Annotated in this window: 187 protein-coding genes, 1 tRNA gene, 2 rRNA genes and 2 riboswitches (2 of these 192 running past the window's edge); of the genes, 121 read left to right on the plus strand and 69 right to left on the minus strand. The window is 71.1% G+C overall.

The features are described 5' to 3' along the window. From DMA15_RS27640 to DMA15_RS27650, 3 genes are all read left to right on the plus strand, one after another. Nucleotides 1-1569, plus strand: a 23S ribosomal RNA gene (locus DMA15_RS27640); it begins 1556 nt to the left of the window's first position. 86 nt (nucleotides 1570-1655) lie between these two features. Beyond that, nucleotides 1656-1772: ribosomal RNA gene (gene rrf, locus DMA15_RS27645) — 5S ribosomal RNA — on the plus strand. Between the two features lie 115 nt (nucleotides 1773-1887). Beyond that, complete coding sequence (locus tag DMA15_RS27650; RefSeq protein ID WP_125518030.1) at nucleotides 1888-2550, plus strand: DegT/DnrJ/EryC1/StrS family aminotransferase; 663 nt, start codon at nucleotides 1888-1890, stop codon at nucleotides 2548-2550. Here the strand turns inward: DMA15_RS27650 and DMA15_RS27655 are convergent. Continuing rightward, nucleotides 2547-3467 carry a PHB depolymerase family esterase gene (locus tag DMA15_RS27655; protein ID WP_125515453.1) on the minus strand — a complete coding sequence of 307 codons (921 nt, stop codon included), beginning with the start codon at nucleotides 3465-3467 and terminating at the stop codon, nucleotides 2547-2549. The two genes, DMA15_RS27650 and DMA15_RS27655, sit on opposite strands and share 4 nt — an antisense overlap. A gap of 115 nt (nucleotides 3468-3582) precedes the next feature. Between DMA15_RS27655 and DMA15_RS27660 the strand changes: the two genes are divergently transcribed. After that, nucleotides 3583-3655: transfer RNA gene (locus DMA15_RS27660), tRNA-Thr, on the plus strand. Between the two features lie 101 nt (nucleotides 3656-3756). On the opposite strand, the gene DMA15_RS27665 is transcribed toward DMA15_RS27660, so the two are convergent. Further along, a complete protein-coding gene (locus DMA15_RS27665; protein WP_240659952.1) occupies nucleotides 3757-6441 on the minus strand; it encodes a SpoIIE family protein phosphatase in 2685 nt (894 codons plus the stop codon). 272 nt (nucleotides 6442-6713) lie between these two features. Here DMA15_RS27665 and DMA15_RS27675 point away from each other — a divergent pair, with 272 nt between their 5' ends. The 10 genes from DMA15_RS27675 to DMA15_RS37635 all read left to right on the plus strand — a co-directional run bounded on the left by DMA15_RS27675 (nucleotide 6714) and on the right by DMA15_RS37635 (nucleotide 21841). After that, the gene (locus tag DMA15_RS27675; protein WP_125515455.1) at nucleotides 6714-12218 is read left to right on the plus strand and encodes a HAMP domain-containing protein; all 5505 of its coding nucleotides are present in this window, start codon (nucleotides 6714-6716) and stop codon (nucleotides 12216-12218) included. A 244-nt stretch (nucleotides 12219-12462) separates the two neighbouring features. After that, a complete protein-coding gene (locus DMA15_RS27680; RefSeq protein WP_125515456.1) occupies nucleotides 12463-13146 on the plus strand; it encodes a response regulator in 684 nt (227 codons plus the stop codon). A 125-nt stretch (nucleotides 13147-13271) separates the two neighbouring features. Beyond that, the gene (locus DMA15_RS27685; RefSeq protein WP_125515457.1) at nucleotides 13272-16043 is read left to right on the plus strand and encodes a DNA translocase FtsK; all 2772 of its coding nucleotides are present in this window, start codon (nucleotides 13272-13274) and stop codon (nucleotides 16041-16043) included. A 202-nt stretch (nucleotides 16044-16245) separates the two neighbouring features. Next, nucleotides 16246-17163 (plus strand): helix-turn-helix domain-containing protein, encoded by a 918-nt coding sequence (locus tag DMA15_RS27690; protein ID WP_125518031.1) that lies wholly within the window; start codon nucleotides 16246-16248, stop codon nucleotides 17161-17163. A 158-nt stretch (nucleotides 17164-17321) separates the two neighbouring features. After that, nucleotides 17322-18812 (plus strand): 30S ribosomal protein S12 methylthiotransferase RimO, encoded by a 1491-nt coding sequence (gene rimO / locus DMA15_RS27695; protein WP_125515458.1) that lies wholly within the window; start codon nucleotides 17322-17324, stop codon nucleotides 18810-18812. Further along, the gene (gene pgsA, locus DMA15_RS27700) at nucleotides 18809-19510 is read left to right on the plus strand and encodes a CDP-diacylglycerol--glycerol-3-phosphate 3-phosphatidyltransferase (protein ID WP_125515459.1); all 702 of its coding nucleotides are present in this window, start codon (nucleotides 18809-18811) and stop codon (nucleotides 19508-19510) included. The genes rimO and pgsA overlap by 4 nt, the downstream gene beginning before the upstream one ends. Beyond that, nucleotides 19507-20100: a CinA family protein gene (locus tag DMA15_RS27705; protein WP_240659954.1), complete on the plus strand. Its 594-nt coding sequence runs from the start codon at nucleotides 19507-19509 to the stop codon at nucleotides 20098-20100. Before pgsA ends, DMA15_RS27705 begins: the two co-directional genes overlap by 4 nt. 109 nt (nucleotides 20101-20209) lie before the next feature. Next, a complete protein-coding gene (locus DMA15_RS27710; RefSeq protein WP_055529762.1) occupies nucleotides 20210-20584 on the plus strand; it encodes a helix-turn-helix transcriptional regulator in 375 nt (124 codons plus the stop codon). 248 nt (nucleotides 20585-20832) lie between these two features. Continuing rightward, the gene (locus DMA15_RS27715) at nucleotides 20833-21303 is read left to right on the plus strand and encodes a DNA starvation/stationary phase protection protein (RefSeq protein WP_125518033.1); all 471 of its coding nucleotides are present in this window, start codon (nucleotides 20833-20835) and stop codon (nucleotides 21301-21303) included. Nucleotides 21304-21556: 253 nt separating this feature from the next. Further along, a complete protein-coding gene (locus DMA15_RS37635; RefSeq protein WP_125518034.1) occupies nucleotides 21557-21841 on the plus strand; it encodes a hypothetical protein in 285 nt (94 codons plus the stop codon). Here DMA15_RS37635 and DMA15_RS27725 read toward each other — a convergent pair. The 3 genes from DMA15_RS27725 to DMA15_RS27735 form a co-directional block, all read right to left on the minus strand. Continuing rightward, nucleotides 21789-22604: an SDR family NAD(P)-dependent oxidoreductase gene (locus tag DMA15_RS27725; protein ID WP_125515460.1), complete on the minus strand. Its 816-nt coding sequence runs from the start codon at nucleotides 22602-22604 to the stop codon at nucleotides 21789-21791. The two genes, DMA15_RS37635 and DMA15_RS27725, sit on opposite strands and share 53 nt — an antisense overlap. Nucleotides 22605-22678: 74 nt before the next feature. Then, a complete protein-coding gene (locus DMA15_RS27730; RefSeq protein WP_125515461.1) occupies nucleotides 22679-23479 on the minus strand; it encodes a DNA-formamidopyrimidine glycosylase family protein in 801 nt (266 codons plus the stop codon). Nucleotides 23480-23672: 193 nt separating this feature from the next. After that, on the minus strand, nucleotides 23673-28367 hold the full coding sequence (locus DMA15_RS27735) for a DEAD/DEAH box helicase (protein WP_125515462.1): 4695 nt from the start codon (nucleotides 28365-28367) through the stop codon (nucleotides 23673-23675). Nucleotides 28368-28446: 79 nt separating this feature from the next. Here DMA15_RS27735 and DMA15_RS27740 point away from each other — a divergent pair, with 79 nt between their 5' ends. The 3 genes from DMA15_RS27740 to DMA15_RS27750 all read left to right on the plus strand — a co-directional run bounded on the left by DMA15_RS27740 (nucleotide 28447) and on the right by DMA15_RS27750 (nucleotide 30512). Continuing rightward, on the plus strand, nucleotides 28447-29298 hold the full coding sequence (locus tag DMA15_RS27740; RefSeq protein WP_125515463.1) for an AraC family transcriptional regulator: 852 nt from the start codon (nucleotides 28447-28449) through the stop codon (nucleotides 29296-29298). A 150-nt stretch (nucleotides 29299-29448) separates the two neighbouring features. Then, complete coding sequence (locus DMA15_RS27745) at nucleotides 29449-30207, plus strand: AzlC family ABC transporter permease (RefSeq protein WP_240660268.1); 759 nt, start codon at nucleotides 29449-29451, stop codon at nucleotides 30205-30207. Next, nucleotides 30204-30512 carry an AzlD domain-containing protein gene (locus DMA15_RS27750; protein ID WP_125515465.1) on the plus strand — a complete coding sequence of 103 codons (309 nt, stop codon included), beginning with the start codon at nucleotides 30204-30206 and terminating at the stop codon, nucleotides 30510-30512. The genes DMA15_RS27745 and DMA15_RS27750 overlap by 4 nt, the downstream gene beginning before the upstream one ends. A gap of 11 nt (nucleotides 30513-30523) precedes the next feature. Here the strand turns inward: DMA15_RS27750 and DMA15_RS27755 are convergent, their stop codons facing one another. Beyond that, entirely contained in the window at nucleotides 30524-31483 is a 960-nt protein-coding gene (locus DMA15_RS27755) for a hypothetical protein (protein WP_125515466.1), read from the minus strand. A 79-nt stretch (nucleotides 31484-31562) separates the two neighbouring features. Here DMA15_RS27755 and DMA15_RS27760 point away from each other — a divergent pair, with 79 nt between their 5' ends. Together DMA15_RS27760 and DMA15_RS27765 are read left to right on the plus strand one after the other, a co-directional pair. Then, the gene (locus DMA15_RS27760) at nucleotides 31563-31757 is read left to right on the plus strand and encodes a DUF3046 domain-containing protein (protein ID WP_030778522.1); all 195 of its coding nucleotides are present in this window, start codon (nucleotides 31563-31565) and stop codon (nucleotides 31755-31757) included. Between the two features lie 279 nt (nucleotides 31758-32036). Continuing rightward, nucleotides 32037-33203 (plus strand): AI-2E family transporter, encoded by a 1167-nt coding sequence (locus tag DMA15_RS27765; RefSeq protein WP_125518035.1) that lies wholly within the window; start codon nucleotides 32037-32039, stop codon nucleotides 33201-33203. Nucleotides 33204-33241: 38 nt separating this feature from the next. Here DMA15_RS27765 and DMA15_RS27770 read toward each other — a convergent pair whose 3' ends face one another. From DMA15_RS27770 to DMA15_RS27785, 4 genes are all read right to left on the minus strand, one after another. Further along, entirely contained in the window at nucleotides 33242-34381 is a 1140-nt protein-coding gene (locus DMA15_RS27770; RefSeq protein WP_125515467.1) for a winged helix DNA-binding domain-containing protein, read from the minus strand. 42 nt (nucleotides 34382-34423) lie between these two features. Then, nucleotides 34424-35587, minus strand: coding sequence for an oxygenase MpaB family protein (locus DMA15_RS27775; RefSeq protein WP_125515468.1), 1164 nt, complete (start codon nucleotides 35585-35587; stop codon nucleotides 34424-34426). Between the two features lie 97 nt (nucleotides 35588-35684). After that, nucleotides 35685-36740, minus strand: coding sequence for a polyprenyl synthetase family protein (locus tag DMA15_RS27780; protein ID WP_125515469.1), 1056 nt, complete (start codon nucleotides 36738-36740; stop codon nucleotides 35685-35687). Then, complete coding sequence (locus tag DMA15_RS27785) at nucleotides 36730-37008, minus strand: polyprenyl synthetase (RefSeq protein ID WP_125518036.1); 279 nt, start codon at nucleotides 37006-37008, stop codon at nucleotides 36730-36732. The genes DMA15_RS27780 and DMA15_RS27785 overlap by 11 nt, the downstream gene beginning before the upstream one ends. Before the next feature lie 402 nt (nucleotides 37009-37410). Between DMA15_RS27785 and recA the strand changes: the two genes are divergently transcribed. From recA to DMA15_RS27805, 4 genes are all read left to right on the plus strand, one after another. Continuing rightward, the gene (recA, locus tag DMA15_RS27790; protein WP_125515470.1) at nucleotides 37411-38541 is read left to right on the plus strand and encodes a recombinase RecA; all 1131 of its coding nucleotides are present in this window, start codon (nucleotides 37411-37413) and stop codon (nucleotides 38539-38541) included. A 3-nt stretch (nucleotides 38542-38544) separates the two neighbouring features. Next, nucleotides 38545-39369: a recombination regulator RecX gene (recX, locus tag DMA15_RS27795; protein WP_125515471.1), complete on the plus strand. Its 825-nt coding sequence runs from the start codon at nucleotides 38545-38547 to the stop codon at nucleotides 39367-39369. A gap of 144 nt (nucleotides 39370-39513) precedes the next feature. Beyond that, nucleotides 39514-40299, plus strand: a complete 786-nt coding sequence (locus DMA15_RS27800) for a helix-turn-helix domain-containing protein (protein WP_125515472.1) — start codon at nucleotides 39514-39516, stop codon at nucleotides 40297-40299. Then, nucleotides 40296-42878, plus strand: coding sequence for an ABC transporter permease (locus DMA15_RS27805; protein WP_125515473.1), 2583 nt, complete (start codon nucleotides 40296-40298; stop codon nucleotides 42876-42878). The genes DMA15_RS27800 and DMA15_RS27805 overlap by 4 nt, the downstream gene beginning before the upstream one ends. 71 nt (nucleotides 42879-42949) lie before the next feature. Here the strand turns inward: DMA15_RS27805 and DMA15_RS27810 are convergent, their stop codons facing one another. The 7 genes from DMA15_RS27810 to DMA15_RS27840 all read right to left on the minus strand — a co-directional run bounded on the left by DMA15_RS27810 (nucleotide 42950) and on the right by DMA15_RS27840 (nucleotide 49905). After that, complete coding sequence (locus tag DMA15_RS27810) at nucleotides 42950-43351, minus strand: rhodanese-like domain-containing protein (RefSeq protein ID WP_125518037.1); 402 nt, start codon at nucleotides 43349-43351, stop codon at nucleotides 42950-42952. Next, on the minus strand, nucleotides 43342-43884 hold the full coding sequence (locus DMA15_RS27815) for a cysteine dioxygenase (protein WP_125515474.1): 543 nt from the start codon (nucleotides 43882-43884) through the stop codon (nucleotides 43342-43344). The genes DMA15_RS27810 and DMA15_RS27815 overlap by 10 nt, the downstream gene beginning before the upstream one ends. 578 nt (nucleotides 43885-44462) lie before the next feature. Beyond that, nucleotides 44463-46166 (minus strand): FAD-dependent monooxygenase, encoded by a 1704-nt coding sequence (locus DMA15_RS27820; RefSeq protein WP_125515475.1) that lies wholly within the window; start codon nucleotides 46164-46166, stop codon nucleotides 44463-44465. A 266-nt stretch (nucleotides 46167-46432) separates the two neighbouring features. Then, nucleotides 46433-47419: an amino acid ABC transporter permease gene (locus tag DMA15_RS27825; protein ID WP_125515476.1), complete on the minus strand. Its 987-nt coding sequence runs from the start codon at nucleotides 47417-47419 to the stop codon at nucleotides 46433-46435. Beyond that, on the minus strand, nucleotides 47416-48063 hold the full coding sequence (locus DMA15_RS27830; protein ID WP_125515477.1) for an amino acid ABC transporter permease: 648 nt from the start codon (nucleotides 48061-48063) through the stop codon (nucleotides 47416-47418). The genes DMA15_RS27825 and DMA15_RS27830 overlap by 4 nt, the downstream gene beginning before the upstream one ends. A 95-nt stretch (nucleotides 48064-48158) precedes the next feature. Beyond that, on the minus strand, nucleotides 48159-49079 hold the full coding sequence (locus tag DMA15_RS27835; RefSeq protein WP_125515478.1) for a glutamate ABC transporter substrate-binding protein: 921 nt from the start codon (nucleotides 49077-49079) through the stop codon (nucleotides 48159-48161). 46 nt (nucleotides 49080-49125) lie between these two features. Continuing rightward, nucleotides 49126-49905: an amino acid ABC transporter ATP-binding protein gene (locus tag DMA15_RS27840; RefSeq protein WP_125515479.1), complete on the minus strand. Its 780-nt coding sequence runs from the start codon at nucleotides 49903-49905 to the stop codon at nucleotides 49126-49128. A gap of 280 nt (nucleotides 49906-50185) precedes the next feature. On the opposite strand from DMA15_RS27840, the gene DMA15_RS27845 reads away from it, so the two are divergent. Together DMA15_RS27845 and DMA15_RS27850 are read left to right on the plus strand one after the other, a co-directional pair. Further along, the gene (locus DMA15_RS27845; RefSeq protein ID WP_125515480.1) at nucleotides 50186-50875 is read left to right on the plus strand and encodes a response regulator transcription factor; all 690 of its coding nucleotides are present in this window, start codon (nucleotides 50186-50188) and stop codon (nucleotides 50873-50875) included. 15 nt (nucleotides 50876-50890) lie between these two features. After that, nucleotides 50891-52309, plus strand: coding sequence for a HAMP domain-containing sensor histidine kinase (locus DMA15_RS27850; RefSeq protein WP_125515481.1), 1419 nt, complete (start codon nucleotides 50891-50893; stop codon nucleotides 52307-52309). 8 nt (nucleotides 52310-52317) lie between these two features. Here DMA15_RS27850 and DMA15_RS27855 read toward each other — a convergent pair whose 3' ends face one another. Beyond that, nucleotides 52318-53313: a TAXI family TRAP transporter solute-binding subunit gene (locus tag DMA15_RS27855; RefSeq protein WP_125515482.1), complete on the minus strand. Its 996-nt coding sequence runs from the start codon at nucleotides 53311-53313 to the stop codon at nucleotides 52318-52320. Nucleotides 53314-53452: 139 nt separating this feature from the next. Between DMA15_RS27855 and miaB the strand changes: the two genes are divergently transcribed. Next, on the plus strand, nucleotides 53453-54943 hold the full coding sequence (gene miaB / locus DMA15_RS27860; protein WP_125515483.1) for a tRNA (N6-isopentenyl adenosine(37)-C2)-methylthiotransferase MiaB: 1491 nt from the start codon (nucleotides 53453-53455) through the stop codon (nucleotides 54941-54943). Nucleotides 54944-55016: 73 nt separating this feature from the next. Then, nucleotides 55017-55757, plus strand: coding sequence for a class III extradiol dioxygenase subunit B-like domain-containing protein (locus DMA15_RS27865; protein ID WP_125515484.1), 741 nt, complete (start codon nucleotides 55017-55019; stop codon nucleotides 55755-55757). Nucleotides 55758-55847: 90 nt separating this feature from the next. Here DMA15_RS27865 and DMA15_RS27870 read toward each other — a convergent pair whose 3' ends face one another. Both DMA15_RS27870 and DMA15_RS27875 read right to left on the minus strand, forming a co-directional pair. Beyond that, the gene (locus DMA15_RS27870) at nucleotides 55848-56165 is read right to left on the minus strand and encodes an antitoxin (protein ID WP_125515485.1); all 318 of its coding nucleotides are present in this window, start codon (nucleotides 56163-56165) and stop codon (nucleotides 55848-55850) included. A 24-nt stretch (nucleotides 56166-56189) separates the two neighbouring features. Beyond that, entirely contained in the window at nucleotides 56190-56486 is a 297-nt protein-coding gene (locus DMA15_RS27875; protein ID WP_125515486.1) for a hypothetical protein, read from the minus strand. A gap of 182 nt (nucleotides 56487-56668) precedes the next feature. Between DMA15_RS27875 and miaA the strand changes: the two genes are divergently transcribed. The 6 genes from miaA (at nucleotide 56669) to hflX (ending at nucleotide 64779) form a co-directional block, all read left to right on the plus strand. Then, a complete protein-coding gene (gene miaA, locus DMA15_RS27880) occupies nucleotides 56669-57607 on the plus strand; it encodes a tRNA (adenosine(37)-N6)-dimethylallyltransferase MiaA (RefSeq protein WP_125515487.1) in 939 nt (312 codons plus the stop codon). A gap of 107 nt (nucleotides 57608-57714) precedes the next feature. Continuing rightward, entirely contained in the window at nucleotides 57715-58176 is a 462-nt protein-coding gene (locus DMA15_RS27885) for a hypothetical protein (RefSeq protein WP_125518038.1), read from the plus strand. A gap of 70 nt (nucleotides 58177-58246) precedes the next feature. Next, on the plus strand, nucleotides 58247-59125 hold the full coding sequence (gene dapF / locus DMA15_RS27890; RefSeq protein ID WP_125515488.1) for a diaminopimelate epimerase: 879 nt from the start codon (nucleotides 58247-58249) through the stop codon (nucleotides 59123-59125). A 142-nt stretch (nucleotides 59126-59267) separates the two neighbouring features. Beyond that, entirely contained in the window at nucleotides 59268-61472 is a 2205-nt protein-coding gene (locus tag DMA15_RS27895) for an HD domain-containing protein (protein ID WP_125515489.1), read from the plus strand. Nucleotides 61473-61569: 97 nt separating this feature from the next. Further along, a complete protein-coding gene (locus DMA15_RS27900; RefSeq protein WP_125515490.1) occupies nucleotides 61570-63099 on the plus strand; it encodes a M1 family metallopeptidase in 1530 nt (509 codons plus the stop codon). A 189-nt stretch (nucleotides 63100-63288) separates the two neighbouring features. After that, nucleotides 63289-64779: a GTPase HflX gene (gene hflX, locus DMA15_RS27905; RefSeq protein ID WP_125515491.1), complete on the plus strand. Its 1491-nt coding sequence runs from the start codon at nucleotides 63289-63291 to the stop codon at nucleotides 64777-64779. A 112-nt stretch (nucleotides 64780-64891) separates the two neighbouring features. Here hflX and DMA15_RS27910 read toward each other — a convergent pair whose 3' ends face one another. Continuing rightward, nucleotides 64892-66112 (minus strand): hypothetical protein, encoded by a 1221-nt coding sequence (locus tag DMA15_RS27910; protein ID WP_125515492.1) that lies wholly within the window; start codon nucleotides 66110-66112, stop codon nucleotides 64892-64894. A 194-nt stretch (nucleotides 66113-66306) separates the two neighbouring features. Then, a complete protein-coding gene (locus DMA15_RS27915) occupies nucleotides 66307-67548 on the minus strand; it encodes a hypothetical protein (protein ID WP_125515493.1) in 1242 nt (413 codons plus the stop codon). Between the two features lie 561 nt (nucleotides 67549-68109). On the opposite strand from DMA15_RS27915, the gene DMA15_RS27920 reads away from it, so the two are divergent. The 5 genes from DMA15_RS27920 to DMA15_RS27940 all read left to right on the plus strand — a co-directional run bounded on the left by DMA15_RS27920 (nucleotide 68110) and on the right by DMA15_RS27940 (nucleotide 76578). Continuing rightward, nucleotides 68110-69669 carry a diaminobutyrate--2-oxoglutarate transaminase family protein gene (locus DMA15_RS27920; RefSeq protein WP_125515494.1) on the plus strand — a complete coding sequence of 520 codons (1560 nt, stop codon included), beginning with the start codon at nucleotides 68110-68112 and terminating at the stop codon, nucleotides 69667-69669. Between the two features lie 174 nt (nucleotides 69670-69843). Further along, on the plus strand, nucleotides 69844-71766 hold the full coding sequence (locus DMA15_RS27925; RefSeq protein ID WP_125515495.1) for an IucA/IucC family protein: 1923 nt from the start codon (nucleotides 69844-69846) through the stop codon (nucleotides 71764-71766). Nucleotides 71767-71802: 36 nt separating this feature from the next. Then, entirely contained in the window at nucleotides 71803-72600 is a 798-nt protein-coding gene (locus DMA15_RS27930) for a GNAT family N-acetyltransferase (protein WP_125515496.1), read from the plus strand. A gap of 68 nt (nucleotides 72601-72668) precedes the next feature. Next, a complete protein-coding gene (locus DMA15_RS27935) occupies nucleotides 72669-74558 on the plus strand; it encodes an IucA/IucC family siderophore biosynthesis protein (protein ID WP_240659956.1) in 1890 nt (629 codons plus the stop codon). A gap of 40 nt (nucleotides 74559-74598) precedes the next feature. After that, nucleotides 74599-76578 carry an ATP-dependent DNA helicase gene (locus DMA15_RS27940; protein WP_125515497.1) on the plus strand — a complete coding sequence of 660 codons (1980 nt, stop codon included), beginning with the start codon at nucleotides 74599-74601 and terminating at the stop codon, nucleotides 76576-76578. A gap of 105 nt (nucleotides 76579-76683) precedes the next feature. On the opposite strand, the gene lexA is transcribed toward DMA15_RS27940, so the two are convergent. Continuing rightward, on the minus strand, nucleotides 76684-77469 hold the full coding sequence (lexA, locus tag DMA15_RS27945; RefSeq protein WP_125515498.1) for a transcriptional repressor LexA: 786 nt from the start codon (nucleotides 77467-77469) through the stop codon (nucleotides 76684-76686). 506 nt (nucleotides 77470-77975) lie between these two features. On the opposite strand from lexA, the gene nrdR reads away from it, so the two are divergent. Together nrdR and DMA15_RS27955 are read left to right on the plus strand one after the other, a co-directional pair. Beyond that, nucleotides 77976-78518 carry a transcriptional regulator NrdR gene (nrdR, locus tag DMA15_RS27950; RefSeq protein WP_125515499.1) on the plus strand — a complete coding sequence of 181 codons (543 nt, stop codon included), beginning with the start codon at nucleotides 77976-77978 and terminating at the stop codon, nucleotides 78516-78518. Between the two features lie 138 nt (nucleotides 78519-78656). Further along, a complete protein-coding gene (locus DMA15_RS27955) occupies nucleotides 78657-81560 on the plus strand; it encodes a vitamin B12-dependent ribonucleotide reductase (protein ID WP_125515500.1) in 2904 nt (967 codons plus the stop codon). A 95-nt stretch (nucleotides 81561-81655) separates the two neighbouring features. Here DMA15_RS27955 and DMA15_RS27960 read toward each other — a convergent pair whose 3' ends face one another. Beyond that, nucleotides 81656-82240: a TerD family protein gene (locus tag DMA15_RS27960; protein ID WP_276314374.1), complete on the minus strand. Its 585-nt coding sequence runs from the start codon at nucleotides 82238-82240 to the stop codon at nucleotides 81656-81658. Between the two features lie 111 nt (nucleotides 82241-82351). Between DMA15_RS27960 and DMA15_RS27965 the strand changes: the two genes are divergently transcribed. Both DMA15_RS27965 and DMA15_RS27970 read left to right on the plus strand, forming a co-directional pair. Then, entirely contained in the window at nucleotides 82352-83173 is an 822-nt protein-coding gene (locus DMA15_RS27965; RefSeq protein ID WP_125515502.1) for an arylamine N-acetyltransferase, read from the plus strand. Between the two features lie 33 nt (nucleotides 83174-83206). Then, nucleotides 83207-83812, plus strand: a complete 606-nt coding sequence (locus tag DMA15_RS27970) for a YdbC family protein (RefSeq protein ID WP_125515503.1) — start codon at nucleotides 83207-83209, stop codon at nucleotides 83810-83812. A 43-nt stretch (nucleotides 83813-83855) separates the two neighbouring features. On the opposite strand, the gene DMA15_RS27975 is transcribed toward DMA15_RS27970, so the two are convergent. Then, entirely contained in the window at nucleotides 83856-84482 is a 627-nt protein-coding gene (locus DMA15_RS27975; RefSeq protein WP_240659959.1) for a TetR/AcrR family transcriptional regulator, read from the minus strand. A gap of 201 nt (nucleotides 84483-84683) precedes the next feature. Here DMA15_RS27975 and DMA15_RS27980 point away from each other — a divergent pair, with 201 nt between their 5' ends. From DMA15_RS27980 to DMA15_RS27995, 4 genes are all read left to right on the plus strand, one after another. Then, on the plus strand, nucleotides 84684-86294 hold the full coding sequence (locus DMA15_RS27980) for an ABC-F family ATP-binding cassette domain-containing protein (RefSeq protein WP_346428925.1): 1611 nt from the start codon (nucleotides 84684-84686) through the stop codon (nucleotides 86292-86294). 34 nt (nucleotides 86295-86328) lie between these two features. Then, nucleotides 86329-86988: a histidine phosphatase family protein gene (locus DMA15_RS27985; protein WP_125515505.1), complete on the plus strand. Its 660-nt coding sequence runs from the start codon at nucleotides 86329-86331 to the stop codon at nucleotides 86986-86988. Nucleotides 86989-87000: 12 nt separating this feature from the next. Further along, nucleotides 87001-87909 carry an ADP-ribosylglycohydrolase family protein gene (locus DMA15_RS27990; protein ID WP_125515506.1) on the plus strand — a complete coding sequence of 303 codons (909 nt, stop codon included), beginning with the start codon at nucleotides 87001-87003 and terminating at the stop codon, nucleotides 87907-87909. 738 nt (nucleotides 87910-88647) lie between these two features. Next, the gene (locus DMA15_RS27995; RefSeq protein WP_240660271.1) at nucleotides 88648-90111 is read left to right on the plus strand and encodes a DUF4173 domain-containing protein; all 1464 of its coding nucleotides are present in this window, start codon (nucleotides 88648-88650) and stop codon (nucleotides 90109-90111) included. Between the two features lie 37 nt (nucleotides 90112-90148). Here the strand turns inward: DMA15_RS27995 and DMA15_RS28000 are convergent, their stop codons facing one another. After that, nucleotides 90149-91705 (minus strand): MFS transporter, encoded by a 1557-nt coding sequence (locus DMA15_RS28000; RefSeq protein ID WP_125518042.1) that lies wholly within the window; start codon nucleotides 91703-91705, stop codon nucleotides 90149-90151. 131 nt (nucleotides 91706-91836) lie between these two features. Here DMA15_RS28000 and DMA15_RS28005 point away from each other — a divergent pair, with 131 nt between their 5' ends. From DMA15_RS28005 to DMA15_RS28020, 3 genes are all read left to right on the plus strand, one after another. Next, the gene (locus tag DMA15_RS28005) at nucleotides 91837-92451 is read left to right on the plus strand and encodes a TetR/AcrR family transcriptional regulator (protein ID WP_125515507.1); all 615 of its coding nucleotides are present in this window, start codon (nucleotides 91837-91839) and stop codon (nucleotides 92449-92451) included. A gap of 149 nt (nucleotides 92452-92600) precedes the next feature. Next, on the plus strand, nucleotides 92601-93302 hold the full coding sequence (locus DMA15_RS28015) for a ribonuclease HII (RefSeq protein ID WP_125515508.1): 702 nt from the start codon (nucleotides 92601-92603) through the stop codon (nucleotides 93300-93302). Nucleotides 93303-93381: 79 nt separating this feature from the next. Next, the gene (locus DMA15_RS28020) at nucleotides 93382-94014 is read left to right on the plus strand and encodes a hypothetical protein (RefSeq protein WP_125515509.1); all 633 of its coding nucleotides are present in this window, start codon (nucleotides 93382-93384) and stop codon (nucleotides 94012-94014) included. A 389-nt stretch (nucleotides 94015-94403) separates the two neighbouring features. Here the strand turns inward: DMA15_RS28020 and DMA15_RS28025 are convergent, their stop codons facing one another. Together DMA15_RS28025 and DMA15_RS28030 are read right to left on the minus strand one after the other, a co-directional pair. After that, nucleotides 94404-95042, minus strand: a complete 639-nt coding sequence (locus DMA15_RS28025; protein WP_125515510.1) for a hypothetical protein — start codon at nucleotides 95040-95042, stop codon at nucleotides 94404-94406. 218 nt (nucleotides 95043-95260) lie between these two features. Then, complete coding sequence (locus DMA15_RS28030) at nucleotides 95261-97450, minus strand: RecQ family ATP-dependent DNA helicase (RefSeq protein WP_125515511.1); 2190 nt, start codon at nucleotides 97448-97450, stop codon at nucleotides 95261-95263. Nucleotides 97451-97583: 133 nt separating this feature from the next. Here DMA15_RS28030 and DMA15_RS28035 point away from each other — a divergent pair, with 133 nt between their 5' ends. The 7 genes from DMA15_RS28035 to DMA15_RS28065 all read left to right on the plus strand — a co-directional run bounded on the left by DMA15_RS28035 (nucleotide 97584) and on the right by DMA15_RS28065 (nucleotide 108539). Further along, nucleotides 97584-99287, plus strand: a complete 1704-nt coding sequence (locus tag DMA15_RS28035; protein WP_125515512.1) for a DUF4192 domain-containing protein — start codon at nucleotides 97584-97586, stop codon at nucleotides 99285-99287. Between the two features lie 378 nt (nucleotides 99288-99665). Beyond that, the gene (locus tag DMA15_RS28040; RefSeq protein WP_240659961.1) at nucleotides 99666-101576 is read left to right on the plus strand and encodes a glycogen debranching N-terminal domain-containing protein; all 1911 of its coding nucleotides are present in this window, start codon (nucleotides 99666-99668) and stop codon (nucleotides 101574-101576) included. Between the two features lie 95 nt (nucleotides 101577-101671). Beyond that, nucleotides 101672-102433 carry an NUDIX hydrolase gene (locus DMA15_RS28045; RefSeq protein ID WP_125515514.1) on the plus strand — a complete coding sequence of 254 codons (762 nt, stop codon included), beginning with the start codon at nucleotides 101672-101674 and terminating at the stop codon, nucleotides 102431-102433. Between the two features lie 211 nt (nucleotides 102434-102644). Further along, nucleotides 102645-104507, plus strand: coding sequence for an ABC transporter ATP-binding protein (locus DMA15_RS28050; protein WP_125515515.1), 1863 nt, complete (start codon nucleotides 102645-102647; stop codon nucleotides 104505-104507). 162 nt (nucleotides 104508-104669) lie between these two features. Continuing rightward, the gene (locus DMA15_RS28055) at nucleotides 104670-105560 is read left to right on the plus strand and encodes an FCD domain-containing protein (protein WP_206302856.1); all 891 of its coding nucleotides are present in this window, start codon (nucleotides 104670-104672) and stop codon (nucleotides 105558-105560) included. Between the two features lie 451 nt (nucleotides 105561-106011). Beyond that, complete coding sequence (locus tag DMA15_RS28060) at nucleotides 106012-107556, plus strand: RNA polymerase sigma factor (RefSeq protein WP_125515517.1); 1545 nt, start codon at nucleotides 106012-106014, stop codon at nucleotides 107554-107556. 152 nt (nucleotides 107557-107708) lie between these two features. Further along, nucleotides 107709-108539: a serine protease gene (locus DMA15_RS28065; protein ID WP_125515518.1), complete on the plus strand. Its 831-nt coding sequence runs from the start codon at nucleotides 107709-107711 to the stop codon at nucleotides 108537-108539. Between the two features lie 160 nt (nucleotides 108540-108699). On the opposite strand, the gene DMA15_RS28070 is transcribed toward DMA15_RS28065, so the two are convergent. Next, the gene (locus DMA15_RS28070) at nucleotides 108700-108930 is read right to left on the minus strand and encodes a hypothetical protein (RefSeq protein WP_125515519.1); all 231 of its coding nucleotides are present in this window, start codon (nucleotides 108928-108930) and stop codon (nucleotides 108700-108702) included. Between the two features lie 439 nt (nucleotides 108931-109369). On the opposite strand from DMA15_RS28070, the gene DMA15_RS28075 reads away from it, so the two are divergent. The 3 genes from DMA15_RS28075 to DMA15_RS28085 all read left to right on the plus strand — a co-directional run bounded on the left by DMA15_RS28075 (nucleotide 109370) and on the right by DMA15_RS28085 (nucleotide 113719). After that, nucleotides 109370-111493: a DNA topoisomerase IV subunit B gene (locus DMA15_RS28075; protein ID WP_125515520.1), complete on the plus strand. Its 2124-nt coding sequence runs from the start codon at nucleotides 109370-109372 to the stop codon at nucleotides 111491-111493. Between the two features lie 130 nt (nucleotides 111494-111623). Further along, nucleotides 111624-112130, plus strand: coding sequence for a DUF485 domain-containing protein (locus DMA15_RS28080; RefSeq protein WP_125518044.1), 507 nt, complete (start codon nucleotides 111624-111626; stop codon nucleotides 112128-112130). Further along, on the plus strand, nucleotides 112127-113719 hold the full coding sequence (locus tag DMA15_RS28085) for a cation acetate symporter (RefSeq protein WP_125515521.1): 1593 nt from the start codon (nucleotides 112127-112129) through the stop codon (nucleotides 113717-113719). Before DMA15_RS28080 ends, DMA15_RS28085 begins: the two co-directional genes overlap by 4 nt. Before the next feature lie 44 nt (nucleotides 113720-113763). Here DMA15_RS28085 and DMA15_RS28090 read toward each other — a convergent pair whose 3' ends face one another. The 4 genes from DMA15_RS28090 to DMA15_RS28105 form a co-directional block, all read right to left on the minus strand. Next, nucleotides 113764-114441, minus strand: coding sequence for a response regulator (locus DMA15_RS28090; RefSeq protein ID WP_125515522.1), 678 nt, complete (start codon nucleotides 114439-114441; stop codon nucleotides 113764-113766). Beyond that, a complete protein-coding gene (locus tag DMA15_RS28095) occupies nucleotides 114438-116105 on the minus strand; it encodes a sensor histidine kinase (protein WP_125515523.1) in 1668 nt (555 codons plus the stop codon). Before DMA15_RS28095 ends, DMA15_RS28090 begins: the two co-directional genes overlap by 4 nt. A gap of 106 nt (nucleotides 116106-116211) precedes the next feature. Continuing rightward, on the minus strand, nucleotides 116212-117156 hold the full coding sequence (locus DMA15_RS28100) for a sucrase ferredoxin (protein ID WP_125515524.1): 945 nt from the start codon (nucleotides 117154-117156) through the stop codon (nucleotides 116212-116214). 35 nt (nucleotides 117157-117191) lie between these two features. Next, nucleotides 117192-118472 carry a citrate synthase family protein gene (locus tag DMA15_RS28105; protein WP_125515525.1) on the minus strand — a complete coding sequence of 427 codons (1281 nt, stop codon included), beginning with the start codon at nucleotides 118470-118472 and terminating at the stop codon, nucleotides 117192-117194. Nucleotides 118473-118592: 120 nt separating this feature from the next. Between DMA15_RS28105 and DMA15_RS28110 the strand changes: the two genes are divergently transcribed. After that, the gene (locus DMA15_RS28110; protein ID WP_125515526.1) at nucleotides 118593-119768 is read left to right on the plus strand and encodes a citrate synthase/methylcitrate synthase; all 1176 of its coding nucleotides are present in this window, start codon (nucleotides 118593-118595) and stop codon (nucleotides 119766-119768) included. Nucleotides 119769-119976: 208 nt separating this feature from the next. Here the strand turns inward: DMA15_RS28110 and DMA15_RS28115 are convergent, their stop codons facing one another. Together DMA15_RS28115 and DMA15_RS28120 are read right to left on the minus strand one after the other, a co-directional pair. Continuing rightward, complete coding sequence (locus DMA15_RS28115) at nucleotides 119977-120213, minus strand: hypothetical protein (protein ID WP_125515527.1); 237 nt, start codon at nucleotides 120211-120213, stop codon at nucleotides 119977-119979. A 186-nt stretch (nucleotides 120214-120399) separates the two neighbouring features. After that, entirely contained in the window at nucleotides 120400-120951 is a 552-nt protein-coding gene (locus DMA15_RS28120; protein WP_125515528.1) for a DUF6082 family protein, read from the minus strand. A gap of 316 nt (nucleotides 120952-121267) precedes the next feature. Here DMA15_RS28120 and DMA15_RS28125 point away from each other — a divergent pair, with 316 nt between their 5' ends. Beyond that, entirely contained in the window at nucleotides 121268-122389 is a 1122-nt protein-coding gene (locus DMA15_RS28125) for a CobW family GTP-binding protein (RefSeq protein WP_125515529.1), read from the plus strand. Nucleotides 122390-122455: 66 nt separating this feature from the next. Here DMA15_RS28125 and DMA15_RS28130 read toward each other — a convergent pair whose 3' ends face one another. Further along, the gene (locus tag DMA15_RS28130; protein WP_125515530.1) at nucleotides 122456-124909 is read right to left on the minus strand and encodes a DNA topoisomerase IV subunit A; all 2454 of its coding nucleotides are present in this window, start codon (nucleotides 124907-124909) and stop codon (nucleotides 122456-122458) included. A 311-nt stretch (nucleotides 124910-125220) separates the two neighbouring features. Between DMA15_RS28130 and DMA15_RS28135 the strand changes: the two genes are divergently transcribed. From DMA15_RS28135 to DMA15_RS28150, 4 genes are all read left to right on the plus strand, one after another. Beyond that, on the plus strand, nucleotides 125221-126591 hold the full coding sequence (locus DMA15_RS28135; RefSeq protein WP_125515531.1) for a pitrilysin family protein: 1371 nt from the start codon (nucleotides 125221-125223) through the stop codon (nucleotides 126589-126591). Next, entirely contained in the window at nucleotides 126588-127973 is a 1386-nt protein-coding gene (locus DMA15_RS28140; RefSeq protein WP_125515532.1) for a pitrilysin family protein, read from the plus strand. The genes DMA15_RS28135 and DMA15_RS28140 overlap by 4 nt, the downstream gene beginning before the upstream one ends. A 212-nt stretch (nucleotides 127974-128185) precedes the next feature. Continuing rightward, nucleotides 128186-128348, plus strand: a riboswitch (cyclic di-AMP (ydaO/yuaA leader). Nucleotides 128349-128360: 12 nt separating this feature from the next. After that, nucleotides 128361-129164: a M23 family metallopeptidase gene (locus tag DMA15_RS28145; protein ID WP_125515533.1), complete on the plus strand. Its 804-nt coding sequence runs from the start codon at nucleotides 128361-128363 to the stop codon at nucleotides 129162-129164. A gap of 237 nt (nucleotides 129165-129401) precedes the next feature. Continuing rightward, complete coding sequence (locus DMA15_RS28150) at nucleotides 129402-130088, plus strand: GntR family transcriptional regulator (protein ID WP_125515534.1); 687 nt, start codon at nucleotides 129402-129404, stop codon at nucleotides 130086-130088. Between the two features lie 238 nt (nucleotides 130089-130326). Here the strand turns inward: DMA15_RS28150 and DMA15_RS28155 are convergent, their stop codons facing one another. Then, on the minus strand, nucleotides 130327-130608 hold the full coding sequence (locus tag DMA15_RS28155; RefSeq protein WP_030021209.1) for an HPr family phosphocarrier protein: 282 nt from the start codon (nucleotides 130606-130608) through the stop codon (nucleotides 130327-130329). A 133-nt stretch (nucleotides 130609-130741) separates the two neighbouring features. Between DMA15_RS28155 and DMA15_RS28160 the strand changes: the two genes are divergently transcribed. From DMA15_RS28160 to DMA15_RS28175, 4 genes are all read left to right on the plus strand, one after another. Continuing rightward, nucleotides 130742-133615 carry a bifunctional GNAT family N-acetyltransferase/acetate--CoA ligase family protein gene (locus tag DMA15_RS28160; protein WP_125515535.1) on the plus strand — a complete coding sequence of 958 codons (2874 nt, stop codon included), beginning with the start codon at nucleotides 130742-130744 and terminating at the stop codon, nucleotides 133613-133615. Between the two features lie 70 nt (nucleotides 133616-133685). Then, on the plus strand, nucleotides 133686-134273 hold the full coding sequence (locus DMA15_RS28165) for a DUF5998 family protein (protein ID WP_125515536.1): 588 nt from the start codon (nucleotides 133686-133688) through the stop codon (nucleotides 134271-134273). Then, nucleotides 134273-135463, plus strand: coding sequence for a nucleotide pyrophosphatase/phosphodiesterase family protein (locus tag DMA15_RS28170; protein WP_125515537.1), 1191 nt, complete (start codon nucleotides 134273-134275; stop codon nucleotides 135461-135463). Before DMA15_RS28165 ends, DMA15_RS28170 begins: the two co-directional genes overlap by 1 nt. Nucleotides 135464-135535: 72 nt before the next feature. Then, a complete protein-coding gene (locus DMA15_RS28175; protein WP_125515538.1) occupies nucleotides 135536-136198 on the plus strand; it encodes a thymidine kinase in 663 nt (220 codons plus the stop codon). 1 nt (nucleotide 136199) lies between these two features. On the opposite strand, the gene DMA15_RS28180 is transcribed toward DMA15_RS28175, so the two are convergent. Then, the gene (locus DMA15_RS28180) at nucleotides 136200-137012 is read right to left on the minus strand and encodes a VOC family protein (RefSeq protein WP_125515539.1); all 813 of its coding nucleotides are present in this window, start codon (nucleotides 137010-137012) and stop codon (nucleotides 136200-136202) included. Nucleotides 137013-137348: 336 nt separating this feature from the next. Between DMA15_RS28180 and DMA15_RS28185 the strand changes: the two genes are divergently transcribed. Beyond that, nucleotides 137349-138176, plus strand: a complete 828-nt coding sequence (locus tag DMA15_RS28185) for a sulfurtransferase (RefSeq protein WP_125515540.1) — start codon at nucleotides 137349-137351, stop codon at nucleotides 138174-138176. Nucleotides 138177-138300: 124 nt separating this feature from the next. On the opposite strand, the gene sepH is transcribed toward DMA15_RS28185, so the two are convergent. Then, a complete protein-coding gene (gene sepH / locus DMA15_RS28190; RefSeq protein ID WP_125515541.1) occupies nucleotides 138301-139401 on the minus strand; it encodes a septation protein SepH in 1101 nt (366 codons plus the stop codon). A gap of 471 nt (nucleotides 139402-139872) precedes the next feature. On the opposite strand from sepH, the gene DMA15_RS28195 reads away from it, so the two are divergent. Further along, a complete protein-coding gene (locus DMA15_RS28195; RefSeq protein WP_125515542.1) occupies nucleotides 139873-141150 on the plus strand; it encodes a hypothetical protein in 1278 nt (425 codons plus the stop codon). Nucleotides 141151-141156: 6 nt separating this feature from the next. On the opposite strand, the gene DMA15_RS28200 is transcribed toward DMA15_RS28195, so the two are convergent. Both DMA15_RS28200 and DMA15_RS28205 read right to left on the minus strand, forming a co-directional pair. Beyond that, a complete protein-coding gene (locus DMA15_RS28200; RefSeq protein ID WP_125515543.1) occupies nucleotides 141157-142482 on the minus strand; it encodes a D-arabinono-1,4-lactone oxidase in 1326 nt (441 codons plus the stop codon). After that, on the minus strand, nucleotides 142436-143680 hold the full coding sequence (locus DMA15_RS28205; RefSeq protein WP_125515544.1) for an MFS transporter: 1245 nt from the start codon (nucleotides 143678-143680) through the stop codon (nucleotides 142436-142438). Before DMA15_RS28205 ends, DMA15_RS28200 begins: the two co-directional genes overlap by 47 nt. Nucleotides 143681-143858: 178 nt before the next feature. Here DMA15_RS28205 and DMA15_RS28210 point away from each other — a divergent pair, with 178 nt between their 5' ends. After that, nucleotides 143859-144986: a ferrochelatase gene (locus tag DMA15_RS28210; RefSeq protein ID WP_125515545.1), complete on the plus strand. Its 1128-nt coding sequence runs from the start codon at nucleotides 143859-143861 to the stop codon at nucleotides 144984-144986. A gap of 31 nt (nucleotides 144987-145017) precedes the next feature. Further along, nucleotides 145018-145827, plus strand: a complete 810-nt coding sequence (locus tag DMA15_RS28215) for an inositol monophosphatase family protein (protein ID WP_125515546.1) — start codon at nucleotides 145018-145020, stop codon at nucleotides 145825-145827. A 70-nt stretch (nucleotides 145828-145897) separates the two neighbouring features. Here DMA15_RS28215 and DMA15_RS36795 read toward each other — a convergent pair whose 3' ends face one another. Next, on the minus strand, nucleotides 145898-146071 hold the full coding sequence (locus tag DMA15_RS36795) for a hypothetical protein (RefSeq protein WP_164551840.1): 174 nt from the start codon (nucleotides 146069-146071) through the stop codon (nucleotides 145898-145900). Nucleotides 146072-146372: 301 nt separating this feature from the next. On the opposite strand from DMA15_RS36795, the gene DMA15_RS28220 reads away from it, so the two are divergent. From DMA15_RS28220 to DMA15_RS28235, 4 genes are all read left to right on the plus strand, one after another. Then, nucleotides 146373-147026 (plus strand): response regulator transcription factor, encoded by a 654-nt coding sequence (locus DMA15_RS28220; protein ID WP_055544891.1) that lies wholly within the window; start codon nucleotides 146373-146375, stop codon nucleotides 147024-147026. Between the two features lie 6 nt (nucleotides 147027-147032). Beyond that, a complete protein-coding gene (locus DMA15_RS28225; RefSeq protein WP_125515547.1) occupies nucleotides 147033-148280 on the plus strand; it encodes a HAMP domain-containing sensor histidine kinase in 1248 nt (415 codons plus the stop codon). Nucleotides 148281-148673: 393 nt separating this feature from the next. After that, nucleotides 148674-148970 carry a DUF4193 domain-containing protein gene (locus DMA15_RS28230; RefSeq protein WP_030357326.1) on the plus strand — a complete coding sequence of 99 codons (297 nt, stop codon included), beginning with the start codon at nucleotides 148674-148676 and terminating at the stop codon, nucleotides 148968-148970. A 13-nt stretch (nucleotides 148971-148983) separates the two neighbouring features. Then, nucleotides 148984-149931, plus strand: coding sequence for a hypothetical protein (locus DMA15_RS28235; RefSeq protein ID WP_206302858.1), 948 nt, complete (start codon nucleotides 148984-148986; stop codon nucleotides 149929-149931). A 107-nt stretch (nucleotides 149932-150038) separates the two neighbouring features. On the opposite strand, the gene DMA15_RS28240 is transcribed toward DMA15_RS28235, so the two are convergent. Continuing rightward, complete coding sequence (locus DMA15_RS28240) at nucleotides 150039-150491, minus strand: DUF3093 domain-containing protein (RefSeq protein ID WP_125515548.1); 453 nt, start codon at nucleotides 150489-150491, stop codon at nucleotides 150039-150041. Between the two features lie 58 nt (nucleotides 150492-150549). Between DMA15_RS28240 and DMA15_RS28245 the strand changes: the two genes are divergently transcribed. The 7 genes from DMA15_RS28245 (at nucleotide 150550) to DMA15_RS28275 (ending at nucleotide 157224) form a co-directional block, all read left to right on the plus strand. Then, on the plus strand, nucleotides 150550-151134 hold the full coding sequence (locus tag DMA15_RS28245) for a PaaI family thioesterase (RefSeq protein WP_125515549.1): 585 nt from the start codon (nucleotides 150550-150552) through the stop codon (nucleotides 151132-151134). 23 nt (nucleotides 151135-151157) lie between these two features. Further along, nucleotides 151158-151718, plus strand: a complete 561-nt coding sequence (gene dut / locus DMA15_RS28250) for a dUTP diphosphatase (RefSeq protein ID WP_125518046.1) — start codon at nucleotides 151158-151160, stop codon at nucleotides 151716-151718. Nucleotide 151719: 1 nt separating this feature from the next. Further along, the gene (locus DMA15_RS28255; protein WP_125515550.1) at nucleotides 151720-152487 is read left to right on the plus strand and encodes a DUF3710 domain-containing protein; all 768 of its coding nucleotides are present in this window, start codon (nucleotides 151720-151722) and stop codon (nucleotides 152485-152487) included. Between the two features lie 208 nt (nucleotides 152488-152695). Then, entirely contained in the window at nucleotides 152696-155260 is a 2565-nt protein-coding gene (locus tag DMA15_RS28260) for a sensor histidine kinase KdpD (RefSeq protein ID WP_125515551.1), read from the plus strand. Between the two features lie 32 nt (nucleotides 155261-155292). After that, entirely contained in the window at nucleotides 155293-155976 is a 684-nt protein-coding gene (locus DMA15_RS28265; RefSeq protein ID WP_125515552.1) for a response regulator, read from the plus strand. Between the two features lie 114 nt (nucleotides 155977-156090). After that, nucleotides 156091-156489 carry an OB-fold nucleic acid binding domain-containing protein gene (locus tag DMA15_RS28270; RefSeq protein WP_125515553.1) on the plus strand — a complete coding sequence of 133 codons (399 nt, stop codon included), beginning with the start codon at nucleotides 156091-156093 and terminating at the stop codon, nucleotides 156487-156489. A 3-nt stretch (nucleotides 156490-156492) separates the two neighbouring features. Beyond that, nucleotides 156493-157224 carry a DUF3159 domain-containing protein gene (locus DMA15_RS28275; protein ID WP_125515554.1) on the plus strand — a complete coding sequence of 244 codons (732 nt, stop codon included), beginning with the start codon at nucleotides 156493-156495 and terminating at the stop codon, nucleotides 157222-157224. A 107-nt stretch (nucleotides 157225-157331) separates the two neighbouring features. Here DMA15_RS28275 and DMA15_RS28280 read toward each other — a convergent pair whose 3' ends face one another. From DMA15_RS28280 to DMA15_RS28295, 4 genes are all read right to left on the minus strand, one after another. After that, the gene (locus DMA15_RS28280; protein ID WP_030778734.1) at nucleotides 157332-158000 is read right to left on the minus strand and encodes a TrkA family potassium uptake protein; all 669 of its coding nucleotides are present in this window, start codon (nucleotides 157998-158000) and stop codon (nucleotides 157332-157334) included. Further along, nucleotides 158000-158668: a TrkA family potassium uptake protein gene (locus tag DMA15_RS28285; RefSeq protein WP_125515555.1), complete on the minus strand. Its 669-nt coding sequence runs from the start codon at nucleotides 158666-158668 to the stop codon at nucleotides 158000-158002. Before DMA15_RS28285 ends, DMA15_RS28280 begins: the two co-directional genes overlap by 1 nt. A gap of 133 nt (nucleotides 158669-158801) precedes the next feature. Next, on the minus strand, nucleotides 158802-159041 hold the full coding sequence (locus DMA15_RS28290) for a hypothetical protein (RefSeq protein WP_125515556.1): 240 nt from the start codon (nucleotides 159039-159041) through the stop codon (nucleotides 158802-158804). Then, entirely contained in the window at nucleotides 159041-159373 is a 333-nt protein-coding gene (locus tag DMA15_RS28295) for a winged helix-turn-helix domain-containing protein (RefSeq protein WP_125515557.1), read from the minus strand. The genes DMA15_RS28290 and DMA15_RS28295 overlap by 1 nt, the downstream gene beginning before the upstream one ends. Before the next feature lie 163 nt (nucleotides 159374-159536). Here DMA15_RS28295 and DMA15_RS28300 point away from each other — a divergent pair, with 163 nt between their 5' ends. The 8 genes from DMA15_RS28300 (at nucleotide 159537) to DMA15_RS28335 (ending at nucleotide 170246) form a co-directional block, all read left to right on the plus strand. Further along, on the plus strand, nucleotides 159537-161843 hold the full coding sequence (locus DMA15_RS28300) for an MMPL family transporter (protein WP_125515558.1): 2307 nt from the start codon (nucleotides 159537-159539) through the stop codon (nucleotides 161841-161843). 60 nt (nucleotides 161844-161903) lie between these two features. Continuing rightward, nucleotides 161904-163970 (plus strand): APC family permease, encoded by a 2067-nt coding sequence (locus DMA15_RS28305; RefSeq protein ID WP_125515559.1) that lies wholly within the window; start codon nucleotides 161904-161906, stop codon nucleotides 163968-163970. Nucleotides 163971-164106: 136 nt separating this feature from the next. Then, on the plus strand, nucleotides 164107-165450 hold the full coding sequence (locus DMA15_RS28310) for a class I SAM-dependent RNA methyltransferase (RefSeq protein WP_125515560.1): 1344 nt from the start codon (nucleotides 164107-164109) through the stop codon (nucleotides 165448-165450). Nucleotides 165451-165723: 273 nt separating this feature from the next. Beyond that, nucleotides 165724-166107, plus strand: a complete 384-nt coding sequence (locus DMA15_RS28315) for a hypothetical protein (protein WP_125515561.1) — start codon at nucleotides 165724-165726, stop codon at nucleotides 166105-166107. Between the two features lie 320 nt (nucleotides 166108-166427). Further along, nucleotides 166428-167357 carry a glycosyltransferase family 1 protein gene (locus tag DMA15_RS28320; protein WP_346428926.1) on the plus strand — a complete coding sequence of 310 codons (930 nt, stop codon included), beginning with the start codon at nucleotides 166428-166430 and terminating at the stop codon, nucleotides 167355-167357. Continuing rightward, nucleotides 167348-168406, plus strand: a complete 1059-nt coding sequence (locus tag DMA15_RS28325) for a glycosyltransferase (RefSeq protein ID WP_125515563.1) — start codon at nucleotides 167348-167350, stop codon at nucleotides 168404-168406. The genes DMA15_RS28320 and DMA15_RS28325 overlap by 10 nt, the downstream gene beginning before the upstream one ends. Further along, nucleotides 168403-169422, plus strand: a complete 1020-nt coding sequence (locus tag DMA15_RS28330; RefSeq protein WP_125515564.1) for a glycosyltransferase — start codon at nucleotides 168403-168405, stop codon at nucleotides 169420-169422. Before DMA15_RS28325 ends, DMA15_RS28330 begins: the two co-directional genes overlap by 4 nt. Further along, nucleotides 169407-170246 carry a galactosyltransferase-related protein gene (locus DMA15_RS28335; protein WP_125515565.1) on the plus strand — a complete coding sequence of 280 codons (840 nt, stop codon included), beginning with the start codon at nucleotides 169407-169409 and terminating at the stop codon, nucleotides 170244-170246. The genes DMA15_RS28330 and DMA15_RS28335 overlap by 16 nt, the downstream gene beginning before the upstream one ends. Here the strand turns inward: DMA15_RS28335 and DMA15_RS28340 are convergent. Next, a complete protein-coding gene (locus DMA15_RS28340; RefSeq protein ID WP_125515566.1) occupies nucleotides 170224-170772 on the minus strand; it encodes an isochorismatase family cysteine hydrolase in 549 nt (182 codons plus the stop codon). The two genes, DMA15_RS28335 and DMA15_RS28340, sit on opposite strands and share 23 nt — an antisense overlap. A 547-nt stretch (nucleotides 170773-171319) precedes the next feature. On the opposite strand from DMA15_RS28340, the gene DMA15_RS37640 reads away from it, so the two are divergent. Further along, the gene (locus tag DMA15_RS37640; RefSeq protein WP_240659962.1) at nucleotides 171320-171607 is read left to right on the plus strand and encodes a hypothetical protein; all 288 of its coding nucleotides are present in this window, start codon (nucleotides 171320-171322) and stop codon (nucleotides 171605-171607) included. Nucleotides 171608-171777: 170 nt separating this feature from the next. On the opposite strand, the gene murJ is transcribed toward DMA15_RS37640, so the two are convergent. The 3 genes from murJ to DMA15_RS28360 all read right to left on the minus strand — a co-directional run bounded on the left by murJ (nucleotide 171778) and on the right by DMA15_RS28360 (nucleotide 175762). Continuing rightward, the gene (gene murJ, locus DMA15_RS28350) at nucleotides 171778-173688 is read right to left on the minus strand and encodes a murein biosynthesis integral membrane protein MurJ (RefSeq protein ID WP_125515568.1); all 1911 of its coding nucleotides are present in this window, start codon (nucleotides 173686-173688) and stop codon (nucleotides 171778-171780) included. A gap of 341 nt (nucleotides 173689-174029) precedes the next feature. Then, on the minus strand, nucleotides 174030-174764 hold the full coding sequence (locus tag DMA15_RS28355) for a trypsin-like serine protease (RefSeq protein WP_125515569.1): 735 nt from the start codon (nucleotides 174762-174764) through the stop codon (nucleotides 174030-174032). Between the two features lie 113 nt (nucleotides 174765-174877). Beyond that, a complete protein-coding gene (locus tag DMA15_RS28360) occupies nucleotides 174878-175762 on the minus strand; it encodes an ornithine carbamoyltransferase (protein ID WP_240659963.1) in 885 nt (294 codons plus the stop codon). 552 nt (nucleotides 175763-176314) lie between these two features. On the opposite strand from DMA15_RS28360, the gene DMA15_RS28365 reads away from it, so the two are divergent. Further along, entirely contained in the window at nucleotides 176315-177217 is a 903-nt protein-coding gene (locus DMA15_RS28365) for a LysR family transcriptional regulator (RefSeq protein ID WP_125515571.1), read from the plus strand. A gap of 57 nt (nucleotides 177218-177274) precedes the next feature. Here DMA15_RS28365 and DMA15_RS28370 read toward each other — a convergent pair whose 3' ends face one another. Then, nucleotides 177275-177958 (minus strand): LysE family translocator, encoded by a 684-nt coding sequence (locus DMA15_RS28370; protein WP_240659964.1) that lies wholly within the window; start codon nucleotides 177956-177958, stop codon nucleotides 177275-177277. A gap of 360 nt (nucleotides 177959-178318) precedes the next feature. Between DMA15_RS28370 and DMA15_RS28375 the strand changes: the two genes are divergently transcribed. From DMA15_RS28375 to DMA15_RS28435, 13 genes are all read left to right on the plus strand, one after another. After that, nucleotides 178319-179245, plus strand: coding sequence for a hydroxyacid dehydrogenase (locus DMA15_RS28375; protein WP_125515572.1), 927 nt, complete (start codon nucleotides 178319-178321; stop codon nucleotides 179243-179245). A 99-nt stretch (nucleotides 179246-179344) separates the two neighbouring features. Continuing rightward, complete coding sequence (gene sbnA, locus DMA15_RS28380) at nucleotides 179345-180331, plus strand: 2,3-diaminopropionate biosynthesis protein SbnA (protein ID WP_125515573.1); 987 nt, start codon at nucleotides 179345-179347, stop codon at nucleotides 180329-180331. Between the two features lie 15 nt (nucleotides 180332-180346). Next, entirely contained in the window at nucleotides 180347-181354 is a 1008-nt protein-coding gene (sbnB, locus tag DMA15_RS28385; RefSeq protein WP_125515574.1) for a 2,3-diaminopropionate biosynthesis protein SbnB, read from the plus strand. A 71-nt stretch (nucleotides 181355-181425) separates the two neighbouring features. Further along, nucleotides 181426-182691 (plus strand): CoF synthetase, encoded by a 1266-nt coding sequence (locus tag DMA15_RS28390; RefSeq protein ID WP_125515575.1) that lies wholly within the window; start codon nucleotides 181426-181428, stop codon nucleotides 182689-182691. 7 nt (nucleotides 182692-182698) lie between these two features. Next, a complete protein-coding gene (asnB, locus tag DMA15_RS28395; protein WP_125515576.1) occupies nucleotides 182699-184537 on the plus strand; it encodes an asparagine synthase (glutamine-hydrolyzing) in 1839 nt (612 codons plus the stop codon). Nucleotides 184538-184597: 60 nt separating this feature from the next. Further along, on the plus strand, nucleotides 184598-185944 hold the full coding sequence (locus DMA15_RS28400; RefSeq protein WP_125515577.1) for an ATP-grasp domain-containing protein: 1347 nt from the start codon (nucleotides 184598-184600) through the stop codon (nucleotides 185942-185944). A gap of 3 nt (nucleotides 185945-185947) precedes the next feature. Beyond that, entirely contained in the window at nucleotides 185948-187285 is a 1338-nt protein-coding gene (locus tag DMA15_RS28405; RefSeq protein WP_125515578.1) for an MFS transporter, read from the plus strand. Between the two features lie 305 nt (nucleotides 187286-187590). Then, complete coding sequence (locus DMA15_RS28410) at nucleotides 187591-188850, plus strand: DegT/DnrJ/EryC1/StrS family aminotransferase (RefSeq protein WP_240659965.1); 1260 nt, start codon at nucleotides 187591-187593, stop codon at nucleotides 188848-188850. After that, entirely contained in the window at nucleotides 188847-189713 is an 867-nt protein-coding gene (locus DMA15_RS28415; RefSeq protein WP_240659966.1) for an HAD-IIB family hydrolase, read from the plus strand. Before DMA15_RS28410 ends, DMA15_RS28415 begins: the two co-directional genes overlap by 4 nt. Before the next feature lie 35 nt (nucleotides 189714-189748). Further along, nucleotides 189749-190795, plus strand: a complete 1047-nt coding sequence (locus DMA15_RS28420) for a Gfo/Idh/MocA family oxidoreductase (protein ID WP_240659968.1) — start codon at nucleotides 189749-189751, stop codon at nucleotides 190793-190795. Nucleotides 190796-190893: 98 nt separating this feature from the next. Continuing rightward, the gene (locus DMA15_RS28425; protein ID WP_240659970.1) at nucleotides 190894-192153 is read left to right on the plus strand and encodes an MFS transporter; all 1260 of its coding nucleotides are present in this window, start codon (nucleotides 190894-190896) and stop codon (nucleotides 192151-192153) included. 125 nt (nucleotides 192154-192278) lie between these two features. Then, nucleotides 192279-193454: a spore photoproduct lyase family protein gene (locus tag DMA15_RS28430; RefSeq protein WP_125515580.1), complete on the plus strand. Its 1176-nt coding sequence runs from the start codon at nucleotides 192279-192281 to the stop codon at nucleotides 193452-193454. 180 nt (nucleotides 193455-193634) lie between these two features. Further along, nucleotides 193635-194039 (plus strand): hypothetical protein, encoded by a 405-nt coding sequence (locus DMA15_RS28435; RefSeq protein ID WP_125515581.1) that lies wholly within the window; start codon nucleotides 193635-193637, stop codon nucleotides 194037-194039. Nucleotides 194040-194043: 4 nt separating this feature from the next. On the opposite strand, the gene DMA15_RS28440 is transcribed toward DMA15_RS28435, so the two are convergent. Further along, on the minus strand, nucleotides 194044-197172 hold the full coding sequence (locus tag DMA15_RS28440; RefSeq protein WP_125515582.1) for an amidohydrolase family protein: 3129 nt from the start codon (nucleotides 197170-197172) through the stop codon (nucleotides 194044-194046). Between the two features lie 241 nt (nucleotides 197173-197413). Between DMA15_RS28440 and DMA15_RS28445 the strand changes: the two genes are divergently transcribed. Together DMA15_RS28445 and DMA15_RS28450 are read left to right on the plus strand one after the other, a co-directional pair. Then, nucleotides 197414-200230, plus strand: a complete 2817-nt coding sequence (locus DMA15_RS28445; RefSeq protein ID WP_125515583.1) for an ABC transporter substrate-binding protein — start codon at nucleotides 197414-197416, stop codon at nucleotides 200228-200230. Between the two features lie 140 nt (nucleotides 200231-200370). Next, entirely contained in the window at nucleotides 200371-202443 is a 2073-nt protein-coding gene (locus DMA15_RS28450) for a SpoIIE family protein phosphatase (RefSeq protein WP_240660277.1), read from the plus strand. A 1-nt stretch (nucleotide 202444) separates the two neighbouring features. On the opposite strand, the gene DMA15_RS28455 is transcribed toward DMA15_RS28450, so the two are convergent. Beyond that, the gene (locus DMA15_RS28455) at nucleotides 202445-202879 is read right to left on the minus strand and encodes a spore germination protein GerW family protein (protein ID WP_125515585.1); all 435 of its coding nucleotides are present in this window, start codon (nucleotides 202877-202879) and stop codon (nucleotides 202445-202447) included. Nucleotides 202880-203174: 295 nt separating this feature from the next. Here DMA15_RS28455 and DMA15_RS28460 point away from each other — a divergent pair, with 295 nt between their 5' ends. After that, on the plus strand, nucleotides 203175-203363 hold the full coding sequence (locus DMA15_RS28460; RefSeq protein WP_125515586.1) for a hypothetical protein: 189 nt from the start codon (nucleotides 203175-203177) through the stop codon (nucleotides 203361-203363). A 113-nt stretch (nucleotides 203364-203476) separates the two neighbouring features. On the opposite strand, the gene DMA15_RS28465 is transcribed toward DMA15_RS28460, so the two are convergent. Next, nucleotides 203477-203677 (minus strand): hypothetical protein, encoded by a 201-nt coding sequence (locus tag DMA15_RS28465; RefSeq protein ID WP_125518051.1) that lies wholly within the window; start codon nucleotides 203675-203677, stop codon nucleotides 203477-203479. A gap of 164 nt (nucleotides 203678-203841) precedes the next feature. Between DMA15_RS28465 and DMA15_RS28470 the strand changes: the two genes are divergently transcribed. Continuing rightward, the gene (locus DMA15_RS28470) at nucleotides 203842-204045 is read left to right on the plus strand and encodes a hypothetical protein (protein ID WP_125515587.1); all 204 of its coding nucleotides are present in this window, start codon (nucleotides 203842-203844) and stop codon (nucleotides 204043-204045) included. Here DMA15_RS28470 and DMA15_RS28475 read toward each other — a convergent pair. Together DMA15_RS28475 and cobN are read right to left on the minus strand one after the other, a co-directional pair. Beyond that, complete coding sequence (locus DMA15_RS28475) at nucleotides 204014-204628, minus strand: histidine phosphatase family protein (RefSeq protein ID WP_125515588.1); 615 nt, start codon at nucleotides 204626-204628, stop codon at nucleotides 204014-204016. The two genes, DMA15_RS28470 and DMA15_RS28475, sit on opposite strands and share 32 nt — an antisense overlap. After that, a complete protein-coding gene (gene cobN / locus DMA15_RS28480) occupies nucleotides 204535-208149 on the minus strand; it encodes a cobaltochelatase subunit CobN (RefSeq protein ID WP_125515589.1) in 3615 nt (1204 codons plus the stop codon). The genes DMA15_RS28475 and cobN overlap by 94 nt, the downstream gene beginning before the upstream one ends. Before the next feature lie 33 nt (nucleotides 208150-208182). After that, nucleotides 208183-208321, minus strand: a riboswitch (cobalamin riboswitch). Nucleotides 208322-208438: 117 nt separating this feature from the next. On the opposite strand from cobN, the gene DMA15_RS28485 reads away from it, so the two are divergent. Genes DMA15_RS28485 through DMA15_RS28495 form a run of 3 tightly spaced genes read left to right on the plus strand, consistent with a single transcriptional unit; the run spans nucleotide 208439 to nucleotide 212012 of the window. Further along, complete coding sequence (locus DMA15_RS28485) at nucleotides 208439-209848, plus strand: cobalamin biosynthesis protein CobG (protein ID WP_240659971.1); 1410 nt, start codon at nucleotides 208439-208441, stop codon at nucleotides 209846-209848. Further along, nucleotides 209845-210486, plus strand: a complete 642-nt coding sequence (locus tag DMA15_RS28490; protein ID WP_125515591.1) for a precorrin-8X methylmutase — start codon at nucleotides 209845-209847, stop codon at nucleotides 210484-210486. The genes DMA15_RS28485 and DMA15_RS28490 overlap by 4 nt, the downstream gene beginning before the upstream one ends. After that, nucleotides 210483-212012 carry a precorrin-2 C(20)-methyltransferase gene (locus tag DMA15_RS28495; RefSeq protein WP_125515592.1) on the plus strand — a complete coding sequence of 510 codons (1530 nt, stop codon included), beginning with the start codon at nucleotides 210483-210485 and terminating at the stop codon, nucleotides 212010-212012. The genes DMA15_RS28490 and DMA15_RS28495 overlap by 4 nt, the downstream gene beginning before the upstream one ends. Before the next feature lie 271 nt (nucleotides 212013-212283). Here DMA15_RS28495 and DMA15_RS28500 read toward each other — a convergent pair whose 3' ends face one another. Further along, nucleotides 212284-213033: a cobalt-precorrin-6A reductase gene (locus DMA15_RS28500; RefSeq protein ID WP_125515593.1), complete on the minus strand. Its 750-nt coding sequence runs from the start codon at nucleotides 213031-213033 to the stop codon at nucleotides 212284-212286. Nucleotides 213034-213050: 17 nt separating this feature from the next. Here DMA15_RS28500 and DMA15_RS28505 point away from each other — a divergent pair, with 17 nt between their 5' ends. Continuing rightward, entirely contained in the window at nucleotides 213051-214208 is a 1158-nt protein-coding gene (locus tag DMA15_RS28505; protein WP_125515594.1) for a cobalt-precorrin-5B (C(1))-methyltransferase, read from the plus strand. Between the two features lie 21 nt (nucleotides 214209-214229). On the opposite strand, the gene cobM is transcribed toward DMA15_RS28505, so the two are convergent. Together cobM and cbiE are read right to left on the minus strand one after the other, a co-directional pair. Further along, a complete protein-coding gene (gene cobM / locus DMA15_RS28510) occupies nucleotides 214230-214979 on the minus strand; it encodes a precorrin-4 C(11)-methyltransferase (protein WP_125515595.1) in 750 nt (249 codons plus the stop codon). Beyond that, nucleotides 214976-216235, minus strand: a complete 1260-nt coding sequence (gene cbiE / locus DMA15_RS28515) for a precorrin-6y C5,15-methyltransferase (decarboxylating) subunit CbiE (RefSeq protein ID WP_125515596.1) — start codon at nucleotides 216233-216235, stop codon at nucleotides 214976-214978. Before cbiE ends, cobM begins: the two co-directional genes overlap by 4 nt. A gap of 265 nt (nucleotides 216236-216500) precedes the next feature. On the opposite strand from cbiE, the gene DMA15_RS28520 reads away from it, so the two are divergent. Continuing rightward, nucleotides 216501-216893, plus strand: a complete 393-nt coding sequence (locus DMA15_RS28520; RefSeq protein ID WP_125515597.1) for a cell division protein SepF — start codon at nucleotides 216501-216503, stop codon at nucleotides 216891-216893. Here DMA15_RS28520 and DMA15_RS28525 read toward each other — a convergent pair. Next, nucleotides 216890-217780 carry an isocitrate lyase/PEP mutase family protein gene (locus tag DMA15_RS28525; protein ID WP_125515598.1) on the minus strand — a complete coding sequence of 297 codons (891 nt, stop codon included), beginning with the start codon at nucleotides 217778-217780 and terminating at the stop codon, nucleotides 216890-216892. The two genes, DMA15_RS28520 and DMA15_RS28525, sit on opposite strands and share 4 nt — an antisense overlap. A 288-nt stretch (nucleotides 217781-218068) precedes the next feature. On the opposite strand from DMA15_RS28525, the gene DMA15_RS28530 reads away from it, so the two are divergent. The 3 genes from DMA15_RS28530 (at nucleotide 218069) to DMA15_RS28540 (ending at nucleotide 220311) form a co-directional block, all read left to right on the plus strand. After that, on the plus strand, nucleotides 218069-219232 hold the full coding sequence (locus DMA15_RS28530) for an ATP-binding protein (RefSeq protein WP_125515599.1): 1164 nt from the start codon (nucleotides 218069-218071) through the stop codon (nucleotides 219230-219232). Next, a complete protein-coding gene (locus DMA15_RS28535; protein ID WP_125515600.1) occupies nucleotides 219229-219564 on the plus strand; it encodes a nucleotide pyrophosphohydrolase in 336 nt (111 codons plus the stop codon). Before DMA15_RS28530 ends, DMA15_RS28535 begins: the two co-directional genes overlap by 4 nt. Nucleotides 219565-219828: 264 nt before the next feature. Next, nucleotides 219829-220311 carry a DUF6099 family protein gene (locus DMA15_RS28540; protein WP_125515601.1) on the plus strand — a complete coding sequence of 161 codons (483 nt, stop codon included), beginning with the start codon at nucleotides 219829-219831 and terminating at the stop codon, nucleotides 220309-220311. A gap of 122 nt (nucleotides 220312-220433) precedes the next feature. On the opposite strand, the gene DMA15_RS28545 is transcribed toward DMA15_RS28540, so the two are convergent. Then, a complete protein-coding gene (locus DMA15_RS28545) occupies nucleotides 220434-220691 on the minus strand; it encodes a hypothetical protein (RefSeq protein ID WP_125515602.1) in 258 nt (85 codons plus the stop codon). Nucleotides 220692-220939: 248 nt separating this feature from the next. On the opposite strand from DMA15_RS28545, the gene DMA15_RS28550 reads away from it, so the two are divergent. Next, nucleotides 220940-221863 carry an LLM class F420-dependent oxidoreductase gene (locus DMA15_RS28550; protein ID WP_125515603.1) on the plus strand — a complete coding sequence of 308 codons (924 nt, stop codon included), beginning with the start codon at nucleotides 220940-220942 and terminating at the stop codon, nucleotides 221861-221863. Between the two features lie 243 nt (nucleotides 221864-222106). Continuing rightward, nucleotides 222107-222970: an SGNH/GDSL hydrolase family protein gene (locus DMA15_RS28555; RefSeq protein WP_206302860.1), complete on the plus strand. Its 864-nt coding sequence runs from the start codon at nucleotides 222107-222109 to the stop codon at nucleotides 222968-222970. A gap of 166 nt (nucleotides 222971-223136) precedes the next feature. Here the strand turns inward: DMA15_RS28555 and DMA15_RS28560 are convergent, their stop codons facing one another. From DMA15_RS28560 to DMA15_RS28590, 7 genes are all read right to left on the minus strand, one after another. Beyond that, a complete protein-coding gene (locus tag DMA15_RS28560; protein WP_125515604.1) occupies nucleotides 223137-224366 on the minus strand; it encodes an acyltransferase in 1230 nt (409 codons plus the stop codon). 9 nt (nucleotides 224367-224375) lie between these two features. After that, nucleotides 224376-225239, minus strand: coding sequence for an SGNH/GDSL hydrolase family protein (locus DMA15_RS28565; protein ID WP_164551841.1), 864 nt, complete (start codon nucleotides 225237-225239; stop codon nucleotides 224376-224378). 120 nt (nucleotides 225240-225359) lie between these two features. Then, nucleotides 225360-226553 carry a discoidin domain-containing protein gene (locus DMA15_RS28570; protein WP_125515605.1) on the minus strand — a complete coding sequence of 398 codons (1194 nt, stop codon included), beginning with the start codon at nucleotides 226551-226553 and terminating at the stop codon, nucleotides 225360-225362. 1 nt (nucleotide 226554) lies between these two features. After that, nucleotides 226555-227172 (minus strand): phage tail protein, encoded by a 618-nt coding sequence (locus DMA15_RS28575; RefSeq protein ID WP_125515606.1) that lies wholly within the window; start codon nucleotides 227170-227172, stop codon nucleotides 226555-226557. After that, nucleotides 227169-229148, minus strand: coding sequence for a putative baseplate assembly protein (locus DMA15_RS28580; protein ID WP_125515607.1), 1980 nt, complete (start codon nucleotides 229146-229148; stop codon nucleotides 227169-227171). Before DMA15_RS28580 ends, DMA15_RS28575 begins: the two co-directional genes overlap by 4 nt. Nucleotides 229149-229154: 6 nt before the next feature. Continuing rightward, nucleotides 229155-229568, minus strand: a complete 414-nt coding sequence (locus tag DMA15_RS28585; protein WP_125515608.1) for a GPW/gp25 family protein — start codon at nucleotides 229566-229568, stop codon at nucleotides 229155-229157. A 62-nt stretch (nucleotides 229569-229630) separates the two neighbouring features. Continuing rightward, nucleotides 229631-230686, minus strand: the 3' portion of a protein-coding gene (locus DMA15_RS28590) for a VgrG-related protein (protein ID WP_125515609.1). The gene runs 840 nt beyond the window's last position; the window shows 1056 of its 1896 coding nt (coding positions 841-1896); its start codon lies off the right edge, out of view; it ends in the stop codon at nucleotides 229631-229633.

Raw genomic sequence — 230686 nt, forward strand, 5'->3', positions numbered from 1 at the left:
CTAAGTCCGTGAAGCCGCCCTGGAGCCTTCGGGCAAAGGGGAGTGGTGGAGCCGACGAACCAGACTTGTAGTAGGTGAGTGATGGGGTGACGCAGGAAGGTAGTCCAGCCCGGGCGGTGGTTGTCCCGGGGTAAGGGTGTAGGCCGTGTGATAGGTAAATCCGTCGCACATTAAGGCTGAGACCTGATGCCGAGCCGATTGTGGTGAAGTGGATGATCCTATGCTGTCGAGAAAAGCCTCTAGCGAGTTTCATGGCGGCCCGTACCCTAAACCGACTCAGGTGGTCAGGTAGAGAATACCGAGGCGTTCGGGTGAACTATGGTTAAGGAACTCGGCAAAATGCCCCCGTAACTTCGGGAGAAGGGGGGCCATCACTGGTGATCCGTTTTACACGGTGAGCTGGGGGTGGCCGCAGAGACCAGCGAGAAGCGACTGTTTACTAAAAACACAGGTCCGTGCGAAGCCGTAAGGCGATGTATACGGACTGACGCCTGCCCGGTGCTGGAACGTTAAGGGGACCGGTTAGTGCACTTTCGGGTGTGCGAAGCTGAGAACTTAAGCGCCAGTAAACGGCGGTGGTAACTATAACCATCCTAAGGTAGCGAAATTCCTTGTCGGGTAAGTTCCGACCTGCACGAATGGCGTAACGACTTCTCGACTGTCTCAACCATAGGCCCGGTGAAATTGCACTACGAGTAAAGATGCTCGTTTCGCGCAGAAGGACGGAAAGACCCCGGGACCTTTACTATAGTTTGATATTGGTGTTCGGTTCGGCTTGTGTAGGATAGGTGGGAGACTTTGAAGCGGGCACGCCAGTGTTCGTGGAGTCGCCGTTGAAATACCACTCTGGTCGTGCTGGATGTCTAACCTCGGTCCGTGATCCGGATCAGGGACAGTGTCTGATGGGTAGTTTAACTGGGGCGGTTGCCTCCCAAAGAGTAACGGAGGCGCCCAAAGGTTCCCTCAGCCTGGTTGGTAATCAGGTGTTGAGTGTAAGTGCACAAGGGAGCTTGACTGTGAGACCGACGGGTCGAGCAGGGACGAAAGTCGGGACTAGTGACCCGGCGGTGGCTTGTGGAAGCGCCGTCGCTCAACGGATAAAAGGTACCCCGGGGATAACAGGCTGATCTTCCCCAAGAGTCCATATCGACGGGATGGTTTGGCACCTCGATGTCGGCTCGTCGCATCCTGGGGCTGGAGTCGGTCCCAAGGGTTGGGCTGTTCGCCCATTAAAGCGGTACGCGAGCTGGGTTTAGAACGTCGTGAGACAGTTCGGTCCCTATCCTCTGTGCGCGTAGGAATATTGAGAAGGGCTGTCCCTAGTACGAGAGGACCGGGACGGACGAACCTCTGGTGTGCCAGTTGTCCTGCCAAGGGCATGGCTGGTTGGCTACGTTCGGAAAGGATAACCGCTGAAAGCATCTAAGCGGGAAGCCTGCTTCGAGATGAGTATTCCCACCCCCTTTGAGGGGTTAAGGCTCCCAGTAGACGACTGGGTTGATAGGCCAGATCTGGAAGCCCGGTAACGGGTGGAGGTGACTGGTACTAATAGGCCGAGGGCTTGTCCTCAGTTGCTCGCGTCCACTGTGTTGGTTCTGAAACCACGAACAACCCCGTCATGCCACATGGCGGTGCGGTTGTCAGTTTCATAGTGTTTCGGTGGTCATAGCGTGAGGGAAACGCCCGGTTACATTCCGAACCCGGAAGCTAAGCCTCATAGCGCCGATGGTACTGCAGGGGGGACCCTGTGGGAGAGTAGGACGCCGCCGAACTCATCTTGATAGAGCTGGTCCCTGAACTTCGGTTCAGGGACCAGCTCTTTTTTGTTTTGCGTCACTTGCCGTTCACGTTGCGGGGCCAACATCCGAAGGCATGGGGACTCTTGGAATGTTGCGCGCCGCTGGTGTCGGTACCGGTGACGAGGTGGTCGTGCCCGCCTATGGGAACGCCGAGGTCGCCGAGGCCGTGGTCCTCGCGGGAGCGCTGCCGGTGTTCGCCGACATAGAGCCGGCCACGTACTGCCTCGACCCTGACGCGGTCGCCGCCGCGGTGACCCCACGGACGGCCGCTGTCATCGTCGTACACCGCTTCGGGAACGAGGCCGACGTACGGCGGCTGCGTGAGCTGGGGCAGCGGCAGGGGTTCCTCGTCCTGGAGCAGGGCGAGTCGGAGGCTCCGTACGAAGGACTTGAGCGGCGCAGGGCCCATGCCGCGTATCTGAGCGGGCGACTCAGTGGAGTCGTGACGCCGGACCTGCGTGAGAAGGACAGCTACCAACAGTACGTGGTGCGCGTGCCCGGGAACGGGCGGCCCGACCGGGACGCGTTCGCGCGCGCCGTACGGGCCAAGGGAGTCAACTGCTGGGTGCCCGTGAAGACGCCGGTGCATCGTCTGCCGCAGTTCCGGCGGGATGTGTGTCTGCCCGAGACCGAGCGGGCCGCGGACGAGACGCTCGCGCTGCCGGTCGACGCGTCGATGTCACGGCGTGACCTGCAACGCGTCGTCTCCGCCTGCAATGCCCTCGGCGGACTCCTCCAGCCCGCCTTTTAGGGCGCCTTCTTGGTGTGGGACTTGAAGAACTCCCACATCAGGTCGGTCGCGTCGACGCCGGCTTTCGGGTCGGACATGCTGCCGCCCGCGCCGCCCGGCCACGAGTGGCCCATCTTGGGGAGCCGGTACACGACCACGTCCGAGCCGTCCCGGCACTTTGCGGTGGTCTTCCTGATGCTGTTCCTGAGCTTGTCGGGCGTGCTCGGCTTGCAGGACAGGCGTTTCTGCCAGGTGGCGATGCCTGTGTCCATTCCCGCGTAATGCTCGTCGAGGCCACCGATGAAGGTGATCACTGAGACCGGGGTCTTCGGCATGTACGAGGCTTTCTGCGCGTCGGTGCCGAGATAGCCGCCGCTGACGGGGGCGATCGCCGCGAAGGTGCCGGGGAGTTCGACCGCGAGCTTGTACGACATGTCGCCGCCGTTGGAGATGCCCGTGGCGTAGACGCGGGCCGGATCCGCGTTCCAGGTGCCGGTCAGCCTCTTGGTCAGCGTACGCACGAAACCGATGTCGTCCTCGGTGCCGCAGCAGATGAGGGCGTTGAAGCCGCTGTTGAGTCCGTCGGGGTAGGCGACGAGGAAATTCTCCTTGTCCGCCTTGGCATTGAGGCCGCTGATCGTGGCCATGGTCTCCCCGTCGGCCGGATAGGGGTGCAGGGCGATGACAAGGGGCAGCTTCTCGGAGCGTGCGTAGCCGGGAGGGGCGTGGACGGTGTAGACGCGCTTCTCGCCCTTCCAGGAGAGAGTGACTTTCTGATCGCCGGGGCGTGGCGTCTCCGCGGCTGCGTGCTTCTCGGGGGGCTTCGGGTCCGTGGTGCCTTCGTCCCCGCCGGATCCGCAGGCTGTGAGCGGCAGGAGCAGAGCGGCGCCCGCCAGGCATAAGGCGGACCGCGGAAGCGTGGCACGTCGGGTCGGCATGCGCGCAGAGTGGCAGCGCCGGGGCGAGCGGTCCAGAGGAACGGGCGGTTCGGAAGGGCTCGGATTTCAGGTATGATCTATTCCGTTGCCAAGCGGGAAACCGCGAGGACAACAGGCCCCTATAGCTCAGTCGGTAGAGCGTCTCCATGGTAAGGAGAAGGTCAGCGGTTCGATTCCGCTTGGGGGCTCAACTCATGAAGGCCCCCGCCCAGTTGGGCGGGGGCCTTCGTCATGTCCGGGGTGGGGAACCGCGGGGTCCGGGGCACCTGGTGGGGTGCCCCGGGGGCGCTCAGTCCTTCTGCAGGCCGGGGACGCGCATCGCGAGGATGGCCATGTCGTCGGACGGGGCGTCCGACGCGAAGCGCTCCACCGCGCGCATGATGCGGGCCGCCACCGCGCCGGCCGTCAGGCCCGTACACGTCGTCAGGACGTCCGCGAGGCCGTCGTCGCCGAGCATGCGGGTGCCCTCGCGGCGCTCGGTGACGCCGTCGGTCACACAGAGCAGGACGTCGCCCGGGTCGAGCGTCATCGTCTGCTCGTACAGCTCCAGGTCGTCCATGACGCCGAGCAGCGGCTGCGGTTCCGCGTACGGCTCGACGGTGCCGTCCTGGCGCAGGCGCAGCGGCAGCGGGTGCCCCGCGCAGACGATCTTCAGGACCGCCGAGCCGTCCTCCTGGGGCCACAACTCGCCGTACAGGAGCGTCAGGAAGCGGCTGCGGGACCCCTCGTCGAGGATCGCCGCGTTCAGGCGCTCCAGGACCGCCGGGCCGCCGAAGCCCTCGCGGGCGAGCAGGCGCAGGGCGTGCCGGGCCAGGCCCGTGACGGCCGCGGCCTCCGGGCCCGTGCCGCAGACGTCGCCGATCGCGAAGCCGTACGCGCCGTCGCGGATGGGGAAGAGGTCGTAGAAGTCGCCGCCCACTTCGTTGCCCTCGCCGGCCGCGCGGTAGATGACCTCGACCTCCACGCCCGGGATCTGCGGGAGGCCGGGCGGCAGCAGACTGCGCTGGAGGGACTGGCTGATGGCGGTGCGCTCGGAGTAGAGACGGGCGTTGTCCAGGGCCAGGGCCGCTCGGCGGGATAGATCTTCGGCCAATTCCAGGATCTCTTGGCGGAAGTGCTCGTCGGAGGGCTTACCGAGCGTGAGCATGCCGATGACGCGGTTGCGGGCGACCAGGGGCAGGACCACCGTCTCGCCGCCCACCGCCGAGGCCGTGGAGAGCGTCGTCCCGATGCCCGAACCCAGGGTGAGGGATTCGCCGAGGCCGAGGCTGCGCATGGAGGTGCGCAGCGCCGCCTCGTGCGCGGCCTCCGAGGGGGCGGCCCAGACGCGGGCGCCCGGGGTGGGGACCGGGTCGGGCGGGGGGATCTTGGAGAGGAGTGCCTTCAGGCCGTCGATGCGCTCCTCGTCCTCGTGCAGGACGTACGAGAGGTAGGGCTCGGCGGACTGGTCGGCGATGGTGTAGACGGCGCACCAGGTGGCGAGCGTCGGGACCGTCATCTGGGCCATGAGCGCCAGCGTCTGGTCGCGGTCGAGGGTGCCTGCGAGGAGGTCGGAGGCCTCGACGAGGAACGAGAGGGAGCCGCGGCGGAGCCTCTCCAGCTCGCCGAGGCGCGCCGACTCCACGGCGAGGGCGATCCGGTCGGCGGCGAACTGGAGGCGCAGGGCCTCCTCGTTCGAGTAGCGGTCGGGGGCCTCCGCGGCGACGCCGAGGGAGCCGGTGAGGCGGCCCTCGACCTTGAGGGGCACGGTGACGACGGAGCGCATGCCCGTGCCGTTGAGGAGCGGGACGGCGCCGGGGACGACGGTCAGGTCCTCGTGTACGGCCGGCATGCGGGCCGAGCCGTAGCGTCCCGGGCCCGCCTCGACGGGGACGCGAGCGAAGCGCTGGCGGGCCGAGGGCAGGCCCGTGGAGGCGCGGACCTCCAGCTCCGTCTCGTCGTCGGTGGCCAGGAGCAGGAAGGCCGCGTCGCCGTCGAGCATGTCGCGGGCGCGTTCGACGGTGCGCTGGAGCAGGCCGTCGAGGTCGTCGGGGGCGGGGGAGCCGATGAAGACCTCGAAGGGGTCCGTGGCGTTCGGCTCGCTGAGCGTGGCCTGCTCGGGTGTCGCGCCGCGCAGCGGGGTCTGGAGCACGGCGCGCTCGTCGTCGCGTACGAGGAGGCAGACCGTCGACGGCTCGCCGTCGGTGTCGCGGACGCGCAGGTGCGAGGCGTAGACGGGGATCACGCGGCCGTGGGCGCCGCGGATGCCGTAACTGCCTTCCCAGCGGGAGAGTTGGAGGGCCTCGGCGATGCCGGTGCTGGTGCCGGGGGTGTGCGGCCAGGCCGCGAGGTCGTTAAGGGGCTTGCCGGTGACGTGCTCGGCGGCGTACCCGAAAAGGTCCTCCGCGTCTTCGTTCCAGGCGGAGATGGCGCCCACGCGGTCGATCTGGATGACGGCGACGCGGACCCGGCCGTCGGCGATGGGCAGGAGTTCGGCGGGGAGCGAGGGGCCCGCGGTGCGGGTGCCCACCGGGCGGTGGGGGAGGTCGAGTTGGAACCACACCTGTTTGTTCGTGGGGGTGTAGTCGACGCCCCAGCGGGTGGCGAGCGCGGCGCAGAGCTGGAGGCCGCGGCCGCCTTCGCGGTCCGGGCTGCCCATGTTGAGGGAGGACTGCTGGAGCGGGATCTCGCGCTCCGGATAGCGGTCGGAGACCTCGATGCGTACGGCGTCGTCGCTGCGCAGACAGAGGACGTCGGCGGCCGTGCCGGCGTGCACCACCGCGTTGGTCACCAGCTCGCTGGTGAGGACGACGGCGTCGTCGACGATGTCCGTGAACCCCCACCCCTGGAGGGTGTCGCGCACGAAGGAGCGGGCCGTGGCGACGGAACGCCCGACGGGCTCGAAGGTCGCAGCCGCACGCGCGGTGATCACAGCACTCCTCGTATGAGTATCGACGGTGTCGACCGTATCGACGCCCAGTTCTCCCGAACTCATGGTGCGGCCGCCCCTCCGATGCCCGCTTGTTCGTGTACCACCGCCCTGGCCGGGCAGGACCGGGGTGGTTGGACAGCCGGATGCAAGGTTACTTACCTTCGCCGTCCATGCTGATGCCGGTCGTCAGTGTTTCCGCCCGGAGGGTGTGCGGACGGTGTGCGAAGCTGCCGAACTGTTATGGCCTGGTTCGGCCATGGTGAAACACTGGGCAAGCTTCATGGAGACAGCCTGAGCGGCCCAAGCAGTAGGTCAACCCTTGCGGGAGGGACACAGTGGAGTCTGGCGCAGCGACGCGGGGCACTGAGACGCGCGCGAAAGACGGACAGTCCCTGAACAAACAGCGCAAACCGCGCAATGGGGCGACTGCCTCCGTGGACGCGGCGGCCCTGAACCGGCTGCTCGCGGCGCTGGTGGCGATGCGGGACGGCAATTTCCGCAAGCGGCTCACCGTCTCCGGTGACGACGTCATGTCGCAGATCGCCGCCGTCTTCAACGAGGTCGCTGACCGGAATCTGCACCTGACGGGTGAGCTTTCGCGGGTGCGGCGCATGGTCGGTCGTGAGGGAAAACTCACGGAACGGCTGGAGAGCGGAGCCAGCGAGGGTTCGTGGGCCGCCGCGATCGAGGCGTCGAACGCCCTTGTCGATGATCTTGTACGTCCCGTCTCCGAGGTCGGCCGGGTCCTCTCCGCGGTGGCGGAGGGCGATCTGGAGCAGCGCATGGAGCTGCGGGCGCAGGGGGCGGACGGGAACGGCCATCCGCTGCGCGGGGAGTTCCTGAAGGTCGGGCGTACGGTCAACAACCTCGTCGACCAGCTCTCCACCTTCACCGACGAGGTCACGCGCGTGGCCAGCGAGGTCGGCACCGAGGGCAAGCTGGGCGGCCAGGCCAGGGTGCGGGGGATGTCCGGTTCGTGGAAGGACCTCACGGACTCGGTCAACACGATGGCGTACCGGCTGACCGCGCAGGTGCGGGACATCGCGCTGGTGACGACGGCGGTGGCGAAGGGCGACTTGTCCCGGAAGGTCACGGTTCACGTCGCGGGCGAGATGCTGGAGCTGAAGAACACCGTCAACACGATGGTGGACCAGCTCTCCTCGTTCTCCTCCGAGGTGACCCGCGTCGCCCGCGAGGTGGGCACGGAGGGTGAGCTGGGCGGCCAGGCGCAGGTGCCCGGTGTGGCGGGCGTGTGGAAGGACCTCACCGATTCGGTGAACCTCATGGCCGGCAATCTGACCGCGCAGGTGCGCGGGATCGCGCAGGTCACGACGGCGGTGGCCAACGGCGACCTGTCGCAGAAGGTCACGGTGAGCGCGCGCGGCGAGGTGGCCCAGCTCGCCGAGACGATCAACCAGATGACCGAGACGCTGCGTACGTTCGCGGACGAGGTCACGCGCGTGGCCAACGAGGTCGGCGCGGAGGGCCAGCTCGGCGGCCAGGCCAATGTGCCGGGCGCCGCGGGGACGTGGAAGGACCTCACGGACTCCGTCAACACGGTCTTCCGCAACCTCACCACGCAGGTGCGGGACATCGCGCAGGTGACGACGGCGGTGGCCAACGGCGATCTGTCGCAGAAGGTCACCGTCGATGTCGCGGGCGAGATGCTCGAGCTGAAGAACACCGTGAACACGATGGTGGACCAGCTCTCGGCCTTCGGTTCCGAGGTCACGCGCGTGGCGCGGGAGATCGGTGTCGAGGGTGAGCTGGGCGGTCAGGCGCAGGTGCAGGGCGCGGCCGGCACGTGGAAGGACCTCACCGACTCGGTGAACACCGCCTTCCGCAACCTCACCGGGCAGGTGCGCAACATCGCACAGGTGACGACGGCGGTGGCCAACGGCGATCTGTCGCAGAAGGTCACCGTCGACGTGTCCGGCGAGATGCTTCAGTTGAAGAACACCGTGAACACGATGGTGGACCAGCTGTCGTCCTTCGCCGACCAGGTCACGCGGATGGCGCGGGACGTGGGCACCGAGGGCCGCCTCGGCGGCCAGGCGCGCGTGGACGGTGTGAGCGGCACCTGGAAGGACCTCACCGACTCCGTCAACTTCATGGCGGGCAACCTGACTTCGCAGGTACGTCAGATCGCGCAGGTCACCACGGCCGTGGCGCGCGGCGACCTGTCCCAGAAGATCGAGGTCGACGCGCGCGGCGAGATCCTGGAGCTGAAGAACACCATCAACACGATGGTCGACCAGCTCTCCGCCTTCGCCGACCAGGTGACCCGGGTGGCCCGCGAGGTGGGCACCGAGGGGCGTCTCGGCGGGCAGGCGCAGGTGCCCGGCGTGGCCGGTGTGTGGCGGGACCTGACGGACTCCGTGAACGGCATGGCGGGCAACCTCACCGCCCAGGTGCGCAACATCGCGCAGGTCGCGACGGCGGTGGCCCGCGGTGACCTGTCCCAGAAGATCGACGTGGACGCGCGCGGCGAGATCCTGGAGCTGAAGAACACCCTGAACACGATGGTCGACCAGCTCTCCGCCTTCGCGGAGCAGGTCACGCGGGTCTCCCGTGAGGTGGGCACCGACGGCATCCTGGGCGGGCAGGCCGAGGTCCAGGGCGTCTCGGGCACCTGGAAGGACCTCACGCAGTCCGTGAACGGCATGGCGAACAACCTCACCCTCCAGGTGCGCAACATCGCCGAGGTCACCACCGCCGTCGCGATGGGCGACCTCTCCAAGAAGATCACCGTCGACGCCAAGGGCGAGATCCTCGAACTCGTCACGACCGTCAACACCATGGTCGACCAGCTGTCCTCGTTCGCCGAGCAGGTCACGCGCGTGGCCCGCGAGGTGGGCACCGAGGGGCAGCTCGGCGGTCAGGCGCGGGTGCCGGGCGTCACCGGCATCTGGAAGGACCTGAGCGACAACGTCAACCTGATGGCCAACAACCTGACCAGCCAGGTGCGGAACATCTCCCAGGTCTCGGCGGCGGTCGCCAACGGAGACCTCACCAAGAAGGTCACGGTCGAGGCGCGCGGCGAGGTCGCGCAGCTCGCCGACACGGTCAACACCATGGTGACGACGCTGAGTTCGTTCGCAGACGAGGTCACGCGCGTGGCCCGTGAGGTGGGCACGGACGGCATCCTGGGCGGCCAGGCGCGCGTGCCGGGTGTCTCCGGTACGTGGAAGGACCTCACCGAGTCCGTGAACTCGATGGCGTCCAACCTGACCGGACAGGTCCGCAACATCGCGATGGTCACCACCGCGATCGCCAAGGGTGATCTCACCAAGAAGATCGACATCGACGCCCGGGGCGAGATCCTGGAGCTGAAGACCACCATCAACACCATGGTCGACCAGCTGTCGTCCTTCGCCGAGCAGGTCACCCGGGTCGCCCGCGAGGTGGGCACCGAGGGTCAGCTGGGCGGTCAGGCACGCGTGCGTGACGTCGACGGCACCTGGCGCGACCTGACCGAGTCCGTGAACGAGATGGCCGGAAACCTCACCCGCCAGGTGCGCGCGATCGCCAAGGTCGCCACCGCGGTGACCCGCGGTGACCTCAACCTCAAGATCGAGGTCGACGCGGCGGGCGAGATCCAGGTCCTCCAGGACAACATCAACACGATGATCGCGAACCTCCGCGACACCACACTCGCCAACAAGGAACAGGACTGGCTCAAGGGCAACCTCGCCCGGATCTCCGGCCTGATGCAGGGCCGCCGCGACCTGGAGGACGTGGCCTCGCTGATCATGAGCGAGCTGACGCCGGTGGTCTCGGCGCAGCACGGCGCGTTCTTCCTGGCGATGCCCACGGACGAAGCCAAGGATCTCGGGGGCGAGCACGAGGACGCGTACGAGCTGCGCATGCTCGGCAGCTACGGCTACTCCATGGGGTCCATGCCGACGTCCTTCCGGCCCGGCGAGACGCTGATCGGCACGGCGGCCAAGGAGCGGCGCACGATCCTCGTGGAGAACGCGCCCTCCGGCTACCTGCGGATCGCCTCGGGCCTCGGGGAGGCGCCGCCCGCGCAGGTCATCGTGCTTCCGGTGCTCTTCGAAGGGACGGTGCTCGGCGTGATCGAGCTGGCCGCGTTCCAGCCCTTCACGCAGATCCAGAAGGACTTCCTGAACCAGATCGCCGAGATGATCGCGACGAGCGTCAACACCATCAGCGTCAATACGAAGACCGAGGTGCTGCTCAAGCAGTCGCAGGAGCTGACCGAGCAACTGCGCGAGCGGTCCGCCGAGTTGGAGAACCGGCAGAAGGCGCTCCAGGACTCCAACGCGGAGCTGGAGGAGAAGGCCGAGCTGCTGGCCCAGCAGAACCGCGACATCGAGGTCAAGAACACCGAGATCGAAGAGGCCAGGCAGGTCCTGGAGGAGCGCGCCGAGCAGCTCGCGGTCTCGATGCGCTACAAGTCCGAGTTCCTGGCGAACATGTCGCACGAGCTGCGCACACCGCTCAACTCCCTGCTGATCCTCGCCAAGCTGCTGGCCGACAACGCCGACTCCAACCTCACCCCCAAGCAGGTGGAGTTCGCCGAGACGATCCACGGCGCGGGCTCGGACCTGCTCCAGCTCATCAACGACATCCTCGACCTGTCGAAGGTCGAGGCGGGCAAGATGGACGTCTCCCCGACGCGCATCGCCCTCGTCCAACTCGTCGACTACGTAGAGGCCACGTTCCGCCCGCTGACCGCGGAGAAGGGGCTCGACTTCTCCGTACGCGTCTCCCCGGAGCTGCCCGCGACGCTGCACACGGACGAGCAGCGACTGCTCCAGGTGCTGCGCAACCTCCTGTCCAACGCGGTGAAGTTCACCGACTCCGGAGCGGTCGAGCTGGTGATCCGGCACGCCACCAACGACGTGCCCAACGCGATCCGCGAGCAGCTCCTGGAGGCCGGCTCGCTGCGGGACCCGGGCGCCGACGTGATCGCCTTCTCGGTGGCGGACACCGGCATCGGCATCGCGGCCAGCAAGATGCGGGTCATCTTCGAGGCCTTCAAGCAGGCCGACGGCACGACGAGCCGGAAGTACGGCGGCACGGGCCTCGGCCTGTCGATCAGCCGGGAGATCGCGCGGCTGCTCGGCGGCGAGATCTACGCCCAGAGCGAACCGGGCCGCGGCTCGACCTTCACGCTCTATTTGCCCCTGCACCCGAGCGAACTGCCTCCCCAGGGTTACGCGCAGCTCGCCCCCGCGCCCTCCACGGCGGAGCTGCCCGCTCCGGAGAGCGCCGCGAGGGCGGCCGGGGCCCCGGAGGAGGCCGACGGCTCCGCGGCGCGGCAGGAGGCCCCCTCGGGCCCCGCGGCGCTCTTCCGGCGCCGCCGCCGCTCGGCGCCGGAGCAGCAGCCGCCCGCGCTGCCGGGGCAGCCGGTGGGCGCGAGCCAGGATCAGCGGCCGCAGGAGCAGTGGCCCGCCGCGGGGCAGGAGGCGGCGCCCGCGCGGCCCGGCTTCCACTTCGAGGGGGAGAAGGTCCTGATCGTCGACGACGACATCCGCAACGTCTTCGCGCTCACCAGCGTCCTGGAGCAGCACGGCCTTTCGGTGCTCTATGCGGAGAACGGCCGCGAGGGCATCGAAGTCCTGGAGCAGCACGACGATGTGACGGTCGTTCTGATGGACATCATGATGCCGGAGATGGACGGGTACGCGACGACGACGGCGATCCGCAGGATGCCGCAGTTCGCCGGGCTCCCGATCATCGCGCTCACGGCGAAGGCGATGAAGGGCGACAGGGAGAAGGCGATCGACTCCGGAGCTTCCGACTACGTGACGAAGCCGGTCGATCCGGATCACCTGTTGTCGGTGATGGAGCAGTGGATGCGCGGTCAATGACCGAGAACCTGCTTCGTCACACGGAGTTGCTGACACAGTGTGGCCGAGGTCGTGTAGAACGGCGGTATTCGGGGAACCTTCTGGTCTCCCACCGCGTTTCTGCTACGTGCACAGTGACATCGCGGTGACAGGGTGTGGCGACGGGCGGGGTGCGGCTACGATGACCGGCACAAGGACGGGCGGCGCAAGGGAGTCGTCCTCTGGGGCGGCGCCCGGTGTACCGCCGGGGCGAGGAGGGCGGGCCATGGTGCAGAAGGCCAAGATCCTCCTGGTCGATGACCGGCCGGAGAATCTGCTGGCGCTGGAGGCCATCCTCTCTGCGCTCGATCAGACACTGGTGCGGGCATCTTCCGGGGAGGAAGCGCTCAAAGCGCTACTCACGGACGACTTCGCGGTCATTCTGCTGGATGTCCAGATGCCAGGAATGGACGGTTTCGAAACCGCCGCGCACATCAAGCGGCGGGAGCGGACCCGGGACATCCCGATCATCTTCCTCACCGCCATCAACCACGGACCGCACCACACCTTCCGGGGTTACGCGGCGGGCGCGGTGGACTACATCTCCAAGCCGTTCGACCCGTGGGTGCTGCGCGCGAAGGTCTCTGTCTTCGTCGAGCTGTACATGAAGAACTGCCAACTGCGGGAGCAGGCGGCCCTGCTGCGTCTTCAGCTCGAAGGCGGCGGCAAGGCCGAGCAGGGCGGCGCGAAGGAGCCCGCGGGCCTCCTCGCCGAGCTGTCCGCGCGGCTCGCGGCCGTCGAGGAGCAGGCCGAAGCGCTCTCCAAGCAGCTGGACGACGAGTCGGCCGACGCCGCCGCGGTGGCCACCGCCGCCCATCTCGAACGCAAACTCACCGGCCTGCGGCGGGCTCTTGACGCCCTGGAGCCGGGCACCGGCAGCGGCGCCCCCTCGGTCCCCTCGCAGAACTGACGCGGCATCTCGCCCGGCGGCCCCGGTGAGCCCTCGTCAGTTCACCGGCCCCGTAAGGGCGACACAAACGGGTGAAGCAGTGGGCACACGTGTCCGCAGTGGTCGACAACGGTAACCTCACACCCATGGCCTCACGTCAGCCCGCAGCCAAGAAGACGCCCGCGAAGAAGGCGGCCGCGCCGACGAAGGCTCCGGTGAAGAAGGCCGTGGCCAGACCGCCCGCGAAGAGGACCGCGGCGAAGAAGGCGCCCGCGAGGAAGCCACCGGCCAAGAAGGCCGTGGTGAAGAAGCCCGCGCCCCGGCCGGCTCCCAGCCCCACCGGAGGTGTGTACCGCCTGGTGCGGGCCGTCTGGCTCGGCCTCGCGCACGCGGTCGGCGCCATGTTCCGCGGCATAGGGCGCGGCGCGAAAGGCCTCGACCCCGCGCACCGCAAGGACGGCCTCGCGCTGCTGCTGCTCGGCGTCGCCCTGATCGTCGCGGCGGGCACCTGGTCGAATCTGCGGGGCCCGGTCGGCGATCTCGTCGAGATCCTGGTGACCGGGGCGTTCGGCCGCCTGGATCTGCTCGTGCCGCTGCTGCTCGGCGCCATCGCCGTACGCCTCATCCGCCATCCGGAGCAGCCCGAGGCGAACGGCCGCATTGTGATCGGCCTGTCCGCCCTGGTCATCGGGATCCTCGGTCAGGTCCACGTCGCGTGCGGCTCGCCCGCCCGCGGGGAGGGCATGCAGGCGATAAGGGACGCCGGCGGGCTGATCGGCTGGGGGGCGGCGACGCCGCTGATCTTCACCATGGGCGAGATCCTGGCGGTGCCCCTCCTGGTGCTGCTCACCGTCTTCGGGCTGCTCGTCGTCACGGCGACGCCCGTGAACGCCATCCCGCAGCGGCTGCGGCTGCTCGGCACCAGGCTCGGCCTGATCCAGGCGGACCCCGCGGAGGAGTACGCCGACGAGTTCGCCGACGACGAGCGCTACGACGATCAGTGGCGCGAGGCGCTGCCCGCGCGCGGCGCGCGCCGGCGCACCGCCGAGCCGGACGCGTACGCCCCCGACCACGCCGAGGAGGCGGCGCTCTCCAGGCGCCGCAGGCCGCGCAGGACGCCCGTACAGCCGGACATGGGCCGGCCGCTCGACGCCGTGGACGTGGCGGCCGCCGCCGCCGCGGACCTGGACGGAGCCGTCCTGCACGGCATGCCGCCCTCGCCGCTGGTCGCCGACCTGACGCAGGGCGTCTCGGGGGAGCGCGAGGAGCGCGAGCACACGGCCCCTGTGCCGCCCGCGCGCGCCACGGACGCCCCGGTGCCCGGCAAGCTCAAGAAGAAGCCCGAGGCGCCCGCGGGGGGCGTCGTGCCCGACCTCACCAAGTCCGCGCCCGAGGCGCCCCGCGAGCTGCCGCCGCGCGCCGAGCAGCTCCAGCTCGCCGGGGACATCACGTACGCGCTGCCCTCGCTCGACCTGCTGGAGCGCGGCGGGCCCGGCAAGACGCGCAGCGCCGCCAATGACGCGGTCGTGGCCTCGCTGACGAACGTGTTCACGGAGTTCAAGGTCGACGCGGTCGTCACCGGCTTCACGCGCGGCCCGACGGTCACGCGGTACGAGATCGAGCTGGGCCCCGCCGTGAAGGTCGAGAAGATCACGGCGCTGGCCAAGAACATCGCGTACGCGGTCGCCTCACCGGACGTACGGATCATCTCGCCGATCCCCGGCAAGTCCGCGGTCGGCATCGAGATCCCCAACACCGACCGCGAGATGGTCAACGTGGGCGACGTGCTGCGGCTGGCGGACGCGGCGGAGGACGACCATCCGATGCTGGTCGCGCTCGGCAAGGACGTCGAGGGCGGCTACGTCATGGCCAACATGGCGAAGATGCCGCACATCCTGGTGGCCGGAGCCACCGGGTCCGGCAAGTCGTCGTGCATCAACTGCCTGATCACTTCGATCATGATAAGAGCGACGCCCGAGGACGTCCGGATGGTCCTCGTGGACCCCAAGCGCGTCGAGCTCACCGCGTACGAGGGCATCCCGCACCTGATCACGCCGATCATCACCAACCCCAAGAAGGCCGCCGAGGCGCTCCAGTGGGTCGTACGCGAGATGGATCTGCGCTACGACGACCTGGCGGCGTTCGGCTACCGCCACATCGACGACTTCAACCAGGCCGTCCGCGAGGGCAAGCTCAAGACGCCCGAGGGCAGCGAGCGGGAGCTGCAGGCCTATCCGTATCTGCTGGTGATCGTCGACGAGCTGGCCGACCTGATGATGGTCGCGCCGCGCGACGTCGAGGACTCGATCGTGCGCATCACGCAGCTCGCGCGCGCGGCCGGCATCCACCTGGTGCTCGCCACGCAGCGACCCTCCGTGGACGTCGTGACCGGTCTGATCAAGGCGAACGTCCCCTCGCGGCTCGCCTTCGCGACCTCCTCGCTCGCCGACAGCCGGGTCATCCTCGACCAGCCGGGTGCGGAGAAGCTCATCGGAAAGGGTGATGGCCTCTTCCTGCCGATGGGGGCGAACAAGCCCACCCGAATGCAGGGCGCGTTCGTCACCGAGGACGAGATCCACGCGGTCGTCCAGCACTGCAAGGACCAGATGGCGCCCGTCTTCCGCGAGGACGTCACCGTGGGCACTCAGCAGAAGAAGGAGATCGACGAGGACATCGGCGACGACCTCGATCTGCTCTGTCAAGCCGCTGAGCTGGTCGTTTCCACTCAGTTCGGGTCCACGTCGATGCTCCAGCGCAAGCTGCGCGTCGGCTTCGCCAAGGCCGGACGGCTGATGGACCTCATGGAGTCGCGCTCCATCGTGGGCCCGAGCGAGGGGTCCAAGGCACGTGACGTTCTCGTGAAACCCGATGAGCTGGAGGGCGTGCTCGCCGTGATCCGCGGGGAGGCTCACCCGTAAGGAATCGGGAGGCAACCGTTTCCCATCGGCATACGTCAAGTTGAAAGAGGGGACAGATGGATGTCCCGCCCTCAGATCGTCCGGCCATGTTGTCCGGCCATTCCGATGGCGTACAAAGTCCGTCTGTCCGGTTGCCCCACCCTTTCCACGCCCCCGTAAACTGAACCTCCGGCAGGTGGCTACACGCTCGAAAGGCGCCCTCGTGTCCATCGGCAACTCCCCTGAAGACGACCGACCTTCGGACGACCGCCTCGACCGACTCGCCGACCCGGGAGCCGAAGGCCCGACAGCCGAAGCCCCGGCGGACGCAGCCCCGGCAGGCGACCGCCAGGCCGACGACCGGCCCTCGATCGGGCACGTCCTGCGGCAGGCCCGCATCGACGCCGGCCTGACCGTCGACGAAATCAGCACGTCCACTCGGGTGCGCATCCCCATCGTGCACGCGATCGAGCAGGATGACTTCTCCCGGTGCGGCGGCGATGTGTACGCCCGCGGCCACATCAGGACCCTGGCGCGCGCCGTCGGGACCGATCCCGCCCCGCTGCTCGCGCGGTACGACGAGGGCCACGGCGGCCGCCCGCCCGCGCCCACGCCGGCGGCGCCCCTCTTCGAGGCCGAGCGCATCCGCTCCGACCCGCGCCGGCCGAACTGGACCGCCGCCATGGTCGCCGCGATCGTCGCGGTGATCGGCTTCGTCGGCTTCACCGCGTTCAACGGCGGCGACGAGAGCGACGGGTCGAAGTCGGTCGCCGAGGGCTCCACGCCCGCCTCCACCAAGCCCGCGGAGAAGCCGAAGCCCAACCGGCCCGCCGACCCCAAGCCCGACCCGTCCGACAGCGCCATCGCCGGCGTGCCGCGCGACAAGGTCACGGTCAAGGTCGACGCCGCGGACGGCCGCAGCTGGATCTCCGCCAAGGACCACAACGGCCGCACCCTCTTCGACGGCGTGCTGGAGCAGGGCCAGGCCAAGACGTTCCAGGACAAGCAGAAGATCGAACTGGTCCTCGGCGACGCGGGCGCGATCAACCTGTTCGTGAACGGCAAGCCGGTCGAGAACGAATTCGAGCCCGGCCAGGTGGAGCGCCTCACGTACACGAAGGGTGACCCGGAAGTCGGCTGACCGGTCCGGTCCGGGCCCTTCCGGGCCTCTTCACGCCGCTGACCAGCGAAGCGGCACGGATCGCGGTGACGTCCGGGTGACGCGCCGGGGTCCGTGGGCCGTCCGCCGGGTAACCCTGGCGGCGGGGGCCGAGGCGAGGACGAAGTAGTCTTGAGACCATGCCCGAACGCCGCACCGTCGCCCTTGTCACTCTTGGCTGCGCCCGTAACGAGGTGGACTCGGAGGAGCTCGCAGGCCGCTTGGAGGCGGATGGCTGGCAGCTCGTCGAGGACGCCGAGGACGCGGACGTCGCCGTCGTCAACACCTGCGGCTTCGTCGAAGCCGCCAAGAAGGACTCCGTCGACGCCCTGCTCGAAGCCAATGACCTGAAGGGTCACGGCAAGACCCAGGCCGTCGTCGCGGTCGGCTGCATGGCCGAGCGGTACGGCAAGGAACTCGCCGAGGCGCTGCCCGAGGCCGACGGCGTGCTCGGGTTCGACGACTACTCCGACATCTCCAGCCGGCTCCAGACCATCCTGAGCGGCGGCAGCGTCGAGGCGCACACCCCGCGTGACCGGCGCAAGCTCCTGCCGATCAGCCCCGCGGAGCGGCAGGGCGCGGGGGCCGGAGTCGCCCTGCCCGGGCACGCGCCCGTGGAGCCCCAGGAGGCCCCCGAGGACCTGCCCGAGGGCGTCGCGCCCGCCTCGGGCCCGCGTGCCCCGCTCCGCCGCCGCCTGGGCAGCAACCCCGTCGCCTCCGTGAAGCTGGCCTCCGGCTGCGACCGGCGCTGCACGTTCTGCGCCATCCCGTCCTTCCGCGGCTCCTTCATCTCGCGCCGTCCCTCCGACGTGCTCGGTGAGACCCGCTGGCTCGCCGAGCAGGGCGTCAAGGAGGTCATGCTCGTATCCGAGAACAACACCTCCTACGGCAAGGACCTCGGCGACATCCGGCTCCTGGAGACGCTCCTTCCCGAGCTGGCCGCCGTCGACGGCATCGAGCGGGTGCGGGTCAGCTATCTGCAGCCCGCCGAGATGCGGCCCGGACTCATCGACGTACTCACGTCGACGGAGAAGGTCGCCCCCTACTTCGACCTGTCCTTCCAGCACTCCGCGCCCGGCGTGCTGCGCGCGATGCGGCGCTTCGGCGACACCGACCGCTTCCTGGAACTGCTCGAGACCATTCGGGCCAAGGCGCCGCAGGCCGGTGTCCGGTCCAACTTCATCGTCGGCTTCCCCGGCGAGACCGAGGGCGACCTCGCGGAGCTCGAGCGGTTCCTGACCGGCGCGCGACTGGACGCCATCGGCGTCTTCGGATACTCCGACGAGGAGGGCACCGAAGCGGCGACGTACGACCAGAAGCTGCCGCAGGACACCGTCGACGAGCGGCTCGCGCACATCGCGCGGCTCGCCGAGGACCTGACCTCGCAGCGTGCGGAGGAGCGGCTCGGGGAGACCGTCGAGGTCCTCGTGGAGTCCCTCGACGAGGAAGAGGGTCCGCTCGGCCGGGCCGCGCACCAGGCCCCGGAGACGGACGGCCAGATCCGTCTGACGGGTGCCGAGGGCGCCACGGGTGGGGACGGCCTGCGAGTCGGCCGTATGGTCGTGGCAAAGGTCGTCGGCACGGAGGGCGTGGACTTGGTGGCTGAGTGTCTCGAGGAGGCCGGCAGATGACCGGAGTCCCGGCATCCGCGTCAGGCGGTTCCGGCACGCAAGGCGCCCCGGGCGCCAAGCCGGTGCGTGGCGGGAAGCTGGGTGCTGCGGCCGTCAATCAGGCCAGCCTGTGGAACGTCGCCAACCTGCTCACCATGATCCGGCTGCTGCTCGTGCCGGGCTTCGTGATGCTGCTGCTCGGCAACGGCGGGTATGACCCGGCCTGGCGGTCGTTCGCCTGGGCGGCCTTCGCCGTCGCCATGATCACCGACCTCTTCGACGGGCATCTGGCACGCACATACAACCTGGTCACGGACTTCGGGAAGATCGCCGACCCCATCGCCGACAAGGCGATCATGGGTGCGGCGCTGATCTGTCTCTCCTGGCTCGGCGACTTGCCCTGGTGGGTGACCGGTGTGATTCTCGGGCGTGAGCTGGGCATCACGCTGCTGCGGTTCTGGGTGATCCGCTATGGCGTCATTCCGGCCAGTCGCGGCGGCAAGATGAAGACGCTCGCGCAGGGCACGGCGGTCGGCATGTACGTTCTGGCCCTGACGGGGCCGCTCGCGACGCTGCGGTTCTGGATGATGGCGGTCGCCGTCGTCCTGACGGTGGTGACCGGCCTCGACTATGTGAAGCAGGCCATTGTGCTGCGCAGGCAGGGCAGGGCCGAGGAACGTGAGGCGGCGTCGGAGTCCGCCCGGGAGGCCGCGAAGTGACATCCCCCGGACTGTCGGCCGTTGCGGTGTCGGCGAGCAGGCTGTTGCGGCTCCTCGCCGCGCGCGGCGAGACGCTCGCCGTCGCCGAGTCGCTGACGGGGGGCCTGGTGGCCGCGGAGATCACGGCGGCGCCGGGGGCTTCCGTGGTCTTCCGGGGATCCGTGACGGCGTACGCCACCGACCTGAAGCGGGACGTGCTCGGAGTCGACGGCACCCTGCTGGAGGAGCGCGGGGCGGTCGACGCCGAGGTGGCGCGGCAGATGGCGGTGGGCGTGCGCAAGGCGCTCGGCGCCGACTGGGGGATCGCGACCACCGGTGTCGCGGGGCCCGACGCCCAGGACGGCAAGCCCGTCGGGACCGTCTTCGTGGCGGTCGCGGGACCCGGTCTGGACCACATGCGCGGTTACGCCGATGGCGGAGCCGAGGAGAAAGCCGAGGGGAGAGTCGCCGCGCTGCGGTTGAACGGAGACCGCTCGGAAATCCGTATGGAGAGTGTACGGAGCGTGCTGACGTTGCTGCTCAAGCAGCTGTCGGGCGAACCTGCCGGGAACGGGCGGGCACAGGATACGGAACAGAACGGGGGGAATTGATGTTTGCAGCCCTGAGTGAACACGACATCGCTCCCCGCACGGCCGCCGCGCAAGGCGGTACGGTGGGGCGTGAAGGATGCGGCTACGCGGTCCGAGGAGGGAGCCACCGATGATTCTGCTCCGTCGCCTGCTGGGTGACGTGCTGCGTCGGCAGCGCCAGCGCCAGGGCCGTACTCTGCGCGAAGTCTCCTCGTCCGCCCGAGTCTCGCTCGGCTATCTCTCCGAGGTGGAGCGGGGGCAGAAGGAGGCTTCCTCCGAGCTGCTTTCCGCGATCTGCGACGCGCTTGACGTACGGATGTCCGAGCTGATGCGTGAAGTGAGCGACGAGCTGTCGCTCGCCGAGCTGGCTGAGTCTGCAGCGGTCACGGAACCGGTGCGTGCGCCGGTTCGCCCGATGCTCAATTCCGTCTCCGTGGCCGGTGTGCCACCGGAACGGGTGACGATCAAGGCTCCGGCCGAGGCGGTGGATGTCGTCGCGGCGTAGCGCCGTGGCGAGCCGCTCGGTGTGACGGTGCTGTCGCTCGTGACCGCACCGTCGCTCGGCTGAGTGTGTGTGCGTGTGAAGGTCCCGACCGGGTAGTGGGTCGGGACCTTTTGCTTTTCGAGAAGGGGCGGACGTCCTGTGTAGAAGCTCCGGATGGGGATAGAAGTCCTCTTAATCAGCCATATTGGCGTACTTATGCCATGGTTGATGAGGGTTTCTCTCGTTCGTCTATGAGTTGGAGGAGACAGATGTACGTCGCCAAGAGCCCGCTGTCCGACGCGGACCAGAAGACGGTCTCGGAGGCGCTGCAGGGCGCGCTGGTGGACCTGGTCGACCTGTCGCTGGTGGCCAAGCAGGTCCACTGGAACGTGATCGGCCCGCGCTTCCGCTCCGTACATCTGCAGCTCGACGAGGTCGTGGACACCGCCAGGCAGCACTCCGACACGGTGGCGGAGCGCGCCTCGACGCTCGGTGTCTCGCCCGACGGGCGCGCGGCGACCGTGGCGCAGAGCACCGGCATCGGCAAGGTCTCCGAGGGCTGGATCAAGGACTCGGACGCGATCGGGGTGCTGGTGGACGCGCTCGGCGCGGTGATCACGCGCTTCCGTGAGCGGATCGACGCGACCGGTGAGGCCGACCCGGTCAGCCAGGACATCTTCATCGGGATCACGGCCGACCTCGAGAAGCACCACTGGATGTTCCAGGCGGAGAACGGCTGAGACTGGCTGTGACCGGCCCGGGGTCGGCCGCGACCGGCCCGGAGTCGGCCGGTGAGGTGGCTTCCGGTGAGGGCGCTTTCGGTGGTCGCGGGCGGCGCGTGCGCGCCGTGGCGCCGCCCGGCGCTTCCGATGCTGGTGGTGCGCCCTCCCGTGGGGTGAACCTGGGCGTTTAGCGTCGATCTCGCGTCGGCGGGAGGTGACAGCCGTGATAGCCGGGACAGCCGTGAGCGGGATAGCCGTGGCGCGGCGGGCGATGCGGTGGGTGCCCGCCTTCGCGATCGGCGCTCTGTGGTGGTGGGGCGTGCTGAGGCTCGCCTTCGCGCCCGATGCGGGGGCCCTGGAAGGGGCCGTCGCGGCCGGGGGGTGGGGGCTGAGCCTGCTTCCCGTGCACTGCGTGCCTCAGGCCCGGGCTGTGGGGGCGTCCAGGGCATCGAGAGCACCGGGGGCATCGAAGGCGCGGGGTGGTGGGGCGTGGCGGGCGTGGATCACCAAGGCATGGCGACTCCGCCGTTCGGGCGGAGGATCTGACCCGTCGTGAAGGGCGAGGCGTCGGATGCCAAGTGCAGTACGGCGTGCGCGATGTCGTCCGGTTCGCCTACGCGGCCCAGGGGGGACATGCGGGCCATGACTTCCTCGGTGTGGCCGCGGGGCTTTGTTACGTGGCCGTCCGTCATTTCGTGGCGGTCCGTCATGGGGGTGCGGATCCAGCCAGGGGCCACGGCGTTGACCCGGATGCCGTGCGGTCCGACCTCCGTGGCGAGGGTCTTGGTGAGTTGCACTACGGCGGCCTTCGACGCGCCGTAGCAGAGGAGCCCGGGGCCGCCGGTGTCCACCGCCCCCGAGGCCATGGTGACGATGCTGCCGCCGCCCGCCGCGATCATGGCGCGGGCCGCCGCCTGGCAGGCGTACAGGACGCCCTTGAAGTTGATGTCCAGGACGCGGTCGAGGTCTTCGTCGCGGGTCTCCAGGACCGGACTGCTGTGCATGATTCCGGCGATCGCCGCCATGATGTCGAGCCTGCCGTGGGGTGGGGTGGTTGCGGTGGGTGTGGTGGCCGCGGCGGTCGTGACGGCCTGGTCGACCTGTTCTCTGTTGGCGACGTCCAGCCGGTGGGTGTGCGCGTCGCCGCCGGCCGCCTTGATGAGCGACGCGGTCTCGTGGAGTCCCTGGGCGTCGCGGTCGGCGCAGTGGACGGTGGCGCCCGCCTCGGCCAGGAGCAGGGCCGTCGCGCGGCCGATTCCGCTGGCGGCGCCGGTGACGAACGCGGTGCGTCCGGTGAGGTCGTACGCCTTGACGGCCATGACGGGGACGGTACGACTGAACCTGACGGTGCGTCAACTGGTTGCGCGGGGGCGGCCAGTGGCGGTGCGGGGCGTCAGCTGGTGGGGCCCCGCTGGCAGGTGGGGCACCAGTAGGTGGGCCGGCTGCGGGATCCGTCGCCCTGTTCCCCGACGCGGACCGAGGTGCCGCAGCGCAGGCAGGGGCGGGACGCGCGGCCGTAGACGTAGAGGCGCTGGCCGGGGCGGGGGCGGCCGGTGGTGGTGCGGGAGGGCTGGTCGCGGTTGGCTTCCAGGAGCTTCTTCGCGAGGGCGGGGAGGCGGGCGGCCGCCTCCCCGGGGAGTTCCCCTACCGGGAGCCAGGGGGTGACGCCCAGGAGAAAGCAGAGCTCGCTCTTGAAGACGTTGCCGATGCCCGCGAGATTGCGCTGGTCCAGGAGGGCTTCGCCGAGGGGGCGCTCGGGCGCCGCGACGAGGTTGGCCAGGGCGCGCTCGGGGTCCCAGTCGGGGCCGAGGAGGTCGGGGCCCAGGTGGCCGACGGCTTTGGCCTCGTCGGAGGTGCGGAGCAGTTCGAGGACGGGCAGGCGGTAGCCGACGGCGGTGCGGTCGGCGGTGCCGAGGATGGCCCGGATCTGGTGGCCCGGGCCGCCGCGCCAGGGCTCGTCGGGGGCGTAGATCCGCCAGGAGCCGTCCATGCGGAGGTGGGAGTGGAGGGTCAGCCCGCCCTCGATGCGGGTGAGCAGGTGTTTGCCGCGGGGGGTCACGTCCAGGACGGTGCGCCCGGTGAGGTCGACCGTCGCGAGCTTGGGGACGCGGAGGTCCGACCGCGTGAGGACCCGCCCGGCGAGCGCGCTGTGCAGCCGCCGGGCTGCCTGGTGGACGGTATCTCCTTCGGGCATGGGTCCAGGGTGGCATGGGGGTGGGGGGATTGGGGTTAGGCGGTGGGGTTGGGAGTGGGGGGTCGGGGTTGGGAGTGGAGGGTCGGGGTTCGGGGTTCGGGGTTCGGGGTTGAGTATGTGGCGGGGCGGGGGGACCGGGGCGAGCGGCATAGGGAGGGCAGGCGGGCCCGCCCTCCGGTGGCGGTGGACGCCGTTACGCGCGCAGGCGCAGGCCCCGGGGCGTGGCGTGGAAGCCCGCTCCTTCCAGGAGAGGGGCGAAGGGTGAGGTCAGCGCGGCGAAGCCGTTGACGCGCTCCACCGTGACCGTGCCCAGGGAGCCCGCTCGGGCGGCTGTGGCCAGGGCCTCGGCGGCCGCGTGCAACCGGGGGTCTTCGGTGATCGGCTCCTCGGGGGCGGCGGGCCAGGCCAGGAGGGTCTTGCCGCCGCGCTCCATGTACAGCGTCAGTTCGCCGTCGACCAGGACGACGAGGGAGCCCGCCTTGCGGCCCGGCTTGTGGCTCGCGCCGGTCGGCGGCTCGGGCCAGGGCAGCGCGGCGCCGTACGCGTTGGCGGGGTCGGCGGCGGCGAGGACGACGGCGGCCTGGGCTTCGGAGGGGCGGGAAGTGTCCGTGCGCTCCCGGGAGTTCGCCGTGGCACGCAGGCGGTCCACGGCGCCGTCCATCGCGAACTGGGCCGCGCCGAGCCCTTCCACGACGTAACCCCGCCGGGCCTGCCCGCTGTCCTCGAAGACCGACAGGACGCGGTACGTCGCCGAGAAGCCGCCCTCCACACCTTCGGCGGCCACCGCGCCACGGGTGACCACGCCGTGCCGGTCCAGCAGGGTGCGGGCCAGGGCGTGGGCCCGCAGTGTCGGGTCGGGCTCGCGGGGCGGGAGCAGTGACCAGCGGCCCGCGACCGTCGGGGGGCCGGTGCGGGAGGCGGTCCGGGCGGCGGCGGTCAGCGTGCCGTAGCGCCCGCGCGGGATGCCCCGCTTGGCTCGGTGAGCCGTGGCGCCCGCGGTGCGGCCGGAGCCGAGGAGCGCACGCATCGGGGCGAGCGTGTCGTTCGTGAGCCGCCCCGACCACGCCAGGTCCCAGATGGCGTCGGCCAGTTGGGGATCGGAGGCCTCGGGGTGGGTGGTGGCGCGGACCTGGTCGGCGATCTGGCGGAAGAAGAGGCCGTAGCCCCCGGAGAGGGTGTCCAGGACGGACTGGTGCAGGGCGGTCAGCTCCAGGGGGTGCGGGGGTGGCAGGAGGAGGGGGGCTGTGTCCGCGAGGTAGAGGGAGACCCAGCCGTCCTTTCCGGGCAGGGATCCCGCGCCGGCCCAGACGACCTCACCGGCCGCGGTCAGTTCGTCGAGCATGGCGGGGTTGTAACCGGCGACGCGCGACGGCAGTACGAGCTTCTCGAGCGCGGACGCCGGGACGGTCGCCCCCTGCAACTGCTCGACGGCGCGCGCCAGGCCGTCGACGCCACGCAGGCCGTGGCCGCTCAAGTGCTGCCACTGGGGCAGGAACTGGGCGAGCGCCGACGGCGGAACCGGCTCCAGCTCGTGCCGCAGCGCCGCCAGGGAGCGGCGGCGCAGGCGGCGCAGGACCGCCGCGTCGCACCACTCCTGGCCGATTCCCGCGGGATGGAACTCTCCTTGTACGACGCGGCCGTTCGCCGCGAGGCGTTGCAGCGCGCCCTCCGTGACCGCCGCTCCGAGGCCGAAGCGGGCGGCGGCGGTGGCGGTGGTGAACGGGCCGTGGGTGCGCGCGAAGCGGGCGAGGAGGTCGCCGAGGGGGTCCTTGACCGGCTCGGTGAAGGCCTCGGGGACACCCACGGGCAGGGCGGTGCCGAGGGCATCGCGCAGACGGCCCGCGTCCTCGATCGCCGCCCAGTGATCGGCCCCGGCGATCCGGACCCGGATGGCCCGGCGGGCGGAGGCCAACTCCGCGGCCCACTCGGGCTCGGCGCCGCGCTCGGCCAACTCGTCCCCCGTGAGCGGCCCGAGGAGCCGCAGCAGATCGGCGACGCCTTCGGAGTCCTTGATCCGGCGGTCCTCCGTGCGCCACTGGAGCTCCTGCTCCAGCTCCGTGAGGACGTCCGCGTCGAGCAGTTCGCGCAGCTCCGCCTGGCCGAGCAGCTCCGCGAGCAGATGGGAGTCCAGGGACAGCGCTGCCGCGCGCCGCTCGGCAAGGGGCGAGTCGCCCTCGTACAGGAACTGGGCCACGTACCCGAACAGGAGGGAGCGGGCGAAGGGCGAGGGCTCGGGGGTGGTGACCTCGACGAGACGGACGCTGCGGGACTCGATGTCACCCATCAGTTCCGTGAGGCCCGGTACGTCGAAGACGTCCTGGAGGCATTCCCTCACGGCCTCCAGGACGATCGGGAACGAACCGAACTCGCTCGCCACTTCGAGCAGCTGCGCGGCGCGCTGGCGCTGCTGCCACAGGGGGGTGCGCTTGCCGGGACTGCGGCGCGGCAGAAGCAGGGCGCGGGCGGCGCACTCCCGGAAGCGGGAGGCGAAAAGGGCCGAGCCGCCCACCTGGTCGGTGACGATCTGATTGACCTCGCCCTTGTCGAAGGCGACGTCACCCGCGCCGATGGGGGCCTTCTCCGCGTCGTACTCCACGGCGGGCCCGGTGGGATCGGTGGGGTCGGTGGAAGCCTGGTCGAGCAGGTCCAGGCCCATCAGGTCGGCGTCCGGCAGGCGCAGCACGATGCCGTCGTCCGCGTGCATGACCTGCGCGTCCATGCCGTACCGCTCGGTCAGGCGGGCGCCGAGGGCGAGGGCCCACGGGGCGTGCACCTGCGCTCCGAAGGGGGAGTGCACGACGACCCGCCAGTCGCCCAGCTCGTCGCGGAACCGCTCGACCACGATCGTGCGGTCGTCCGGGATGTGCCCGCACGCCTCGCGCTGCTCCGCGAGGTACGACAGGACGTTGTCGGCGGCCCAGGAGTCGAGGCCCGCGGCGAGCAGCCGCACGCGCGCGTCCTCCCGCGAGAGCGCGCCGACCTCCCTGAGGAAGGCGCCGAGCGCGCGGCCCAGCTCCAGCGGGCGGCCCAGCTGGTCGCCCTTCCAGAAGGGCAGGCGGCCCGGGACACCGGGGGCGGGGGAGACCAGCACGCGGTCGCGGGTGATGTCCTCGATGCGCCAGGAACTCGTGCCGAGCGTGAAGACGTCGCCGATCCGCGATTCGTACACCATCTCCTCGTCGAGCTCTCCGACGCGGCCGCCGCCCTTCTTCGGGTCCGCGCCCGCGAGGAAGACCCCGAAGAGGCCGCGGTCGGGGATCGTGCCCCCGGAGGTGACCGCGAGGCGCTGCGCGCCGGGCCGCCCGGTGACCGTGCCCGCGACGCGGTCCCAGACCACGCGGGGGCGCAGCTCCGCGAAGGCGTCGGAGGGATAGCGCCCGGCGAGCATGTCCAGGACGGCCGTGAACGCGGACTCCGGGAGCGAGGCGAAGGAGGCGGCCCGGCGCACCACCGTGAGGAGGTCGTCGACCTGCCAGGTGTCGAGGGCGACCATCGCCACCAGCTGCTGCGCCAGCACGTCCAGGGGATTGGCGGGGACGCGCAGTGACTCGATGGAGCCGGTCCGCATCCGCTCTGTGACGACGGCCGCCTGGACGAGGTCCCCGCGGTACTTGGGGAAGACGACTCCGGTGGAGACCGCGCCCACCTGGTGGCCCGCACGGCCCACGCGCTGGAGCCCGGAGGCGACGGACGGCGGCGACTCGACCTGGACGACCAGGTCGACCGCGCCCATGTCGATGCCCAGCTCCAGGCTGGAGGTGGCGACCACGGCCGGCAGCCTGCCCGCCTTCAGGTCCTCCTCGACCTGGGCGCGCTGCTCCTTGGAGACCGAGCCGTGGTGGGCGCGGGCCAGCAGCGGCGGGGCGCCCTTGGCGGCACCGGACTCGGCCATCAGCTCCGCCGGGGAGTGGTCCTCGGGGAGGGCCTCGCCCGTCGCTCGTTCGTACGCGATCTCGTTGAGGCGGTTGCACAGGCGCTCGGCGAGGCGGCGGGAGTTGGCGAAGACGATCGTCGAGCGGTGCGCCTGGACGAGGTCGGTGATGCGCTCCTCCACGTGCGGCCAGATCGACGGACGCTCGGCTGCCGCGCCCGTGCCGTCTCCGGAGTCGGCGACCGGGGAGCCGCCCAGCTCTCCGAGATCCTCGACCGGGACGACCACCGAAAGGTCGAACACCTTGTCGGAGGGGGGCTGGACGATCTCCACCTTGCGCTTGGGGGAGAGATAGCGCGCGACCTCGTCCACCGGCCGGACCGTCGCCGAGAGGCCGATGCGGCGCGCGGGCTTCGGCAGCAGCTCGTCGAGGCGCTCCAGGGACAGCGCGAGATGGGCGCCGCGCTTGGTGCCCGCCACGGCGTGCACCTCGTCGAGGATCACCGTCTCGATGCCCGTGAGCGCGTCCCTCGTGGCGGAGGTGAGCATCAGGAAGAGCGACTCGGGGGTGGTGATCAGGATGTCCGGCGGACGGGTGGCCAGGGCGCGCCGCTCGGCGGGCGGGGTGTCGCCCGAACGGATGCCGACGCGCACCTCCGGCTCGGGCATGCCGAGGCGCACGGCCTCCTGCCGGATGCCGGTCAGGGGGCTGCGCAGATTGCGCTCCACGTCGACCGCGAGGGCCTTCAGCGGGGACACGTACAGCACCCGGCAGCGCTTCCTCGGGTCCGCGGGCGGCGGGGACGAGGCCAGCTGGTCGAGGGCGGCCAGGAACGCGGCCAGGGTCTTGCCGGAGCCCGTGGGCGCGACGACGAGCACGTCGGAACCCTCGGCGATCGCGCGCCACGCCCCGGCCTGGGCGGAGGTGGGCGCGGAGAAAGCCCCCGTGAACCAGCCGCGGGTCGCGGGGGAGAACTCGTCGAGGGCGCCGTGGGCACTGGACGCGGAGCTGACCATGACCCCATCGTGCACCCCGCCACTGACATCGGCGTCGACCTGCGGAAACGGTGTCGCGCGCACGTCGCAGAATGGAGGCATGGCAGGTTCGGCGGAGCAGGCCCGGCACTGGCGGTACGCGGCGCTGCCCGGCGTCGACCTGCTGCGGGCGCGCTACATCCACAAGACGTTCGTGCGGCACACCCACGAGCATTTCGTGATCGCGGGGATCGCCGAGGGGGTCGACGTCTTCCGCCACGGCGGCGCCGACCAGCACGCGGGGCCGGGCACCCTCGCCCTGGTCAACCCCGACACCCCGCACACGGGCCGGGCCGGTGTACCGGAGGGCTGGCGGTACGGTGCCGTCTACCCGGCGCCGGAGGTGGTCGCCGGTATCGCCGCGGAGACCACCGCGTTGCGGGGTGCCCCCGGGTTCGTCCGCCCGGTGCTCGACGATCCGCACGCCGTCGCCCTCGTCCACCGGGTGCTGCGCGCGGCGGAAGAGGGCAACGCGCTCGCCGCCGACACCCTGCTGAGGGTGGCGGTGACGCGGTTGCTGCGGCTGAACGGAGGACGGTTGCCGCAACGTGCCGTGCGCACCGCCGGTGCCGGTACCGCGGCACGCGCGCGTGCCGTCCTCGAAGAGCGCCTCGCGGATCCGCCGAGCTTGTCGCGGCTCGCGGCCGACCTCTCAGTGAGCCCCTTCGCCTTGCTGCGCGCCTTCCGGGACGCGTACGGCATGCCGCCGCACGCCTGGCTCACCGACGCGCGCGTGCGCCGGGCGCTGCGTCTCCTGGACGCGGGAACAACGCCCGCCGACGCCGCCACCGCCGTGGGCTTCACCGACCAGCCGCACCTCAGCCGGCACTTCACCCGGATCGTGGGCGTGCCTCCAGGGGCGTATCAGCGCGAGCGCAAGAACGTACAAGACCGGTGGCGGCAGCGCTCGTAGGGTCCAGGGCGTGGAGAACAGGTGACGCCCACGGGCACGGACGACGGAACCAACGAGGGGAGCAGGGGCGGCGACGGCGGAGCAGGGGGAGCGCACGCGCGGGACGGGCGGGCCCCGAGCAAGCGCGACGCGACCGTCGTCCGCGACGCCCTGGGCGTCGGGGTCGCCGTCGGACTCTCCGGCTTCGCCTTCGGAGTGACCTCGGCGGGCAGCGGCCTCACCGTGCTCCAGAGCTGTCTGCTCAGCCTGCTGGTCTTCACCGGAGCCTCGCAGTTCGCCCTTGTCGGGGCGCTCGCGGGTGGCGGCAACCCCTTCACCGCCGCCGCGGGCGCCTTCTTCCTCGGCGTGCGCAACGCCTTCTACGGGCTGCGTCTGTCGCAGCTGCTCGCCCTCCCGCGCGCGGTGCGGCCGCTCGCCGCGCACTGGGTCATCGACGAGACCGCGGCCGTCTCCCTGGCGCAGCCCACGCGGCGAGCCGCCCGCATCGGCTTCACGGTCACCGGACTGAGCCTCTACGTCCTGTGGAACGCCACCACGCTGCTGGGCGCGCTGGGGGCGGAGGCGATCGGCGACACCGACGTGTGGGGTCTGGACGCGGCGGGGCCCGCTGTCTTCCTGGCGCTGCTCGCGCCCATGCTGCGTACGGCGGCGGACCGCTCCGTCGCCGCCGTCGCGGTCGTTCTGGGGCTCGGACTGCTGCCCTTCCTGCCGACCGGAGCGCCGGTTCTGGTGTCCGCTCTCGCGGTGCCGATCGTCCTCTCCGTAGAGGGCCGAAAACTCCGGGCGGGGCGCAAGCACGAAGAGGGCCATGACATGCACGAAGAGGGCCGTGACATGCACGAAGAGGGTGGCGACATGCACGAAGAGGGCCCAGAGGAACCTGACGTCCCGCGGAGGGAGGACCCGTGAGCATCTGGATCGCGATCGGCGTGACCGTCGTCGGCTGTTACGTCGTCAAACTCGTCGGCCTCCTGGTGCCCGCGGGCGCCTTGGAAAGGCCACTCGTCAAGCGGGTGGCGGCCCTGGTCCCCGTGGCCCTGCTGGCGGCTCTCACCGCCCAGCAGACCTTCGCCGAAGGCCGGGTGCTCCTCCTGGACGCCAGGGCGGCAGGGCTCGCCGCGGCCGCCCTGGCGCTGCTCCTGCGCGCCCCGTTCCTCGTCGTCATCGGCACGGCAGTGATCGTCACGGCCGGGCTGCGGGCGCTGACAGGCTGACGGAAAGGCCGTCAGCCGATGGGCCGCCCGTACGCCCGTAGCGTGCGCAGCGCCTCAATGGTCACGATCGGACGCGACTCCAGGGCCGTGCCCGGCGCCCACTGCCGCCACCGGACGGGCCAGCCGCCGTCCTCCTGCTGTTCTGCCGCCAAGAAGTCCAGCGAGCGTTCCATCTCGGCATCGGTGAACCACTCGCGCGCGAGCGAATCGGGGGCCTTGGCGAAGTCGTGCGCGAAATGGTGCTCGCCCGGCGCGTACCCCGGCGACACCGGATACGCGTCCAGATCGTCCGGGTCCAGGGCCGCGAGGCGCTGCTCGCGCACGAGGCGGCCGAGACGGTCGGCCGTGGCCCGCGCGCGCGAGCGGTCGGGTACGCCGTCCAGGAAGGCGACGGCCGCCTGGATCTCGTACGGATGGGACTTCTCGAGCGATTCGACGGCGGCCCAGCAGAAGTCGGTGGCCCGGAACAGCCAGGCGTGCCACACCTCGTTGCGGTGCAGCAGACCCACCACCGGCCCGGTGGCGAGCAGCTCGCCGGGCGGGTCGTCCACGACCGGCACGAAAGGCGCCGAAGGGTAGCCGCGCTGGCTGGGATGGATCGCGGGGAGGGCGCCCTCGGGCGTCGACACCGACGTCAGATAGCGGCACACGCGCTCCACCCGCTGCCCGCCGCAGCGCCGGATCGCGTCCAGGACCCGCAGCGCGTGCCCGGTGTGCAGCGGCTGGCTCACGGGGCCGCGCAGATCGGGTTCGAGCGCGTAGCCGTACCCGCCGTCAGGGGTGTCGTAGGCGGCGAGGGCGGTCTCCACCGCGTCCGCCGCCCGACGGCTCTCATCGAGGAAGTGGTACGCGAACCGTCGCTGCTCGAGTACGCGCGCGGTGAGCCAGACGAAGTGCTCGGCGCGGGCGACCGGGGAGGACGCGCCATCGGGGGAGGGCACTGGGTCGGGGGATGCTCCGGTTTCGGCCATGCTTCGACCGTAGGGCGGAAAGCGTTCTCGACAAGCCCCCTGTGCGGGGCTGCACTCTCAGGGGCGCGATACTGAAGGCATGCGGTTGACGGTCTTCTGGCAGCGGATGGCGGCTCACTTCGGAGCGGGGTACGCCGACTCCTTCGCGCGCGATCACGTGATGGCGGAACTGGGCGGCCGTACGGTCCACGAGGCACTGGACGCGGGCTGGGAGGCCAAGGACGTCTGGCGCGCGGTCTGCACGGCCATGGACGTACCGGCCGAAAAGCGCTGACTACGGAAGGCTCGCCGCCGTCGGAGGGCGCCACGCGCGCGTGAGCAGTGGTGCACGCACGGGTAGGCCGTGGGGGTTCCGTACGCACAGGCCGTCCCAAGATTGTGAGCAGGCCGTCCCAAGATGCGGGGGCGGCGGCTTATTGTCGGCGGCGTGGGTGAGACTGGGCCCGTGGCATCCACAGACGAGACCGCGCAGGTCACCCAGGACAACGCTCCACTCGGCACGACGCCGCCCGCGCAGCCCCCCGCCGGGGCCGAGGCAGGACGTGGCGCCCGCATGCCGCGCTGGCTGCCGCGTGCCATGGTGCTCGCCCTCGCGCTCATCGCCTGCTTCCAGCTGGGCAGTTGGGCCTTCCATCAGCTGACCGGACTGTTGATCAACGTCCTGATCGCGTTCTTCCTGGCGCTCGCCGTCGAGCCGGCGGTGAGCTGGATGGCGGCGCGCGGGCTGCGCAGGGGCTTCGCCACGTTCCTCGTCTTCATGGGCGTCGTGATCGCGAGCGCGGGCTTCGTCACGATGATGGGGTCGATGCTGGCGGGCCAGATCGTCGACATGGTCGAGGACTTCCCCGACTACCTCGACAAGGTCATCAGCTGGATCAACCAGACGTTCCACACGGACCTCTCCCGCGTCGAGGTGCAGGACAGCCTGGTCCATTCCGACTGGCTGCAGAAGTACGTGCAGAACAGCGCCAGTGGCGTCCTGGACGTCTCCGCGCAGGTCCTCGGCGGCCTCTTCCAGCTCCTGACGATCCTGCTGTTCTCGTTCTACTTCGCGGCCGACGGGCCGCGGCTGCGGCGCGCGCTGTGCTCGGTGCTGCCGCCCGCCAAGCAGGCCGAGGTGCTGCGCGCCTGGGAGATCGCTGTCAACAAGACCGGTGGCTACCTCTACTCGCGCGGCCTGATGGCGCTGATCTCCGGGGTCGCCCACTACATCCTGCTCCAGACGCTCGACGTCCCCTACGCGCCCGTGCTCGCGGTGTGGGTGGGCCTGGTCTCCCAGTTCATCCCCACCATCGGCACGTACCTGGCGGGCGCCCTGCCGATGCTGATCGCCTTCACGGTCGATCCCTGGTACGCGCTCTGGGTGCTGATCTTCGTCGTGATCTACCAGCAGTTCGAGAACTACGTGCTGCAGCCCAAGCTCACCGCCAAGAGCGTCGACATCCACCCCGCGGTCGCCTTCGGCTCGGTCATCGCCGGGACGGCGCTGCTCGGGGCCGTCGGGGCGCTCATCGCCATCCCTGCCATCGCGACCCTTCAGGCCTTCCTGGGGGCGTACGTGAAGAGGTACGACGTCACGGACGACCCCCGGGTGCACGGGCACCGGCGCCGGGTCGGACCGACCCTCCTCGCGCGCGTGCGGCGCGCTCTGCGAGGGCCGAACAACCCCGACGCGGCCGCGGAGGCCGAGACACGGCCGAAGCCCGACGGGCGTCTGTAGCGCGCAGGACGCCCCCAGGGCACAGGACGGAACCGCGCTCACAGCGGCAGCGACCGCACCTCCGCCTGGGGGAGCTTGGCCCACCAGTAGTGGTGGCGGCTGTAGACCTTCGTATCGCGGCCGGCGAGGAGCGCGGCCAGGGAGCGGGCCTCCGCCGCGAGTCCGTCCCAGGTCTCGGGCGACAGGGGGTGGAAGGCCGTGGCCTCGACGCGGCCGTCCACCTGCCGCCACACCCCGGCGACGTGGCCGTCCACCAGGAGGGTGGGCAGCACGTCGCCGTTGTTCCGGATCACCAGGGGACGGTAGGCCGGGGGTATCACCCGTCCGCGGTCGGCGTAGGCCAGCAGCACGCTGTCCCACATCGCCATGAGCCGGGGCGGGGCCGGGGCGTCCGCGTCCGGCCGCGGGGCGCCAGGGAGGTCGTACAGCGTGCTGCCGTCCGGCCCCCGGAGAGTCTCGACAGCGCCGTCCAGGGCGTGCAGCGCCGCGCGTACGGGAGCCCGCCGCACCATGGAGAACTGAGCCACGTCCGCCACGGAGGCGGGGCCGAACCCCGCCAGATAGCGCAGGATCAGGGCCCGCAGCGCCTCAGGCTCCACCGTCCGCCCCACGGGCGGCGGACCGGCCTCTGCCGCCACGAAGGACGGCCGTACGCCGAACGACCAGGGCGCGTCGGTCGGGGCGTGCTGGAGGGGTGCGTACGCCTTCAGGCCCCACCACGCCCCGTCCGCCTTCTCGGCACCGAGCCGCTCCTCGGCCCACGCCTGCATCTCGGCCGAGGTTCTTGGGCGGGCGGCGTAGGCCAGCAGCTCCGGAACCAGCTCCTCGGCGTCCGCGGGCGTCAGGCCCGCGGCGGCGAAGCGGGAACCGAGCCGGGAGCCGTACAGGGTCGGCTGCATCGCCCCGCGGAAGTCCTGGTAGTCGTCGGCGTGTACGGCGTGCAGGGTGATCCGCATCAAAGTCGCCTTGACCACCGAGCGCCCCGCGAAGGCGGCGTCGAGGTCGGCCGGAGCGAAGCCTGTGAGCCGGTTCCAGAGGGCGAGGTACGGCGAGGCCGGGTGCTGCGCCTGGAGCGCGACCACGCGTCGTATCCCGTCCTGGACGGTCAGCGGTTCACGCTCCAGCAGCATCTGGCGGCTGAGGGTGGCCCGGTTGAGTTCTCCCGCGGTGATCATCACAGCGGGGATTGTGCCTCGCCCTTCGCACTTCGAGCAGGGGGATCAGCTGGAAACGGTGGCGGCGGGCGGAGTCCATCGATGGGTCGGGGGCACTGTGTTCGAGATGCCGTACTCCTTCTTGAGCTGCTCGGGGATGGCGTAGTGCATCACGCGTCCGCGCGTGAGGGACGACAGCTCGAAGACGGCGGTGAGGTGGCCGAGGCGGTCCAGGGCCCAGGCGCCGAGGGGTGAGCGGTCCTCGATGGTCTCCAGGACGCCCAGGAGGTGGGGGACGGCCTTGACGACGGTGTCCCAGGGGGTGCGGGGCACCTGGAGCCAGTCGGCGCACGTGTCGCCGACCAGGTGGCGGATGAGGGCGGAGATGATCGGGTCGAAGAAGGTGCCGGGCACGACCTCTTCGTAGAGGTCGATGAGTTGCCGGGTGAGGTGCGTTCCCTCTTCGGAAGGCCCCATGTGCCGGATCATGTACAGGTCGAGGAACTCGCGGGCCTCGTCGAGCGTCTTGGGGACGGCGTCCTGGTCGATGCCGAGCATGGCGCCGACCACGCGCCAGGCGTAGTAGTAGGCCTCCGCGCCTTCCGTCGACATGTGGATGCCGAGGCGGTGCAGGCTGTCCAGCACGAGCAGGGAGAAGAACATCTGCCCGCCGATCATGTCCTCCTGACAGATCGGCGTGCCGAGCGCGGCGGTGTCCCACTGGTTCTCGCGTTCGAGGTGGTGGCGGATGGAGGCGTGCAGGAGGCGGACCTTCTGGGCGGCGGGGATGAAGCGGCTGCCGGCCTCGAAGGCGTCGGGCTGCATCAGGTAGACGGTGAACTGTCCGGTCTCGGCCATCCGTTTGGAGGGGTACTTCAGCCCATGGGTCGTCGACAGGAGCTTCGCCACGTGCGGGACTACGTAGCAGGCGGGCATGGAGGCGAAGGACAGCGCGGTGGAGACGTGCACGTTGTTGTCGATGAAGAACAGCCGAGCCTTCTCCATCTCCCCCCAGTCGACCCAGGCCGGCGGGACACTCGTGGCCTGGAGGTACTCCCGGGCGACATCGGGCAATCCGTCCGGCAGTGGAGCGCCCGCTGTGGAGACGTAGCGCATCAGGGTGTTGAACTTGCCCACCTCCCCGCGTTCGAAGAGGGTGGCGACGGTGGCGTCGGCGAGTTCGTCACCGCTCCGTCGCAGGGCGTCCATCGAGGCCTCGGTGTAGGTCATGGCAAAGCTCCTTGTCATCCACGCCGGGTGGCGCACGACAGGCGGGGGAGGGTCCGGCCGAAGAGGGTGCACGCTTGTGCCGCCCGGGGCGCGAGGGTCAGGACAGGCGGGCCGCCGCAGAGTGCGCCAGCGCGGTCAGGGCGGTGGCGGCATGCGCGGGTATATCCAGCTCATGGAGGGTGTCGAGGGCTTCCTCGACGCGCAGGGCGATCATGTCCTCGACGCGGTCGGGTGTCTTCAGGCGGCGCATCACTTCGCGCACCGCGTGCAGGCCGTTGTCGTCCAGGTCGTGTCGGCCCAGGAGGGCGCGGAGCTGCTCCCGCTCGTCGTCACCGGCCAGCCGCCAGGTCTCTGCCAGCAGGGCCGTGGGCCGGTGGCCGCGTACGTCGTCGGCGTTGTCCTTGCCGGTGCGTTCCGGGTCTCCGAAGAGGCCCAGCAGATCGTCCCTCAGCTGGAACGCCTCGCCCAGGGGCAGCCCGTAGGCGGAGTAACCCTCGCGCAGCCGCCCGCCGGCCCCGGCCAGGGCGCCGCCGATCAGCAGGGGCTGCTCGACGGTGTACTTGGCGGTCTTGTACCGGATCACCTTCAGTGACGCCGTGACGTCCGGCTCCGCTCCGGTACCCAGGATCTCCAGGCACTCGCCCGCGATCAGCTCACGGGCCAGCGCCGACCACAACGGGCGGGCCCGGGCCAGATACGCGGCGGGCAGACCGCTGGTGGCGAACAGCTGTCCGGCCAGCCCCATCAGCAGATCCCCCACCAGCATCGCCAGCGACCTGGCGGCGTCCACGGCGCACGGGCGATGGCGCACCGCACCGCGCAACGCGATGTGCGCGGTGGGCCGGCCGTGCCGTAACGCGCTGTCGTCGATGAGGTCGTCGTGCACGACCGCGGCGGCGTGCACCAGCTCCATGGAGGCCGCCGCCCGCATCAGAGCGTCGCTGTCCGGCTGCCCCGCCGCACGCCAGCCCCAGTAGCAGAACGCCGCCCGCAGCCGCTTGCCGTCCGTGACCGCGGCCTCCAGTTGTTCGGCCACCGGTCCCAGGGCCGGGTCGATCGCCGTGAACCGCTCGGCCTCCTGGGCCACGAACGGGCGCAGCACCTCGTCGACGCGGGTCTTGAACGCGGCCGGCTCCCACCGGTCAGTGCTCATCGGCGGCCCGCCGAGCCAGGGCGTGCCGGGCGAGGATCTCCAGATGTGCCGGAGGCGCGGCCGCGTACCGGTCCAGCGCCAATCGCCCGCGTGCCATCAGATCATCCTGGGCCTCCGCCGCCAGTTCCGCGGTGTCCGCGCGGCGCAGCAGGCCCCGCACCGCCCCCAGGGCCGTACCCGCCATGCTCACCGCCAGATCGGCCAGCCCCGCCGCCACCAGGACCGCCTGCTCGTCCAGGCCGCCGCGTCGTCCCGCTGTCTCCCGCATCACGCCACCCCACGCCAGCACCACCGGACGGCGCCGGTCGCACGCCGTTCGTCCCAGCATCACGACATCCCGGGCACGGAAGCGGAGGAAGTCACTATCGAGTGATCACCTCGTTCGAGCGTACGGATCGCTGTGGCGGGCCGGGGTGGACGGCGGGTGCGACGGCTGTGGCGGGTGCGGCGTGCCGCGCTTGACACTGAAATCGAACATCTATTCTTATGGGGTGTCCGGCGGTGATTTTCCGGGGGTGCGAGGGGGGATCCCCGCCGCGCTCCGGAGGATTTCAGTGAGGGATGGCCTCGAGTTATCCACAGGCTGGACGGGCGTCGGGGCGGATTGTCAGTGGCAGGCGTTAGCGTCTTTGACGTGAAGCGATCGACTCAAGCAAATCGGGTGGAACCCATGGCAGGAACCGACCGCGAGAAGGCGCTCGACGCCGCGCTCGCACAGATTGAACGGCAATTCGGCAAGGGCGCAGTGATGCGCATGGGCGAGCGTCCGAACGAGCCCATCGAGGTCATCCCCACCGGGTCGACCGCGCTCGACGTCGCGCTCGGCGTCGGCGGCATCCCCCGCGGCCGTGTGGTGGAGGTGTACGGACCGGAGTCCTCCGGTAAGACGACCCTCACGCTGCACGCCGTGGCCAACGCCCAGCGGGCAGGCGGCGCGGTGGCCTTCATCGACGCCGAGCACGCCCTCGACCCCGAGTACGCGAAGAAGCTCGGCGTCGACATCGACAACCTCATCCTGTCCCAGCCGGACAACGGCGAGCAGGCTCTCGAGATCGTCGACATGCTGGTCCGCTCCGGCGCCCTCGACCTCATCGTCATCGACTCCGTCGCCGCCCTGGTGCCGCGCGCGGAGATCGAGGGCGAGATGGGCGACTCGCACGTGGGTCTCCAGGCCCGCCTGATGAGCCAGGCGCTCCGGAAGATCACCAGCGCGCTCAACCAGTCCAAGACCACCGCGATCTTCATCAACCAGCTCCGCGAGAAGATCGGCGTGATGTTCGGCTCCCCGGAGACCACGACCGGTGGCCGGGCGCTGAAGTTCTACGCCTCGGTGCGGCTCGACATCCGCCGTATCGAGACCCTGAAGGACGGCACCGACGCGGTCGGCAACCGCACGCGCGTCAAGGTCGTCAAGAACAAGGTCGCGCCCCCCTTCAAGCAGGCCGAGTTCGACATCCTCTACGGCCAGGGCATCAGCCGTGAGGGCGGCCTGATCGACATGGGCGTGGAGAACGGCTTCGTCCGCAAGGCCGGCGCCTGGTACACGTACGAGGGCGACCAGCTCGGCCAGGGCAAGGAGAACGCCCGCAACTTCCTGAAGGACAACCCCGACCTCGCCAACGAGATCGAGAGGAAGATCAAGGAGAAGCTGGGCGTCGGCGTGAAGGCCGAGGCTCCGGCCGCCGAGCCGAGCACGGACGCGGCGGGCGCGGCCGCTCCGGCCGAGGACGCCGCCAAGGTGGTGCCCGCACCGGCTGCCGCCAAGGCCACCAAGTCCAAGGCCGCGGCGGCCAAGAGCTAGTCCGTGACGCGACGAACCGACTGGGCGGACCACACCGCCCCCGAAAGCCGCCCCGGCGCCGCGGGGCGGGGCCACGGGGGCGGTGTGGATCAGAGCGGCGCCCACCAGGACGACGGCAGTGGCTTCCGGGAGGACGGACGCGACTCCTGGGAGGGCGGCCGTAGCTCCTGGGAGGGCGACGGGACCGGCTCGCGGGACGGTGACGCCTCCCGCGAGGACGGCACCGGCCGGAGCCGCGGCCGCCGACGGCGGCGCGGCGGTTTCGGCGACCACCAGGACAGCGGCCCCCCTTCCTCGTCGAGGGCCGAGAAGGGGGAGCCGCCGACGGGGGATCCGGCTGAGCGGGCGCGGGCGATCTGTCTGCGCCTGCTCACCGGTACGGCGCGCACGCGCAAGCAGCTCGCCGACGCGCTGCGCAAGCGGGAGATCCCCGATGACGTGGCGGAAGAAGTCCTCTCCCGCTTCGAAGAGGTCGGGCTGATCAATGACGGCGCCTTCGCGGACGCCTGGGTGGAGTCCCGGCACCACGGGCGGGGCCTGGCCCGGCGCGCGCTCGCCCGGGAGCTGCGCACCAAGGGCGTGGAGTCCACGCTGATCGACGAAGCGGTGGGGCAGCTCGACCCGGAGCAGGAGGAGGCGACCGCGCGCGAGCTCGTCGCCCGCAAGCTCCGCTCCACGCGCGGCCTCGATCGCGACAAGCGGGTGCGCCGCCTCGCGGGCATGCTCGCCCGCAAGGGTTACGGGGAAGGCATGGCGCTCAGCGTGGTCCGGCAGGCCCTCGCGGAAGAGGGCGAGGACACGGAGGACTTGGGGTACGAGGCGTTCTGAGCGGGCCGCTCCCACGGGGGTGGGGCGGCATCCAGAACGGTCCACGTACCCCAACTCGCGCTCCGCGGGGTGGGGTTAACCCCCCTGCGGAGACGCCGGACCACCGCAGTGCACAGGCATGTGTGCACAGGCGACTGTGTACGCATGGCACAGGAACCCGGCACCACTGATGCGGCGCAGGCCCAGGACTCGGACTCCGGCTCGGGCTCAGGCGCGGGCTCGGACACCGGCACGGCTCCGGGGCGGGCGTCGGCGTCGGCCACAGCCCGGCCACCGTCCGCCCCGCCTCCCGAAGAGCTGACCGACCTCCGGCTGCTCAAGGCGCTCGCGCAGCCGCGACGGCAGCAGATGTTGCAGCACCTCACCGTGCACGGCCCGGCCACCTCGGCGACGCTGGCCAGGGCCCTCGGCCTCAATACCGGCGCCACCAGTTACCACCTGCGCGAGCTGGCCCGCTACGGCTTCGTCGAGGAGGCGCCCGGCTCCGGGCACGGACGCGAGCGCTGGTGGCGGGCCGTCCCCGGCGACCGGCGCTTTCCGCCGCGCAGTGCGCAGAGCCCTGAGACGCGGCGCGTCATGGACCACCTCAACCACCTCTCGTACGCCGCCGACCTCGACCTCTTCGAGCGGTTGCAGCGGGAGGGCGGCGCCGAACTCGGCGAGTGGGCCGACGCGTTCCCCTGCTCGCGCGGCACGATCCGGCTGACCCTTCCCGAACTCCGTGAGTTCTTCGAGGAGTACATCGCGCTGCTCAACCGCTACAAGCGGCCCGCCGCGGACACCCCGGCCGACGCCCGCACGGTACTGACCCGCTTCCTGGCCTTCCCCGCGCCCGTCGCGCCCATCGCGCCCGCCGCACCCATCGAGCCGGACGCGCCCGCCGCGCCCGCCTCCGCCTCCGACAACCGAAAAGAGACCGAGCCCTCATGATGCTGCGCTACGCCCTGCAGACGGTCCGGGACCGCAAAGGCGGATTCCTGGGCGCCTTCCTCGCGCTGATGTGTGCCGCCGCGCTCATCACGGCGTGCGGCACCCTCCTGGAGACGGGCCTGCGCGGCACGATCAAGACCGAGCGTTACGCCGCCGCGCCCGTGATCGTCTCCGCCGACCAGAACGTCCACCAGACCACGGTCAAGCACAAGAAGGGCAAGACCAAGGTCAAGCACAAGGCGAAACCGATCGCCGAGCGGGCCTGGCTGTCGGCCGACGACATCGAGGGCAGGCTCAAGAAGGCACCGGGCGTCAGAGCGATCGTGCCCGAACTGACGTTCCTCGCCCAGCCGTTGACGCCCAGCGCCGCGATGGACGAGGACAGACCCGCGTACGGACATGCCTGGAGTTCCGCCGCCCTGACCCCTTTCCGCCTCGTCGACGGCAGCGCCCCGCACGCGGCCGCTGATCTCGTCATCGACCGTGATCTCGCCGACCGCGCCGGGCTGAAGCCCGGTGACCGGCTCACCGTCCAGTCCACGCAGAGCCCGCGCAGTTACCGCGTCACGGGCATCGCCGCTCCCGAGCACGGCTCCCTCGCCCACCAGACCTCGCTCTTCTTCTCCTCCGGAGAGGCCGAGCGGCTCGCCGCGCACCCCGGAAAGGTCAGCGCCTTCGGCGTCATACCGGTCCGGGGCACCGAGGTCGCCGACCTCAAGCAGGCCGTCGAGCACGCACTCGACGGCACGACAGCGCAGGTCAACTCGGGTGACGGCCGTGGCCCCGTCGAGTTCCTGGACGCAGCGGGTGCCCGCGTCAAGCTCGTCAGCATGGGCGGCGCGATGGGCGGCACCTCTCTGCTCGTCGCCATCCTCGTGGTCGTCGGCACCTTCGCGCTCTCCGTGCAGCAGCGCCACCGCGAGCTCGCCCTGCTGCGCGCCGTCGCCGCGACGCCGAAGCAGATCCGCAAGCTGCTCGGACGCGAGGCACTGCTCGTCGGCGCCGCGGCGGGCGTCGTCGGCTCGCTCGCCGGGATCCCGCTCGGCGGCTGGCTGCACGGCCGGTTCGTGACAGCGGGGGCCATCTCCGCCACCCTCGAACGCACCGTCAGCGTCTTCCCGCCCCTCGCCGCCATCGGCGCGACCCTGCTCGGCGCCTGGGCCGCCGCCCGCATCGCCGGGCGCCGGATCGTCCGGATCCGCCCGGCCGAGGCCCTCGCCGAGGCGCGGGTCGAACGGGCCCGGCCCGCCTGGAGCCGTGTGGTCGCCGGTCTCGTCTTCCTCGTGGGCGGCGTCGTCCTGGTCGCCGTGCTCAGCGTGCTGCGCACCGAGGCCGCTTCGACTCCCGTGACGTTCCTGGCCGTCGTGGTCTTCGCCTGCGCCATCGCGCTCCTCGGCCCGTTCGTCGTCCGGGCCGCGGCCGCGCTGCTGAGCGGCCCCCTCCGGCTGACCGGACCGGCCGGCAAGCTCGCCCACGCCAACCTGCGCGGCAACGCGGTCCGGATGGCCGCCGTCGTCACCCCTCTCGCCCTCCTCACCGGCATGACCTGCACGGTCCTCTTCGTCCAGCCCACCCTCGGCGACGCGGCCCGCGCCCAGGCCCGCGACGGCATCCGCGCGAACTGGGTGCTCGCCGCGCAGGGCCCGGGCGTCCCGGCGCAGGCCGCGCGGGACGTTCGTACGATCGAAGGTGTCGAGGCCGCCACCGAAGTCGTCCGCACGACCGTGCGCGTGGGGCTCGACAAGTACCCGGCGCAGGGCGTCACTCCGGAAGGCCTCACCCGGACCTGGGACCCGGACGTCACCGCGGGATCACTGAAGGGCTTCGACGAGGACAGCGTCGCCGTCAGCGAACTGGCCGCCGACCAGCTCGGGCTGAAGCCGGGCAGCACGCTCAAGTTCACCCTCGGAGACGGTACGAAGGCCCGGCTCACCGTCCGTGCCGTGTACGCCCGCGGGCTCGGCTTCGGCGATCTGACCATGGCGCACGGCCTGGTCGCCCGCCACGTCGACAACCCGCTCGCCGCCACGGTCCTCGTCAAGAGCAAGCTCAAGAGCACCCCCCAAAGTGATCCCAAGAGCGACCGTACGCAAGAACAACTCGCGGCGGCCGTCGCGAAGTTCCCGGGCGTGAGGGTGCTGGACCCGGCAGTCTTCGACGGGCTTCAGGCCGAGCGACAGCAGGCCAACGCCGAGGTGAACCACCTCGCCATGGGGCTCGTCCTGGCCTTCACCGCCATCGCCGTCGTCAACACCCTCGCGATGTCCGTGTCCGAGCGCATCCGCGAGTTCGCGATGCTCCGGCTCGCGGGCGCCACGCGCCGCCAGGTGCTGCGCATGCTGCGCACCGAGGCGCTGGCGGTCCTGCTCATCGGCGCCGGGCTCGGCAGCGGGGTGGCGCTCGCCGTCCTGACCGCGTTCAGCGTCGGCATGACGGGCAGCGCGGCCCCGGCGGTCACCCCACTGGTGTACGTCTCCGTGGTCGCCGTCGCCGGAGTGCTATCCCTGGTGGCGACCGCGCTGCCGGGCCGCGCCGCTCTGAGGCCGCTCCCGGTCACCGTGGCGACGGCGAAGGAGTAGGGGAGTAAGGCGGGTAAGGGGCAGTACGCAAGGGTGGGCGCCCCTTACCAAAAGGGGCGCCCACCCTCGCTTCACGCCGTGACCGTGACCGGAAGCCCCGCCGCCCGCCATGCCTGGAAGCCGCCGACCAGGTCGGTCGCGTGGCGCAGCCCCAACTGCCGCAAGGAGGCGGCCGCGAGGCTCGACGCGTACCCCTCGTTGCAGATCACGACGATGCGCAGATCGTGGCCGGTGGCCTCCGGGGCGCGGTGGCTGCCCTGGGGGTCGAGGCGCCACTCCAGTTCGTTGCGTTCGACGACGAGCGCTCCGGGGATGAGACCGTCGCGCTCCCGCAGTGCCGCGTACCGGATGTCGACCAGGAGGCCGCCGGCCTCTGAGGTGTCGTACGCCTCCTGGGGAGTGACCCGGTCGAGGCCGAGCCGTACGCACTCCAGCAACTCGTCGATGCCGATCGGCTGTTCGCTCACTGCCAGTCCTCGGGGCGCTCCACGGACTCCAGGCGGAGCACTTCGCCGGTGCGGCTGTAACGGCGGATCCGGGGGAGCGGCGGGTAGTAGGCGTGTACGGAGACGGCGTGCCGGGTCGTCGACTCGTTCAGCACCTCGTGCACATGGTTGCGCCCGAAGGCGCGGCCCTCGCCGCGCGTCAACTCCCGCTCGCGGTCGACGTCTTCGGAGAGTTCCAGGGTCTTCCAGCCGTCGGTGGGCAGACGCACCGCGAGCGAGTTCTCCTTGAGGGTGCCCGCCGCGGTGAGGAACGCGCCGATCGACTCCGCGTGGTCGTGCCAGCCGGTGCCGCTGCCGGGCGGCCAGCCGATCAGCCAGGCCTCGCTTCCGCCGGGCCCCGCGAGCCGCACCCACGTACGGCCCTCGGGGTCGAGCGGCAGGGAGGCGATCAGCTCGGGGTCGGCGGCGCTGCGGCGCACGAAGTCGAGGAGTTCGGCGGCGGTGGGAGGCGCGGAGCGCGCGGTCGCGGGCGCGGTGGAGGAAGGGGCGGAAACAGACACGGGTACCGTCCTGGAGGTTCGCGGAAGCCGCGCGAGCAGGCCGGAAAGCGGCGCTCAGCGCGTGGGGAAAAGATGCGAAGTCAGCAGGACGGGTGACACACGCAGCCTGCGTAGCGGACGAGGTCCATGTGGACCCTCCGCCACAGGCGCACATCGGTGTCGGTCACGATCCGGAGTAGACCATGGAGGGGGAGGACGGTCAACTCCGGCTCAGCATGCGGTCGCGCGGGGTTCAGAGGGTGGTCGGAGGGGTCTCGGGGGCGTGACCCGAGGGGCGGCTTGACGTGTCTTGGAGAGGCGACTGGACGTGGCTTGGGGGCGGCTGGGGCTGGCCCCGGAGCGGGCTGGGTGTGGCGTGCCCGAGGGGTCTTCGGGGAGGCCCCGGGAGCGCCCGGGGTTGGCCTCAGGGGCGTTATGGGTGGGCCCGAGGGACGTCTGAGGCTGGCCAGAGACGGCCCCCCCAGGGACGTCTGAGGCTGGCCCAGAGACGCCCCCCAAGGACGTCTGAGGCTGGCCAGAGACGCCGAAGTATGGCCCGAGAAGCGTCAGGGCCCTGCCCCGAGAGGCCCCTCGCCCCCTCACTCCGAAGGCCGCCCCGCCCGCGCCCCCGCGGCGCTCTCCTCCCCGCCCGTCCGAACCGCCCGGCCCGCCTGCTCGGCGTCGTCGCCCCCGTGTCCGCCCTCCGGCGCCGTGCCGCCCCCCACCGCCGCCTCGGCCGCCGCGTACAGCTCGGCCGGGCGCACACCGGCGAGCGCGGTGACCAGGTGCCCGTCGGGACGGATGAGCAGGACGCAGTGCGCGGGAGCCCCGGGGTAGCTCTCCGCGACGAGCAGCTCGGCGGGGTGCGGCAAGGCGGTCACGGCGGCGGCGAGCCGCGGCATGATCCCGGCCGTCATCCAGTGCCGCCGCTCCCACACCACGGTGCCCGGCGCGACCAGGACGACGAGGAGATGGCCGAGCCCGAGCCGCTCCCGCAGCCGGACGAAGGCCCCGTCGGGGGCGGTCACCCGCACGTCGGCGACCGGCGCGCCCGGCTCCGTGCCCACCGCGATCTCCGACTGGGACGGCGCGGGCGCGAGGGGAGAGTGCGCATAGGACGACGGCGCGCCGAGCAGGCCACGCCCCACATGGCCGTCCGTGAGCAGCGCGTCGTGCCCGCGCGCGCTCCCCGGCACGTACGCGCGCAGGCCCTTGCCGCCGCGCAGCACCGGCAGCGACTGGTCGGCGGCGCGCAGGCGTGCGGCTACCCCGGCCCGCCGCTCGGCCTGATAGCTGTCGAGCAGCGGATCGCGGTGCCCGTGGTGCCAGGCGAGCGCCAGCTTCCACGCGAGGTTGTCCGCGTCCCGAAGCCCCTCGTCGAGCCCCTGGGTGCCGAGCGCGCCGAGCAGATGCGCCGCGTCCCCGGCGAGGAAGGCGCGGCCCACCCGCCACCGGCGGGCGAGGCGGTGGTGGACGGTGTGCACGCCGGTGTCGAGCAGTTCGTACGGTGGTGTGGCGCCCCCGCACCAGCCCGCGAGGGTCTCCCGGATCCGCAGGACGAGGGCGTCGGGCGTCACCAGCTCGCCACGCGGCGGAAGCAGCCAGTCGAGCCGCCACACCCCGCCGGCGAGCGGACGGCCCGTCACCTCGGCGCCCCCGCCGCGCCACGGAGGCATCCGGTGCAGCAACGCTTCACCGGGCCAGGGAAGTTCCGTGCGCAGCGCCGCCACGGCGTGCCGCTCGACGGCCGTACGCCCCGGGAAGCGGATGTCGAGCAGTTTGCGCACCGTCGAACGGGACCCGTCGCAACCCACCAGATAGCTCCCGCGCCACCAGGTGTCCTTCGGCCCGCGCGTGTGGGCGGTCAGCCCGGAGGCGTCCTGCTCCAGGGAGTCGAGCTTGCTCTCCACCGCGACCTTGACGAGCCGCTCGCCGACGATAACCTCGCGCAGCGCGCCGGTCAGCACATGCTGCGGAAGGTGCAGCGGGGCCAGAAGTTCGTCGTCGTAGGGGACATCCCCGCAGGAGGGCTCCCCGAAGGAGAGCTCCCGCATCACCTGCTTGCGCCGCAGGGACCGCCAACTGGTCCAGCGGGCTCCTGATTCCCGGTCGCCGAACGAGTGCCCCGCGAGCCGCTCCACGAAGGCTGCGGTGTCCTCGCGGAGCACGACCGTCCGCGCGGACCGCTGCTCGTCCTTGCCCGGCCCTTCGTCGAGGACGACCGTGGGCACCGAGTGGCGGGCGAGCGCGAGGGCGAGCGCGAGGCCGACGGGGCCCGCGCCGACGACGATCACCGGGTCCACGGCGCACACCCTCCGGCGCGTCGGGATCCGTGGGTCCGGGCTGCCCGGAAGCGCTGGACGTACCTACAGGAGCTGGCAGTTGGAGCCCGGTGCACGATCACAGAACGTATGCAACCCATTGCCGGTGCTTGCGTCAAGTGACGATGGCAGTGGCGTTCACCAGGAAGTAGGAGCGGAGCGGGGTGACGCCAGGGGGATCCGGGGCCAGGGAGACAGATGTGGGGGGCGGCACCCCGGCCGCCCCCCACTCCTATGCCGACGATTTGTCAGTCGGACTTTCCAACCGAGCCGCTGGGGCCGGAGTCCGGGCGCCCCGGACCATCCTCGGGCCCGCCGGGACCCGCGGGCTTCGCCGGCTCCGCGGCGACCGTCGGACCGAGCGGCGTGGCCGCGTCCAGCACGCCGGGGGTCTCGGCGGGCTCCGCGGCGGCGGCCACCACGATGCCGGTCTTGGCGCGGCGCCCGCGCTTCTCGATCCAGGTGGCGAGCGAGGAGAGCGCCATGCAGAGCGCGATGTAGATGGCACCGACGACGACGACCGTCTGGACGAACGGGTACGTGCCGTTCACCGGCGTGTTGTTGGCGATCAGCCGCGCCGAGTACAGCAGCTCGGGGTAGAGGATGATGTAGCCGAGCGAGGTGTCCTTGAGCGTCACCACGAGCTGGCTGATGATCGTCGGCAGCATGGAGCGCACGGCCTGCGGGAACAGGATGCCGGCCGTCACCTGGGTCTTGCTCATGCCCAGCGCGTAGGCGGCCTCCCGCTGGCCCTTCGGCACGGCGTTGACGCCCGCGCGCAGGACCTCGGCCTGGACGCAGCCGTTGTAGATCGACAGGCCGAGGACCAGCGCCCAGAACGGCGTCATGTCGCCGACGACGCCGACCCACAGGGCGAAGATCGTGATCAGCAGCGGGATCGACCGGAAGAGGTCGATGAAGATCACTGAGGCCCAGCGCACCACCCGGTGGTCGGAGAGCCTGCCGACACAGAGCACGACCGCGAAGACCAGCGAGAGGACAGCGGCGAGCGCGAAGGCCTTCAGGGTCGCGAGGAGCGCTTCGAAGATGTTCTCGCGGATGCCGGAGTAGTTGAAGATGTCCCACAGGGCACCTTCGAACTCACCCTTCTCGTTGAGCCGCAGAACGACCCAGACGATCAGGCCGAGCACCGCCGCGGTGCCGACGACCGAGTAGATCCGGTTGCGGACCTTGGCCTTGGGGCCGGGGGCGTCGAAGAGGACACTGGCGCTCATCGGGCGACCTCCATACGGTGCTCCAGCAGCCGGAAGGCGCCGTTGATGGCGTAGGTGATGACCAGGTACGCGACCGTGATCCAGAGGAAGATCATGGCGATGTCGTAACCGTCGTTGCTGAGGGTCTTGGCGACGTTGAACAGGTCGACGTTGTCGAAGCTGCCCGCGATCGCGGAGTTCTTCGTCAGCGCGATGAAGATCGACCCCATCGGGGCGACCACCGCGCGGGTGGCCTGGGGGAGCACCACGACCCGCATCACCTGCGTGAAGCTCATGCCGATCGCGCGGGCCGCCTCGGCCTGGCCCATCGGCACGGTGTTGATGCCCGAGCGCAGGGCCTCGGCTATGAAGGACGACGTGTAGAAGCCCAGCGCCACGACGCCGAGCACGAAGGAGTCCATGTCCGGGAACAGGATCTTCGGAAGGATGAAGAAGGCCACCAGGAACAGCAGGGTCAGCGGGGTGTTCCGCAGGACGTTCACCCACACGGTGCCGAAGACGCGCAATGGCGGCACCGGTGAGACCCGGAAGGCGGCGATGATCACACCGAGCACCAAGGCGATGATCCCGCTGACCACGGTCAGCTCCACGGTGCCGATGAACCCCTCGCGGAACAGCGACAGGTTGTCGGTCAGTACGTTCATGAATTCTCCGCGAGAGGGCGGTCGGGCGGCGACGGGCTCACAAGACGCCCCGCCCCGTACGGACGTGTCGGCCGTACGAAGCGGGGCGCGTGGTCCTACTTGGGGTCGGTGAAGGCCGGCGGGTCCTTGTACTCGGAGCCGGACTTGCCGATGGTGGCGTCGAACGCCTTCTTGTAGTCGCCGTTCTCCTGGTGCGCCTTGATGGCGTCAGCGACGGCCTTCTGCAGCGCCTTGTCGCCCTTCTTGAGGCCGACTCCGTAGGGCTCCTCGGAGAAGGGCTTGCCGACGACCTTGAGCTTCTTCGGGTTCTGCGCCGCGTAGCCCATCAGGATGGCGTCGTCGGTGGTGACGGCGTCGACCTGGTTGTTGAGCATCTGCGCCACGCACTCGGAGTACTTGGACAGCTCGGTCACCTTGGCGCCGTACTTCGGCTTCTTGATGTTCTGCAGCGGCGTCGAGCCGACGATGGAGCAGACCTTCTTGCCGCGGACGGTCTCCGGGCCCTTGATGTCCTTCTCGTCCTTGCGGACCAGCAGGGAGGCACCGGCCTGGTAGTACGGCCCGGCGAAGTCGATCTGCTTCTTGCGCTCGTCGTTGATCGTGTACGTACCGATCATGAAGTCGACGTCGCCCTTGGAGACGGCGGTCTCCCGGGCGCCGGAGTCGACCGTCTTCCACTCGATCTGCTTGGGCGAGAAGCCGAGGTCGGCCGCGATCATCTTGGCGATCTCGATGTCGAACCCGGAGTACTCCTTGGTCGACTGGTCCTGGAAGCCCAGGTAAGGCTGGTCGGCCTTGGCGCCGATGATCAGCTTGCCGCGCTTCTTGGCCGCCTCGAAGACGGACGAGTCGACCGACGCGTCCTTCTTGACCGTGTAGCTGAGCGCCTTGGTGTCCTTGCTGTCCGGGCCCTCCGGCTTGTCACCGGCGGAGCCCTCCTTGCCGCCACAGGCGGTGGCGGTCAGCGAGAGCGCGGCGACGGCCGCTGCCACGGCGACGGACTTACGGAACTTCATGGTGAACATCCTCTGTTTCGACTGGAGTTGAGACGGCGTGGAAGCCTCAGTGTTTAAGGATCTTCGACAGGAAGTCCTTTGCCCGGTCGCTGCGCGGGTTGCTGAAGAACTGGTCCGGCGTGGCCTCCTCGACGATCCGGCCGTCCGCCATGAAGACGACGCGGTTCGCCGCGGACCGGGCGAAGCCCATCTCGTGGGTGACGACGACCATCGTCATCCCGTCGCGGGCGAGCTGCTGCATCACCTCGAGGACCTCGTTGATCATCTCCGGGTCGAGCGCCGACGTGGGCTCGTCGAAGAGCATCACCTTGGGGTCCATCGCCAGCGCACGTGCGATGGCGACGCGTTGCTGCTGGCCGCCGGAGAGCTGCGCGGGGTACTTGTCCGCCTGCGAGGCGACGCCCACGCGGTCCAGCAGGGCGCGGGCCTTCTTCTCGGCCTCCGCCTTGCCGGTCTTGCGCACCTTGATCTGGCCCAGCGTCACGTTCTCGAGCACGGTCTTGTGCGCGAAAAGGTTGAAGGACTGGAAGACCATGCCCACGTCGGCGCGGAGACGGGCCAGTTCCTTGCCCTCCTGGGGCAGCGGCCTGCCGTCGATCGAGATGTCTCCCGAGTCGATCGTCTCCAGGCGGTTGATGGCGCGGCACAGGGTCGACTTGCCCGACCCGGAGGGGCCGATCACCACGACGACCTCGCCGCGGGCGATGGTCAGGTCGATGTCCTGGAGGACGTGCAGAGCGCCGAAGTGCTTGTTGACGTTCTTCAGCACGACCAGGTCGTCCGCCCCGGGCGGTATGGCGTCCTTGGTCACCGATACTTCGGTCACGGCTTGTTGCTCCATCCTCCTCGGTTGGGAGGACAGTAATAACCCAGTGCGACCAGCGTCATTACATCTGAGGGGAAATTGAGCATAACGATCCGGCCGCAACCGGACACACCGTGTGAAGAGGGTCCCCGGTGTGCGTACCGGCTGGATAACGGAACGTGTCCGTGACCCGTGCCCTCTTGACGTGGTCCTTATCCATCGGAGTGGATGCCTTGTGCGCATGGGCGACCATGCGACTACCTGCCACGAGGGAACGACGGATGAACTGGAGGGGGCCCGTATGAGACTGCTTCTCGTCGAGGACGACGATCACGTGGCCGCCGCCCTCTCCGCGATCCTGGCCAGGCACGGCTTCGACGTCGTCCACGCCCGGAGCGGCGAGGAGGCACTACAGGCCCTGCTGCCCGCGGAAACGGCCCCCTTCGGAGTGGTGCTCCTCGACCTGGGCCTGCCCGACCAGGACGGCTACGAGGTGTGCGGAAAGATCCGCAAGCGCGGCTCGACACCGGTGATCATGGTGACGGCCCGCTCGGACGTACGTTCCCGGATACACGGCCTCAACCTCGGAGCCGATGACTACGTGGTGAAGCCGTACGACACCGGAGAACTCATCGCCCGCATCCACGCGGTCATCCGGCGCCCCACCCCCGCCGGCGCGGTGGTGCCGGGCGACAGCAAGCTGCGGCTCGGGCCCGTCCACATCGAACTGCCCACCCGGCAGGTCAGCGTGGACGGTTCGGTCGTCCAACTGACCCGCAAGGAGTTCGACCTGCTCGCGCTCCTCGCCCAGCGCCCCGGAGTGGTGTTCCGCCGCGAACAGATCATCAGCGAGGTGTGGCGGACCAGTTGGGAGGGGACGGGACGCACGCTGGAAGTGCACGTGGCGTCCCTGCGCTCCAAGCTGCACATGCCGGCCCTCATCGAGACGGTACGAGGCGTCGGCTACCGCCTCGTCGCCCCGGCCACGTAGCAAGAGCGAGGACAGGTGCGCTCACGCCTCCTCCCGCTGCTGATCGTCCTGATGGCGGGCGTGCTGCTCGCGCTCGGATTCCCGCTGGCCGTCAGTGTCGCGGCCGCGCAGCAGCAGAAAGTGGTCGTCGACCGCATCGACGACACCGCGCGCTTCGCCTCCCTCGCCCAGTTCGTCACCAAGCGCCCGACGGGCCCCCGGGTGCAGGGCGGCGCCACGGACGAGCGGCGCGAGACGCTGCAGAACGAACTCGACGACTACTACGAGGTCTACGGCATCAGGGCGGGCGTCTTCTACCGCGACGACGGCCCCATGGCGAACGCCCCCGCCAGCTGGTACCTGCCCGCCAAGGGAGACGTCCGAGAGGCCTTCCAGGAGGCCCTGCGCTCCCGTGGCAGCCACGACCCCGAGCAGGTGTGGCCGTGGAAGCGGGGCCGCCTCGCCGTCGCCTCCCCGGTGATCAAGGACGGTGACGTCATCGCCGTGGTCGTCACCGACTCGCCGACCGGGCGCATGCGTTCGAAGACACTGCACGGCTGGCTGCTCATCGCCGCCGGTGAATCGGCCGCCATGCTCCTGGCGGTCGGCGCCGCGCTGAGGCTCACCGGCTGGGTCCTGCGTCCGGTGCGGGTCCTGGACGCCACCACGCACGACATTGCGACGGGGCGCCTCAAATCACGCGTCGCCGCCGCGGGCGGGCCGCCGGAACTGAGGCGCCTGGCCCGGTCGTTCAACGAGATGGCCGACAACGTGGAGGACGTGCTCGAACAGCAGCGCGCTTTCGTGGCCGACGCCTCGCACCAACTGCGCAACCCCCTCTCCGCCCTGCTCCTGCGCATCGAACTCCTCGCCCTGGAACTGCCCGAGGGCAACGAGGAGATCGCCTCGGTCCGCACCGAGGGCAAGCGTCTGGCCCAGGTCCTGGACGACCTGCTCGACCTGGCGCTCGCCGAGCACGCCGCGGCCGACCTGAGCCTGACCGACATCGGTGAACTGGCGGCCGAGCGGGTCGCCTCCTGGCGGCCGCTCGCCGACGAACGGGGTGTGCGGCTGACGGGCGACTGCCCGGCGACCACCGGCTGGGCCGACCCGGTCGCCCTCTCCAGCGCGCTGGACGCGGTGATCGACAACGCCCTGAAGTTCACCCCCGAAGGAGGGCCGGTCCACGTGGCGGTCTCCTCCAGCAACGGCACCACGACCGTGGTGGTCACCGACGCAGGCCCCGGCCTCACCGACGACGAACTCGCCCGCGTCGGCGACCGCTTCTGGCGCAGCAACCGCCACCAGAACGTGAAGGGCTCGGGCCTCGGCCTGTCCATCTCACGGGCCCTGCTCGCGGCGGGCGGCGGCACGATCGCGTACGGGCGGAACGAACCCCACGGCCTGAAGGTGACGGTCAGCGTCCCCCGCAGCGAGCCGTCCACCACCATCTGAGGGCTTCGCTACGGCTTCACCGAGCGGTAGTAGCGGCGCGCCCCGTCGTGCAGCGGGAGCGGGTCGGTGAACAGGGCGGTACGCAGGTCCACCAGCTGGGCCGCGTGCACCTCGTCGCCGATGTGGTCGCGGCTGTCGATGACGGTACGGGTCAGCCCCGCGGTGAGGTCCGCGTCGGCCTGGTCCGTGGTGACAAGGAGGTTCGCCACGGCCAGCGTGGGCACCGCGGAGCCCTGCTGCGCCTCGGGATAGGCGTCGGCCGGCATCGTGGCGGCCCGGTAGTAGCGCGAGGCGCCGCCCTGCTGGTGCAGCCGGTCGACGAGGTAGCCGAGCTTGACGAGGCGGATGTCCATCTTCTCCGAGAGCTCGCGCACGGAGGTGGTCGGCAGCCCGCCCGACCAGAAGAAGGCGTCGATGGAGCCGTCCTTCAACAGGCCCGGCATGGTGTCGATGCCCGCGGACACCGGCTCGATGTCCTTCACGGGGTCGAGACCCGCGGCGTCCAGCACCCTGTCCGCTATCAGCCGCACCCCCGAGCGGCCCTGCCCCACCGCGACGCGCTTGTCCCGCAGATCCGCCACGGAGTGGATGTCGGAGCCCCGGGGAACCACGAGCTGGACGTAGTCGTCGTAGAGGCGCGCGCAGCCCCTCAGGCGATCCGCCCCCGAAGCCCCTTCGAGGCGGTACGTCTCGACGGCGTCGGCCGCCGCGATGGTGAAGTCGGCCTTCCCCGTGGCCACCCGCTCGATGTTCTGCTGCGACCCCTGGCTGTTGAGCAGGGCCACCTCCACCTCCGGCATGTCCTGCGAGATCGCCGTCCGCAGAAGCTCGCCGTACCGCTCATAGACGCCGTTCCGCACACCCGTGCTGAACGCCATCCGGCCGCTCGGAGAGCTCTCGCCCATGGGAAGCAGCCACCACAGCAGCAGCCCGAGCACCACGAACGCCGCGGTCGAGCCCTGCAAGGCGCGGCGCCTGCTGAGGTGGGGGAGTGCCTGGAGCATGCGCGCGATCCTGCCAGCCCACTCACGTGGATGACCAGGGGCGAGGTCACACCGCACCACCCCCGGCACCGCCCCCGGAGCGCCCCGGTCGGAATCGGCGGGCACGCGCGCGTGGCGACCCCGTACCCTGGGGGGCGAGATGAGCGCGAAGACTTACGAGGTGCGCACCTACGGGTGCCAGATGAACGTCCATGACTCCGAGCGGCTTTCCGGGCTGCTGGAGGACGCCGGCTACGAACGTGCGCCCGAAGGAGCCGACGGCGACGCCGACGTCGTCGTCTTCAACACGTGCGCCGTGCGCGAGAACGCCGACAACCGTCTGTACGGCAATCTCGGCCGCCTGGCGCCGATGAAGACCAAGCGTCCCGGAATGCAGATCGCCGTCGGCGGCTGTCTCGCCCAGAAGGACCGCGAGACCATCGTCAAGAGGGCGCCCTGGGTCGACGTCGTCTTCGGCACGCACAACATCGGCAAGCTGCCGGTCCTCCTGGAGCGCGCCCGCGTCCAGGAAGAGGCGCAGGTCGAGATCGCCGAGTCCCTGGAGGCGTTCCCCTCGACGCTGCCCACGCGCCGCGAGAGCGCGTACGCCGCGTGGGTCTCCATCTCGGTCGGCTGCAACAACACCTGCACCTTCTGCATCGTGCCCGCCCTGCGCGGCAAGGAGAAGGACCGCAGGACCGGCGACATCCTCGCGGAGATCGAGGCGCTCGTCGGCGAGGGCGTCTCCGAGATCACCCTCCTCGGGCAGAACGTGAACGCGTACGGCTCGGACATCGGCGACCGTGAGGCGTTCAGCAAGCTCCTGCGCGCCTGCGGGCAGATCGAGGGCCTGGAGCGCGTGCGCTTCACCTCCCCGCACCCGCGCGACTTCACCGACGACGTGATCGCCGCCATGGCCGAGACGCCGAACGTGATGCCGCAGCTCCACATGCCGCTCCAGTCCGGCTCGGACACCATCCTCAAGGCGATGCGCCGCTCGTACCGGCAGGATCGTTTCCTGGGCATCATCGAGAAGGTCCGCGCGGCCATGCCGGACGCGGCGATCTCCACCGACATCATCGTCGGCTTCCCCGGGGAGACCGAGGAGGACTTCGAGCAGACGATGCACGTGGTCCGCGAGGCCCGCTTCGGCAGCGCCTTCACCTTCCAGTACTCCAAGCGCCCCGGGACCCCGGCCGCGACCATGGAGGGGCAGATCCCCAAGGAGGTCGTCCAGTCGCGCTACGAGCGCCTGGTGGCCCTCCAGGAGGAGATCTCCTGGGAGGAGAACAAGAAGCAGGTCGGCCGCACCCTGGAGCTGATGGTCGCCGAGGGCGAGGGCCGCAAGGACGGCGCCACGCACCGCCTCTCCGGCCGCGCCCCCGACAACCGTCTCGTGCACTTCACCAAGCCGGACACCGAAGTGCGCCCCGGCGACGTCGTGACGGTCGAGATCACCTACGCCGCCCCGCACCACCTCCTCGCGGAGGGCGCCGTGCTGAACGTGCGCCCCACGCGCGCGGGCGACGCCTGGGAGAAGCGCAACACCGAGGCGGCCGCCAAGCCCGCGGGCGTCATGCTGGGCCTGCCGACGATCGGCGCCCCCGCGCCGCTGCCGGTGGCGACGGCGAGCGGCTGCGCCCGCGACTGAACCGACGTGAGGGCGACCGAGCCGCAGCGGGACCCACGGCCGGTCGCCGAGTAGGCGCGTTACGCTGCGGATCATGCTTGTCGCCGCAGCCGTCTGCCCTTGCCCGCCTCTGCTCGTCCCCGAGGTCGCCGCGGGAGCGGCGCCCGAACTGGACGCCGCGCGCGCGGCGTGCACGGACGCCATCGGGGTCCTCGCCGCCGCCAGGCCCGACCGGCTCGTCGTGGTGGGCCCCGCCGAGCTGAGCGGCCGCGGACCGCATCCGCAGGGCGCGCGTGGATCGTTCCGCGGCTTTGGGGTGGACCTCGACGTACGGCTCGGACCTGCCACGGGCGACGACGCCGGTGAGGGTGAGGCCGGCGGGTCGGCCGAGCGTGAGCTTCCGCCGTCGCTCGCCGTCGCCGCCTGGCTGCTCGGGCGTACGCGGTGGTCGGCCGCCCCGCTGGAAGGCCTCGGCGTGGGGGAACCCCTTGCCGCCGAGCGGTGCGTTCAAGTCGGCGGCGAGATCGGCGCACGGGCGGACCGGGTGGCGCTGCTGGTCATGGGCGACGCCAGCGCGTGCCGCACGCTGAAGGCACCGGGCTACCTCGACGAACGGGCGGCCGGCTTCGACGCGACGGTCGCCCGTGCCCTAGGCGCGGCCGACGTGGCGGCGCTGAAGGCCCTGGACGCGCAGCTCGCGCACGAACTGCAGGCGGCGGGCCGTGCCCCGTGGCAGGTGCTGGCGGGGGCGGCGGAGGGCGCCGCGCTGAGCGGCGAGCTGCTCTACGAGGACGCGCCGTACGGGGTCGGATACGTCGTGGCCACCTGGTCCTAGCCCCAGAGCCCGCTCGGCCGTCGCCGCCGCCTCCGGGCATGCGGCGACGGCCGCGAAGCAGGGAGCTTCACGACCGTCCGCCGATGTGATTCAGGGAGCCGGAGGGGGCGCGGGAGGCGACGGGGACGCAGGCGGCGACGGGGGCGTCGGCGGACCGGCGGTGCCGCCGGTGTCCTTGCCGCCCGTGCCCTTGCCCCGGTCGTGCTCGGCGAGGCGGCCGACGGCGTCCTTGGCCTTGCCCGTGCCCATCTGGATCTTGTCGCTGTACTTGCCCTTGGTCTTTCGGTCGACCATCTTCGCGGCCTTGTCCAGGCCGTGGTCGATCTTGTCCCCGTGCTGCTGCGCGAGGTCCGAGACCTTGTCCTTGGCCGGGGCGAGCTTGGCCTTCAGTTGGTCCAGGAAGCCCATGGGGTCACCTTCCCTCGCCGGGAGCTACTTGCGGGCGCCCTCACCGGCCTCGTTGTCGGCCGCTTCCTCGGCGGACTGCTGCTTCGGGATGTCCACGGCCTCCGCGCCCGCCTCGGCTGCCTCGGGAGCGTCCGCGGGCTTGTCCTCGGCGGCGCTCTCGGCGTCCTTCTCGGCCTCGGCGGCGGGCTTCGCATCGGCGGAGGCCTCGGGGGACCCCTCGGTCTCCTCCGGCTCGGCCGTCAGCGTGGCTGCGGCTGCCTCGGGCGTCGACGCCTCTTCGCTCTCCTTGGACTTCCGGCGAAACCTTGCAAAAACGCCCATATCTACTCCATACGTTACTCGTGTGGGCGAAATCCCGCGCCGCCCGGTGCGTCCCATTGCGTCGCCCGGGTCATCGGTCCTCGAAACCGGCGGCCGGAACCTCGCAACAGGCAACGACCTGGGAGCCGTGCCGTCACGTAGCTCGTTCGGGAAGTACGCGCGGGGTTTGCGAGACTGGGGCGGTGAGTAGTGCAGCTCCCGCCCCGCGGGTCATCGCCGTCGTCGGTCCGACCGCCGCAGGAAAGTCCGATCTGGGCGTTTTCCTCGCGCAGCGCCTTGGCGGCGAAGTCGTCAACGCCGACTCCATGCAGCTCTACCGAGGGATGGATATCGGCACCGCCAAGCTGACGTCCGAGGAGCGCGGCGGGGTCCCCCACCATCTGCTCGACATCTGGGACGTCACGGAGGCGGCCAGCGTCGCCGAGTACCAGAAGCTGGCCCGCGCGGAGATCGACCGCCTCCTCGCCGAGGGGCGCTGGCCGATCCTCGTCGGCGGCTCAGGGCTGTACGTCAGGGGCGCCGTGGACCACCTGGAGTTCCCCGGCACCGACCCCGCCGTGCGCGCCCGCCTGGAGGAGGAGCTGGAGCTGCGCGGCTCCGGAGCGCTGCACGCCCGCCTCGCCGCCGCCGACCCCGGGGCCGCCCAGGCGATCCTGCCCAGCAACGGCCGCCGGATCGTGCGCGCCCTGGAGGTCATCGAGATCACCGGCAAGCCCTTCACCGCCAACCTCCCGGGACACGACTCCGTGTACGACACGGTCCAGATCGGCGTCGACGTGGCCCGCCCCGAACTCGACGAACGCATCGCTACGCGCGTGGACCGCATGTGGGAGGCGGGCCTGGTCGACGAGGTACGCGCGCTGGAGGCGCGGGGGCTGCGCGAAGGGCGTACGGCGTCCCGGGCGCTCGGCTACCAGCAGGTGCTCGCCGCCCTCGCGGGGGAGTGCACCGAGGAGCAGGCGCGCGCCGAGACCGTACGCGCCACCAAACGCTTCGCGCGCCGTCAGGATTCGTGGTTCCGGCGCGATCCCCGGGTGCACTGGCTCAGTGGGGCCGTGGCCGATCGCGGGGAACTCCCGGCACGCGCAATGGCGTTGGTCGAACGACCGGTCACAGCCTGATCACGTGATGGCATCGGGACGCTCCGGCGGTCATCGCGGCACCTGACGCCGTGCCATCATCGACCATCGATCGACAGGTGGAGTCCGGAGTGGGAGGGCGCGTGGCGATGGAGGCCGGCCCTCGTGACACCGCGCATGACGGCGGAGAACAGCTGAGCCCCGACGGTCCCGACGAGACCCTCGGCGGCGTGACCGACGACGGCCCCGGAGCGGACGAGATGTCCCCGGAGGCCGAGGTCGAGGTCGAGCTGCGTCCGCAGCGGCGGCTGCGCATCTGGCAGCTCGCACCCATCGTGATCATCGCCGCTGGCGGCTCCCTGATGTTCGCCTTCCCGCTGGCCTTCGAGTTCGGCGACGGCGGTGCGGTGGTCGCCATGCTCGGGCTGCTGCTCAGCTGCTGCGCCGCGGGCTGGGGAATGATGGCCGCCCGCCGGGTGGGCCACACCTGGCCGGGACTGCCCGAGCGCGGCTCCGGGCAGCGGCCGGACTGGCGGGTCGTCACCGCGTACGCCCTGCTCTTCGTCGGCGCGGCGGTCCTCGCCGTGTGGCGGGTCGCGCGGCTCCGCTGAGACGGCTGCCGCGAGCGCCTGGGCGCCACCGCGCCGACCGGGTGTCGTACCCACCCCGTACGATCGAGGAATGAGCACGCGGATCGCCTTCCTCAAGGGGCACGGGACCGAGAACGACTTCGTGATCATCCCGGACGTCGACAACGCCATCGAGCTGCCCCCGGCCGCCGTGGCCGCCCTGTGCGACCGCCGCGCGGGCATCGGCGGCGACGGCCTCCTGCACGTCGTGCGCTCCGCCGCCCACCCCGAGGCCCGCCACCTCGCGGACCGGGCCGAGTGGTTCATGGACTACCGCAACGGCGACGGGTCGATCGCCGAGATGTGCGGCAATGGAGTGCGCGTCTTCGCCCGGTATCTCCAGCACGCCGGGCTCGTCGGCGAGGGCGACCTGGCGGTGGCCACCCGCGGCGGCGTGAAGACCGTGCACATCGCCAAGGCGGAAGCCGGCGGCGAGATCACCGTGGGGATGGGCAAGGCACTGCTCCCCGAAGGGGACGTCACCGTCTCGGTCGCGGACCACCGGTGGCCCGCGCGCAACGTGAACATGGGCAACCCCCACGCGGTCGCCTTCGTGGACGACCTCTCCCAAGCGGGCACGCTCTACGAACCCCCGCTCGTCAGCCCCTCCTCCGCCTACCCGCACGGGGTGAACGTCGAATTCGTCGTCGACCGCGGCCCGCGCCACGTCGCCATGCGCGTGCACGAGCGCGGCGCGGGCGAGACCCGCTCGTGCGGCACCGGCACATGCGCCGTGGCGGTCGCCGCGGCCCGCAGGGACGGCGAGGACCCGGCCGTCACCGGCACCCCGGTGACGTACACGGTCGATGTGCCCGGAGGGCGCCTGGTGATCACCGAGCGGCCCGACGGCGAGATCGAGATGACCGGCCCCGCCGTGATCGTCGCCGAAGGTGAGTTCGTGTCCGAATGGCTCGAAACGGCAATCCCATGAAGTGTCGCTCGAATGGGTGATCCGTTTCACGCTCGGCGAGAGGCGGTCAGTGCCGCGTGATGGGCTCGGTAGCATCAAGCACCGGCCCGGACGGAGTACGCCACCGTCCGTACACCGCCGGTCGAAGCAGCCGGAGGTGCCCATGAGTGCGGAGGCCACGAACCCAGCCACGCCAGGCCCCGTGACGCCCGGGGTCCAGCGAAGGCGCGGCCGCGCCCGTCTCGACCTGCGCAGGCTCGGCAGGGCGGCACTGCTCGGCCCCGCCGCCCGTGACCGTCTGCCCGACGCGATCGGCCATGTGGTGGAGGCCCACCGGGCCCACTACCCCGACGCGGACCTGGAGCCCCTTCGCCGGGCCTACGTCCTCGCGGAGTCCTCGCACCGAGGCCAGACGCGCAAGAGCGGCGAACCGTACATCACGCACCCCCTGGCCGTGACCCTGATCCTCGCCCAGCTCGGCGCGGAGATCACCACCCTGACCGCGTCCCTCCTCCACGACACGGTCGAGGACACGGACGTGACGCTCGACCAGGTGCGGGCCGAGTTCGGCGACGACGTCTGCTATCTCGTCGACGGCGTCACGAAACTGGAGAAGGTCGACTACGGGGCCGCGGCCGAGCCGGAGACCTTCCGCAAGATGCTCGTCGCCACCGGCAACGACGTACGCGTCATGTCGATCAAGCTCGCCGACCGTCTGCACAACATGCGCACCCTCGGTGTCATGCGCCCCGAGAAACAGGCCCGCATCGCCCAGGTGACCCGGGACGTGCTCATCCCGCTCGCCGAGCGCCTCGGCGTCCAGGCGCTCAAGACCGAGCTGGAGGACCTCGTCTTCGCGATCCTCCACCCGCAGGAGTACGCCGAGGTCCAAGCCCTCATCGCCGCCAACGCCGAGAGCGAGGGCGACCCGCTCGGCGACATCGCGGGTGAGGTGCGCGGGGTGCTGCGCGAGGCGGGCATCGCGGCCGAAGTCCTCATCAGGCCGCGGCACTTCGTCTCCGTCCACCGGGTGCACCGCAAACGCGGCGAGCTGCGCGCGTCCGACTACGGCCGCCTCCTCGTCCTCGTCAACGAAGACGCGGACTGCTACGGAGTCCTCGGCGAACTGCACACCTGCTTCACGCCGGTCGTCTCCGAGTTCAAGGACTTCATCGCCGTACCGAAGTTCAACCTCTACCAATCGCTGCACACCGCCGTGGCCCGCCCCGACGGAGAGGTCGCCGAAGTCCTCATCCGTACGCACCAGATGCACCAGGTCGCCGAGGCGGGCGTCGTCGCACTGCGCAATCCCTACGCTCCTCCTTCGGACGCTTCGGAGGAGCCTTCCGCCGGCACCGGCACCGGCACCGGCACCGGCACCGGCACCGGCACCGGCACCGGTGCCGATGACGAGCGTGTGGACCCCACAAGGCCCGGCTGGCTCTCCCGGCTCCTCGACTGGCAGGAGGCCGCCCCCGACCCCGACACGTTCTGGTCGACGCTGCGCGAGGACCTCGCCCAGGACCGCGAGATCGCCGTCTTCCGCCCCGACGGCGGCACGCTCGGCCTGCCCGCAGGCGCCAGCTGCGTGGACGCCGCCTACGCCCAGTACGGGGAGGACGCGCACGCCTGCATCGGCGCGCGCGTGAACGGCCGCCTGGCCACGCTCAGCACGGTCCTGCGGGACGGCGACACGGTGCAGCTCCTCATGGGCCAGGACGCCACCTCCGGGCCCTCGAGCGAGTGGCTGGACCACGCCCGCACACCCGGCGCGCGGATCGCGATCCGGCGCTGGCTCACCACGCATCCGACCCCGGCACCCGCCCCGGCGCAGTCCGGACGGCGGTCGCCCGAGCAGACGCCGGTCTCCGCGCCCCGGCCGGAGGCCCCCGACACCACCTCGCGTTCCGCCGCCGCGAGTGCCGTGGTCGACCGCGAGGGCGCGAGCGTACGGCTCGCTGGCTGTTGTACGCCGGTGCCGCCCGACGCCATCACCGCCTTCGCCGTCCGCGGGGGAGCCGTGACCGTCCACCGCGTCGGCTGCCCCGGGGCGGAGCGCATGAAGGAAGTGGGGCGCGCGGAGGTCGGCGTGCGCTGGGGAGACACCGCCGAGTTCCGGGTGACCCTGACCGCCGAATCGTTCGGCCGTGCGCATCTCCTCGCCGACCTCACCGAAGCGATCGCACTCGAGGGCGTCGCCATCATCTCCGCGACCGTGGAACCGCCCACCCAGCAGCGCGTACGCCATACGTACACGCTCCAACTCCCGGACGCGGCGCACCTTCCGGGGCTGATGCGGGCGATGCGGGCCGTACCGGGCGTGTACGACGTGAGCCGCGCCCAGCATCCGGCGGCCGCGGCCCACTGAGCGCTCCGGCCATCGGGCGGGCCCCTCCGTGACCCGTTCGAGTGGCCCGACGCGCGCCGTCGTACCCCGGGAGCCGTGCGCTGGTAGCGGTAAGTCCATGCTGCTCACCCCTCGGACCACGGCCGCGCGGCCGAAGGCCCTCCGCACCCCCCGCATCGCCACGGCGCTGATCGCCGCGACCGCGTCCGCCGCCCTCGTCGCGGCGAGCGCACCCTCGCCCGCCGCCCCGCTCGGCATCGGCGACCCGCTCTTCCCGCACCTGGGCAACCCCGGGTACGACGTGGCGTCGTACGACATCGGCTTCACCTATCACGGTGACAACCGCAAGCCGCTGGACGCCGTCACCAAGATCGACGCCTTGGTCACGGCTCCCCTGGAGCGCGTGAACCTCGACTTCGCCCACGGCAAGGTCCGGTCCGTCGAGGTCAACGGCGAGGCGGCCCGTTTCGAGAGCACCGGTGAGGACCTGGTCCTCACCCCGTCCGCGCCGGTCGGCCCCGGCGAGCCGCTGCGGATCACCGTCCGGCACACCAGCGACCCCGTCTCCGCCAAGGGCGCCCAGGGCGGCTGGGTGCGTACCAGTGACGGGCTCGTCATGGCCAATCAGGCGGACGCCGCCCACCTGGTCTTCCCGTGCAACGACCATCCTTCGGACAAGGCGGCCTTCACGTTCCGTGTGACGGCCCCCAAGGGGCTCACCGCCGTCGCCAATGGCCTGCCGGTCGGCAGGACCCGCCACGACGGCGGGGCCGCCACGTGGGCTTACCGCACCCACCACCCCATGGCGACCGAGCTGGCACAGGTGGCGATCGGCCGCTCCAGCGTGGTGCACCGCGAGGGCCCCAACGGCCTTCCCGTACGCGATGTGGTGCCCACCAAGGACCGCGAGATCCTGGAGCGCTGGCTCAAGAAGACGCCCGGCCAGATCGACTGGATGGAGCGGAAGGTCGGCCGCTACCCCTTCGAGACCTACGGCGTCCTTGTGGCCGACGCGCAGACCGGGTTCGAACTGGAGACACAGACGCTCTCTCTCTTCGAGAGAGAGATCTTCACCCGCCCCGAGTACCCGGAGTGGTACATCGACTCGATCATGGTGCATGAGCTGGCGCACCAGTGGTTCGGCGACAGCGTCAGCCCGCGCTCCTGGTCGGACCTCTGGCTCAACGAAGGCCATGCCACCTGGTACGAGGCGCTCTTCGCCGAGGAGAAGGCGAAGCGGCCCCTGAAGGACCGGATGCGCGAGGCCTACCGCCGGTCGGACAGCTGGCGCGCCGCGGGCGGCCCGCCCGCCAAGCCCAAGGAGCCGGCCCCGGGGAAGAAGATCAGCATCTTCCGGCCGGTCGTGTACGACGGAAGCGCCCTGGTGCTCTACGCGCTGCGCCAGGAGATCGGGCACCGCGCGTTCGACCGCCTAGAGCGTCAGTGGGTCCAGATCTACCGCGACGGCAACGCCACCACCGCCGACTTCGTGCGGCTCGCCTCGCGGAACGCCGGGCGTGACCTGAGCGGGTTCTTCGACGCCTGGCTGTACGGGGCGAAGACGCCTCCCATGCCGGGCCACCCGGACTGGCGCACGGCGGCTCCGGAAGGGAAAGCCCTGGAAGGGAAAGTCCCGGAAGGGAAATAACTTCCTGGCCGTCGGAAAACGCGGATGACGAGACGGGCCGTGTCGTGCAAACATCGTCAGGTCGACGGCGCGACCGGTCCGGGCCCGGGAATCTCCGGGCCGCCCCGTGCGTTGTCGACTGTGACGGATCAGGCATCACGCTTCACGCCTCCGTCCGCATTCCCATCGACGTATCGACGTAAGGAACCAATGACCTCCTCTTCTTCCCCTTCCCAGGACGCACAGAGCTTCGCGCAGAACTACCCCGAAGGTCTTCGGGCCGATGCCCTGATGGAAGAGGACGTCGCCTGGAGCCACGAGATCGACGGAGAGCGGGACGGCGATCAGCTCGACCGCTCCGAGCGCGCGGCTCTGCGCCGCGTCGCCGGACTCTCCACCGAGCTCGAGGACGTCACCGAGGTCGAGTACCGACAGCTCCGTCTGGAGCGTGTGGTGCTCGTCGGCGTGTGGACCTCCGGGACGGTTGACGATGCGGAGAACTCCCTCGCCGAGCTGGCCGCTCTCGCGGAGACCGCGGGCGCGCTCGTGCTCGACGGCGTCATCCAGCGCCGCGACAAGCCGGACCCGGCGACGTACATCGGCTCCGGCAAGGCCCTGGAGCTGCGCGACATCGTGCTCGAGACCGGAGCCGACACCGTCGTGTGCGACGGTGAGCTGAGCCCCGGCCAGCTGATCCACCTCGAAGACGTCGTCAAGGTCAAGGTGGTCGACAGGACCGCCCTGATCCTCGACATCTTCGCCCAGCACGCCAAGTCCCGAGAGGGCAAGGCACAGGTCGCCCTCGCGCAGATGCAGTACATGCTGCCGAGGCTCCGCGGCTGGGGTCAGTCGCTCTCCCGTCAGATGGGTGGCGGCGGCGGTGGCGGCATGGCCACCCGTGGCCCCGGTGAGACGAAGATCGAGACGGACCGGCGACGGATCCGCGAGAAGATGGCGAAGATGCGCCGGGAGATCGCGGAGATGAAGACGGGCCGCGACATCAAGCGGCAGGAGCGCCGTCGCAACAAGGTGCCTTCGGTCGCGATCGCCGGTTATACGAACGCGGGCAAGTCCTCGCTCCTCAACCGCCTCACGGGCGCGGGCGTCCTGGTGGAGAACTCGCTGTTCGCCACCCTCGACCCGACCGTGCGCCGGGCCGAGACGCCGAGCGGCCGGGTCTACACCCTGGCCGACACGGTCGGGTTTGTACGGCACCTGCCGCACCACCTCGTCGAGGCGTTCCGCTCCACGATGGAGGAGGTCGGCGACTCCGACCTGATCCTGCACGTGGTGGACGGTTCGCACCCGGTGCCGGAGGAGCAGCTGGCCGCCGTGCGCGAGGTGATCAGGGACGTCGGCGCCACCGACGTACGCGAGATCGTGGTGATCAACAAGGCGGACGCCGCGGACCCGCTGGTCCTCCAGCGGCTGCTGCGCAACGAGAAGCACGCGATCGCGGTCTCCGCGCGCACCGGCGCCGGCATCGCCGAGCTTCTCGCGCTCATCGACACCGAGCTGCCGCGGCCCGAGGTCGAGATCGAGGCCCTCGTTCCGTACACGCACGGCCAGCTCATCTCGCGCGCACACGCCGAGGGCGAGGTGCTCTCCGAGGAGCACACCGGCGACGGCACCCTGCTCAAGGCGCGGGTGCACGAGGAGCTTGCCGCGGATCTGAGTCCGTACGTGCCCGCCGCGCGCTGACGGCGGCCGCGACGGACAAGCGCCGTCGGACAAGTGACATGGCGAAGGCCCGCCAGGCCCGCCCCCTCTCGTAGGGGGCGGGCCTTCGCCATGTCAGGTATGTGCCGCGCGGCTACCGCGAGCCGTACTTCTTGCTCATCATGTCGTAGACCCGCTCGGCGCCCTCGCCCAGCTGCGGTCCCGCGAGCCAGGTGTTCTCGGCCGGACCGATGGAGGTGTTGGACACCAGCTCGGTCTTGTCGCCCACCATGCGGAACCAGCCGCCGCCGGACGAGCCACCGGTCATGGTGCAGCCGATGCGGTACATCGTCGGCAGCGACGGCGACAGCGAGAGACGGCCGGGCTTGTCCACGCACTTGTGCATCATCAGGCCGTTGTACGGGGGAGCGGCCGGGTAGCCCCAGGCGCCCATCGAACTCACGCTGGGCGCGGACGGAGTCGAGAAGTCGACATCGAGAGCGTTGCCGACGGTCTCCTCCAGGGACTTGCCGCCCTGCTCCGGCTTCACGTGCATCACGGCGTAGTCATGCGTCGCGCCCGCGCCGCCCGTCGGACCGCCTTCGTTGATCCACTCGTTGGAGGTGGAGACCCAGTCCGCCCAGTACTGGCCGTAGGGGGCTATCTCCTGCGGGGCCGCGTTGCCCAGCTCGGCCTCGGACTTGCCGAGGTCGTTGTAGGAGGGCACGAAGGCGATGTTGCGGTACCAGCCGCCCTCCTTGCCGGCGTGCACACAGTGGCCCGCGGTCCACACGAGGTTGGACTTGCCGGGGTTGCGCGGGTCCTTCACGACGGTGCCGGAGCAGACCATCGAACCCTCGGGGGAGTCGAAGAAGATCTTGCCGACCGGGGCGGCGTTCTCGTGGTACGGCGTCTTCTCGGGCTTGGCCTGGACCGGCGTCGGCTCGGGATCGGTCGCGCCCTGGTCGGCGGCGGCGTCCTTCGTGGCGATCGTCTTCTTCGGGTCCTTGGCCTTCTGCATCCGCTCGGGCTTCCAGAGCCCGGCGATGACGGGGTTGACGAAGTCCTTGGACTCGCGCAGCCAGTCGTCCTTGTCCCAGTTCTTCCAGGCGCCGTTCTTCCACTTGTCCGGGTCGATGCCGTGCTCCTTGAGCCTGTCGGCGAGGTCGCCGGGCAGCTTGGAGTCGGCACCCTCGGAACCGGCGTTCGAACCGTCGGCTCCCTGGGAGGCGGCGCTGTCCGACTGGTCGGACGCCTTGTCGTCGCTGGGACCGCAGGCCGTGGCGGTGAGCGCCAGAGCCGCGGCGAGCCCGGTGGCGGCGAGTGCGACGCGCCGCCCACGGCTGCGCGCGAACGGCGCGCGAGTGGAACGCATGGTGCTGTTACCCCCGATGGGACGTGTGTGTGCGAGACGCCGTGAGGGCGATCCCGCAGAATTGCCATGTACGTGTCATGCATGGATCCGAAGAGTCCGGAAACCGTGTTGACACAACACCCCACTATGCCTGTGAGGTTGGGGACGAACGGCGGCGGGGTCGTGAAGGTTTCCGGCGACCCCGCCGCGGCTGGTCACTGGCCGGCGAACTTCTTGCTCACCGCGCCGTAGACGCCCTTGGCCTCCTTGCCCAGGCGCGGACCGGCCAGCCAGCCCGCCGACACCGGACCGATGGAGGTGTTCGACACCAGGGCGGGCTTGCCGTCCTTGCCCTGGGCGACCCAGCCGCCGCCGGACGAACCGCCGGTCATGGTGCAGCCGATGCGGTACATCGTCGGGTCGGGCTTGGTGAGCGAGAGCCGGCCCGGCTTGTCGCCGCACTGGAACAGCTTCTGGCCGTCGAAGGGCGGCGCCGCCGGGTAGCCGGTGGCCGTCATGGTCTTGATCTGGGGTACCGCGGGGGCGTTGAAGTCCACCGGGAGCGCCGAACCGACGGTCTCCTCGAGCGACTTGCCCTCGCTGCCCTTCTCGGGCTTCACGTGCATGACGGCGAAGTCGTACGGCGCGCCCTTGCCGCCCGTCGGACCGCCCTGCTCGATCCACTGGTCGGAGGTCTGCGCCCAGTCCCCCCACCAGACGCCGTACGGAGCGACCTCTTCCTTGGGGGCGTTCCGCAGCTCCTCGGCGGACTTGCCGCTGTTGTTGTACGAGGGGACGAAGACCATGTTGCGGTACCAGCCGCCCTTGGCGCCCGCGTGCACGCAGTGGCCCGCCGTCCACACCATGTTGGACTTGCCGGGGTGGGCCGGGTCCTTGACGACGGTCGCGGAGCAGACCATCGAGCCCTCGGGGCCGTCGAAGAAGAGCTTGCCCGACTCGGCGGCCCGGTCGTGGTACGGCGCCTGCACGGCGGCCGCCTCCACGGGCTCCGGCGTCGGATCGGTGACGCCCTGGTCACCGGAGATGTCGTTGTCGTCGACGCTCCGGTCCGGGTTCTTGTCGGCGTCCCGCATCCGGTCCGAGTCCCACAGGTCCTCGATGATCGGGTTGACGTAGTCGCCGGCCTCGCGCAGCCAGTCGTCCTTGTCCCAGTTCTTCCAGGCGCCGTTCTTCCACTTGTCCAGGTCGATCCCGTGCTCCTTGAGCCGGTCCTGGAGGTCCCCGGGTATCTGGATCTTGTCGTCGCCGGAGCCGCCCCCGCTCTCACCGGGCTGCGCCGACGAGGAGTCGCCACCGGCGTTGTCCTCACTGGGGCCGCAGGCCGTGGCGGTCAGTACGAGCGCCGCGCCGAGCGCCACCGAGGCCGCCAAGGGGGAGGTTCGGGTGCGCGCGCTCCTCCCACTGCGGGCGGTGAAGAGCGGACGTATGGGTCGCATCGTGAGATTCCCCCTGGCTTCGAGAACGTTCGGAAGTGCTGGACATCCGGGCGCGGAACACCCGTCGCACACCGGCGCGGAACCCCCGAGGATCGGGGGAGCGGCGCACCTGTCGCTGGTGAGCGGCCCCCCACACTATGCCGGTGCCGTTGGGGACGGCCGACGGAAGGGCAACGGTTCCGTCACGGCAAGGATCTTCCGATAACCCGTGCTCCTCCGGGGTCACGATCGTTGGTACGTACGGGGGAGGCGCGTCCTGCGTTCATCTCCCCTGCCAATTCGCCCGCGCGGTCGACCGCATGAGGCTTCTCGGAGCCCTCCTCGGAGGCGTACGGGAGCTCCACCGGACCGGACGCGCCCGTCCCCAGCGGGAGGACCACAGTCGTGGCCGTGACCGAGCCTGCGCCCGCGGCGGTGTCCGCGGCATGTTCCGTAACGCGGTCCGGGGAGCCTGCGCAGGCCCCGGTGCCAGGGCAGGCTGCTTCACCCGGCCAGGCCCCGGTGCTCGGGCAGGCCGCTTCGCCCGGGCTGCCCGCGTCGCCCGAGCAGGCCGCGTCCGCCATGCAAGAGGGGATTCTGCGGAGGCAGTCGGCGCGCGAATCGGCGGCCCGCACCTACGCGCGAGCCCTGCCGATCGTGCCCGTACGAGCCCGCGGCATGACCATCGAAGGTGCAGACGGGCGCCGCTATCTCGACTGCCTCTCGGGCGCCGGGACCCTGGCCCTCGGCCACAACCACCCCGTGGTGCTCGAAGCGATCAGGAAGGTCCTCGACTCGGGGGCGCCCCTGCACGTCCTCGACCTGGCCACGCCTGTCAAGGACGACTTCACCACCGAGCTGTTCAGCACACTGCCGCGCGGCCTCGCCGAGCGCGCGCGGATCCAGTTCTGCGGCCCCGCCGGGACGGACGCCGTGGAGGCCGCGCTGAAACTGGTCCGCGCGGCCACCGGACGCGACGGCATGCTGGCCTTCACCGGCGCCTACCACGGCATGACGGCCGGGGCGCTCGAAGCATCCGGCGGCGCCCGGGACGTACGCGTCACACGCCTCCCCTTTCCGCAGGACTACCGCTGCCCGTTCGGCCTCGGCGGCTCGGACAGCGCCGAACTCTCCGCCCGCTGGACCGAGAGCCTCCTGGACGACACCAAGTCGGGCGTACCGACCCCGGCAGGCATGATCCTCGAACCCGTCCAGGGCGAGGGCGGAGTCCTTCCGGCGCCCGACGCCTGGCTGCGCCGGATGCGTGAGATCACCGCCGCGCGCGGGATCCCGCTCATCGCGGACGAGGTGCAGACGGGCGTCGGACGCACCGGCGCCTTCTGGGCCGTCGAGCACAGCGGTGTCGTCCCGGACGTGATGGTGCTCTCCAAGGCGATCGGCGGCAGCCTTCCGCTCGCTGTCGTGATCTACCGCGACGACCTCGACGTCTGGCCTCCCGGCGCCCACGCGGGCACCTTCCGCGGCAACCAGCTCGCCATGGCCGCGGGCGCCGCGACCCTCGCCTACGTCCGTGCGAACGGCCTCGCCGAACGTGCCGCCACCCTCGGCGCCCGCATGCTCGCCCAACTCCGCTCGCTCGCCGCGGCCCACCCCTGCGTCGGCGAGGTGCGCGGCCGGGGTCTGATGCTGGGCGTCGAACTGGTCGAGCCGGTCGGTGCTGCTGGAGGCAGCGAAGGCAGCGAAGGCAGCGCGGGCAGCGCAGGCACCGCAGCCAGCCGGGGTGAGGACTTTGAGGGCTCCCCGTGCACCAGCGGCGAGGACGCCGGCGGGGCGGTGTCCGGTCAGGCGGGGCCCGGGCGGGTGGTGTCCGGGCAGGCGGGGCCTGGCCAGGCGGTGCCCGGTCACGCCGTGTCCGCTCAGACGCCCACCGCGCACGATCCGGGCGCCGGAGCCATGGGTACTCTGCCGAGCACCACCCGCCCTTGCCCTCCGGCCCCCCAACTGGCCGCTGCCGTGCAGCGCGAGTGCCTGCGCCGCGGGCTCATCGTCGAACTCGGCGGCCGCCACTCCAGCGTCGTACGTCTCCTTCCTCCCCTGACCATCACCGACGAACAGGCGGCCGCGGTCCTCGACCGTCTCGCCGACGCGCTGGCCACCGCGGCGCGTTCCCACCACGGATAGCCAAGACGGATCCGGGCTGCCCCGGCGCTCGTGAGACGCCGGGTACGCCCCGGCTCCCGTCGCCACACGGAGCCCGAACAACCTCACAAGGAACCCCTCTTGAACGCCACCCCCGCATCCGAAGGCCGCCCCCGCCCCCACGCCCCAGGCGCGTGCGGCACGCAATCCTCACCGGTGGCGGAGTCCAGTACGGTCCCCCGGCAGAAGGGTGGCGGCCACGAGGCCGAGCACCTGCGCGGCGCGTCCGCCGACCTCCTGGAGCACCCCGACCCGCACATCGCCGCGCAGGCGGCGGCCCTCGAGAACCTCCTGCGCTGCTGGGTCAGGGAGAACAACCTCCCGGCACCGGACCACGGCCCCCTGCGCGTCCCCCTCGACGCCAGCGGCACGGCCCTGCTCGTCCCCGTGCACTACTGGTCGGCCACCGGCTGGCACCGATTCGGCCTCCCCTACCTGGAGGACGGCCCGGCGAGCGCCCCACCCGTCGACGCGGTCACCGTCGCCGCCCTCCTCAGCCGCGAGACGGGCCGCCGCGATGCGCAGCCGACGAACAGCGACTCGGCAGCGCTGCCGGAGCCGCTGCCGGAGCAGGGCGAGGCGAGGAGTGCCCCGGCGGAGGCAGCGCCCCCGGCAGACTCGGTGGACGGCGCCGACCTGGTCGGCCGGGTCGCCGACTCGGTCCGCCGGACCGCCACCTTCATCGCCGACCGGCGCGACCGTCCCGGTGACGAGCCCGACCTCTTCCTCGCCGCCGAACAGTCCCTGCTCCTCGGGCACCCCCTGCATCCGACCCCCAAGAGCCGCGAGGGCCTGTCCGACGGCGAAACCCGCCTCTACTCACCGGAGTTGCGCGGCGCCTTCGCACTGCACTGGCTGGCCGTCGACCGCTCCGTGCTCTCCTCGGACTCGGCCTGGACCGAGCGCGGCCGCGCCGTCCCGGCCGACCAGCTCACCGCCCGCCTGGCAGGACTCGAACTGCCGCTGCCGGAGGGCCGCGTCGCACTCCCCGTCCACCCATGGCAGATCCGCGAACTCCGGCACCGCCCCGAGGCGGCCGAACTCCTCGACGCGGGACTCCTCCAGGACCTCGGCCCGCACGGCACCCCCTGGCACCCCACCTCCTCCGTACGCACTCTCTACCGCACCGACGCGGCCGCCATGCTCAAGCTCTCGCTCGGCCTGCGCATCACCAACTCCCGTCGTGAGAACCTCCGCAAGGAGCTCCACCGAGGCGTCGAGGTCCACCGCCTGTTGCGCAGCGGCCTCGCCGAGCAGTGGCAAGCGGCCCACCCCTGCTTCGACGTGGTCCGCGACCCCGCCTGGCTGGCCGTCGACGGCCGCGACGGCGCCCCGGTGACCGGGCTGGACGTCATGATCCGGCACAACCCCTTCGCCCCCGGCGACGACGCCACCTGCGTCGCCGGCCTCGTCTCGCCCAGGCCGTCGGCGCTTCCCGGCTGCCAGGAGCGCCGACCGATGCGCTCCCGGCTCGGTGAGATCGTCACCAGGCTGGCCGGGCGAACGGGCCGCCCCCGGGGAGCCGTCGCCACCGAGTGGTTCCTGCGCTACCTGGAGAGCGTCGTCCGCCCCGTGCTGTGGCTCGACAGTGAGGCGGGCGTCGCCCTGGAGGCGCACCAGCAGAACACGATCCTCCTGCTCGATCCCGAAGGCTGGCCCGTGGGCGGCCGCTACCGCGACAACCAGGGCTACTACTTCCGGGAGTCCCGGCGCGCCGAACTGGACCGGCGGCTCCCCGGCATCGGCCGGCACAGCGACACCTTCGTATCCGACGAGGTGACCGACGAGCGGTTCGCCTACTACCTCGGCATCAACAACGTCCTGGGCCTGATCGGCGCCTTCGGTGCCGAACGGCTCGCGGACGAACGGCTGTTGCTCGCCGCCTTCCGGCGCTTCCTCGGCGACATCGCGTCCGGCCCCGAACGGCTGCGCACCTCGCTGCCCGCCACGCTGCTCGACTCACCCGTGTTGCGCTGCAAGGCCAACCTGCTGACCCGGCTGCACGGCCTCGACGAGCTCGTCGGCCCGGTCGACACCCAGTCCGTCTACGTCACCATCACCAACCCCCTTCATTCCTGAGGAACATGCCCCACCTCTTCTGACAGGAGCGACGCCGTGCCTCCCACCGATGCGAGCACCGACGCCGGGACCGATCCCACAGCCTCCGGTGCCGACGGCGCAGACACCCTCGATCTGCGCCTGCCCGACGAGCTTGTCGCCCTGCTCGCCGAGCGCGAAGAGCGAGCCGGGCGGGCAGCTCACATCGGCCGAGGAGAGCGTGCGCCGGACCAGGCCAGGGGCGCCGTACCAGCCGACGACCTCCTCGGCGGTGGTGCGGCGGACGACCTCCTCGGCGGCGTTGCCGACTGGGGGCCGACCACCACCGACGCCGGTGTCTTCCAGCTCGTACCCGTCCGTCTCGAACGCGACCTCCCGCTGATCAGCCGGTGGATGAACGACCCTGCCGTGGCCGCCTTCTGGGAACTCGCGGGGCCCGAAGCCGTCACAGAGGCCCACCTGCGTCCCCAGCTCGACGGAGACGGACGCAGCGTCCCCTGCCTGGGCGTGCTGGAGGGCATGCCGATGAGCTACTGGGAGATCTACCGGGCAGACCTCGACCCCCTGGCCCGGCACTATCCTTCGCGCCCGCACGACACCGGAATCCACCTCCTCATCGGCGGCGTCGTCAACCGCGGCCGCGGCCTCGGCACTTCGCTTCTCAGAGCCGTCGCCGACCTCGTCCTCGACCACCGCCCCGCATGCGCACGCGTCCTCGCAGAACCCGACCTGCGCAACACCCCCTCCGTCTCCGCATTCCTGAGCGCCGGCTTCCGCTTCTCCGCCGAAGTGGACCTGCCCGACAAGCGGGCGGCGCTCATGGTCCGTGACCGGGCCCTGCGCGCTGTGCTCTGACCCGATCACTCTCCGTCACTCATGGAACGACGCTCGACCCGATCCGGTTCCCTCCCCGAGGAGTCCCCGTGCCGAATCCTTCCGCCGGCCCCATCGCCCGCCCTTCCGCCGCTCTCCACGCTCCACCCGAGCTGACCCAGGACAGATGGCGCGAGGCCGGACGCCGGCTGCTCGCCAAGATGCTCGGCGAGTTCGCCTACGAGGAGATCATCCGGCCCGTACCGGTCATAGGGGGCGAGACGGGCACGTACCGCCTCATCCTCGAACCGCAGCAGACCGACGGGCCCTCCACACCGGCGGCGCCCCTCGCCCCCGCCGACGGCCAAGGCGGCCCGTGCCTCACCTTCCGGGCCCGCCGGGGCTCGTACGGCGGCTGGCACGTGGACCCGGCCAGCCTGACCCTGACGGAGGGCGGCTCGACGGCCCGACCCTTCACCGACCCAGTCCGATTCCTGGCGCTCGCCCGCCACACCCTGGGACTCGACGGAGCCACCCTCGGCCATCTGATCCGTGAGCTGACCGTCACGCTCTGCGCCGACACCCGGATCGACCACACCGCGCTCACCGCGGCCCGGCTCGCCGACCTCGGTTACGCGGAACTGGAAGGGCACCAGACAGGCCACCCCTGGCTCGTCCTCAACAAAGGGCGCATCGGTTTCTCCGCGAGTGACACCAGCCGCTGGGCGCCCGAGGCCCGCCGCCCCACGACGCTCCCATGGATCGCCGTCCACACCGATCTGGCCGTCTACCGGGGCATCGGCGGAGTGAGCACCGCCCAGCAGCTCTACGCCCGCGAGCTGACCGCCGACGCCCAGGAGGCCTTCGCGGACTTACTCCGCGCGCGCGGGCTCGACCCCCGGGAGTACCTCTACCTCCCGGTACACCCCTGGCAGTGGGACGAGATCGTGCTCCCGCTCTTCGCGCCCTCCGTCGCGGCGGACGCCATCGTTCCGCTCGTCAGCGACGGTGACCTGCGTCTTCCCCAGCAGTCCATCCGTACGTTCCTGAACGTGTCCCGCCCCGACCGGCACACCGTGAAACTGCCGCTGTCGGTCCTCAACACCCTGGTGTGGCGAGGTCTCCCGACGGAGCGCACGGTCGCGGCACCGGCGGTCACGGCGTGGATGCACGCACTGCGCGACGCCGATCCCTTCCTGCGCGACGAATGCGGGGTCATCCTGCTCGGCGAGGTGGCATCGGTGGCCGTCGAGCACCCCGTGTACGACGGTCTCCCCGAAGTCCCGTACCAGTACAGGGAACTGCTCGGCGCCATCTGGCGCGAACCGATCACCCATTACCTCGCCCCTGATGAGCGCGCGCGCACCCTCGCCTCCCTGCTGTACGTCGACCCGGACGGCAAGGCCTTCGTCGCGGAACTCGTCGAACGTTCGGAACTGGCACCCTCCGTATGGCTGCGCCGGCTCTTCGCCGCCCTGCTGCCCCCGCTGCTGCACTTCCTCTACCGCTACGGAACGGTCTTCTCCCCCCACGGGGAGAACGCCATCGTCGTCTTCGACGACAAGGACGTGCCCGTCCGGCTCGCGGTGAAGGACTTCGTGGACGACGTGAACGTCAGCGCCACGCCACTGCCCGAGCACGACTCCATGCCGGACGACGTGCGCGACGTACTGCTCACGGAGCCGCCCGGTTTCCTCACCCAGTTCATCCATTCCGGTCTCTTCGTGGGCGTCTTCCGCTATCTGGCGCCCCTGTGCGAGGAACAACTGGGCGTTCCGGAGGCCGATTTCTGGTCCGCCGTGCGCGCGGAGATCCTCCGGCACCAGGCACGGTTCCCTGAGCTGAAGGAGCGGTACGAGACGTTCGACCTGCTCACACCACGTATCGAGCGGTTGTGCCTCAACCGGAACCGACTCCTCCTCGACGGATACCGCGACCGCCCCCAGCGCCCCCACGCCGCCGTGCACGGGACCGTGCCCAACCCCCTCCACCAGCCTTGATCGCGGGATTGTCAGTGCGGCACCGTAGGGTGGTCGCGCTATGACGAAGCCCTCCCTCCCCGAGCTCCTGCACGCCGCCGTCACCGCTGTCGGCGGCACGGAACGCCCTGGCCAGGTCTCCATGGCCGAGGCCGTCGCCGAGGTGATCGACGACGGCTCCCACCTGCTGGTCCAGGCCGGCACCGGCACGGGCAAATCCCTCGGCTACCTCGTGCCTGCCCTGGCCCACGGGGAGCGCGTGGTGGTCGCCACCGCCACGCTCGCCCTCCAGCGCCAGCTCGTGGAGCGGGACCTGCCGCGCACGGTGGAGGCGCTGCATCCGCTGATGCGCCGCCGCCCCCAGTTCGCGATGCTCAAGGGCCGCTCGAACTACCTGTGCCTGCACCGCCTCCATGAGGGCGTGCCCCAGGAGGAGGAAGAGGGCCTCTTCGACCAGTTCGAGGCGGCCGCGCCCACCAGCAAGCTGGGCCAGGACCTCCTGAGGATGCGGGACTGGGCGGACGAGACCGAGACGGGCGACCGCGACGATCTCACCCCCGGTGTCTCCGACCGCGCCTGGTCCCAGATCTCCGTCTCCTCCAGGGAGTGCCTCGGCGCCTCGAAGTGCGCCTATGGAGCGGAGTGCTTCGCCGAGGCGGCTCGCGAGCGCGCCAAGCTCGCCGACGTCGTCGTCACGAACCACGCGCTGCTCGCCATCGACGCCATCGAAGGCGCCCCCGTCCTTCCCCAGCACGAGGTCCTGATCGTGGACGAGGCCCATGAGCTGGTCTCCCGCGTCACGGGCGTCGCCACGGGGGAGCTGACTCCCGGGCAGGTCAACCGCGCCGTGCGCCGCGCGGCCAAGCTCGTCAACGAAAAGGCGGCCGACCAGCTCCAGACCGCTTCGGAGGGCTTCGAGCGGCTGATGGAGCTGGCCCTGCCGGGTCGCCTGGAGGAGATCCCCGAAGACCTCGGCTATGCCCTGATGGCCCTCCGCGACGCCGCCCGCTCGGTGATCACGGCGCTCGGCTCGACCCGCGACAAGTCGGTCCAGGACGAGGACGCCGTCCGTAAGCAGGCGCTCGCCTCCGTGGAGTCGATCCACGACGTGGCGGAGCGCATCACGAACGGCTCGGAGTGGGACGTCGTCTGGTACGAGCGGCACGACCGTTTCGGGGCCTCCCTGCGCGTGGCGCCGATGTCCGTGTCGGGTCTTCTGCGGGAGAAGCTCTTCGCCGACCGTTCGGTGATCCTCACCTCTGCCACGCTCAAGCTCGGCGGCGACTTCAACGGAGTGGGGGCCTCGCTCGGCCTGGCCCCCGAGGGCACCGAGTCCGAGGACGCCCCGCAGTGGAAGGGCCTCGACGTCGGCTCCCCGTTCGACTACGGCAAGCAGGGCATCCTGTACGTCGCCAAGCACCTGGCCCGGCCGGGGCGCGAGGGCACGCGCGGCGACATGCTCGATGAGCTGGCCGAGCTGATCGAGGCGGCGGGCGGGCGCACCCTCGGCCTGTTCTCCTCCATGCGGGCCGCCCAGAGCGCGGCGGAGGAGCTGCGGGGCCGCCTCGACATGCCGATCCTCCTCCAGGGTGAGGAGACCCTGGGCGAGCTGATCAAGGGCTTCGCGGCGGACGCGCGGACCTGCCTCTTCGGGACGCTCTCGCTCTGGCAGGGCGTGGATGTGCCGGGCCCCAGCTGCCAGCTGGTGGTCATGGACAAGATCCCGTTCCCGCGTCCCGACGACCCGCTGATGAGCGCCCGCCAGAAGGCGGTCGACGAGGCCGGCGGCAATGGCTTCATGGCGGTCGCGGCGACGCACGCGGCCCTGCTGATGGCACAGGGCGCGGGCCGTCTCGTACGAGCGTCGGGGGACCGTGGCGTGGTCGCCGTCCTGGATCCCCGGCTGGCCACCGCGCGCTATGGCAGCTATCTGCGGGCTTCGCTGCCCGATTTCTGGTACACGACGGACCGTAATCAGGCGCGCCGCTCGCTGGCCGCGATCGACGCGGCGGCGAAGGCTGCCGAGGGGGCCGAGGCGTAGGAGTCTGACCGCTGCGTCCGCCGCCCCAGGGTCCCTGGGGCGGCGGACGCAGCAGGGCCCCGGAACCGGCGCAGTTGGTTCCGGGGCCCGGTCAGGGGCGGAGGCTCATACCCGCCGCAGCACCGCCACGACCTTGCCGAGGATGGTGGCCTCGTCGCCGGGGATCGGCTGGTACGCGGAGTTGTGCGGGAGCAGCCAGACGTGCCCGTCCTCGCGCTTGAAACGCTTGACCGTGGCTTCGCCGTCCAGCATGGCGGCCACGATGTCGCCGTTCTCCGCGACGGGCTGGCGGCGGACCGTGACCCAGTCCCCGTCACAGATCGCGGCCTCGATCATCGAGTCACCGACGACCTTCAGTACGAAGAGCTCGCCGTCGCCCACGAGCTGCCGGGGGAGAGGGAAGACGTCCTCCACCGACTCCTCGGCGAGGATCGGGCCACCGGCCGCGATGCGGCCGACGAGCGGGACGTACGAAGCGGCGGGCTTGCCGGTGGTGTCGGTGGGCTGGCTGCTCGGCTGGTCCGAGCCGCGCACCTCGTAGGCCCGCGGGCGGTGAGGGTCGCGGCGGAGGAAGCCCTTGCGCTCCAGGGCCATCAGCTGATGGGCGACCGAGGAGGTGCTGGAGAGCCCCACCGCCTGACCGATCTCCCGCATGGACGGTGGGTAGCCGCGCCGCTGCACGGAGTCCCGGATGACCTCGATCACCCGGCGTTGCCGGTCGGTGAGTCCCGAGCTGTCGGCGCGGATGCCTGGAGGTCGCCCTGGCAGGGAGCGCGTGGGCTTGGGCCCCTCCTGGTTCGCGGCTGCGTCATTCATGGCATGCACCGGCTCGAGTCGGCTCTGGGAGCGGTCCTGGGCAGTGATGGTGGCGCTGTCTGCGGTGGTGGTCACGTCGGTCGGCCCCTCTCGAGATGTTCTCTCCCTAGCTAGCCAACGGTAGTTGCTTTCGAAAGGTTGCGCCAAACACACGTTCGAGTGAAAAATCGAAGATTACCTGACGTGATCAGGGGCCCAGGTGTATGGCTGACGCTCGCGCCGAACGGCAATTCGGTTCATTACGGTACGCTTCACCGCCGGGGTCGTGAGCCCTTCGGTGGAGCTCTCATACTGCCACCCGGTGCCCCGTCGACCCGGCACCGGGCCCCGTTCCGAGCGGCGCGAGTGGCCGCTGGGTAGCCGCTTCGTAGGTCTGAGACGATCTGGTGCGGCGCGACACGCGTGGTGTCGGAAAAGCGACCAAACCCCAGATCTAGTGGTTGGATTGCGTCAGCAGCCCAGAAGTTGTGGTCCCTGGTCTTTCAGGGTCGTGGGCATCGCCTATGCTTGGGGCTGCTTCGAGGGCCCCAAGGGCCCGTTGAGGCTTATGAGTCGTGCCATGAAGGAGGGTTGGGAGTTCCATGCACTGCCCCTTCTGCAGGCACCCCGACAGCCGCGTAGTCGACAGCCGCACCACCGACGACGGCACGTCGATCCGAAGGCGCCGCCAGTGCCCTGACTGCTCCCGTCGTTTCACGACAGTGGAGACGTGCTCACTGATGGTGATCAAGCGCAGCGGCGTGACCGAGCCCTTCAGTCGTACGAAGGTCATCAATGGCGTCCGCAAGGCATGCCAGGGACGGCCGGTCACCGAGGACGCCCTCGCTCTGCTCGGCCAGCGGGTCGAGGAGGCGGTGCGCGCCACCGGGAGCGCCGAGCTGACCACCCACGACGTCGGGCTGGCCATACTCGGTCCGCTGCAGGAACTCGACCTCGTCGCCTACCTGCGCTTCGCGTCCGTGTACCGGGCGTTCGACTCGCTCGAGGACTTCGAGGCTGCCATCGGGGAGCTGAGGGAACAGCGGCTCGCCGAGCCGCGCGACGCGGGCGGAGAGCGCGTCGTGAACGACCGCGGGCCTGGAGGGACTGTAGAAGTCCCCGTGCCCGCCACCGCCGCCGACTGACCGGCTGACCGACCGGCCGGCGGCAAACCAGACCTGTTGCGGGTGTCCTCTGTGATGCCCCGCAACGCCAGAAACACATCCGTGCCACGGGAAGAACGTGGTACTTCAGGGCGTTTTAGCCTGAAACAGGGAGGCGGCATGACCGAGACGACGAGCGGCCCGGCACGAGGTTCCCGCGCCAAGGGATCCAAGGCCAGCAAGGGTCTGCGCATCGAGCGCATCCACACGACCCCCGGCGTGCATCCGTACGACGAGGTGGTCTGGGAGCGCCGTGACGTCGTCATGACCAACTGGCGCGACGGCTCGGTCAACTTCGAGCAGCGTGGCGTCGAGTTCCCCGACTTCTGGTCGGTGAACGCGGTCAACATCGTCACCAGCAAATACTTCCGCGGGGCCGTCGGTACCCCGCAGCGCGAGACCGGCCTCAAGCAGCTGATCGACCGCATCGTGAAGACCTACCGCAAGGCCGGCGAGGACTACAGCTACTTCGCCTCGCCCGCAGACGCCGAGATCTTCGAGCACGAGCTGGCGTACGCCCTCCTGCACCAGATCTTCAGCTTCAACTCGCCGGTCTGGTTCAACGTCGGTACGCCCCAGCCGCAGCAGGTCTCCGCCTGCTTCATCCTGGCCGTCGACGACTCCATGGAGTCGATCCTCGACTGGTACAAGGAAGAGGGCATGATCTTCAAGGGCGGCTCCGGCGCCGGCCTGAACCTCTCCCGCATCCGTTCCTCCAAGGAACTGCTGTCCTCCGGAGGCAACGCCTCGGGTCCCGTCTCCTTCATGCGCGGCGCCGACGCCTCCGCGGGAACGATCAAGTCCGGTGGCGCCACGCGCCGCGCGGCCAAGATGGTCATCCTCGACGTCGACCACCCCGACATCGAGGGCTTCATCGAGACCAAGGTGAAGGAAGAGGAGAAGATCCGCGCCCTGCGCGACGCGGGCTTCGACATGGACCTGGGCGGCGACGACATCACGTCCGTCCAGTACCAGAACGCCAACAACTCGGTCCGCGTGAACGACGAGTTCATGAAGGCCGTGGAGTCCGGCTCCAAGTTCGGCCTGCGCGCCCGGATGACCGGCGACGTCATCGAGGAGGTCGACGCCAAGTCGCTCTTCCGCAAGATGGCCGAGGCCGCCTGGGCCTGCGCCGACCCCGGCATCCAGTACGACGACACCATCAACGCCTGGCACACCTGCCCGGAGTCCGGCCGGATCAACGGCTCCAACCCGTGCAGCGAGTACATGCACCTGGACAACACGTCCTGCAACCTCGCCTCGCTGAACCTGATGAAGTTCCTGAAGGACGACGGCAAGGGCACGCAGTCCTTCGACGTCGAGCGCTTCTCGAAGGTCGTCGAGCTGGTCATCACCGCGATGGACATCTCGATCTGCTTCGCGGACTTCCCGACCCAGAAGATCGGCGAGAACACCCGCGCCTACCGCCAGCTGGGCATCGGCTACGCCAACCTCGGCGCCCTGCTCATGGCGACCGGGCACGCGTACGACTCCGACGGCGGTCGCGCCCTCGCCGGCGCCATCACGTCGCTGATGACGGGTACGTCGTACAAGCGTTCCGCCGAGCTGGCCGCGGTCGTCGGTCCCTACGACGGCTACGCCCGCAACGCCACGCCGCACAAGCGCGTCATGAAGCAGCACTCCGACGCCAACGCCTCGGCCATCCGCGTCGACGACCTGGACACGCCGATCTGGGCCGCCGCCACGGAGGCCTGGCAGGACGTGATCCGCCTCGGCGAGAAGAACGGTTTCCGTAACTCCCAGGCGTCCGTCATCGCGCCGACCGGCACCATCGGTCTCGCGATGTCCTGCGACACCACGGGCCTGGAGCCCGACCTCGCCCTGGTGAAGTTCAAGAAGCTCGTCGGCGGCGGCTCGATGCAGATCGTCAACGGCACCGTGCCGCAGGCCCTGCGTCGCCTGGGCTACCAGGAGGAGCAGATCGAGGCGATCGTCGCCCACATCGCCGAGAACGGCAATGTGATCGACGCCCCGGGGCTGAAGACCGAGCACTACGAGGTCTTCGACTGCGCCATGGGCGAGCGCTCCATCTCCGCGATGGGCCACGTCCGCATGATGGCCGCGATCCAGCCGTGGATCTCGGGCGCCCTCTCCAAGACGGTCAACCTCCCGGAGACCGCCACCGTCGAGGACGTCGAAGAGGTCTACTTCGAGGCCTGGAAGATGGGCGTCAAGGCGCTCGCCATCTACCGCGACAACTGCAAGGTCGGCCAGCCGCTCTCCGCCAAGAAGAAGGAGGCGGAGAAGACCGAGATCACCGAGAAGGCCGAGGACACGATCCGTGCCGCGGTCGAGAAGGTGGTCGAGTACCGCCCGGTCCGCAAGCGCCTCCCGAAGGGCCGTCCCGGCATCACGACCTCCTTCACGGTGGGTGGCGCCGAGGGTTACATGACCGCCAACTCCTACCCGGACGACGGTCTGGGCGAGGTCTTCCTGAAGATGTCCAAGCAGGGCTCGACCCTCGCGGGCATGATGGACGCCTTCTCCATCGCCGTCTCGGTCGGTCTGCAGTACGGCGTGCCCCTGGAGACGTACGTCTCCAAGTTCACGAACATGCGCTTCGAGCCGGCCGGTATGACGGACGACCCGGACGTGCGGATGGCGCAGTCGATCGTCGACTACATCTTCCGCCGCCTGGCGCTGGACTTCCTGCCCTTCGAGACGCGCTCCGCGCTCGGCATCCACTCGGCCGAGGAGCGTCAGCGTCACCTGGAGACGGGTTCGTACGAGCCGTCCCTGGACGACTCCGAGGTCGACGTCGAGGGCCTGGCCCAGTCGGCGCCGCGGCAGACCGAGACCCTGAAGGCGGTCGCCATGCCGAAGGCGGAGGCCGAGGCGGCCAAGCCCGCCCCGCAGCAGGCGCACACCAGCGCCGAGCTCGTCGAGATGCAGCTGGGCATCCAGGCCGATGCGCCGCTCTGCTTCTCCTGCGGTACGAAGATGCAGCGGGCGGGTTCCTGCTACATCTGCGAGGGCTGCGGCTCCACCAGCGGCTGCAGCTGATTTGGCGGGCTGTCCGCGTGACAGCACGTGACACTGGCTGACAGTGCATGAAGGGGATCGACGACGCGTCGGTCCCCTTCGTCATGCCCTCGACGTCAGAGCTTGCCTCCCATGAGGGCGGCGAACTCCGTCGGACCGGCGTCGAAGCCCCGGATGACCTCGCGGAACGACCACGCCCCCGATTCGTCCCTGGTGAACTCGGCGACGGTCGAGGCCGTGCGCCCGGCGACACCGGCCAGGTCGTTCTGGGCCAGCTCCGTGTGGCCCTCGCGAATCCTCACCGCCGTGTTGGGGATGTCGCCGAACACCCTCTGCTCGTCGTGCTGTTGGATGGCGACACCCACCACCACGCGCGCGTACGTGGACGCGAGACGGTCCAGCTCGAGCACCATGACCTCGTCGTAACCGAAGCCCTGGCCCGTCCTGCTGTCACGGTTGAGGGTGATCGTGCCGTCGGGAGAGCGGCTGTCGAAGTGCACGAGGTACACAGGGGCTCCGTATGGAGCGTCCGACGTGTACGTGGCGGCGATGATGTCGAGGTCGTGGGGAGGGGACCCGGCAGGGCTCGGGTCCCACTTGAGACCCACTTCGACCTTCTTGATTCCCTTGCTGACACTGCTCATTGGGCTTCCCCCTCCTCGTGACCCGGCGCTGCGGTTCCGCCAGGATGTCCCACACACACGCTACGACGCACGACTGACAACGGCGTAGCGTCCCTGGTCAGGGGGCGCAACGGGACGGCGTGCTGAACGGGTTGGCGCCTGTCGGCGGCCACGGGAGATCATTGCCCCATGACATGGAACGGGGATGAACTCGATCTCGACGCCTACTTGGCGAGAGTCGGGCACACGGGGGACACGAAGCCGGATCTGGACACTCTCCGCGCGCTCCACAGGGCGCATGTGGCGTCGATCCCCTTCGAGAACCTCGAGGTGATGCTCGGCCGTCCGGTCCCGCTGGACCTGGCGGCACTGCAGGACAAGATGGTGCGCGGGCGGCGGGGAGGCTACTGCTACGAACAGAACCTGCTCTTCGCGGCGGCTCTCGAACGCATCGGGTTCAACGTCACGGGACTGGGGGCGCGCGTCAGGGCCGGGGCCTCCACCACGCGCGCGGTGACGCACATGCTCCTGAAGGTCGAGGTGGACGGGGAGGAGTGGCACTGCGACGTGGGGTTCGGCGCAGAAGGGCTGCTCGAACCGATCCCGCTGCTCGACGGGGTGGAAGTGCGACAAGGAGAGTGGCGTTATCGCATCGACGGCGAGGACGGCGGGGTTCTGGTCCTGCGGACGTGGCGCCCCGACGGGTGGTTCGATCTGTACGCCTACACCCTGGAGTCACGTCTTCCCGTCGACTACGTAGTGATGAACCACTACACATCGACCCATCCCAGGTCGTCGTTCATCCGGCGGCCGGTGATACAGCAGGGCACTCCGCGGGTGCGCCGCAGGCTGGTGGGAGATCAGTTGAGTGTGGCGCGCCCGGACGGCTCCGTCGTCGAACGGACCGTTCCTGTGGGCGAATTGACGCACCTTCTCGCGCGGGAGTTCGGCATCGAGCTGGAAGCTGACGATTCAGCCGAGCTGATCAGGGTGCACTACGCCGGAGCGTGACCCCGGCCGCGCGCTGCGCCGTACGATGGCGCGGTGCTGGTCAAGTGGATTCGCTGCACCGTGGTGGACCGTCGGGGGTTCGAGCGAGGGCAGCGAAAGTGGGCGGGGCTTTTGGGTGAGCCGGGGTTCCGGGGGCAGGGCGGGGGGTGGAGCAGAGAGCGGGCGGGCGTCGCCCATGTCTTCGCCTTCTGGGAGAGCCGGCCCTTCTACGACTCCTTCATGGCCCGCTCGCACGACCGCCTCGCGGCCGCGCAGGGGGGTACGTACAAAAACCTCCAAGCCAAGCTCTTCGATCACCGCTTCGACGTGAAGACGGGATTCGAGCCGCGCTTCACGGACGCCGACGTGGTGCGTGTCGCGCACTGCCGGGTCCGTGAAGCGCGGGTGGATCACTTCGCGCTGATGCAGGAGAAGGTCTGGAATCCGGCGATGGCAGGGTCGCCCGGAATGGTGCGCGGTCTCTTCGGAGAGGCCCCTGGACACGAATTCCTCGTGCTCTCCATGTGGCAGTCCGCCGCGGAGCACGGCAAGTACCGCGCCGAACGAGTGGAACGTCTCTCGTTGCGTGCGCAGACGGACGCCGATGTCTCCGCTCTCGCCGGGGACATCGTGCAGCTGGAGCCGTCGTGGACGGTATGAGCCCTGTCCGCGGGTGTGAGCCTGGTCCGCGGAGCGGCCACTGTCACCGTCTGGTGAAAGCTCCTGCGCGGGCTGCGGCAACGGCAGCCGCCGCCGACTGATCGGCGAGAGCCGTATCGATCGGCTCACGGGTGATGAACACCCGGAGAAACAAGGGCGCCGACACGGCACGGACGAGCGCGGCCGAGTCGACGTCCGGGGTCGCCTCGCCGCGCTCCACGGCACGCGCGACGACTGCCTCGCAGCGGCTGAACCGCTCGGCGTAGAAGGCGTGGAGGGCTTCGGCCGCCCGCTCCGACTGGAAGGCCGCGGCGATGAAGGCGGTGGGTGCGGCGGCCGTCGCCGCGTCGGAGAAGGAGTCGACCACCTCCCGGGCCAGTTCGCGCAGGTCCCCCTCCAGGCTGCCGGTGTCCGGCGGAGTCCATGCGTCCTCGCCCGCCATGGCCAGGGCGTCGGCGACCATTCCTTCGAGCCCGCCCCAGCGGCGGTACAGCGTGGTCTTGTGGACGCCCGAATGATCGGCCACGTATTCGACGGTGAGGCCGGGGTAGCCATGGTCGGCCAGGCCGCTCAGCACGGCGTCGCGGACGGCGGCGCGGGTGCGGGCGGTGCGGCCGCCGGGGCGCCGGGTGCCGGGGGCGGCGGCCGTCGCTGTCGCTGCTGACTCCACTTCGGCGGGCTTCGACGCCGGGTCTTGCGGTGACCCGGCACCCCGTCGGCGGCTCTGACCAGCTGCGACAGGTTTGTCGGCCATGGCTCGGCTCCCCTCAATTGCTACTTCTGTTGCGTTAGGTTTGGCATATGTGCCACACTCATCGTAACGCGACTTCCGTTGCGTTTGTCTGGTGTGGATATGGAACCGGGGGTGCCCTTGCCTACTCAGATCTCTCTGCATGGCGTGACCAAGGCCCGTGGCGAGCGGCTGCTGTTCGATGGCGTCTCCTTCGCGATCAGGCCGGGCGAGCGCATAGGCGTCGTGGGGGAGAACGGCGCGGGCAAGTCCACCCTGCTGCACCTGATGTCCGGCAACGAGCAACCCGATGAGGGGGAGATCGTCACCGTCGCCGAGCAGGGGGTCGGGCTGCTCGCGCAGACTCCCCAACTGTCCGCGGACCGCCGGGTCGGTGACGCGATCGATGCGGCGCTCGCCGAGCTGCGTTCCATGGAGCGACGGCTGCGCGACCTCGAGGCGAGCCTTGATTCCGCCACCGACCAGGCCCTGGGTGAGTACGGCGGCCTGCTCACCGCTTTCGAGATGCGCGGCGGCTATGAGGCGGACGCGCGGGTGGACAAGGCGATGAACGGCCTGGGGCTCGGGCACATCGGCAAGGACAGGATCCTCGGCAGCCTGTCCGGCGGTGAACAGGCGCGGCTCGGCCTGGCCTGCCTCATCGCGGCCGCCCCGGAAGTCATGCTCCTGGACGAGCCGACCAATCACCTGGACGAGGGGGCGCTCGACTGGCTGGAGGGCGCCCTGACGGCACATCGCGGCACAGTGGTCGCGGTCTCCCACGACCGCACCTTTCTGGAGCGAGTCGCCACCGCCATCCTCGAAGTGGACGCCGACCGCAGGACGGTGGTGCGGCACGGCGGCGGCTATCAGGGACTGCTCGCCGCACGGTCAGCCGCCCGCGCGCGCTGGGAGCAGGAGTACGCGCGGTGGTGCGAGGAGACGGACCGGCTCCAGGAGTTCATGGCGACCACCGCCCATGCCGTCGCCGGCGGGCGCGGCATGAAGGACAACAACAAAATGGCGTACGACCGAGCGGGCGGCCGGGTCCAGGCCTCCGTCGCGGGCCGCGTGCGCAACGCGCAGGAGCGGCTCCGCAGACTGCGCGAGCAGCCGGTCGCCAAGCCTCCCGAGCCACTGAGGTTCGCGGCACGCCCCGTAACGGGCGCCGCCGAGGGGGCGCTGGTGACCCTGCGCGATGTGCGCGTGGGCGAGCGGCTCGCCGTGGACGAGCTGACGGTTTCGGCCGGCGAGCGACTGCTGATCCACGGGGGCAACGGCGCGGGGAAGTCCACCCTGCTGCGCACCATGGCGGGCGTCCTGGAGCCTGATCAAGGGACCGTCGTCCGCAGAGGGCGGATCGGCTATCTCGCCCAGGAGATACCGGTACAACGCCCTGCCGAGCGAGTCCTCGACGCGTTCGGCAAGGGCCTCGGCCTGACCGAGGAGGAGCAGACGGAACTGCTCCTGTCGTACGGCCTCTTCCGGGAGCGCGACCTGCACCTCCCCGTGGGGGTGCTCTCCGCCGGACAGCGCCGCAGGCTGGCCCTCGCCCGCCTGCTCGCCCGCCCCGCGGACCTGCTGCTCCTCGACGAGCCCGCCAACCACTTGGCGCTCGGCCTGGTCGAGGAGCTGGAGACGGCGCTCGACCAGTGGCCAGGAGCGCTGGTCGTCGTCTCGCACGACCGATCCCTGCGTCGGCGTTTCACGGGTCGAATACGCCGGATGGAGTCCGGACGGCTACCCGGCTGACCCGCCCGACACCGAGCCGATCTAGGGTTTCCGCATGGCACGCCCGCGGCGCATCATCCTGGTCCGGCACGGCGAGTCGGCGGGCAACGCCGACGACACCGTGTACGAGCGCGAGCCCGATCACGCTCTGGCACTCACCGAGACGGGGTGGGCCCAAGCGGCGGACGCGGGAAAACAGCTGCGGGAAGTGCTCGGCCGAGAGCGGGTGAGCGTGTACGTCTCGCCGTACCGCCGCACGCACGAGACGCTCCAGGCCTTCCGGCTCGACCCCGAGCTGGTGCGCGTGCGCGAGGAACCCAGGCTGCGCGAGCAGGACTGGGGCAACTGGCAGGACAGGGACGACGTACGTCTGCAGAAGGCGTACCGGGACGCGTACGGACACTTCTTCTACCGGTTCGCGCAGGGCGAGTCGGGAGCCGATGTCTACGACAGGGTGGGGGCCTTCCTGGAGAGCCTTTACCGCAGCTTCGAGGCCCCGGACCACCCGCCCAATGTCCTGCTCGTCACGCACGGGCTCACCATGCGACTGTTCTGCATGCGGTGGTTCCACTGGTCGGTGGCCGAGTTCGAATCACTCTCCAACCCGGGGAACGGCGAGATGAGGATGCTGGTGCTCGGTGAAGACGGCAAGTACGCGCTGGACCGACCCTTCGAACGCTGGCGCGAACCAGAGCCGTACGGCGTCACCGGATAGAGTGGCAGGGCGATGACCGCTGACTTCTCTCCCGACCGGCGCCTGGAGCGCGCTCTGGCCAGCCTGCGCGGACTGGCGGTGGGGGACGCGCTGGGCTCCCAGTTCTTCGTGCCCGGGCACTACCCGCTGCTCAAGCACCGCCAGCTGCCGGACGCCCCATGGCAGTGGACCGACGACACCGAGATGGCCTGCTCCGTGCTGGCCGTCCTCGGCAAGCACCGGCGGATCGACCAGGACGCACTCGCCCAGTCCTTCGCCGAGCACCATGACTTCGACCGTGGTTACGGCCCCGCCGTGAACCGCCTGCTGAGGCAGGTCCGTGAGGGCGGGGACTGGCGTGAGCTGGCCTCCGCGCTGTTCAAAGGACAGGGGTCCTGGGGCAACGGCGCCGCGATGCGCATCGCCCCGCTCGGCGCCTGGTACGCGGACGACCCGGAACAGGCGACGCACCAGGCGGAGATCTCGGCCTACCCCACGCATCAGCACCGGGAGGCCGTGGTCGGTGCCATGGCGGTGGCTGCGGCGGCGGCACTGACGGCGGACCCCGCGGGACCGCCCACGCCGAGGGCTCTTCTCGACGGGGTCATCGCCCTGGTGCCGCGCAGCGCGGTCGGGGCGGGGCTGCGCAGGGCGCGGGACATGCTCGACTACGGCGACGCGGCGACGGTCGCCGCGGTCCTGGGGTGCGGGCGCCGCACGACGGCCCATGACACGGTGCCGTTCGCGTTGTGGTCGGCCGCGCGTGGCCTCGGGGCGTACGAGCGGGCCATCTGGGAGACCGCTCAGGTGGGCGGCGACATGGACACGACCTGCGCCATCGTGGGGGGCGTCATCGCTGCCGGGGACGGCGGAGCGCCGCCCGCGGAGTGGCTGGAGCGAACCGAAAAGCTGCCGGGCTGGGTGCCGGTCGGGAAGGCCTGATCCAGGCAATACCGACAGGCCGGCGATGCAACGTCACGGTCGTGCCACAGGGGTGCCCGGGGCCGGAGAGGCCCACGGCGGCGCGGATACGCTGATGCGGCCCGCTAGTTGATCTTGACGTGCGTGCGTTGAACGAGATGCCGGTCCCGGCAGCCCTGCGGCCATCCATGTCCGCCGCGCGCCGCACGGAGAAGCCGGCCGGGAGGGGGCCCCGTGTCCGACACATCAGCGAGCGGTGACGCGCCTAGTGGCGATGCGTCAGTCAGCGGTGACGCGCCAGCCAGCGGCGATGCATCGGCAGGCGGCGACGCATCGGCAGGCGGTGGCGCGTCAGCAGGCGGTGACGCGTCAGCCGGAGGCGGCCGGTCGGCGACTGTGCCGGGCTCTGGTGCTTCTGAGGCGTCTGAGTCCGAGCGGTCTGCGCCTGAATCGCGCCGTGCGCCCGGGGCGCCGCCGCCCGCCCGGGAGGCACCGCCAGCTGTCGAAGAACCGCGCGACGCCGTCGAGGCGGCTGGCGGCGATGTCGCCGCCCGCGCGGATGAGCGGGCCGAGCGCCAGGCTGAGCCTCAACCCGAGCCCCAGATCGAGCCCCAACCCCAGCCCCAGCCTCAGGCGCAGGCCAACCCCCAGGCCTCCGCGCCCCCGCAGAACCCCGCGCCTGGAGGGGGAGGCCCGCAGCCGCCCTATGCCGCCTGGGGCTACCCGGCGCCGCAGCAGGCGCCGCCGCTCCTCGCCGATCTGCGGGCGGAGCCTCCCGGCCCCGTCCGAGCGGCCACGCTCTGGGCGGTGCTCGCCACTGGCGTACTGAGCATGCTGTTCCTCGGCGACGGTCTGGCGATCAATCTGCTGATCGTCGCGGCCCCGGCCACGCTCGCCGCCTATTTCGCCTCCGAGAAGGCCGGACGCAGGCCTCGCCCCTGGTCACTGGTGTGGGCGGCCGGGGGACTCGCGCTGCTGGTCGTGCCGGCCCTGCGTGACGCGGGATGGCCGTCGTTTCTCGCGATCGTCTCCTCGGTCGCACTCGGGGCGCTCGCGCTGCACGGCTGCCGGACCTGGCTCGGGATACTCCTGAGTCCTCTCGGCCTCTTCGACGCGCTCTGGAAGGGGAGCGTCTGGGGCTGGCGCGGAGTGCGGGAGCGCGCGGGCAGCGCACGCGGTGCCGGACCCGCCCTGCGCGCGGCGGCGGTGACCGTCGGTCTGCTCCTGGTCTTCGGCGCGCTGTTCGCCGGCGCGGACGCCGCCTTCGCCGACCTGCTCGGTGATCTGATACCGGACGCCTCCCCGGCCGGCATCCCTTGGCGCGCCCTGCTCCTGATGGTCGGCGCGGTCGGCGCGCTCGCTGCCGCGCACACGGCCGCCTCCCCCCTGCGCTTGGACCGGCTCGTGGTGAACCCCGGCCGAGCCCGCGGCCGTATGGAGTGGGCACTGCCGCTGATCGTGCTCTGCGCGCTGTTCGCGGCGTTCAACGCCGTCCAACTCGCCGTGCTCTTCGGCGGATATGACGCCGTCCTCGACAAGACCGGCCTCTCCTACTCCGCTTACGCGCGGCAGGGATTCTGGCAGTTGCTCCTGGCCACCCTTCTCACGCTGCTCGTCATCGTGTTCGCACTGCGGTGGGCCCCGCGGGACGGCGCGAAGGACCGCACGCTGGTGCGTGCGGTGCTCGGTTCGCTCTGCGTACTGACGCTCGTCGTGGTGGCGTCCGCGGTGCGCCGTATGGACATGTACGTGGAGGGGTACGGGCTGACCAGGCTCAGGATTTCGGTCGTCGCCGTGGAACTGTGGCTCGGGGTGATCATCCTGTTGATCATTGCTGCCGGGATCTGGGGCGCGCGATGGTTGCCGCGCGCCGTCGCCGCGAGCGCCGCGGCGGGCGTACTCGCCTTCGGTCTGTTGTCGCCCGACGCGGTGATCGCCGAGCGCAACGTGCAGCGGTACGAGGACACCGGCAAGTTCGACCTCGACTACGCGCGGCAGCTGTCCGCGGACGCGGTGCCCGCCCTGGACAAGCTGCCGGAGCCGCAGCGCTCGTGCGCGATCAGGGACATAGCCGACGGTCTCGACGGCGACAGGGAGCCCTGGTACGCGACGAGCCTGGGGGAGAGCCGCGCCCGACGGATCATCGAGGCCCGGCCACCCACCCTGGACGTAGGGGTGTGCGCCAGGACGAGCACCGACAGTCCGTACACCCCGTACCCCTGACATAGCTCATATCTCTGACATGGGGGCAGCGGTTCGGTCAGCCACCCCCTGGGCCGGCCGCGCTCGCCGTGCCGGAGAGTGCTTCCAGGTCGCTCTTGCGTACGCGGATCACCAACGCGGCGGTGGCGAGGGCGAGCAGGGCCATGGCCACCGCCGGGAGGAAGGCGGTCGAAATGCCCTCCGACAACACCTCGTGGCCCCAAGGCGCGGGGAGTTCGTGGGTCTTGGCGAATTCGGCCTTCTGTTCGGGGGTGGCGTGCGCCATAAAGTCCGGCATCTGTTCCTTCGCCTCGTCCCGGCTCGCCGTGCCGAAGACCGTGGTGAGGATGGAGAGGCCGAGCGAGCCACCCACCTGCTGGGTCGCGTTGAGCAGGCCGGACGCCGCGCCCGCCTCGTGCAGGCCGACTCCGGAGACCGCCGTCAGCGTCAGCGTCACGAAGTTCAGGCCCATGCCGAAGCCGAACAGCAGCATCGGCCCCAGTACTCCACCGACGTACGAACTGTCCGGGCTGATCAGTGACTGCCAGCCGAGGCCCGCGGCGACGATGATCGAACCCGTCACCATGAACGGCTTCGGGCCAAGCACGGGAAGGAACTTCTGCGAGAGCCCCGCACCGATCGCGATCACGACAGTGACCGGGAGGAAGGCGAGGCCTGCCTCGATCGGGGTGTAGTTCAGCACGTTCTGTACGAACAGGACGATGAAGAAGAACATGCCGAACATCGCGGCAGCCAGGCTGAGCATGATCACATAGGTGCCCGAGCGGTTGCGGTCGGCGAACATCCGCAGCGGAGTGATCGGCTCCTTCGCGCGGCTCTCGATCAGCGCGAAGGCGAGAAGCAGCACGACCGCCGCCGCGAACGACCCCAGGGTCAGGCTGTCGCGCCAGCCTTCCTCGGACGCCCGGATGAACCCGAAGACCAGGGAGGTCATGCCCGCCGTCGACGTGAGCGCGCCCAGGAGGTCGAAGCGGCCGGGGTGACGCTCGGATTCGTTGATGTAGAGCGGAGTGAGGACGGCGATGAGAATACCGATGGGTACGTTCACGAACAGCACCCAGCGCCAGTCCAGCCACTCGGTGAGCATGCCGCCGGCCAGGAGCCCGATGGCGCCACCGCCCGCGGAGACCGCGGCGAAGACGCCGAACGCGCGGTTCCGCTCCGGACCTTCGGGGAAAGTCGTCGTGATGAGTGCCAGCGAGGTGGGCGACGCGATCGCGCCCCCGACGCCCTGGAGGGCGCGCGCGGCCAGCAGTTGCCAGGGCTCCTGGGCGAATCCGCCGAGGAGCGAGGCGAGCGTGAAGAGGAGGATGCCGCTCATGAAGACGCGGCGACGTCCGAGAATGTCCCCGGCCCGGCCGCCGAGCAGCAGCAGTCCGCCGAAGGTGAGGGTGTACGCGCTGACGACCCAAGTGAGGTCGGTCGTCGAGAAATTGAGCGCGCCCTGAATGTGGGGCAGCGCGATATTCACAATCGTCGCATCCAGGACCACCATGAGCTGGCAGGCCGCGATGACGGTGAGCGCGATGCCGGGATGTCCCTGCCGGCGTGCTGCTCCAGGCTTTCGATCTTGCGTTAGTTGAGAGGCAGTCACCATGATCCCCCGCAAGTGCCTTAGTGAACGGTCCCGTTCACTGTTAAGGAAGACGGTAGTGACTCCCCTTCAGTGAACGCAAGCGTTCACTGAAGCACTCGATTGTTTGTTCGCTCGACGGAGAGATAGTGATGGTTACTTCGCGCTGGTCGGCCGTTCCCGCTCGGACGGTTGCCCCGCGGCGGCGCGGGCCTGTGCTCGAGCGGGCGATCCTCGACGCCGCTCTGGAGCAGCTCAGTACGGTCGGCTGGAGCGGGCTGACCATGGAGGGCGTGGCCGCGGGCGCGCAGACGGGGAAGGCCGCCGTCTACCGCCGCTGGCCGTCCAAGGAAGACCTCGTCGTGCACGCGCTCCGGGCCGGGCTGCCGCGAATCGACAGCACGCCGGACCTCGGAGGGGTCAGGGAGGAGCTTCTCGAGCTGTGCAAACAGATTCGGGAGGCGATGTTCTCGCGCCCTGGATTCGCCCTGCGCGCGGTACTTCACGAATGCGACAAGGCAACGGCCGAACGCTTCCATGAAGTGATCTTCGAAGGTGTTGTGGAGCCGAGTGTCAAGCTGATCAAGGAGGTCGTACGTCGGGGAATCGCTCGCGGAGAAGTACGTTCCGGAGGGACGGACGACTATGTCTGCGACGTTATTCCGGCCATGTTGATGTATCGCACCAAGGTGTGCGGGAGCGAATGGCGGGATGAGGAATTCGAGGCTCTGATCGATCGGGTCATGGTGCCGTTGCTGCGTCGGTGACGGGCGGCGCGGAGGGGGAGACGGAGGGGGAGCAGGGGGGCTCGGGGTGGGCGGAGCGAAGGCTCCGGATGGGTGGAGCGGGGGCTCGGGAGGGCCTGGGCCGACCTGGGTGTCGAAGGGGGTCTCGGGCGGCGTAGGCTATTGGCGCCATGCCGTACGAAGCACCCACCCACACCGTCGAGCGCTCCTTGCGCGCCACCACCGGAGCGAAGATCGTCGCCGGTGTCGACGAGGTCGGGCGCGGCGCGTGGGCCGGCCCTGTCACCGTCTGCGCGGCGGTCACGGGCCTGCGGCGGCCGCCCGAAGGGCTCACCGATTCCAAGCTGATCAGCCCCAAGCGGCGCACCGCGCTCGCGCAGGAGCTGGAGAGCTGGGTGACGGCGCACGCCCTCGGGCACGCCTCGCACGAGGAGATCGACGAACTGGGGATGACGGCCGCGCTGCGGCTCGCCGCGGTGCGCGCCCTGGAGGGTCTGCCGGTCCGCCCGGACGCGGTCATCCTCGACGGCAAGCACAACTACCTCGGCACGCCCTGGCAGGTTCGTACGGTGATCAAGGGCGACCAGTCCTGTGTGGCCGTCGCCGCCGCTTCGGTGATCGCCAAAGTCCGGCGCGACAAAATGATGGCCGAACTGGGCATCGAACATGCAGACTTTGGTTTTGCGGCCAACGCCGGCTATCCGTCGCCGGTGCACAAGGCCGCGCTGGCGGAGCGGGGGCCCACCCCGTACCACCGGCTTTCGTGGGCGTATCTTGATGCGCTGCCCCAGTGGCGGCACCTCAAGAAGGCCCGCAGCTGGGCGGACGGAAACGTTCGGGAAATCGAGGGTCAGCTCGGCTTCGAGTTCTGAGCCTTTTCCGGCGCTTCCGATCGCACTCATGTGCCACCCGCCGACGCGAGTCGCATCGGCGTTTGATAGACAACACTTCATGCCTCTCATTCCCGAGGAGCCTCAGATTCACGAGAGTGCCCAGGGTCCCCGCGCCACGCCGGCCAGCGGCCGCACCGCGCCGACCCCCCGCCCCGTACCCGGTCCGCGTCCCGCGGCCCCGCCGCGCCCCGGCCGTCCGGGTCCCGCCCGGCCGATGCCGCCCGCGCAGCGCACGCCGCGTGACACGGCCGTCAAGCCCGGGCCTTCCGCCCCGGCTGCTTCCGGTCCCTCCGCGGCCTCGGTTCCGCAGATCCAGTTGATCCCGGCCTCGGCCGAGGGCGCGCTGGACGCGGCCGAGGAAGCCGTCGACCTGCTTCTGGACTCCGGGCGCGCGCCCGGGGACGTCCTGGTGATCACCACAGGCGATCCGCACCCGTGGGCCACGCATGAGCTGTCCTTCGGCGAGGCCGCCTACTGGGCCCAGCACGACGCGGGCGACGACGTCTTCTACGCCGACGCCTCCGCGCTGACCCGTGCGGCGTCCCGGCCCGTGGTCGTCGTCGCCATCAACGGCGGCAGCGAGGAGACCTCGGTCGCCGCGCTCCCCACGGCCCTCGCCCGGGCAGGCACCCTGCTGATCGTGTGCGGTGACCCGCAGCGGATCAACTCGATGCTGGGCGCGAGCGTCTGACGCGTTGCGTCCGGCGTCTGCGTCCGGTGGCCAACGCTTGTGGCTGACGGCTGTGTTCGGCGCGTGCTTCGATCTTCGGGGCCCGCGTCTGGGCCCGGTGCCCGTGCCTGGCGTGTGACGTCCGGCATCGGCATCTGGCGTCCGGACCCGAGGTCTGGGTCCGGCGCCCGCGCTTCCAGCGTCTGGCGTCGACGCGGGGCGTGCGGCGTGCCTGTCTCCGAGGGCTTCGTCTCCTAGGGGAGCCGGGAGGGAGACGGCTGCGGCGTCTGAGCCTCGGGCGCCGCGTCGAAGCCCCGTGCTGCGGGTTGTTGCTGCCTGCAAGGGCCCGTGTGACGTGCGGCGATGCTTCGGCGCCGGATAGCACTGGGTAGCGCGCGCTGGGTGGCGAGTCAGCGTGCTGCCGCGCGGCTGAGCACGTCCGAGGCGGCGCCTCCAGTACGAGGCGCCGGCGGATCGGCCCCGGTGAAGGCCTCCGGCGGCGAACCGGCGCTCGGTCGGCGACCGCCGCGCCCCTCACCCAGCACCTGCCAGCCGTCCCGTGTCAGCGTGATGTACGCACCGCAGCGCAGCCCGTGCAAGGTGCAGGCATCCCGCAGGCCCCACATCCAGGCGCCGTCCTCCTGCGTCCAACGCGCGTCACCGTCACGGCAGTAGAGCAGCACGGCGGTGCGCACCGGGGTGCGTCGCCGCAGATCGTGCGGGATGACCCGGCGCAACTGCGCGAGCAGCGCGTTGCGAAAGATCCAGCCGTCCGTCACGGTCGCGCGTCGGCTGAACGACGCGCTGGCCCGGAGCCGTTCGTCCGGATCCAGCACCGCCACGACGGCCGTCGCGGGCGTCGGCTGATGCCGGGCGTGCAAGCCGCTGACGATCTCACGCGGATTGCGCAGCAGAGGGATTCCCGCGGCTGACCACTCCGCGGGCTCGAGCATCCGGGCCAGTCGGTGGGCGGAATCGGCGGACATCTCGGTCGGCGTCGAGGACTCCGGCAGCGACGCCGCGTCGGACGGAGCGAATCCGAAGGTCACGGTTCTCCCTTCGGCTACGCGCCCCCTACTGAGGGCGGGGTCGGACTGGGGGAGCGCACCGCGGCACAGCCCTACTGGGCCACGGGAACCGCGCGGGGAGCAACTCCAATTCTTCCCGTCGCAATGGCTTGCGGCAACGAGCAATTGGAGCTGCACGCCGGTATCGGATGATGCGCCTTGTATATCCCTGCCCAACTCGTCGCCCCTCGACGCTCACCTCATCCCTGCACCGCCAGGACCAGCGGCAACACCCCCTTGGCTCCGGCCCGCCGGAGCATGCGCGCGGCCACCGCGAGAGTCCAACCGCTGTCGCTCAGGTCGTCCACGAGGAACACGGGGCCGTCTGCCTCCTGGAGCGCGGATGCGAGCGCGGGAGGCACCGTCAGGGCACCGTCCAGAGCGCGCAGACGCTGAGCACTGTTGCTCCTCGGGACCCGGCCGGCGTCGGCCCCGGGGGCGTACTCGATGGTGCCGAGCAGGGGGAGCCGGCCGACCTCGGCGATCCGGGCGCCGAGCGACTGGATCAGCTGGGGCCGAGTGTGTGAGGCCATGGTCACCACGCCGACCGGCCGGGGCTGCGCGTCGCCCCCGCCCGAGGCCCAGCCGCCGGGCCCCTTCGCCCAGTCCGCGAGCACATCGACCACGGCCTTGGCCACGTCGTCGGGTACCGGCCCGTCCGGTGCCTGCGGGGCGAGCATGGGGCGCAGACGGTTGCCCCAGCCGATGTCGGAGAGCCGCCCCAAGGCACGGCCGGGGGCGGCCTGCTCGCCTGCCGGGATACGTCCCTTGAGCTCCACTCCGACCGCGGCCAGGCCGGTGGGCCACATCTTCCGGGGCTCGACGTCGACGCCCGCCCGCCCGAGCTCGCCCCGTGCCGAGTCAAGCGCCGCCGGGGACACCGCGTCACCGAATCGCGCGCCCGCGCAGTTGTCACAACGCCCGCAGGGGGCCGCGCCCTCGTCGTCCAGCTGGCGCCGCAAGAACTCCATGCGGCAGCCGGACGCCGACGCGTACTCGCGCATCGCCTGCTGCTCTGTCTGCCGCTGCTTGGCGACCCAGGCGTAGCGCTCCGTGTCGTACGCCCAGGGCTGGCCGGTGGAGATCCAGCCGCCCTTGACGCGCCGGACGGCGCCGTCCACGTCGAGCACCTTGAGCATCGTCTCGAGCCGTGAGCGGCGGAGCTCGACCAGAGGCTCGAGGGCGGGCAGCGACAGGGGCTTGCCCGCTTGGGCCAGGACGTCGAGGGTGCGGCGCACCTGCTCCTCGGGGGGGAAGGCGAGCGAGGCGAAGTAATTCCAGATCGCCTCGTCCTCCTTGCCCGGCAGGAGCAGCACCTCGGCGTGGTCGACGCCGCGGCCCGCGCGCCCCACCTGCTGGTAGTAGGCGATCGGCGAAGAAGGGGAGCCGAGGTGGACCACGAACCCCAGGTCGGGCTTGTCGAAGCCCATGCCGAGGGCGGAAGTGGCGATCAGCGCCTTCACGCGGTTGGCGAGCAGGTCTTCCTCCGCCTGCTGGCGGTCGGCGTTCTCGGTCTTGCCCGTGTACGAGGCCACGGTGTGCCCGCACTGTCGCAGATAGGCGGTCACTTCCTCGGCGGCGGCGACCGTGAGGGTATAGATGATCCCGGAACCCGGCAGGTCATCGAGGTGGTCGGCCAGCCAGGCCAGGCGGTGTGCGGCGTTCGGCAGCTGGAGCACGCTCAGGCTCAGGCTCTCCCGGTCCAGAGGGCCACGCAGCACGAGCGCGTCCGAGCCGCCCCCGGTGCCGAGTTGCTCGGCGACATCGGCGGTCACGCGCGCGTTGGCGGTCGCCGTGGTGGCCAGGACCGGCACGTCGGGCGGGAGGTCGGCGAGCATGGTGCGCAGCCTGCGGTAGTCGGGGCGGAAGTCGTGGCCCCAGTCGGAGATGCAGTGCGCCTCGTCGACCACGAGCAGGCCGGTGGCCGCGGCGAGCTTGGGCAGGACCTGGTCGCGGAAGTCCGGGTTGTTGAGCCGCTCCGGGCTCACCAGCAGCACGTCGACGTCGCCCGCGGCCACCTCGGCCTGGACGGTTTCCCACTCCTCGGTGTTGGAGGAGTTGATCGTGCGGGCGCGGATGCCGGCTCGCGCGGCCGACTCGACCTGGTTGCGCATGAGGGCGAGCAGGGGCGAGACGATCACGGTGGGACCGCTGCCGCGCTCGCGCAGCAGGGCCGTCGCGACGAAATACACCGCGGACTTGCCCCAGCCCGTGCGCTGCACGACCAACGCCCGGCGCTTGTCGGCGACGAGCGCCTCGATCGCGCGCCACTGATCCTCGCGCAGGCGGGCGCCGCCCGACGAGGGCGCCCCACCGGATTCGGGGGAGGGGCCGCCGACGAGGCGGGCGAGGACGGCGTCGGCCGCCGTGCGCAGATCTTCGTTGCTCATGCCCCCATGCAACCCGATGGGTCGGACATTAGGCGAACGAGCCCGCGAGGCTGTGGATAAGTTTTGGCGTGCCCGTGATCGAGGTTATCCACAGGGTCAACCGGAACCTTGTGATCCGGGGCACAGTCGGCGCATGACGAATCACAGCGAAGCAATCGGCCCGATCGACCCGAGCGACCCGGCGTCCGTGCCCGCCGACCTGAGCGGCCCGGCTGCCATCCCCGACCTCCCCGCTATCCCCGCCGACCCGGCCGCCAGCCCCGCCAGCCCCGCCAGTCCTCCCCACCCTGCCCGCCCCGCCGATCCGAGCGAGCCAACTGGCTCCGCCGACCAGGTCGCCCCCAGCGACACTGCGCACCCCAGCGCCCGCGACGGCTCCGCGATCACCCCCGACAGCACCCTCGAAACAGGCGACGAGCTACCCAGCGGCGATCCCTTCGAGGAGCCGCTGGTCACCCTGCGCACCCCTGCCGAACTGGCGGACGCCTTGCCGTACTTGCTCGGGTTCAAGCCCGAGAACAGCATCGTGCTCATGGCTCTGCACGGCGAGCGGGGCCGACTGGGCGGACGCGTGCGCCTGGGCATTCCCGAGCGGACGACGGACTGGCCACCCGTCGCGGAGCAGCTGGCCAGGTGCCTGGTGGGCGGCTGTGAGCGGAGGGGAGACCGCCCCGACGGCATCGTCGCCTTCCTCTGCCAGGAGCCCGGCGAAGCGGAGTCCGGGCAGCAGGTCGCAGAGCGTCTGCGGCCGCTGGCGCAGAGGGTGCGCACGGCGTGCGGCGCCCTCGACGTCCCGGTGTTCGAAGTCGTATGCATCTCGGACCACCGCTTCTGGACCTACTGCTGCCCGGACACCCGGTGCTGCCCACCGGAAGGCACCCCTCTGATCAGGCCCGGCACCTCGGTCCTGGCCGCCGCCGCGACCTACATGGGAGTCCAAGCGGCCGCCACCCAGGGAGAGATCAGGGCGCGGCTCACCCCATGGGAGACCGCGGCGGCGATCGAACAGGAGCGAGCGCTGGACGCCGCAGGACTCGCGCTCATCCCCAGGATGCTGAACGAGGAGAATGTCGCCGCCACTGAAACGCTTGACCTGGCGCGTCGGATCATGGCCCGCCTGGCTGCCGCACCCCCTGTTTCCGGCACTCTCGAGGCGGACAACAGGGACGACGAACTGATCGCACACGACGAAGCGGCCGCGCTGATCCTCGGCCTCCAGGTCCGGACGACACGCGATCGCGCGGCGGAGTGGATGGAGGGCGACGAGGCGCCCCCTGCCCTGCGCCTGTGGCGGGCGCTGTCCCGCCGCTGCGTCGGCGCGTACGACGAGCATGCGGCGGCACCCCTGTCCCTCGCAGGCTGGGTCGCCTGGTCCCTCGGTGACATCGCGGAAGGACAGGAAGCCCTGGACATGGCGTTGCGTGCCGACTGCGAGTACACCTTCGCCCTGCTCCTGCACCACGCGTGCAACGAAGGCATGGATCCGGAGTCGATTCGTCGCTGCCTGCGCAGGAGGCAGGACGTCCGTGAGGACCCTGACGGGAGTGGGTCCCGCGCATCGCTGGACGGCTCACCCGAACCCACGGGTACCGAGCGGTTGTTGGAGGCGGACACCTCGGCGGCGCTGGAAGGCACTCCCCGGCTGCGACGGCGGCGCCTGCCCCGTTCACCGGGAAGCAGCGGCTCCCGAAGCTCCGACGTTCCCCGCGCCTCAGCCGGGCCCAGCGGCACCGGAAGCTCAGGTGGACCCGCCGGCACCCACGTCTCGGGCGGTCCCGGCACGGGCCCGCGGAACCGGCGGCGCACCGTCAGGCGCGGCGCGAGGCACGGCCGATGAGCTCACCCGCCCGTTGGTGGGCCAGGTGCGCGGCGCGGATGCGGACGGGATTGGCGTCCATAGGAAGTTGGCTCCATGTGGTCGGCTTCCTGGGGCGGGGGCGTGACTTGGGGCGGGGCGGGCCCGTTCACCTGAGTGGCGGTATCTGTGGCCGGGTCGCGTTGCTGTACCGCCGCCGACCTTTCGTAGCGCAGACAACGCCGAAGAAGCCGCCCCATGTCCCTTTCCGCTCCGTCTCCCGCGTCCGACAGAGAGGGGCCCCGGCGGGCCGTGCCGGGCCCGGGGTTCCGGCCTGGTGCACCTCACCCGTCCGGCGCGCCAACACCGGCGTCGCGCCGTCCCGTAGAGCTTCCGCCCGCGCACACGGCCTTGATCTGCGTGGCACTGCCCGCCTTCGCGATCTCCACGGATCAAGGACAGCTGACCGGTCGGGGACTGGAGGGGTTCTACCGCGCGGGACGCCGGATCCTCTCCCGCTGCCAGGTGCGCGTGGCCGGCCGGGAGCCGGTCGCCGTACAGGCCCGCATGCTCTCGGCGGACAGCGCCCGCTTCGTGGCGACCCTGCGGCTGTCGACCGGCGGTGGCCCCGACCCGGAGATCGTCGTCGAGCGGATCCGATACGCGGACGGTACGGAACGGATCACGTTGCACAGCGCGGCCGTGCGCCCCCTGCGGCTGCCCGTCGAGGTCTCGCTCGGCACGGATCTCGCCGAGGTGGGGCTCGTCGCGTCCGGCGGCGCCGGGCCCGAACTGCCCGCCAGCGTCCACGACTCCGGCATGCGGTGGTCCACTGCCACGGCCCACTGCACGGTCACGGCCGACCCCGTGCCCGCCGACGCCCTGGCCTCCGCCGGGTTGCTGCGCTGGGAGGTGGACCTGCCGCCGGGTGCCTCCCGCAGCGTGGAATTGCGGGTGAGGCCTGATGGCGCCGGGCCGATCCGCTTGGCGGGGCACGGCGCGATGCGCTCGACCGTCGCCGCACGGGCGGTCGGAGACGATCCCAGGGTCCAGCCGTTGCTCGACCGGTCCGTCGAGGATCTGCACGCGTTGCTGCTGCGGTCCCCCGAGCACCCCACCGACATGTATCCCGCAGCGGGCGCGCCATGGCGCTGCGGACTCGCGCCCGCCGAGGCCTTGGCTGCCGCCCGTATGGCGCTGCCGCTGGGCACACGGCTCGCCGCCGGGACCCTGCGCACCCTCGCTCGAAGTCAACTCACGGGATCAGGGCCGCGGTCGGGCATGATCCCGGGGCCGCTGAGGGACGCGGGGCCGCACCTGCCACCCGGCTGTACGGGCACCGAGGCGACCCTGCTCTTCCCGGCTCTCCTCGCCGAGGCGTGGCGGTGGGGGCTTCCCGGGAAGGAAGTGGAGGAGCTGCTGCCCGCGGCGGAGAGGTGCCTGCGCTGGCTCCTCGGGGCGGTCGGCGAGGGCGCTTTCCTGCCGGACGCGCACCCGAGTGGGCTAGCGCGGTGTGAGACGCAGGCCCACGCTCATCGGGCCGCGCTGCTCGGCGCCGACCTGTTCGACGCGTATGGCCTTGAGGGGGCGGTCGGACTGCGGCAGTGGGCCCAGCGACTGCGGACCACGTTTCGGGAGGAGTTCTGGGTGCAGGACCGGGCCGGCGGGCGGCCGGCCGTGGCCCGCCTGCGCGACGGCCGCCTTGTGCCGCACCTCACCGGGGGAGCGGCACACCTCCTGGACACCGGCCTGCTCGGGGCGGGGGCGCTCGCCCCGGGCCTGCTCGACAGGGTGCAGACGGAACAACTCGCCCGGCTCTTCGGCGGGCCCGCCATGGACTCCGGCTGGGGGCTGCGCAGCCTGGGTGCCAAGGAGGCCGCGTACAACCCGTTCGGACACCGCGGCGGAGCGGTCCGCGTTCAGGAGACGGCGGTCGCCGTGACGGGTCTCGCGGCGGCGGGATACGACAAGGAGGCGAGCTCGCTGCTGCGAGGCATGCTGTCGGCGGCCGAAAGTTTCGGCCACCGGCTGCCCGAGATGTACGCGGGCGAGCAGCGCACCGAGGGCAGCGCCCCTCTGCCGCACCCGGCGGCCTGCCGTCCGGCGGCGGCCGCCGCGGCCGCAGGGGCGCATGTCCTTGCGGCGCTGGCAGGGATCCGCCCCGACGCGCCGGCGGGGACGGTGACGCTGAAGCCGGTTCGCAGCGCCCCGCTGGGGGAGCTGGGACTGACGGCGCTGAGCGTCGCGGGCGCACCGTTCTCCGTGCGAGTGAGCCGGCTCGGCCTCGCCATGGTCGAGGAAGCGGCCGACGGACTGCAGTTGGGGGTGTGAGCCAGACCGAGAGTCATGGGTGACGGAGAGAAGCAGACCGGAAGCCATCGACGAAGGAGGTGTTTATCGTCAGGCAGACGACTATGATCGCGGGCATGTCCCCCTACGACCCGTCGGCCTTCCCGCCCTTCGCCGTCACTGTCGACCTGGTCGTGCTGACCGTGCGCCGTCACGCGCTCTGCGCGCTGGCCGTGCGGCGAGGTGAGCAGCCGTTCCAGGGGCGTTGGGCGCTGCCCGGAGGATTCGTACGTCCGGACGAGGATCTCTCGGCCGCGGCCGCGCGTGAACTCGTCGAGGAGACGGGTCTGTGCGCCCACGACCCCGACACTCCGGCGCAGGCCAACGGAGCGCATCTCGAACAGCTCGCCACGTACGGCGACCCCAAGCGGGACCCGCGGATGCGGGTGGTCAGCGTCGCGCACCTCGCGCTCGCGCCCGACCTGCCCGCGCCCCGGGCGGGCGGCGACGCGCACAGCGCGCGCTGGGCGCCGGTGGAGACCTTGCTCAACCAGGCGGCCTTCGGCCGCGACGGCGAACCGGCCGCGCCGCTCGCCTTCGATCACGCGCAGATCCTTGCGGACGGGGTGGAGCGCGCCCGCTCCAAGATCGAGTACTCGTCGCTGGCCACGGCCTTCTGCCCGCCGGAGTTCACCGTCGGCGAGCTGCGTCGTGTGTACGAGGCGGTGTGGGGTGTCGTCCTGGACCCGCGCAACTTCCACCGCAAGGTGACCGGCACCCCGGGCTTCCTCGTGCCCACAGGCGGCACGACGACACGGCAGGGCGGTCGGCCCGCTCAGCTCTTCCGGGCGGGCGGGGCGACGCTGCTCAACCCGCCGATGCTGCGCCCCGAGGTCTGAGCGCCCACGCTCATCGACAGCGTCTGCCTCGCCCTTCCCCGCCGCCGTTTCCCGTGTCGCTCGTCTGTCGGTGGACACCAGAGGCCCACCTCCTGCCCGAAAAGCCAGAAATATCGCGTTATCTTGCTGCGGTACCCACGGGGTTCGCCCGTCTCCGATCCGGCGGGCGGGCCCCGGCCGCCGAGCGGTCGCACATCCTGCGAGAGAAGCGATGATCCAGGCCATCGGACTGACCAGCAATCCCCGCCAGGAGCTCCCGCCCGCCGTCGACGACGTGTCCTTCGAGGCGAGAGCCGGCCGTGTCACGGCGCTGCTCGGCGCCGAGGCCGCCGGTAAGACCACGACGCTGCGGCTCATGCTCGAACTCCAACAGGGCCGCGGCATCACGTACTTCAGAGGCCGGCCCCTGCATCGCATCGCCCACCCGTCGCGCGAGGTGGGCGTCCTCCTGGGCGACGTCCCGGGGCACCCGGCGCGCTCGGTCCGTGGACACCTGCGCATGCTGTGCGCGGCCGCCGGAGTGCCCGTACAGCGCGCCGACGACGTCCTTGAGGTCGTGGGCCTCGTCAGCCTCCGGGATGAGCGGCTCGGCACCCTCTCGCGAGGCATGGACCGCCGTCTCGGGCTGGCCTGCGCGTTGCTCGCCGATCCGCACACGCTCGTCCTGGACGGCCCGGCCGACGGCCTCTCCGCCCGGGAGGGCGCCTGGCTGCACGAGATCCTGCGCGTCCACGCGAGCCAGGGCGGCACGGTCCTGTTCACCACGGCCGACCCCAGGGAGGCGGCTCGTGCCGCCGACCGCGTCGTCACGCTGGAGGCGGGGCGGCTCGTCGCCGACCAGGAGGCCGCGGACTTCGCGCGGACCCGCCTCCGCCCCCGCGTCGCCGTGCTGAGCCCCCACGCGGCCCGCCTGGGGGCGCTCCTCGCCAAGGAGGCCCGCGCGGGGCATCGCTCCATCGAGGTGGTCAAGGAGGGCGGCAACAGGCTCTCCGTGTACGGCAGCACGTGCGCCGATGTGGGGGAGACCGCGTACCGGTACGGCATCCTCGTCCACCAACTCGCCGACGAGGTCGGTGACGCGGGGCCTTCAGGAGCCGGGGCGGGGCCTTCAGGCGCCCGAGAGCCATTGAGGCAGCCCGTAGCGCCCACCGCGGCCGAAGAAGGCCCAGAAGGCAAAGAAGTCTCCGCCGGAAACGAAGAAGGCTCCGTCGAAGAGGAAACGGAACTCCTCCCCGCGCCCGCCCGTCCTCCCGCCCCCCAGGGCCCCCTCTCCCTCCTGCCGCCGCCCATCACCGTCCGCCCCGGGCGCAGCCCCCTGCGCCCCCTGCGGTACGAGCTGCGGCGTCTGGCGGGTGTGGCGACCGGCTATCTCACCTTGGCCGCCGTGCTCGCTGCCTCCGCCCTGATCTGCGTCTTCCTTGCCAGAACCGGGCACACACCGCAGCCGCGCCTGCTCGCCGCCTGGCCGCTGGAACTTCCCTTGCCGCCCGCGGCCCTTGGCGCAGGGCTGCTCGGGGCCCTCGCCTTCGGGGACGAATTCCGCCACCCCGCCCTCGCCGCGGACCGGGGGACCGTCCCGCGCCGCTTGGGGCTCCTCGTCGCCAAACTGCTCGTCGCCGCCGCCGCGGCGCTGCTGCTGGGCGTGCTCACGGTGGGGGCCGACGCCTCGCTGCTTCACCTTGTATACGGAGACGAGCTCATCAGGGTTCCCGGTGACTGGCTTTCGCTGAGCGTGAGTTGGGCGGCCCTGGTGACGGCGTGCGCCTGGGCGGGGGTGCTGGCCGCCGGTGTCTTCCGGTCCACGACCGCGGGGCTGGCCGCGGTCGTGGCGGTGCCGATCGTCGTCGTACCTCTCGTACAAAAGGCCGTCGAGGGACCAGCTGTGCGATCGGCGGCCGGGCTTCCGGGGCGGCTGCGGGACCTCGCGCTGATGCAGTGGCCGTTCGGGGCGGAGCGGTATGTGGCGGGCGGAGTGCGCATGATCGCCCAACCCGTGGGTGGTGCACTGATGTTGTCACTGACCGCTCTGCTCTGCGCATATGTGCTCACGACGGTGCGTGGCAGAGTCCGATGACGACCGTCCGCCGCCTTCCGTTCCGGGGCTGTGCGCAACTCCCCGGACGACGCTCATTTCTTTCCGATAAGGCGTCAATTGCGGCGGGGTAAGCGATCACCCTTTCGTGTGCTTTTCACCAAAGACCTCAAGGGAGTTGGGGGCCACGCCGACAACTGATCCGTGAGTACCCTTGCGCACACCATGATGACCACCGCCCGCTCCGCCGACTCCGGTCTCGCCGGCCCGGGCGACCTCGACCGATACCCCTTCGCCGAGCCCTCGGGCGCCGGTGACCGGGTCGTCGCCCCCGTGTGGGACGGCGCCGAACACGACCTGGGGCGTGTGAGCCGGCGCGCGTCCGGAAGCCGCGGCCGCGGGCTGCACGGCCAACTCGTCCAGCAGCTCGGTCAGATGATCGTCTCCGGCGACCTGGGCGCCGACCGCCCGCTCGTCCCCGAGGAGATCGGCCAGCGTTTCGAGGTCTCCCGCACCGTCGTCCGTGAGTCGCTGCGCGTGCTGGAGGCCAAGGGTCTGGTCAGCGCCAGGCCCAATGTCGGCACGCGCGTGCGTCCCGTCAGCGACTGGAACCTGCTCGACCCGGACATCATCGAGTGGCGGGCCTACGGGCCACAGCGCGACGACCAGCGCCGCGAGCTCGGCGAGCTGCGCTGGATGATCGAGCCGCTCGCCGCCCGCCTCGCCGCCGGCCATGGCCGGGAAGAAGTGCAGCAGCGCCTCGCCGACATGGTCGAGATCATGGGGCACGCGCTGAGCCAGGGTGACTCGATCACCTTCTCCCGCGCCGACGCGGAGTTCCACTCGATGCTCATCCAGGTCGCGGGCAACCGCATGCTGGAGCACCTCTCCGGCATCGTCTCCGCCGCCTTGCAGGTCTCCGGAGGCCCGGTTACCGGCTGTGACCGCCCCAGCGAGGCCTCGCTCGTGCACCACTCGCGCGTGGTCGACGCCCTCGCGGCGGGCGACGGGGCCGGCGCCGAGGCCGCCATGCGGCAGCTGCTCACCGTCCACCCGGAGGTGGAGCGGGTCGTACCCGCCCCTCGCGAGCACTGACCGCGCGCAGCCGCCCGCTGTGTGCGTGCCCCACGGCAGGCTTCTCGTCGCCTCCCCCGTCGACGACGGCCCCCGCTGCCGCGCCAGGCGTCGCCGGATCTCCGCGGGCTCCTCAGGAGCCCGGTGGGGTCCGGCGACGCGATGGTGAGGATTGCGTCGCGGGCCATCGGGGGATCATTCGTGCATGCGTATAGGTGGCTTCTGGCCGTATCTGGATGCTTTTGAGCGCTTACGAGGTGTGACTCGGGCCACGTAGATTGGGCGTAACGCTCCAAGGAACAGCGCGATGACCTAAGAGGTGATAGCCGAGGAGGGAATACAGCCGTCGTTCGCGACGCTGTGTAGCTCCCCGGCCCCCGCCCGCGCCGTCGGCCCGAATCCCTAGCCGCCGGTCGTCGGCTCCGGTCCACAATGGACGGGGCCGGAAGCCGTTTTCCAACGTTCCGAGAGGTTGTTCGTGTCGGCCAGCACATCCCGTACGCTCCCGCCGGAGATCGCCGAATCCGTCTCTGTCATGGCGCTCATCGAGCGGGGAAAGGCTGATGGGCAGATCGCCGGCGATGACGTGCGTCGTGCCTTCGAAGCTGACCAGATTCCGGCCACTCAGTGGAAGAACGTTCTGCGCAGCCTCAACCAGATCCTCGAGGAAGAGGGTGTGACGCTGATGGTCAGTGCCGCGGAGCCCAAGCGCCCCCGCAAGAGCGTCGCAGCGAAGAGCCCGGCCAAGCGCACCGCGACCAGGACGGTCGCGGCGAAGACCGCCACGGCGAAGCCCACCGCCACCGCCGCCACTGAGGCGCCGACCGCGGATGGTGCCGCTGAGGACGCGCCCGCGAAGAAGGTCGCTGCCAAGAAGACGACGGCCAAGAAGGCCGTCGCCAAGAAGACCGTCGCCAAGAAGGCGACGGCCAAGAAGTCCACCTCCAAGAAGGACGCCGACGAGCTCCTGGATGACGAGGCCACCGAGGAGGCACCCGCCGCCGGCAAGCCCGGCGAGGGCGAGCCCGCCGAGGAGGGCGCCCAGGGCTTCGTGCTCTCGGACGAGGACGAGGACGACGCGCCGGCCCAGCAGGTCGCCGCGGCCGGTGCCACCGCCGACCCCGTCAAGGACTACCTGAAGCAGATCGGCAAGGTCCCCCTCCTCAACGCCGAGCAGGAGGTCGAGCTCGCCAAGCGCATCGAGGCCGGCCTGTTCGCCGAGGACAAGCTCGCCAACGCCGACAAGCTCGCTCCGAAGCTCAAGCGCGAGCTGGAGATCATCGCCGAGGACGGCCGCCGCGCGAAGAACCACCTCCTGGAGGCCAACCTCCGCCTGGTGGTCTCCCTGGCCAAGCGCTACACCGGCCGCGGCATGCTCTTCCTGGACCTCATCCAGGAGGGCAACCTCGGTCTGATCCGCGCGGTCGAGAAGTTCGACTACACCAAGGGCTACAAGTTCTCCACGTACGCCACCTGGTGGATCCGTCAGGCGATCACCCGCGCCATGGCCGACCAGGCCCGCACCATCCGTATCCCGGTGCACATGGTCGAGGTCATCAACAAGCTGGCCCGTGTCCAGCGCCAGATGCTCCAGGACCTGGGCCGCGAGCCCACTCCGGAGGAGCTGGCCAAGGAACTCGACATGACCCCGGAGAAGGTCATCGAGGTCCAGAAGTACGGCCGTGAGCCGATCTCCCTGCACACCCCCCTGGGTGAGGACGGCGACAGCGAGTTCGGTGACCTCATCGAGGACTCCGAAGCGGTCGTGCCGGCCGACGCGGTCAGCTTCACGCTGCTCCAGGAGCAGCTGCACTCGGTCCTGGACACCCTGTCCGAGCGTGAGGCGGGCGTGGTCTCCATGCGCTTCGGTCTCACGGACGGCCAGCCCAAGACCCTCGACGAGATCGGCAAGGTCTACGGAGTGACGCGTGAGCGCATCCGCCAGATCGAGTCGAAGACGATGTCGAAGCTGCGTCACCCGTCGCGCTCGCAGGTCCTGCGCGACTACCTCGACTAAGCCCCGACGGCCGGGTCCCGGCAGTCGGCAGAGCGTTCCCGGAAGGCCCGAAGTCCTCGGCATGAGGCTTCGGGCCTTCCGCGCGCGGGTGCGCGGTATGCGGCACTGAATCACTCTGGGGAGGCCATCGCAGCCCAGAGTGAGGAGATCGCATGCGTCGTCCCTTCGCCCGACCGTGGACGGGGGTACTGGCCACGGCGGCCGCTGCCGCCGCCCTGCCGCTGGCTTCCCCGGTGCCCGCGGCGGCCGACAGTGTGATCGTCGGGGGCAGCCCGGTGCAGGTGTCCGAGAGTCCGTGGGTGGTGGCGCTCTCCAGTCGTGACCGGTTCGGGGGTACCCGCTCGGGGCAGTTCTGCGGCGGCGTGGTGACCGGGCGTACGACGGTCCTGACGGCGGCCCACTGCATGAGCGAGGACGTACTCGGCTTGCCGATGAACCGGGTCCAGGACCTGAAGGTCATCGTCGGGCGCGGGGATCTGGGCACCTCCGAGGGCCGAGAGATCCCGGTGCGTGAGGTCAGGATCAACCCGGAGTACGACAGCTACAGCAACTCCGGCGACGTCGCGGCGCTCACCCTGGCCGAGGAGCTCCCCGAGGGTTACGTGCTGCCCATGGCGGGGGAGGGTGACCCCGCGTACAAGGCGGGGACGGAGGCGGCCGTCTACGGCTGGGGGGACACCACGGGGGCGGGCGATTACGCCCGTACGCTCCACGCGGCACGGGTGCGGGTGCTGTCCGATGCCGTGTGCGAGGAGGCGTACCCGGGCAATGCCGACGGCACGTACAGGGCGAAGACCATGCTGTGCGCCGGGGAGATGGAGGGGCGGCGAGACGCCTGTCAGGGGGACAGTGGCGGGCCGCTGGTCGCCCAGGGGCGCCTCATCGGCCTGGTGTCCTGGGGGAGCGGCTGCGGGCGTCCTGGGAGCCCGGGCGTCTATACGCGGATCTCCGAGGTGGCCAAGGTGATGCGGGCCCGCGCCTGAGGCGGGTGCCCGCCCGGCGGCCTTGGCGGCCCAGGAGGGCCCAGAAGGGGCGTGGAGGCCCCTGTGACGAGGACGGGCGGTGGCCCCTGCCGGTTGGCAGGGGCCACCGCCCGTTCACCGGCCTGGTGTGCCGGAGCTGGCTCGTCGTGGATGCGAGGTGTCAGCGGTCCTCTTCGGTGGAGCTCTCCGGAACAGCGGTCAGTCGCTCCGTCTCGTCCTGTATCTCAGCGGCGATCTTCTTGAGTTCCGGCTCGAACTTGCGGCCATGGTGGGCGCAGAAGAGCAGTTCGCCGCCGCTCAGCAGGACGACGCGCAGGTAAGCCTGGGCGCCGCAGCGGTCGCAGCGATCAGCGGCCGTCAGGGGGCTCGCGGGGGTCAGAACAGTAGTCACGTCGCCTCTTCTCTAGCTCGACGAGCTGTCGTACCAGGGTCAACATCCAACCAGGCCGAAAACGTTCCCGCTCGTGGCTTTTCCTCGAAATTTCTTTTTGAGGAGGTTGTCCGTTGCCGGTTGGCGGCGAATGTGCCGTATTGCGTCTCTTACGTGTCTTACGGTTTCGCGCTGGCTGTCAGGTCGGGTCCTCCCGGCTGGCTGCCGGTTGTTCATGAGGACGTGCCCGGAGCCTAAATGGTTCATGCCTCGAAGGGAACGTGACGTGTGCTTCACTCCATCGAGGGATCGAACATGTATGCGAGCCTGAGCTAGTCTGCGTTTGGACGTGGGTGGCGTTACAACGGCTCTACCAGGCCTCGGTACCCTCTGACGGGCAACCGAAGCCGCGTCCTTACCCCAAAGGACTCCCCTTGAAATTCAGCGAGGAGCGAACCGCGTGACCGCCGAGACGTCCGTGCCGTCCACAGCGTTGCTGACCGGAGCAGACCGGGACGGTTCCAACTACACCGCGCGGCACCTGCTCGTCCTGGAGGGGCTTGAGGCCGTCCGCAAGCGTCCGGGCATGTACATCGGGTCGACGGACAGCCGCGGCCTGATGCACTGCCTCTGGGAGATCATCGACAACTCCGTCGACGAGGCCCTGGGCGGGTACTGCGACCACATCGAGGTCATCCTCCACGACGACGCCTCCGTAGAGGTCCGGGACAACGGCCGCGGCATCCCCGTGGACGTCGAGCCCAAGACCGGCCTCTCCGGAGTCGAGGTCGTCATGACCAAGCTCCACGCGGGCGGCAAGTTCGGCGGTGGCTCCTACGCGGCCTCCGGTGGTCTGCACGGCGTGGGCGCCTCCGTGGTGAACGCGCTCTCCGCGCGCCTCGACGTCGAGGTGGACCGCGCCGGGCACACGCACGCGATCAGCTTCCGGCGCGGTGTCCCCGGTGCCTTCGCCAAGATGGGGCCCGAGGCGCCCTTCGACCCGTCGGCGAAGCTCAGCAAGGTCAAGAAGATCCCCAAGAACCGCACCGGCACGCGCGTGCGCTACTGGGCGGACCGGCAGATCTTCCTCAAGGACGCCAAGCTGTCGCTGGAGAACCTCCACCAGCGCGCCCGCCAGACCGCCTTCCTGGTGCCGGGCCTGACCATCGTCGTACGCGACGAATTCGGCCTCGGCGAGGGCGGCTCGAAGGGCGAGGAGTCCTTCCGCTTCGACGGTGGCATCAGCGAGTTCTGCGAGTATCTGGCCCAGGACAAGGCGGTCTGCGACATCCTCCGCTTCTCCGGGCAGGGCTCCTTCAAGGAGACGGTGCCGGTCCTCGACGACCACGGTCAGATGACCCCCACCGAGGTCACCCGTGAGCTCGGAGTGGATGTCGCGCTGCGCTGGGGTACCGGGTACGACACGAACGTCAGGTCCTTCGTCAACATCATCGCCACCCCCAAGGGCGGCACCCATGTGAGCGGTTTCGAGCGCTCGCTGACCAAGACGATGAACGAGGCGCTGCGCAGCCAGAAGGTGCTGCGCGTCGCCGAGGACGACATCGTCAAGGACGACGCCCTGGAAGGCCTCACGGCGGTCGTCACGGTCCGTCTCGCGGAGCCGCAGTTCGAGGGCCAGACCAAGGAGGTGCTGGGCACCTCCGCGGCCAACCGCATCGTCGCCAACGTCGTCGCCAAGGAGCTCAAGGCGTTCCTGACGTCCACGAAGCGGGACGCGAAGGCGCAGGCCCGCGCCGTCATGGACAAGGCCGTCGCCGCGGCCCGTACGCGAATCGCGGCCCGCCAGCACAAGGACGCCCAGCGCCGGAAGACGGCCCTGGAGTCCTCCTCGCTGCCCGCGAAGCTCGCGGACTGCCGCAGCGACGACGTGGAGCGCAGCGAGCTCTTCATCGTCGAGGGTGACTCCGCGCTCGGCACCGCCAAGCTCGCCCGCAACTCCGAGTTCCAGGCGCTCCTCCCGATCCGCGGCAAGATTCTCAACGTTCAGAAGGCGTCCGTGACGGACATGCTGAAGAACGCCGAGTGCGGCGCGATCATCCAGGTCATAGGAGCTGGGTCCGGCCGGACCTTCGACATCGACGCGGCGCGCTACGGAAAGATCATCCTGCTCGTCGACGCCGACGTCGACGGCGCGCACATCCGGATCCTGCTGCTGACGCTGTTCCAGCGCTATATGCGGCCGATGGTCGAGGCGGGCCGGGTCTTCGCCGCGGTGCCGCCGCTGCACCGCATCGAGCTGAGCCAGCCGAAGAAGGGCCAGGACAAGTACGTCTACACGTACTCGGACCGTGAGCTTCGGGAGACCCTGCTCGAGCTGCAGCGCAAGAACGTGCGCTACAAGGACTCGATCCAGCGCTACAAGGGCCTGGGCGAGATGGACGCCGATCAGCTGGCCGAGACCACCATGGACCCGCGCTACCGGACCCTGCGCCGGATCAACATCTCCGACCTGGAGTCGGCCGAGCAGGTTTTCGATCTGCTCATGGGCAACGACGTCGCGCCGCGCAAGGAGTTCATCACGAGTTCCGCGGCGACGCTGGACCGCTCGCGCATCGACGCGTAGGGGCCCGTATCTGACGCTGCTTCACCTGATGGGGTGAAGAGCGCCGGGAGAAGAGTCAGGGATCTTCCCGATCTGCCCATCCTTGGGCACGCGGCCGAACAGGGCTGCGGACAAGGAGAGTTCGGTGGAGATGCACGACGCGCGCGACGCCGGGGTCGGCCAGGCCGACCCCGGCCCGGGCCGGCCCGGCGATCCGAGGGATCCCTGGTACGACGCGCTCGCCTCAGGCTGGGGTGAGCTGGACGGCACGGGCGCGCCGGCCTCCGTGGTGCCGCCTCGGGGGCCCGCGGAGCGGCGGAGCGCGAGTGCGGCCGACATCTACCTGGAAGTCCAGCGCAGCGAGGCCTTCCAGGAGGTGCGCGGCCGGTATCGGAGGTTCGCCTTCCCGGCGGTCGTACTCTTCTTCGCCTGGTACGTGGCATACGTCGTGACCGCCACTGCGGCACCGGGCCTGATGGCGCGCCCGGTCACCGGGGCGGTGAACGTGGCGATGCTGGCGGGCCTCGGCCAGTTCCTCACGACGTTCCTGCTGACCTGGGCGTACGCCCGGCACGCGCGCCTGCGCCGGGACCGAGCGGCACTTGACCTGCGGTGGTCCGTGTTCGAACAGACGCGGGAGCAGGGGGCCGAGCGATGACCGGCGATCACCAGAGCCTCGCTCTCCTGCTGTTCGGCATCTTCGTGGGCGTCACGCTCGCGATCACGACGTGGGTGAGCCGCAACCGGCACGGCTCGGCCGAGGAGTTCTACGCGGGCGGACGGCTCTTCTCCCCGATGGAGAACGGTTTCGCCATCGCCGGTGACTACATGTCGGCCGCCTCCTTCCTCGGCATCTCCGGGCTGATCGCGCTCTTCGGGTACGACGGGCTGCTCTACTCGGTCGGTTTCCTCGTCGCCTGGCTCGTCGTGCTGTTCCTCGTCGCCGAACTGGTGCGCAATTGCGGCCGGTTCACCCTCGCCGACGTCGTCGCCTCGCGGATGCGGGAGCGGCCGGTGCGGATCGCGGCGGGAACTTCCTCGGTCACCGTGTCCGTTCTCTATCTGGTGGCGCAGATGGTGGGGGCGGGCTCGCTGGTCGCGCTGCTGCTCGGCGGGACGAGCGGGGCGGCGCAGTCCTGGACGGTGATCGGCGTAGGCGCGCTGATGGTGATCTATGTGTCGTTGGGAGGGATGCGGGCCACCACCTGGATTCAGATCGTGAAAGCGGTCCTGCTGATGTGCGGGGCGATCGCGTTGACCGTGCTCGTCCTGGTGCGTTTCCACGGGGACTTCGACCAACTGCTGCGTACCGCCGCCGACCGCAGCGGCCATGGCGAGCGGTTCCTGGCCCCCGGCCTGAAGTACGGCGGTGACTGGACCGCGCGGCTCGACTTCATCAGCCTGGGCCTCGCCCTCGTGCTCGGTACGGCCGGGTTGCCGCACATCCTGTCCCGCTTCTACACCGTGCCGACCGCGCGGGCCGCGCGCCGCTCGGTCGTGTGGTCGATCGGCCTCATCGGCAGTTTCTACCTGATGACGATCGTGCTCGGCTTCGGCGCGGCCGCGATCGTGGGCTCCGAGGCGGTACGGGGGTCGAACGCGGCGGGGAACACGGCGGTGCCGCTGCTCGCCCTCGATCTGGGCGGCGGCGCGGATTCCACAGGCGGAACGGTTCTGTTCGCGATCGTCGCCGCCATCGCCTTCGCCACGATCCTCGCCGTGGTCGCCGGGATCACGCTCGCCTCCTCGGCGTCGGTGGCCCATGACCTGTACGCCTCCTTGCGACGGCGGAACGCGAAGCCGCGCAGTGAGGTGGCGGTGGCGCGCGTCGCCGCGGCCGGGATCGGCGTGGTCGCGATCGGGCTCGGGCTGCTGGCCCGCGACCTGAACGTCGCGTTCCTGGTGGGCCTCGCCTTCGCGGTCGCCGCGTCCGCCAATCTGCCGGTGCTGCTCTACTCGCTGTTCTGGCGGAACTTCACCACCCGAGGTGCGGTCTGGTCGGTGTACGGAGGGCTCCTGCCCGCGCTCACGCTGGTGCTGCTCTCGCCGGTGGTCTCCGGGAGCCCCAACTCCCTTTTCCCGGGAGTGGACTTCCAGTGCTTCCCGCTGGAGAACCCGGGGCTCGTCTCGATCCCACTGGGCTTTCTCGCGGGGTGGCTGGGCACGGTGACCTCGCGTGAACCAGCCGACGAGGCCAAGCACGCGGAGACGGAGGTGCGGTCGCTGACCGGCGCAGGAGCGGCGTAACGGGGGGCTTCCCGGCCTCTTTCCTGTCGTGGCCAGGGGGCCGCTCAGATGCTCGCCGCCCACTCGTAGCGGTGCTCCGGGCGGCCCGTGTCGCCATACTTGAGGCTCAGCCGGACGCGGCCCGTGCGCTCCAGGAGTTTCAGATAGCGCTGCGCCGTCTGCCGGCTCAGCCGCGTGCGGTCCGCCAACTCCTGTGCGGAGAGCGGCCCTTCCGCGGCCCTCAGAGCCCTGCGGACCAGCTCCGCCGTGGTGGGGGAGTGCCCCTTGGGCAGCTCGGGCGCCGCAGTCGCCGACAGTGCGCCGAAGATCCGGTCGACCTCGGCCTGCTCGGCCTCGCCCCCGCCCTCCCACGTGCGCCGCAGCGTCGCGTACGCGTCGAGCTTGGCGCGCAGCCCCGCATAGGAGAACGGCTTGACCAAGTACTGGAGTGCGCCGTGGCGCATCGCCGCCTGCACCGTGGCGACATCGCGAGCCGCGGTCACCATGATCACGTCGGTCTGGTGGCCGCGCTCACGCAACGTACGTACGACCGACAGGCCCGTCTCGTCCGGCAGGTAGTGGTCCAGCAGCACCAGATCCACGGTGACAGCCTCGATGAGCCGCAGCGCCTCGGCGGCGTTGTGTGCCTTTGCCGCCACGCGGAAGCCGGGGATCTTCGCCACATAGGCGGCGTTGACGTCCGCGACCCGGACGTCGTCGTCGACGACAAGTACCTCGATCATGACGTCGTCTCCGTGCCCTTGATCAATGTTGATTGCTCCGTGGCGGCGAGCTGTGGCTCCGAGAGCGCTTCCGGCAGGACGACGGTGAACTCCGCGCCCCCCTCCGGTGCCTCACCCGCCCGTGCGCTGCCGCCCTGACGCTCGGCGAGCCTGCGGACCAGGGCGAGCCCGATCCCGCGCTTGCCGTGCGCCGGCGGCTCCTTGGTGGTCCAGCCCTCCGTGAAGATCGTCTCCCGCTGCTCGGTGGGGACGCCGGGACCGGTGTCGCGCACCCGGAGGACCACGGACCGCCCCTCGGTGCGTACGGCGACCTCCACGCGCGCGTGGAGGGTGCCCGCGGCGGCGTCGACGGCGTTGTCGACGAGGTTGCCGACGATCGTGACGAGACCGCCCGGGTCGACGAGCCGGTCGGGCAGCGAGGCCTCGCGCGGCACGGAGAGGACGACCCCGCGCTCCGCGGCCACGGTGGCCTTGCCGACAAGCAGGGCCGCGAGCAGCGGATCACGGATCTTCTCGGTGATCTGCTCGGCGGTCACCCGGTGGGCGCCCGCCACCTCGCCGACGAACTCCGCGGCTTCCTCGTACATCTCCAGTTCGAGCAGGCCAAGGAGCGTGTGCATGCGGTTGGCGTGCTCGTGGTCCTGGGCGCGGAGGGCGTCGATGAGGCCACGGGTGGAGTCGAGTTCACGGCCGAGCTGTTCCAGCTCCGTGCGGTCGCGCAGGGTGGCGACGGCGCCCCCGTCGTCGGTGGGCATGCGGTTGGCGACCAGTACGCGCTGCCCGCGGACGGTCAGCAGGTCCGTGCCGGTGACCCGCCCGGCCAGGACATCGGTCGTGCGCCCCGGGCCGAGCGCCTCGTCGAGCGGTAGGCCGAGCACCTCCGTGCCGAGGGCGAGGAGGCGCTGCGCCTCGTCGTTGAGCAGCCGGATGCGGCCCTCCCGGTCCAGGGCCACGACCCCTTCGCGGATGCCGTGCAGCATCGCCTCGCGCTCCGCGAGCAGAGCGGAGATATCGGAGAATGCCAGGTCACGGGTCTGCCGCTGCACCCTTCGGGAGATCAGATACGCGGCGAGCGCACCGACGGCGAGCGCCCCGCCCGCGTAGGCGAGCAGCCCGGGGATGGCGTGGATCAGGCGGGCCCGCACACTGTCGTACTCGATGCCCACGGAGACGGCGCCCACGATGTCCCCGCCCGCGTCCCGCAGAGGCACCTTGCCGCGCGCCGAGCGGCCGAGCGTGCCGTTGTCGATCTCCATGACCTCACGGCCCGCGAGCGCGTCACTGGGGTCGGTCGAGACGACCTTGCCGATCTGGCCGCGGTCGGTGTGGGACCAGCGGACACCGTCCTTGTTCATGATCACGACGTACTCGGCGCCGCTGGCCCGGCGGATCCGCTCGGCCTCCGCCTGGACGGGGCCGTCGCCCGTGGGGCGCGAGGACTTCAGATCCTCGGCGATCTGCGGGTGGGCGGCCGTCGTCTGGGCGATGGCCAGCGCACGGCGCATCGCCTGATCGTCGAGCTGGTCGCTGAGCGGCGCGAGGAAGAGCCCGGTGGCCAGCACCGCGACCCCGGCGGCGATCGCCAGCTGCATCAGCAGCACCTGCGAGAACACGCGCCGCGGCAGGCCGAGGCGGAGGCGTCGCACAGGGGAGGTCGGGCTCATGTGTACGAACGGTACGGCCGGAAGCGGGCTACTCCGAAGTGAGTGTGGTGGGGATCTCGTCCGGGGCCACGCCGGGTTGGGGAGCCTCGTACAGGACGGCGCCGGGTCAGGGACGCCGGTGGGTCGGGGCCCCCTGCGCCACGCTCTCCGAGACTTGGCGTACGGCCACCACGTCCATCCGAGCCGGGGTCCCGAGAGCCGCGCCGCAGCTCTCCGGGCGGGGCGGTCGAGAGGCACCCTGGGCCACGGTGACCCGCCAGCGGCGGCCGTCGCTGTGCGCCACGGTCACCTCCCAGCGGGGGGCCGCGCCCTCCGTGTCCACCACGGTCAGCGCCTCCGCGGTCTCCTCTCCCGTCGATGTGCGCACCGCCAGCTCGGCGGCCTGTCCGGGACGCTCCCACGCCGAGTTGCCCCGGCAGCCCTCGGTGATCACCCGGCCCGCTCGCGCGGCGGCGAGGATCTCCTTGACGGCGTGCGTCCCGGTGCGGCCGTACGCGTAGCCGTACGGCAGTACCAACAGCGTGGGCGAGAAGCGATGGCCACCCAGATGAGTGATCTCCCAGGCTCCCTCCTCACCGGCGGCGGCCAGCTCGGCGGCGAGCGGTCTGCCGAGGAGGGCGCAGCAGCGGTCGCGCTTGCCGTTGGTGCAGACGAGCGCGAGCGGGGCGCCCGTGTGCGGGGTGCCGAAGCCGCCGTGGTCGCCCGCGCCGAGAGCGGGGAAGTCGAGGTCCAGCAGCCGCCGCGGGTCGTCCGTCACCTCGGAGCGCAGCCAGGTGCGGCCCGGGGTGGTGTGCGCCACGTACACCTGGTGCCGCGTCGGCGCGTAGCAGTCCGCGTGGCGGCCGGGGCGGCGGATCAGCGCGACGCGCACGCCGGTGCCTTCGGCGGCCTTCTCCAGGGCGCGGCCGACCTCGGGGTCGAGATGGCTGGACGTCAGCGCCTTGGCGCCCCAGGGGCCCGACTGCTCCACCAGGAGCCATGTCCTGGCGGTCGCCGCGGTCCCGGCGAGGGGCTCGTCCAGATCCCGCGAGGCGGTCGCGCACGTACTCACGTAGGCGAGCCTAACCGCACCTCTGCCCGAGTGGTTCACACCTCCCCGGAGGAGCCCGCCGGGGGGGCCGCCGGCATCGGCTGGGGCGGGCGCAGACCGACGTACTGGCCGCTGGGGCGCATGCGCAGCGGCCGCTCTTCGTACTCCTCCAGGGCGTGCGCGATCCAGCCCGCGGTGCGGGCGACCGCGAAGATGGTCTCGCCCGCCTCCGCCGGCATCCCGGACGAGGCGGTCAGCACGGCCAGGGCGAGGTCGACGTTGGCGCGCAGGTCCGTGTGGCGGGCGGTGGTCGCCACCACGTCACGGGCGGCGGCGAGGGCGGGCCCCGCCTTCGGCATCCCCTCCAGGAGGCCGAAGAGCGCCTGTGCGCGCGGGTCCTCGCCGGGGTAGAGGCGGTGGCCGAGTCCGGGGACGCGGCGGCCCGCGCGCAGTTCGTCGGCGACCACCGGGGTGGCGCTGCCCCGGTCGAGTACGTCGAGGAGCATGCGGTGGGCGAGACCGCTGGCCGCGCCGTGCAGCGGGCCCTCCAGGACGCCGAGGCCCGCCGACACCGCCGCGTAGGGGTGGGCGCGAGCTGACGCGGCGACCCGCACGGCGAGCGTCGACGCGGCGAGGTCGTGGTCGACGAGGAGCGCGAGGGCCGTGTCCAGGGCGTGCAGTGAGGCCTCGTCGGGCTTGACGCCGCTCAGACGGGCCCACAGCCGCCGGGCGAGCGGGCCCTCCTCCTTGTGGGTCGGCAGGACCGGCGGGAGGGCGGCCACGAGCGTGGGGATCAGCGTGCGCGCGGTGCCGATGACCGCCTCTTCGGAGAGGTCGAAGCGGAGTGGGTCGGCGGCCCCCGCGGAGATGGCCGCCACCCGCAACCTGTCGGTCGGCCCGCTGTGCTCGGGCAGCGCGTCGACGGCGCGGCGGGCCGCGGAGACGGTGTCCCTGGGGGCGGTGAAGCCGATGCCGGGGCGCAGTACGCCGGTCCACAGCCACTCGGCGACCTCTTCGTAGGAGTGCGCCAGCGCTAGCTCGGTGGCGTCCACGCCTCGGAAGTAGTAGCGGTCGCTGTCGATGAGAGTGATGCGGGTGCGTACGGAGAGTTCGTTGGCGGTGGTCGGGGCCGTGGAGTCCCTTCTGTTCCTGCAGGCCAGCGCCTCGACCTCCTTGGCGTCGAAGGTGCTGCCCCGTGCCCCCGCGCCGCGGCGGCTGGTCAGCTGACCGCGGCTCACGTACGCGTACACGGTCTCGGGCTTCACACCGAGCAACTCGGCGGCTTCCTTGGTCGTCAGCCGCCGCCGTGCGTTGTGCTCGGTTCCTTGATCCGTCATGGGCGACACCGTATCCGCATCACGACACCTGCATTTTCACATTGATTCAATCAATATTGACAGTGCTTTAGTCAATCATGGACAGTCAAATCAGGTTCATGGAGGAAGTCGAGGAAGAACATGCCGATCAATGGCTCCACCGCCACCCCCGCCGAGCCCGTCGAGGTCCCACGAGGACTCGCGGGTGTCGTCGTCACCGAGACCGCGCTCGGAGACGTGAGGGGATATGAGGGCTTCTACCACTACCGCCAGTACTCGGCCGTCGAGCTCGCGCAGAGCCGCGGCTTCGAGGACGTATGGCATCTGATGTTCTACGGTGAGCTGCCGGACGCCGTGCAGGGACAGGCCTTCGCCGCGCGGACCGCTTCGCTGCGGCACCTCCCCGAAGACGTGCTCGACGCGCTGCCCGCCATCGCCCGCGCCGGCGCGCTGTCGGGTCCGCTCTCCGGACTGCGCACCGCCTTGTCGCTCTTCGGGGCGTCGCAGGGCTTCCGCCCGGTGTACGACATCGACGACGACCGGCGCCGCGCGGACGCCCTCGCCGCGTCCGCGGTCGTGCCGACGCTGCTCACCGCGCTCTACCGGCTCGGCCAGGGGCTCGAACCCGTGGAGCCTCGGGACGACCTGTCGTACGCGGCCAACTACCTCTACATGCTCACTGGTTCGGAGCCGGATGCCGCGCATGCGCGGGCGATTGAGCAGTACTTGATCTCCACCATTGATCACGGGTTCAACGCGTCGACATTCACCGCTCGGGTCATCACCTCGACCGGGGCGGATGTGGCGGCTTGTCTGGTGGGTGCCGTCGGCGCGCTGTCGGGGCCGCTGCACGGCGGGGCGCCGAGCCGAGCCCTCGACACCCTTGACGCGATCGGGACCCGCGACCGCATCGACGGCTGGATCCGCGAGCGCGTCCTGGCGGGGGATCGCATCATGGGCTTCGGGCACCCCGTCTATCGCACCGAGGATCCGCGCTCGCGCATGCTGCGGGGCATCGCCCAGCGGTTCGGCGGCGACATGGTGGAGTTCGCGGTCGAGGTCGAGCGGCATGTCGAGGCGATCCTGGCGGAGCTGAAGCCGGGCCGTGAGCTGCACACGAACGTGGAGTTCTACGCCGGCGTCGTCATGGAGCTGTGCGGGCTGCCGCGCGAGATGTTCACGCCGACGTTCGCTTCCGCGCGGGTGGTCGGCTGGAGCGCCAACATCCTGGAGCAGGCGCGGGATTCGAAGATCATTCGACCGGCGGCGCGGTATGTGGGTCCTGCGGCGCCGCAGGCGGTCCCGGCGGCCGACTGACGGGCGACGGGCGACAGGCGACAGACAACGGGTGACGGACGACGGGCGAGAGGGCCCGGGGGTACCCGCTCAGGACGTGAGCGGGTACCCCCTTGTTCGACGAGCCGTCAAGGCCTGTCAGGAGACCCGAACAGGCGGGCTTCGGGACTCTCCGGAAGCGGGAAACCCTACCGAAGGAACCTGGCCGGATCGGCTCCGTCAGTCGGCACTAGGCATCAGGAATGTCGCCCTTCGCGCGTACGAGTGTCTCGCGACTCACGATCACGATGCGTTCGTAGCTGGCTCGTGAGGCGTCAGGTGGGAGTTCCTGCTCAAGTGCCGCAGTTGCTTCTGTCCCGATGACGGCGAAGTTTCCGTCACTCAGTTCGAACACGTCCGGGCAGGACTGCCCTGACGTGCTTCCTCGCTGCTGAGGAGAGACACCGACGCGGCGCACGATCTTCAAGGTATTCCAGTCTGGGAGGGGTGGATCGGGGGAAAGCCGCCTTAGTTGTGGCAGGCGAGGTTTGGCAGTTGGCGTCGTGGGGTAAAACGCGCGCGCCTACCTTAGGGACAGGAGTTACCTGAGACAAACTGAGCAGGTTCGTCACGCAAGGCCACCTCCGGGCGGTCAAGTGGTGATCAACTCGCTCTACTCGGGCGGGGGTTCACCCACCACCCACCACTCGTCGGTGCCGGCGGCCTCCAGGTCTCTGATGAGTTTGTCGACCATTCGGCCCAGGCGGGCTTCGTCCGAGGAGTCCAGGAGGCTGGCGCGGTGTCCTCGTGTGGCTGCCCAGTAATTGCGGAAGATGGCGTTCTGGCAGATCAGCCGCAGATGGCCGTGCAGTTCGTCCCATCCGAGATTGCCCACACGCCAGGCCAGCAGCACATTGGTGTACATCGCGTTGGCGAAGAGGTACTGCCGCTGGGTGCGGGCGTCCAGCGGTGTCTCGTAGGTGTCCAGTACGGCCGCCAGGTCAGGGTCGCCCATGGCAGTGGTGAGCATGTCGAACTGAAGTCGTTGCTGGGCGGCCAGGACCATGTGGCGGTGGTGCCTGGATCGTTCCTCCTCGGCCTTCCGGTACAGAGCGTCATGTCTGCGTTGCTGGGCGGTCAGGACTGCCAGCGCCCCCGTGGCGAAGACCAGGCCCGCCACCGCGGCCGAGCCCACCCCCCGTACCCGAAAATTCCGTGTGGTCATGTCAACCCCCGAATCGGCGACCGTCCGCCGGTCGTCGGGTGTGGGTCGACAGGGAGCGGACCGGCGAGCGTTGGGCGGTGCGCTTGCCGTCTCCCAGGGTGCCGAGCGGCTCTGATCGGCGGGGAGGCGGAGAGGAGGCGCACGGAAGGAAGTGGTGGTCGCACATCCCGGCGCCGTGCCCAATGTGTGCCCCGCGAGCGCCGCTAACAATCGTTCACTTCGCGGCTCGTCGGCGCGCACCTATCCTGGGGCGGACTTCATTCTTCGTACGGGATCCACCGTGACCCGTGCGGACGTCAGTACGAGGGGCGCACGGTTGAACACGCAGCAGATCCCGGTCATCGTCCTCGCCGGATTCCTGGGTTCCGGCAAGACCACCCTGCTCAACCATCTGCTGCACCGCAGTGGCGGCAGCCGGATCGGGGCGATCGTCAACGACTTCGGGTCGATCGAGATCGACGCGATGTCGGTGGCGGGACAGCTCGGCGACTCCACCGTCTCGCTCGGCAACGGCTGCCTGTGCTGCGCCGTGGACGCCAGCGAGCTCGACGAGTACCTGGAGCGGCTCGCCCGGCCCTCCGCCGGGATCGATGTCATCGTCATCGAGGCGAGCGGGCTCGCCGAGCCGCAGGAGCTCGTGAAGATGCTGCTCGCCAGCGAGAACCCGCACATCGTGTACGGCGGGCTGGTCGAGGTCGTCGACGCCGCCGAGTTCGACGCCACGAGGGAGCGGCATCCCGAGGTGGACCGTCATCTGGGCATCGCCGATCTCGTCGTGGTCAACAAGGCCGACCGGGTGCCCGGCGAGGAGCGCGAGCGCGTCCTCGAGGTGGTCCGCGGGCTCGCGGGGCGCGCGGCCGTCGTCTCGGCCTCCTTCGGGCGCGTCGACGTGGAGCTGTTCTTCGACCGCGCGCCCGTGGGGGAGCGGATCGGGCAGCTGTCCTTCGATGACCTGCGCGAGGACGGCCTCGACCTCGGGGACGTCGACGACGAGAACGGCGCATGCGAAGACGGCTGTGGCCACCGTGACCACCTGCACTCCGCCTACGAAAGTCTCTCCTTCACCTCCGAAGTGCCCATGGAGCCGCGCTCCTTGATGGCCCTGCTCGACAGCAGGCCCGAAGGGCTCTACCGCATCAAGGGGTACGTCGATTTCGGTGCCGCCGACCCGCGGAACCGCTACGGGGTGCATGCCGTCGGGCGGTTTCTGCGCTTCTACCCGGAGCAGTGGGCTCCGGCTGAACCCCGCCTGACTCAGCTCGTCCTCATCGGGTCCGGCATCGACGTATCCGCCCTGGAGAAGGAGCTGGAGGCCTGTCGCACGTATGCCCCACAGGCCGATGAGCACGGCATGTGGGGCGTACTTCGCTATGTCCAGGAGCCGGACGACCAGGCGGACAGCCAGCCGGACGGCCATTCGGGCGACCAGCCACTCTAGGCACCCGGCGAGGCACCCGGCGAGGCGCCCGCGAAGAGCCCGGCGCCGAGTGCCGGCGGACCGTCGCTACACCGGGCCCGCCACCGCCGCCACCGGCTTCGCGAGCGAGACGCCCGAGCCGTCGCGGCGCGGATCGATCTCGGGCAGCTCGGCCGGCGTGCCGTTGCGCTGGGCCGCGTACGGCGGCGTCGGGCCCGCCCAGGCGAAGCTCAGGCAGTCCTCGCCCTTCAGGAACCGCTGCACGCGCACACCACCCGTGGCACGGCCCTTGCGCGGGTACTGGTCGAACGGCGTGAGCTTGGCCGTCGTCTGCACCGAGTCGTCGAGCGTGCCGCGCGAGCCCGCCACCGTGAAGACCACCGCCTCCGCCGCCGGGTCCACCGCCGTGAAGGAGATGACCTTCACGCCCTCGGCGAGCTTGATGCCCGTCATGCCACCCGCGGGACGGCCCTGGGGGCGCACCTGCGAGGCCTGATAGCGCAGCAGCTGGGCGTCGTCCGTGATGAAGACCAGGTCCTCCTCGCCCGTACGCAGCTCGGCCGCGCCAACGATCCGGTCGCCGTCCTTGAGGGTGATGACCTCCAACTCCTCCTTGTTGGACGGATAGTCGGGCACCACGCGCTTGACCACGCCCTGCTCGGTGCCGAGCGCCAGGCCGGGGGAGGACTCGTCGAGCGTCATCAGGCAGATCAGCTTCTCGTCCCCGGACAGGGGAAGCAGCTCCGAGACGGGCGCCCCTCCGGAGAGATTCGGCGCGCCCATCGTCTCCGGCAACTGCGGGAGGTCCACTACGGAGAGGCGCAGCAGCCGCCCCTGGGACGTGACCGCGCCGACCTCGCCGCGCGCCGTGGCCGGCACCGCGGAGACGATCGCGTCGTGCTTGACGCGCTTGGTCTCGCCGTCCGTGAACGGGTCGCCGTTGGCCGTACGCGCCAGCAGGCCCGTCGACGACAGGAGCACGCGGCACGGGTCGTCCGCCACCTGGAGCGAGACCGTGGCCGCCGGGGAACCGGCCGACTCCAGGAGCACCGTGCGCCGGTCCGTGCCGAACTTCTTGGCGACGGAGGCCAGTTCGGAGGAGACCAGCTTGCGCAGCTCGGCGTCCGACTCCAGGATGCCGGTCAGTTCGTCGATCTCGCCGTTGAGCTTGTCGCGCTCGGACTCCAGCTCGATACGGTCGAACTTGGTCAGGCGGCGCAGCGGAGTGTCCAGGATGTACTGCGTCTGGATGTCGCTCAGCGAGAAGCGCTCGATCAGGCGCTCCTTGGCCTGCGCGGAGTTGTCGCTGGAGCGGATGAGGCGGATGACCTCGTCGATGTCCAGGAGGGCTACCAGCAGACCCTCGACCAGGTGCAGTCGGTCGCGTTTCTTGCCGCGGCGGAACTCGCTGCGGCGGCGCACGACGTTGAACCGGTGGTCGAGGTAGACCTCCAGAAGCTCCTTGAGGCCGAGGGTGAGGGGCTGGCCGTCCACCAGCGCCACGTTGTTGATGCCGAAGGACTCCTCCATCGGCGTCAGTTTGTACAGCTGCTCCAGGACGGCCTCCGGGACGAAGCCGTTCTTGATCTCGATGACCAGGCGCAGACCGTGCGAGCGGTCGGTGAGGTCCTTGACGTCGGCGATGCCCTGGAGCTTCTTCGCGCCGACCAGGTCCTTGATCTTGGCGATGACCTTCTCGGGTCCTACGGAGAAGGGCAGTTCGGTGACGACGAGGCCCTTGCGGCGCGCCGTCACGTTCTCCACGGCGACCGTGGCGCGGATCTTGAAGGAGCCGCGGCCCGATTCGTACGCGTCCTTGATGCCCGTCAGGCCGACGATCTTGCCGCCCGTGGGCAGGTCGGGGCCCGGCACGAACTTCATCAGCGTCTCGAGGTCGGCCCCCGGGTGCTTGATGAGGTGGCGGGCCGCGGCGATGACCTCGCCGAGGTTGTGCGGCGGCATGTTCGTCGCCATGCCCACGGCGATGCCCGAAGCGCCGTTGACCAGGAGGTTCGGGTACGCCGCCGGGAGGGCGGAGGGCTCCATCTCCTGGCCGTCGTAGTTCGGCTCGAAGTCGACGGTGTTCTCGTCGATCGACTCCGTCATCAGGGAGGTGGCGTCGGCCATCTTGCACTCGGTGTACCGCATGGCGGCCGGCGGGTCGTCGTTGCCGAGCGAGCCGAAGTTGCCGTGGCCGTCCACCAGGGGAAGGCGCATCGAGAAGGGCTGGGCCATGCGCACCAGCGCGTCGTAGATCGACGCGTCTCCGTGGGGGTGCAACTTACCCATGACCTCGCCGACGACGCGGGCGCACTTCACATAGCCGCGGTCGGGGCGCAGGCCCATCTCGTTCATCTGGTAGACGATCCTGCGGTGGACCGGCTTCATGCCGTCGCGGGCGTCCGGCAGGGCCCTGGAGTAGATGACCGAATACGCGTACTCGAGGAAGGAGCCCTGCATCTCGTCGACGACGTCGATGTCGAGGATCTTCTCCTCGAACGAGTCGTCGGGCGGCGGGGTCTTCGTGCTGCGGCGGGCCATCGCTGCTGCGGCTCCTTCACCAACAAGTGCGGGATCTGACGCCGACCATTGTGGACTGTCCCACTGACAACGCCGACCACGACCCGTGCGACAGCCGCGTCAACCCCGACCGCGACCCGTGCGACATTCGCGTCATCCCCGACCACGATCCGTCTCCCGCACCCGCGTCACACCCGCGTCACTCCCGACTACGCCGAGGGCGCACCGGGAACTTCGTCAGGTGTCCGCACGCTTGCATACAGTGGCAGGACTGCCAGCAATTGTTCTGATCCAGCGATGATCACGATGATCCAGCGATCGAAGGGACGTACATGCCCATGGGTCACACGGCCACAGCCGAGGCCGGTTCCGGCGGCCTGACAGCGACCGAGCACCGGCTGGCCAATGGCCTGCGCGTGGTGCTCTCCGAGGACCACCTGACCCCGGTCGCCGCGGTCTGCCTCTGGTACGACGTCGGCTCCCGCCACGAGGTCAAGGGGCGAACCGGCCTCGCTCACCTTTTTGAGCACCTGATGTTCCAGGGCTCGAAGCAGGTGCCCGGAAACGGCCACTTCGAACTGGTCCAGGGAGCGGGCGGCTCGCTCAACGGCACGACGAGCTTCGAGCGCACCAACTACTTCGAGACGATGCCCGCCCACCAGTTGGAGCTGGCCCTGTGGCTCGAGGCCGACCGGATGGGCTCGCTGCTCTCCGCGCTCGACGAGGAGTCCATGGAGAACCAGCGCGACGTCGTCAAGAACGAACGCCGCCAGCGCTACGACAACGTCCCGTACGGCACCGCCTTCGAGAAGCTGACCGCCCTCTCCTACCCGGAGGGCCACCCCTACCACCACACGCCGATCGGCTCCATGGCCGACCTGGACGCGGCCACGCTGGAGGACGCCCGCGCGTTCTTCCGCACGTACTACGCGCCCAACAACGCGGTCCTGTCGGTCGTCGGCGACATCGACCCGGAGCAGACGCTCGCCTGGGTCGAGAAGTACTTCGGGTCGATCCCCTCCCACGACGGCAAGCAGCCCCCGCGGGACGGCTCACTGCCGGAGCGCATCGGCAAGGAGCTGCGCGAGGTCGTCGAGGAGGAGGTCCCGGCCCGCGCGCTGATGGCCGCCTACCGCCTCCCCGAGGACGGCACGCGCGCGTGCGACGCGGCCGACCTGGCGCTGACCGTCCTCGGCAGCGGCGACTCCTCCCGGCTCTACAACCGGCTCGTGCGCCGCGACCGCACCGCCGTCGCCGCCGGTTTCGGTCTGCTGCGCCTCGCCGGTGCCCCCTCGCTCGGCTGGCTGGACGTCAAGACCTCAGGTGACGTCGAGGTCCCGGTCATCGAGGCCGCCGTCGACGAGGAACTCGCCCGCTTCGCCGCCGAGGGCCCCACCCCGGAGGAGATGGAGCGCGCCCAGGCGCAGCTGGAGCGCGAGTGGCTCGACCGGCTCGGCACGGTCGCGGGCCGCGCGGACGAACTGTGCCGGTACGCGGTCCTGTTCGGCGACCCGCAGCTCGCCCTGACCGCCGTCCAGCGCGTCCTGGACGTCACCGCCGAGGAGGTCCAGGAGGTCGCCAAGGCCCGCCTGCGCCCGGACAACCGCGCGGTCCTCGTCTACGAGCCCGTGACGGCCGCCGCCGACGAAGTCGAAGAGTCCGTCGCCGGTGCGACCGACGAGGAAGAGGAGGCGGCGAAGTGAGCGAGGCCGCGACGATGCAGTTCCACCCGCAGCCCAAGGCCGGCCCGGCCAAGCCGTGGGCCTTCCCCGCCCCCGAGCGCGGCACCCTGCCCAACGGCCTCACGGTGCTGCGCTGCGACCGCCCCGGCCAGCAGGTCGTCGCGGTGGAGGTCCATCTGGAGGCGCCGCTGGACGCCGAGCCGGACGGCCTCGACGGCGTCGCCACCATCATGGCGAGGGCCTTCAACGAAGGCACGGACAAGCACTCCGCGGAGGATTTCGCCGCCGAGCTTGACCGCTGCGGCGCCACGATGGACGCGCACGCCGACCACCCCGGCGTCCGGGTCTCCCTCGAAGTCCCGGTCTCCCGCCTCCCGAAGGCGCTCGGCCTGCTCTCCGACGCCCTGCGCGCCCCCGCCTTCGCGGACACCGAGATCGAACGCCTCGTACGCAACCGCCTGGACGAGATCCCGCACGAGGCCGCCAACCCGGCGCGCCGCGCCGCCAAGGAACTCTCCAAGCAGCTGTTCCCGGCCGGCGCGCGCATGTCCCGCCCGCGTCAGGGCACCGAGGAGACGGTCTCGGCGATCGACTCGGCGGCGGTGCGGGCCTTCTACGAGAGGCATGTCCGCCCCGCCACGTCCACGCTGGTGGTCGTCGGCGACCTCACGGGCACCGACCTGGACGCCATCCTCGCGGACACGGTCGGCACCTGGACCGGCGACACGGCCGAGGCCCGTCCGATGCCCGCGATCACCGCCGACGACACGGGCCGCGTCGTCATCGTGGACCGCCCCGGAGCCGTGCAGACGCAGCTTCTGATCGGCCGCATCGGCCCGGACCGGCACGACCGGATCTGGCCCGCCCAGGTCCTCGGCACCTATTGCCTGGGCGGCACCCTCACCTCCCGCCTGGACCGCGTCCTGCGCGAGGAGAAGGGCTACACCTACGGCGTACGGGCGTTCAGCCAGGTCCTGCGCTCGGCTCCGGACGGCACGGGCGCCGCGATGCTCGCCATCAGCGGATCGGTCGACACGGAGTCGACGGGCCCCGCGCTCGACGACCTCTGGAAGGTCCTGCGGACGCTCGCCGCGGAGGGCCTGACCGACGCCGAGCGCGATGTGGCCGTGCAGAACCTGGTGGGCGTGGCCCCGCTCAAGTTCGAGATGGCCGCCTCCGTGGCGGCCACGCTCGCCGACCAGGTCGAGCAGAACCTCCCGGACGACTTCCAGGCGCAGCTGTACCGGCAGTTGGCGGCGACCGGCACCGTGGAGGCCACCGCGGCCGTCGTGAGCGCCTTCCCGGAGGACCACCTGGTGACGATCCTCGTCGGGGACGCCGCGCGGATCGAGGGGCCCGTCAGGGCGCTCGACATCGGCGAGGTGAGCGTGGTCAGCGGCTGAGCCGCAGGAGAGCTCCTGGCAGAGGAGACCCGTCATGAGGCCCCGGCGACCGATTCGGTCGTCGGGGCCTCATATGTCCGAATTCGTATGGAGGTTGCCTGTCTGCCGTGTGGCGTGCGCTACAAAAGCGGCGTTCTGTTTGTCGATTGAAAGACGGCGCGTTTAGCTTCGACCCGGCTGTCCGTCACGCAGTACGTCGCATCCGCGGCACCGGACAGTCATCGCCGAGTCCCCGTACGGCGCGAGCCAGGGGAGCCGGGGACCCACATGTCCCCTGGGGTGAATCGGGCACCTTGCCGTCAGGTGAGGGGCTCGTAGGAGACCTTCCTGCTCCGAACCCGTCAGCTAACCCGGTAGGCGAGAAGGAAGGAAAGGATCAGCCGCTTCATGGCGTTCACCCGTGCCACCGGGAAGCACCGTCGTCCCAGCCGCCTCACCCGCACCACCGCGAGCGTCGCGGGCGTCGCCGCGCTCACCACCACCGGTGTCATCGGAGGCCTGGCCGCTCCCGCGCTCGCCGCCGCCGACGACGCCGCCCTCGAGCACACCGGGCTCACCCAGGCGATCTCCGTCGGCGACTCGCTCGCCGACAGCATCGACGCGCAGGCCGCCGCCCAGCGACAGGCCGCCGACGACGCTGCCGCCGCCAAGCTGGCCGAAGCGGCCGCCAAGAAGAGGGCCGCCGAGGACAAGCGCAAGGCCGAGGCGGAGGCCAAGGCGAAGGCCAAGAAGGAGCGGGAGGCCAAGGAGCGCGCCGCCCGCGCGGCCGAGCGCAAGCGCCTGAACACCTACGTCTCCCCGATCGCCGGCTCGTACGTCTCCACGGGCTACCAGACCGGCGGCGCCATGTGGTCCTCCGGCAGCCACACCGGCGTCGACTTCCACGCCGCGTCCGGTACCGCGGTCCACGCCGTCGGCGCCGGCACCGTCGTCGAGGCGGGCTGGGGCGGTGCCTACGGCAACAACGTCGTGATCAAGATGAACGATGGTACGTACACCCAGTACGGCCACATGTCGTCCCTCAGTGTCACCGTCGGCCAGACGGTCACCCCGGGCCAGCAGATAGGCCTCTCGGGCTCCACCGGCAACTCCAGTGGCCCGCACCTCCACTTCGAGGCCCGCACGGGCCCGGACTACGGCTCGGACATCGACCCCGTCGCCTACCTCCGCGCGCACGGCGTCAACGTCTGACCGCCCCCAGTACGTCACCGAAGGCCCCCGGCTCTCCCGAGCCGGGGGCCTTCGTCGTTCGAGTCGCGGGCCTCGGCGTTTCCCGGCCCGCTTGCCGTTGGCCAAAAGATATCCATGGATTCCGACCCCCCATCGGAAATTCCGACGCGCTGCAATAGAGTCACTGAAAGAGCGTCAAAGACTCTGCAAGAGCGTCGGTCGACCGCGTTTCGCGGGGATTAAGGCGGAGGTCCGGTCATGCGCATTCCCGCGCACTCGGTATGCACGGCCATCCGGGACGACATTGTCTCCGGTGTCCACGAAAGGGGCGGCCGGCTCACCGAGGAAGTGCTCGCGCGCCGGTACGGCGTCTCCCGCGTCCCCGTGCGCGAGGCCCTGCGCACCCTGGAGGCCGAGGGCTTCGTCGTCACGCGCCGGCACGCGGGCGCCTGCGTCGCCGAGCCCACGGAGCAGGAGGCCGCCGACCTCCTGGAGCTGCGCACCCTGCTCGAACCCCTCGCGGCGGCCCGCGCCGCCCAGCGCCGCACCGACGCGCACCTGAAGGTCCTGCGCGGTCTCGTCCGGCTGGGCCAGCAGCGGTCGAGGAAGGGCCAGGGGGAGGATCTGCGCTCCCTGGGCGGCTGGTTCCACGAGACGCTCGTGCAGGCCTCCGGCAGCCCCGGCCTGATCACGCTCCTCACCCAGCTCCGGCACAAGATCGCCTGGATGTACGTCGTCGACCCTCCGGCCGAGCCGGCCGAGTCCTGGTCCGAGCACGCGGCGATCGTCGACGCGGTGGCCCGCGGGGACGCCGAACGGGCCAGGGCGCTCACCGCGGGCCACGCGGACCGGGCGACGGCCGCGCACCGATTGCGCCATTCACCGCGGGGCGCCCGCGTGAGGGGCTCGCAACATCCCGTAAACACAGTGGGTCTGCCGAGTTAACGCGGGCGCCGTATACAAGACGTATCCAGAGAGGGCCCCGGTGGGGGCGCCGCCATATCTGCCATATTCGCTACAGGTAATTCCGGGCGCTCATTCGTGCTGCGCGCATTCGTGTCGCCAAATTCGCTCGCTGCGCTTTTCAGGTGCCGTCGACCGCCGGATAAAGCGAAGGACCATGGATAAATCGAAGGGCCCACCCCGTGTTCCAGGGTGGGCCCTTCGAAGGGAACTGCGCGGTTCAGACCGTCTCCGGAAGCTCCTCGAGGCCCTCCGCGACCAGCTTCGCCAGACGGTCGAGCGCGGCGTCCGCACCCTCGGCGTCGGAGGCGAGCACGATCTCCTCGCCACCCTGGGCGCCCAGGCCGAGCACCGCGAGCATCGAGGCGGCGTTGACCGGGTTGCCGTCGGCCTTGGCGATCGTCACGGGGACGCCGGCGGCCGTGGCCGCGCGGACGAAGATGGAGGCGGGTCGGGCGTGAAGGCCCTCGGCCCAGCCGACGTTGACGCGGCGCTCAGCCATGTGTTGCTGCCCTTCCAGGTGTCTCACACTTGTCTAGACCAGTGTCTCATGCCGTCGTGAGTGCTCTGCCGGCCGGACGGCCCCTCCCAGACTGCCCCGGTCCAGGCGGCCCCGCGACCCGTACCCTGGCCCCATGCAGACCCCGTCGGATCAGCAGGATCGGCACGACTATCCCTCGCACTGGGAAGCCGATGTGGTGCTGCGTGACGGAGGCACCGCCCGGATCAGGCCCATCACGGCCGAGGACGCGGACCGCCTGGTCAGCTTCTACGAGCAGGTCTCGGACGAGTCGAAGTACTACCGCTTCTTCGCGCCCTATCCCCGCCTGTCCGCCAAGGATGTGCACCGCTTCACGCACCACGACCAGGTGGACCGGGTGGGGCTCGCGGCCACGGTGGGCGGCGAGTTCATCGCCACCGTCCGCTACGACCGCATCGACGAGCGCGGCATGGCGGCCAGCGCGCCCGCCGACGAGGCCGAGGTCGCCTTCCTCGTGCAGGACGCCCACCAGGGCCGCGGCGTCGCCTCCACGCTCCTGGAGCACATCGCGGCGGTCGCCAGGGAGCGCGGCATCCGGCGGTTCGTGGCCGAGGTCCTGCCCGCCAACACCAAGATGATCAAGGTGTTCACGGACGCGGGCTACCAGCAGAAGCGCAGCTTCGAGGACGGCGTCGTACGTCTGGAGTTCGACCTGGAGCCGACCGACCGCTCGCTCGCCGTGCAGCGGGCCCGTGAGCAGCGCGCCGAGGGGCGGTCGGTACAGCGATTGCTGACGCCGGGCTCGGTCGCGGTGATCGGCGTCGGCCGCACCCCCGGAGGCGTGGGCCGCAGTGTGCTGCGCAACCTCAAGGAGGCCGGGTTCACCGGACGCCTGTCCGCGGTGAACAGCGCGTTCGACGAAGGCGCCGAGATCGACGGGGTGCCGGCGCACCGTTCCGTCATGGCGATCGAGGAGCCCGTGGACCTCGCCGTGATCGCCGTGCCCGCCGACCGGGTGCCCCAGGTCGTCGCGGAGTGCGGCGAGCGCGGGGTGCAGGGCCTTGTGGTGCTCTCCGCCGGGTATGGCGAGAGCGGCGCCGCGGGGCGGGAGCGCCAGCGCGAGCTGGTCCGCCAGGCGCGGTCCTACGGAATGCGCATCATCGGCCCGAACGCCTTCGGGGTCATCAACACCTCGCCGCAGGCGCGGCTCAACGCCTCGCTCGCTCCCGAGCCTCCCGCGCGCGGGCGCATCGGTCTGTTCACCCAGTCCGGCGCCATCGGCATCGCGCTGCTGTCCGGGCTGCACCGCAGGGGCGCCGGCCTGTCCACGTTCGTGGGCTCCGGGAACCGCGCCGACGTGTCCGGCAACGACGTCCTTCAGTACTGGTACGAGGACCCGGACACCGACATCGCCCTGATGTACCTGGAGACCATCGGCAACCCCCGCAAGTTCACCCGCCTCGCGCGCCGGGCAGCGACCGCGAAGCCGCTCGTCGTGGTCCAGGGCGCCCGGCACAGCGGCATCGCTCCCACGGGGCACGCGGTACAGGCCACCCGGCTGCCGCACGCCACGGTCTCGGCGCTGCTGCGCCAGGCGGGAGTCATCCGCGTGGACACCGTCACGGAGATGGTCGACGCGGGCCTGCTGCTCGCGGGACAGCCGCTGCCGTCCGGCCCCCGGGTGGGCATCCTCGGCAACTCCGAGTCGCTGGGCCTGCTCACGTACGACGCCTGCGTCGCCGACGGCCTGCGCCCGCTGCCGCCCCGCGACCTCACGACCGGCGCCACACCCGCGGACTTCCGGGCCGCGCTCGCCGAGGCCCTGTCGGACGACGGCTGCGACGCGGTCATCGTCAACGCCATTCCCTGGGTGCGGGAGGACGGGGTCGCCGCCGACCCCGAGACGCTGGCCACGGAACTGCGGGCCGCCGCCGCGGGGTGTCCCGCGAAGCCGGTGGCCGTGGTCCACGTCGAGCTGGGAGGCCTCGCCGAGGCACTGTCGGCCGCCACCAGCACCCGCCCCGCCGCCACCAGCACCCAGCCCGCCACCCCCAGCACCCGCCCCGCCGCCCCGCCGCAGGCGCCCCCGGGCCACCCGCCCGCGCCGAACACCGCGCCCGCAGCCACCGCGGAGGCCCCCGAACCGCCCGCGGAGCAGTACCGCATCCCCGCCTACCCCGCCGCCGAGCGCGCCGTCCGCGCCCTCTCCGAAGCCGTCAAGTACGCGCAGTGGCGCCGCGAGGCCGCCGAGCCGGGCAAGGTCCACGAGTACGACGACATCGACGAGAGCGGCGCCGCCGAGCGCATCGCCGAGCTGTTCGCCAAGGACGACGACCCTCGCGGCGCCACCCTCGCCCCTGCTGACGCCCACGAACTGCTCGGGCGGTACGGCATCCGCGTACGAGAGGCCCTGCCCGCACCCGACCCGGACGCGGCAGCCGAAGCCGCGCGCACGCTCGGCTACCCCGTGGCCCTGAAGACCACGGCCCCGCACCTGCGCCACCGCGCCGACCTCGGGGGAGTGCGGCTCGACCTCGCCGACGAAGAGCAACTGCGCCGGGCCTATCAAGAGTTGATCGACACCTTCGGCAAGCCCGCCGAGCTGCGGCCCGTCGTCCAGGGCATGGCACCACGCGGCGTGGACACCGTCGTGCGCGCCGTCATCGACCCGGCGGCCGGCGCGGTGCTCTCCTTCGGCCTCGCGGGCGCCGCCTCCGAGCTGCTGGGGGACACCGCCCACCGCTTGGTCCCGGTCACCGACCGCGAGGCGGCCTCCCTCATCAGATCCATCCGGACCGCGCCGCTCCTGTTCGGCTGGCGCGGCTCGGCCCCCGTGGACACCTCGGCCCTCGAAGAGCTGCTCCAGCGGGTCTCCCGGCTCGTCGACGACCACCCCGAGGTCGCCGGTGTCTCCCTGGAGCCCGTGGTCGTCGCCCGGCGCGGCCTCTCGGTGCTCGGCGCCTCCGTCCGCCTCGCGCCCCCGCCCGCCCGCGACGATCTCGGCCCGCGCACGCTCCCCGGCTACTGAACCGCGCTCCCGGGCGCCGAGGCGGCCACGGGGGCCCGTGCGCCCCGCACCGGGCCGTAGGATGGACGGCATGGCAAAGACCGGTACGACGACCCAGGGGCTGCGCGCGGCGATCGAGCGCAGCGGCTACTACCCGGCCCTCGTGGCCGAGGCGGTGGAGGCCGCGATCGGCGGCGAGGCCATCGGGTCCTACCTGGTCCACCAGGAGACGACGTTCGACGCGAACGAGGTGCGCAGGCACGTCACCGTCCTCGTCCTGACCGGCACGCGCTTCATCGTCAGCCACACTGACGAGCAGGCGGCGGACAGCACTTCCCCGACGCCGTACGCGACGACCTCCACGGAGTCGGTCAAGATCGGCCGCATCTCGTCGGTGGTGCTCAGCCGCGTCGTCGCCAACCCCGAGAAGTACGTCCCGGGCACCCCGCCCCGCGAGGTCGTCCTGACCATCGGCTGGGGCGCCGTCTCCCGCATCGACCTGGAGCCCGCGGCCTGCGGCGACCCCAACTGCGACGCGGACCACGGCTACACCGGCAGCTCGACCGCCGACGACCTGAGCCTGCGCGTCAGCGAGGCGGGCGACGGCCCCGACGCGGTGCGGCAGACCCTCGCCTTCGCCCAGGCCCTGTCCGAGGCGACCGCGGACACCGCCCGCTGATGTCCCTGCCCGCCTGGGACGACGTGGAACCGATCGCCCTCGACACGGCCCCCGTGCCCGCCTACGGCTCCGGGTCCCTCGCCGACCTGCTGCCCACGCTCGTCTCCCACCAGGGCGTGCCCGGTTACGAGACGCCGGTCATCGCCGAACTCGCCCCCGCCGACCGGAACTGCGTCTTCCTGATCGACGGCCTCGGCTGGGAGCAGCTCAAGGCCCACCCCGGCGAGGCCCCCTTCCTGACGTCGCTGCTCGCCAGTTCGCGGGGCGGCACCGGACAGCCCCTCACCGCGGGCTTCCCGTCCACCACCGCGACCTCGCTCGCCTCGGTCGGCACGGGCCTGCCGCCCGGCGCCCACGGCCTGCCCGGCTACACCGTGCGCAATCCGGCCACCGGCGAGCTGATGAACCAGCTGCGCTGGAACCCCTGGACCGACCCGCGCGCGTGGCAGCCGTACCCGACGGTCTTCCAGCGTGCCCACGACGCGGGCGTGCACACCGCCCAGGTGTCCTCCCCGGCCTTCGAGAGCACCCCGCTCACCAAGGTCGCCCTGAGCGGCGGTTCCTTCCGGGGCAAGCTCTCCGGAGAGGACCGCATGGACCTCGCCGCCCGGCAACTGGCGGCGGGGGACCGGTCATTGGTCTACACCTACTACGCGGAAGTGGACGGCAAGGGTCACCGCTTCGGCATCGACTCCGACGCCTGGCGCGGCCAGCTCATGTACGTCGACCGGCTCGCCCAGCGCCTCGCCGAGCAGCTGCCGCCGCGCAGCGCCCTGTACGTCACCGCGGACCACGGCATGATCGACATCCCCTTCGACGAGGCCTCCCGCATCGACTTCGACGAGGACTGGGAGCTGCGCGCCGGCGTCGCCCACCTCGGCGGCGAGGGCCGCGCCCGGCACGTCTACGCGGTGCCGGGCGCCGTCAACGACGTACTGACGGTCTGGCGCGAAGTGCTCGGCGAGCAGTTCTGGGTGGCCTCCCGCGACGAGGCGATCGCCGCGGGGTGGTTCGGTCCACACATTGATCAACGTGTATACGAGCGTCTGGGCGATGTCATCGCCGCCGCGCACGATGACGTCGCGATCATCGCCTCGGAGCGCGAGCCCAAGGAGTCCTCGCTCGTGGGCATGCACGGCTCGATGACCCCCGTCGAGCAGCTTGTCCCGCTCCTCGAAGTACGCTCCTGACCGTACGCACTTGATACGCCGTTGACGGCACCCCGACTCCTCCACACGCCCCCGAAAGGTGCTCAACCCCCCATGCCCGAGCTGGTGTTCTTCTCCGGAACGATGGACTGCGGAAAGAGCACGCTGGCTCTGCAGATCGAGCACAACCGCTCGGCCCGCGGCCTCCAGGGGATGATCTTCACGAGGGACGACCGGGCCGGCGAGGGCAAGCTCTCCTCGCGGCTCGGCCTCGTCACCGACGCCATCGAGGCCGCGGACGACTTCGACTTCTACGCCCATCTCGTCGACCACCTCTCCCAGGGCGGCCGCGCCGACTACGTGATCGCGGACGAGGCGCAGTTCCTTGCCCCCGACCAGATCGACCAGCTCGCCCGGATCGTCGACGACCTCGGCCTGGACGTCTTCGCGTTCGGCATCACCACGGACTTCCGCTCCAAGCTCTTCCCGGGCTCGCAGCGCCTGGTGGAGCTGGCCGACCGCGTCGAGGTGCTCCAGGTCGAGGCCCTGTGCTGGTGCGGTGCCCGCGCCACGCACAACGCCCGCACCATAGGCGGCGAGATGGTCGTCGAGGGCGCCCAGGTCGTCGTCGGCGACGTCAACCAGTCGGCGGACGAGGTCGGTTACGAGGTCCTGTGCCGCCGCCACCACCGGCGCAGGACGACGGCGGCGACCGCCCGCGCGGGCGCCCTCTCGCCCGACGTCCTGCCGGTGGACCCGGCGGCCACCCGCGCCTGACTCAGGCGCGGGCGTGTGAGCGTACGACGGTGAAGACCGCGCCCTCCGGATCGGCGACCGTCGCCACCCGGCCGTGGGAGCCGTCCCGCGGCGGCTTGACGACCTGCCCGCCCAGCTCGGCCACCCGGTCCACCGCCTCCTCCACGTCGGCGACCTCGAAGTACGTCATCCAGTGCGGGCCCCGGTCGCGCGGCAGCGCGTCCCCGACGCCGTGCATGGCGGCCACCGGGCGGCCGTCGACCTCAAGGGTCAGATAGTCGAAGTCGGCCGAGACGACGGCCTCTTCGGTGTAGCCGAACACGGCCCGGTAGAACGGGACGACACTCGCCGTCTCCCGCGTCACCAGCTCGTTCCAGGCCGGCGCGCCCGGCTCGCCGACCACCGCGGTGCCCAGATGCCGTGCGGCCTGCCAGAGCCCGAACACGGCGCCCGTGGGGTCCGACGCGACGGCCATCCGGCCCGCCCGGCCCGCGGTGATCGGGCCCACGCCGATCGTGCCGCCGCAGTGCCGCACCGTCTCGGCCGTCGCGTCCGCGTCGTCCGTAGCCAGATAGGGCGTCCAGGCGATGGGCAGATGCCGGTCGGGCGGCAGCTGGCCGATGCCGGCCACCTCCCGGCCGTCGAGCAGCGCCCGCACATAGGGGCCGAGCTGCTCGGGCCCCGGCCGGAACTCCCAGCCGAAGAGCGCTCCGTAGAACTCCTGGGTCGCCGCCAGGCCATGCGCCATCAGGCTCACCCAGCAGGGTGTGCCGGGTGCGCTTCGACCGGTTCCCGCGCCGTCGCGCCGCCCTGCGGACGCCTGTGCCTCGGTCATCGTCACCCTCTCCTCGGCCTTCGTGATGGCCGCTTCGCTTCCGCTCTCTTCGAATCTCTTCGAACGCGCGCGCCCGCGCCGCGCACACATGCGCGCCCTCGCAGATGCTCGCACCACCTGTCGCGCCGCGCGTCCCGGCCGCGCCGCACTGCCCGGCTTCCCGCGGAGGATGCCCGTTTTACGGTGTCTCACCCCTTGCCGCGAGAAGGCCGAGCGGGGTCCATCTGCTGTACAGGCTGTGCAGGGTCCCGTACGCCCTGTGGTGGGGCAGGGTACGGCGGAGCAGGGTAGCCGGACCTCGCCCATACGGCCACCCCATGCGCAAGGATGGGGCCCATGAACGCCATCATCTCCGCATCCGAACTCGCGAGCGACCTGGCGGGCGAGAATCCGCCGGTCCTGCTCGACGTCCGCTGGCAGCACCAGGGCTCGATGCGCGATGCCTACGAAGAGGGGCACATTCCCTCGGCCGTCTTCGTCGACCTCGACGCCGACCTGGCAGGACCCGCCGGGGCCGGCGGCCGCCACCCGCTCCCCGACCTGGACCACTTCGGTGCCGTGATGCGAGCGGCGGGGGTCTCTCCGGAGCGCGATGTCGTCGTGTACGACGGTGGCCAGAACTGGGCGGCCGCGCGCCTGTGGTGGATGCTGCGCTGGACGGGGCACACCTCCGTACGTGTCCTTGACGGCGGTCTCGCCCTGTGGACCGGCTCCCTGGAGCCGGGCGCGGGGACGGCCCCGGCCGAGGGGTCCTTCGAGCCTGCCCCGAACAGCACGGACTTCCTGGACGCGGACTCGGCGGCGGCCCTGGCCCGTTCGGGTCTGCTCCTGGACGCCCGCGCGGCCGAGCGCTACCGCGGCGAGGTCGAGCCGATCGACCGGGTGGCCGGGCACATCCCGGGCGCGGTGTCGGCGCCGACCACCGAGAACGTGGCGCAGGACGGCCGCTTCAAGCCGGCCGCGGAGCTGGCGGACCGCTTCAAGGCGCTGGGCGCCTCGGGCACTTCGGAGATCGGTGTCTACTGCGGCTCGGGCGTCTCGGGCGCCCATGAGGTGCTCGCGCTCGCGGTGGCGGGGATTCCGGCGGCGCTGTACGTCGGCTCGTGGTCGGAGTGGTCGGCGGACGGCTCCCGCCCGGTCGCGACGGGCCCGGACCCGCAGTAGGCCGCCATACGTACGCACGTGGGCCCCGCACCTGCCGGTACTGCCGGTGCGGGGCCCATGGTGTCGTACGTCAGTCCGGCGAACTCACGACCGGAACTCCGGCGTGGTTCGCCGCCTACTCCTGCTACTCCTGCTTCTTGCGGCGCGTGCCGAAGACGATCTCGTCCCAGCTGGGCACCGCGGCGCGGCGACCAGGGCGCACTCCGTCCGCCTCGGCCTGACGGTCCGTGGAACCGACGAGGCGGTCGCGGTGACTGGCCACCGAGCGCGGCATGAGGACGTCCGCGTACGCCGAACCGGCGCCGGCCGAAGCCGCGGGGGCCTCCTCGGCGTCGGGCTCCTGCTCGGACTCCTCCTGGACGGACGGCGGCAGTTCCGTGGTGGACGTGACCGAGGGGCGTTCGGGCACGACCATGTCGCCGCGGAAGCTGGGCACCGCCTCCAGGAGGCTGGTGAGCGAGTCGCGCTCCTGCTCGGCGACCGCGGAGCCCGCGCCCTCGCTCTCCTCCGGGGGATCGACGGGGGCGGCGGGGATGCTCGGGCGGTCCAGCTGCCGGTCCAGGGCGCGGTCGAGCGGCCGGTCCAGCGGGCGGTCCCGGGGGAGGCGGGCGATGCGCGGCACGAACGGGAAGCTGGGCTCCGGTGCCGCGATGTCGTCCGTCTCGCCGATCAGCGAGCGTGCCTCGTCGTCGACGGCCTGCACGAGGCGCCGGGGCGGGTCGTACGTCCAGCTCGCGGAGTGCGGCTCGGTCGCGACGCGGTAGACGAGCAGGACCTCCCAGGTGCCGTCGTCGCGGCGCCAGGAGTCCCACTGGACGGATTCCTTGTCGGCGCCGCGCAGCAACAACCGTTCCTGGACGGCCTCGCCGAGCTGGGGTCCGGTGTTCTCACCGGGACGGCGTACGGGGGTCTTCCTGGCGCGCTCCGCCATGAAGGCGCGCTCGGCGAGCACGGGTCCTTCGAAGCGGCGGACGCGATCAACGGGGATTCCGGCGAGCTGGGCCACTTCTTCCGCGCTGGCACCGGCACGTATCCGTGCCTGGATGTCGCGCGGGCGGAGGTGGCTCTCCACCTCGATCTCGATCTGTCCGAGTCGGGGCCGGTCGCCGCGGACGGCCGCACGCAGCCGTTCGTCGATCGGAAGCGTGTACTCCGTGCTGTCCGCAGCCTTCAGCACCAGCCGTGTGCCGTCGTTGCTGACGGCCACGACACGCAGTTCGGGCATGGGGACCTCCCGGGTGGTGCCTGCCGACGTCACGTGCGTCGCTGCTTCCGCTAGTCGAGTGTGGCCTGCCCGGGTGCAGCCTGCCACAACCTTGCCGAGTTGCCCGGCGTGTCGGGCAGGGGCCCTGGATCGCCGTTATGGCACGGTTACCGTTTCGCAACGCTAAGTGACGACGTTCGTCACCCTGTGCAGCGAGCCCCCCACCCGGCGGTTCTGGAAGGCCCCGGGCACCCTGGCGGGAGACCGGACCCAGGGCTCGCAACAGTACTCCATTCGGGCCATGCGGGTGGACCGCCGCGCCGCCGAACTTCTCATGGGGGACGGGAGTTGGTGGCGCTTTTGGGGCTCGCGACCCCGCGCGCGGGTGGCGCACTTCACGGAAACACCCGAAACGGAACTAATCACTTCGCCCGTACGTCCCCTTCTCGTGTGGTCAGTCGAAAAGGTGAGAAAGGCAGGCAAGGGTCGGAGATGCGAGTAAAGCCGGATTCCGGCAAGGGGTCGCAGGGCAAGGACTCGAAGGAGCAGGAGGAGCCGGAGGAGAAGCGGCGCCTCGATCTCAGCGTGCCGCAAGTGGCGGGGAGCGCCATCGCCGCGGTCGTGGCGGCGAAGCTGGCCTCGAACCTCGGGGTCTACGGCACGATCCTCGGCGCCGGCGTCGTGAGCGGCATCGCGACCTGCGGCGGCACGATCTTCCAGCACTTCTTCAAGCGCACGGGCGAACAGATACGCGTCGTCGCGGTGCAGGCCAAGCCGAAGGCGCACCAAGTGCCGTTGACCACAGCCCCCTCGGTGCCGGAGACGTTCAGAACCGCCGCGTACACGGGCGCCGCGTCCGCCACCGGGCCGGTGACCACCACATGGGGTCGCCCACGGGAAGCGGACGCCGAGCCGGACGGGATCGCGGTACTTCCGTCGGCGGCGGACGCGACCACGGCGTTGCCGACCCCGGACGCGGACCCCACGACCGCGCTGCCGTCGGTGGCCTCCGACCTCGACGCCGACAGGACGCAACGGCTCGGCTCGGTCGACGCCACGCAGTTGGTCCCGCGCGAGGACGGCACGCGACTGCTGCCCCGTGATGACGCCACGCGCGTGCTGCGCGCCGGACCGGGAGCGCCCACTTCGGGTACGTCTGCTCCCGGGACGCCCACTCCGGGGACGCCGGTCGAACCGCCGCTTCCGTCGGACGAGTTCACCGTCGGCACCACGCACCGCGCGCGGATCCGCAGCTGGAAGCGGCCGTTGATCGCGGCTGCCGTCGTCTTCGGTGTCGCCATGGGCGGGATCACCACGTACGAGCTGATCTCCGGGGAGGACCTCAGCGGCGGCAAGGGCACGACGATCAGCAACGGCTTCTCGGGGAACAACACCTCCAAGGAGAGGCCGTCCACTCCCTCCGAACCGTCAGGACAGCCGTCGGACAACGGCACTTCGGGGACGGGCGACGGCACCCAGGAGGGCGGCGGCACCGCGACACCGGACCCGGACGGGACCGGGGGTCAGACGCCGGGCCAGGGCGACGGCAACGGCAGCGGCACCGGTGGCGACGGCTCCAAGAACGACCCCGACGACGGCACCGGCACGGACCCCGACAAGGACAAGGGCGACGACTCCGGGGACGACGGCGCCAAGACGGACCCGACACCGACGCCGCCTCCGGCCCCCACGCCGTCGAGCGGCACAGGCCCCGGCAGCGGCACGGGCGCCGACGGCGACGCGCAGCAGGGCGAGACCACCAGCCCCTAGCCGGGGTCAGTCGCCGAGGACCCGCCGCAGATAGTCGTTGCCGAACATGCGGTCGGGGTCGAGGCGGTCGCGCAGGGCGGTGAACTCGCCGAAGCGGGGGTACGCCTTGGCGAAGTACTCCGCGTCGCGCGTGTGCAGCTTGCCCCAGTGCGGCCGCCCCTCGTGCGCGGTGAAGATCCGCTCGGCCGCGGCGAAGTACGCCTGGTACGGCGTGCCCTTGTACATATGGACGGCGATGTACGCGCTCTCCCGGCCCGAGGCCGTGGAGAGCGCGATGTCGTCCGCGGGCGCCGTGCGGACCTCCACGGGGAAGCTGATCCGCAGCCGCGAACGCTCCACCATGGCCTTCAGCTCGCGCAGGGTCTCCACCAGGGCCTCGCGCGGAACGGCGTACTCCATCTCCATGAAGCGCACCCGGCGCGGGCTGGTGAACACCTTGTAGGGGATGTCGGTGTACGTGCGGGCGGAGAGCGCCTTGCTGGAGATCCTCGCGATGCCCGGGATGGCCGCGGGGACGGCCCGGCCGAGGGAGTTGACCACCTGGAAGAGGCCGTTGGAGAGCACTTCGTCCTCTACGAAGGCGCTGATCCTGCCGGGCGGGGCCACGGGACCCGGGCTGCGGTTGTTGCGCTTGGTGGTGCAGTTGCCGGTGTGCGGGAACCAGTAGAACTCGAAGTGCTCGTTCTCGATGACCAGGGCGTCGAAGTCGCTGGTGACCTTCTCGAAGGTCATCGGTTCCTCGCGGGCCGTGAGGAAGAAGACCGGCTCCACGGCGAAGGTGATCGCGGAGATGACACCGAGCGCGCCGAGCCCGACGCGGGCGGCGGCGAAGACGTCGGGGTTCTCGTCGGCGGAGCAGGTCAGGATCGTGCCGTCCGCGGTGACCAGCTCAAGGCCCTTGATCTGCGCGGCGATCGAGGCCGAGTCGCGGCCCGTGCCGTGGGTGCCGGTACTGACGGCTCCGGAGACGGTCTGCTCCATGATGTCGCCCATGTTCGTGAGCGAAAGGCCCTCACGCGCGAGTGCCGTGTTCAGGCGCTTCAGCGGGGTGCCCGCCTCCACGGTGACCGTGCCCGCCGCGCGGTCGATGCCGCGGATGCCGGTGAGGAGGCCGGGGCGTATGAGGAGGCCGTCGGTCGCGGCGGCCGCCGTGAAGGAGTGCCCCGTGCCGACCGGCTTCGCCCGCAGGCCCTCGGCCCTGGCCTCGCGCAGGGCCGCCGAGAGCTCCTCCACCGAGGCGGGGGAGACCTCCCTGACGGGCCGCGCGGTGACGTTGCCCGCCCAGTTACGCCACGCCGCTGTGCTCTTCCCGCTGCCCGTTGCCGTGCTCATGGGTTCCTCCCCGTCGCGGAACCGGCCTCGCCAGCCGGCGATACCCCAGGAACCCGACGACGACCGCGACGGCTCCCGAGATCCCCGGAACCGCGTACCCGGCGTCCGGGCCCGCGGCGTCGATCACCCAGCCGGCCGCGGAGGAGCCGAGCGCGACGCCGACCGCGAGCCCGGTGCTCACCCAGGTCATGCCCTCGGTCAGTTTCGCGCGTGGTACGTGCTGCTCGACGAGGGCCATCGTCGTGATCATCGTCGGTGCGATGGACAGGCCCGCGACGAACAGCGCCACGGCCAGAAACGGCAGGTTCCCGACCAGTTGAAGCGGGATCATACTCACGGCCATCGCACAGACACCCAGCAGCCACCTGGGCGCCGGTGCCCCCTTGAAGTGCAGCAGCCCGAAGACCGCACCCGCGAGGCAGGAGCCGAGGGCGTAGACCGCGAGCACGAGGCTCGCCGCGGATTTGTGGCCCTGGTCCTCCGCGTACGCCACCGTGACCACGTCGATCGCCCCGAAGATCGCGCCGGTCGCGACGAAGGTGGCGACGAGCACCTGGAGGCCGCCCGAGCGCAACGCCGAGCCGCCGGTGTGGTGTTCGCGCGGATGCGGCACCGGCTCGGTCTCCCGCTGGGCCGTCAGCCAGAAGACGCCCACGGCGAGAAAGGCCCCGGCGAGCAGCGGTCCCGCCTCGGGGAACCACACCGTGGAGAGCCCGATCGAGATGATCGGCCCGAAGATGAAGCAGACCTCGTCCACCACGGACTCGAAGGAGTACGCGGTGTGCAGCTGCGGGGTGTCGCGGTACAGGACCGCCCAGCGGGCCCTGATCATCGAGCCCACGCTCGGCACACAGCCGACCAGCGCGGCGAAGACGAACAGCGTCCAGTCGGGCGTCTCGAACTTCGCGCAGAGCAGCAGCCCCGCCACCGCGGCCAGGGAGACCAGCGTCGCCGGCCTGAGCACCCGGCGCTGGCCGTGGCGGTCCACGAGCCGCGAGATCTGCGGCCCGATCGCGGCCGCGGAGAGCGCGACGGCCGCCGAGAGCGCGCCCGCGAGGCCGTACCGCCCGGTCAGCTGGGACACCATCGTCACGATGCCGATGCCCATCATCGAGATCGGCATGCGGCCGAGGAACCCGGCGGTGGAGAACGCCTTGGTGCCGGGGGCGGCGAAGAGGGCGCGGTAGGAGCTGGGCACGTGGACTCCGCAGAAACGCCGGAGTTCCGCGGGCGGGACGACTCCGGTAAGGCGTAAAGGTGGCCGATACAGCTTACGGCCGTGAGAGACCGGACGCACCCGTTTTCCCGCTTGTCCGGAGGGGCCCGAACGCACCGTGGTTTCCCGGCTGTCAGTGGTGAGTGGCAGGATCGGTGGCATGTCCGATGCGCTCGATCCCACTCCCTACGACGCCCTGCTGCTGCTCTCGTTCGGCGGCCCAGAGGGCCCCGACGACGTCGTCCCGTTCCTGGAGAACGTGACGCGCGGGCGCGGCATCCCCAAGGAGCGGCTCAAGGAGGTGGGGCAGCACTACTTCCTGTTCGGCGGGGTCAGCCCGATCAACGACCAGAACCGCGCCCTGCTGGAGGCCCTGCGCAAGGACTTCGCGGAGCACGGCCTGGACCTGCCGGTCTACTGGGGCAATCGCAACTGGGCGCCCTACCTCACGGACACCCTGCGCGAGATGGTCACCGACGGCCGCCGCCGCATCCTGACCCTGGCCACCAGCGCGTACGCCTCGTACTCGGGCTGCCGCCAGTACCGCGAGAACCTCGCGGACTCCCTCGCCGCCCTGGAGGCGGAGGGCCTTGAGCCGCCGCGGGTCGACAAGCTCCGGCACTACTTCAACCACCCCGGCTTCGTACGCCCCATGATCGACGGCGTCCTGAAGTCCCTCTCCGAGCTGCCCGAGGACGTACGCCAGGGCGCGCACCTCGCCTTCACGACGCACTCGATCCCGAACGCGGCGGCCGACACCTCCGGCCCGGCCGAGGACCACGGCGACGGCGGTGCGTACGTCAGGGAGCACCTGGACGTGGCCCGTCTCATCGCCGACGCGGTGCGCGAGGAGACCGGCGTCGAGCACCCGTGGCAGCTCGTCTACCAGTCTCGCAGCGGCGCCCCGCACATCCCGTGGCTGGAGCCGGACATCTGCGACCACCTGGAGGAGCGGCACGGCGCCGGGGCGCCCGCGGTGGTCATGGTCCCCATCGGCTTCGTCTCGGACCACATGGAGGTCCTGTACGACCTCGACACCGAGGCCGAGGCCAAGGCCGCGGAGCTGGGTCTTCCGGTCCGCCGCTCGGCGACGGTCGGCGCCGATCCCCGGTTCGCCGCGGCGATCAGGGAGCTGGTCCTGGAGCGCGCCGCCAAGGAGACCGGCGCGGCGGTGACTCCATGCGCCCTGGGAGCCCTCGGCCCGAGCCACGACCTGTGCCCGGTTGGCTGCTGCCCGGCCCGCGCCCCGAAGCCCGCGGCCGCCGGCGCCGACAGCCCGTACGCGTGATTCCCGATCCCCCCGAGCTGGAGCGAGCACCATGAACGACCCGCTGAAGGCGCTCAAGGCCGAGCTGCTCGACATCGCCCTGGAGGCCGCGCACCGGGCCGGGGCCTTCCTCCGCGAAGGCCGCCCCGACGACCTGGGCGTGGCGGCCACCAAGTCCAGCGCCGTGGACGTCGTCACCGAGATGGACATCGCCTCCGAGAAGCTCATCACCGACTTCCTCGCCGAGCGCAGACCGGAGGACGGCGTGCTCGGCGAGGAGGGCGCGAGCGTCGAGGGCAGCAGCGGCGTGCAGTGGGTCGTCGACCCGATCGACGGCACCGTCAACTACCTGTACGGCCGCCCGGACTGGTCCGTGTCCATCGCCGCCCGCAAGGACGGCGAGACCCTGGTCGGGGTGGTGCACGCCCCGATGCGCGGGGAGACGTACCGCGCGGTCCTGGGGGAGGGCGCCTTCGTCGGCGACGTGCCCGCGCGCGTCCGCCCCGCGCCTCCCTTCGGGCAGGCCCTGGTGGGCACCGGCTTCGGGTACCTCACCGAGCGCCGCGTCCAACAGGCGGAGATCACCCGCCACCTCATCCCGAAGGTGCGGGACATCCGGCGCGGCGGATCGGCCGCGATCGACCTGTGCGACGTCGCGGTGGGCCGCCTGGACGCGTACTACGAGCGGGGGCTCAAGCCGTGGGACTTCGCGGCGGGTGACCTCGTCGCCCGGGAGGCGGGCGCGCTGACCGGTGGCCGCCCCGGAGAGGCCCTCTCGGGCGAGCTGGCCATCGCGGCCCCGCCCGGCCTCTTCGAGCCCCTTCAGGGCCTCCTGGAGGACCTCGGCGCCTGGCACGACTGACGGCACACGGAAGGGCCCCGGCGTCACGTCCAGACGCCGGGGCCCTTACGTACGTATGTGCTCAGGTCACTCAGACCTGCAGAGCGCCTACCTCGACTCCGTGCTCGGCGGCCAGGCGGTGGAGGTCCTCCAGCTCCGCCTGCTCCACCTCGGCAAGGAAGTCGTCTCCCGTCTCACGGGCCATGGTGAGGTCGGACTCCGTGGCCTTTATGCGCTGCAGGAGACCTGCGGTGAATGCGTCCATGGTTGCGCCCCCTCGGCTGGGTCATGGGTCGATGGCACGGGGGTGTGCCCTCAAGAAGGGTCGATCACGTCGTGAGCCGCCCTGGAGAAAGCGGTTTGTGGCGCACCACATACAAAGCGTGATCGCGGGTGTAAGGCCGTCCTCCCCTGGCTCCGTTCCGCAGAAACCTCAACAGGCGGACGAAATCCCGCATTCCCGGGCCCTCAGACCGCCTTACAGCCGGTTTATGGCCGAAAGGGGCAGGATGGAGGCCTACCCCAAGACAAACCTGCCCGCAGGGGCACAGAGGAAGGACAACGACGTGCGCGTACTCGTCGTCGAGGACGAGCAGCTGCTCGCCGATGCGGTGGCCACCGGACTGCGCCGGGAGGCCATGGCAGTCGACGTCGTGTACGACGGGGCGGCCGCCCTGGAGCGCATCGGCGTCAACGACTACGACGTGGTGGTGCTCGACCGGGACCTCCCGCTCGTGCACGGCGACGACGTCTGCCGCAAGATCGTCGAGCTGGGCATGCCGACCCGCGTCCTGATGCTCACCGCCTCGGGCGACGTCAGCGACCGCGTCGAGGGCCTGGAGATCGGCGCCGACGACTACCTCCCCAAGCCCTTCGCGTTCAGCGAGCTGACGGCACGCGTGCGTGCCCTCGGACGGCGTACGAGCGTGCCGCTGCCGCCCGTCCTGGAGCGGGCCGGGATCAAGCTCGACCCCAACCGCCGCGAGGTCTTCCGCGACGGCAAGGAGATCCAGCTCGCTCCCAAGGAGTTCGCCGTCCTCGAAGTGCTGCTGCGCAGCGAGGGCGCGGTCGTCTCCGCCGAGCAGCTCCTGGAGAAGGCCTGGGACGAGAACACCGACCCGTTCACGAACGTGGTCCGGGTCACCGTCATGACCCTGCGCCGCAAGCTCGGTGAGCCCGCCGTCATCGTGACGGTGCCGGGCTCCGGCTACCGGATCTGACCCCCGGTGGCCGCGACCCCGGCGCCACCAGCCGCGCCTCCGAAGCCGACGTGGGACCCCAGGAAGGTCGAAGCACCCTTCCCGTGGCTGCGTCCCACCATCCGTATACGGCTCACGCTGCTCTACGGCGGCATGTTCCTGATCGCGGGCATCCTGCTGCTCTCGATCATCTATCTGCTCGCCGCGCAGGCGTTGAACGTCGGCAGTGACCTGCCGTTCCGGGTCACGGGCAAGTCCACGGTGAGCAGCGAGAGCTGCACCAACTTCCGGCTGCTCCCCGAGCGCCCCACGGAGGGGCAGCTCAACGCCGCGCTGAACGAGTGCGTCAACCAGATGCGCCAGAACGCCCTGGACAACCTCCTCAGCCGGTCACTTCTCGCCCTCCTCGGGCTCGCCGTGATCGCCTTCGCCTTCGGGTACGCGATGGCGGGCCGCGTGCTCTCGCCGCTGGGCCGCATCACCCGCACCGCCCGCAGGGTGGCCGGCACCGACCTGACCCGGCGCATCGAGCTGGACGGCCCGGACGACGAGCTGAAGGAGCTGTCCGACACCTTCGACGAGATGCTGGACCGCCTGGAGCGGGCGTTCACCGCCCAGCAGCGGTTCGTCGGCAACGCCTCGCACGAGCTGCGCACGCCGCTGGCGATCAACCGCACGCTCCTGGAGGTGCACCTCTCCGACCCCGGGGCGCCGCCGGAACTCCACCAGCTGGGCAAGACGCTCCTGGCCACCAACGAGCGCAGCGAGCAGCTCGTGGAGGGCCTGCTGCTGCTCGCCCGCAGCGACAACCAGATCGTCGAGCGCAAGCCGGTCGATCTCGCCGAGGTCGCCGACCGCGCGGTCGACCAGGTGCGCGGCGAGGCCGACGCGAAGGGCGTGGAGATCCGCGGGGAGCGTGGTCCGGCCGTCGTGCAGGGCAATGGCGTACTCCTGGAGCGGATCGCCCTGAACCTCGTCCAGAACGCCGTCAGGTACAACGTGGCGGACGAGGGCTGGGTCGAGGTGACCACGGAGGCTCAGCACGGCCAGGCGGTCCTGGTGGTGTCGAACACGGGCCCGGTGGTGCCCGCGTACGAGATCGACAACCTTTTTGAGCCTTTCCGGAGGCTGCGGACCGAGCGGACGGGCAGCGACAAGGGCGTCGGGCTCGGCCTGTCGATCGCCCGGTCGGTGGCGCGGGCCCACGGGGGCCGTATCATCGCGGAGCCGCGCGAGGGGGGAGGGCTCGTGATGCGAGTGACGCTTCCCCTCTGAGATGCTGCACGAACGCGCCGACGTGTTCGCTTTGCGCGGAATTTTCGGGACTCGAATCCGGGAAAACCGTGTGCGATCGATCACAGTGGCGATTTCTTGGGTATCTACTCTCCGTGATCGCTAAAGTCGTCGGAAAGCCGGGAAAATCCGGGTTTTCGGGGGTCTTGATCACGGGAAGTACACGGGGTGACGCCCGTGAAGTGCGACATTCGGACCGTGTACGGTCCCGATCGCCATCCAAGCCGATCACCTCTTCAGGGGTGCGGTTGGGTGTCGATTGAGTAACAGACCTTGATGTGAGGCAAAATCTCCGCCTCGGGTCGGGCACAAGTCCGGCCTCTCACGCGTTACGTGCGCTGGAGACACCGCAGACACCCAGAGGGGGAGAGCGACATGGCAACGGACTACGACACCCCACGCAAGACCGACGATGACGTCAACGAGGACAGCATCGAGGAACTCAAGGCACGGCGGAACGACAAGTCGACCTCGTCGGTCGACGTCGACGAGTTCGAGGCCGCCGAGGGCCTTGAGCTGCCCGGCGCCGACCTTTCCAACGAGGAGCTCGCCGTCCGGGTGCTCCCGAAGCAGCAGGACGAGTTCACCTGCATGAGCTGCTTCCTGGTGCACCACCGCAGCCAGCTGGCCAGGGAGAAGAACGGCCAGCCGATCTGTCGCGACTGCGACTGAGGCGGGGTCGGCCATGACTGGCTCGACCCCGTCCAGGAAGCGCCGCTTCCGCAAGCGCGGAGCGGACGAAGCCGGCGCCTCGGGCGACGGCGTGCGTGACGACGAGCGAGGCTCTTCCGCCACCGGAGCAGCCTCGCTCGAACCGGCGAACGCCCTCGAACCGGCGAACGCCCTTGAGGCGGCGCCGGACGAGACGGCGGCCGACAAGGCCTCCGGGACCACTCGGGCAGCCGGGTCCCGGAGCCGCGTTGCCGCCGTCGCGGACGGAATGAAGGAAGGCGTGCGCAAGGGCGGGCGCGCCGGCAAGGCCGGGATCGGCTACCTCGCCGACCGGCTCATCGAGAACGCCCCGCGGATCCCGGTCCGCGATCTGGCGACCCTCCGCAAGCAGTTCCCGGGCCTCGGCCCCGAGCAGCTGGCGGACAAGCTCGTCTCCGGTGCGGCCAACGCCTCGTCCACGGTGGGCGCGGGTGTGGGCGCGGCGGCGATGATGCCCGTGCCGCCCGCGATGCCCGCCGAGCTCGCGGCCGAGATCACCGGCGTCGCCGCCGTCGAACTGAAACTCATCGCCGAGCTGCACGAGGTCTACGGCCAGCGGCCCGGCGGCAATCTCAAGCAGCGCAGCACGGCGTATCTGACCTCGTGGACGCAGGAGCGCGGCGTCGACGTCGCCAAGCCCACGACCCTCAACGCCGCCCTGGGCGGCCAGATGAAGCGGGAGCTGCGCCAGCAGATCATGAAGCGCATGGTCCGGAACCTTCCGAACCTCATGCCCTTCATGGTGGGCGCCGCGGTCGGGGCGGTGATGAACCGCCGGGACACCAAGAAGCTCGCCGCGAAGATCAGGGAGGACCTGCGGAAGCGGCAGGTGCCGTGGGACGCGCTGCCGGAGCTTCCGCCTCTGGAGACGCCGGACGATCCTCTGCGGGTGGGGGGCTCTCCCAAGGAGCTGGGGAGCTGATCTTGCTCCGGGCGCGCGGGTTGGTCGTGGCTGGTCGCGCAGTTCCCCGCGCCCCTGACGGGGCGCTGGTCGTGCAGTTCCCCGCGCCCCTGACGGGGCGCCTTGGTTTACGGGGTGTTCTGGCGTACCGCGTTCAGCGCTTCTGCCAGGGCCTCCGGGTGCCTTGTCGAGAGGTAGGCGTAGGGCGTGGGATCGGTCGGGTCCGTGATCTTTACGCGCAGGGCCGTCGGGATGTAGGCGCGCAGCAGCATGAAGGCGCGCGGGTCGGCCTTGTAGGAGCGCCAGGCGCGGGTCTCCTCGCCCGTCAGGACCTCCGCCTCGCCCAGGGCGGAGACCGGGATCTTCGCGTCGCCCGCGACCAGCGAGCCGGCCACCACGCGGATCCGCACGGAGCCGTACGCGCTGGTGACGACCGCGGCCACCGCCGTGCCGCCGACCAGGCCGCCGAGGAGCGGAAGCGTGCCGAACGGCAGCATGATCAGGGCCATCGCGACACCGACCAGGACCGAGGCGAACCACCACGAACGGGGCGCGGTCAGGCGTTCTTCGTAAGGCTGCATGGAACCAAGCTTGGCACGGGGAGCTGCGAGTGCTGACGCGGAGGTAAGGTCTGCGCCTGTGAGTGGTACATCTGCAGCTCTGACGCCCCCGGCCGACGCCATAGCGCCCGTCCGCCACCCCGACGCACCCGCCCCCGGTGAGCTGATCGGCGCCCATTACGAACACTGTTTCGGCTGTGGTGAAGGCCAGGCGCACGGACTGCACCTTGCGGCGCGCGCGGGGGAGGGCGTGACCGTCACCGCCGAGTTCACCGTGCGCGAGGCGCACCAGGGCGCCCCGGGCCTCGCCCATGGCGGCGTCCTCGCCACCGCGCTCGACGAGACGCTGGGCTCGCTGAACTGGCTGCTGCGGGTGATCGCCGTGACCGGCCGCCTGGAGACCGACTTCGCGCGGCCCGTGCCGCTGGGCACCGTGCTCTTCCTGGAGGCCGAGGTCACAGCCGTCGCCGGACGGAAGATCTACTCGACCGCCACCGGCCGGATCGGCGGCCCCGACGGGCCCGTCGCGGTCCGTGCCGACGCCCTCTTCATCGAGGTGAAGGTCGAGCACTTCATCGACAACGGCCGCCCGGAGGAGATCCAGGCCGCCATGAACAACCCGGACCAGATCCGGCGTGCCCGTGCCTTCGAGGTGAACCCGTGACGTCCCGTACCCCTTCCGGCGAGCTGAACGTACTGATCAGGCGCGTCGACCCCGACGTACCACTGCCGTCGTACGCGCGCCCTGGCGACGCCGGTGCCGATCTGCGGACCACGGAGTCCTGCGAACTCGCGCCGGGCGAGCGGGTCGTGCTGCCCACCGGGGTGTCCATCGCGCTCCCCGAGGGGTACGCGGCCTTCGTGCACCCCCGTTCGGGGCTCGCCGCACGCTGCGGTGTCGCTCTGGTGAATGCCCCGGGGACGGTGGATGCCGGGTACCGTGGAGAGATCAAGGTGATCGTGGTGAATCTCGATCCGCGCGAGTCCGTGCGGTTCGAGCGTTTCGACCGGATTGCCCAACTGGTCGTCCAGCAGGTCGAGAAGGTGCGCTTCCAGGAGGTGGCGGAGCTTCCCGCATCGGCGCGGGCCGAGGGGGGCTTCGGGTCCACCGGCGGCCATGCCGCCGTGGGCGTCGGCCCGGGCGAGAGTGCGGGCGAACAGACGGGCGCGGACGGACGGACGGGCGCGGTCGAACAAACGGGTGGGAATCGATACGCATCGGTCGTATCCGACCGGGAAGGACAGTGACGTGTTCGGACGTCGCAAGAAGGACAGTGCCGCCGAGGACGCGGCGGGCGCGGACGAGCAGGTCGTCGACGGCGTGGACAGCAATGACCCGGCCGACGTCACGCGCTCGCGCGTGAGGCTCGAACCGGAGCCCCGTCCCGACGGTCCCTGGGACATCTCCGAGGTCCGTGAGCCCGGCGAGGGCCGCGTGGACCTCGGCGGGCTCTTCGTGCCGGGGGTCGAGGGCATGGAGCTGCGGGTGGAGGTCGCGGGCGACGCGATCGTCGCGGCCACCGTCGTGCTCCAGGACAGCGCCATCCAGCTGCAGGGCTTCGCCGCCCCCAAGAAGGAGGGCATCTGGGGCGAGGTCCGCGAGGAGATCGCCTCCGGCATCACCCAGCAGGGCGGTGTCATCGACGAGGTCGAGGGCCCCCTCGGCTGGGAGCTGCGCGCGCAGGTGCCGGTGCAGCTGCCGGACGGCACGGGCGGTGTGCAGGTCGTGCGCTTCATCGGCGTCGACGGGCCGCGCTGGTTCCTGCGCGGTGTGATCTCCGGGCAGGGCGCGGTGCAGCCGCAGGCCGCCGGGCTCCTGGAGCAGATCTTCCGGGACACCGTCGTCGTGCGCGGCGAAGGTCCGATGGCGCCGCGCGACCCGATCGTCCTGAAGCTCCCGGACGACGCGCAGATGGTCGCCGAGGGCAGTGTGCAGCAGGAGCAGCAGGAAGGCTCCCGCTTCTCGGGCGGCATGGGGCAGCTCCAGCGCGGCCCCGAGATCACCGAGGTCCGCTGACGCCGAGCCGTCCGACGGCATTCAACTGCCTTGTGGCCCGCAGTGGTTCCGGTTCGTCCGGGCCGTTGCGGGCCACATGCGCGTCCCGCGGCGGGCATCAGGGTTCTGTCAAGGACGCCGCCCCCGCACCCCCTCGCCCGTAATGCCGGAATTGTTGGCCGTAAGGTCGACGCTGCGTACACAGTTGTTTCGGGAAGACAATGGGGCCATGGCACGCGGCAAGCTTCGGATATACCTCGGTGCGGCACCGGGCGTCGGCAAGACGTACGCCATGCTCTCCGAGGCGCACCGGCGCGTGGAGCGCGGCACCGACTGCGTCGTCGGCTTCGTGGAGCACCACGACCGCCCGCGCACCGAAGTGATGCTGCACGGCCTCGAACAGGTGCCCCGCAAGGACCTGGAGTACCGCGGCACCGCCTTCACCGAGATGGACGTGGACGCGGTCCTTGAGCGCGCCCCCGCCGTCGCCCTTGTCGACGAACTCGCCCACACCAATGTCCCCGGCTCCCGCAACGCCAAGCGCTGGCAGGACGTCGAGCAGCTGCTCGCGGCGGGCATCGACGTCGTCTCGACGGTGAACATCCAGCACCTGGAGTCCCTCGGCGACGTCGTCGAGTCGATCACCGGCGTACGCCAGCGTGAGACCGTGCCGGACGAGGTGGTGCGCCGCGCCGACCAGATCGAGCTGGTCGACATGTCGCCACAGGCGCTGCGCCGCCGCATGGCGCACGGCAACATCTACAAGCCCGACCGCATCGACGCCTCCCTCTCCAACTACTTCCGCCCCGGCAACCTCACCGCCCTGCGCGAACTGGCCCTGCTCTGGGTCGCCGACCGCGTCGACGAGTACCTCCAGCAGTACCGGGGCGAGCACAACATCCGCTCCACCTGGCAGGCCCGCGAGCGCATCGTCGTCGGACTCACCGGCGGCCCCGAGGGCCGTACGCTCATCAGACGCGCCTCCCGGATGGCCGCCAAGGGCTCCGGCAGCGAGATCCTCGCCGTCTACATAGCCCGCAGCGACGGCCTGACCGCCGCCTCCCCCAAGGAACTCGCCGTCCAGCGCACCCTGGTCGAAGACCTCGGCGGCACCTTCCACCACGTCATCGGCGACGACATACCGGCCGCCCTGCTCGACTTCGCCCGCGGCGTCAACGCCACCCAGATCGTCCTCGGCTCCTCCCGCCGCAAGACCTGGCAGTACGTCTTCGGACCCGGCGTCGGCGCGACCGTCGCCCGCGACTCCGGGCCCGACCTGGACGTCCACATCGTCACCCACGGCGAGGTCGCCAAGGGCCGGGGCCTGCCCGTCGCCCGGGGCGCGCGCCTCGGCCGTTCCCGGATCATCTGGGGCTGGCTGGTCGGCGTCGGGGGACCCGCCCTGCTGACCCTGCTGCTCACCCACATCGACGCCGACCTCGGCCTCGCCAACGACATGCTGCTGTTCCTGACGCTGACGGTGGCCGCCGCGCTGCTCGGCGGCCTCCTGCCGGCCCTCGCGTCGGCGGCCGTCGGATCGCTGCTCCTCAACTACTACTTCACGCCGCCGCTGCACCTGTGGACGGTCTCCAACAACAAGAACATCGTCGCGATCGCCGTCTTCGTGGGCGTCGCGGTCTCCGTGGCCTCGGTGGTGGACCTCGCCGCCCGGCGCACCCACCAGGCCGCCCGGCTGCGCGCCGAGTCGGAGATACTCTCCTTCCTCGCGGGCAGCGTCCTGCGTGGCGAGACCAGCCTCGAAGCCCTCCTGGAGAGGGTCCGCGAGACCTTCGCCATGGAGTCCGTGTCACTCCTGGAACGCGCGGGCGACAACGACCCGTGGACCTGCGCGGGCCGCGTCGGCGACGGCCGCCCGCTGCTCCGCCCCGAGGACGCCGACGTGGACATGCCGGTCGGCGACCACATGGCCCTCGCCCTGTCCGGCCGCGTGCTGCCCGCCGAGGACCGCCGCGTGCTCGCCGCCTTCGCCGCGCAGGCCGCCGTCGTCCTGGACCGCCAGCGCCTGCAGTCCGAGGCCGACCAGGCCCGCACCCTCGCCGAGGGCAACCGCATCCGCACCGCGCTGCTCGCCGCCGTCAGCCACGACCTCCGTACGCCGCTCGCGGGCATCAAGGCGGCCGTGACCTCACTCCGCTCCGACGACGTCGAGTGGTCCGAGGAGGACGAGGCCGAACTCCTCGCGGGCATCGAGGAGGGCGCCGACCGCCTGGAGCACCTCGTGGGCAACCTGCTCGACATGTCACGGCTCCAGACCGGCACGGTCACCCCGCTGATCCGTGAGATCGACCTGGACGAGGTCGTCCCCATGGCGCTCGGCGGGGTCCCCGACGGCAGCGCCGAGCTGGACATCCCCGAGACGCTGCCGATGGTCGCCGTCGACAAGGGCCTGCTGGAGCGCGCGGTCGCGAACATCGTCGAGAACGCCGTCAAGTACGCCCCCGAGGGCGAGCCCGTCAAGGTCTCCGCAAGCACCCTGGGCGAGCGCGTCGAGGTCCGCGTGGTCGACCGCGGCCCCGGCGTCCCCGATACCGCCAAGGACCGCATCTTCGCGCCCTTCCAGCGTTACGGTGACGCTCCGCGCGGTGCGGGCGTGGGCCTCGGCCTCGCCGTCGCCCGCGGCTTCGTCGAGGCCATGGGCGGCACCCTCGCCGCCGAGGACACCCCCGGCGGCGGCCTCACCATGGTCCTCACCCTGCGAGCGGTGGCCGGGCGGCCACCGGACCGCCCGGACCTTCCCGATCTCCCCGATCTCCCCGCCCAGGTCACCCAGTGACCGCGAACCAGAAGCCAGAAAGGCAGGCCGGCATGACCCGGGTGCTCGTGGTCGACGACGAGCCGCAGATCGTACGTGCCCTCGTGATCAACCTGAAGGCGCGCAAGTACGAGGTGGACGCGGCCCCCGACGGCGCGACGGCGCTCCAGCTGGCCGCCGCCCGCCACCCCGACGTGATCGTGCTCGACCTCGGTCTGCCCGACATGGACGGCGTGGAGGTCATCAGGGGCCTGCGCGGCTGGACCCGCGTCCCGGTCCTCGTCCTGTCCGCCCGGCACAGCTCGGACGAGAAGGTCGAGGCCCTGGACGCGGGCGCCGACGACTACGTGACCAAGCCGTTCGGCATGGACGAGCTGCTCGCCCGGCTGCGCGCCGCCGTCCGCAGGGCCGAGCCCACCGGCGCGGGCGAGGACGACATCCTGGTCGACACCGAGGACTTCTCCGTCGACCTCGCGGCCAAGAAGGTCAACCGCGGCGGGCGCGACGTGCGCCTGACGCCGACCGAGTGGCACCTCCTGGAGGTCCTCGTCCGCAACACCGGCCGCCTGGTCAGCCAGAAACAGCTGCTCCAGGAGGTGTGGGGGCCCTCCTACGGCACGGAGACCAACTACCTGCGCGTCTACATGGCCCAGCTGCGCCGCAAGCTGGAGGCGGACCCGGCGCATCCGCGGCACTTCATCACGGAGCCGGGCATGGGGTACCGCTTCGAGCGTTGAGGTCCGCCGCGAGCGTTGAAGTCGGCCCCGAGCGGGCATAAGCCGTGAGCGGGCATGAACACAGATGAGCGCACCCCTCTCTACGGTGTCGGCACCCCCCGGTAGGCTTCTTGTATGAGTGCTGTTCCTGGTTCCGAAAAGCCGGCAGGCCGTTTCCGGCGCATGCTCGACCGGCTCTCCTCCTCGCAGGAGGATCTGGAGTCGGAGGAGCTGCGTGAGGACGCCGAGACCGCGGGCTGCGTCCGCATCGGCGACTGCCAAGACCGCCAGATAGTCACCGTTACTGGTACCTTGCGCACGGTCACCCTGCGACCACGCGCCGGGGTCCCCGCGCTGGAGGCCGAGCTGTTCGACGGCTCCGCGGCGCTGGACGTGGTGTGGCTCGGCAGGCGCTCCATCGTAGGCATAGAGCCGGGGCGCAAGCTGATCGCATCGGGCCGGATCTCGCTGAGCCGGGGCCGCCGGGTGCTCTTCAACCCCAAATACGAACTCAGACCGCTCGGACGGGAGTAGCCGGTGACGTCCCTCGACAAGCCGACGGACCAAGGGAAACCGGATCAGATCGACGCCGATTCCAGGGCCGTGACCGAGGCAGCGCTCTTCGAGGCCTTCGGCGGCGTGCGGGGCATGGTGGAGACGGTCGTTCCCGGCCTGCTCTTCGTGACCATCTTCACGATCAACAAGGACCTGCACATGGCGGCCATCGCCGCCCTCGCGGTCTCCGTGGTGCTCGTGGTGGTCCGCCTGGTCATGAAGGACACCGTCAAGCACGCCTTCAGCGGCGTCTTCGGCGTCGCCTTCGGTGTGGTCTTCGCGATGATGACCGGCAACGCCAAGGACTTCTACCTGCCGGGCATGCTCTACACCCTGGGCCTCGCCCTGGCCTACATCATCACGACCCTCGCGGGCGTCCCGCTGATCGGCCTGATCCTCGGCCCGGTCTTCAAGGAGAACCTCTCCTGGCGCACCCGCAACCCCGGCCGCAAGAAGGCGTACGCGAAGGCGAGCTGGGCCTGGGGCCTGATCCTGCTCGCCAAGTGCGCGATCCTCTTCCCGCTGTACTGGTGGGCGGACACCACGCAGTTCGGCTGGGTCCTGGTCGCCCTGAAGATCCCGCCCTTCCTGCTCGCCGTCTACCTCACCTGGGTCTTCCTGGCGAAGGCCCCGCCGCCGATCGACGTCTTCGCCGAGATGGAGGCCGCCGAGAAGGCGGAGGAGGAGCGCAAGGCCGCAGAGCGCGCCCCGTAGGGGCGCGGGGAACTGCGCGAGCAGCCACGACGGACCCGCGGAGAACACACGCAGTGGGGGGCGCCCGGTGACTACCGGGCGCCCCCCACTGCGTACCGCAAAGCCCGCTAGCTCTCCCGACGCACCGAAAGCAGATCCTCCAGCTGCTCCTCACGCGCCTGCGCGGCCACGAAGAGAAGCTCGTCACCCGCCTCCAGGGAGTCATCCGGCGTCGGCGCCAGGACGCGCGTACCGCGGATGATCGTCACGAGCGAGGTGTCCTCGGGCCACTCGACGTCGCCGACCCGCGTGCCCGCGAGGGCCGACTCGGGCGGCAGCGTCAGCTCCACGAGGTTCGCGTCGCCGTGGCTGAAGCGCAGCAGCCGGACGAGATCGCCGACGCTCACCGCCTCCTCGACGAGCGCGGACATCAGACGCGGCGTGGAGACCGCGACATCGACGCCCCAGGACTCGTTGAAGAGCCACTCGTTCTTGGGGTTGTTCACGCGGGCGACGACGCGCGGGACGCCGTACTCCGTCTTGGCGAGCAGGGAGACGACGAGGTTGACCTTGTCGTCGCCGGTCGCGGCGATCACGACGTTGCAGCGCTGGAGCGCGGCCTCGTCCAGGGAGGTGATCTCGCAGGCGTCGGCGAGCAGCCACTCGGCCTGCGGGACGCGCTCGACGGAGATGGCCGTCGGCGCCTTGTCGACGAGAAGGACCTCGTGGCCGTTCTCAAGCAGCTCACCGGCGATGGAGCGGCCCACCGCGCCGGCTCCGGCAATGGCGACCCTCATCAGTGACCGCCCTCCTCGGGGCCTTCGGCGAACGCCGCTTCGACCTTGTCGACCTGATCGGTGCGCATCATCACGTGCACCAGGTCACCCTCTTGCAGGACCGTCTGCGAGGTCGGCAGGACCGCCTCGCCCAGCCGGGTGAGGAAGGCCACGCGTACGCCGGTCTCCTCCTGGAGCCGGCTGATCTTGTGCCCGATCCAGGCGGCCGAGGCGTGCACCTCGGCGAGCTGCACGCCACCGGTGGGGTCGCGCCACAGCGGCTCGGCCCCCGAGGGGAGAAGCCGGCGCAGCATCTGGTCGGCCGTCCAGCGGACCGTGGCGACCGTGGGGATGCCGAGGCGCTGGTAGACCTCGGCGCGGCGCGGGTCGTAGATGCGGGCCGCGACGTTCTCGATGCCGAACATCTCGCGGGCGACGCGCGCGGCGATGATGTTCGAGTTGTCGCCGCTGCTGACGGCGGCGAAGGCGCCCGCCTCCTCGATGCCGGCTTCGCGCAGGGTGTCCTGGTCGAAGCCGACGCCGGTGACGCGGCGGCCGCCGAACCCGGAGCCCAGGCGGCGGAAGGCCGTGGGGTCCTGGTCGACCACGGCGACCGTATGCCCCTGATGTTCCAGGGTCTGCGCGAGAGCGGAACCGACTCTCCCGCAGCCCATGATGACGATGTGCACGACCGTCCTTCCGGCTGTGTCAAAACTCTGTGCTCAGGCTGAACGGTAAAAGCGTCTCAGACCGGAGCCCAAGCTACACACGCGCGGTCCGTGCGGGGCACCCCTGTGCACGTCCCGGACGGGCGGCCGACGCTCAGTCCACGCTGCGCAGCAGCCCCTCGACGGTCTGCAGCCGGTGGCCCAGCTCGACCAGCTGCAAGCGGGTCGCCTCCTGCTCCGACCTGGCCCGTTCGACCGCCTCGCGGTAGTGCTGCATGGCCTCGGCGTACTGTCGGTCGCGCTCGCGGTTGCGCTGCGACTGGAAGTAGGCGACGGCGACGATCGCGCCGGCGAGTATCAGGAAAAATGCGACCGGGATGATCACGTCGTCCACTAGGGCGTCCCCTTTGCTGAGTGCTGTCCGTCGTCGCCCGTCTGACCCTCGCGGACGGCCGCGGTGATCGTATCCACGTTCAACCGCACGTCGAACGGCGCGAGTTCGAAGTACTTGAGCGCCTTGCCGTCGTCGGAGAGCTCCAGGCGGCCGACGACGAGGCCCGCCTTCTCCATGCGCTCCAGGTGCATATAGAGCAGGGGGCGGGACACCCCGAGCCGCCGGGCCAGTTCGCTGACGTACAGCTGTCCGGAGGCCAGCTCGCCGATGATCCGGATGCGCTGGGCGTGGCCGACCGCCGCGAGAAAAGCCAGCAGCTCCTCGCTGTCCATGGTCCGCCTTCGTGCTGGTCCCCATACCTGTCAGTCAAGGCTTACGTATGACGGGTTCCGCTGTCAATCCGCTTGCCCCCAGTCTCGAATGACAGTTGACGGTTCGTTCCTTCACCTGTCAGTCTCCGCTTACACATGACAGCCAAGAGGCGGGGGAGTGGGAATGAGAAAGCGATCGGTCACGGTGCGCGTGGCCCGTTGGAGCGCGCTGCACCCATGGCGGGCGATCATCGGCTGGCTGGTCTTCGTGGCGCTGTGCCTCGGGGGCGGGATCGCCGCCGGTATGAACAGCGCCACCACGGAGGACTTCCGGGTCGGCGAGGCCGGCCGGGCCGAGGCGTTGGCGAGCGAGGGCGGCATCCCGCTCAGGCCCACGGAGCAGGTGCTGATCCGGGACGGGTCCGGACGGCCGGGGCCGCTGGACGAGGCGAAGGCCGAAGCCGCCGTGCGTGACGTCACCGCCCGCATGAAGGCCCTGCCCGAGGTCGCCTCGGTCGCGGCCCCGGTGCGCTCCGGCGACGGCCGCGTACTGCGGATCCAGGTGGAGCTGAACGGTTCCGAGCAGGACGGCAAGAAGAACGTGGTCCCGCTGCGGGCCCAGACCGAGGAGGCCGCGAAAGCCCACCCCGGGCTGGTGATCGAGGAGACCGGCGACGCCTCCGTCAGCAAGGGCGTCAACGACCAGCGCGGCGATGACCTCGCCTTTTCCGAGGCGATCACGCTGCCCATCACGCTGATCACGCTGGCCGTCGTCTTCGGCTCGGTCGTCATGGTCGGCGTACCGCTGCTGCTCGCGATCACCTCGATCACGGCGACCATGGGCCTGGCGATGCTGGCCTCGCACCTGCTGCCCGACACGGGCGTCGGGATGAGCATGATCCTGCTCATCGGCATGGCCGTCGGCGTCGACTACACGCTCTTCTACCTCAAGCGCGAGCGCGAGGAACGGGCGCGGGCGGGTGGCCGGCTCACCTCCGCGGCGCTCGTCGAGGCCGCCGCCGCGACGGCCGGCCGCGCGATCGTCGTCTCCGGGCTCGCCGTGATCGTCTCCACCACCGCGCTCTTCCTGGCCCGTGACGTCATCTTCGACTCGCTCGCCACCGGCACCATCCTGGTCGTCGCCGTAGCCGTGGTCAGCTCGGTGACGGTACTGCCGGCGCTGCTCGTCGCGCTCGGGCGGCGTACGGAACGCCGTGCGGCCAAGCGCCTGGCGAAGGGCAAGCCGGTGCGCACGTACGGGGAGAAGGGGCCGGGCCGCGTCTGGAACGCCCTGCTGGCCCCCGCCCGCAGGCGGCCCGCCCTCACCCTGTGCCTCTCGGTGCTCGTCATGCTGGGGCTCGCGCTGCCCGCGCTGACCATGAACCTCAAGAACCCCGCGCGGGACAGCTTCTCGCGGGAGATACCGGCGATGAAGGGGTACGACCGGCTGCTCGAAGCCTTTCCCGAGCTGCGGGTCCGGCACCTCGTCGTGGTGCGCGCCGAGGCCTCGCACGCCGCTGAGGTGCGCCGGGCCCTGACGGCGCTGGACCGGGCGGCGCAGGCCGACCCGCTCTTCTCGCGCCCGTCAGGTTCTCCGGTCCTCCGCTCCTCCGAGGACCGGAGGACCACGACCCTGGAGCTGAACGCCCCGCACCCCACGTACTCCAAGAAGGCCGAGGACTCACTCGCCCACCTGCGCGAGACCTACCTGCCCGCCACCGTCGGCAAGCTGCCCGGCGTCGAGACGGCCGTCACGGGCGAGGTCCCGCGCGGCACCGACTACGTGGAGCACCAGAACCAGAAGCTGCCGCTCGTCCTCGGATTCCTCCTCCTGATGACCTTCGCCATGACGGTCCACGCGTTCCGCTCGGTCGTCCTCGGGCTGCTCGGCGTCGGGCTCAACCTGCTCTCCGCGGCCTCCGCGCTCGGACTGCTCGTCCTCGTCTTCCAGGGCACCTGGGCCGAGGGGCTGCTCTCGTTCGTCTCGCTCGGCGGGATCTCCTCGCGCGTACCGCTCTTCCTCTTCGTGATCCTCTTCGGGCTCTCCATGGACTACCAGGTCTTCGTGGTCAGCCGGATCCGCGAGGCCGCCCTGGACGGCGTGCCCACCCGGCAGGCGGTCCTCGACGGCATCGCGTCCTCCGCCAAGGTCGTCACCAGCGCGGCGATCGTCATGGTCACCGTCTTCGCGAGCTTCGTGATGCTGCACATCATGGAGATGAAGCAGATGGGGTTCGTGCTCGCGGCGGCCGTCCTGCTCGACGCGTTCGTGATCCGCGTCATGATCCTTCCGGCCGCGCTGCTCCTGCTCGGCCGCGCCACCTGGTGGCCGTCGGGCGCGATCCGGCGCGCGGAGGCACGGGTCGCGGGGCCGTACGCGAGGCCTTCTGACGGGGTTTCCGGGCGCTGCGCCGAAGGCCGCTCCGCCGGGCACGTGGAGGGGTCCGGCGAAGGGCATGTCGAAGGGGGCAGGGTCGCACAGGGCAGATAACCGGAGCAGATGGGGGTGGTGGGTGGGCGGGCACCCATTCGAACGCTTACGATCCTCTGCGTGTCCAAACTGACCGACGTGCCCAAACGGATCCTCATCGGGCGCGCACTGCGCAGTGACCGGCTCGGAGAGACGCTCCTGCCGAAGCGCATCGCACTCCCCGTATTCGCGTCCGACCCGCTCTCCTCCGTTGCGTACGCACCGGGAGAGGTCCTTCTCGTCCTCTCCATCGCGGGTGTGTCGGCGTACCACTTCAGCCCGTGGATCGCCGTCGCGGTCGTGGTGCTGATGTTCACCGTCGTCGCGTCGTACAGACAGAACGTCCACGCCTATCCGAGCGGTGGTGGCGACTACGAGGTCGCCAACACCAACCTCGGCCCCAAGGCGGGGCTCACCGTCGCGAGCGCCCTGCTCGTCGACTACGTCCTGACCGTGGCCGTGTCGATTTCCTCGGGCATCGAGAACCTCGGCTCGGCGGTGCCCTTCGTCGTCGAGCACAAGGTGCTCTGCGCGGTCGCCGTCATCGTCCTCCTCACGCTGATGAACCTGCGCGGCGTGAAGGAGTCCGGGAAGCTCTTCGCCATCCCGACGTACGTCTTCGTGGCCGGCGTCTTCCTCATGATCGCGTGGGGTGCCTTCCGGGGCATCGTGCTCGACGACACCATGAAGGCGCCCACCGCCGACTACGAGATCAAGCCCGAGCACCAGGGCCTCGCCGGTTTCGCGCTGGTCTTCCTGCTCCTGAGGGCCTTCTCCTCGGGCTGTGCCGCGCTCACCGGCGTCGAGGCGATCAGCAACGGCGTGCCCGCCTTCCGCAAGCCGAAGTCGAAGAACGCCGCGACGACGCTGGCGCTCATGGGCGGCCTGGCCGTCACCATGTTCTGCGGCATCATCGCGCTCGCCATGGTGACCAAGGTCCGCATGGCGGAGTACCCGGGCAAGGACCTCTTCCACAACGGTGTCGCGGTCGGCTCGGACTACGTGCAGAACCCGGTGATCTCCCAGGTCGCCGAGGCCGTCTTCGGCCACGGCAGCCTGCTCTTCATGATCCTGGCCGCCGCCACCGCGCTGGTCCTGTTCCTCGCGGCCAACACCGCGTACAACGGTTTCCCGCTGCTCGGCTCGATCCTCGCGCAGGACCGCTATCTGCCGCGCCAGCTGCACACCCGCGGCGACCGCCTCGCGTTCTCCAACGGCATCGTGCTACTCGCGGGCGCGGCGGCCCTGCTGGTCTTCGTCTACGGCGCCGACTCGACCCGGCTCATCCAGCTCTACATCGTCGGCGTCTTCGTCTCCTTCACGCTCAGCCAGATCGGCATGGTCCGGCACTGGAACCGCCATCTGGCCGCCGAGAAGGACCAGAACAAGCGCCGCCGCATGATCCGCTCCCGCGCGATCAACACCTTCGGTGCCTTCTTCACGGGCCTGGTCCTGGTCGTCGTACTCGTCACCAAGTTCACGCACGGCGCCTGGGTCGCGCTGCTCGGCATGTGCATCTTCTACGTGACGATGACGGCGATCCGCCGCCACTACGACCGCGTGGCCGAGGAGATCGCCGCCCCGGAGACCCCCTCCGACGACAACATGCGCCCCTCCCGCGTCCACTCGATCGTCCTGGTCTCCAAGATCCACCGGCCGACGCTGCGCGCCCTGTCGTACGCGAAGCTGATGCGCTCGCACACCCTGGAGGCGCTCAGCATCAACGTCGACCCGGCGGAGACCAAGGCCCTCAAGGACGAGTGGGAGCGGCGCGGCATCACCGTGCCGCTGAAGGTCCTCGACTCGCCCTACCGCGAGATCACCCGGCCGATCATCGAGTACGTGAAGAACCTGCGCCGCGAGTCACCGCGCGACGTGGTCAGCGTGATCATCCCGGAGTACGTCGTCGGCCACTGGTACGAGCACCTGCTGCACAACCAGAGCGCGCTGCGCCTCAAGGGCCGCCTGCTCTTCACCCCCGGCGTGATGGTGACGTCCGTCCCCTACCAGCTGGACTCCTCCGAGGCCGCGAAGAAGCGGGCCCGCAAGCGGCAGGAGTGGAACGCGCCGGGAGCGGTGCGGCGTGGGCCGGTGGAGAAGCCGAGGCGCACGAAGGAGAAGGAGAAGGAGCCGAGCAAGAAGCTCTGAGCCCCTCAGGTCCCTCTGCGGCGAGGGGTCTGAGCCTCCGGTTCTCTCTCTGTGGCGAGCGGCCGGACGACACCCACGTAGACTGGTGGGCTGTTGTCCGGCTGTTCCCCTTTTTACGTTGTGGAGTCACCCCGCCATGCAGGCAGAACCGAAGAATCCGCAGGCGGGGACCTCCCTGGTCGGCCGGGAGTACGAGGTCGAGATCGGCCCCGTCGCGCACGGCGGCCACTGCATCGCCCGTACCGCCGAGGGCCAGGTGCTCTTCGTGCGGCACGCGCTGCCCGGCGAGAAGGTCGTCGCACGTGTGACCGAGGGCGAGGAGGGCGCGCGCTTCCTCCGGGCCGACGCGGTCACGATCCTCGACCCCTCCAAGGACCGCGTCGAGGCGCCCTGCCCCTACGCGGGCCCCGGCCGCTGCGGCGGCTGCGACTGGCAGCACGCGAAGCCGGGCGCGCAGCGCCGCCTCAAGGGCGAGGTCATCACCGAACAGCTCAAGCGCCTCGCGGGTCTGACCCCCGAGGAGGCGGGCTGGGACGGCACGGTCATGCCGGCCGAGGGCGACAAGCTGCCGCCGGGCGAGGTCCCGTCCTGGCGTACGCGCGTGCAGTACGCGGTGGACGAGGACGGCAACGCCGGCCTGCGCCGCCACCGCTCGCACGAGGTCGAGCCGATCGAGCACTGCATGATCGCCGCGGAGGGCGTCTCCGAACTCGGCATCGAGCAGCGCGACTGGTCCGGCATGGCCTCGATCGAGGCGATCGCGGCGACGGGCTCCCAGGACCGTCAGGTGATCCTCGCCCCGAAGCCGGGCGCGCGCCTGCCGATCGTTCAGCTCGACAAGCCGGTCTCCGTCATGCGGGTGGAGGAGAAGGACGGCGGCATCCACCGCGTCCACGGCCGCCCCTTCGTCCGCGAGCGGGCCGACGGCCGCACCTACCGCGTGGGCAGCGGCGGCTTCTGGCAGATCCACCCGAAGGCCGCCGAGACGCTGATGCTCGCCGTCATGCAGGGCCTGCTGCCCCGCAAGGGCGACACGGCCCTGGACCTGTACTGCGGAGTCGGCCTCTTCGCGGGCGCCCTCGCGGACCGGGTCGGCGAGGCGGGCGCGGTCCTCGGCATCGAATCGGGCAAGCGTGCGGTGGAGGACGCCCGGCACAACCTCGCGGCGTTCGACCGCGTCCGCATCGAACAGGGCAAGGTCGAGGCGGTGCTCCCGCGCACGGGCATCACCGAAGCGGACCTGATCGTCCTGGACCCGCCCCGCGCGGGCGCGGGCAAGCAGACGGTACGCCACCTGGCAGGCCTCGGCGCCCGACGCATCGCCTACGTGGCCTGCGATCCGGCGGCGCTGGCGCGGGACATCGGGTACTTCCGGGACGGGGGGTACAAGGTGCGGTCCCTGCGGGCGTTCGACCTTTTCCCCATGACGCATCATGTGGAGTGTGTGGCGATTCTGGAGCCTGCCGGGAAGGGTGCCTGACCTGCGGTTTTGCCGAGTGCGCGTGATGTGCGACCTGGGCGTTACGGCGATTTCCTGGCGCTGAACTGACGCCCTAGGAGGGCGTCGCAGGTGACGGAGTGTCCGGTGTGGCGCGCCACACCGGCAGCTCACGAGCCGCGCGCTCACCCGCGGGCCGGCGGCCGCTGGGAGCTGACGTTCCGCCGCCCGCGAGGCGAACGGGCGGTAGGCGTGAGGCGTCGTGGTGCTCTTCCGGGTGTCATGGAGAGGCCCGGCCACAAGGAGGGACGCCTCGTGAGCAGCAGGGTCGCCGTGGTCGAGCTGCGCGGGGCCGGTGATGTCGACGCGTTCCTGTCCTCGCGGGACAGGTGCGTCGCCCTCTTCGTCGGCTCTGGCCGGCAGCAGGCGGCTGACGCGGTATTGGCGACCCTTTGTGACTTGGGAGTGCACGCTCGGATCGGCCGGGCCGTGCCGTACGGCGGCGCGGCCGATCGGCGGATCCGGGAGCTCGTCATGCGGATCGCGCACACGGACCGGGCCTGTCTGGTTCTCCTGCGGGGGACGGCCGTGCTCGACGTCCTGCGCAGCACGGATGTCGAAGCACACGGAGCTCAGTGGGCCGCCGCCCAGTTCGCCCTGCGCTTCGTTCCCTGTTTGGCGGACGGACAGGGCCGCTGAGAGTCCCCTCGGCGGGCAGCACCGCGAGGGCGCGGGACCTGCGGTCCGCGACCCGGGCTGTGCCCTGGATGCGAAGTTTGGTGGGGTTCTCCACAATGGGACAGGCAGGCCCCGCCGCCTCCCCTGGCTCTGGAGGACACGTGTCCGATCGACCGTCGCCATCGGCCCACGTGTCACACCAGATTCGCGTTGCCTCGGTGCCCGCGGGGCACGTGTACGTGCGGCACTGCTCGATACCGGAGTCCGACGGCGTCATACGTCTGCGAGACCCCCGGCCCAACGGCGCTCCCAGCACTTCGCAGCGGTGGTGGCCGCCGGTCATGCTGGACCCGGCCTGGGTGGGCGAGCACCACGAGGACTTCGATGTCTTCCATCTGCACTTCGGGTTCGACGCCCAGAGTCCCGCGCAGCTGAGCGCGCTGGCGGAGGCCTTGCGTCGGCACGGCAAGCCATTCGTATACACGGTGCACGACCTGCGTAATCCGCATCAGCCCGACCCGGCGATCCACGACGCGGCCCTGGACGTCCTTGTGCCCGCCGCCGACCGGCTCATCACGCTCACCCCCGGCGCCGCCCGTGTCATCGACGACCGGTGGGGGCCCACAGCCGTCGTTCTGCCGCATCCTCATGTCGTCGAACTGCCACGTCTAGGCCATGCGCGGCCCGACCGCGACCGCTTCCGGATCGGAGTGCACGCCAAGAGCCTGCGCCCCAACATGTCCGTGCTGCCGGTCGTGCGCGTCCTCGCCGAGACGGCGGCCGAACTCCCGGGCGCGGAGCTCCAGGTGAACCTCCACCATGACGTGGCGGACGCCGCCTCCCCGGCACACGCCCCGGCACTCGTGAACGAACTGCGCGACCTCGCCGATCGGGGGCGCCTCACCCTTCACGTGCACGACTACTTCGACGACGACCAGCTCTGGGACTATCTGGCCTCGCTCGACCTGTCCGTACTGCCTTATCTGTTCGGCACCCACTCCGGGTGGCTGGAGGCGTGCCACGACCTGGGCACCGCGGTGGCCGCACCGGACTGCGGTTTCTACGCGCAGCAGCGACCGTGTCTCACGTACGGGCACACCCAGGACGGCGGTCTGGACGAGGAGTCGCTGCGCAAGGCGGTGCTCACCGCCTTCGACGAGCGGCCCGCGCCCCGGGCGACGGTGCGCGGGCGTGCGCAGGAGCGGGCCGACATCGCCGCCGCGCACTACGCCCTCTACGACGACGTGCTGCGGGAGGCGTCGTGCGGGTAGTCCTGATCGCGTCCGCGCGCTTTCCCATCACCGAGCCGTTCGCCGGGGGTCTCGAAGCGCACACCTGGGGACTCGCCCGGGCGCTGACCCGTCGCGGCCACCAAGTGGAACTGTTCGCGGCGCCCGGATCCGACCCGGCCCTCGGCGCACGCGAACTGCCCGTGCGCAGAGCGGAGTTCAGCTCATCCGCGTGTGCGGACGCCAGCATGCCGGGCCTTGACTGGATGGAGGAGCACCACGCCTATCTCGGGCTGATGCTGGACCTGGCGCAGGGCGGCGCGCACCGGTTCGACGTCGTCCACAACAACAGCCTGCACTACCTGCCGATCGCGATGGCCCCGGCGCTGAAGATGCCCGTGATCACGACACTGCACACGCCGCCGACGCCCTGGCTGGAGTCCGCCATCCAGGCCCGGGACGCCTGCCCCGTGGTCTTCACCGCTGTCAGCGAGTTCACGGCGTCGGCCTGGCGCCCCAGCGTGCCCCGGGCCCGCGTGGTGCGCAACGGCATCGACACGGACTTCTGGCAGCCGGGGCCGGGGGGCACCGGCCTGGTGTGGTCAGGGCGGCTGGTTCCGGAGAAGGGGCCGCATCTGGCGGTCCGTGCTGCTCGGGCGGCGGGGATTCCGCTGCGGCTCGCGGGACCGATCTCCGACGAGCGGTACTTCGAGGAAGAAGTGGCACCCCTGCTGGGGGAGGGCGCCCAGTACGTGGGCCACCTCGACCGACGCGGCCTCGTCGAGTGGCTGGGAGGCGCGGCCGCCGCCCTGGTCACGCCGGGCTGGGACGAGCCGTACGGCCTGGTGGTCGCCGAGGCGTTGGCCTGCGGCACCCCGGTGTGCGGCTTCGATCGCGGCGCACTCGCCGAAATCCTCACCCCCGACTGCGGTCTGCTCGCTCCCGACGGGGACGTGGAAGCCCTGGCCGAACTCATCCCACGGGCCATGGAACTGGACCGCGCAGCGGCGCGGCGCCGGGCCGAGGAATTCTGTTCGCTCGACCGTACCGCCGACGCCTACACCGCCCTGTACGAGGAGGTGGCGGGGTGATCGGCTACTACGTCCACCACCAGGGGCTCGGGCATCTGCACCGTGCCCAGTGCATCGCGGCCCACCTACCGCGTCCCGTCACCATCCTCTCCTCGCTGCCTCGGCCCGCCGCCTGGTCGGGTCCCTGGGTCGGGCTGCCGGCGGACGCGGCGTCGAACCCGCTCGACCCGACGGCCCGGGGACGCCTGCACTGGGTACCCCTTCACCATCCGGGGCACCGCGAACGCATGGGCGCCATCGCCGACTGGATCCGGCGCGAGAGACCCGAACTGTTCGTCAGCGATGTGTCGGTGGAGGCCGCCGCCCTGGCGCGGCTCATGGGAATTCCGGTCGTCGTCGCGGCCATGCGCGGCGACCGGCAGGACGAGGCCCACCGCCTTGGCTACGACCTGGCGGACGCCCTCCTGGCCCCGTGGCCCGAGTCTCTGCCCGAACCGGGATGGCCCGCCCACTGGCTCGCCAAGACCCTGCACACAGGGAGCATCTCGCGTTACGACGGCCGACCCCGGCCCGCGCCCCACGGCCCCGGCTCTCCCCCTGGCAAGGAGGTGGTGGTGATGCTCGGAGCCGGTGGCAACGATCTCGACGCCGGGCGGTTGCGGGAGGCGCAGCGGGCCACCCCCGAGTGGTCGTGGACCGTCCTGGGCGGTCCTGACGGTTGCTGGGTCGAAGAGCCGTGGCCAGTGCTCTGCCGGGCTCGGGTCGTCGTCACCCACGCGGGGCAGAACGCCATCGCGGAATGCGCGGCCGCCAGAGTCCCCGCCATCGTCATCCCCCAGGACCGACCCCACGGCGAGCAGCACGCCACGGCGCGGGCGTTGCACGCGTCGGGTCTGGCGACCGTGGTCGACACCTGGCCGCACCCAGGGGTCTGGTCCGGCCTGCTGGAGGAAGCCGCCGGACGGCCGGACCGCTGGGCCCAGTGGTCACCGGGCGACGGCGCACGGCGCGCCGCGCGGCTGCTCACCCGCCTGTCGACCCGCACATCCCGGCGAGACTCATGCGCACTGCGGTGATCACCCTCGCGGCGGGTCGGCACAGCCATCTGCTCCTCCAGCAGGACGGCTTGGCGTCCGGCACCTGCCGCCCTGACCACTACGTGGTCGTGTCCATGGCCGACCCGGACATCCCCCGCCACACCGCCGGCCGCGACCCCGTGGCGGATGTGGCCGGCCTGGAGCTGATCGAGGGGCGTCTGCCGCTGGCCGCCGCCCGCAACGCCGGAGCCGCACGTGCCCTCGCGGCCGGCGCGGAGCTGCTGGTCTTCCTGGACGTGGACTGTGTGCCAGGCCCCACGCTTGTGCAGCGTTACGCGCAAGCCGCCGCGGACGGCGCCCTGTTGTGCGGAACCGTCGCCTACCTTCCACCGCCGCCACCCCACGGCTACCGGCTGCACGATCTGGACACCCTGGCTACGCCACATCCCGCCCGCCCGGCCCCCGCCGACGGGCACATCGAGCGCGCCGGAGACCCCCGTCTGTTCTGGTCACTGTCCTTCGCCCTCACCGCGGCCACCTGGGAGCGAGTCGGCGGGTTCTGCGAGTCCTACACCGGTTACGGTGCCGAGGACACCGACTTCGCCGCCCGTGCCACCTCACTGGGTGTCGATCTGTGGTGGGTAGGCGGTGCGCCGGCATACCACCAGTACCATTCGACGCACACGCCGCCCGTCCAGCACCTGGACGACATCCTCCGCAACGGCTCGCTGTACAAGGCCCGTTGGGGCAGCTGGCCCATGCAGGGGTGGCTGCGCGCGTTCGAAGAGCGGGGTCTGGTGGCGTACGACGCGGCGACGGACGACTGGCGCAAGACCGACGTCAGTGAGCCGGGCCGAAGGTGATGGCGTCGATGGAACACGTCTTCGCGGACATGTTGCGTTGCATCATCCGCAAAGCCGCGTCCGCGAGGTCGGCGTCGATGTGCGCGACCGCTTCGGGGGGCACGACGACGTCGAAGTGCCTGATGTGGGCGTCCAGCGCCGAGTACAGCACGCACTGTTCCGTGACCTGCCCGCACAGGACGAGCTGCTCGACGCCCAGGTCGCCCAGGAGGTAGGCGAGCGGCGTTTCGTAGAAGATCGAATGACGGGCCTTGACGACGAAGAGCGAATCCTCGTCCGGGGAGACCGGCTCGACGAGCTCCCCGTGACGCCCGGCAAGCGCGGCCTCCAGAAGTTCTCCGTGGTGTGAGCGCCACTGCCCGAAGTTGTCATTCACGTAGATCACAGGTGTTCCGCTTCCGCGGGCACGCGTGAGCAGATGGGCGATGTGGGGCAGCGCTTTGCGGACGGAAGGCACGAGCGCCTCGGCATCCTCGTGCTCGTACGTATTGATCATGTCGATCACGACGACGGCTGTCTGCGGCATACGCGTCAGTCTCCCTTCTCATGGTTCCCCCCGCCCGGCGCGGGGGCTCGGGCCCGTCCGCGCGTCGCTCTAGTACCCACCGAACCGATAATGGCCCGGATCGCGGTGGATCACCTCCCCGGGAGCGACCAGCGCCGCAGGCGGGGAAGGGCGCCCGACCGCCCCGCAGGCCGCCTCGGGGACTCGCGGATGATCGGACAAGTGCCCGCCCGATAGGCTTCTGATGGACGCGGCCCGGCCTGGGGCCGCAACTCGCGTGGGAGACAATCAACCGATGGCCAGCCGGATACCTTCCTGGGCAAGTGTGTCAGGTCTTACCGTGTCAGCATTGGCTGTGGTTGCGGTACTCGCGGTTCAAGCCGAGGGGTCGACTCCTGGGCCTACCGCGAAAAAGGAACCCTCGGCGAGTTCGAGCACACCAGGCCCCAGCGGCGAGAAGCGCGACAAGGCTGAAGCGCTGCCGAAGGAATCGGGTACGGGCAAGCGAGTCGTGTATTCCCTCCGTCAAGACCGAATATGGCTGGTCGACGGGAGCGGGGACGAGCGTGTGGAAACCTACACGGTGTGGCCCGGGTCGGTGGACCCGAATGTGGGTGAGCACAAGGTGACGGGTCTGCGGAATGCCACCGTGGGCAGCGATGGGGTCCAGGTCGTCAGGGTCGTCTATTTCTCCGGTTCCGGGGGTACGTCGGCTGCCTTTTCCGCCGCGCGGGACGGGGCATCGCCTGAACCCGCGACCCGGAAGAAGACCGGAGCCATCCGCCTTGGCTCCGACGCCTCCAAAAGCCTGTGGGGCTTCGCGAAAGTCGGTACCAGCGTAGTCGTGGTGCGCTGACAGCAGGAGCGCCCCTCCCGCCTGGTGCCGAGCCCAGGGAGAGGTGCGCCGACTTTGCTGCCTGAGAAGGCGGTTGTTATTGCGGCAGCGATAACGATGGTTGACTCGAAAGATCAAAAAGGCAATGAGGAATGGAGAGGGCGTAACCGAGTCGGGCGCTCGGTATCCGGTCAGCGGCCGAAGCGGGCGCGGACCATGCCCAGCATCCCGTTCAGTTCGTCGACCTTCAGACGTAGGGCGACGGCGACGTAGATGACGAGCAGGATGAGGCCGCCCGCCACCAGCGCCGCGGCGGAGCCCAGGGCCCCCGTGCCGAGGGCTCCGATGACGAGGAAGGCGACCGTGCCGCCCGCGAGGGCGGCCGGGATCGAGGCGGTGATGAGGCGTGCGTAAGTGCGTGCCACGCGTGCCCCGTCCAGGTCGCCGCCCAGCCGGGTGCGCAGGCGGCGCCAGGCCACCCCGACGCCGACGGCGAAAGCGAGCCCGTACGAGGCGGCCATGCCGATGACGGCCCAGCGTGCGGGCAGCACGACGAAGGCGGCGCCCGCCCCGGCCGCGTTCACCAGCGCCACGACGACGGTGTTGTAGAAGGGGGTGCGGGTGTCCTCGAAGGCGTAGAAGCCCCGCAGCACCACGTACTGCACGGAGTAGGGGATGAGACCGAGGCCGAAGGCCATCAGGATGTACCCGATGTTCCGCGCACCGCTGCCCGCGGTCGCGTACAACAGTGTGGCGATGGGCACGCCGAGCGCCAAGAAGGCGAAGGCGCAGGGGACGACCGCGACGGCGGAGGTGCGCAGTCCGTAGGAGATGTCGTCGCGAACGGCGCCGGTGTCCCCGTCGTTGGCGGCGCGGGCGATCCGTGGCAGCACCGCCGTCATGACGGAGACGGTGATGATCGCCTGCGGCATCTGCCACAGCTGCAGGGCGAAGTTGTACGCGGTGACGCCAGTTCCGGGATGCCCCTGCTTCTCGGCGATCGGTCCGACCCACGTGGCGAGTTGCGTGACCACGATCAGGCCCAGCTGGTTGGCGAGGACGAACAGGAGGGTCCACTTGGCGAGTCCGAGCGCCCTGCCGAGCCCGTGTCCCCGCCAGTCGAAGCGGAGCCTGAGCCGAACCCCTGTCTTGCGGACGTACGGCACCATCGCGAAGGCCTGTAGCACCAGGCCCAGTAGCGTGCCGATGCCCAACAGCCGTACGCCCTGCGGCGTGATGGAGTGCGCACTGACCCCGGAATGGGAGAACGTACCGAACGCCCAGATGAATCCGCCGAAGGAGGCGATGATCAGGACGTTGTTGAGGACGGGCGTCCACATCATGGCACCGAAGCGGCCGCGGGCGTTGAGGATCTGTCCGAGCACGACGTGCGCGCCCATGAAGAACATGGTCGGCAGGCAGTAGCGCGCGAAGGCGATCGCCAGGTCGAGCCGTTCGGGGTCGTCCCGCAGCGACGGCGACATCATCTGGACGAGGAGCGGAGCGGCGAGCACCGATATGACGGTGAGGACGCCGAGCAGGACGAGGACGAGCGTCATGAGCCGGTTGGCGTACGCCTCGCCGCCGTCCTCGTCGTCCTTCATCGCCCGCACCAGTTGGGGGATGAAGACGGAGTTCAGTGCGCCGCCGCAGACCAGCACGTAGATCATCGTCGGCAGGACGTTGGCGACCTGGTAGGTGTCGTTCAGTGTGCCGACGCCGATGGCCGCGGCCATCACGAGCGTGCGCAGGAAGCCGGTCAGCCGGGACACGATCGTGCCGGCCGCCATCAGCGCGCTGGACTTCAGCAGGCCCGAGGTGCGGCTGCTCGGCGTGCTCGCCGGCTTCGCGTCGGGGGCGGTCGGGGGAGCGGCAGTCATCACGGCAGTGACGCCCGCCTGGTCCTCGAACACGCCGCGGAAGGGGTCGCTCCGCGCATCGGCCGAGCTGCCGTGCACGGCCCCTCGGGCAGCGGACCGGCCCGGCTTCAGCGCGCCGAGGTCCATGGTGGCGTGGGGGTCCTGAAGGTGACCGTCCCGCCAGCCGTCCTGCCCGTTCCACCGGTCGTCGGAGTTCGGACCCTGGTCACGGCTGTGCGGCATGTTCACCGTCGCGCACCTCGTTCTCCTCACCGTCGGTGGTCCGGCCCTCGTCCGACGGCCCTGCGTCGACAGTCGGCGTGCAGGCCTGCCACCACCGCCGACCTGGCACGAGGCGAAAGCCTAGTTGATCTTCATGAGGCCTCCTCGCGGCCCTCGGTTCCGGCCGCCCCGGCGGTCGTCGAGGACGCGTCGCAGCGCTGCTGTGAGGCGAAGTTCGGAGTCGGAGGCCGACTCCGAACAGGCGGTGCAGCGCATGTGCACCAGACTCTCGTTGATCCTCGCGAGGACCACGGCGGTGGCTGCTGTCCTCGGCCGCGCGGGGCACGACGGTCTCTTCCCCGCTACCGCCGGATGACCGAGCGGATCCAGGAGAGCTGCTGGGAGACCTCCCCGGCCTCCGCGCTCTTCTCCCGGTCCGAGCCGTTGAAGACGCCGATGAGGGTTTCGGTGCCGCGCGGGCCGACGGTCATCACCGGGCCCCCGGAGTCGCCTCCCGCGGGAATCCCGGACACCTTCTTCATGCAGAAGTCGGGGCCGCCCGGTGCGGTGTGACCCGCGCACAGGGGGTCGTTCGGCCGTACGACCTTCAGGTCCGACTGCTTGAGGACGGGGGACTGGCAGGCGCTCTCGTCCGTGGTGCAGGTGGCGCCCCACCCGTACTGACGCACGGCCTGGCCGCGGTGGACGCCGACCGTGGACAGGCGCGCCGTGCGGACGTTCATCGGCGGGACCTTGACGAGCATCATGTCGGCGTGCGCGCTGCCGACGCGTTTGCCGGGTATGGGGCGGACCTTGGTGCCCCTGCGCATGTCCAGATTGCCCACCCGGAAGGAGATCCGCTTGTCGGCGACCGGCCGTGCCTGCTCGTAGAAGCAGTGTGAGGCGGTGAGGATCCACTGGCGGGCGACTGCCGTCCCGGTGCACGCCGGTTTGCCGTCCACGAGCATGCGTACCGCCCACGGGCCGTAGGTGCTCTTTGACCCGCCGATCACAGCCGAGGCCGGAGCGGACGACATCACCGAACCCATGACCAGCGCCAGGGCGGTCAGCAGTAGTACACGAACGCGACGCACCATCAGGAACGACTCCTCTCAGGGGAATACAGCTGTACAGGTAGTGAGAGACCCCGCTGAGCGAAAACGTTCCACGTGAGCCCTATGGCACTTCGCGGCGGCGACCACCTCCGAGGTCAGCTCTGCTGAGCGGCCCACTCCAGCGTGGACATCGCGCTGGTCAGCTTCATCCTGGCCTGCTTCCAGGCCAGGGACCGGTCACCGTCGAGCACGCTGCCCGAGACCTCCTCGCCGCGGTGGGCGGGCAGATCGTGCAGGAACCAGGCGTGCGGCCAGCGCGCCATGAGGGCGTCGTCCACGGAGAAGGGAAGGAACTTCTCGCGCCAGTCCGGATCCGGCTTGGTCGTGCCCGTGGTCTGCCACCGGGTGGTGTAGACGAAGTCGAATTCGGCGTCGTCCGGTATCGCGTCCATGGAGTGGACCTCGGTCAGCGTGGTGTGCTGGGTCGCCGCGCGCTTCGCCGCCGACTCCATGGTGGCGGCCGGTACGCCGTAGCCCTCCGGGGTGGCGAAGGTGACGTGGCAGCCCGCGAAGTGGGAGATCCCCTCCGCCAGGGCGGAGGCCGTGTTGTTCCCCTCGCCCACGTACAGGATGCGGACCCCGTCGATCTCTCCCCGGGCCATCTTGACGGTGGCGAGGTCGCAGATTCCCTGGGTGGGGTGCTCCTCGGTCGCCATCGCGTTGATGACCGGCAGACCGCCGTGGCGGGACATGGCGCGCAGATCGTCCAGCGGGCCCGCGGTCCTGGCGACCAGGAGATCCAGCATGCAGCCGAGCATGCGTCCGGTGTCGGCGATGGACTCGCCGGTGTTCGTCTGGAGGTCGTTCGGGCCGTACGTCACCGGGGACCCGCCCAGCCGGATGCACCCCACGGTGAACGCCGTACGGGTACGCGTGGACGACTTGGCGAAGAGGATTCCCACGGCCTTGCCACGCAGTGGATGGTCGTGATCGTCAAGGTTCTGATAGAGATCGGCCGAGCGCTGGACAAGCCGGTGCACACTGCTTCGGCTCAGGTCTCCGAGAGAGAGGACCCCTCGTTCCGGAGAGACGGGAGGAGAACCCCCAAGGGACTTCATCATCAGCATTCTGACTTTCCGTTCAGACGGGTCGACCATGCGCCCGGTCTTTATGAACACAACGTTGCTGTACGGGATCTGATGAGGGACCACATTGCGACGGACCGGGCTCCGCCTGGCTGCGCGGACAACACGGTTCCGTCGACGCCACAGGGCTCTTGATACTCATAGGAGGGTCAGCCCGAGGGGCGGTCCCACCAGGCCTCTTCCGCGCCGCCAGCGAGGATCGGTGACGATGCCGACGCCCGTCGCCGGCGCCTGTTGTCGCCCCTGCGAGAGGGCGCCGCGCGGCACAAGAGTCGTATCGGTAACGGGAGTTATGGCAAGTACGCCCGCGACCAAGGCGAACGAGGGTGCAGCGTACATCGGTTCACTCACGTCACTCACTCTGACTGATCCACGCCCCCCGGTACAGCGATAGATCCTTCACCTCATTGGTTAGCCGTACTGTCGAATCGGCTAGAGTTCGGTGGCATGCTCGACCTGCAAAAGTTACGCGTATTACGAGAACTGAAGCACCGCGGCACCCTCGCCGCAGTAGCCCGCGCCCTGTCCTATACGCCTTCCGCCATATCCCAGCAGCTTTCCATGCTGGAGGCAGAGGTAGGCGCCCCCTTGCGCGAACAGTCGGGACGAGGTGTCCGGTTGACCGCGCAGGCCGAGATACTCGTCGCCCACACGGAGATCGTGCTGGAGCAACTGGAGCGCGCCGAGGCCGAGTTGGCGGCCTCGATGGAGGAGATCGCCGGAACCGTCCGGCTGGCCTGCTTCCAGACCGCCGCGCTGGCCGTCCTGCCCGCCGCCCTCGCCCAATTGCAGCGCACGCATCCACGGCTGCGGGTGGAGACCACCCAGGTCGAACCCGAGCACGCGTTGCCCAAGCTCATGACCCGCGACTTCGACCTCGTCGTCGCCGAGGAGTACCCCTACGACGCCGAGGCGCGCCAGCCCAATCTGGAACGCCGCGAACTGTGCGTCGGCTCCATGCGCCTGGCCCTGCCCCCGCCCGCGGTCGCGGTGAGCGACCGCGCGGCGCTGCGGAGGGCGGCCGCGCTGCCGTGGATCATGGAGCCGGTCGGCACGGCGGCCCGCCGCTGGGCCATGGCCCTCTGCCGTGAGGCCGGATTCGAGCCGGACGTGCGCTTCGAGACCACGGACGTCAACGCCCATCTGCGCTGTGTGCAGCAGGGACACGCCGTCGCCCTCCTGCCCGACCTGCTGTGGCAGGGCAAGCCGCCGACCCTGAACCTCTACGACCTGCCCCAGGGCTGGGGGTACCGGCGCATCGTCACCGCCGTACGCAAGGGAGGCGGCCAGCAGCCCGCGATCCGCCTCTGCCATGAGGCACTCGAAGCCGCCTTGCCCGGCCCTCGGTAGACCGCCGGCGCCGCGCCCGGCCCACGGCGGACTACCGGCGCCCCGCCCCGCCCGCCCTCAGTCGCTCAGCGCCAGCCGCACGCCGAAACCCACGACGACCGTGCCGGTGACGCGGTCCAGGGCACGTCGTGCGGCCGGGCGCCGCAGCCAGTCGCGCAGCGCCAGGGCGAAGACGATCAGCACGGCCGACCAGACCAGGCCGAGCAGGATGTGCACACAGGTCAGCAGCAGCCCCGCGGTCAGGTGCGCCGCGTCCGCGGGGATGAACTGGGGCAGCACGGCGACGTAGAAGACCCCGATCTTGGGGTTGAGGAAGTTGGTGACCGCGCCCTGGCGCCAGCCGCCGCACACACCGTCCTTGCCGGACTCGGGCTCCATCTCGGCGAGTTCCCCGTCAGGCGTGCGGCGCCAGGTGCGCCAGAGCATGCTCGCCCCCATCCACACCAGGTACGCGACACCGGCCCAGCGCAGCGTCTCGTACGCCACCTGGGACGCGGTCAGCAGGGCGCTCACGCCGAGAGAGCTCAGCGCCCCCCACATCAGCGTGCCGGTCTGGATCCCGAGGACCACACCCCACGCCCGGCGCCGCAGACCAAGCCCGGCGGTACGGAGGATGAGGGCGGCGTCGAGGCCGGGAGTGACCGTGAGCAAGCCCACGACCAGGGCGAATGACCACAGCGCCCCGCCCATCGAGGCCGTCGGCGGAGCGGTCCCGGCAAGCGATACGAGCGAAGGTTCCATCTCGGACTCCCCACAGTCGGTGCGTCACGGGCGGTACGTCCATTCCCGGCAGCCGCCGCGGCGACGGACGGCGGCGTGAGCATATCCACCGGAACCGGCGGGCGGGCCGTACCGGCAACCGGTGCGCGGGACCCGATCGGGGACCAGGTCTGTACCTTTCACGAGGCCCCCCGGGACGCACACAAATTTGTTGATCTTGTGGCGACGGGGGGCGGCTGTTAATTTTCTCCGCGTCGCCCGGCGAACCCATCCCTGTGCCGCTCACCCGCACGGATCGCCGGCCATCTTCCTGAACGGAAGCGTCGCCCCGCGGACATCCGCCAGCCGCCCTCCCCTCCTCCATCCCCAAGGAGATCCCCCATGTCCAGACCCGTCGTGGTGGTGAGCGATCCGCTCCCCGAAGCCACCCTCGCCGAGTTACGCCCGCACTGTGAGTTACGCCTCGTGGACGGCCGGGACCGGGCGGATCTGCTCGCCTCGATCGTGGACGCCGTGGCCCTGATCGTCCGCAGCGGGACCCAGGTGGACCAGGAGGTCCTGGCGCAGGCCCCCTCGCTGAAGATCGTGGCGCGTGCCGGGGTCGGCCTGGACAACGTGGACGTCGCATACGCGCGTGCCGCGGGCGTCGCGGTCGTCAACGCGCCCGACTCCAACACCGTCAGCGTCGCGGAGTTCACCGTCGGACTGGTGATCGCCTCCCTGCGCCACCTCTGTGCCGCCGCCCAGCACGTCAGCGAGGGGGAGTGGCGCCGGTCCGCCTTCATGGGCAGTGAGCTGGCCGGGCGGACCCTGGGAATCCTCGGCCTCGGCCGGGTGGGCCGCCAAGTGGCCCGTCGCCTCACGGCGTTCGAGATGCACGTCATCGCCTACGACCCACACGTCAGCGCGGCCGAAGCCGCCGAGGCCGGCGCTGAACTGGTCACCTTCGACACATTGCTGACGACCAGTGACGTCCTGACGATCCACCTCCCCAAGAGCGCGGCGACGACCGGCCTGCTCGGCGAGAGCGAACTCGCTCGCGTCAAGCCCTCCCTCTGCCTGGTGAACACCGCCCGCGGAGGCATCGTGGACGAGGACGCGCTGGCCGCGGCGCTCAAGGACGGCCGCATCGCCTGCGCCGCGCTGGACGTCTTCACCGAGGAGCCGCCCCGGGCATCGCCGCTCCTCCACCTGCCCAACGTCCTCGCCACCCCGCATCTGGGTGCCGGTACGGACAGCGCTCAGCTGCGCGCGGGCCGGTCAGCCGTGCACAGCGTCCTCAGGGTGCTGGAGGAGGCCGGCGCGTAGCCGGGCTCCGACACCCTCCCGCGTCAGCTCCGCGGAGCACGCCACCTCCCGGTCCGACCGCACCACCATCACGTCGCACTGCGCGACATCGGGGAAACGATGATCATTCACCATGCTCACAAGGTCGTCACCGACGACGTGTTCCTGATGCTCGACGGCTTCCTGCCGGACAGTGAAGTCTTCTTGAAACTCGAAGGATTGAACCCCGCCGGTTCCATCAAGCTCAAGGCCGCCGTGGGCATGGTCGAGGACGCCGAACGGCATGGCAGGCTCGGCCCCGGTTCCCGGCTGATCGAGTCGTCCTCGGGGAGTCTGGGGATCGCGCTGGCGATCGTCGCCGCGGGGAGGGGTTACTCCTTCACCTGTGTGACCGACCCGAACGTCTCCCCCCAGAGTCTCGCGGCCATCAAGGCGCTGGGCGCCCACGTCGTCCAGGTCGAGAAGAGGGACGCGAACGGCGGGTACCTCGGCACCCGCATCGCGTACATCCGGGAGCGGCTCGCCGAGGACTCCGGACTGGTCTGGCTCAACCAGTACGCGAACCCCGCCAACCCCAGCACCCATGCGCGTACGACGGCCTCTTCGGTTCTGCGCAACATAGGCCGGGTCGACCAGCTCTTCGTCGGCGCGGGTACCACCGGAACCTTGATGGGGTGCGTCAGCCACTTCCGCGCCCACTCGCCGCACACGAAGATCACCGCCGTCGACGCTGTCGGCTCCGTCACCTTCGGGGGCCGTCCGCAGCCCCGGCGCATACCCGGTCTCGGCACCAGCCGCACGCCCGAACTCTGCGTCCCCGAATCGGTCGACGAGGTGATCCATGTGGCCGAGCCCGACGCCGTCCGCATGTGCCGGCGGATCGCACGGGAGCGCGGACTGCTGACCGGCGGCTCGACCGGGTCCGTGCTCGCCGCGCTGGCACAGGCCGCGCCGTTCATCCCCAGCGGTTCCCGGGTGGTGGCGCTCTCTCCCGACATGGGGGAGCGCTATCTGCAGACGATCTACCACGACGACTGGGTGCACGAGACCTTCGGCCGCCACGTCCTGGAACCCCTCGACCTCGACCACTTGACCGTACCCGCCTGAGAACTGGTGACAGCAATGTTTGATTTTCACGTAGTCAGCGGCTCGACGATCCGCTCCCTTGTCGCGGAATCGCGCTCCGAGATCGTCGCGACGGTGCGCGACACCTACCTCACGCACCACGACAAGCAGTCCGTCAATCCCAACAGTTACTTCCTGCGGTTCCCCGAGAAGCCCGATTCACGGATCATCGCCCTGCCCGCCTATCTCGGCGGCGAATACGGCGTGGCCGGGATCAAGTGGATAGCCAGCTTCCCCGGCAACATCGAGCGCAACATCCCGCGCGCGTCGGCGACGCTGCTGCTCAACGACTACGAGACCGGTTATCCGTTCGCGTGCCTGGAGGCCTCCCAGATCAGCGCCGCCCGTACCGCCGCCTCGGCGGTCGTGGGCGCGGAGCAGCTGGTCGGCGGCCGCTCCGCTCAGCGCGTCGCGGTGATCGGCGCCGGGGTCATCGCCCGTAACATCCTGGAGTTCTTCCAGGCGCAGGAGTGGTCGGTCGACCGCTTCGTCGTGCACGACCGGTCGCCCGAGTACGGCGAGCGGCTCAAGCAGCACATCATCGGCCTGGGATACGACGCCGACCGCGAGGACTCCTTCGACCGTGCCGTGAAGGGCGCGGACATCGTCGTATTCGCCACGACGGCCGGCGAGCCCTGGGTGACCGAACCGGGAACCTTCACCCCTGGACAGACGGTCCTCAACATCTCTCTGCGCGACATAGGCCCCCACATCGTCGCCGGGGCACAGAACATCCTCGACGACGTGGACCACTGCATGACGGCCAACACCTCTCCGCACCTGGCCGAGCAGGAATTCGGGCACCGCGACTTCATCGACGGCACCGTGGCCCAGATGATCCGCGGCGAGGTCGAGGCGGCCGCCGACAAGCCCAGGATCTTCTCCCCCTTCGGGCTCGGCGTGCTCGACCTCGCCGTCGGCCTTCAGGTCTACCGCCGGGCCGTCGAAGGCGGGCAGGCGGTGAGCGTGCCGGGCTTCTTCGGCGAGACCGAGCGCTGGTCGTGAGACGCACGTGCCGCCCCGCACCCCGGCCCACCGCCGGGGCCACCCGCAACTCTGGGAAGTAGTAAGACCCCTTGAACACTGATCCCGCCGCCGCGTCCCCCCAGTGGGCCGGCGACCACTCGACCGACCTGCTCCGCCTCTCCGAGGAGTACGCCCACCGCTTCCCCTGGTACGGCCAACTCCTCGAAGCGCAGGGCGTCCGCGGCACAGGGCGCCTGCACGACCTGCCCATCGTCGACCACGAGGTGCTGACGCGGCACTACTACACCGCCGGGCACGAAGACCTCCCCGACGCGTTCACCTACCTCACGTCCGGCACCAGCAGCGGCCTGCGCAAGCGCATCCTCTACAGCCCGGCGGACGAGGTCGCCTACACGGCGCAGCGCAAGGAACTGTTCCAGGACTTCGTCGGTGACCTTCCGGCCGGCTCGGTGGCCGTCGCGGATCTGGGAACGGGCCACGCCGCGGCCGCCGCCCGCCACATCTTCGAGGAAATGGGCTTCGCCGCCCACGACATCGAATTCCAGCGGCCGCTCGAGGACCACGTGGAGCTGCTCAACTCGTGGCAGCCCGACGTGCTCTTCACCATGCCGATGATCCTCGACCGGCTCATGCAGACACCCGGCGAGCTGCGCATCAGCCCCCGCAAGATCATGGTCGTGGGCGACCTCGCCACGGCCAACTGGCGCCGTCTCGTGGCGGAGTACTTCGGCATACAGGTCGCGGACGTACTCGACGTCTACGGCAGCATCGAGATCGGTGCCATCGCGTACCTCTGCGCGGACACCGGCCTCTACCACTTCCACGACCACATCCTGCCCGAGGTCATCCATCCCGGAGAGCTGTACGGGGAGGCGCCCGCGGCCGGAGCGTCGGCGCCCCGGACGGAGAGCGGTGCGCTGCTGCTGACCTCCTTCACGCGCTCCTACTTCCCGGCTCTGCGCTATGTGACCGGTGACCTGATCAGCGGCTTGCGCGTCATCGACCACCAGGGCCGCCGCGTCCACGCCTTCGAGCGCATCGACGGCCGGCTCGGGGGTGACTTCAAGCACGGCGAGCGCGTCAGCAGCCACGACATCTGCCAGGCCATGGCGGTGGTCTTCCCGGGCGCCGCCTTCGAGGTCGCCGACGACGACGGGCTGGTCATCCGGGTCGTCGCCGAGGAGATCCTCGACGACCAGCTGGCCGCCGTGCGCAAACTCCTGATGGAGGCGGCCCCGGACGTCGCCCAGATGATCACCTCCGGCATGGTCGGCGAGATCGGCGTCCGGGCCATCGCCCCCGACGAGATGAAGTCCCCGCACGCCAAGCGCCGTTTCAACATCAAGGAGCGGTGAGAAGCACATGTGTGGCATCGCCGGTACGGCGACTTTCGGTCTGACCCCTCCCCTGGAACGGTTCCCCTCGGCCGCCTGCGCCGCCATGGCCCACCGCGGGCCGGACGAGGAGGGTTACCACCACGACAGCCAGGCCGCGTTCGGTATGTGCCGGCTCAAGGTGATCGGCCTCGGTGACGGCTCCCAGCCGGTCTACTCCGAGGACCGCGGCATCGTCTGCGTGTTCAACGGCGAGATCTACAACCACCAGGCGCTGCGCGAACTGCTCGCCAGGCGCGGAAGGCGGGTGCGGGGCGGCAGTGACGCGCACGTACTTCCGCTCCTCTACGACGAGTTGGGCGAGGACTTCGTCAGCGAGCTGCACGGCATGTTCGCGCTCGCCGTGTACGACACCCGCACGCGCAAGCTCCTGCTGGCCACCGACCGCGTCGGCAAGAAGCCGCTCTTCTACAGCCGGCTCGCCGACGGCACCGTGGCCTTCGCCTCCGAGATGGCCGCGCTGCTGGAGCATCCGGGCATCGAGCGGACGGTCGACCCGGTCGCCGTCGACCAGTATCTGAGCTACCGGGTCGTCCCCGGCCCGCACACCATCTACCAGCGGGTGCGCAAGGCGGAGCCGGGCACCGTGCTCACCTTCGAGGCCGGGCAGCCGGAGAAGGCGCGCCGGTACTGGCAGTTCGACTTCCACGACGATCTGGCGGACATGAGCGGTCCGGAGGCCGTGGACCGGATCGACGCGTTGCTGCAGGAGGCGGTCGCCGACCGGCTGGAGTCGGAGGTGCCGCTGGGCGCGATGCTCAGCGGCGGGCTCGACTCCAGCCTCGTCGTGGCGATGGCCTCGCGCCGGCTCGGCCGACGCATGCACACCTTCTCGGTGGGGTTCGAGCATGCCGCGTTCGACGAGTCGGTGTACGCGCGCCAGGTCGCCGAGCACTGCGGCAGCGATCACCACACGTACCGCATCGGCGCGAGTGACGCCCGCCAGGCCGTCGACCACATCCTCACGCACGTGGGGGAGCCGTACGCCTTCCCGTCCGCCATCGCGGCCCACTGCATGTACCGGCTGGCCCGCCAGTACGTCACCGTCGTGCTGACCGGCGACGGCTCCGACGAGATCTTCTGCGGCTACAACCGCTACAAGATCTTCCAGCAACTCCCCGGCATCGCCCCCGAGTCCGCCGCCAAGGTCGACGCCGAGGCGCTCGCCGCCGGGGACGGCGGTATCGCCGATCGCTACCAGGCCGTCCTCGTGGACGGGGTACGGGGCGGCATCAAGGACCGCCTCTACAGCGGGGCCTTCAAGGCGACGCTGCCGGAGTACCCGTACAACCACCTGCGCGACCGCTTCGCCCGCACCGACCCGAGCACGGCGGAGTTGAGCCGCGTCATGCAGGTGGACTGCGGGTTCTGGCTTCCGGACGCCCAGCTGGTGAAGATCGACCGGATGGCCATGGCCCACTCCGTCGAGCCGCGCAGCCCCTTCCTCGACCACCGTCTGATCGACTTCGTCACCCGGCTTCCGGCCTCGGCGAACCTGGTCAACGGCAACGAGAAGGCGCTGCTGAAGCAGGTCGCCGCGCGCTGGCTGCCGCACTCGGTGCTCAGTCGGCGCAAACAGGAACTCGCCGTCCCCCTGGAGGGATGGCTCGGCACGGAACTGCGGGAGACCATCCAGTCCGCGCTGCTGTCGGAGTCCTCCCTCGACCGCGGCTACTTCGCACCCGACGCGCTGCGCGCGTTCGCCACGGAGTTCCGCCCCGAGAACACGTACGCGCTGTGGACGCTCTACATGCTGGAGCGCTGGCACCAGCTGCACACGGACGGCCGCCACCCCGAAACGTCCTGAAGCACCTGAAGTGCCGTGAAGCACCTGAAGCACCCTGAAGCAAGGAACATGCTCCCCCCGATGAAGACCGCTGATTCCGCCCCGCCCGCTGTCGTCGTCCTGACCGACCTCGTCGTCTTCTGCCGCCATCTCGACCTGATCGCGGAGATCGAGAGCCGTGGCCTCACGCCCTTGTTCCTCTTCGGCCCGGAGACCCCCGCCGACCGGCTCGCCCTGCACCGCGGCGACCCGCGCCACCCCCTCTCGCGGGTGGCGCGGGCCGTCCATGTCGACGACTGCGAGCTGGACACCCTGCTCGCGGGCGTACGGACATACCTGACCGACTATCGCGTGCAAGCCGTCCTCAACTGCGGGGAGGTCTTCGTCGAACCGGCCGGCGCCCTCGCGGAGGTCCTCGGCCTTCCCGGCCCCGGCGCGCACGCCGCACGGGTCTGCCGCCACAAGGTGCTCCAGCGCCTGGCCGCGCCGGAGCTGGCGCCGCACTGGGCCATGCTGGGCCGGGCGGGGCAGGCGGCGGCGGTGGCGGACGAGTGGCAGGACTTCCCCGCCGTGCTGAAGCCGGCCGGACGCATGTCGAGCTCCGGAGTACGGTCCGTGGCCGACTCCGCCGAACTCCGCGCCGAGCTGGCGCAGTACCCGCCGGACGAGATGCTGCTGCTCGAAGAGCGCGTCCGCGGCGCGGAGTTCTCCGTGGAGACGCTGGTGTACGAGGGTGAAGTGCTCTGGTCCGGCATCACGGGCAAGAACACGAACGAGGACGGCACCCGCTACTTCACCGAGACCGGCCACACCTCGCCCGCGCCGGGCCTGTCGGCCGCCGAGGAGGACCGGCTCCTGGCGGCCAACGCCTCGCTGCTGCGGTCCATCGGTTTCCGTACGGGCATCAGCCACGCCGAATTCCGGCTGAGCGGCGAGGGCGTCGCCCTGATGGAGGTCGCGGCCCGGCCGCCCGGCGACGCCATCACCAAGCTGTGGCACCTCGCCACCGGCAGCCCTCTCGAACCGGCGCTCCTCGATCTCGCGCTCGGAGAGCGGCCCACCGTCCCCGCCCCTCGACGCCGGGCCCGGCAGGTCTACCTCGAACACCCCTCCGGTGTGCTGAGCGACGTGACGTGCGCTGAGGACGTGCCCGTGTCGTGGGTGACCACGGATGGCGCCTGGCCCCGGTTCACGCCGGTGGAGCCGGATGCCCCCGCGCGGCTTGTCGCCGTGATCGTCACACGGGAAGCGGGGCAGCAGCTCGGGCAGTGGAGCGATTCCGGCGGGCGGGCGGTGTCCGTCGTCGTCGACGGGCCGCTCGACGAGGACCTGCAAGGTGCGGCGGAACGCCTGGCGAAGGCCGTGCACATCAGCACGGGTGACAGGGGCGACGGCACGGATGGCGCCGATGGTCGCGTCGGCGCGTAATCGATGACCCAGAACCTCTCCCCGAAGCAGTCCCCGCACCTCACCCCGAACAGGACGCTGCTCTCGAAGCTGGGCCTGCCGGACCTCTCCGGCAACGCCCGCTTCGTCGCCGCCAACATCATCGACAGTCTGGCCGGCGGACTCGTCATCGCGTTCCTGGTCGTCTACTTCGCCAGAACCACCTCGCTGTCGCTGGTGGAGGTGGGGGCCTGCCTCACCCTGGGGCACGCGATCGCCCTTCCCGTTCCGGCGCTGGCGGGCTGGCTGTTGGACCGGGTCGGCCCCCGGACCGTGGTGGCCTCGGGAAACCTCGTCTCGGCGCTCGGCTTCGTATGCCTGTTCTTCGCCGAGTCGGCCTGGCAGATCGTCGTCACGCAGTGCGTGGTCCAGACGGGTGCGGCGATGTACTGGACGTCGAGCAGCGCACTGGTCACCCTCGTCGCCCGCGACGACGACCGCACGCGCTGGTTCGGGTTCTTCAGGGCACTGCGCAACGTGGGCATCGGGTTCGGCGGCGCGATCGCGGCGCTGGCCATGGCGATGGCGAGCACCACCGGGTTGAAGGCCGTAGTGGCGGTCCAAGCGGTGAGCTATCTGCTGGCGGCGTGGCTGCTGCGCGGCTGGCGTCCGAACCGCGCGGAGGTCGCCGGGCACCACGGCGAGCGTCCGGAGGGCGGGGTCGGCGGGGTCGGCGAGGGTGGCGGGCACGGCAGGGACGGCGCAGACCCGCCCGCGCCCCGCGCCGCCGCCCGCTACGCCACGGTCCTGCGCGACGGCGCCTATATGCGGCTGGTCGCCGCCAACCTCTCCTTCGTCCTGGCCTCCATGGTCCTGAGCGTGCTGCTCGGGATCTACGCCACGGACAGCCTGGGCGCGGGCGCCTGGGTGGGCGGTGTGCTGATCACACTCAACACCGTGCTGGTGGCGACCACGCAGACCCTCGCCACCCGCTGGATCGAACGGCACCGGTCGACCCGGGTGATCGTCCTCGCCTGCCTGGTCAACGCCGTCGCCTTCGGCGTCTTCGCCGCCCTCTCGCTCATCCCCGTCCGGGTCGTGCCGGCAGGACTGCTCGTCGCCGTCGTCATCTACACGCTCGCCGAGGTCCTCGGCTCCCCGCCCATGGGGGAGTTGAGTGTGTACATGGCCCCTGAGCACGCCCGCGGCCGCTATCTCGGCGTCTACCAGCTCTCGTGGTCGCTCGGCGGAGCCGTCGCCCCGGTGGTGCTCACGTCCCTGCTCTCCCTGGGGCCTGCCTGGCCCTGGCTCTTCCTCGCGGCTCTCAGCCTGCTCGCGGCCCCGCTGGTGCTGAGCCTGGAGCCCCGGCCCGCGCGGTCCTGAACGCGTAAGAAGGCCGTTAATCATTCGGCATTCATGGCACGGGAATCGCGCGGTTGAAATCCTGGTGAACACAGAAGTCCAGCTAACCAATCACGTTAAGCAACCATCGCTGTACCCGCGCCACGAAGTCGGCCATCGTGGATGACGTGACGGATCTGAACCGCGCCGCCCGCACTCAAGGGCGGTTGTCTCCCAGCGAGGTGGAACTCTTGTCCATGGAAAAAGACCAGGCGGCTGTTGCCGGACGAACGCTCACCGGAGACAGCGCAAGCATTCACGAACTCGCGCAGGGGGTGTTAGACGGTGTGCCCTTACGATTCCGGGTCCGGGAAACCCTCGCCAATCAAGAGCTGGCGAAGACTCTGGAAGCGCTGCGGCATTCCGAAAGTGATACGTCTGTCCTGAGAACTCTTTTCCCCGGCTCCCTGGACACCACCGGTGTCGCCTTCCTGCCGAAGGACCGCCTTCTGTCACCCGAGGAGAAGAGCGCGGCGGCGACCGCCTTCGCCGGTGTCCTGGACAGCGGCGATTTCACCAGCGGCCCGGCCGTCGATTCCTTCGAGGGCGCGCTGAGCGAGTTCCTCGGTGCCGCGCACACCGTCGCCACCGGCAGCGGAACCGACGCCCTGATCATCGCGCTGCGTGCCGTCGGCGTCGGACCGGGCGACCAAGTGATCCTTCCGGCGAACAGTTTCGCCGCCACCGAGAACGCGGTCTTCGCGTGCGGCGCCGAACCGGTCCTCGCCGACGTCACCCTGCCGGACGGAAACCTGGACCCCGCTTCGGTGGAAGAGCACATCACCGCACGCACCGCCGCGATCCTCCCGGTCCACCTCTATGGCCGCCTCGCCGACATGGCGGGCCTGCGAGCGGTCGCCGACCGGCACCGGCTCGGCCTCGTCGAGGACGCCTGCCAGGCGATCGGGGTGACCGGCGTCGGACAGTACTCCGACGCCGCGGTCCTCAGCTTCAACCCGTACAAGAACTTCGGGCTCTGCGGAAAGTCCGGGGCCGTCGTCACCGGCTCCGCCGAGATCGCCGAGCGCTGCCGTGTGCTGAGCTACCACGGATTCGTCCCGGGCCAGAAGAACATCAAGTGCGAGACGTTCGGCCTCAACTCGCGGATCGACAACACGATGGCCGCCATCGGCCTGGCACTGCTTCCCTGGCTGAGCCTGCGCGCTCTGCGGCGGACCTGCCTCGCGAAGCGCTACATCGACGCGCTGAGCCCTCTGGCGCGGCAACTCCCCCTCGACGTACCGACGTTCGTGCCCGACCACGCCTGGCACCTCTTCCCCCTCGTCTTCCACGAGGACGGGCTGCGGGACACCGTACGGACCCGGGTGAGCCGGTCGAGCGGGGTGGAGACGGATGTGTACTACCCCGTCCTCACGCACCAGCACGAGACCCCGCTGCGCGAGAAGCTCTTCGGTGGCGTCTCCCTGCCCCGGACCGAACAGCTGAACGCCCACGTACTGCACCTGCCGCTGCACGCGGGCATGTCGCTCGGAGAGCAGGACCGGGTGATCGACGCGCTGCACGACGCGCTGCGGGCGCAGACGTGACCGGGCCCGATGTGCTGCTCGGCGTCGGGTCGGCCGGTCCGACGCACCTGCCGCCCCCGGCGTCGGTCCGCTTCGCCGCGTTCTCCGACTTCGACGAGACCTACCTCGCGCACGCCGCGACCTCCGAGCAGCGCTCCCACCTCACGGCCCTGGAGCACTTCCTCCTCGATGCCAGAGAGCGCCACCAACTGCTTTTCGGCTGGGTCACGGGCAGTTCTCTCGCCTCCGTCCAGAAGAAGATGGAACGGTGCGGCGCGCGCGTACTCCCGCATTTCGTCGCCAGCTCCCTCGGCACGGAACTCACCTTCTTCAGGAACGGTTTCCCCGAGCCCGATCCGCAGTGGCAGGAACAACTGGAGGAGAGTGGGTTCAGCAAGGCCAAGGTGGAGCGGATCGTCGAGCGGCTCGCCGGAAACGGGGTCACGCTCTTCCCGCAGAACAACGGGAACTCCACGGAGTTCATGGAGAACTACTACTTCCGCTCGCTCGGGGACCAGCGGCGGGACGCGGAAGCGCTGGACCGGGTGCGGGTCCTGGCGAAGGAAGAGGGTCTCGGCCTCAACATCAGCCGCTGCAACCCGGCCACCGGTGACCCCGCCGACTGTTACGACGTCGACTTCACCCCGCCGACCTGCGGAAAACGCAACGTCGTGCAGCACATTTGCAACCGATTCGGCGTCGACCCGCAACACACCTTCGCCTTCGGGGACAGCGGGAACGACCTCGAAATGCTGCGCGCCGTACGGCACGGCACTCTGGTGGGCAATTGCACGCCGGAGGCCAGGGCGAATTTCCCGCGGGTGTCGGAGCACGACTACGCCCAGGCCATCCTCACCTCGTTCCGCCACCACCTCGGCCACTGACCGCCCCGCCCTCACTCGAACGGAAAGGCACCCCAGTGAACATAGGAGTCATCGGCGCCGGGAACATCGCGAAGATGCATCTGCGCGCGATCGCCACCGTGCCCGAAGCCGCGGCGGTCGGCGTGTACGACCTGGACCCCGGCAAGGCACAGGAGACGGCCGACCGCTTCGGCTGCCGCGCCTTCGCCTCCACCGCCGAGATGTACCGGCACGTCGACGCCGTCATCGTCGCCTCCCCCAACCACACCCACGCCGACTACGCCGAAGAGGCACTGCGGAACGGCAAGCACGTCCTGTGCGAGAAGCCGATGACGACGACGGTGGCCGAGGCGGAGCGGGTCACCAGACTCGCCGAGGCCAGCGGCCTGGTCTGCGCCATGGGCTTCAACTACCGCTTCCTGGACGTGATCCAGGAGATCGGCCTGCTCATCGACCGCGGTGACCTGGGCCCGGTCCTCTTCGCCCAAGTGAGCCTGAAGCGCGGCAGCGCGCTGACCCGCACCCACTTCACCTGGCGCGACAGCGATCTGGGCAGGTCGACCAGCGGCTCCCTCGGCGACCTGGGCGTACACCTGATCGACATGCTGCACCATCTGCTGAAAAGCCCGGTCGACAGCGACACATGCCGCGTCAAGCTCCAGATCAATGTGCCGCAGAAGGAGGGGCGTGAGGTCAAGGTCGACGATTACGCCTTCGTGAGCGGCAACCTGGAGAACGGGGTGGGCTTCAACCTCATCACCTCCAAGTCCTCGCCGCCGGACGAACTGGGGTTCTCCCTCAGCATCATCGGCACCCACAAGGAGCTGTCGTACCACTCCAGTGACGGTTCCGTGTACTACCTCAAGTCCCGAGTGGCCTGGGAACAGGGGACGTTCGAGCGCGGCGAACACCTCGCCGACCCGCCAGGGGAGATCGCGGGATGGGGGGACACCTTCCACCACCAGATGCGGGAGTGGACCCATGCCGTCACACACGGCCGTTCGAAGGGCCCGCTGGCCGGTTTCGGCGACGGCATGCGGACCCAGCAGGTCCTGAACCGCCTGCTGTCGAACGAACAGCAGCCCGCGCTCATCGGCCGGTGAAGAAATGACCGGCGGCCGGCCACCGAACATCCGGTGCCGGTCGCCGGCCGCCGGCAGGGACGGGGACGTATCCGATGAGAGATGGCAAGGAGCCCGCTGTGTCCGAGCCCAAGACGAGCACGGCACCTACCCGAGAGGCCGCCGAACCACCGCCGCTCTTCAGCCCGTTCGCAGTCGTGGCGTCGTGCGTGGGGTTCGTGCTGATCGGCGCCTTGCAGGCTCTCTACGGCCCGGCGATCCCGGCCTTCCGCGAGAACTTCGGCCTCTCCCCGTCCGCGGCCGGGCTCGGGCTGAGCGCGCACTTCATCGGCGGAGTGGCGGGGGTACTGCTCCTCAATCGGGTGCACGGGCGGTGGGGCAACCGGGCCCTGCTCAGTACGTCGTACCTGCTGATGGCGGCGGGCGGCCTCGGCCTCGCCCTCGCCCCCAACTGGCCCCTGGCGCTGGCCGGTGCAGCGGTGACGGGCCTTGGCTTCGGCGGTATCGACTACGGCCTCAACCAGCTCTTCGCGGTCGGCTTCGGCCGCCGGAGCCCGGCGATGCTCAACGTCATCGGGGCCTTCTACGGCATCGGCGCGGTGGGCGCTCCGGGGCTGATCGCCCTGCTCGGCCCGGAGAACTACCCCGCGATCTTCATCGGCTTCGCGATCCTCTCCGCGATCCTGATGACGACTCTGGGCGGGGTCCGCGAGGGCGAACGGCCGGGGGGCGGCCCGGCGCCCGAGGGCAGCGACAACGACGCCTCCTCCCGCCGAGCCGCAGAGCCTGCTGACGCCCCTGACCCGCCGCAGCTTCTGCGCGCCCGCCCCCTCCCGATCATCATGGTGTTCATCGCGCTGTACGTGCTGATGGTGGCGGTGGAGACCGGAGTCGGCGGCTGGGAGCCGACCCACCTGGAGTCCATCGGCCACAGCGCGAGCACCGCCGCCACGGCGACCTCGGCGTTCTGGCTGATGGTGACCGCGGGGCGGTTCCTGGTCATACCGCTGACGCTGCGCTGGCCGGTGGAGAAGATCATGGTGGTGAGCTGCGCAGGGATGACGGGCTGTCTGCTGCTGGCCCTGGTCCCGCCGGTCGCGCCCTACGCCTACGCGGGCGTGGGCCTGTTCCACGCGCCGATCTTCCCGGTCGGACTGCCGTGGCTCTCCCGCGCCGTGCCACGCGCGCAGCGGGCGGGCGCGTACGTGATCGCGGCGTCCATGATCGGCGGAGTGGCCGCCGCGCCGGTGCTCGGCAAGGGCATCGAGTGGGCGGGCGTCTCCACGGTGCCGCTGCTGATGACGGTGCCGGCGGCGGGGTGTCTGATCGCTACGTGGTGGTTGATACGGGCGACTCGGCCGTCCGCGTCGGCGGCGTGAAGACGCGGGCCCGCCGGAATGCGACGGGCTCCGAGAAGCGGGAGAGTGAAGGACGAGGTGCTCCGGGGGCCGAGCGACGGGCGGACGTAACGCGGTCGGGGCGGCAGCGACAACAGGGATGGCAAGTGGATCAGCCAGCGGCGGGAACCACCCCGGGAGAGCCCGAGCAGCAAGCGCTCTTCGGGTGGGCGGACACCGCGCCCGCGCGGGCCGCGCACGGGGCGTTCCGGGACACTCCCCGGGCGAGGCGGATGCTGGACGTGCGGGAGGTCTACGCGGAGCCCGCCGCCCTGGACTCACCACGCGGCCAGCAGATCATGGCCCGGCTGCCGGGAGTGCGCGTGACCGAGGTGGCCAACCACTGGCGTATCCCCTCCTTGCACGGGAACGAAGGCAATGTCGAGCGGTGGGTCCGCGTCAAGACCGAGACGCTTGTGCTCGGGATCAAGCGGCAGCTCGTGACGCGGCCCAACGGCAGGTCGGCCGACTGGATCGCTCCGGGCCCCTCCAACGGATGCGCGATGTCCTGCGCCTACTGCTACGTCCCCCGCCGCAAGGGATACGCCAACCCCATCACCCTGTTCACCAACATCGAGGCGATCGTCTCCCACATCCGGCGCCACGTGAGGGCCCAGGGGCCCAAGACGGAACCCAACCAGTGCGACCCCCACTCGTGGGTCTACGACATCGGCGAGAACGGCGACTGCTCCGTCGACGCCCTGGTCAGCGACAACACGGCGGATCTCGTCGCCGCCTTCCGCGGGATGCCGACGGCGAAGGCGTCCTTCGCCACCAAGTTCGTCAATCCGGACCTGCTCGCCCTCGACCCCCGAGGCCGCACACGGGTGCGCTTCTCCGTCATGCCGCCCGACGACGCCCGGCTGCTGGACATCCGCACCAGCCCGGTCGCCGACCGGATCGCCGCAGCCGCCGACTTCCTCGACGCCGGCTATGAGGTCCACTTCAACCTCTCGCCCGTCGTCCTGCGGCCCGGGTGGGAACGGAGCTGGGCGGAGCTGCTCACGCACCTCGACGACGTGCTGCCCGCCCGAGTGAAGGAGCAGGCCGCGGCCGAGGTCATCATGCTGACGCACAACCAGGCGCTCCACGAGGTCAATCTCGGGTGGCACCCCCGCGCCGAGGAAGCGCTGTGGCAGCCGGACATCCAGGAGCCGAAGCGTTCGCGGAACGGCGCCCTCAACGTGCGCTACGCCCTTGAGGTCAAGCAGGAGTCCCTGACGCGGCTGCGGCGACTGCTCGCGGAGCACGCGCCATGGCTACGGGTCAGATACGCCTTCTGACACGCACCGAGCTTGCCGCGCCGGGCGTCCACGGAGGCCCGCGCGCGAACCCCGGAACGTACGACAAAAGGGTGATCATCACACCCACCGCCTCCAGGATGGGCCGTCGGCCGCCGATGAAAGGGGTCCGTGCCCGTGGGCCTCCCCGGGCATCGACTTCCGATCGGCGAAGAGGAAACCATGACTGTCAACGCACACCGCGTCGTAGGCATCGCCGCCCCGTTCGTCCTGGCGCTGGCCGCCCTCGTCGTGCCGGCGCAGGCCGCCGCCGGGTCCCAGCAGGGCGGGCGGAACTGTCAGGCCATCGACTCCTACGCCCCCAACAAGGACGAGGAGCACACCGTCGCCATCGCCGACGGGCGCGCCTACGCCGGTGCCTGGGACAAGAAGGCCAAGAACATCGTGTGGCAGGAGCTGTCCGACAACAAGGGCTACCCCGCGCGCGCCTGCGACATCACCCTCAGCGAGCAGGGGGAGAAGGTCTGGATCAAGGCCATCACCACGGGCGGGCAGGTGCACGAGACGTCCTGCACGAGCCCCGGCAAGAAGCTCATCTGCGACAAGCGCTGGACCCGCCTGCGCTGACGAGCTAGTCGCGAGCGGCGGCCCGGGGCGCCGGGGGGTGGACGCCGGTCAGGTCGCGTGGGCGGTGAGGGATGCCGTCGCGCAGGACCAGCGTGGTCTTGATCAGGGTGCTGAAGTCGGTGAAGGGGTCTCCGTCGATGACCGTGAGGTCGGCGAGCCGGCCCGGCTGGACGGTGCCGAGATCCCTGTGGCGGCCGAACAGCCGGGCGGGCGTGGCGGTGACGGTCCGCAGGGCCTGGGCGGGTGTGAAGCCGTGGGCGTGCAGGGCGCGCAGGCCGAGGTGCAGGGAGAGACCGGCGGGGACGAGAGGGGCGTCGGTGCCCAGGGCGAGGGCGGCGCCGCCCTCGGCGAGCCGGCGGTAGTTGCCCATCTCGGTCGCCAGCGCCTGCCGTTGGCGCGGGGTGGGCGGCGTACCGGCGCGTTCGCGGACGGCTGCCACGTCCCAGGGCGGCATGAGGCTCCGTACGCGGGCGTCGTCGGCCAGGACCGGATCGTCGGCGAGCAGGGCCTGTGCCGTGAACGGGGTGGCGATCAGGCCGAAGGCGCCGTCGGCGTACTGCTGGACGACATCCTGGTGGACGTGGCCGAGCGGTGTGGTGGCATGCCCGTGCGGCAGGCGCTGGGTGGCCTGCAGATGGGTCGTCAGATCCTGGCCCGCCGCGCGGCCGGGGGCGCACAGGTGGCTGCCGCAGGGCACACCGAGGCGGTGGGCGACCTCGGCGGCGCGCGCCATGAAGTCGCCGGGGGCGCGGACGTAGGTCTTGACGAAGTCGACGTCCAGGGCGGCGACGCGCCGCAGGGTGCGTTCGAGGCCCGCCCGGGTGCGGTGGGCGCGGCCCATGCTGTAGGCGGTGCGGGAGCCGTCGATCAGTTCGGCGCAGGCGAGCAGGCGCGGGCCCGTGCTGTGGCCCGAGGCGAAGGATTCGCGCAGCCGGACGGCTTCGTACAGCGAGGCTCCCAGGCAGACGGTGGTGGTGATGCCGTAGGCGAGAGCGGTGAGGCTGTGGCGTGCGCCGTACGTGGCGCTGTAGGGGTGGGTGTGGCTGTCGATCAGGCCGGGGACGACGGTCTGTCCGGAGACGTCGATGGTGCGGTGGCCCGGACGGCGGGGCCGGTGCGGTTCGACGGCGGTGATGCGGCCGTCGTCGATCAGGATGTCGACGTCATGGCGCGGCTCGGGGCCGGTGGCGTCCCAGAGCTGGCCCGCGTGGATCCGCAGCCGCCGTGCCCCGGGCGTGGTGCGCCGCACGGTCAGCGAGGTGGGCAGTGTGCGGGGACGCAGTGCCTCCGGGTCGTCGTCCAGGGAGAGCAGGCGCAGCCGTCCTTCGGAGAGGTACAGGAGCCGGCGGGACTCGCGGGCCCAGCTGGGGTGGTCGGCGGGTTCCTCGGTGAGCCGGCGGGCGGGCCCGGCCGGGGTGCCGTCGGGGGCGACGGGCAGCAGCCACAGGGCCGACTCGGCGACCAGCGCCATGTGGCGGCCGTCGGGGGACCAGACGGGCCCGGCGGCCGCCCGGTCCGAAAGCGACTGGTGCGCGGCGGGCAGATGGCGCCGGTCGGTGCCGGTGCGGGTGTCGATGACCCGGATGAGGTGGTAGCCCTCGCGGAAGCGGCGGTTGAGCCGGTTGCGGTCGCAGAAGGCGAGGTACCGGCCGTCGGGTGACCAGGTGGGCGCCCCCGGCGGGCCGTCCGTGGCGAGCGGGCGGGCGAGTACCCGCTCGGAGCTGGTGGCGAGGTCGTGCAGGAGCAGGTTGCCGTTGACGTCCTGACAGGCCAGCAGGGAGCCGTCCGGCGACAGCGCCGGGTGCAGCCGCCCGCCACCGGTGACCGGCTCGTCGTCCCCGCCTTCGAGGTGCGGGCGCCGCACGGCCGTCAGCCCGCCCCCGCCTTCGAGGTGCAGGCGCCGCACGGCCGTCAGCCCGTCCCGGTCGGTGCAGTACAGCAGGGAGCGTCCGTCCGGTGCCCACGCGGGCATCTGCACCTGGTGTACGGGCTCGGCCTGGAGGAGCTTGCGGGGTGTGCCGCCGACGGGCATCAGCCACAGCGCGTTGAGGGCGACGAACGCCACCTGGCGCCCGTCGGGGGAGAGGGCGGGGAGGTGGATGCCGCGCACCGGCGCGGGGGAGGCCGGATCGAGTGGGCGTCGCCCGGCCCTTCGGCGGGGCGAGGGCACGGGCATCCGCGCGTCGAAGGCGACTTCCTCGACGGGGGAGGGGTGGGCCAGGGTGCGGATGCGGATACGCCCGTCGGCCAGGTACAGCAGCCGGTCCTCACCCAGCCAGCAGGGCGGGGCCGCCGCCAAGTCCTCCCCGGCCGCGACGGCATGACCGTCGACCAGCAGTGTCGCGCGGTCGGGAGGCAGGGAGGGCGCATCACCGGCACCGGTCAGGTGCAGATAGGCGACCCGGCCCGCGGGGGAGACCGAGGGGCACAGCAGGCGGCCGGACGTCACCGTGCGCAGCACGCGCGCCGGACCGCCGTCGACCGGTACGCGGACCAGGGCCCTGCCGCCGTCCGTGCCCCCGCTCGGAGTGTGGGCGGCGCGGACGCACACCAGGGAGCGGCCGTCCGGCCACCAGGCGGGTTCGAGGTCCTCGAAGGGGCCCTCGGTCAGCCGCCGTGGCCGGGGATCGTCCACGTCGAGGACGCACAGGCCCAGGGAGCCGCCGGTCACCGGGTCGCCGCCGCGCTCGGAGGAGAACGCCAGGCGGGTGCCGTCGGGGGACCAGGCGACCCAGCGGTCGTCCCACGGGCCGGTGGTCAGCTGCCGCAGGCCGGTGCCGTCGGGGCGCATCAGCCACAGGTGGAAGACGCCTCCCCGGTAGCCGCACAGCGCCACCGCCCCACCGTCGGGGGAGAGCGCCGGGGCGGACGCCTCCAGGTCCCAGTCCGTCAGCCGGACGGCGGGCCCGCCCCGCCGGGGCACCCGCCACAGCACCCCCTGCGCTTCGACGATCAGGAGGTGACCATCACACGTGACCGAGCCGCCGGTGACCTCCCGGTAGCGCAGCACACCCTTCCCACCGGCCGGAACGGCGGCCTCCGCGGGCGGAGCGGTCACCGGGACCGCGGTCGCGGTCAGCCCCGCGACGGAGGACAGCAGGAAGCCGCGGCGGCTGACGGATGCGAAGTCCAACCCGGACCCCTTCCCGAAGGCGGACCCCAGGAGGCCCGCTGTGGAATCGCGCGCTCGGTCGTGGCCGCGCCGGTCACAGAATGGCAGCGGTACGTGGCCGCGCCAGTCAAAGAATGGCAGCGGTACGCCGTCCCACGGGCCCCGGCTCGCACAACAGCCGCCCCCCGGCAGTAAATTGTGCGACGACCACAGGCAGGCACGTCCTGTCGGCGGGGAGTCGGGGGAATCGGGGGAGGCAAGGATGCAGGGCACGGTCCTGGACGGCCGGTACACGCTCGTGGAGCGGATCGGCGCGGGCGGTATGGGCGAGGTGTGGCGCGCCGAGGACTCGCGGCTGCGGCGGCGCGTCGCCGTCAAGGTCCTCAGCACGCCGCGCGGGACGACACCGGCCGAGGCGGAACGCTTCCTCGCCATGTTCGTGCGGGAGGCGCGGGCCGCCGCGGCGCTCGACAGCTCGTACATCGTGCCGGTCTTCGACCACGGGTCGGCCGACGGAGTCCCGTACCTGGTGATGCCGCTGCTGACCGGCCGTACCGTGGGGGAGTTGGTCCTGGAGACGGGACGCCTGGCGCCCGAGCGGGTCGCCGTGATCTCCGCGCAGGTCTGCCGGGCCCTGGCCACCGCGCACCGGGCGGGCATCGTCCACCGGGACATCAAACCGGCGAACGTGATGGTCACGGACGAGGGCACGGTCAAGGTCCTCGACTTCGGCATCGCCAAGTTCCTCGACGCCACCACCACGGCCGGATATCTGACGGGCACGACCGACGCGCCCGTCGGCACCCTGCGGTACATGGCGCCGGAGCGCTTCACGCGCGGCGCGGACGACGGCCGCTGCGACGTGTACTCGCTCGGCTGCATGGTGCACGAACTCCTCACCGGTACGCCGCCGTTCGACGCGGACTCCGTCGCCGCGCTGATGCACGGCCATGTGTACGAGACCCCGGAGCCGCCGTCGGCGCGCCACCCCGGGCTCGCCCCCGGGTGGGACGCCCTCGTCGGCCGCATGCTGGCGAAGCAGCCTGGCGCCCGGCCCGACGCGCAGGAGGCGGGGGACGCCCTGGAGACCCTGAGCACTCGCGACGCACCCGCACCGGCCGCCCCGGCCTCGCCCGCGCCCGGCGGGCCCGCGACCTCCTACTCCCTGGCGCCGCCCCTTCCCCCGAAGCCGCAGCTCCCCCCGTCGCAGACCCTGCCCTCGCAGATCCCGCCGCCGCAGGCCCCGCCGCCACCGGCGCCGGCACCCCTCGGTGTCTTCGGCAGCCCCGCGCCGCCGCCCCGCCGTTCGCGGGCGAAGGTCTGGGGCGTGAGCGCGGTCGTGGCGGTGGCCGCGGGCGCCCTGGTGACGACCATTACGGTGTTCGACCCGTTCGGGGGCGGTTCCGAGGGCAAGGGCGGCTCCGCGGGCCAGGCCGGGGACGGCTCCCGCGGCGACAACGTCATCCAGGGCGACAAGGTGGCGAAGTCCGCGACCCAGAACCTCACCGTGGGCACCGCGGCCGACTCCAAAGGCCCCGCACCGGCCGTCAGAGGCGCGCGCGAGGGAGGCAGGATCACCGTTCTCGAACCGAACGAGTTCGCCTCGCTCGACCCCGGCCTGATGTGGCCCGGCAGCGCCGACCAACAGCTCGCCCGCCTCGTGCACCGCGGGCTCACCACGTTCAAGACCGGCGAAGGCGGAGCGGTGAAGGTCGTCGGCGACCTCGCCGAGGACGCGGGCCGCACGACGAACGGCCGTGACTGGACCTTCAAGCTCAAGAGCGGGCTCACCTACAACGACGGCACACCCGTGCGCTCCCGCGACTTCCGGAACGCCATCGAGCGCACCTTCAGACCGGAGCTTGCAGGCGGCGACCAGACGCTGCGCACCTTCCTCTACGGAGTCAAGGGCGCCGCCGCCAAGTCCGCGAAGAAGAGCGCGATCGAGACACCCGACGACCGCACGATCGTCTTCCATCTCGCCGGCGCCCACCGCGACTTCAACGTCGTCCTCGCGGGACCGTCGGGAGCGCCCCTCCCGGAGGGGACCACCGGCGGCCCGAGCGGTTCCAAAGCGCCGCCGTCCACCGGCCCGTACCAGATCAGCGACCCCGCCGACCCCAAGGACCTCACCCTCACCCGCAACCCCCGCTGGCGCGCCGACACCGACCCGGTGCGCAGCGCCCGCCCCGACGGCTACCGCATCCAGACCGGCGTGCCGCTCCAGGAGATCCGGCACCGCATCGGCTCGGCCGCCGACGGCGAGGCGTTCATGACCTTCTCCGGCACCGACGACCCCGCCGGCATCCAGGGAGGGCCCGCGGGCCGCGCGAAATCCGTCAAGGCCGTCACCTGGCACGCGCAGTCGTACGTCATCAACACCGAGCGGGTGAAGGACGCCAACGTACGCAAGGCCATCGCCGCCACCCTGCCCCGCGACGACATCCTCAAGGCGAGCGGCGGGCAAGGGCGCCTCATCCCGCACCTGATGCCACCAGGAGTCCCCGGAAGCCCCGGTTTCGACCTCCCCTCCCCGGGCGACCGAGGCGACCCCACCAAGGCCCGGAAGTTCCTCCTGGAAGCGGATGAGATGGGATACCGCCTCACCCTCGCCCACCCGGCCACCCCGACCGACAAGAACCGCGCGGAGGTCGTCGAGGCGGGACTGGAGAGGGCCGGGTTCGAGGTGACGCGCAAGCAGGTGCCTGTCGCCACCTTCTGGAGCGACGCGGCGAAGGGCAAGTACGACATGTTCCGCATGGCCGTCGGCAGCGGCCTGCCCACCGCCTCCACCTACCTGCCCGACTACTTCGACGGACGTCACGCCCCGGAGAAGTCGAGCAATTACAGCCGGCTCGACGACAAGAAGGTGAACGAGGCGATCGACGCAGCCCACGCCGCCGGGGACCTCAAGGAGGCGGGCAAGCTGTGGTCCGAGGTGGACCGCCTGGTGACGGAGCAGGCGGCCGCCGTCCCGGTCTACGTCCCGGAGCGCACCTACCTCTACTCGCCGGCGCTGCGCGGCCTCCAGGTCGACATGTCCGGGCTCTCGCCGGTCAACGCGTACGTACGCCGCTGAGCGCCGCCTGCCGAGTGGTCCCGCCGCGCCCGGCCGTGAGGCGCGTGAGGCGCCCCGTCACCGGTTCGGAGAGATGATGGGACGGTGGGATCCAGCGGAGAGGGTGCCGGGTGAGTACGTCCGATGCGTTCCGGGCCGAGATCGGCGGGGCGGCGGACGCGGACCCGGCGGTCTCCGGCGGGCTGCTTGACGTGCTGAGCCTGGCCGCGGTGGTCCTCGACGACCGCGGGAAGATCGTGCTCTGGAGCCCGCAGGCCGAAGAACTGTTCGGTTACTCCGCCGACGAGGCGCTGGGGCACTTCGCCGGCCGGCTGCTGGTCGACGAGCGGCACCTGGACCTGGTCATCGACCTGTTCACCCGAGTGATGGAGAGCGGGCAGGGCTGGGCGGGCGGCTTCCCGGTCCGGCACAAGGACGGCAGCACACGCCTGGTGGAGTTCCGCAACATGCGGTTGCAGGACGACACGGGGGGCCGCTTCGCGCTGGGGATCGCCACCGACCAGGCGACCCTGCGCCGCGTGGAGCGGGACCTGGCGCTGTCCCTGCGGCTGATCTCCCAGTCGCCGATCGGGCTGGGGGTCATGGACACCCAGCTGCGGTTCGTGCTGGTCAATCCGGCGCTCGCGGGCATGACCGGCAGCCCCGCCCAGGACCGCACCGGGCCCGCCGCGGGGCAGACGCCGCCGTTTCTGCGGGGGGAGACCGCCCAGGCGCTGATGCGCGAGGTGCTGGCCACGGGGGTGCCGGCGCTGGACCGGTTCATGACCGGGGACACCCTGGACTTCACGGCCGGGGACGCCCTGGACGCTCCCGAGCGGGAGCACGCCTGGTCGGTCTCCTTCTACCGGCTGGGGGACCCCGCCGGGCGGGTGCTCGGTCTGGCCGTCTCCGTGGTGGACGTCACCGAGCAGCACCGGGCGGCCGCCGACGCCGCCCGGGCACGGCGCCGCCTGGCGCTGGTCGCCGACGCCTCGGTGCGGATCGGCACCACCCTCGATCTGGGGCAGACGGCCCGGGAGCTGGCCGGGGTGTGCGTGCCCGAGGTCGCCGACCTGGTCACGGTGGACATCCTCGACAGCGTCCTCCAGGGCCTTCGCGCCCCCGGGACGCCGACCGGTCCGGCCCGCTTTCGCGCACTGGCGGTCGTGGCGGCGTACCCCACTGAGGCCGCGCGGGCCCCGGACCCCGTCGGCGATCTCGTCGAGTACGCCGCCGACCGCCTGGTCACCCGCTGCGTCAACACCGGCCGCCCCGTCGTACGGGCGAAGGTGACCGGCCAGGACATGCGCCGCATCGCCCGCAACGACGAATCGGCCGCGGTGCTCGCCGCGGCCGGGGTCCACTCGTACGTCGTGCTGCCGCTGGTCGCCCGCGGTGAGGTGATCGGCGCCCTCGGCCTGATGCGGGCCCGCAACCCGGCGCCGTTCGACAAGGACGACGTCACGCTGGCCGGGGAGCTGGCGGCCCGCGCGGCCGTGTGCATCGACAACGCGCGCTGGTTCCAGAGCCAGCGCCATGCCGCGCTCGCCCTCCAGCGCAACCTGCTGCCGGACCGGCCCGCGCACCGCCCCGGCCTCGGCATCGCCCACCGCTACGAGCCGGCCGGCGCCACCAGCGAGGTGGGCGGCGACTGGTTCGACGTCATCCCGCTTCCGGCCGACAAGACCGCCCTGATCATCGGCGATGTCATGGGCAGCGGCATCGACGCCGCCGCCACCATGGGCCAGCTGCGCACCGCCACCCGGACCCTGGCCCAGCTCGACCTCGATCCCGCCCAGGTCCTCGGCCATCTCGACCAGGCGACCGCCGGCATGGACCACACGTTCACCACCTGCGTGTACGCCGTCCACGACCCGCACGGCCGGCGGTGCCGCATCTCGGTGGCCGGGCATCTGCCACCGGTCCTCATGCGACCGGGCAGCCCGCCGGAACTGCTCGACCTGCCCACCGGCGCCCCGCTCGGGGTGGGCGGGGTGCCCTTCCACACCACCACCCTCGACCTGGGCCCGGGCGATCAGCTGGTGCTGTACACCGACGGCCTGGTGGAGACCCGAGACCAGCCCCTCGACGAACGCTTCCGCTACCTGCTGTCCCTGCTCGCCGACGCGCCGCACGACCTGGAGGAGACCTGTGACCTCCTGCTGCGCGAGCTGCGCCACCCGGGCGACCACGACGACGTGGCCCTCCTGATCGCCCGGGGGACCGCCTGCTGACTCACCGGCCCGCGCGGCGCTGGGCGAGGAGGCGTACGAGCCGTGGAACGGCCGTCCCGGCCAGGAACGCGGCGAGCGGCAGGGCGGCGGTCAGCCAGGGGTGGGGGAGTGGCCGGTAGGTGGCGGTGCCGTTCTTGATCTCGATGAAGCCGCGGGGCCGGGCCCTGAAACCGCCCGCCCCGCCGATCTGGAGGGCCCCACTCGCATCGGCTCCGTCGGCCGGGAGGGGAGTGGGGCCGAGACCGAAGCCGCAACCGGACTCGGCGACGGGGATGACGGTGACGCCCTCGGCGGTGACGGCGTCGCCGAAGACGACCGTCCCCGCGGTCCGCTCGCCGATCTCCTCGACCAGTCGTTCCAACTGGGTTCGGTGGGCGTCGTCTTCGGTCGTGTGATCCGGCAGGTGGGCCGGGGCTGTTTCGTCCGGGGCGGTCACCAGGGTCTCCTCGGGAAGGCGGAGGGGGGCAACTCCAAGCCTAGCCGGGCGACTTGAGCCTCCCGTGCCGGGAGACGGGAGAGTGGGGCTCCGCCAACCGCCTCGTCGGCTTGGCGCTGAAGGTCGGCGTCTCGCTGTGGCCGTGCGCCCGCCGGTATCTCCGGAGGCGGATCGTTCCCTCTTCCCCGTACGGGTGATACGGGGCGTATCGGCTGGTGGGGTTGGGGAGTCACCGAGCGGCTCGGCGGCAGGCGCCGGGCCACCGGCAACACAGCCGAAGCGAAGGAGATGTCACATGCGCCGTACCGCCGCCGTCGTCCTCGGGGCCATCACCCTGCTGGGGGTCCTCGCCGTGCCCGCCAGCGCCGTCCCGGACCCGGTCGCGACCATCGACTGCGCGGTGCAGGACGTCACGGCGCTCGTCGACCCGACGGCCCTCGGGGTCCCCACCGAGATCCCGCTCACTACCTGCCTCGCGCCGTGAGCTGAACTCTCCCGCGTCGTCGGGCACTTGTGCGGCCGCCCGGGGGGACGGCTCCCGCCCAGGTGCCCGACGGCTGCGGGACCGCTACGCGGCGCGGGCGGTGGCACCGCCGGTCAGCCCCACCGGTAGCCGTCCCCGAAGTTGAGCGTGTGCTCCAGCACGTCCTCCATCGGGTCGTCGATCTGACCGGTGTGGATCAGCGCGACCACGGGCGCGTTGTGCGAGTTCTCGTGCGTCTCGTCGGCGTGAGCCGTGCCGGAGCACAGCACCGCCGGCGCGGTCGCCACCGCCGTGACGAGCACCCAACGGGACATCGTCTGCACCCAACCGCCGTTCACAGCAGCCTCCTTGGACCCGGGGCCGCCTGCCGCGGCCCGCTCACCGGGTGTAACCCCGCCGTGCCCGAGAAGTCACCGAAGATCATACGAACGGGTCGTAGGACGCCCCGTCACCCCTTTGGACCAGGAAGGCAGTTTGTATGCAGCGAAACCGTCGTGTCGTCAGCGCCACCCTGCTGGGCCTCCTCGCCTTAGCTCTCGCCGTGGGGACCACCCCGGCCTCGGCGGCGGAGCGGAAGCCGCCGAGCCCCATCCCGGTGCCCGCCATCGATACGCTGATCAGCGAAGGGATCACGGTCGAGGGCCCCCTCATCAACGGGGTGGTCTTTCCTCACCTGCTGTGACGTCGGGTGAGTAACCGGGCGGGAAACCGGTCCAGCGCAATTGCACGGGCAGGTGCCGCATGTCGTTGTAAAAGACCAGCGAGGCGGGCCGCCCCGGCGCGTAACGGATGACGGTCAGCGCGGCGTTGCCGTGGTCGAGCCCGAGCCGCCACCAGGGGGGAGCGTCGAGGGCGTCCCGGACGAGCCAGCCGATCAGGAAGTTGTGCGTGACGACCAGCTCATGGCGCGGTTCGTCCCCGGGCACCGGCCCGGTGAACCGCGCCAGGGCCTCGCGGGCCAGCGCGGTCCCGCCCTCGCGTTCTCCCGCGGGGAACCGCGCCAGGCGCGCAAGCGTGGCATCGGCGCTGTCCGCGGGCAGTTCCTCCCTGAGCGGCATGTAGGGGATGTAATCCCCCGCGGCCTCCGACCGGCGCACCGGCACGCCGTCCAGCCGCTCCCCGACCAGCCGGGCGGTCTGCGCGGCCCGGGGGAGCGGCGCCGCGCCGCCGGTCACGCCTGGGTGCCCTCGTCCTCCAAGCTGCCCTCGGTCTCCAGATAGGCCTGCCGCAGCGCTTCGAGCACCGCCGGGTCCGGCTTGGCCCACATGCCGCGGGACTCCGCCTCCAGGAGGCGTTCCGCGATGCCGTGCAGCGCCCAGGGGTTGGCCTCCTGGAGGAACTGACGGTTCGTCGGGTCCAGTACGTACGTCTCCGTGAGTTTGTCGTACATCCAGTCGGCGACGACGCCCGTCGTGGCGTCGTACCCGAACAAGTAGTCCACGGTCGCGGCGAGTTCGAAGGCGCCCTTGTAGCCGTGGCGGCGCATCGCCTCGATCCACTTGGGGTTGACCACCCGCGCGCGGAAGACCCGGGAGGTCTCCTCGACCAGCGTGCGCGTGCGGACCGTCTCGGGGCGCGTCGAGTCCCCGATGTAGGCCTCCGGCGCAGTGCCCCGCAGCGCGCGCACGGTCGCGACCATGCCGCCGTGGTACTGGAAGTAGTCGTCGGAGTCCGCGATGTCGTGCTCGCGGGTGTCGGTGTTCTTCGCCGCCACCGCGATGCGCTTGTACGCCGTCTCCATCTCGGCACGGGCCGGACGGCCTTCGAGCCCGCGGCCGTACGCGTAACCGCCCCACACCGTGTAGACCTCGGCGAGGTCGGCGTCGGTACGCCAGTCGCGGGAGTCGATGAGCTGGAGCAGACCCGCGCCGTACGTCCCCGGGCGGGAGCCGAAGATGCGGGTGGTGGCCCGGCGCTCGTCGCCGTGCTCGGCCAGGTCGGCCTGGGCGTGGGCGCGTACGTAGTTCTGGTCGGCGGGCTCGTCGAGCGAGGCGGCGAGGCGCACCGCGTCGTCGAGCAGGCCGATCGTGTGCGGGAACGCGTCGCGGAAGAAGCCCGAGATGCGCAGCGTCACATCGATGCGCGGGCGGCCCAACTCCTCGTAGGGGATGGCCTCCAGGCCCGTGACGCGACGCGACGCGTCGTCCCAGACGGGGCGGATGCCGAGCAGCGCCATGGCCTCGGCGACGTCGTCGCCCGCCGTGCGCATCGCGCTCGTGCCCCACAGCGACAGGCCCACGGAGGTGGGGTAGTCGCCGTTGTCGTTCTTGTACCGCTCGATGAGCGAGTCGGCGAGGGCCTCGCCGGTCTCCCACGCGAGGCGGGAGGGGACGGCCTTGGGGTCGACCGAGTAGAAGTTGCGGCCGGTCGGCAGGACGTTGACGAGACCGCGCAGCGGGGAGCCGGAGGGGCCCGCCGGAACGAAGCGGCCTTCCAGCGCCCGTACGGCGTTGTCCAGTTCGGCCGTGGTGCCCTCCAGGCGCGGCACCACCTCGCGGGCCGCGAACTCCAGGATGGCGGCGACCTGTTCGCCCTGGTCACGGGGGACGGCGGCGAGATCCCAGTCGGCGTCGTCCATCGCCTGGACCAGCGCGCGCGCCTTCTCCTCGGCCTCGTCGGCGCTCACGCGCGTCGCCGCGGACTCATCGAGGCCAAGGGCCTCGCGCAGACCGGGCAGGGCGGAGGTGCCGCCCCAGATCTGGCGGGCGCGCAGGATCGCGAGGACGAGGTTGACGCGGTCGCCGCCCGCCGGGGCGGTGCCGAGCACATGCAGACCGTCGCGGATCTGCATGTCCTTGATCTCGCAGAGCCAGCCGTCGACGTGCAGCAGGAAGTCGTCGAAGCCGTCGTCGTCCGGACGGTCCTCCAGGCCCAGGTCGTGGTCGAGCTTCGCGGCCTGGATGAGCGTCCAGATCTGCGCGCGGATCGCGGGCAGCTTCGCCGGGTCCATCGAGCTGATCTGCGCGTACTCGTCGAGGAGCTGCTCCAGGCGCGCGATGTCGCCGTAGGAGTCGGCGCGGGCCATCGGCGGCACGAGGTGGTCGATGAGCGTGGCGTGCACGCGGCGCTTGGCCTGGGTGCCCTCGCCCGGGTCGTTGACCAGGAACGGGTAGATGAGCGGGAGGTCGCCGAGCGCGGCGTCCGGGCCGCAGGCCGCCGAGAGGCCCGCGTTCTTGCCGGGCAGCCACTCCAGGTTGCCGTGCTTGCCGAGGTGGACCATCGCGTCCGCGCCGAAACCGCCCTCGTCCGTGGAGGACGCGATCCAGCGGTACGCCGCCAAGTAGTGGTGCGAGGGCGGCAGATCGGGGTCGTGGTAGATCGCGATGGGGTTCTCGCCGAAGCCGCGCGGCGGCTGGATGAGGATGAGCAGGTTGCCGCGGCGCAGGGCGGCCAGCACGATGTCGCCCTCCGGGTCGCCGCCGTTGCCCACCCGCGAGCGGTCCAGGAACATCTCGCCGGGCGGCGGCCCCCAGTGCCGCTCCACCGCATCCCGCAGCTCCTGGGGCAGCGTCGCGTACCACCGCTTGTAGGCGGCGGCCGGGATGCGGACGGGGTTGGCGGCCAGCTGCTCCTCGGTGAGCCACTCCTGGTCGTGGCCGCCCGCGTCGATCAGCGCGCGGATCAGCTCGTCGCCGTCACCGGAGACGAGGCCCGGGATCTCCTCGGAGGGGCCGAAGTCGTAGCCCTCGCCGATGAGCCTGCGAAGGAGCGCCACGGCGGACGCGGGGGTGTCGAGGCCGACCGCGTTGCCGATCCGCGAGTGCTTGGTCGGGTACGCGGAGAGCACCAGCGCGAGGCGCTTGTCGGCGGCCGGGATGTGCTTCAGACGCGCGTGGCGTACGGCGATACCGGCGACCCGGGCCGCGCGCTCGGCGTCGGCGACGTACGCCGGGAGCCCGTCCTCATCGATCTCCTTGAAGGAGAACGGCACGGTGATGAGCCGCCCGTCGAACTCGGGCACCGCGATCTGGCTCGCGGCGTCCAGCGGCGAGACGCCCTCGTCGTTCTCCTCCCAGGCCGAGCGCGACCCGGTCAGGCAGAGCGCCTGGAGGATCGGCACGTCGAGACCGGTCAGCGCGCCCGCGTCCCACGACTCGTCGTCACCGCCCGCGGAGGCCTCGGCGGGCTTGGTGCCGCCCGCGGCGAGGACGGTGGTCACGATGGCGTCGGCGGGGCGCAGCGCGTCGATCAACTCGGGCTCGGGGGCGCGCAGCGAGGCCACGTACAGCGGCATCGGGCGGGCGCCCGCGTCCTCGATGGCGCGGCACAGGTCGTCGATGAACGCGGTGTTGCCGCTCATGTGGTGGGCGCGGTAGTAGAGCACCGCGACCGTGGGGCCCTCGATGTCGCGCGCGGTGCGCTCCAGCGGACCCCAGGACGGGGCGGGCGCCGGCGGGTCGAAGCCGTGGCCGGTGAGCAGCACGGTGTCGGAGAGGAAGCGGGCGAGCTGCTCCAGGTTGGCGGGGCCGCCGTGCGCGAGGTAGGCGTGCGCCTCGGCGGCGATGCCGACGGGCACGGTCGAGGAGGCCATGAGCTGGGCGTCGGGCGCCTGTTCACCGGTGAGCACGACCACCGGCAGACCGCTGGCGGTGAGCTGGTCGAGGCCGTCCTGCCAGGCGCGTACGCCACCGAGGAGGCGTACGACGACGAGGTCGGCGCCCTCCAGCAGGGAGGGCAGCTCGGCGAGGTCCAGACGGGACGGGTTGGCGAACCGGTAGTCGACCGGACCCCCCGCCGCGCGGGCGCTGAGCAGGTCGGTGTCGGAGGTCGACAGCAGCAGAAGCATGCGTGCGCAGGCCTTCCTCGGGGTGTCCGCGCCCCGGGTGGTCGTATGGACGGCAGGAGTTCCTGGCTCGCCCCACCTCGGTGGGGTTCACAGTGGCGGGACCGCGCCGGATTCGCACCGGGCTTCCTCCCTCGGGTCCTGGTGGACCCACGCCGTCGCTGGCGTCGGCGAACCTGGCGGCCCGCCGCCTGCATAGTAAGTCCTGCCCACCGGTCGCGCGGCGGCCACCTGCCAGGACGGCTCGTCTCGGGAGGCGACCGCCCGGATCCGCGTGGGTATGCTCGCCGCCATGCCGCCCAGCCGAGCAACTTCCACACAACAGGGCGAATCCCCCATACGTGACCGGATACGCGACCGGGGTGACGCCTGCCCCGGCGCCCTCCGCCTGCACCGCGCCGACGACGGCGCGCTGGCCCGACTCCGCCTGCCCGCAGGCCTCTTGACGTCCCGTCAGGTGATCGTCCTGGCCGACGCGGCGGAGCGTCTCGCGGACGGCAACCTCAGCGTCACCTCGCGCGGCAACGTCGAGCTGCGCGGCCTCGGCGAGAACTGCGGCGCGGAACTCTCCGGGCTGCTCGCGGAGGCGGGCCTGCTGCCCTCCGCACGCCACGAGCGGGTCCGGAACATCGTGGCGTCCCCCCTGGCCGGCCTCGACGGAACCGGCCACGCGGACGTGCAGTTGTGGGCCCGTGAGCTGGACGGACTCCTGTGCGCGGAGGACTGGACGACGGCACTTTCCGGCCGCTTCCTCTTCGCCCTGGACGACGGCCGCGGGGATGTGGCCGGGCTCGGCGGCGATGTGACCTTGATCGCAGAATCGGGGGAGACGCCGGAGGCCGACGGGGCGCCTGGGACGGGCGAGGTGGTCGGCTCGGGCGGTACGGCGGTCGTACGTATCGGGAGCCGTGCCTTCCGGGTGGCCGGTCGCGACGCCCCGCGCGCCGCCCTCGCCGCGGCCGGGGCTTTCCTCGCGGCCGCGCGTGAGGCGGGCAACGGGGCGTGGCGCGTACGGGAGCTGCCTGATGGGCAGAGCGTGGATCTGGCGGGGGCGTTCGCGAAGGCGGACGTGCCGGCTGCGCCTGCCTCGGCGGACGCGCTGCTTGCCGCGAGGGATGCCCCGTCGGCCCCGTCGGCCCCCTCGGCCCCGCCCGCCCCGGGCGTGATCGGCCGGGCGGTCGTGGTTTGTGCCCCCCTCGGGCGCGTGACCGCCGCCCAGTTGCGGGCCCTGCTCCCCGCCCCCGCCGACGAACTCCGGGTCACCCCGTGGCGCGGCTTCGTGATCCCGGGCTTCCGGGACGGCGCGGCGGCACGCGAGCGGCTGGGCGCGCTGGCCGACGCCGGATTCCTCACCGACCCCCGCTCACCCTGGCTCGGCGTCGGCGCCTGCACCGGGCGCCCCGGCTGCGCCAAGTCCCTCGCCGATGTCCGCGCGGACGCCGTCCCCGGCGCCGGGGGCCTGCCCGTCCACTGGTCCGGCTGCGAGCGCCGCTGCGGACACCCGCACGGCGACTGGGTCGACGTCACGGCCACCGCGGACGGCCGGTACGAGGTGACCGTGCACACCGGCGGCACGGCGGCGCCCGTCAGCGGCCGGACGCTGACCGAGGCGGTCACCACGGCACGTACGACATCCGCCCCCACCGCATCCATCACACCCACCGCACCCCAGACATCCACCACACCAACGGCCACGAGATGAGCGAGAGCACAGTGTTCGACTACGAGAAGGACGGCGCGGCGATCTATCGCGAGTCCTTTGCCACCATCCGCGCGGAGGCGGACCTCTCCGGTCTGCCCGCCGACGTCGGCCAGGTCGCGGTACGGATGATCCACGCCTGCGGGATGGTCGACCTCGTCCGCGATCTCGCCTTCAGCCCGCGCGTGGTGGCCGACGCCCGCAAGGCGCTGCGCGACGGCGCGCCGATCCTGTGCGACGCGAACATGGTCGCAAGCGGCGTCACCCGCAAGCGGCTCCCCGCCGACAACGACGTGATCTGCACCCTCGCCGACCCGTCCGTCCCGGACCTCGCCGCGCAGCTCGGCACGACCCGCAGCGCCGCCGCCATGGAGCTGTGGCGCGACCGCCTCGAAGGCTCCGTCGTCGCCATCGGCAACGCCCCCACCGCGCTCTTCCACCTCCTGGAGATGATCGAGGCGGGCGCCCCGCGCCCCGCCGCGGTCCTCGGCATCCCCGTCGGCTTCGTCGGCGCCGCCGAGTCCAAGGACGCGCTCACCGCGCACCACCTCGGCCTGGAGTACCTGGTCGTACGCGGCCGCCGTGGCGGCAGCGCCATGGCCGCCGCCGCGATCAACGCGATTGCGAGCGAGGCGGAGTGAACACCGAGACCACCACCGCCGGGAAGCTGTACGGGGTCGGCCTCGGCCCCGGCGACCCCTCCCTGATGACCGTGCGGGCCGTCGAGGTCATCGCCGCCGCCGACGTGGTCGCGTACCACTCGGCGCGGCACGGCCGCTCCATCGCCCGCTCGATCGCCGCGAAGCACCTGCGCGCCGACCACATCGAGGAAGCGCTGGTCTACCCCGTCACCACGGAGACCACCGACCACCCCGGCGGCTACCGCGGCGCCCTCGACGACTTCTACGAGCAGGCCGCGGCCCGCCTCGCCGCGCACCTCGACGCCGGGCGCGTGGTCGCCGTTCTCGCCGAGGGCGACCCGCTCTTCTACGGCTCCTACCAGCACATGCACAAGCGGCTCGCCCACCGCTACGAGACCGAGGTCATCCCCGGGGTGACCTCGGTGAGCGCCGCCGCCGCCCGCCTCGGCGAACCCCTCGTGGAGGCCGAGGAGGTCCTGACCATCCTGCCGGGCACCCTCCCCGAGGAGGAGCTGGCCGCGCGCCTCGCGGCGACGGACTCCGCGGTCGTGATGAAGCTCGGCCGTACGTTCGGCAAGGTGCGCGGCGCCCTGGAGCGTGCGGGGCGCCTGGACGAGGCACGGTATGTGGAGCGCGCCACCATGGACGGCGAGCGCACCGGCCGACTGGCCGACGTGGACCCGGAGTCGGTGCCGTACTTCTCGGTGGCGGTACTCCCGAGCCGGGTGGCGCCGCTGACCGGCGGCCCCGCGCCCGAGCCCGCCCCGGCCGCCCGTGGCGAGGTCGTCGTGGTCGGCACCGGCCCCGCCGGGCCCCTCTGGCTGACCCCCGAGACGCGCGGCGCGCTCGCCGCCGCCGACGACCTGGTCGGCTACACCACGTACGTCGACCGCGTACCGCACCGCCCCGGTCAGCGGCGGCACGGCTCCGACAACCGCGTGGAGTCCGAGCGCGCCGAGTTCGCCCTGGAGCTCGCCCGGCGCGGGCGGCGCGTGGCGGTCGTCTCGGGCGGCGACCCCGGCGTCTTCGCGATGGCCACGGCGGTCCTGGAGGCGGCCGCGCAGGACGCGTACGCGGATGTCCCGGTCCGGGTGCTCCCGGGGGTGACCGCGGCCAACGCGGCCGCCGCCCGCGCGGGCGCCCCCCTCGGCCACGACTACGCCACCATCTCCCTCTCCGACCGGCTCAAGCCGTGGGAGGTCATCGCGGAGCGACTGGCGGCGGCGGCCTCGGCGGACCTCGTCCTCGCCCTCTACAACCCCGGCTCGCGCAGCCGCACCTGGCAGGTGGGCAAGGCGCGGGAACTCCTCCTGGAGCACCGGGCGCCGGATACGCCGGTCGTCCTCGGGCGGGATGTCGGAGGCCCGGAGGAGTCCGTACGGGTGGTGCGCCTCGGCGACCTCGATCCGGCCGAGGTCGACATGCGGACGCTGCTGATCGTCGGCTCCTCACAGACCCGGTGGACCCGGCGCGGCGCGGGCGACGAGATCGTCTGGACGCCGCGGAGGTATCCGGAGGGCGGCTGAGTGTTCCCTGCGGGTGGGTGGGGGCCGGTCGCGCAGTTCCCCGCGCCCCTTCGGGGGCGCGCCCCCGGGTCGTCACTCACCCGCGGGTGGGTGGGGGCTTGGCGCGCCGTTCCCCGCGCCCCTGACGGGGCGCCCCCCCGGGTCGTGATTCACCTGCGGGTGGGTGGGGGCTTGGCGCGCCGTTCCTCGCGCCCCTTCAGGGGCGCCTCGGCTTCGGGGCGCCCCGTAGGGGCGCGGGGAACTGCGCGGCCAGCCCCCACCCACCCGCAGGTCAGCGAGGCCCCTGGAGGCGGACCCAGGCCACCGCCTCCTGAGGCGAGGCGACGGCGGCCGAGGCCGGCACGGCAGGGCGCCGGACCACCACCACCGGCACCCCCGCCTCGCGCGCAGCGACCAGCTTCGGCGAGGTCGCCGCACCCCCACTGTCCTTCGTCACCACGACATCGACCCGGTGCCGCCGCAACAGCTCCCGTTCGCCCTCCAGCGAGAAGGGCCCCCGATCCAGGAGGACCTCCATACGGGCGGGGAACGGCGGCTCCGGCGCGTCGACGGAGCGTACGAGGAACCAGAGACCGTCCAGCTCCGGATCCCCGGTGAAGGCGGCCAAACCCATCCGCCCGGTGGTGAGGAAGACCCGCTCACCGAGGGCCGGAAGCACCCGCGCCGCCTGCTCCAGGGAGTCGACCGGATGCCAGTCGTCACCCTCACCGGCGACCCAGCCGGGCCTGCGCAGGGCGAGCAGGGGAACATGGGCGAGCGCGGCGGCCGACGCCGCGTTGAACGAGATCGTCCCGGCGAAAGGATGGGTGGCGTCGATGAGCGCGTCCACGCGGTGCTCCCGCAGCCACGCCGCCATCCCCTCGGCCCCGCCGAACCCGCCGACGCGGACCTCGCCGGGCGGCAGCCGGGGCGCCGCGACCCGCCCCGCGAGGGAGCTGGTCACCCGCAGCCCGGCCTCGTCCGTCAGCAGTTCCGCCAGGCGACGGGCCTCGGTCGTTCCCCCCAGAATGAGTACGTGCACGGAGTTCGGTTTCCTTCATGAGTGAGCCAAGTAGGCCAAGTGAGCCCAGTGGGCCGAGCGAGGCGAAGGGCGGGCGCAGCGCCCAACTCAAGCACACCGGTCTGCGGTCGGGCTGGACGACCGGCGCCTGCGCGACGGCGGCCACGACGGCCGCGTACACCGCGCTGCTGACCGGCGACTTCCCCGACCCGGTGACCATCACGCTGCCCAAGGGCCAGACGCCCGCCTTCGCGCTCGCCGCCGAGGAGCGCACGGACGCGTACGCCATGGCGGGCATCGTCAAGGACGCGGGCGACGACCCGGACGTCACGCACGGCGCGCTGGTGCGCTCCACGGTGCGCAGGCTGCCGCCCGGCGCGGGTGTCGTCTTCAAGGCGGGCCCGGGCGTGGGCACGGTCACCCGCCCCGGCCTGCCGCTCGACGTGGGCGAGCCCGCGATCAACCCCGTGCCCCGCCAGATGATGCGCGACCACGTGGCACGGGTGGCCGAGCACGCCGGGACCACGCCGGACGTGGAGATCACCCTCTCCGTCGACCACGGCGAGGAGATCGCCCGCTCCACCTGGAACCCCCGCCTCGGCATCCTCGGCGGCCTCTCGGTCCTCGGCACCACCGGCATCGTCGTGCCCTACTCCTGCTCGGCGTGGATCGACTCGATCCGGCGGGGCGTGGACGTGGCACGCGCGGCCGGACGCACGCACGTCGCGGGCTGCACCGGCTCGACGTCGGAGAAGACGGTCGTCGCGGAGTACGGCCTCCCGGAGGACGCCCTCCTCGACATGGGCGACTTCGCGGGCGCGGTCCTGAAGTACGTACGCCGCCACCCCGTCGACCGCCTCACCATCTGCGGCGGCTTCGCGAAGCTCTCGAAGCTGGCGGCGGGCCACCTGGACCTCCACTCGGCCCGCTCCCAGGTCGACAAGGGCTTCCTCGCGGAACTGGCCCGCGCGGGCGGCGCCTCCGACGCGCTGGCGAGCGAGGTGGCGGGCGCCAACACGGGCCTGGAGGCCCTGCGGCTGTGCGAGGCGGCGGGAGTCCCGCTGGGCGACCTGGTGGCGACCACGGCGAGAGACGAGGCGCTGGCCGTACTGCGGGGCGCCCCGGTGGCGGTGGACGTCATCTGCATCGACAGGGCGGGCACGGTGGTGGGCCGGAGCGTGACGAGCCCGTACTGAGGCGGCTCGCGGCCCACGCGGTCAGCACACGTGCCGGTCCCGCTCCGCCGAGTAGAGGTGGCTGTCCCGGAACTGCGAGGCACCGAGCGTGCGGCCCACCATGATCACAGCGGTCCGTACGATCCCCGCCTCCTTCACCTGCCCCGCGATCTCCGCCAGCGTGCCCCGGAGGATCACCTCCTCGGGCCGACTGGCGAGGGCCACCACGGCGGTGGGGCAGTCCGCGCCGTAGAAGGGGAGCAGCTCCTCGACCACCCGGTCGACGTACCCCGCGGCGAGGTGCAGCACGAGCAGCGCCCCACTCCGCCCCAGCGTGGCCAGATCCTCGCCGGGAGGCATCGCCGTGGCCCGCTGAGCGATCCGCGTGAGGATGACCGTCTGGCCGACCGTCGGCACGGTCAGCTCCCGCTTCAGCGCGGCGGCGGCCGCCGCGAACGCCGGTACGCCCGGCACCACTTCGTACGGGACACCCGCCGCGTCCAGCCGCCGCATCTGCTCGGCGACCGCGCTGAAGACGGAAGGGTCGCCCGAGTGCAGCCGCGCCACGTCGAGCCCCGCCTCGTGGGCGCGGACCAACTCACCCGTGATCTCATCGAGGTTGAGCTGCGCGGTGTCCACAAGCCGCGCACCCTCGGGGCACTCGGCGAGCAGCTCGCGCGGCACCAGGCTGCCCGCGTACAGGCAGACCTGGCAGGCGGCGAGCGTCCGCGCACCGCGCACCGTGATCAGGTCGGCCGCGCCGGGCCCGGCACCGATGAAGTACACCGTCATCGTTCTTGATCTCCTTGCTCCGCACGCTTGGTGACGGACCATTGGGTGACCGGCATGGCCTGCCGCCACCCGGTGAAGCCGCCGACGGGGACCGCCTGGGACACCGCAAGGCGTACCAACTCGCCGCCGTGGCGCCGGTACCAGTCGGTGAGCAGTGCCTCGGACTCCAGCGTGACGGTGTTCGCGACGAGCCGCCCGCCGGCCGGCAGGGCCTGCCAGCAGGCGTCGAGCAGACCGGGGGCGGTGAGGCCGCCGCCGATGAACACGGCGTCCGGCGCGGGGAGTCCGGCGAGAGCGCCGGGCGCCGCGCCGGTGACGACCCGCAGGCCGGGCACGCCGAGCCGGTCGGCGTTGCGGGTGATCCGCTCGGCCCGCACCGCGTTCTTCTCGACGGTGACCGCGCGGCAGGAGGGGTGCGTCCGCATCCACTCCACCGCGATCGACCCCGATCCACCGCCCACGTCCCACAGCAGCTCGCCGGGCGCGGGCGCCAGCGCCGCGAGCGTGGCCGCGCGGACGTAACGCTTGGTGAGCTGGCCGTCGCTCTCGTACGCCGCGTCGGGCAGCCCGGGCACGGCGCCGAGGCGCAGGGCGTCGGGGGAGCGGCGGCACTCGACGGCGACGACGTTCAGCGCGGCGCCGGGCGCGTGCGACCAGGCCTCGGCGACACCTTCGTACGCGGACTCCTTCCCGGAACCCAGCTCTTCGAGCACGCGCAGCTTGCTCGGGCCGAAGCCGCGCTCGCGCAGGAGGGCGGCGACCTCGGCGGGGGTGCCGGCGTTCGCGCTGAGCACGAGGAGGCGGCGGCCCTCGTGCAGCGCGGCGGCGAGGCGCGCGGCCGGGCGGCCGACCAGCGTGACGACCTCGGTCTCCTCGACGGGCCAGCCGAGGCGCGCGCACGCGAGGGAGACCGAGGACGGGTGCGGCAGGACGCGCAGGGCCGCGGCGCCGACCTCCTCGCTCAGGGCGCGCCCGATGCCGTAGAACATGGGGTCGCCGCTGGCGAGGACGGCGATCCGGCGCCCCGCGTGGGCGGCGAGCAGGCCGGGCACGGCGGGCCGCAGCGGCGAGGGCCAGGCGACGCGCTCGCCCGGGCAGTCGGGGGAGGGCAGCAGATTCAGCTGGCGGGCGCCGCCGATCAGCACCTCGGCGTCGCGGAGCGCCGCGCGCGAGGCGGCGGGGAGGCCGTCCCAGCCGTCGGCCCCGATCCCGACGACGGTGACGGCCGGTATGCCTGGGGGTGATGCGGGCGTCACTGCTGGTACCTGACCTAGGGGCTCGGGAAGGGCTGCGCAGCCGCACTCTACTGGTGACCGGGCGGCCTCCCCTTATCGCGTACGGCTTGCAATAAGGGGTACGGGGAGTCGTACGGGTGCCGGGAGCGGCGCGATGATCACCGCGTACCCTTTACCACGACCGGCTCGCGGGGGGCCGTCCGTGTCGCTGTTGGGCTGAACGGGTGACTTGGCGTAAGAATTGGCCGGTGCAGACATCGAGTGCGAGCCAGGACGGGGTGGGTCAGTGAGTAGCAGTCAGCGCCACGACGTCACCGACGAACAGTGGGAAGGGCTCGCCCAGGTCGTACCGCTGCGCAGCCGCAACGAATGGCCTTCCTGGCCCGGGCACCGCGCGCTGCCCGACGCGGAGACCGAGACGCGCAGGCGTTTTGTGGTGATGCGGGTGAACGTCTTCTCGGACGCCCGCGAGGTCGCCGAGACCGTCATGTCGCAGATCCCGGTCCTGCTCGACCTGACGGGCGCCGAGACCGAAGTGGCCAAGCGGGTCCTCGACTTCAGCAGCGGTGTGGTGCTGGGCCTCGGCTGCGGCATGCACCGCGTCGACAAGAACGTCTTCCTCCTCGCGCCGCCCGGCACGGAGGTCCAGGGGCTGGTGGAGGCGGTCGGGCACCCCTAGCGGCCTACCGTGGCCCGGCCCGGCTCCTCGGCGTGGCCGCCGGGTCCGCGGTGGTGGCGGGCGATGTTCCGTTCCAGGAGCCGGGTCGAGGCGGCGACGCCGATGCCGCGGGCGGGGTCGACGGACGGCAGCCTGCCGTCGGAGCGCTTCAGCTCGGTGAGCGCGGTCTCCATCGCCTCGTGCGCGGCGAAGAGGCAGGGCGTGCTGTAGATGGCGATGTCCACGCCGAGTTCGGTGAGTTCTGCGAGCGAGAGCCGCGGGGACTTGCCGCCGGCGATCTGGTTGAACAGCAGCGGCTTGCCGCCGGACACCTCGCGGATCCGGTGGATCCACTCCACGCTGCGCACGCCGTCCACCAGGATCACGTCCGCGTCGGTGGCGGCCAGGCACCTGGCGCGCTCGAGGATGTCCGCCTCCTCGGTGGCGTCCGTGCGGGCCACCACGACCATGTCCCTTCGGGTCCGCAGCACCATCTCCAGCTTGGCCAGGTACTCGTCGAGGGGCAGCACCTGCTTGCCGTCCGCGTGCCCGCACCGGCGGGGCCGCTTCTGGTCCTCCAGGATCACTCCGGAAGCGCCGATGCGCTCCAGGCTCTCCACCACGTGACAGGCCACTTCCGGGTCGGCGTACCCGTCGTCGATGTCCACGAGCAGGTGGTGGCGGGGGAAGGCCCCACGCAGCCGCTGCACGAACGCCAGCATGTCCGGCCACGCGATGAAGCCGATGTCGGGCAGCCCGTAGTACGAGGCGGCGAAGCCGAAGCCGGAGACGAACATCCCGTCGTAGTGGCCGGCGGCGACGGACGCCGAGTACATGTCGTACACGCCGATCAGGGGAGTCGTGCCCGGCGCGGCGATTTCCCTGCGCAACGCGGTTCCGTGATCCAACGCCTGGCTCCTGGTCGTGTGGGAGACGTGGTGCGGGGCCAGGATGATTTCGGGACCAGGAGCGGAACGCGTCAATCCGCGCTCTCCTCACCCTCCCGGCGCAGCGCTTTCACCAGAGAAACGTCACTTCTGAAGCGGTGAGGGAGTGAGACGGCGGCCGCCCGTACTCCGTACTCCGTAGCCCGTCGCGGGTCCGTGCCGAGGGGCCTTTCGGGTGAATCCCCCGATCGTAGGAAGGTCCGCCGGGCGGAACGGTTCGCCCCGTTCACGGCCGCTTAGCTTCCGGACATGACGGTGCATACTCCGGTGCCGGCCGCTCGGCCGCCGGCAGGTCAGGGCCGGCCGCAGGTCACGGAGGTGCGGCTCTCCGCCTTCGCCGGGCACCGCGGCACGGTGCTCCCGCTCGGCGCGCTGACGCTGATCACGGGGCCCAGCGGCAGCGGCAAGTCCAGCGCGATGCGTGCGTGCGAGGCGTTGGCGCGGCTCGGCGCCGGGGCCGAACTGGCCGACGTCTTCGACGACCCCGCGGCGTGCGTGCCCGAGCGCGCCCGCGCCGACGGCCAGCGGCGGCGCGGGTTCCGTATCGGCTGCACGGTGGAGGGGCCCGCCGGAACCGTCCGGCTCGACCTCGCCGTCCAGGCCGAGCCCGAGTTGCGCGTCGTCGGCGAACGGTTGACCCGCGACGGCCTCGTCCTGCTGGAGACGGCGCTGCGCGACCCGGGACGCCGCATGGTCCAGGCGGCCTGGCACACCGCGGGCACGGCTCCCGTGACCCGCGCCCCGATGCCGGACGACCGGCTCGGCACGGCGCTCGTGCCGCTGCGCGTGGCGGGCAAGACCGACGGGCAGCGGCTGGTGCTCGCGGCGGCCGAGCAGGTGGTGGTCGCGCTGCGCTCGGCGTTCCCCTGCGACCCGCGGCCCGGCCGGATGCGAGCGCCGGTCCCGGCGGGGCTGATCGGCGCGGGCCGCCTGCTGAGCGGCTGCGACAACCTCGCCGAAGTCCTGTGGCGCACCCGCTCCGAGTGCGCCGTACGCCACGCGCTGCTCGTCTCGGCGGCGCGCGACGGCTGCGCGGGGCCGGTCACCGACGTCTTCGCGGAGGAGGCTCGGGACGGCTCGGTGCGGGCCGTCGTGGACCGGGGCGGCGGCGTCCGTACGCCGCTCGCGCGGCTCGGCGACGGCGAGTTGCGGTTCCTGGCCCTGGCGCTGGTCCTGCTGACCGGCCCCGGCGTGCTCGCCGTCGACCCGGTGGCGGAGGTGCCCGCGGCGTATCAGACGCTCACCGTCCTCGCCGACGACCTCGACCGCCGCCTGGACGCCCGGCAGACGCGGGCGCTCGGCGAACTGGCGGCGCGGACCTGTGCGCGCGGTCACATCCGCCTGGTCGGCGCGGTGCGGGAGGCGGGCTGGGCGGCCCACGCCGGGGCCTCGGTGGTAGACCTGGAGCCGTGACGGAACGACTTGATGTAGCGGGACTGCAGCGCAGGCTGGCCGAGTTCGCGGCGGCCCGCGACTGGGAGCGGTACCACACCCCGAAGAACCTGGCCGCCGCGCTGAGCGTGGAGGCGTCCGAACTGGTCGAGATCTTCCAGTGGTTGACGCCGGAGGAGTCGGAGCGGGTGATGAAGGACCCGGACTCCGCGCACCGGGTGACGGACGAGGTCGCCGATGTCCTCGCGTATCTGCTGCAGTTCTGCGAGGTCCTGGGGATCGACGCGCTGGCCGCGCTCGCGGCGAAGATCGAACGGAACGAGGAGCGGTTTCCTGCGGCCGGGGGGCAGTGACGGCCGTGACGTCCATGATGTCCACCGCGTGCGCGCCGCGCGCCCTCCGCGTGCGCGGCAGTCGGCCTCAGGGCCCTCCACGGACCCCTTCTCCGACGCTTTCGTCACCCTTCGTAGTGAATGGCTTGTCCAATCTCGATTGCTTGTCCACAGATTTCCGGCTTCCCCTGGCTTTTCGACCGGATGAGTATCACTCTGGGTAGTGGATGCGGGAGTTCGGGCGGGCGTGCGGCGTGTGCGCGCGGGAGGGATGGGGGGTTGCGCATGAACGCGATGCGGCTCATCGAGGCGAACCGGCGCGCCCTGGCGCGGAGTGAGGAGCCGGTCGCGATCGTCATGGAGGTGTGGCAGTCGCAGGCGCTCGCGCAGGCGATCGGCAGCCGCCTCGCGGTCGCGGGCCCTCCGGAGTTACGGGGGGAGGCGCTGGGCCTGAGCGAAGTCGGCGGCCGGGCGTGCGGAGTGCTCGACGCCCCGCGTCTGGGGACGGAGGACATCCGGGCGGCGCGGCTGACGGAGACGGGGGAGGCGCAGGATGTCCTGCTCGCGCTGGACCAACTGCTCGGCGAGGTCGGCATCGCGCTCGTCGGGGTCGCCATGGGCGCCGCGGACGAGGGGGTGTACTGGCAGTGCATGGAGGCGATAGACGCCGCCGACGAGTCGCGGGACCGGGTCCTCGAAATGCTGCGCAGGCTCGCGGTGCGGGAGCGGGGCCTGCCGGAGCCGGACTCGGCGGCGGACCCGGCATGAGAGGCCGGAGCACGGCCTCGACGAAGCGACGCCCTCGCCCCACGCCGCGGGTGCGCCCCCGCCCCGCTGAGGCGCGGGCTCCGGCAAGTCGGCTCCCAGGGCCCGGAGGGCCACGGCTCCGCCTATGCGGGCGGTCGCTGTCCTGCGGGCGTGGGCGCTTGGGGCTCGGCGGAGGTGAGCTGCCATGGCTCCCCGGAGCCGGGCGGCTGCGGGGCCGTGGAGGCGGACTGCTGGAGGTCGGCGTCGAGTTGGGTCAGGTCCGCGTTGAGCGCGGCCATCAGCTCCTCCATCTGCTGGAGCAGACCCTTCGGTGCGCCCTGCGGCGCGGGCACGGACGGATCCTGCGCTGCCTCCTGCTCGGGCACGGCTTCCTGGGACATCACGGCCTCCTCGGCCCTCGCCCTCCCGGCGGGGGAGGGCAGTTGACGCGAGCGACGCCCCGGCAGCGGCCGCCGGCGCGGGTGCCGGGCGGTCCGGCTCCGCCCGAGCCAACGATCTCCCGGCGGGCCGGGTCACTGGGGCGGGCTGGTCGCAGCGGCCCCGTTGACGGTTTTTCACCCGACCGGGGCGGCCGGGGACCGGCGCGACCGGCGGGGTTGACGGACGTTCGAGCGTGCAGGATGGAGCCATGGATCTTCGAATCTTCACCGAGCCCCAGCAAGGGGCCACCTACGACACTCTGCTCACCGTCGCCAAGGCCGCGGAGGACCTCGGCTTTGACGCGTTCTTCCGCTCCGACCACTACCTGCGCATGGGTGCCGCCGACGGCTTGCCCGGCCCGACGGACGCGTGGATCACGCTGGCCGGGCTCGCGCGGGAGACCAAGCGGATCAGGCTGGGCACGCTCATGACCGCCGGTACCTTCCGGCTGCCCGGCGTGCTCGCGATCCAGGTGGCGCAGGTCGACCAGATGTCGGGCGGCCGGGTCGAACTGGGCCTGGGCGCGGGCTGGTTCGAGGAGGAGCACAAGGCGTACGGCATCCCCTTCCCGAAGGAGAAGTTCGCCCGCCTCGAGGAGCAGCTGGAGATCGTCACCGGCCTGTGGGCCACGGAGATCGGCCAGACCTTCGACTATGACGGCAAGCACTACCAGCTCACCGACTCCCCGGCCCTGCCGAAGCCCGCGCAGGCCAAGGTGCCGGTCCTCATCGGCGGCCACGGAGCGACGCGCACGCCGCGGCTCGCCGCACAGTTCGCCGATGAGTTCAATATCCCGTTCGCCTCGATCGAGGACAGTGAGCGCCAGTTCGGCAGGGTCCGGGCGGCCGCCGAGCAGGCCGGGCGCAAGGGTGACGAGCTGGTGTACTCCAGCGCGCTGGTGGCCTGCATCGGCAAGGACGACGCGGAGGTCGCCCGGCGCGCGGCGGTCATCGGCCGGGACGTGGACGAGCTGAAGGCCAACGGCCTGGCGGGCTCCCCGGCGGAGGTCGTCGACAAGATCGGACGCTATGAGGCGATCGGCGCGAGCCGGATCTACCTCCAGTGCCTGGACCTCTCCGACCTGGATCACCTGGAACTCATCTCCTCGCAGGTGCAGTCCCAGCTGTCCTAGCCCCGCGGCAGGCCCCAGCCTCGCGGCAGCCTGGGCCGTGGGCCCTCGGCCGAACGGGCGGCCCCTCATACGTGGCCGCCGGGCGCACCCCTCCGGTGCCCGGCGGCCACTCCTCCGCCCCGGTTGTGATGCGTCACAAACCGCGCTCGGCGACTCTGGAGTACGTTCCACCTCCGTTTCCGCGGCAGGACCGCAGGATGTGAGGCGCGGTACTTCGGGCTGTCGAGGATGACGGAGGTCGGTATGAGGCTGCGCGGACGTTTCGGGGCGGGGTGCGCGGCGGTGGCCGCGGGGGCGGCGGTCGCCGCCCTGACCACACCGGCACAGGCCATGGACGGGGCGCCCCGGGAGCCCCTGGAGTATGTGGCGCTGGGGGACTCCGCGGCGGCGGGCCCGCTCATCCCGCAGCAGGACGTCAACCTCCTGTGCCTGCGGTCGAACCGCAACTACCCCTCGGTGGCGGCGAAGGCGCTCGGCGCCCGGCTGACCGACGTGAGCTGTTCGGGCGCCACCACGAAGGATCTCGCGGGCCGCAGGCTCGGGGTGCTGCCGCCGCAGTTCGACGCGCTGAGCAAGAGCACGGATTTGATATCGGTCACCATCGGGGCCAATGACAGCGGGCTGTTCCAGCAGGCGCTCGGCTGTATCAACTTCCTCCCCGAGCCGGTCGGCGCGTCCTGCGCGGACCGGCTCACGAAGGGCGGTGGGGACCGGCTCGGCGAGGCCGTCGCCAAGTGGGCGCCGACGTTCGGCGCGGCGCTGGAGGAGATGAAGCGGCGCTCCCCGCACGCGAGGATCGTCGTCACGGGGTACGGCACGTACATACGCGAGGGCGGCTGCCATCCCAGGCAGCCGGTCTGGGCCCGCGACGGCGACTATCTCCAGGGCGTCATGGACAAGATCAGCGCGGCGGCCCGGGAGCAGGCGAAGGCGCACGGCGCGCGGTTCGTGGACATGGCGGCGCTCACGGTGGGGCACGACATCTGCGCCGCGCCGAAGGACCGCTACCTGGAGGGCCTGGTCCCCGCGCACGCGGCGGCCCCGCTGCACCCGAACGAGCAGGGCATGGCCGTCTATGGCAACGCCGTTGCCGCCGCGGCCCGTTGAGCGGGGCCGGAGTGATGCGGTCCGTCCGCCGGGCGGCGGCACTGCTGGCCTCGGCGGCCCTGGCGGGCGCCCCGCCGTCCGCCGCCGCCGACGGGGGCCTCGTCAGGAGCGCCGCCGCTGACCGGGGCTTCGCCAGGCGCCGCCCACCACGAAGACTTCGCTGCTGTCAGCCACCGTCGGAGGTTAGCCGAGTGACGTCGACCGAGCCCGCCCCGGTCGCGGGTTCGGGGACGGCCGCCCACAGGGCCACCAGCGCGAGACCCGTGGCGAGGACGGCGGCGGCGTCGGTGCGGCCGTGCGCCCAGCGGGCCCGGAACCGTACCGGGTCCTCCACCAGGACCTTGGAGAGCCAGGCCGCGGCCGCGGAGACCGCGATGACGACGGCCGTGCGGGGCCACCCCGACAGGCCGAGGCGGTCCTCGTCGAGGAGGACGAAGACGGGCCAGTGCCAGAGGTAGAGGCTGTAGGAGACGAGCCCCGCCCAGCGCAGGGGAGCGCTGCCAAGGAGCCGCCCGACGGGGCTGGCGGGTGCCCGCGCCAGACAGGCGATGAGCAGGGCGGCGCCCAGGGCGTGGAGGAACAGGCCGCCGCGGAACAGCGAGGGTGAGTTCTGTCCGTCGCACGCGATCCAGTACGCCCCGAGCGCGCAGAGCAGGAGCAGGCAGATCCGGCCGGTGGCCCGTTCGCCCACGCGGGCCAGGAGACGGGAGGCCGGCGCGGTCGCCATGAGCGCGCCGAGCAGCAGCGAGAAGGCGCGGGTGTCCGTGCCCTCGTACACACGCGTGGTGTCGGTGGCGAGGGCGGGCGACGCGGCGAGGGCGACCATGACGGCGAGCGAGGCCGCCGCGCCGACCGCCGCCACGAGGGCGACACGCGCCTCGGCCCCGCGGCCGCGCGCCGCCACCCACAGGACCAGCGGCCAGACCAGATAGAACTGCTCCTCGACGGCGATGCTCCACAGGTGGCTGAACACCCGGGTGTCGGCGGCGTTCCAGTACCCGATCTGGTCGGCGACGAAGTGCCAGTTGGCGAGGTTCGCGACCACCCACGGGGTGTCGTTGAGCGCGAACCGCAGCAGGTGCGGTGGCCCGAACGCCCATACGAGGATGAGTGTGCCGGCGACCATGACGGCCAGCGCGGGCAGCAGACGGCGGGCCCGCCGCCCCCAGAAGGCGACGAGATCGAGGCGGCCGTCGCCGGAGGCGGCCTCCTTCAGGAGCAGGCCGGTGATGAGGAACCCGGAGAGCACGAAGAACAGGTCGACACCGAGGAAGCCGCCGCCGAAGTGCCCCGCGTGGAAGAGCAGCACGCCGAGGACGGCGAGGCCGCGCAGCCCGTCCAGCGGGGCGATGTGCCTGCGGCGGACGGGCGCCTCGGTCACCGTGGGTGCGGACATGGCCGCGGGCTACTTGCAGCCGAGGGGGCCGTACACCTTGTCGCTCGTCCACGAGCCGGTGGCCCACCGGTCGGCAGGCACGGGCGTGAACGCGTACTGCTTGCCGAGTTCCTTGGTCAGCCACTGGGCGAACGCGGCCGAACCCTGCTGGCAGGAGTGGATGCCGTCCTTGCCGCGCTGCGCCTTGGCCGCGCCGGCGTCGGTGCCCCACAGCGCCGACGCGTCCAGCAACCGCACTTTTCCCCGATGCTTCTCCGCGACCTCCTTGGCGGACTTCGGGGCGGTCTTGATCTCGGCCTCGTGCGGCTTGTAGAAGTCGTCGAGCTTGAAGGGCGGCGCGGAGACGATGACGAGGTCGGCGCCCGCGTCGTTCACGGTCTTCGCCAGCTTCTCGTAGCCCGCGCGCTGCTCGTCCGGCTTGCCCCAGTCGTAGGTGGTGATCTGGTACGCGACGACGCTGGGCTTGGCGGACTCCAGCTTCTTCGGCAGTTCGTCCCAGGTGGGCTTGGCGATCTTGCCGATGACGCCGCCGCCGCCCGCGGCCGCCATCGACGTGAACGCCGTCCCGTCCGCCTTCAGCGCGGCGCCCAGGGCAGGTGCCTCGGCCTCGCCGATGGAGTCGCCCATCCACAGCAGGCTCGGCAGCTTCGCGTTCGGCTCCGCCTTCTCGGCGGAGGAGCCGGAGGAGGCGCCCGCGGCCCTGCCGGAGCCGGCGCCCTTGTCGTCGCCCTGCCCGCCGCAAGCGGTGACGGCGAGCATGCCCGCCGCGGCGAGCAGGGCGATCCCCGCGGTCAGGCGGACGGTGTGGCGGGGGCGCGGGCGCGGGCGGCGGAGCGTGCGGGAGTCGGACCGGGTGGTGTCGGTGTTGTTCATGCCCTCCAGCGAAACCGATGAAAGCGCAGGTCGGGAGGGCTGTCATCGTTTGCTCACAGAGCGGTGGAGGTCCCGTCACGCGGGGCGCGCGTGACGGTCATCTCCGGCACGGGAAGCCGTCTACTGCCCCGTCGAGCGGCCGAAGAACTCCAGCTCGGCGACGGCCACCTGGCGGTCCTTGCCCGTGCCGTACGCGGAGCGCAGGATCAGCCGGGCGCTCACCGCGTCCCGTACGCGTACGTCGATCTTCTGCACACCCCCGTCGTTGATCCGGCGGTGCAGGGTGTGCTCCTTGCCCGCCGAGTCGCTGACCACCAGGTCGAACTCCATGGGCCTGGCCTGCTCGGCGGCCTGCGCGGTGCGCGCGGAGGTGCCGGGGGTGATCAGGAGGTTGAGCAGGTCGGTGGGCTGGCCGAAGTCGGCCTGGATCCACTGGCCCGCCGAGTCACCCGCGTAACCCGTGCCCCACCAGGTGTTGGAGTAGCCGTCGAAGGCGAGCTTCGCTGCCTGCTTAGGGGCGGCGTGCGAGGCGCTGGAATCGGTGGGGTGGACGGGCACCCGCTTGGCGAAGTGGTCCTGCACGGCCCGCGCGGCCGGGGGCCCGCCGAAGATCCCGCCCACCACCAGACCGGCGATCACCGCGATGCCCACGGCCCGGGCGATCCACCGGGTGCGGTCACGGTCCAGGCGCGGCCGCTGACCCGCGTAGGGGCCCTCGGCGGTGGGGGCGGCGGAGTCCTTCAGGGGGTTGGCGCAGCTGCGGCAGAAGTGGCGGCGGGCAGCGTTGGGCGTCCCGCAGCTCCGGCAGGCCGCGCCGGACTCGGGCTCGGCGGGTACGGCGGCCTGGCGCACCCGGGGGCGCGCCGCCTCGGGCCTGCCCGGCAGGACACCGCCCGGAGTCTCCGGGGGCGCGACCGGCGCGGAGGCCTCCGGCACGGGGACGAGCAGGGAGCGTATGGCGGTGTCGGACACGGCGGCGTCGTCCGGGGCGGCGGAGGGGGACGCGCCGCGATCGGCCTGTTCGGGGCCGGCCGCCGGAAGCGGGACGGTGGTGTCGGCGCCACCGGAGGCGGGCTCGGTGGCGGACGCGGGGGCGGGCGTCGAAGGGGAAGCGGGCGCGGGCGTCGGGCCCGGCTCCGCGGAGGGCGCGTTCGAGGGTCCCGCCGGGGAGTCCCAGCGCAGGAAGGCGCCGCAGGAGTCGCAGAAGGACTGACCGCGCTGCCGGGCGGGGGTGCCGCATTCGGGGCACGGGGGCGTGGTGGAAGGGGAGTGGGGCATCTCGTCCGTCTCGGGCTGCTCGGGCTGCTCGGGCATCTCAGGTTCCTTCAGGGGAAGGCGTGGTGGTCACCTCGGCCGTGAAGGGGAGGTGTGCGGGGCGGGCGGCGGCGACGACCGACCGCAGCCGGTGCGGGTCCACCGACGCGGGTCCGGGCACGCGCAGGGTGACGTGCAGGGCGGGGCGCGGGGTGCCGGGGAAGGCGCCGAGCGGGCGCGCGGACCAGGACGCGCCGCCGCTCTCGCTGATCTGCGGCCGTATGCCGAAGGCGAGTTCGACGGCGGCGGACAGGCCGCGCCGGGTGCCGCGCACGCGGTGCAGCGCGACGGCGGAGGCCACCGCGTGCCGCCGCGTCGCCAGCGGCTCGGTGCCGTCCAGCTCCGTTCCGACCCAGTCCGTCAGCCACCCGAGGAAGTCCTCGGGCGCCAGGGCGGGCGTGAAGTACGCCTCCAGACAGTCCAGGACGGTGAAGACGGGTGCGAGCACGACATCGAGCCCGGAGACGAACCGCAACGCGAAGTCGTCGTCCGCGAACACGGCGGGCAGCTGCTCGCCGAGCGGATGCGCGGAGACAAGCCCGGGCAGCGAGCCGCGCCCGGGAGCCGGGCGTCCACCCGGCTTGCGCAGATCGGCGGCCCGTGGCTGCGGCGTCGTCATCGCGCCTCGATGACACGTACGCGGTGGTCGAACGGGAACAGCAGGGCGGACGGCGTGAGTTCGATGCGGTCGGTGGCGTCGCCGCGGCGGCCGGTGAGGGGGTCGGCGGGGTGCAGGAGGACCTCGTCGACCAGCTCCACGCCCGGCACGCGCTGGAGCGCGGCGAAGATCTCACCGGCGCGCAGCGGACGCCCGAACGGCCAGCCCGCCCCGTGCGCCCCGCCGGTCAGCGGGTCCAGATAGGCGTAGAGCGCGTCGAGCGCGTCGGCCCGCACCCGCTCGGCCTCGGCGGCGCGGAACGAGTGGAGCGTGGCGACGACCGTGACGCCCTGGTAGAAGGGCGGCCCGACCGCGAGCCGGGTGCCGATCGGGCGGCGGTCGTCCAGGAAGTGCGTGACGCGGGCGAGGAGTTCGTCGCCCGGCACCAGCTGCTCGAAGCGCAGGCGGCCGCCGCGGTCCGGCACGGCCTGCGGGACGACGAGGACACGGACCGCGTTCTCACCCGCGTCGGACGCCTCCGCGGCCAGGCAGTGGATGCGGGCGGTCTCGGGCGCCGCGCGCCGCGCCAGCTCCTCGTAGTCGCGCGCGGTCACCGCGCGCTCCTGCGCGCGCAGCGCGATCGGCGCGCGCACCTTCGCCTCCTGCACGGTCTCGCCGTCCACCCCGCCGCGCGCCGCCTCGCGGTTCTCCACGCGGGAGACGTACGGGATGGAGCTGCGCAGCACCTGGATCGCGCCGCGCGCCACATTGCCCGCGCGCCCGCCGCCGGTGCGGTAGCGCGTGGCGCGGATCGCGGCGCCCTTGGCGGGCACCGCGCCGAACTGCCGCAGCGTGCCGTCCGGTTCGCGGACCGCGGGCCCGAAGGCGATCTCGCCGGTCGCCGCGTCGAGGGTGACGTGGCGGTCGTACGGGCCCGACGCGGCGAAGTGGTCCACGACCTGCCACTCCTGCCAGCCCAGAGCCTCCTCGTCGGAGTTCCCGGAGTCCTCCGCGACCTCGAGGAGCAGCGGCGGCCGGTCCGCGACGACCGGCGCCTGCGCGAGCCGCACGCGCTGGCCGGGCACGCCCGTGGAGTCGCCGAGCGGTTCATCGCGTACGACATCGGCGTGTGCGACGGCGGTCGTGCCGCCGATGGTGAACGCGGACGCGGCCCGCACGGTCGGCGACGCGCTGTAGAACGGCTGGCCCTGGGCGGCCTCGACGACCCGGCAGCGCAGCCAGCCCGCGTCCTGCCGGCCGATCCGGGAGACGAGGTGCCCGGAGGGGATGTGCAGGACCACGTCACCGGGCCGGTTGAGGCCGCCGGTGGAGTCCTCCTCCACCTCGCACTCCGTCCACCCCTCCGCGGTCCACGCCTCCCACACCAGCGGCGGCTGGCGCGGGTCGACGCCGACGCCGTCGACGCGGCTGTCCAGTTGCAGCACGGCCACGCAGGCGGGCACCGCCGCGCTGAGCCCGAAGAGCAGCGTGTCGCCGGGCCGCGGATGCTCGGCGAAGACGCCCACGTCACGCCCGCCGAACACATCCTGCCCGCAGTCCTGCGGCGTGCCGCCCGCCTCCTGGCGCAGCACGGCGTCCAGTTCGCAGGGCACCACCGTCAGATCCGCCTCGGTCGCGAAGGCCACCGCCTCCTCGGTCTCGGTGCGGCCGGTGGCCACCTCCGTCCCGGCGGGCAGCACCACCGGCTCGGCCTGGGGCGCGGAGAGCCAGAAGGTGACGTCGGCGCGGGCCGCGGAGGGCGGGAAGAGGGTGACGCCGAGCAGGTCGAGGAAGGCCAGGTGGTTCTTCTCCGGCACGCGGTTGAGGCGGTAGACGACCTGGTCGGCCATGTGCGCGACGGCCTCGACGAGGGTGACGCCCGGGTCGGAGACGTTGTGGTCGGTCCACTCCGGGCAGCGCTGCTGGATGTAGCGCTTGGCGTCGTCGACGAACTGCTGGAAGCGCCGGTCGTCGAGGTGGGGTGCGGGCAGGGCCATCGGACTTCAGACTCCGCTCTCTGATTCCGTGGACGGGATCACGTAGAAGGGAAAGACGAGGCTGCGCGGGTTGTTGACGCCGCGCACGGTGTAGCTCACGTCGATGAACAGGACGGACGGGTCGTCGGGCGCCGGGCTGACCTCGACGTCCAGGACCTCGATGCGGGGCTCCCACCGGTCGAGCGAGGAGCGCACCTCGTACCGGATGCGGCCCGCCGTCGCCTCGTTGACGGGCGCGAACACCAAGTCGTGGACGGCACAGCCGAATTCGGGTCGCATCGGCCGCTCTCCGGGCGCGGTGGCGAGCACGAGCCGGATCGACTCCTCGATCTCGCGCTCGCGGCGGGCCAGCGCGATGCCGCCGCCCGCGTCGGTGCGCAGCGGGAACGTCCAGCCCGCGCCGACGAACTGCTCACTCATGTCCTTCCGCCTCCCTCGGCATGCCCCTCGGCCTCACCGCATCGCCCTTCGGTTCGACCCCACTAGAACGGCAGGCCGTTGCGCAGGACGGCCGGGGCGTTCAGCGTGACCGTGGCCACCGAGTTGACCGCGACCGCGCCGACCGCGGTGACGGCGACCGCGGCGGCCGCGTTGACGGAGACGGCACCGGCCGACTTCAGGCTGACGGCACCGGCCGCGTTGATGTCCGCCACGGCCCCCGCGGTGACGCCGAACTTGGCGCCCGCCTTGATGTCGACCGCCCCGCCGGCGCTCATCGTCAGCGAGCCGCCCGCGGTCAGCGACAGATTGCCGCCCGCCCTGATGCTGACGTTGCGGGTCCCGGAGATGGACACCGAACCGTCGCTCTGGATGGTCACGCTGGTGCGCGTCTCGTCCATGTGGACGGTGAGCCGCCCGTTGCCCGTCTGGAGCCGGATACCGCTCTTCATACGGGACTTGGCGTCCACCAGCTCGACGGTGTGACCGCTGCGCGAGGAGATCGAGCGCCAGTTGACCCGGCCGCTCGTCGGATCGACGGCGGGCAGCCCGTCCGTACCCGGCGTCGGCTTGTCGACGCCGTTGTACAGCCCGGCGAGCACATACGGATGCTCCAGCGAGCCCCGGTCGAAGGCGACGAGCACCTCGTCACCGACCTCGGGCAGCATCAGCCCGCCGCCCCGTACCCCGCCCAGCTGCGCGATGCGGCACCAGTCGCTCTCGTACGTGTCCGAGAGCCAGGGGAACCGCAGCTTCACGCGGTTCAGCCTGAGCGGATCCTTGGCGTTGCTGACCAGGGCCATGGCGACGCCCGGCATCGGCGGGGCGGCGTCGGCGCCCCCGGAGGCGAGCCCGTACAGCGAGCGGAACTGCCGTCCCGAGACGGTCAGCCACGTCGTGAACTGCCGCCCGGACTCGAAGACATGGCGCACGCCGGTCGCCGTGTACTTCCCCTCGAAGGGGAAACCGGCGCCCTTCAACGCCACCGGGCGCCCGGGCCGCAGCTCGGGGTTGCCGGTGACGGCGACTTCCACCTCCGCGAACGACCCCGCCACATCGTCCGCCAACGCCCGTGCCGCATGGGTGACTTGGGCCTGCGT

The sequence above is a fragment of the Streptomyces sp. WAC 01529 genome, from assembly GCF_003945545.1.
Lineage (GTDB): Bacteria > Actinomycetota > Actinomycetes > Streptomycetales > Streptomycetaceae > Streptomyces > Streptomyces anatolicus.

Bases quoted from the DNA above. Each gene is read 5' to 3' on its own strand.
- DMA15_RS28490 (WP_125515591.1), top strand. From the start codon at position 209,845: ATGAGCGAGAGCACAGTGTTCGACTACGAGAAGGACGGCGCGGCGATC.
- DMA15_RS27990 (WP_125515506.1), top strand. From the start codon at position 87,001: ATGACCGCTGACTTCTCTCCCGACCGGCGCCTGGAGCGCGCTCTGGCC.
- DMA15_RS28530 (WP_125515599.1), top strand. From the start codon at position 218,069: ATGACGGTGCATACTCCGGTGCCGGCCGCTCGGCCGCCGGCAGGTCAG.
- DMA15_RS28145 (WP_125515533.1), top strand. From the start codon at position 128,361: ATGGCGTTCACCCGTGCCACCGGGAAGCACCGTCGTCCCAGCCGCCTC.
- DMA15_RS28335 (WP_125515565.1), top strand. From the start codon at position 169,407: ATGCGCACTGCGGTGATCACCCTCGCGGCGGGTCGGCACAGCCATCTG.
- DMA15_RS27665 (WP_240659952.1), bottom strand. From the start codon at position 6,441: ATGAGTTCGGGAGAACTGGGCGTCGATACGGTCGACACCGTCGATACT.
- asnB (WP_125515576.1), top strand. From the start codon at position 182,699: ATGTGTGGCATCGCCGGTACGGCGACTTTCGGTCTGACCCCTCCCCTG.
- DMA15_RS27680 (WP_125515456.1), top strand. From the start codon at position 12,463: ATGGTGCAGAAGGCCAAGATCCTCCTGGTCGATGACCGGCCGGAGAAT.
- DMA15_RS28235 (WP_206302858.1), top strand. From the start codon at position 148,984: ATGACTGGCTCGACCCCGTCCAGGAAGCGCCGCTTCCGCAAGCGCGGA.
- DMA15_RS27940 (WP_125515497.1), top strand. From the start codon at position 74,599: ATGACGAAGCCCTCCCTCCCCGAGCTCCTGCACGCCGCCGTCACCGCT.
- DMA15_RS28185 (WP_125515540.1), top strand. From the start codon at position 137,349: ATGAACGCCATCATCTCCGCATCCGAACTCGCGAGCGACCTGGCGGGC.
- DMA15_RS27885 (WP_125518038.1), top strand. From the start codon at position 57,715: ATGGAGGCCGGCCCTCGTGACACCGCGCATGACGGCGGAGAACAGCTG.
- DMA15_RS27825 (WP_125515476.1), bottom strand. From the start codon at position 47,419: ATGAGCGCCAGTGTCCTCTTCGACGCCCCCGGCCCCAAGGCCAAGGTC.
- DMA15_RS28180 (WP_125515539.1), bottom strand. From the start codon at position 137,012: ATGACCGAGGCACAGGCGTCCGCAGGGCGGCGCGACGGCGCGGGAACC.
- DMA15_RS36795 (WP_164551840.1), bottom strand. From the start codon at position 146,071: ATGGACGCATTCACCGCAGGTCTCCTGCAGCGCATAAAGGCCACGGAG.
- DMA15_RS28155 (WP_030021209.1), bottom strand. From the start codon at position 130,608: ATGGCTGAGCGCCGCGTCAACGTCGGCTGGGCCGAGGGCCTTCACGCC.
- DMA15_RS28465 (WP_125518051.1), bottom strand. From the start codon at position 203,677: ATGTCCCGTTGGGTGCTCGTCACGGCGGTGGCGACCGCGCCGGCGGTG.
- DMA15_RS28550 (WP_125515603.1), top strand. From the start codon at position 220,940: ATGGATCTTCGAATCTTCACCGAGCCCCAGCAAGGGGCCACCTACGAC.
- DMA15_RS27955 (WP_125515500.1), top strand. From the start codon at position 78,657: ATGACCGAGACGACGAGCGGCCCGGCACGAGGTTCCCGCGCCAAGGGA.
- DMA15_RS27725 (WP_125515460.1), bottom strand. From the start codon at position 22,604: ATGGCCGTCAAGGCGTACGACCTCACCGGACGCACCGCGTTCGTCACC.
- miaB (WP_125515483.1), top strand. From the start codon at position 53,453: ATGAGCGCGAAGACTTACGAGGTGCGCACCTACGGGTGCCAGATGAAC.
- DMA15_RS28300 (WP_125515558.1), top strand. From the start codon at position 159,537: ATGAGAAAGCGATCGGTCACGGTGCGCGTGGCCCGTTGGAGCGCGCTG.
- DMA15_RS28585 (WP_125515608.1), bottom strand. From the start codon at position 229,568: ATGAGTGAGCAGTTCGTCGGCGCGGGCTGGACGTTCCCGCTGCGCACC.
- DMA15_RS28080 (WP_125518044.1), top strand. From the start codon at position 111,624: ATGCACGACGCGCGCGACGCCGGGGTCGGCCAGGCCGACCCCGGCCCG.
- DMA15_RS28265 (WP_125515552.1), top strand. From the start codon at position 155,293: ATGACCCGGGTGCTCGTGGTCGACGACGAGCCGCAGATCGTACGTGCC.
- DMA15_RS27740 (WP_125515463.1), top strand. From the start codon at position 28,447: ATGGCAGGTTCGGCGGAGCAGGCCCGGCACTGGCGGTACGCGGCGCTG.
- DMA15_RS28240 (WP_125515548.1), bottom strand. From the start codon at position 150,491: ATGCAGCCTTACGAAGAACGCCTGACCGCGCCCCGTTCGTGGTGGTTC.
- DMA15_RS28295 (WP_125515557.1), bottom strand. From the start codon at position 159,373: ATGGACAGCGAGGAGCTGCTGGCTTTTCTCGCGGCGGTCGGCCACGCC.
- sbnA (WP_125515573.1), top strand. From the start codon at position 179,345: ATGATCATTCACCATGCTCACAAGGTCGTCACCGACGACGTGTTCCTG.
- DMA15_RS28030 (WP_125515511.1), bottom strand. From the start codon at position 97,450: ATGAGCAACGAAGATCTGCGCACGGCGGCCGACGCCGTCCTCGCCCGC.
- cobM (WP_125515595.1), bottom strand. From the start codon at position 214,979: ATGACGGTGTACTTCATCGGTGCCGGGCCCGGCGCGGCCGACCTGATC.
- DMA15_RS28580 (WP_125515607.1), bottom strand. From the start codon at position 229,148: ATGGCCCTGCCCGCACCCCACCTCGACGACCGGCGCTTCCAGCAGTTC.
- DMA15_RS28230 (WP_030357326.1), top strand. From the start codon at position 148,674: ATGGCAACGGACTACGACACCCCACGCAAGACCGACGATGACGTCAAC.
- DMA15_RS28405 (WP_125515578.1), top strand. From the start codon at position 185,948: ATGACCCAGAACCTCTCCCCGAAGCAGTCCCCGCACCTCACCCCGAAC.
- DMA15_RS28130 (WP_125515530.1), bottom strand. From the start codon at position 124,909: ATGGCCCGCCGCAGCACGAAGACCCCGCCGCCCGACGACTCGTTCGAG.
- recA (WP_125515470.1), top strand. From the start codon at position 37,411: ATGGCAGGAACCGACCGCGAGAAGGCGCTCGACGCCGCGCTCGCACAG.
- DMA15_RS27780 (WP_125515469.1), bottom strand. From the start codon at position 36,740: ATGAGCACTGACCGGTGGGAGCCGGCCGCGTTCAAGACCCGCGTCGAC.
- DMA15_RS27875 (WP_125515486.1), bottom strand. From the start codon at position 56,486: ATGGGCGTTTTTGCAAGGTTTCGCCGGAAGTCCAAGGAGAGCGAAGAG.
- pgsA (WP_125515459.1), top strand. From the start codon at position 18,809: ATGACCGGAGTCCCGGCATCCGCGTCAGGCGGTTCCGGCACGCAAGGC.
- DMA15_RS28085 (WP_125515521.1), top strand. From the start codon at position 112,127: ATGACCGGCGATCACCAGAGCCTCGCTCTCCTGCTGTTCGGCATCTTC.
- cobN (WP_125515589.1), bottom strand. From the start codon at position 208,149: ATGCTTCTGCTGCTGTCGACCTCCGACACCGACCTGCTCAGCGCCCGC.
- DMA15_RS27800 (WP_125515472.1), top strand. From the start codon at position 39,514: ATGGCACAGGAACCCGGCACCACTGATGCGGCGCAGGCCCAGGACTCG.
- DMA15_RS28135 (WP_125515531.1), top strand. From the start codon at position 125,221: ATGCCCATGGGTCACACGGCCACAGCCGAGGCCGGTTCCGGCGGCCTG.
- DMA15_RS28020 (WP_125515509.1), top strand. From the start codon at position 93,382: ATGCCTCTCATTCCCGAGGAGCCTCAGATTCACGAGAGTGCCCAGGGT.
- DMA15_RS27775 (WP_125515468.1), bottom strand. From the start codon at position 35,587: ATGACCTACACCGAGGCCTCGATGGACGCCCTGCGACGGAGCGGTGAC.
- DMA15_RS28570 (WP_125515605.1), bottom strand. From the start codon at position 226,553: ATGCCCGAGCAGCCCGAGCAGCCCGAGACGGACGAGATGCCCCACTCC.
- DMA15_RS28120 (WP_125515528.1), bottom strand. From the start codon at position 120,951: ATGACCACACGGAATTTTCGGGTACGGGGGGTGGGCTCGGCCGCGGTG.
- murJ (WP_125515568.1), bottom strand. From the start codon at position 173,688: ATGCCGCACAGCCGTGACCAGGGTCCGAACTCCGACGACCGGTGGAAC.
- DMA15_RS28150 (WP_125515534.1), top strand. From the start codon at position 129,402: ATGCGCATTCCCGCGCACTCGGTATGCACGGCCATCCGGGACGACATT.
- DMA15_RS27855 (WP_125515482.1), bottom strand. From the start codon at position 53,313: ATGCTCCAGGCACTCCCCCACCTCAGCAGGCGCCGCGCCTTGCAGGGC.
- DMA15_RS28560 (WP_125515604.1), bottom strand. From the start codon at position 224,366: ATGTCCGCACCCACGGTGACCGAGGCGCCCGTCCGCCGCAGGCACATC.
- DMA15_RS27910 (WP_125515492.1), bottom strand. From the start codon at position 66,112: ATGCGTTCCACTCGCGCGCCGTTCGCGCGCAGCCGTGGGCGGCGCGTC.
- DMA15_RS28215 (WP_125515546.1), top strand. From the start codon at position 145,018: ATGAACGACCCGCTGAAGGCGCTCAAGGCCGAGCTGCTCGACATCGCC.
- DMA15_RS27900 (WP_125515490.1), top strand. From the start codon at position 61,570: ATGCTGCTCACCCCTCGGACCACGGCCGCGCGGCCGAAGGCCCTCCGC.
- DMA15_RS27730 (WP_125515461.1), bottom strand. From the start codon at position 23,479: ATGCCCGAAGGAGATACCGTCCACCAGGCAGCCCGGCGGCTGCACAGC.
- DMA15_RS28050 (WP_125515515.1), top strand. From the start codon at position 102,645: ATGATCCAGGCCATCGGACTGACCAGCAATCCCCGCCAGGAGCTCCCG.
- DMA15_RS28105 (WP_125515525.1), bottom strand. From the start codon at position 118,472: ATGACGGATCAAGGAACCGAGCACAACGCACGGCGGCGGCTGACGACC.
- DMA15_RS28175 (WP_125515538.1), top strand. From the start codon at position 135,536: ATGCCCGAGCTGGTGTTCTTCTCCGGAACGATGGACTGCGGAAAGAGC.
- DMA15_RS28095 (WP_125515523.1), bottom strand. From the start codon at position 116,105: ATGAGCCCGACCTCCCCTGTGCGACGCCTCCGCCTCGGCCTGCCGCGG.
- DMA15_RS27865 (WP_125515484.1), top strand. From the start codon at position 55,017: ATGCTTGTCGCCGCAGCCGTCTGCCCTTGCCCGCCTCTGCTCGTCCCC.
- DMA15_RS27735 (WP_125515462.1), bottom strand. From the start codon at position 28,367: ATGGTCAGCTCCGCGTCCAGTGCCCACGGCGCCCTCGACGAGTTCTCC.
- DMA15_RS28210 (WP_125515545.1), top strand. From the start codon at position 143,859: ATGTCCGATGCGCTCGATCCCACTCCCTACGACGCCCTGCTGCTGCTC.
- DMA15_RS28355 (WP_125515569.1), bottom strand. From the start codon at position 174,764: ATGGTGCGTCGCGTTCGTGTACTACTGCTGACCGCCCTGGCGCTGGTC.
- DMA15_RS27650 (WP_125518030.1), top strand. From the start codon at position 1,888: ATGTTGCGCGCCGCTGGTGTCGGTACCGGTGACGAGGTGGTCGTGCCC.
- DMA15_RS27985 (WP_125515505.1), top strand. From the start codon at position 86,329: ATGGCACGCCCGCGGCGCATCATCCTGGTCCGGCACGGCGAGTCGGCG.
- DMA15_RS28370 (WP_240659964.1), bottom strand. From the start codon at position 177,958: ATGGAACCTTCGCTCGTATCGCTTGCCGGGACCGCTCCGCCGACGGCC.
- DMA15_RS28195 (WP_125515542.1), top strand. From the start codon at position 139,873: ATGCGAGTAAAGCCGGATTCCGGCAAGGGGTCGCAGGGCAAGGACTCG.
- DMA15_RS28160 (WP_125515535.1), top strand. From the start codon at position 130,742: ATGCAGACCCCGTCGGATCAGCAGGATCGGCACGACTATCCCTCGCAC.
- DMA15_RS37635 (WP_125518034.1), top strand. From the start codon at position 21,557: ATGCGGTGGGTGCCCGCCTTCGCGATCGGCGCTCTGTGGTGGTGGGGC.
- DMA15_RS27765 (WP_125518035.1), top strand. From the start codon at position 32,037: ATGCCGCGCTGGCTGCCGCGTGCCATGGTGCTCGCCCTCGCGCTCATC.
- DMA15_RS27655 (WP_125515453.1), bottom strand. From the start codon at position 3,467: ATGCCGACCCGACGTGCCACGCTTCCGCGGTCCGCCTTATGCCTGGCG.
- DMA15_RS28555 (WP_206302860.1), top strand. From the start codon at position 222,107: ATGAGGCTGCGCGGACGTTTCGGGGCGGGGTGCGCGGCGGTGGCCGCG.
- sepH (WP_125515541.1), bottom strand. From the start codon at position 139,401: ATGCCCGAACTGCGTGTCGTGGCCGTCAGCAACGACGGCACACGGCTG.
- DMA15_RS28320 (WP_346428926.1), top strand. From the start codon at position 166,428: ATGCTGGACCCGGCCTGGGTGGGCGAGCACCACGAGGACTTCGATGTC.
- DMA15_RS28065 (WP_125515518.1), top strand. From the start codon at position 107,709: ATGCGTCGTCCCTTCGCCCGACCGTGGACGGGGGTACTGGCCACGGCG.
- DMA15_RS27715 (WP_125518033.1), top strand. From the start codon at position 20,833: ATGTACGTCGCCAAGAGCCCGCTGTCCGACGCGGACCAGAAGACGGTC.
- DMA15_RS28375 (WP_125515572.1), top strand. From the start codon at position 178,319: ATGTCCAGACCCGTCGTGGTGGTGAGCGATCCGCTCCCCGAAGCCACC.
- rimO (WP_125515458.1), top strand. From the start codon at position 17,322: ATGCCCGAACGCCGCACCGTCGCCCTTGTCACTCTTGGCTGCGCCCGT.
- DMA15_RS27760 (WP_030778522.1), top strand. From the start codon at position 31,563: ATGCGGTTGACGGTCTTCTGGCAGCGGATGGCGGCTCACTTCGGAGCG.
- DMA15_RS28540 (WP_125515601.1), top strand. From the start codon at position 219,829: ATGAACGCGATGCGGCTCATCGAGGCGAACCGGCGCGCCCTGGCGCGG.
- DMA15_RS28365 (WP_125515571.1), top strand. From the start codon at position 176,315: ATGCTCGACCTGCAAAAGTTACGCGTATTACGAGAACTGAAGCACCGC.
- DMA15_RS27830 (WP_125515477.1), bottom strand. From the start codon at position 48,063: ATGAACGTACTGACCGACAACCTGTCGCTGTTCCGCGAGGGGTTCATC.
- DMA15_RS28200 (WP_125515543.1), bottom strand. From the start codon at position 142,482: ATGAGCACGGCAACGGGCAGCGGGAAGAGCACAGCGGCGTGGCGTAAC.
- DMA15_RS28565 (WP_164551841.1), bottom strand. From the start codon at position 225,239: ATGAACAACACCGACACCACCCGGTCCGACTCCCGCACGCTCCGCCGC.
- DMA15_RS28270 (WP_125515553.1), top strand. From the start codon at position 156,091: ATGAGTGCTGTTCCTGGTTCCGAAAAGCCGGCAGGCCGTTTCCGGCGC.
- DMA15_RS27845 (WP_125515480.1), top strand. From the start codon at position 50,186: ATGAGACTGCTTCTCGTCGAGGACGACGATCACGTGGCCGCCGCCCTC.
- DMA15_RS28165 (WP_125515536.1), top strand. From the start codon at position 133,686: ATGGCAAAGACCGGTACGACGACCCAGGGGCTGCGCGCGGCGATCGAG.
- DMA15_RS28445 (WP_125515583.1), top strand. From the start codon at position 197,414: ATGCAGGGCACGGTCCTGGACGGCCGGTACACGCTCGTGGAGCGGATC.
- DMA15_RS28340 (WP_125515566.1), bottom strand. From the start codon at position 170,772: ATGCCGCAGACAGCCGTCGTCGTGATCGACATGATCAATACGTACGAG.
- DMA15_RS28460 (WP_125515586.1), top strand. From the start codon at position 203,175: ATGCGCCGTACCGCCGCCGTCGTCCTCGGGGCCATCACCCTGCTGGGG.
- hflX (WP_125515491.1), top strand. From the start codon at position 63,289: ATGACCTCCTCTTCTTCCCCTTCCCAGGACGCACAGAGCTTCGCGCAG.
- DMA15_RS28470 (WP_125515587.1), top strand. From the start codon at position 203,842: ATGCAGCGAAACCGTCGTGTCGTCAGCGCCACCCTGCTGGGCCTCCTC.
- DMA15_RS27965 (WP_125515502.1), top strand. From the start codon at position 82,352: ATGACATGGAACGGGGATGAACTCGATCTCGACGCCTACTTGGCGAGA.
- DMA15_RS28090 (WP_125515522.1), bottom strand. From the start codon at position 114,441: ATGATCGAGGTACTTGTCGTCGACGACGACGTCCGGGTCGCGGACGTC.
- nrdR (WP_125515499.1), top strand. From the start codon at position 77,976: ATGCACTGCCCCTTCTGCAGGCACCCCGACAGCCGCGTAGTCGACAGC.
- DMA15_RS28035 (WP_125515512.1), top strand. From the start codon at position 97,584: ATGACGAATCACAGCGAAGCAATCGGCCCGATCGACCCGAGCGACCCG.
- DMA15_RS28575 (WP_125515606.1), bottom strand. From the start codon at position 227,172: ATGACGACGCCGCAGCCACGGGCCGCCGATCTGCGCAAGCCGGGTGGA.
- DMA15_RS27915 (WP_125515493.1), bottom strand. From the start codon at position 67,548: ATGCGACCCATACGTCCGCTCTTCACCGCCCGCAGTGGGAGGAGCGCG.
- DMA15_RS27805 (WP_125515473.1), top strand. From the start codon at position 40,296: ATGATGCTGCGCTACGCCCTGCAGACGGTCCGGGACCGCAAAGGCGGA.
- DMA15_RS28280 (WP_030778734.1), bottom strand. From the start codon at position 158,000: ATGAGGGTCGCCATTGCCGGAGCCGGCGCGGTGGGCCGCTCCATCGCC.
- DMA15_RS28045 (WP_125515514.1), top strand. From the start codon at position 101,672: ATGTCCCCCTACGACCCGTCGGCCTTCCCGCCCTTCGCCGTCACTGTC.
- DMA15_RS27785 (WP_125518036.1), bottom strand. From the start codon at position 37,008: ATGCGGGAGACAGCGGGACGACGCGGCGGCCTGGACGAGCAGGCGGTC.
- DMA15_RS27685 (WP_125515457.1), top strand. From the start codon at position 13,272: ATGGCCTCACGTCAGCCCGCAGCCAAGAAGACGCCCGCGAAGAAGGCG.
- DMA15_RS28015 (WP_125515508.1), top strand. From the start codon at position 92,601: ATGCCGTACGAAGCACCCACCCACACCGTCGAGCGCTCCTTGCGCGCC.
- DMA15_RS28400 (WP_125515577.1), top strand. From the start codon at position 184,598: ATGAAGACCGCTGATTCCGCCCCGCCCGCTGTCGTCGTCCTGACCGAC.
- sbnB (WP_125515574.1), top strand. From the start codon at position 180,347: ATGTTTGATTTTCACGTAGTCAGCGGCTCGACGATCCGCTCCCTTGTC.
- DMA15_RS28260 (WP_125515551.1), top strand. From the start codon at position 152,696: ATGGCACGCGGCAAGCTTCGGATATACCTCGGTGCGGCACCGGGCGTC.
- DMA15_RS27835 (WP_125515478.1), bottom strand. From the start codon at position 49,079: ATGAAGTTCCGTAAGTCCGTCGCCGTGGCAGCGGCCGTCGCCGCGCTC.
- DMA15_RS28005 (WP_125515507.1), top strand. From the start codon at position 91,837: ATGGTTACTTCGCGCTGGTCGGCCGTTCCCGCTCGGACGGTTGCCCCG.
- DMA15_RS27870 (WP_125515485.1), bottom strand. From the start codon at position 56,165: ATGGGCTTCCTGGACCAACTGAAGGCCAAGCTCGCCCCGGCCAAGGAC.
- dapF (WP_125515488.1), top strand. From the start codon at position 58,247: ATGAGCACGCGGATCGCCTTCCTCAAGGGGCACGGGACCGAGAACGAC.
- DMA15_RS28505 (WP_125515594.1), top strand. From the start codon at position 213,051: ATGAGTGAGCCAAGTAGGCCAAGTGAGCCCAGTGGGCCGAGCGAGGCG.
- DMA15_RS27710 (WP_055529762.1), top strand. From the start codon at position 20,210: ATGATTCTGCTCCGTCGCCTGCTGGGTGACGTGCTGCGTCGGCAGCGC.
- DMA15_RS28110 (WP_125515526.1), top strand. From the start codon at position 118,593: ATGCCGATCAATGGCTCCACCGCCACCCCCGCCGAGCCCGTCGAGGTC.
- DMA15_RS28545 (WP_125515602.1), bottom strand. From the start codon at position 220,691: ATGTCCCAGGAAGCCGTGCCCGAGCAGGAGGCAGCGCAGGATCCGTCC.
- DMA15_RS27895 (WP_125515489.1), top strand. From the start codon at position 59,268: ATGAGTGCGGAGGCCACGAACCCAGCCACGCCAGGCCCCGTGACGCCC.
- DMA15_RS28485 (WP_240659971.1), top strand. From the start codon at position 208,439: ATGCCGCCCAGCCGAGCAACTTCCACACAACAGGGCGAATCCCCCATA.
- DMA15_RS27755 (WP_125515466.1), bottom strand. From the start codon at position 31,483: ATGGCCGAAACCGGAGCATCCCCCGACCCAGTGCCCTCCCCCGATGGC.
- DMA15_RS28435 (WP_125515581.1), top strand. From the start codon at position 193,635: ATGACTGTCAACGCACACCGCGTCGTAGGCATCGCCGCCCCGTTCGTC.
- DMA15_RS28170 (WP_125515537.1), top strand. From the start codon at position 134,273: ATGTCCCTGCCCGCCTGGGACGACGTGGAACCGATCGCCCTCGACACG.
- DMA15_RS27920 (WP_125515494.1), top strand. From the start codon at position 68,110: ATGCAAGAGGGGATTCTGCGGAGGCAGTCGGCGCGCGAATCGGCGGCC.
- DMA15_RS28310 (WP_125515560.1), top strand. From the start codon at position 164,107: ATGCAGGCAGAACCGAAGAATCCGCAGGCGGGGACCTCCCTGGTCGGC.